The 230,686-nt window shown below is 63.0% G+C and carries 210 protein-coding genes, 3 tRNA genes, 2 pseudogenes and 1 riboswitch (1 of these 216 cut by a window edge); of the genes and pseudogenes, 90 read left to right on the plus strand and 125 right to left on the minus strand.

Going from position 1 to position 230,686, the window contains the following annotated elements:
• Positions 1-2,032, minus strand: a 2,032-nt coding sequence (locus C0606_03750) for a hypothetical protein (protein ID PLX37429.1), incomplete at its 3' end; no start/stop codon positions are given.
• Between C0606_03750 and C0606_03755 the strand changes: the two genes are divergently transcribed.
• From C0606_03755 to C0606_03770, 4 genes are all read left to right on the plus strand, one after another.
• A complete protein-coding gene (locus C0606_03755; GenBank protein PLX37430.1) occupies positions 1,997-2,296 on the plus strand; it encodes a hypothetical protein in 300 nt (99 codons plus the stop codon). The two genes, C0606_03750 and C0606_03755, sit on opposite strands and share 36 nt — an antisense overlap.
• A 349-nt stretch (positions 2,297-2,645) precedes the next feature.
• Complete coding sequence (locus C0606_03760; protein PLX37431.1) at positions 2,646-2,825, plus strand: hypothetical protein; 180 nt, start codon at positions 2,646-2,648, stop codon at positions 2,823-2,825.
• Positions 2,826-2,863: 38 nt separating this feature from the next.
• Positions 2,864-3,340 carry a hypothetical protein gene (locus C0606_03765; protein ID PLX37432.1) on the plus strand — a complete coding sequence of 159 codons (477 nt, stop codon included), beginning with the start codon at positions 2,864-2,866 and terminating at the stop codon, positions 3,338-3,340.
• 3 nt (positions 3,341-3,343) lie between these two features.
• The gene (locus C0606_03770; protein ID PLX37433.1) at positions 3,344-3,784 is read left to right on the plus strand and encodes a hypothetical protein; all 441 of its coding nucleotides are present in this window, start codon (positions 3,344-3,346) and stop codon (positions 3,782-3,784) included.
• Between the two features lie 195 nt (positions 3,785-3,979).
• On the opposite strand, the gene C0606_03775 is transcribed toward C0606_03770, so the two are convergent.
• From C0606_03775 to C0606_03815, 9 genes are all read right to left on the minus strand, one after another.
• Positions 3,980-5,794, minus strand: coding sequence for a hypothetical protein (locus tag C0606_03775; protein PLX37434.1), 1,815 nt, complete (start codon positions 5,792-5,794; stop codon positions 3,980-3,982).
• Between the two features lie 177 nt (positions 5,795-5,971).
• Positions 5,972-6,775 (minus strand): glycosyl transferase family 25, encoded by an 804-nt coding sequence (locus tag C0606_03780; protein ID PLX37435.1) that lies wholly within the window; start codon positions 6,773-6,775, stop codon positions 5,972-5,974.
• A 1-nt stretch (position 6,776) separates the two neighbouring features.
• Positions 6,777-7,799 carry a glycosyltransferase gene (locus C0606_03785; GenBank protein ID PLX37436.1) on the minus strand — a complete coding sequence of 341 codons (1,023 nt, stop codon included), beginning with the start codon at positions 7,797-7,799 and terminating at the stop codon, positions 6,777-6,779.
• On the minus strand, positions 7,796-8,557 hold the full coding sequence (locus C0606_03790; GenBank protein PLX37437.1) for a glycosyl transferase family 25: 762 nt from the start codon (positions 8,555-8,557) through the stop codon (positions 7,796-7,798). The genes C0606_03785 and C0606_03790 overlap by 4 nt, the downstream gene beginning before the upstream one ends.
• Before the next feature lie 4 nt (positions 8,558-8,561).
• Entirely contained in the window at positions 8,562-9,248 is a 687-nt protein-coding gene (locus C0606_03795) for an FkbM family methyltransferase (protein ID PLX37438.1), read from the minus strand.
• A 9-nt stretch (positions 9,249-9,257) separates the two neighbouring features.
• Positions 9,258-9,959: a hypothetical protein gene (locus C0606_03800; protein PLX37439.1), complete on the minus strand. Its 702-nt coding sequence runs from the start codon at positions 9,957-9,959 to the stop codon at positions 9,258-9,260.
• A 65-nt stretch (positions 9,960-10,024) separates the two neighbouring features.
• Complete coding sequence (locus tag C0606_03805) at positions 10,025-11,071, minus strand: glycosyl transferase family 1 (GenBank protein ID PLX37440.1); 1,047 nt, start codon at positions 11,069-11,071, stop codon at positions 10,025-10,027.
• A gap of 167 nt (positions 11,072-11,238) precedes the next feature.
• Positions 11,239-12,027 (minus strand): hypothetical protein, encoded by a 789-nt coding sequence (locus C0606_03810; GenBank protein PLX37441.1) that lies wholly within the window; start codon positions 12,025-12,027, stop codon positions 11,239-11,241.
• A complete protein-coding gene (locus tag C0606_03815; protein PLX37442.1) occupies positions 12,024-13,103 on the minus strand; it encodes a GSCFA family protein in 1,080 nt (359 codons plus the stop codon). The genes C0606_03810 and C0606_03815 overlap by 4 nt, the downstream gene beginning before the upstream one ends.
• 59 nt (positions 13,104-13,162) lie before the next feature.
• Between C0606_03815 and C0606_03820 the strand changes: the two genes are divergently transcribed.
• Positions 13,163-14,371 carry a hypothetical protein gene (locus tag C0606_03820; protein ID PLX37443.1) on the plus strand — a complete coding sequence of 403 codons (1,209 nt, stop codon included), beginning with the start codon at positions 13,163-13,165 and terminating at the stop codon, positions 14,369-14,371.
• Between the two features lie 62 nt (positions 14,372-14,433).
• Here the strand turns inward: C0606_03820 and C0606_03825 are convergent, their stop codons facing one another.
• The 4 genes from C0606_03825 to C0606_03840 all read right to left on the minus strand — a co-directional run bounded on the left by C0606_03825 (position 14,434) and on the right by C0606_03840 (position 16,704).
• Positions 14,434-14,976 (minus strand): hypothetical protein, encoded by a 543-nt coding sequence (locus C0606_03825; protein PLX37444.1) that lies wholly within the window; start codon positions 14,974-14,976, stop codon positions 14,434-14,436.
• A 110-nt stretch (positions 14,977-15,086) separates the two neighbouring features.
• Complete coding sequence (locus C0606_03830; protein ID PLX37445.1) at positions 15,087-15,365, minus strand: hypothetical protein; 279 nt, start codon at positions 15,363-15,365, stop codon at positions 15,087-15,089.
• Between the two features lie 188 nt (positions 15,366-15,553).
• The gene (locus tag C0606_03835) at positions 15,554-16,045 is read right to left on the minus strand and encodes a cytochrome B (protein ID PLX37446.1); all 492 of its coding nucleotides are present in this window, start codon (positions 16,043-16,045) and stop codon (positions 15,554-15,556) included.
• An 89-nt stretch (positions 16,046-16,134) separates the two neighbouring features.
• Positions 16,135-16,704: a calcium-binding protein gene (locus tag C0606_03840; GenBank protein PLX37447.1), complete on the minus strand. Its 570-nt coding sequence runs from the start codon at positions 16,702-16,704 to the stop codon at positions 16,135-16,137.
• A gap of 169 nt (positions 16,705-16,873) precedes the next feature.
• On the opposite strand from C0606_03840, the gene C0606_03845 reads away from it, so the two are divergent.
• The 6 genes from C0606_03845 to C0606_03870 all read left to right on the plus strand — a co-directional run bounded on the left by C0606_03845 (position 16,874) and on the right by C0606_03870 (position 22,026).
• The gene (locus tag C0606_03845) at positions 16,874-17,608 is read left to right on the plus strand and encodes a DNA-binding response regulator (GenBank protein PLX37448.1); all 735 of its coding nucleotides are present in this window, start codon (positions 16,874-16,876) and stop codon (positions 17,606-17,608) included.
• Positions 17,605-19,065 (plus strand): two-component sensor histidine kinase, encoded by a 1,461-nt coding sequence (locus C0606_03850; protein PLX37449.1) that lies wholly within the window; start codon positions 17,605-17,607, stop codon positions 19,063-19,065. The genes C0606_03845 and C0606_03850 overlap by 4 nt, the downstream gene beginning before the upstream one ends.
• A gap of 164 nt (positions 19,066-19,229) precedes the next feature.
• Positions 19,230-19,664, plus strand: a complete 435-nt coding sequence (locus tag C0606_03855) for a hypothetical protein (GenBank protein ID PLX37450.1) — start codon at positions 19,230-19,232, stop codon at positions 19,662-19,664.
• A 451-nt stretch (positions 19,665-20,115) separates the two neighbouring features.
• Positions 20,116-20,307 (plus strand): hypothetical protein, encoded by a 192-nt coding sequence (locus C0606_03860; GenBank protein ID PLX37451.1) that lies wholly within the window; start codon positions 20,116-20,118, stop codon positions 20,305-20,307.
• Between the two features lie 117 nt (positions 20,308-20,424).
• Positions 20,425-21,183 carry a hypothetical protein gene (locus C0606_03865; protein ID PLX37452.1) on the plus strand — a complete coding sequence of 253 codons (759 nt, stop codon included), beginning with the start codon at positions 20,425-20,427 and terminating at the stop codon, positions 21,181-21,183.
• Positions 21,184-21,651: 468 nt separating this feature from the next.
• The gene (locus tag C0606_03870; GenBank protein PLX37453.1) at positions 21,652-22,026 is read left to right on the plus strand and encodes a hypothetical protein; all 375 of its coding nucleotides are present in this window, start codon (positions 21,652-21,654) and stop codon (positions 22,024-22,026) included.
• Positions 22,027-22,117: 91 nt separating this feature from the next.
• On the opposite strand, the gene C0606_03875 is transcribed toward C0606_03870, so the two are convergent.
• From C0606_03875 to C0606_03905, 7 genes are all read right to left on the minus strand, one after another.
• Positions 22,118-22,684 (minus strand): integrase, encoded by a 567-nt coding sequence (locus C0606_03875; protein PLX37454.1) that lies wholly within the window; start codon positions 22,682-22,684, stop codon positions 22,118-22,120.
• 157 nt (positions 22,685-22,841) lie between these two features.
• Positions 22,842-23,048, minus strand: coding sequence for a hypothetical protein (locus C0606_03880; GenBank protein ID PLX37455.1), 207 nt, complete (start codon positions 23,046-23,048; stop codon positions 22,842-22,844).
• A complete protein-coding gene (locus C0606_03885) occupies positions 23,045-23,704 on the minus strand; it encodes a succinoglycan biosynthesis protein (GenBank protein PLX37456.1) in 660 nt (219 codons plus the stop codon). Before C0606_03885 ends, C0606_03880 begins: the two co-directional genes overlap by 4 nt.
• A 446-nt stretch (positions 23,705-24,150) precedes the next feature.
• Positions 24,151-24,435 (minus strand): hypothetical protein, encoded by a 285-nt coding sequence (locus tag C0606_03890; protein PLX37457.1) that lies wholly within the window; start codon positions 24,433-24,435, stop codon positions 24,151-24,153.
• Complete coding sequence (locus tag C0606_03895) at positions 24,432-25,157, minus strand: hypothetical protein (protein PLX37458.1); 726 nt, start codon at positions 25,155-25,157, stop codon at positions 24,432-24,434. The genes C0606_03890 and C0606_03895 overlap by 4 nt, the downstream gene beginning before the upstream one ends.
• A 609-nt stretch (positions 25,158-25,766) precedes the next feature.
• Positions 25,767-26,186: a BRO domain-containing protein gene (locus C0606_03900; GenBank protein ID PLX38654.1), complete on the minus strand. Its 420-nt coding sequence runs from the start codon at positions 26,184-26,186 to the stop codon at positions 25,767-25,769.
• Positions 26,183-27,274, minus strand: a complete 1,092-nt coding sequence (locus tag C0606_03905; protein ID PLX37459.1) for a hypothetical protein — start codon at positions 27,272-27,274, stop codon at positions 26,183-26,185. Before C0606_03905 ends, C0606_03900 begins: the two co-directional genes overlap by 4 nt.
• Positions 27,275-27,570: 296 nt before the next feature.
• Between C0606_03905 and C0606_03910 the strand changes: the two genes are divergently transcribed.
• Positions 27,571-27,774, plus strand: a complete 204-nt coding sequence (locus C0606_03910) for a hypothetical protein (protein ID PLX37460.1) — start codon at positions 27,571-27,573, stop codon at positions 27,772-27,774.
• 46 nt (positions 27,775-27,820) lie between these two features.
• On the opposite strand, the gene C0606_03915 is transcribed toward C0606_03910, so the two are convergent.
• Together C0606_03915 and C0606_03920 are read right to left on the minus strand one after the other, a co-directional pair.
• Entirely contained in the window at positions 27,821-29,491 is a 1,671-nt protein-coding gene (locus tag C0606_03915; GenBank protein ID PLX37461.1) for an integrase, read from the minus strand.
• 28 nt (positions 29,492-29,519) lie between these two features.
• A tRNA-Thr gene (locus C0606_03920) sits at positions 29,520-29,594 on the minus strand.
• A gap of 231 nt (positions 29,595-29,825) precedes the next feature.
• On the opposite strand from C0606_03920, the gene C0606_03925 reads away from it, so the two are divergent.
• The 11 genes from C0606_03925 to C0606_03975 all read left to right on the plus strand — a co-directional run bounded on the left by C0606_03925 (position 29,826) and on the right by C0606_03975 (position 38,402).
• A complete protein-coding gene (locus tag C0606_03925; GenBank protein ID PLX37462.1) occupies positions 29,826-30,017 on the plus strand; it encodes a hypothetical protein in 192 nt (63 codons plus the stop codon).
• 148 nt (positions 30,018-30,165) lie between these two features.
• The gene (murA, locus tag C0606_03930) at positions 30,166-31,455 is read left to right on the plus strand and encodes a UDP-N-acetylglucosamine 1-carboxyvinyltransferase (GenBank protein ID PLX37463.1); all 1,290 of its coding nucleotides are present in this window, start codon (positions 30,166-30,168) and stop codon (positions 31,453-31,455) included.
• Positions 31,456-31,699: 244 nt separating this feature from the next.
• The gene (locus C0606_03935; GenBank protein PLX38655.1) at positions 31,700-32,146 is read left to right on the plus strand and encodes a DUF2948 domain-containing protein; all 447 of its coding nucleotides are present in this window, start codon (positions 31,700-31,702) and stop codon (positions 32,144-32,146) included.
• A 121-nt stretch (positions 32,147-32,267) separates the two neighbouring features.
• Positions 32,268-33,560, plus strand: coding sequence for a histidinol dehydrogenase (gene hisD / locus C0606_03940; protein PLX37464.1), 1,293 nt, complete (start codon positions 32,268-32,270; stop codon positions 33,558-33,560).
• A 21-nt stretch (positions 33,561-33,581) separates the two neighbouring features.
• The gene (locus C0606_03945) at positions 33,582-34,073 is read left to right on the plus strand and encodes a hypothetical protein (GenBank protein PLX37465.1); all 492 of its coding nucleotides are present in this window, start codon (positions 33,582-33,584) and stop codon (positions 34,071-34,073) included.
• Between the two features lie 60 nt (positions 34,074-34,133).
• Complete coding sequence (locus tag C0606_03950) at positions 34,134-34,538, plus strand: protein-tyrosine-phosphatase (protein ID PLX38656.1); 405 nt, start codon at positions 34,134-34,136, stop codon at positions 34,536-34,538.
• A gap of 151 nt (positions 34,539-34,689) precedes the next feature.
• Complete coding sequence (locus C0606_03955; protein PLX37466.1) at positions 34,690-34,908, plus strand: translation initiation factor IF-1; 219 nt, start codon at positions 34,690-34,692, stop codon at positions 34,906-34,908.
• 72 nt (positions 34,909-34,980) lie between these two features.
• Positions 34,981-35,589, plus strand: a complete 609-nt coding sequence (locus C0606_03960; GenBank protein PLX37467.1) for a septum formation inhibitor Maf — start codon at positions 34,981-34,983, stop codon at positions 35,587-35,589.
• Positions 35,590-35,761: 172 nt separating this feature from the next.
• On the plus strand, positions 35,762-37,273 hold the full coding sequence (locus C0606_03965; protein PLX37468.1) for an AMP-dependent synthetase: 1,512 nt from the start codon (positions 35,762-35,764) through the stop codon (positions 37,271-37,273).
• A gap of 65 nt (positions 37,274-37,338) precedes the next feature.
• Entirely contained in the window at positions 37,339-38,145 is an 807-nt protein-coding gene (locus C0606_03970; GenBank protein PLX37469.1) for a 3-oxoacyl-ACP reductase, read from the plus strand.
• A gap of 35 nt (positions 38,146-38,180) precedes the next feature.
• Positions 38,181-38,402: a DNA gyrase inhibitor YacG gene (locus tag C0606_03975; protein ID PLX37470.1), complete on the plus strand. Its 222-nt coding sequence runs from the start codon at positions 38,181-38,183 to the stop codon at positions 38,400-38,402.
• A gap of 17 nt (positions 38,403-38,419) precedes the next feature.
• On the opposite strand, the gene C0606_03980 is transcribed toward C0606_03975, so the two are convergent.
• On the minus strand, positions 38,420-38,872 hold the full coding sequence (locus tag C0606_03980) for a hypothetical protein (GenBank protein PLX37471.1): 453 nt from the start codon (positions 38,870-38,872) through the stop codon (positions 38,420-38,422).
• A 268-nt stretch (positions 38,873-39,140) separates the two neighbouring features.
• Here C0606_03980 and C0606_03985 point away from each other — a divergent pair, with 268 nt between their 5' ends.
• The 3 genes from C0606_03985 to rsgA all read left to right on the plus strand — a co-directional run bounded on the left by C0606_03985 (position 39,141) and on the right by rsgA (position 42,896).
• Complete coding sequence (locus C0606_03985; GenBank protein PLX37472.1) at positions 39,141-39,713, plus strand: hypothetical protein; 573 nt, start codon at positions 39,141-39,143, stop codon at positions 39,711-39,713.
• Between the two features lie 419 nt (positions 39,714-40,132).
• Positions 40,133-41,407 (plus strand): 5-aminolevulinate synthase, encoded by a 1,275-nt coding sequence (gene hemA / locus C0606_03990; GenBank protein PLX37473.1) that lies wholly within the window; start codon positions 40,133-40,135, stop codon positions 41,405-41,407.
• A gap of 427 nt (positions 41,408-41,834) precedes the next feature.
• Positions 41,835-42,896: a ribosome small subunit-dependent GTPase A gene (gene rsgA, locus C0606_03995; GenBank protein ID PLX37474.1), complete on the plus strand. Its 1,062-nt coding sequence runs from the start codon at positions 41,835-41,837 to the stop codon at positions 42,894-42,896.
• 8 nt (positions 42,897-42,904) lie between these two features.
• Here the strand turns inward: rsgA and C0606_04000 are convergent, their stop codons facing one another.
• The 10 genes from C0606_04000 to ccoN all read right to left on the minus strand — a co-directional run bounded on the left by C0606_04000 (position 42,905) and on the right by ccoN (position 52,346).
• Positions 42,905-43,309, minus strand: a complete 405-nt coding sequence (locus tag C0606_04000) for a hypothetical protein (GenBank protein PLX37475.1) — start codon at positions 43,307-43,309, stop codon at positions 42,905-42,907.
• 177 nt (positions 43,310-43,486) lie between these two features.
• Entirely contained in the window at positions 43,487-43,651 is a 165-nt protein-coding gene (ccoS, locus tag C0606_04005) for a cbb3-type cytochrome oxidase assembly protein CcoS (GenBank protein ID PLX37476.1), read from the minus strand.
• Between the two features lie 43 nt (positions 43,652-43,694).
• Positions 43,695-44,057, minus strand: a complete 363-nt coding sequence (locus C0606_04010) for a hypothetical protein (GenBank protein PLX37477.1) — start codon at positions 44,055-44,057, stop codon at positions 43,695-43,697.
• A gap of 159 nt (positions 44,058-44,216) precedes the next feature.
• Positions 44,217-46,532, minus strand: a complete 2,316-nt coding sequence (locus C0606_04015; GenBank protein PLX37478.1) for a copper-translocating P-type ATPase — start codon at positions 46,530-46,532, stop codon at positions 44,217-44,219.
• A 63-nt stretch (positions 46,533-46,595) separates the two neighbouring features.
• Complete coding sequence (locus C0606_04020; protein PLX37479.1) at positions 46,596-47,093, minus strand: nitrogen fixation protein FixH; 498 nt, start codon at positions 47,091-47,093, stop codon at positions 46,596-46,598.
• Between the two features lie 203 nt (positions 47,094-47,296).
• Positions 47,297-48,751, minus strand: coding sequence for a cytochrome c oxidase accessory protein CcoG (ccoG, locus tag C0606_04025; protein ID PLX37480.1), 1,455 nt, complete (start codon positions 48,749-48,751; stop codon positions 47,297-47,299).
• A gap of 159 nt (positions 48,752-48,910) precedes the next feature.
• Positions 48,911-49,783 (minus strand): cytochrome-c oxidase, cbb3-type subunit III, encoded by an 873-nt coding sequence (gene ccoP / locus C0606_04030; GenBank protein PLX37481.1) that lies wholly within the window; start codon positions 49,781-49,783, stop codon positions 48,911-48,913.
• 3 nt (positions 49,784-49,786) lie between these two features.
• Positions 49,787-49,936, minus strand: coding sequence for a CcoQ/FixQ family Cbb3-type cytochrome c oxidase assembly chaperone (locus C0606_04035; GenBank protein ID PLX37482.1), 150 nt, complete (start codon positions 49,934-49,936; stop codon positions 49,787-49,789).
• Positions 49,937-49,948: 12 nt separating this feature from the next.
• Positions 49,949-50,677 (minus strand): cytochrome-c oxidase, cbb3-type subunit II, encoded by a 729-nt coding sequence (ccoO, locus tag C0606_04040; GenBank protein ID PLX37483.1) that lies wholly within the window; start codon positions 50,675-50,677, stop codon positions 49,949-49,951.
• A gap of 13 nt (positions 50,678-50,690) precedes the next feature.
• The gene (gene ccoN / locus C0606_04045) at positions 50,691-52,346 is read right to left on the minus strand and encodes a cytochrome-c oxidase, cbb3-type subunit I (protein PLX37484.1); all 1,656 of its coding nucleotides are present in this window, start codon (positions 52,344-52,346) and stop codon (positions 50,691-50,693) included.
• Positions 52,347-52,819: 473 nt separating this feature from the next.
• Between ccoN and hemN the strand changes: the two genes are divergently transcribed.
• The gene (gene hemN / locus C0606_04050; GenBank protein PLX37485.1) at positions 52,820-54,157 is read left to right on the plus strand and encodes an oxygen-independent coproporphyrinogen III oxidase; all 1,338 of its coding nucleotides are present in this window, start codon (positions 52,820-52,822) and stop codon (positions 54,155-54,157) included.
• Between the two features lie 121 nt (positions 54,158-54,278).
• Here hemN and C0606_04055 read toward each other — a convergent pair whose 3' ends face one another.
• The 6 genes from C0606_04055 to C0606_04080 all read right to left on the minus strand — a co-directional run bounded on the left by C0606_04055 (position 54,279) and on the right by C0606_04080 (position 59,454).
• The gene (locus tag C0606_04055) at positions 54,279-54,992 is read right to left on the minus strand and encodes a transcriptional regulator (GenBank protein ID PLX37486.1); all 714 of its coding nucleotides are present in this window, start codon (positions 54,990-54,992) and stop codon (positions 54,279-54,281) included.
• A 286-nt stretch (positions 54,993-55,278) separates the two neighbouring features.
• Complete coding sequence (locus C0606_04060; GenBank protein ID PLX37487.1) at positions 55,279-55,842, minus strand: hypothetical protein; 564 nt, start codon at positions 55,840-55,842, stop codon at positions 55,279-55,281.
• Entirely contained in the window at positions 55,843-56,466 is a 624-nt protein-coding gene (locus tag C0606_04065; protein PLX37488.1) for a DNA-binding response regulator, read from the minus strand.
• Positions 56,467-56,483: 17 nt separating this feature from the next.
• On the minus strand, positions 56,484-57,668 hold the full coding sequence (locus C0606_04070) for a PAS domain-containing sensor histidine kinase (protein ID PLX37489.1): 1,185 nt from the start codon (positions 57,666-57,668) through the stop codon (positions 56,484-56,486).
• A 78-nt stretch (positions 57,669-57,746) separates the two neighbouring features.
• Positions 57,747-58,922 carry an aspartate aminotransferase gene (locus C0606_04075; protein ID PLX37490.1) on the minus strand — a complete coding sequence of 392 codons (1,176 nt, stop codon included), beginning with the start codon at positions 58,920-58,922 and terminating at the stop codon, positions 57,747-57,749.
• 106 nt (positions 58,923-59,028) lie between these two features.
• Complete coding sequence (locus C0606_04080; GenBank protein PLX38657.1) at positions 59,029-59,454, minus strand: large conductance mechanosensitive channel protein MscL; 426 nt, start codon at positions 59,452-59,454, stop codon at positions 59,029-59,031.
• 329 nt (positions 59,455-59,783) lie between these two features.
• Here C0606_04080 and C0606_04085 point away from each other — a divergent pair, with 329 nt between their 5' ends.
• A complete protein-coding gene (locus tag C0606_04085; protein PLX37491.1) occupies positions 59,784-63,296 on the plus strand; it encodes a hybrid sensor histidine kinase/response regulator in 3,513 nt (1,170 codons plus the stop codon).
• Between the two features lie 12 nt (positions 63,297-63,308).
• On the opposite strand, the gene C0606_04090 is transcribed toward C0606_04085, so the two are convergent.
• Positions 63,309-63,986 (minus strand): DNA-binding response regulator, encoded by a 678-nt coding sequence (locus tag C0606_04090; protein PLX37492.1) that lies wholly within the window; start codon positions 63,984-63,986, stop codon positions 63,309-63,311.
• Positions 63,987-64,384: 398 nt separating this feature from the next.
• On the opposite strand from C0606_04090, the gene C0606_04095 reads away from it, so the two are divergent.
• From C0606_04095 to C0606_04110, 4 genes are all read left to right on the plus strand, one after another.
• Entirely contained in the window at positions 64,385-64,636 is a 252-nt protein-coding gene (locus tag C0606_04095; GenBank protein PLX37493.1) for a hypothetical protein, read from the plus strand.
• 5 nt (positions 64,637-64,641) lie between these two features.
• On the plus strand, positions 64,642-67,125 hold the full coding sequence (locus C0606_04100) for a hypothetical protein (protein PLX37494.1): 2,484 nt from the start codon (positions 64,642-64,644) through the stop codon (positions 67,123-67,125).
• 80 nt (positions 67,126-67,205) lie between these two features.
• Entirely contained in the window at positions 67,206-67,556 is a 351-nt protein-coding gene (locus C0606_04105; GenBank protein PLX37495.1) for a YggT family protein, read from the plus strand.
• Complete coding sequence (locus tag C0606_04110; GenBank protein ID PLX37496.1) at positions 67,553-67,876, plus strand: hypothetical protein; 324 nt, start codon at positions 67,553-67,555, stop codon at positions 67,874-67,876. Before C0606_04105 ends, C0606_04110 begins: the two co-directional genes overlap by 4 nt.
• Before the next feature lie 8 nt (positions 67,877-67,884).
• Here C0606_04110 and C0606_04115 read toward each other — a convergent pair whose 3' ends face one another.
• A complete protein-coding gene (locus C0606_04115; GenBank protein ID PLX38658.1) occupies positions 67,885-68,301 on the minus strand; it encodes a secondary thiamine-phosphate synthase enzyme in 417 nt (138 codons plus the stop codon).
• A 211-nt stretch (positions 68,302-68,512) separates the two neighbouring features.
• On the opposite strand from C0606_04115, the gene C0606_04120 reads away from it, so the two are divergent.
• Both C0606_04120 and C0606_04125 read left to right on the plus strand, forming a co-directional pair.
• The gene (locus tag C0606_04120) at positions 68,513-69,490 is read left to right on the plus strand and encodes an alpha/beta hydrolase (protein ID PLX37497.1); all 978 of its coding nucleotides are present in this window, start codon (positions 68,513-68,515) and stop codon (positions 69,488-69,490) included.
• On the plus strand, positions 69,491-70,348 hold the full coding sequence (locus tag C0606_04125) for a hypothetical protein (GenBank protein ID PLX37498.1): 858 nt from the start codon (positions 69,491-69,493) through the stop codon (positions 70,346-70,348).
• A gap of 15 nt (positions 70,349-70,363) precedes the next feature.
• Here C0606_04125 and C0606_04130 read toward each other — a convergent pair whose 3' ends face one another.
• The 10 genes from C0606_04130 to C0606_04175 all read right to left on the minus strand — a co-directional run bounded on the left by C0606_04130 (position 70,364) and on the right by C0606_04175 (position 82,274).
• A complete protein-coding gene (locus C0606_04130) occupies positions 70,364-70,894 on the minus strand; it encodes a hypothetical protein (protein ID PLX37499.1) in 531 nt (176 codons plus the stop codon).
• A gap of 177 nt (positions 70,895-71,071) precedes the next feature.
• Entirely contained in the window at positions 71,072-71,692 is a 621-nt protein-coding gene (locus C0606_04135) for a 2-hydroxychromene-2-carboxylate isomerase (protein PLX37500.1), read from the minus strand.
• A gap of 194 nt (positions 71,693-71,886) precedes the next feature.
• Positions 71,887-73,203 carry a hypothetical protein gene (locus C0606_04140; GenBank protein ID PLX37501.1) on the minus strand — a complete coding sequence of 439 codons (1,317 nt, stop codon included), beginning with the start codon at positions 73,201-73,203 and terminating at the stop codon, positions 71,887-71,889.
• Positions 73,204-73,275: 72 nt separating this feature from the next.
• Positions 73,276-73,614: a transcriptional regulator gene (locus C0606_04145; GenBank protein PLX37502.1), complete on the minus strand. Its 339-nt coding sequence runs from the start codon at positions 73,612-73,614 to the stop codon at positions 73,276-73,278.
• A gap of 254 nt (positions 73,615-73,868) precedes the next feature.
• Positions 73,869-76,073 carry a 3-hydroxyacyl-CoA dehydrogenase gene (locus C0606_04150; GenBank protein PLX37503.1) on the minus strand — a complete coding sequence of 735 codons (2,205 nt, stop codon included), beginning with the start codon at positions 76,071-76,073 and terminating at the stop codon, positions 73,869-73,871.
• 37 nt (positions 76,074-76,110) lie between these two features.
• Complete coding sequence (locus C0606_04155; protein ID PLX37504.1) at positions 76,111-76,572, minus strand: hypothetical protein; 462 nt, start codon at positions 76,570-76,572, stop codon at positions 76,111-76,113.
• 2 nt (positions 76,573-76,574) lie between these two features.
• On the minus strand, positions 76,575-77,783 hold the full coding sequence (locus tag C0606_04160) for an acetyl-CoA acetyltransferase (protein ID PLX38659.1): 1,209 nt from the start codon (positions 77,781-77,783) through the stop codon (positions 76,575-76,577).
• Between the two features lie 24 nt (positions 77,784-77,807).
• Entirely contained in the window at positions 77,808-78,443 is a 636-nt protein-coding gene (locus C0606_04165; GenBank protein PLX37505.1) for a glutathione S-transferase, read from the minus strand.
• A gap of 192 nt (positions 78,444-78,635) precedes the next feature.
• Positions 78,636-80,429 (minus strand): acyl-CoA dehydrogenase, encoded by a 1,794-nt coding sequence (locus C0606_04170; protein ID PLX37506.1) that lies wholly within the window; start codon positions 80,427-80,429, stop codon positions 78,636-78,638.
• A gap of 1,374 nt (positions 80,430-81,803) precedes the next feature.
• On the minus strand, positions 81,804-82,274 hold the full coding sequence (locus C0606_04175) for a transcriptional regulator (GenBank protein ID PLX37507.1): 471 nt from the start codon (positions 82,272-82,274) through the stop codon (positions 81,804-81,806).
• Between the two features lie 364 nt (positions 82,275-82,638).
• Between C0606_04175 and C0606_04180 the strand changes: the two genes are divergently transcribed.
• Together C0606_04180 and C0606_04185 are read left to right on the plus strand one after the other, a co-directional pair.
• Positions 82,639-86,895, plus strand: a complete 4,257-nt coding sequence (locus C0606_04180) for a hypothetical protein (protein PLX37508.1) — start codon at positions 82,639-82,641, stop codon at positions 86,893-86,895.
• A gap of 185 nt (positions 86,896-87,080) precedes the next feature.
• Positions 87,081-87,848: a TIGR02186 family protein gene (locus tag C0606_04185; GenBank protein PLX38660.1), complete on the plus strand. Its 768-nt coding sequence runs from the start codon at positions 87,081-87,083 to the stop codon at positions 87,846-87,848.
• 52 nt (positions 87,849-87,900) lie between these two features.
• On the opposite strand, the gene C0606_04190 is transcribed toward C0606_04185, so the two are convergent.
• From C0606_04190 to C0606_04200, 3 genes are read right to left on the minus strand one after another with little or no spacing between them, the layout of a single operon-like run.
• Positions 87,901-88,623 (minus strand): metallophosphatase, encoded by a 723-nt coding sequence (locus C0606_04190; protein ID PLX37509.1) that lies wholly within the window; start codon positions 88,621-88,623, stop codon positions 87,901-87,903.
• Positions 88,616-91,327 carry a DNA ligase-associated DEXH box helicase gene (locus C0606_04195; GenBank protein ID PLX37510.1) on the minus strand — a complete coding sequence of 904 codons (2,712 nt, stop codon included), beginning with the start codon at positions 91,325-91,327 and terminating at the stop codon, positions 88,616-88,618. The genes C0606_04190 and C0606_04195 overlap by 8 nt, the downstream gene beginning before the upstream one ends.
• Entirely contained in the window at positions 91,236-92,117 is an 882-nt protein-coding gene (locus tag C0606_04200) for a hypothetical protein (protein ID PLX37511.1), read from the minus strand. Before C0606_04200 ends, C0606_04195 begins: the two co-directional genes overlap by 92 nt.
• 240 nt (positions 92,118-92,357) lie before the next feature.
• On the opposite strand from C0606_04200, the gene C0606_04205 reads away from it, so the two are divergent.
• Both C0606_04205 and C0606_04210 read left to right on the plus strand, forming a co-directional pair.
• Positions 92,358-92,636, plus strand: coding sequence for an integrase (locus C0606_04205; protein ID PLX37512.1), 279 nt, complete (start codon positions 92,358-92,360; stop codon positions 92,634-92,636).
• Between the two features lie 182 nt (positions 92,637-92,818).
• Positions 92,819-94,168: an MATE family efflux transporter gene (locus C0606_04210; GenBank protein PLX37513.1), complete on the plus strand. Its 1,350-nt coding sequence runs from the start codon at positions 92,819-92,821 to the stop codon at positions 94,166-94,168.
• A 43-nt stretch (positions 94,169-94,211) separates the two neighbouring features.
• Here the strand turns inward: C0606_04210 and arsC are convergent, their stop codons facing one another.
• Genes arsC through C0606_04225 form a run of 3 tightly spaced genes read right to left on the minus strand, consistent with a single transcriptional unit; the run spans position 94,212 to position 96,002 of the window.
• Positions 94,212-94,556 carry an arsenate reductase (glutaredoxin) gene (gene arsC, locus C0606_04215; GenBank protein ID PLX37514.1) on the minus strand — a complete coding sequence of 115 codons (345 nt, stop codon included), beginning with the start codon at positions 94,554-94,556 and terminating at the stop codon, positions 94,212-94,214.
• A 13-nt stretch (positions 94,557-94,569) separates the two neighbouring features.
• Positions 94,570-95,658: a dihydroorotate dehydrogenase (quinone) gene (locus C0606_04220; GenBank protein ID PLX37515.1), complete on the minus strand. Its 1,089-nt coding sequence runs from the start codon at positions 95,656-95,658 to the stop codon at positions 94,570-94,572.
• On the minus strand, positions 95,655-96,002 hold the full coding sequence (locus C0606_04225) for a DUF952 domain-containing protein (GenBank protein ID PLX37516.1): 348 nt from the start codon (positions 96,000-96,002) through the stop codon (positions 95,655-95,657). The genes C0606_04220 and C0606_04225 overlap by 4 nt, the downstream gene beginning before the upstream one ends.
• Before the next feature lie 238 nt (positions 96,003-96,240).
• Between C0606_04225 and C0606_04230 the strand changes: the two genes are divergently transcribed.
• Entirely contained in the window at positions 96,241-96,882 is a 642-nt protein-coding gene (locus tag C0606_04230) for a DNA-binding protein (GenBank protein PLX37517.1), read from the plus strand.
• 119 nt (positions 96,883-97,001) lie between these two features.
• The gene (locus C0606_04235) at positions 97,002-97,790 is read left to right on the plus strand and encodes a hypothetical protein (protein PLX37518.1); all 789 of its coding nucleotides are present in this window, start codon (positions 97,002-97,004) and stop codon (positions 97,788-97,790) included.
• An 89-nt stretch (positions 97,791-97,879) separates the two neighbouring features.
• Here C0606_04235 and C0606_04240 read toward each other — a convergent pair whose 3' ends face one another.
• Complete coding sequence (locus C0606_04240; GenBank protein ID PLX37519.1) at positions 97,880-99,514, minus strand: lysine--tRNA ligase; 1,635 nt, start codon at positions 99,512-99,514, stop codon at positions 97,880-97,882.
• A 253-nt stretch (positions 99,515-99,767) separates the two neighbouring features.
• On the opposite strand from C0606_04240, the gene C0606_04245 reads away from it, so the two are divergent.
• Complete coding sequence (locus tag C0606_04245; protein PLX37520.1) at positions 99,768-100,181, plus strand: Tellurite resistance protein TerB; 414 nt, start codon at positions 99,768-99,770, stop codon at positions 100,179-100,181.
• A 112-nt stretch (positions 100,182-100,293) separates the two neighbouring features.
• Here the strand turns inward: C0606_04245 and C0606_04250 are convergent, their stop codons facing one another.
• Positions 100,294-101,742, minus strand: coding sequence for a potassium transporter TrkH (locus C0606_04250; GenBank protein ID PLX37521.1), 1,449 nt, complete (start codon positions 101,740-101,742; stop codon positions 100,294-100,296).
• A 20-nt stretch (positions 101,743-101,762) separates the two neighbouring features.
• Positions 101,763-102,155 (minus strand): Co2+/Mg2+ efflux protein ApaG, encoded by a 393-nt coding sequence (locus C0606_04255; GenBank protein ID PLX37522.1) that lies wholly within the window; start codon positions 102,153-102,155, stop codon positions 101,763-101,765.
• A gap of 138 nt (positions 102,156-102,293) precedes the next feature.
• Between C0606_04255 and C0606_04260 the strand changes: the two genes are divergently transcribed.
• On the plus strand, positions 102,294-102,902 hold the full coding sequence (locus tag C0606_04260; protein PLX37523.1) for a hypothetical protein: 609 nt from the start codon (positions 102,294-102,296) through the stop codon (positions 102,900-102,902).
• Between the two features lie 14 nt (positions 102,903-102,916).
• On the opposite strand, the gene C0606_04265 is transcribed toward C0606_04260, so the two are convergent.
• A complete protein-coding gene (locus C0606_04265) occupies positions 102,917-104,104 on the minus strand; it encodes an O-succinylhomoserine sulfhydrylase (protein PLX38661.1) in 1,188 nt (395 codons plus the stop codon).
• A gap of 53 nt (positions 104,105-104,157) precedes the next feature.
• A riboswitch (SAM riboswitch) is annotated at positions 104,158-104,237 on the minus strand.
• A 78-nt stretch (positions 104,238-104,315) separates the two neighbouring features.
• Here C0606_04265 and C0606_04270 point away from each other — a divergent pair.
• Positions 104,316-105,416, plus strand: coding sequence for a 2'-deoxycytidine 5'-triphosphate deaminase (locus C0606_04270; GenBank protein ID PLX37524.1), 1,101 nt, complete (start codon positions 104,316-104,318; stop codon positions 105,414-105,416).
• A gap of 580 nt (positions 105,417-105,996) precedes the next feature.
• Here the strand turns inward: C0606_04270 and C0606_04275 are convergent.
• Positions 105,997-107,208 (minus strand): GntR family transcriptional regulator, encoded by a 1,212-nt coding sequence (locus C0606_04275; GenBank protein PLX37525.1) that lies wholly within the window; start codon positions 107,206-107,208, stop codon positions 105,997-105,999.
• A gap of 220 nt (positions 107,209-107,428) precedes the next feature.
• Positions 107,429-108,229 carry a voltage-gated sodium channel gene (locus C0606_04280; GenBank protein ID PLX38662.1) on the minus strand — a complete coding sequence of 267 codons (801 nt, stop codon included), beginning with the start codon at positions 108,227-108,229 and terminating at the stop codon, positions 107,429-107,431.
• A 210-nt stretch (positions 108,230-108,439) separates the two neighbouring features.
• Between C0606_04280 and C0606_04285 the strand changes: the two genes are divergently transcribed.
• Positions 108,440-108,514: transfer RNA gene (locus C0606_04285), tRNA-Gly, on the plus strand.
• A gap of 20 nt (positions 108,515-108,534) precedes the next feature.
• On the opposite strand, the gene C0606_04290 is transcribed toward C0606_04285, so the two are convergent.
• Positions 108,535-110,916 carry a hypothetical protein gene (locus tag C0606_04290; protein ID PLX37526.1) on the minus strand — a complete coding sequence of 794 codons (2,382 nt, stop codon included), beginning with the start codon at positions 110,914-110,916 and terminating at the stop codon, positions 108,535-108,537.
• Positions 110,917-111,011: 95 nt separating this feature from the next.
• Between C0606_04290 and C0606_04295 the strand changes: the two genes are divergently transcribed.
• Positions 111,012-112,052 (plus strand): ABC transporter substrate-binding protein, encoded by a 1,041-nt coding sequence (locus tag C0606_04295; protein ID PLX37527.1) that lies wholly within the window; start codon positions 111,012-111,014, stop codon positions 112,050-112,052.
• Positions 112,053-112,081: 29 nt separating this feature from the next.
• On the opposite strand, the gene C0606_04300 is transcribed toward C0606_04295, so the two are convergent.
• Positions 112,082-112,834 (minus strand): fatty acid hydroxylase, encoded by a 753-nt coding sequence (locus tag C0606_04300; GenBank protein ID PLX38663.1) that lies wholly within the window; start codon positions 112,832-112,834, stop codon positions 112,082-112,084.
• Positions 112,835-113,067: 233 nt separating this feature from the next.
• Between C0606_04300 and C0606_04305 the strand changes: the two genes are divergently transcribed.
• Complete coding sequence (locus C0606_04305) at positions 113,068-113,715, plus strand: alpha/beta hydrolase (GenBank protein PLX37528.1); 648 nt, start codon at positions 113,068-113,070, stop codon at positions 113,713-113,715.
• Positions 113,716-113,882: 167 nt separating this feature from the next.
• Positions 113,883-114,443 (plus strand): alpha/beta hydrolase, encoded by a 561-nt coding sequence (locus C0606_04310; GenBank protein ID PLX37529.1) that lies wholly within the window; start codon positions 113,883-113,885, stop codon positions 114,441-114,443.
• A gap of 26 nt (positions 114,444-114,469) precedes the next feature.
• Here C0606_04310 and C0606_04315 read toward each other — a convergent pair whose 3' ends face one another.
• The 5 genes from C0606_04315 to C0606_04335 are packed head-to-tail and all read right to left on the minus strand — an operon-like array spanning position 114,470 to position 122,630.
• Positions 114,470-118,003 carry an AcrB/AcrD/AcrF family protein gene (locus C0606_04315; GenBank protein ID PLX37530.1) on the minus strand — a complete coding sequence of 1,178 codons (3,534 nt, stop codon included), beginning with the start codon at positions 118,001-118,003 and terminating at the stop codon, positions 114,470-114,472.
• Complete coding sequence (locus tag C0606_04320) at positions 118,000-119,436, minus strand: efflux transporter periplasmic adaptor subunit (GenBank protein ID PLX37531.1); 1,437 nt, start codon at positions 119,434-119,436, stop codon at positions 118,000-118,002. The genes C0606_04315 and C0606_04320 overlap by 4 nt, the downstream gene beginning before the upstream one ends.
• 46 nt (positions 119,437-119,482) lie before the next feature.
• Positions 119,483-120,487 carry an Hsp33 family molecular chaperone gene (locus tag C0606_04325; GenBank protein ID PLX37532.1) on the minus strand — a complete coding sequence of 335 codons (1,005 nt, stop codon included), beginning with the start codon at positions 120,485-120,487 and terminating at the stop codon, positions 119,483-119,485.
• Complete coding sequence (gene argF, locus C0606_04330) at positions 120,487-121,425, minus strand: ornithine carbamoyltransferase (GenBank protein ID PLX37533.1); 939 nt, start codon at positions 121,423-121,425, stop codon at positions 120,487-120,489. The genes C0606_04325 and argF overlap by 1 nt, the downstream gene beginning before the upstream one ends.
• Positions 121,422-122,630, minus strand: coding sequence for an acetylornithine transaminase (locus C0606_04335; protein ID PLX37534.1), 1,209 nt, complete (start codon positions 122,628-122,630; stop codon positions 121,422-121,424). Before C0606_04335 ends, argF begins: the two co-directional genes overlap by 4 nt.
• A 389-nt stretch (positions 122,631-123,019) precedes the next feature.
• Here C0606_04335 and C0606_04340 point away from each other — a divergent pair, with 389 nt between their 5' ends.
• Both C0606_04340 and C0606_04345 read left to right on the plus strand, forming a co-directional pair.
• Entirely contained in the window at positions 123,020-123,553 is a 534-nt protein-coding gene (locus tag C0606_04340) for a GcrA cell cycle regulator (protein ID PLX37535.1), read from the plus strand.
• A gap of 170 nt (positions 123,554-123,723) precedes the next feature.
• Positions 123,724-124,662 (plus strand): TIGR01459 family HAD-type hydrolase, encoded by a 939-nt coding sequence (locus C0606_04345; protein ID PLX37536.1) that lies wholly within the window; start codon positions 123,724-123,726, stop codon positions 124,660-124,662.
• Positions 124,663-124,698: 36 nt separating this feature from the next.
• On the opposite strand, the gene C0606_04350 is transcribed toward C0606_04345, so the two are convergent.
• The 4 genes from C0606_04350 to C0606_04365 form a co-directional block, all read right to left on the minus strand.
• Entirely contained in the window at positions 124,699-124,980 is a 282-nt protein-coding gene (locus C0606_04350; GenBank protein ID PLX37537.1) for a hypothetical protein, read from the minus strand.
• A 63-nt stretch (positions 124,981-125,043) separates the two neighbouring features.
• Positions 125,044-126,864 (minus strand): sodium:phosphate symporter, encoded by a 1,821-nt coding sequence (locus tag C0606_04355; GenBank protein PLX37538.1) that lies wholly within the window; start codon positions 126,862-126,864, stop codon positions 125,044-125,046.
• A 17-nt stretch (positions 126,865-126,881) separates the two neighbouring features.
• Entirely contained in the window at positions 126,882-128,456 is a 1,575-nt protein-coding gene (locus C0606_04360; protein ID PLX38664.1) for an inorganic phosphate transporter, read from the minus strand.
• 279 nt (positions 128,457-128,735) lie between these two features.
• The gene (locus C0606_04365) at positions 128,736-130,328 is read right to left on the minus strand and encodes a glucan biosynthesis protein D (protein ID PLX37539.1); all 1,593 of its coding nucleotides are present in this window, start codon (positions 130,326-130,328) and stop codon (positions 128,736-128,738) included.
• 229 nt (positions 130,329-130,557) lie between these two features.
• On the opposite strand from C0606_04365, the gene C0606_04370 reads away from it, so the two are divergent.
• Entirely contained in the window at positions 130,558-131,442 is an 885-nt protein-coding gene (locus tag C0606_04370; protein PLX37540.1) for an AraC family transcriptional regulator, read from the plus strand.
• A gap of 44 nt (positions 131,443-131,486) precedes the next feature.
• Here C0606_04370 and phoB read toward each other — a convergent pair whose 3' ends face one another.
• The 7 genes from phoB to C0606_04405 form a co-directional block, all read right to left on the minus strand.
• On the minus strand, positions 131,487-132,179 hold the full coding sequence (gene phoB / locus C0606_04375; protein ID PLX37541.1) for a phosphate regulon transcriptional regulatory protein PhoB: 693 nt from the start codon (positions 132,177-132,179) through the stop codon (positions 131,487-131,489).
• 97 nt (positions 132,180-132,276) lie between these two features.
• Positions 132,277-133,002: a phosphate transport system regulatory protein PhoU gene (gene phoU / locus C0606_04380; protein PLX37542.1), complete on the minus strand. Its 726-nt coding sequence runs from the start codon at positions 133,000-133,002 to the stop codon at positions 132,277-132,279.
• Between the two features lie 130 nt (positions 133,003-133,132).
• Positions 133,133-133,930, minus strand: a complete 798-nt coding sequence (locus C0606_04385) for a phosphate ABC transporter ATP-binding protein (GenBank protein PLX38665.1) — start codon at positions 133,928-133,930, stop codon at positions 133,133-133,135.
• 33 nt (positions 133,931-133,963) lie between these two features.
• Positions 133,964-135,304, minus strand: coding sequence for a phosphate ABC transporter, permease protein PstA (pstA, locus tag C0606_04390; protein ID PLX37543.1), 1,341 nt, complete (start codon positions 135,302-135,304; stop codon positions 133,964-133,966).
• Positions 135,301-136,770, minus strand: a complete 1,470-nt coding sequence (gene pstC / locus C0606_04395; GenBank protein ID PLX37544.1) for a phosphate ABC transporter permease subunit PstC — start codon at positions 136,768-136,770, stop codon at positions 135,301-135,303. The genes pstA and pstC overlap by 4 nt, the downstream gene beginning before the upstream one ends.
• Positions 136,771-136,839: 69 nt before the next feature.
• Positions 136,840-137,844, minus strand: coding sequence for a phosphonate ABC transporter substrate-binding protein (locus C0606_04400; GenBank protein PLX38666.1), 1,005 nt, complete (start codon positions 137,842-137,844; stop codon positions 136,840-136,842).
• Between the two features lie 219 nt (positions 137,845-138,063).
• The gene (locus C0606_04405; GenBank protein PLX37545.1) at positions 138,064-139,404 is read right to left on the minus strand and encodes a two-component sensor histidine kinase; all 1,341 of its coding nucleotides are present in this window, start codon (positions 139,402-139,404) and stop codon (positions 138,064-138,066) included.
• Positions 139,405-139,512: 108 nt separating this feature from the next.
• Between C0606_04405 and ppk2 the strand changes: the two genes are divergently transcribed.
• The 6 genes from ppk2 to C0606_04435 all read left to right on the plus strand — a co-directional run bounded on the left by ppk2 (position 139,513) and on the right by C0606_04435 (position 144,860).
• A complete protein-coding gene (gene ppk2 / locus C0606_04410; GenBank protein PLX38667.1) occupies positions 139,513-140,508 on the plus strand; it encodes a polyphosphate kinase 2 in 996 nt (331 codons plus the stop codon).
• A 2-nt stretch (positions 140,509-140,510) separates the two neighbouring features.
• Positions 140,511-140,822: a hypothetical protein gene (locus C0606_04415; protein PLX37546.1), complete on the plus strand. Its 312-nt coding sequence runs from the start codon at positions 140,511-140,513 to the stop codon at positions 140,820-140,822.
• Between the two features lie 89 nt (positions 140,823-140,911).
• Positions 140,912-141,487, plus strand: coding sequence for a dTDP-4-dehydrorhamnose 3,5-epimerase (gene rfbC / locus C0606_04420; protein ID PLX38668.1), 576 nt, complete (start codon positions 140,912-140,914; stop codon positions 141,485-141,487).
• Positions 141,488-141,513: 26 nt separating this feature from the next.
• Entirely contained in the window at positions 141,514-142,569 is a 1,056-nt protein-coding gene (gene rfbB / locus C0606_04425; protein PLX38669.1) for a dTDP-glucose 4,6-dehydratase, read from the plus strand.
• A complete protein-coding gene (gene rfbD / locus C0606_04430) occupies positions 142,566-143,465 on the plus strand; it encodes a dTDP-4-dehydrorhamnose reductase (protein ID PLX37547.1) in 900 nt (299 codons plus the stop codon). The genes rfbB and rfbD overlap by 4 nt, the downstream gene beginning before the upstream one ends.
• A gap of 132 nt (positions 143,466-143,597) precedes the next feature.
• Positions 143,598-144,860, plus strand: a complete 1,263-nt coding sequence (locus C0606_04435) for an acyl-CoA dehydrogenase (protein PLX37548.1) — start codon at positions 143,598-143,600, stop codon at positions 144,858-144,860.
• 360 nt (positions 144,861-145,220) lie between these two features.
• Here C0606_04435 and C0606_04440 read toward each other — a convergent pair whose 3' ends face one another.
• The 7 genes from C0606_04440 to C0606_04470 form a co-directional block, all read right to left on the minus strand.
• Positions 145,221-145,982, minus strand: coding sequence for a hypothetical protein (locus C0606_04440; protein ID PLX37549.1), 762 nt, complete (start codon positions 145,980-145,982; stop codon positions 145,221-145,223).
• Between the two features lie 11 nt (positions 145,983-145,993).
• Positions 145,994-147,307: a C4-dicarboxylate ABC transporter permease gene (locus C0606_04445; protein PLX37550.1), complete on the minus strand. Its 1,314-nt coding sequence runs from the start codon at positions 147,305-147,307 to the stop codon at positions 145,994-145,996.
• Positions 147,308-147,312: 5 nt separating this feature from the next.
• Positions 147,313-147,846: an ABC transporter substrate-binding protein gene (locus C0606_04450; GenBank protein PLX37551.1), complete on the minus strand. Its 534-nt coding sequence runs from the start codon at positions 147,844-147,846 to the stop codon at positions 147,313-147,315.
• Between the two features lie 167 nt (positions 147,847-148,013).
• Complete coding sequence (locus C0606_04455) at positions 148,014-148,985, minus strand: C4-dicarboxylate ABC transporter substrate-binding protein (GenBank protein ID PLX38670.1); 972 nt, start codon at positions 148,983-148,985, stop codon at positions 148,014-148,016.
• A gap of 117 nt (positions 148,986-149,102) precedes the next feature.
• Positions 149,103-150,377: an FAD-dependent oxidoreductase gene (locus C0606_04460; protein ID PLX37552.1), complete on the minus strand. Its 1,275-nt coding sequence runs from the start codon at positions 150,375-150,377 to the stop codon at positions 149,103-149,105.
• Between the two features lie 15 nt (positions 150,378-150,392).
• On the minus strand, positions 150,393-151,490 hold the full coding sequence (locus C0606_04465) for a muconate cycloisomerase (protein PLX38671.1): 1,098 nt from the start codon (positions 151,488-151,490) through the stop codon (positions 150,393-150,395).
• A gap of 183 nt (positions 151,491-151,673) precedes the next feature.
• Positions 151,674-153,377: an acetolactate synthase gene (locus C0606_04470; protein PLX37553.1), complete on the minus strand. Its 1,704-nt coding sequence runs from the start codon at positions 153,375-153,377 to the stop codon at positions 151,674-151,676.
• Between C0606_04470 and C0606_04475 the strand changes: the two genes are divergently transcribed.
• The gene (locus tag C0606_04475) at positions 153,337-154,287 is read left to right on the plus strand and encodes a GntR family transcriptional regulator (protein PLX38672.1); all 951 of its coding nucleotides are present in this window, start codon (positions 153,337-153,339) and stop codon (positions 154,285-154,287) included. The two genes, C0606_04470 and C0606_04475, sit on opposite strands and share 41 nt — an antisense overlap.
• 15 nt (positions 154,288-154,302) lie before the next feature.
• On the plus strand, positions 154,303-155,037 hold the full coding sequence (locus C0606_04480) for a hypothetical protein (protein PLX38673.1): 735 nt from the start codon (positions 154,303-154,305) through the stop codon (positions 155,035-155,037).
• A 661-nt stretch (positions 155,038-155,698) separates the two neighbouring features.
• Here C0606_04480 and C0606_04485 read toward each other — a convergent pair.
• The 4 genes and pseudogenes from C0606_04485 to C0606_04500 all read right to left on the minus strand — a co-directional run bounded on the left by C0606_04485 (position 155,699) and on the right by C0606_04500 (position 159,644).
• Positions 155,699-156,748: a C4-dicarboxylate ABC transporter gene (locus C0606_04485; protein PLX37554.1), complete on the minus strand. Its 1,050-nt coding sequence runs from the start codon at positions 156,746-156,748 to the stop codon at positions 155,699-155,701.
• Between the two features lie 120 nt (positions 156,749-156,868).
• Positions 156,869-158,191 (minus strand): annotated as a pseudogene (locus C0606_04490) (C4-dicarboxylate ABC transporter).
• Complete coding sequence (locus tag C0606_04495; GenBank protein ID PLX37555.1) at positions 158,191-158,793, minus strand: C4-dicarboxylate ABC transporter; 603 nt, start codon at positions 158,791-158,793, stop codon at positions 158,191-158,193. Before C0606_04495 ends, C0606_04490 begins: the two are co-directional and overlap by 1 nt.
• 44 nt (positions 158,794-158,837) lie before the next feature.
• Entirely contained in the window at positions 158,838-159,644 is an 807-nt protein-coding gene (locus C0606_04500) for an N-formylglutamate amidohydrolase (GenBank protein PLX37556.1), read from the minus strand.
• 178 nt (positions 159,645-159,822) lie between these two features.
• Between C0606_04500 and C0606_04505 the strand changes: the two genes are divergently transcribed.
• Positions 159,823-160,698 carry an RpiR family transcriptional regulator gene (locus C0606_04505; GenBank protein ID PLX37557.1) on the plus strand — a complete coding sequence of 292 codons (876 nt, stop codon included), beginning with the start codon at positions 159,823-159,825 and terminating at the stop codon, positions 160,696-160,698.
• A gap of 23 nt (positions 160,699-160,721) precedes the next feature.
• Here C0606_04505 and C0606_04510 read toward each other — a convergent pair whose 3' ends face one another.
• Positions 160,722-162,200, minus strand: coding sequence for an anion transporter (locus C0606_04510; GenBank protein ID PLX37558.1), 1,479 nt, complete (start codon positions 162,198-162,200; stop codon positions 160,722-160,724).
• 208 nt (positions 162,201-162,408) lie between these two features.
• On the opposite strand from C0606_04510, the gene speB reads away from it, so the two are divergent.
• The 3 genes from speB to C0606_04525 all read left to right on the plus strand — a co-directional run bounded on the left by speB (position 162,409) and on the right by C0606_04525 (position 165,931).
• The gene (gene speB, locus C0606_04515) at positions 162,409-163,368 is read left to right on the plus strand and encodes an agmatinase (GenBank protein PLX37559.1); all 960 of its coding nucleotides are present in this window, start codon (positions 162,409-162,411) and stop codon (positions 163,366-163,368) included.
• Between the two features lie 170 nt (positions 163,369-163,538).
• Positions 163,539-165,317 carry a hypothetical protein gene (locus tag C0606_04520; protein PLX37560.1) on the plus strand — a complete coding sequence of 593 codons (1,779 nt, stop codon included), beginning with the start codon at positions 163,539-163,541 and terminating at the stop codon, positions 165,315-165,317.
• A gap of 179 nt (positions 165,318-165,496) precedes the next feature.
• Positions 165,497-165,931, plus strand: coding sequence for a MerR family transcriptional regulator (locus C0606_04525; protein PLX37561.1), 435 nt, complete (start codon positions 165,497-165,499; stop codon positions 165,929-165,931).
• A gap of 79 nt (positions 165,932-166,010) precedes the next feature.
• Here C0606_04525 and C0606_04530 read toward each other — a convergent pair whose 3' ends face one another.
• Positions 166,011-167,732: a hypothetical protein gene (locus tag C0606_04530; protein ID PLX37562.1), complete on the minus strand. Its 1,722-nt coding sequence runs from the start codon at positions 167,730-167,732 to the stop codon at positions 166,011-166,013.
• A 349-nt stretch (positions 167,733-168,081) separates the two neighbouring features.
• Here C0606_04530 and C0606_04535 point away from each other — a divergent pair, with 349 nt between their 5' ends.
• The 5 genes from C0606_04535 to C0606_04555 all read left to right on the plus strand — a co-directional run bounded on the left by C0606_04535 (position 168,082) and on the right by C0606_04555 (position 176,518).
• On the plus strand, positions 168,082-168,873 hold the full coding sequence (locus C0606_04535) for a hypothetical protein (protein PLX37563.1): 792 nt from the start codon (positions 168,082-168,084) through the stop codon (positions 168,871-168,873).
• A gap of 25 nt (positions 168,874-168,898) precedes the next feature.
• On the plus strand, positions 168,899-170,341 hold the full coding sequence (locus C0606_04540; protein PLX37564.1) for a nucleotidyltransferase: 1,443 nt from the start codon (positions 168,899-168,901) through the stop codon (positions 170,339-170,341).
• Complete coding sequence (locus tag C0606_04545) at positions 170,338-173,682, plus strand: error-prone DNA polymerase (protein PLX37565.1); 3,345 nt, start codon at positions 170,338-170,340, stop codon at positions 173,680-173,682. The genes C0606_04540 and C0606_04545 overlap by 4 nt, the downstream gene beginning before the upstream one ends.
• Positions 173,683-174,050: 368 nt before the next feature.
• Entirely contained in the window at positions 174,051-175,241 is a 1,191-nt protein-coding gene (locus C0606_04550; GenBank protein ID PLX37566.1) for a hypothetical protein, read from the plus strand.
• Between the two features lie 125 nt (positions 175,242-175,366).
• Positions 175,367-176,518, plus strand: coding sequence for a hypothetical protein (locus C0606_04555; GenBank protein PLX37567.1), 1,152 nt, complete (start codon positions 175,367-175,369; stop codon positions 176,516-176,518).
• 102 nt (positions 176,519-176,620) lie between these two features.
• On the opposite strand, the gene C0606_04560 is transcribed toward C0606_04555, so the two are convergent.
• Complete coding sequence (locus C0606_04560; protein ID PLX37568.1) at positions 176,621-177,952, minus strand: hypothetical protein; 1,332 nt, start codon at positions 177,950-177,952, stop codon at positions 176,621-176,623.
• Between the two features lie 608 nt (positions 177,953-178,560).
• On the opposite strand from C0606_04560, the gene C0606_04565 reads away from it, so the two are divergent.
• The 5 genes from C0606_04565 (at position 178,561) to C0606_04585 (ending at position 183,677) form a co-directional block, all read left to right on the plus strand.
• Positions 178,561-179,574, plus strand: coding sequence for a methyltransferase (locus C0606_04565; GenBank protein PLX37569.1), 1,014 nt, complete (start codon positions 178,561-178,563; stop codon positions 179,572-179,574).
• A gap of 316 nt (positions 179,575-179,890) precedes the next feature.
• Positions 179,891-180,802: an NADPH dependent quinone reductase gene (locus tag C0606_04570; protein PLX37570.1), complete on the plus strand. Its 912-nt coding sequence runs from the start codon at positions 179,891-179,893 to the stop codon at positions 180,800-180,802.
• On the plus strand, positions 180,799-182,226 hold the full coding sequence (locus tag C0606_04575; protein PLX37571.1) for a carnitine 3-dehydrogenase: 1,428 nt from the start codon (positions 180,799-180,801) through the stop codon (positions 182,224-182,226). The genes C0606_04570 and C0606_04575 overlap by 4 nt, the downstream gene beginning before the upstream one ends.
• A gap of 39 nt (positions 182,227-182,265) precedes the next feature.
• The gene (locus tag C0606_04580) at positions 182,266-183,237 is read left to right on the plus strand and encodes an NAD-dependent epimerase (protein PLX37572.1); all 972 of its coding nucleotides are present in this window, start codon (positions 182,266-182,268) and stop codon (positions 183,235-183,237) included.
• A gap of 62 nt (positions 183,238-183,299) precedes the next feature.
• Positions 183,300-183,677: an SPOR domain-containing protein gene (locus C0606_04585; GenBank protein PLX37573.1), complete on the plus strand. Its 378-nt coding sequence runs from the start codon at positions 183,300-183,302 to the stop codon at positions 183,675-183,677.
• Between the two features lie 57 nt (positions 183,678-183,734).
• Here C0606_04585 and C0606_04590 read toward each other — a convergent pair whose 3' ends face one another.
• Genes C0606_04590 through C0606_04605 form a run of 4 tightly spaced genes read right to left on the minus strand, consistent with a single transcriptional unit; the run spans position 183,735 to position 188,068 of the window.
• Positions 183,735-184,697: an ornithine cyclodeaminase gene (locus C0606_04590; GenBank protein ID PLX37574.1), complete on the minus strand. Its 963-nt coding sequence runs from the start codon at positions 184,695-184,697 to the stop codon at positions 183,735-183,737.
• A gap of 11 nt (positions 184,698-184,708) precedes the next feature.
• Complete coding sequence (locus C0606_04595; protein PLX37575.1) at positions 184,709-185,872, minus strand: alanine racemase; 1,164 nt, start codon at positions 185,870-185,872, stop codon at positions 184,709-184,711.
• A 15-nt stretch (positions 185,873-185,887) separates the two neighbouring features.
• Positions 185,888-186,838, minus strand: coding sequence for a serine dehydratase (locus C0606_04600; protein PLX38674.1), 951 nt, complete (start codon positions 186,836-186,838; stop codon positions 185,888-185,890).
• Positions 186,839-186,871: 33 nt separating this feature from the next.
• Positions 186,872-188,068, minus strand: a complete 1,197-nt coding sequence (locus C0606_04605; protein ID PLX37576.1) for a serine--glyoxylate aminotransferase — start codon at positions 188,066-188,068, stop codon at positions 186,872-186,874.
• Between the two features lie 212 nt (positions 188,069-188,280).
• Here C0606_04605 and C0606_04610 point away from each other — a divergent pair, with 212 nt between their 5' ends.
• From C0606_04610 to C0606_04625, 4 genes are all read left to right on the plus strand, one after another.
• Positions 188,281-189,102: an IclR family transcriptional regulator gene (locus tag C0606_04610; protein PLX37577.1), complete on the plus strand. Its 822-nt coding sequence runs from the start codon at positions 188,281-188,283 to the stop codon at positions 189,100-189,102.
• A gap of 509 nt (positions 189,103-189,611) precedes the next feature.
• Positions 189,612-190,109 carry a hypothetical protein gene (locus C0606_04615; protein ID PLX37578.1) on the plus strand — a complete coding sequence of 166 codons (498 nt, stop codon included), beginning with the start codon at positions 189,612-189,614 and terminating at the stop codon, positions 190,107-190,109.
• A 592-nt stretch (positions 190,110-190,701) separates the two neighbouring features.
• The gene (locus C0606_04620) at positions 190,702-191,388 is read left to right on the plus strand and encodes a hypothetical protein (protein ID PLX37579.1); all 687 of its coding nucleotides are present in this window, start codon (positions 190,702-190,704) and stop codon (positions 191,386-191,388) included.
• A gap of 362 nt (positions 191,389-191,750) precedes the next feature.
• Positions 191,751-192,797, plus strand: coding sequence for a hypothetical protein (locus C0606_04625; GenBank protein PLX37580.1), 1,047 nt, complete (start codon positions 191,751-191,753; stop codon positions 192,795-192,797).
• A 40-nt stretch (positions 192,798-192,837) separates the two neighbouring features.
• Here C0606_04625 and C0606_04630 read toward each other — a convergent pair whose 3' ends face one another.
• A complete protein-coding gene (locus C0606_04630; GenBank protein ID PLX37581.1) occupies positions 192,838-193,821 on the minus strand; it encodes a restriction endonuclease in 984 nt (327 codons plus the stop codon).
• A 101-nt stretch (positions 193,822-193,922) separates the two neighbouring features.
• Here C0606_04630 and C0606_04635 point away from each other — a divergent pair, with 101 nt between their 5' ends.
• The 6 genes from C0606_04635 (at position 193,923) to higA (ending at position 198,817) form a co-directional block, all read left to right on the plus strand.
• Positions 193,923-195,137: an integrase gene (locus tag C0606_04635; GenBank protein PLX37582.1), complete on the plus strand. Its 1,215-nt coding sequence runs from the start codon at positions 193,923-193,925 to the stop codon at positions 195,135-195,137.
• Positions 195,138-195,240: 103 nt separating this feature from the next.
• Positions 195,241-195,792: a hypothetical protein gene (locus C0606_04640; protein ID PLX37583.1), complete on the plus strand. Its 552-nt coding sequence runs from the start codon at positions 195,241-195,243 to the stop codon at positions 195,790-195,792.
• Positions 195,793-195,927: 135 nt separating this feature from the next.
• Positions 195,928-196,167, plus strand: coding sequence for a hypothetical protein (locus tag C0606_04645; GenBank protein PLX37584.1), 240 nt, complete (start codon positions 195,928-195,930; stop codon positions 196,165-196,167).
• Between the two features lie 53 nt (positions 196,168-196,220).
• Positions 196,221-198,029, plus strand: a complete 1,809-nt coding sequence (locus C0606_04650) for a hypothetical protein (GenBank protein ID PLX37585.1) — start codon at positions 196,221-196,223, stop codon at positions 198,027-198,029.
• Between the two features lie 217 nt (positions 198,030-198,246).
• Positions 198,247-198,531, plus strand: a complete 285-nt coding sequence (locus C0606_04655) for a plasmid maintenance system killer protein (GenBank protein ID PLX37586.1) — start codon at positions 198,247-198,249, stop codon at positions 198,529-198,531.
• On the plus strand, positions 198,503-198,817 hold the full coding sequence (gene higA / locus C0606_04660; GenBank protein ID PLX37587.1) for an addiction module antidote protein, HigA family: 315 nt from the start codon (positions 198,503-198,505) through the stop codon (positions 198,815-198,817). Before C0606_04655 ends, higA begins: the two co-directional genes overlap by 29 nt.
• Before the next feature lie 397 nt (positions 198,818-199,214).
• On the opposite strand, the gene C0606_04665 is transcribed toward higA, so the two are convergent.
• A complete protein-coding gene (locus tag C0606_04665) occupies positions 199,215-199,508 on the minus strand; it encodes a hypothetical protein (protein ID PLX37588.1) in 294 nt (97 codons plus the stop codon).
• Positions 199,509-199,603: 95 nt separating this feature from the next.
• Here C0606_04665 and C0606_04670 point away from each other — a divergent pair, with 95 nt between their 5' ends.
• Entirely contained in the window at positions 199,604-199,867 is a 264-nt protein-coding gene (locus C0606_04670; GenBank protein PLX37589.1) for an XRE family transcriptional regulator, read from the plus strand.
• 52 nt (positions 199,868-199,919) lie between these two features.
• Here the strand turns inward: C0606_04670 and C0606_04675 are convergent, their stop codons facing one another.
• Positions 199,920-201,347: a DUF2779 domain-containing protein gene (locus C0606_04675; GenBank protein ID PLX37590.1), complete on the minus strand. Its 1,428-nt coding sequence runs from the start codon at positions 201,345-201,347 to the stop codon at positions 199,920-199,922.
• Positions 201,348-201,476: 129 nt separating this feature from the next.
• On the opposite strand from C0606_04675, the gene C0606_04680 reads away from it, so the two are divergent.
• Together C0606_04680 and C0606_04685 are read left to right on the plus strand one after the other, a co-directional pair.
• Complete coding sequence (locus C0606_04680; protein ID PLX37591.1) at positions 201,477-201,680, plus strand: hypothetical protein; 204 nt, start codon at positions 201,477-201,479, stop codon at positions 201,678-201,680.
• 590 nt (positions 201,681-202,270) lie between these two features.
• Positions 202,271-205,876: a hypothetical protein gene (locus C0606_04685; GenBank protein ID PLX37592.1), complete on the plus strand. Its 3,606-nt coding sequence runs from the start codon at positions 202,271-202,273 to the stop codon at positions 205,874-205,876.
• An 85-nt stretch (positions 205,877-205,961) separates the two neighbouring features.
• On the opposite strand, the gene C0606_04690 is transcribed toward C0606_04685, so the two are convergent.
• Positions 205,962-206,038, minus strand: a tRNA-Met gene (locus tag C0606_04690).
• A 541-nt stretch (positions 206,039-206,579) separates the two neighbouring features.
• Here C0606_04690 and C0606_04695 point away from each other — a divergent pair.
• The 3 genes from C0606_04695 to C0606_04705 all read left to right on the plus strand — a co-directional run bounded on the left by C0606_04695 (position 206,580) and on the right by C0606_04705 (position 209,004).
• Positions 206,580-207,074 (plus strand): peroxiredoxin family protein, encoded by a 495-nt coding sequence (locus tag C0606_04695; GenBank protein ID PLX37593.1) that lies wholly within the window; start codon positions 206,580-206,582, stop codon positions 207,072-207,074.
• 90 nt (positions 207,075-207,164) lie between these two features.
• Entirely contained in the window at positions 207,165-207,392 is a 228-nt protein-coding gene (locus tag C0606_04700; protein PLX38675.1) for a SirA family protein, read from the plus strand.
• Between the two features lie 238 nt (positions 207,393-207,630).
• The gene (locus tag C0606_04705) at positions 207,631-209,004 is read left to right on the plus strand and encodes a hydrocarbon degradation protein (protein PLX37594.1); all 1,374 of its coding nucleotides are present in this window, start codon (positions 207,631-207,633) and stop codon (positions 209,002-209,004) included.
• Between the two features lie 357 nt (positions 209,005-209,361).
• Here C0606_04705 and C0606_04710 read toward each other — a convergent pair whose 3' ends face one another.
• The 21 genes and pseudogenes from C0606_04710 to C0606_04810 form a co-directional block, all read right to left on the minus strand.
• Positions 209,362-209,703, minus strand: a complete 342-nt coding sequence (locus C0606_04710; GenBank protein PLX37595.1) for a hypothetical protein — start codon at positions 209,701-209,703, stop codon at positions 209,362-209,364.
• 20 nt (positions 209,704-209,723) lie between these two features.
• On the minus strand, positions 209,724-211,190 hold the full coding sequence (cobA, locus tag C0606_04715; protein PLX37596.1) for a uroporphyrinogen-III C-methyltransferase: 1,467 nt from the start codon (positions 211,188-211,190) through the stop codon (positions 209,724-209,726).
• Positions 211,191-211,314: 124 nt separating this feature from the next.
• Positions 211,315-211,548 carry a hypothetical protein gene (locus C0606_04720; GenBank protein ID PLX37597.1) on the minus strand — a complete coding sequence of 78 codons (234 nt, stop codon included), beginning with the start codon at positions 211,546-211,548 and terminating at the stop codon, positions 211,315-211,317.
• Complete coding sequence (locus C0606_04725; GenBank protein ID PLX37598.1) at positions 211,545-211,745, minus strand: sulfur relay protein DsrC; 201 nt, start codon at positions 211,743-211,745, stop codon at positions 211,545-211,547. The genes C0606_04720 and C0606_04725 overlap by 4 nt, the downstream gene beginning before the upstream one ends.
• Positions 211,746-211,760: 15 nt before the next feature.
• The gene (locus C0606_04730; GenBank protein ID PLX38676.1) at positions 211,761-212,714 is read right to left on the minus strand and encodes a taurine catabolism dioxygenase TauD; all 954 of its coding nucleotides are present in this window, start codon (positions 212,712-212,714) and stop codon (positions 211,761-211,763) included.
• Between the two features lie 2 nt (positions 212,715-212,716).
• Positions 212,717-214,135, minus strand: a complete 1,419-nt coding sequence (locus tag C0606_04735) for a cobyrinic acid a,c-diamide synthase (GenBank protein PLX37599.1) — start codon at positions 214,133-214,135, stop codon at positions 212,717-212,719.
• A 172-nt stretch (positions 214,136-214,307) separates the two neighbouring features.
• Positions 214,308-214,895 carry a hypothetical protein gene (locus C0606_04740; GenBank protein PLX37600.1) on the minus strand — a complete coding sequence of 196 codons (588 nt, stop codon included), beginning with the start codon at positions 214,893-214,895 and terminating at the stop codon, positions 214,308-214,310.
• A 159-nt stretch (positions 214,896-215,054) separates the two neighbouring features.
• Positions 215,055-216,062 (minus strand): glycosyl transferase family protein, encoded by a 1,008-nt coding sequence (locus C0606_04745; GenBank protein PLX37601.1) that lies wholly within the window; start codon positions 216,060-216,062, stop codon positions 215,055-215,057.
• A 181-nt stretch (positions 216,063-216,243) separates the two neighbouring features.
• Positions 216,244-217,443 carry a molybdopterin oxidoreductase gene (locus C0606_04750; protein ID PLX37602.1) on the minus strand — a complete coding sequence of 400 codons (1,200 nt, stop codon included), beginning with the start codon at positions 217,441-217,443 and terminating at the stop codon, positions 216,244-216,246.
• Positions 217,444-217,454: 11 nt separating this feature from the next.
• On the minus strand, positions 217,455-218,129 hold the full coding sequence (locus C0606_04755; GenBank protein PLX38677.1) for a 4Fe-4S ferredoxin: 675 nt from the start codon (positions 218,127-218,129) through the stop codon (positions 217,455-217,457).
• 191 nt (positions 218,130-218,320) lie between these two features.
• Positions 218,321-218,680 (minus strand): annotated as a pseudogene (locus C0606_04760) (Hdr-like menaquinol oxidoreductase cytochrome c subunit).
• A gap of 66 nt (positions 218,681-218,746) precedes the next feature.
• Complete coding sequence (locus C0606_04765) at positions 218,747-220,696, minus strand: glutamate synthase (GenBank protein ID PLX37603.1); 1,950 nt, start codon at positions 220,694-220,696, stop codon at positions 218,747-218,749.
• A gap of 218 nt (positions 220,697-220,914) precedes the next feature.
• Positions 220,915-222,399, minus strand: coding sequence for a reductase (locus tag C0606_04770; protein ID PLX38678.1), 1,485 nt, complete (start codon positions 222,397-222,399; stop codon positions 220,915-220,917).
• Positions 222,400-222,520: 121 nt separating this feature from the next.
• Entirely contained in the window at positions 222,521-223,240 is a 720-nt protein-coding gene (locus C0606_04775) for a nitrate reductase (protein ID PLX38679.1), read from the minus strand.
• Between the two features lie 68 nt (positions 223,241-223,308).
• Positions 223,309-223,641 (minus strand): sulfurtransferase TusE, encoded by a 333-nt coding sequence (locus C0606_04780; protein PLX37604.1) that lies wholly within the window; start codon positions 223,639-223,641, stop codon positions 223,309-223,311.
• A 69-nt stretch (positions 223,642-223,710) separates the two neighbouring features.
• Complete coding sequence (gene dsrH, locus C0606_04785; protein ID PLX37605.1) at positions 223,711-224,022, minus strand: sulfurtransferase complex subunit TusB; 312 nt, start codon at positions 224,020-224,022, stop codon at positions 223,711-223,713.
• A 21-nt stretch (positions 224,023-224,043) separates the two neighbouring features.
• On the minus strand, positions 224,044-224,478 hold the full coding sequence (gene tusC / locus C0606_04790; protein PLX37606.1) for a sulfurtransferase complex subunit TusC: 435 nt from the start codon (positions 224,476-224,478) through the stop codon (positions 224,044-224,046).
• Between the two features lie 109 nt (positions 224,479-224,587).
• Positions 224,588-224,980 (minus strand): sulfurtransferase complex subunit TusD, encoded by a 393-nt coding sequence (tusD, locus tag C0606_04795; GenBank protein ID PLX37607.1) that lies wholly within the window; start codon positions 224,978-224,980, stop codon positions 224,588-224,590.
• Positions 224,981-225,190: 210 nt separating this feature from the next.
• Positions 225,191-226,270 (minus strand): dissimilatory-type sulfite reductase subunit beta, encoded by a 1,080-nt coding sequence (gene dsrB, locus C0606_04800; protein PLX37608.1) that lies wholly within the window; start codon positions 226,268-226,270, stop codon positions 225,191-225,193.
• A 31-nt stretch (positions 226,271-226,301) separates the two neighbouring features.
• Positions 226,302-227,582, minus strand: coding sequence for a dissimilatory-type sulfite reductase subunit alpha (gene dsrA / locus C0606_04805; GenBank protein PLX37609.1), 1,281 nt, complete (start codon positions 227,580-227,582; stop codon positions 226,302-226,304).
• 422 nt (positions 227,583-228,004) lie between these two features.
• The gene (locus C0606_04810; protein PLX37610.1) at positions 228,005-228,934 is read right to left on the minus strand and encodes a permease; all 930 of its coding nucleotides are present in this window, start codon (positions 228,932-228,934) and stop codon (positions 228,005-228,007) included.
• Positions 228,935-229,527: 593 nt separating this feature from the next.
• Between C0606_04810 and C0606_04815 the strand changes: the two genes are divergently transcribed.
• Together C0606_04815 and C0606_04820 are read left to right on the plus strand one after the other, a co-directional pair.
• Positions 229,528-229,767 carry a ferrous iron transport protein A gene (locus tag C0606_04815; GenBank protein PLX37611.1) on the plus strand — a complete coding sequence of 80 codons (240 nt, stop codon included), beginning with the start codon at positions 229,528-229,530 and terminating at the stop codon, positions 229,765-229,767.
• Positions 229,764-230,686 carry the start of a ferrous iron transporter B gene (locus C0606_04820; GenBank protein ID PLX37612.1) on the plus strand. Its footprint extends 1,405 nt past the window's final position, so 923 of the gene's 2,328 nt are visible here — the first part of the coding sequence; the start codon lies at positions 229,764-229,766; its stop codon lies off the right edge, out of view. The genes C0606_04815 and C0606_04820 overlap by 4 nt, the downstream gene beginning before the upstream one ends.

Consider the following 230,686-nt stretch of genomic DNA (forward strand, 5'->3'; position numbering starts at 1 on the left):
CCGACACCAGGTCGGCCGAGCCGTTGCTGTCGCTGATCGCCGAGATCGCCGTCTCGTTCTCATCCGTCACGCTGATCGTGAAGCTCTGGCTCGAGCTCGAGCCGTCACTCGACGACGCCGTCACCTCGATCGTGTGGCTGGTCGCCGTCTCGGCATCGAGACCGGCTGCCACCGTCACCACACCCGTCGAGGCGTCGATCGTGAACAGACCACCCGCATCGTCGGTCAGGCTGTAGGTGACGGTATCGGTACCGTCCGCATCCGTCGCGACCGCCGTGATGCCCACGACCGAACCAACCGACGCGCCTTCCGACACGCTGTTGCCAGAGGCATTGCTGTCACTGACCGCGGAGACCGAGAATTCGTTGTCGTCGCTCAGATTAATCGTGAAGCTCTGCGTCGACGTCGAGCCATCGGACGAAGTCGCTTCGACGAAAATCGTGTGACTTGTCGCCGTTTCGTAGTCGAGCTGGCTGTTATCGGCGACTGTCACTTCGCCGGTGTTCGGATCGATTGCGAAGGGGCCACCGACAATCGGATTTCCTGAACCATCGACGAGGCTGTAGGTGACGGTGTTGTTGGTGCCGTCCGCGTCGATCGCGCTGGCTGTGATGCCGACGCTGGTGCCGTTCGCGGCATTCTCGCCGACCGAGTTCGCGCTCGCATCGGCATCGGTCGGTGCCGTCACGTCGAATTCGTCGACGTCGCTGATGTTGATCGTCAGAACTTCGTCATGGGTCAGCCCACCGGCGTCGGTAACGCGGACGGTGATGTCCATGGTCGAAGCGGATTCGTGGTCGATGAGCGACGCATCGGCGACCGTGATTGCGCCGGTGTTCGGATCGATCGCAAAGGCGCCGCCCGCATCGTCCAGCAACGAGTAGGTATGCGTGTCGCCTGAATCGGGATCGACAGCGCTCGCCGTGCCGACGACTGTGCCGTCGACGGCATCTTCGTCGATGGTGTCACCTGAGAAGGTGATGTCGGTCGCAGCCTCGTTCAGCAGGTCGGACGGATCGGAAACGGTGATCGTCTGATCGGCGAACTGGAAGGTCTCGACGCCGGTGACCGTGTCGGTGCCATCCGGCGAACCGGGGCGGTTGTCGACCACGGTGTAGGTGTCGGTGCCTGCGTCATAGGTGATGGTGTAGTCGGTCCAATCGCCAGAGAAGATGACGACGTCGTTGCCGTCGCCACCGTCGATCACGTCATTGCCGGCACCACCGGTCAGCGTGTCGTTCCAGGCGCCGCCATCGAGCGTATCGTTGCCCGTGCCGCCGTCGAGCGCGTCCTTGCCGCCCTGGCCCAGGATCACGTCGTCTCCGGAACCGCCAGAGAGAGAGTCGTCCCACGCGCCGCCGTCGATGGTGTCGTTGCCAGCGCCGCCTTCAATCGTATCGAGGCCGCCATCACCTTCAAGGATGTCATTGCCGTCGCCGCCGACAAGCGAATCGAACCCGGTACCGCCGAAAATGGAATCATCGCCGCTCGAGCCGATGACGGTGTCGTAACCGTCGCCGGCGTCGATGGAGAGTTCCGTCACGCCATTGTCGGTGAACACGTCGTTGCCGCTGGTCAGAACGATGTGCTCGGCAACGTCGTCAACGGTGATCGTATAGGTCTGGGTCGAGGTCGAGCCGTCCGAAGAAGTTGCCGTAACCTCAATGGTTTGCGTTGCTCCATCCTCGAAGCTGATCGCACCGGCAACGGTTACCACGCCGGTTACCGGATCGATGGCGAAGAGACCGCCCGCATCGTCAGAAAGCGAATAGGTGACGGTGTCGGTGCCGTCGGAGTCGGTGGCGAAAGCGGTGATGCCGACGACCGACCCGATCGCGGCGTTCTCGGCAATTCCGTTTGCCGAGGCATTGCTGTCGCTGATGGCCGAAACGGTGGTCTCGTTGACGTCAGCCACGTTGATGGTGACGGTTTCTTGGTAGGTCTCGCCAAAGCGGTCGGTGACGCGCACGATGATATCGAGGGTCGGATTGCCCTCGTGGTCGAGCAGCGCGGAATCGGCGACCGTGATCACGCCGGTGTTCGGATCGATCGCGAAGGCGCCGCCGGCATCGTCGACGAGCGCGAAGGTGTGGACGTCGTTCGCGTTGTCGTCGTCAACGGAAACGCGCCCGACCGCGGTACCGTCGGCGCTGTTCTCATCGACCGTGTCGTTGCTGACGACGAGATCGGTCGGCGCAACATTGCTGGCCGCGTCGTAGGCGTCGTCGATGTCGACCGTGCCGTCGGAGAATTCGAGGTTCTCGACACCGCTGACGATGTCGGTGCCATCCGGTGACCAGACCCGGGTGTCAACGATGGTGAAAGAGCCATCGGAGTTGCGAACGATGGCATAGTCGGACTGCGCGCCGTCGAGCTGCAGCGTGTCGGTGCCGGCACCGCCCGCGATGGTGTCATCGCCAGCGCCGCCGGAAATCGTGTCGTCACCGGCGCCGGCAACGAGGCTGTCGTCGCCCTCGCCACCCGAAATAACGTTGGCGCCGGCATTTCCGACGATGGTGTCATTACCGGACGAACCGGTAACGTTCTCAATGCCTTCGTAGACGTCTCCTTCCGCGTCCCCGCCGGTTCCACCGCCGCGCGCGAGATTGACCGAGACGGCCTCGTCGGAGGCGGAATAGTCCGCCGTGTCGCTGCCGGCGCCGCCGACCAGCGTGTCGGCACCCATGCCGCCGACGAACGTATCGTCGCCGTCGCGACCTTCGAAACGGTCCTCTTCCGAGGTGCCGGTCAGCACGTCGTTGTCCGGTGTGCCGACGATGAAACCGCTTTCGTTTTCAAGCGCGATCGTCAGCGTCTCTTCGTAGGTGTTGCCGGCCGAGTCGGTCACCCGCACGACGATGTCGTGGCTCGTTCCGCTCTCGAAATCGAGCGTGGCACCGCCGCGCACCAGCACCTGGTTACCAACGATCACGAACAGTTCGGATGCGCCACCAACCAGTTCGTAGGTGAAGGTTTCGCCGGTATCGGGATCGGTCGCGCTCAGTTCGCCAACGACGGTGCCGCCGGCGCTGTTCTCGGCGACGAAGGCGTTGGAAAGCGCGATATCGCTCGGCGCCTGATTGACGTCATTGGTGTCATTGTCGCCGCTGTCGCCATCGTCGCTACTGCCGGTTCCGCCACCCGAAGATCCGGTCGTGGCCGGCGCGGCGGACGCGCTCGCGCGGGCAGTGGGCTGATTGACCGACTCATCGACAGGCACAACGCCATCCGGCATCAAGGAGGCGCCGCCGGACGACGACGCGCTCGCACCCGAGGGGCCGATGTCGCTGTCTTCGGCGTCGGCGGGTGCATAGACGGATCCTGCGCCACCCAAGACTGAGCCATGGGATGCGGCTGCGCCGGCCGCGTCCAGATCTGCGCCCTCAGACTGCTGATTTTCGCCTTCGCCCGCGCCAACGGCCTGTTCGCGAATGTCATTAGCGCCGCGCCCGCGCGTTCTCTCCGCCGCGGCCGCACCCGAGCCGGTGTATTCCTCATCCGGAATATTGGAACCGAAATGCAGGTTTGCGTTGAGCAGGTCCTGACGTTCGACCGGTCCCTCGTCGAGCATGAAATCATGCGCCTGCTTCAAGGCCGACGCATTGCGTGCCTTGACCGCCCATGCGGCCTCGGCTTCCGCCTCGCCTTTGCTTGGGGCCGTCGCGGGACCGACGGGCTTGGCAACGGGCGATTTGTTATCTGCGGACATATTCCTGCTCCCGAACTGGCGCGTTTCGGCGGAAGGCGCACTCCGCCGGGGACAGATTTTGCCGTACGGGGGTAAAGGATTCCGAAATACGGAGCGATCGGCACAAAAAGTTGCCTATGGAAAGCCCGAAAATTCCGGTTTTGCTAAGCAGGTGTTAATGGGGATCGACCCAGACGGGAATATCCACGTCCAGACAAACGAAAACGGGCATACCGGTCTCCCGACATGCCCGTTTTCGATATTTCGGCTTCCTGGCAGGTCGGCTGCAGCCTATGCAGCCGCGACGTTTGACAGGAACTGGCTGACAGCTTCACGCAGGCGTGCGGCCTGACGCGATGCCTCGAGCGAAACCGACTCCACCTGGTCGGCGGACTGGTTTGTCTCGGCCACCGCTGTCATGACGCCGGTCATGTTTTCCGCGACCATCCGGGTGCCCGATGCGGCCTCACCGACACTCTGGGAGATTTCGTTGGTCGCCGATCCCTGTTGCTCGACGGCAGCGGCAATCGCACCCGTGTAGCTGTTGACCTCTTCCATCGTGCTGGCGATGCCCTGGATGGCGAGGACCGCTTCCTGGGTCGAGTTCTGCACCAGCGAGACCTGGTTGCTGATCTCTTCGGTCGCCTTGGCGGTCTGGTTGGCGAGCGATTTCACCTCGGAGGCGACAACCGCAAAGCCCTTGCCCATTTCGCCGGCGCGGGCCGCCTCGATGGTCGCATTGAGGGCCAGCAGGTTGGTCTGTTCGGCGATATCCTGAATGAGATTGACCACCTCGCCGATCTTCTGCGCCGCATCGGCCAGCGTCGAGATCTTGGTGCTGGCGTCGCGGGTCGACGACGAGGCCTGATTGACCACGTCGTTGGTACGCGCGATTTGGCCGGAGATATCCGAGATCGATGCGGCGAGCTCTTCAGCCGCCGAAGCAACCGTCTGCACATTGGTCGAGGCTTCTTCCGAGGCAGCGGCGGCGCCGGAAACCTGACCGGAGGTGCTTTCGGCAACGCCCGCGAGCGCCTGGGCAGCGGTCTGCATCTGATCCATGAACTCGCTGACCGACATCAGCGTCTCTTCGCTGGTGCCACGGAAATCGGCGATCAAAGCATCGAGCGTGCGCTGACGCTCGAGCTGGCGGCTTTGTTCCCTGCCCTGCTCTTCTTCAAGCGTGTGGCGTTCGACAGCATTGTCGCGGAACACCTTCAGCGTATCGGCCATGGCGTGGATGTCCGGCGGCATCCTGCCACTCACGTCGATATCCGTCGATCCATGCGCGAGTTCCAGCATCGCCTTGCGCACACGCGCCAGCGGCTTGGTGATCGAACCGGCGATCAACAACGATACGGCGCCGACACCGAGCAAAAGCAAGGCCGAGACGATGATAATGGGAAGCACCGCCTGCCAGATCTGGCTGTTCAGGTCGTCGATGTAGACACCCGTGCCGATCACATAACCCCAGGGCTTGAACAGCTTGACGTAGGATTCCTTCGGGAACGCCTTGTCCTCGGGCTCGCCGGGCTTGCCCCAGTAGTAGCGGAAGAAGCCTGCGCCATTGTTCTCGGCGATCACCTTGTTCATGCCGACGAACAGCTTGGTGCCGTTCTTGTCGGCGAGGCTTTCGAGGTATTTGCCGTTCAATGCCGGCTTCATCGGATGCATGACCATGTGAAGGTCAAGGTCATGGACCCAGAAGTAGCCGCCGGCCTGATAGCGCATCGCGCCGATGGCCTCGTTGCTCAGCCGCTTGGCCTCATCTTCGGACATCTCGCCCGCTTCGGCGCGTTTGGCGTAGCTCTCCATGATGGAGTAGGCGTTGTCGACGTAGTTGGACAGTTCTTCGCGCGTCTGATCGATCACTTGCGCGCGGTACGTCCAGGCGATGTCTCCGACAAGGATACAGAGGCCGAGGGCGGTGATGGCAAGCAGGCCGAGGAGGCGTTGGCGGATGGAGAGATTCATTGTTGTTACCCCGAATTGTTCCTGCCAGAGTCGCCGCCATTCGTTAAAATAAATTGAAAATAAAGTATTCGTTGAAGCAGATACCCGCCCGCTGGCGCGGCATGTTTTCCTAATAACTAATATTCGTGGCATACAGCCCAAGTCGCCCTCGAGACACAACCTTAGCCGAGGTGCGCCGACCGACTTTTTGTCAGTGAATCCGAAAAACGCATCTTGCCTTCCCTTAGGGCAGACGCGCTCACAGCATGGCAATCCGACGCCATGACTTCTTAGCAAATGACGGAAACAAAAGGGATTTTCGAACGAAATCTACCGAAAGTCCGGCGATCGAAACTCAGGCCAGTTCGAGGCAACCGGCACCGCAATTCGGCTCGCTCTGTGGGCATTTGCGAGTTGGCGCAAGCCCATCCTGAGTTGCGCGGCGAACCGGCGCAAACGGAATCCGGCGCGTTGGTGCCAGGCCAGGCCGGCGAGCCTGTCGGGTTTTCGTTCTACGTCTATAGTCGAGGTGACCACGAAAGGCGCGGTTACCCCGTAGATCTCACAACGGTCGATCTGGATCGCCAGAGCGGGGTCGGCCTGGTAGGAGCGCAAGGAATAGGCGGAGCAGATGGCAGCGTCGGCAAGCGCGCCGGCATGCGCGGTGTGGGCGAGAAGCTTTTCCGCGCCCGACGGCCACAGCACATAGGCGGCCGCGCCGGTGCGATCCTGATAGAGCCGGCGGACGGGCAGTTCGTCCAGCTGAGCGCCGAGCAGTTTCTTGCGGCCGCGCGCCTCCAGCGTCAGATGGTCGATTGCGGCGCTCTTCTCCACTGAGGCGAGCAGTTCCGCCGCACCTTCCGCCAGCAGCGCATCGTCCTCGAGGATCAGATGCGGCTCGCCGGTTTCGACGACGAATTGCCAGGCGCGCTGATGACTTTCCAGAACGGCCTTCTCGGTATCCCGCATGGGCCGCTGCCACCGCATCCAGTAGGGATCCCCCGTCGGGCGCGAAAGCGTCGCCGGTGTGACCGCCTCGATACGCTCGAAGTCGAGAGCGAAATGAGCCATCTGCGCGCGCTGCAGCGCCATGCGCTCGGTCTGATCCGCCAGATTGAGGATCAGCGCCTTCATGTCACAGTCGCCCGTTGAACAGGTCCAGGTACTGGTCGACGATGACCTTCTTGGAGAAGCGCGCGGCGAGTTTCTCCGCGCCGGCCTTCGCAATCGCGGCGCCGAACTCCTTGTCATCGCGCAGGCGCAGGATCGCCGCGGTCATCGCCTCGACATCGTCGATATCGACCATCAGCGCGTCGCGGCCATCCTCGACGAACCAGCTCGGCCCTTCGGCGCGGGTGGCAACCGTCGGCACGCCCGCCTGCCAGCTTTCCAGGATGACATTGCCCAAAGGCTCGTGGCGCGAGGCCATGCAATAAACGTCGCCAGCGGCGACATAGTGGATAGGCTCGTCGACCCAGCCGGTGAAGCGGACGCGTTCGGCAATGCCGAGTTCGCGGGCGAGCGCTTCGAGATTCTCGCGCTCCTGTCCGTCCCCGACCAGCCACAGCCAGGCGCCGGGGATTTTCGCCACCGCCCGCATCACCGCGTCGAAGCCCTTGCGCGGCACGAAGCGGCCTGAGCTGACGACGAGGAAGGCATCTTCCGGCGTATCCAGCGTGGCGCGGTCGACCGCTACTGGCTCGACCTCGCGCGGGAAGTTGGAGATGACGTGGATCGGTTTGGTCCAGCCAAGCTCGCGTAGCGTTTCGGCGATGCCCGGCACGTTCGAGACCATGCAATCGTTCCGCATGTAGTGCTTGAGGGCGCGCGGATAGTCGCCGAGCCGGGTCAGCTTGATCGCCGGGGCATCGGCCGGGATCAGCTGGCTGGCGCGGTTCATCCAAGCCATGATCACCTGCGGCTGCCACTCATGCACCATGCGGTGAACGCGCCAGCGGGTGGTGTATTTCGAGATCGAGAAATTGCGGTAGTGGTCCTCGATGATCTCGCCGAGCGGCTCGATCTCCGGCTTCCAGATTCGCTTCGGGCGGATGACGAAGCGCTGCTCGACGCCGCGCTCGGCAAGCGCCTTGGCGAGGTTGACGAAGAAGCGTTCCGCCCCGCCATCCTTGCCGAAATGGATATGCAGCGCCTTCATCGATTGCCTTCCTTCATGCGGTGATAGTGCAGCCTCAGCCGGTAGCCGAGCTGGTAGCGCAGCCCGTGCAGCGCCTGAGAGAACTTGCCGCGCGCGCCGGCGACGGGCACATCGCGGCGGCGCGACTGGCCGATGGTGCCGGTCGCGGTTTCCTGATCGCCGACGGCAATCGGCTGCGGCCGGACGAGCGCGACGCGCAGGCCCGTCTCCCAGAAGAACTTCATTTCCTCATCGACCGGGCGCACCACGGGCAGCGCGCGGGCAACCAGCCGACGGGCAGCGTCGCGGGTCACGCCATAACCGATCAGGCAGGTCGGCACGCGGTAGGGAATGCCGATGGTGAACCCCTCGCCAAGCAACCGCTCACCGATCAGCTTGGTGTCGGGGTCGAGCGAGTAGAGCTTGACCATGTCCCAGCCGCTGTCGGCGGACAAAAGGCGCAGCGCGCCAGCGAGCGTTTCCTCGGCGCGGAAATCATCTTCGAGGATGAAGCCGCCCTCTGCCTCGCCCTCGGCAATCGCCTGCCAGGCCGCGACGTGGCTCAGATAGCAGCCGATCTCGGGACGGACGAGAGGATGGCGCGCCTTCCTGCGGTTCAGCGCGGGATCGTAGACACGGGCGATCTCGTCATCGCTCATCGCCCAGCCGTTGACGCCATCGATGCGGTGGAACGCGATGCCTTGCGCGTCGAGCTGCGCGGCGCTGCGCTCCATACGGCCGGTATTGTCGGCGAGATTGATGACGTAGACAGGCCACATGGTGTCAGCGCGCCAGATAATAGGTGATCGACTGCTTCTCGATCAGCTTGAAGCCCTGCGCGGCGAGATCGGCGAGCAACCCCTCGACCTTGTCAGCGCCGATCACATGCGGGTGCATTTCGACGATGATGCGGTCGACATGCGACAGGTCGGCGGCGGGCAGGATTTCCAGCTCCGCGCCCTCGACATCGAGGATCAGCACGTTCGGATCGTGGCGCTCGATCAGCGTCTGGATCGCTACGCTCTTGACCGTCACCTCGCCACCCTCGAGCTTGCGGTCGAAGATCGACGAGGAGAGCACCTTCTTGTCCTGATAAAAGACCAGATCGCGGCCATCGGCGGTGACCGCCTTCATGGTCAGATCCGGGTGCAGGCCGTTCAGCGCGAAATTGCGCCGGATAAGTGGCTCAAGCGCCGGGTTGGCCTCGTAGGACCAGATATGGTCGGCGCCAACCTTGCTGGCCGCCGTCAGGGTGATCAGGCCAACGCCGACGCCGATTTCCAGCACCCGATCGCCGGGCTTTACATGGGCGACGACCATCTCGCGCTCAAAGCGCTCATACTTGCCGTTGAACAGCGCCTTCTGGACGCCCTTCGGCACGTCGCGCCGCGACGAATGAAGCTTCACGTCGCCGACCCTGACGGTGCCGACGTCGAACAGTCTTTTCAGCAGAACCGCAGCCTTGTTCAACCCGCGCTCCTATTTCGTTGCCGTGAACAGCCAGCCCGGCGCAACCGCTGCCGCGCGCGTCGCCGCCTTGCCGACCATATGGGTACGGCTCTTCGAGCGTGCACGGGCCGTCACGATATCGGTCAACACCGCCGCCCAGCGGTTGACGCTGCCGAGCATGCCGTTGCCGCCGATCATGCGCCCCGAGGTCGCCTTGCCCCAGCACATCGGCTGGATGGTCATGGCCGAGAATCCGGTCAATTCGATGGTCTTCTGCCACCAGCTCGCGGTGTGGCGCGAATAGTCGTCCGGGTGCCCGTGGACGCGGAACATCCACGGCACGGCGGCATAGAGTGTGCCGCCCGGCTTCAACACCCGGAAGATCTCGTCGAGCACGAAGCGGGTGTCGTAGATGTGTTCGAAGACATTCAGCGAAATCGCGCCGTCGAAGCTGTCGGCCTCGAAGGGCAGCGGCGCGCCGACCGGGACGATCTCGGTCGGCTGGAATTCCTCATCGATGTTGACCGAGGCAAGGTCGAGCCCCGCTGGCAGAAGCGGCACGTATTTCGCCCGTTGCCCACCGCCGAAATCGAGCACCCGGCCTTTCAGCGGCAGCGAGACGACAGCCTCGTATTCGAGCGCACGCAGCATCGAGGCGCCGGGCGCACGCTGCATCATCGCCCGATAGCGCGAAAACGACGGCATCGGCGGGTCGATATACTGGAAGTCCATCACAGTCCCGAAGGTTATTTTCGCTCCGGTCTACTGGACCGGGCAACAATTCGCAAATAGCTGCGTCAACCGATGGCCAGCAGCCGATCGTAGACGGCGAGAATATCGTCGGCCTCGCGCTCGAGCCGGAAGCGCGCGAGCATGTCGGCGCGGGCCGCTTTTGCCATTTCGGCGCGCTTTGCCGCATCGCCGAGCAGGTCCGTCATCGCGGCGGCCATCGCCGGGATATCGCCCGGATCGACCAGATGGCCGGTTTCCCCCTCGACGACCAGTTCTTCGAAGGCGCCGACGCGGGTCGCGACGACAGGTACGCCACAGGCCATCGCCTCGATCGGGGTGAGGCCAAAGCCCTCCCAGCGCTGCGGCGCGACAAACAGATCGAGCACCTGATACCACGCGGCCATACGCTCGACCGGCACTTCGGGCTTGAACAGGATGCGCTCCGCCAAGCCGAACGCGGCGACCTTTTCCTTCAGCTCGCGCTCGAAGGCGAGGTGTTTTTCCGTCGCGCGGCCCATGACGATGCCGGTTGCGCCGGGCTCGGTCTTCAGCACCTCGATCATCGCGTCGACAAAGGCGTCGGTGCCCTTCTGGTGGCGGATGCGGCCGTAGCAACCGACGAGCAGCCCGTCCGGCAGGCCCAGTTTGTTGCGCAGCGCGGCGCGGTCGGATGGCGGCGCGAAAGTGTCGGTATCGATGCCGTGCAAGATGACGGTCGGCGGGCGCTCCAGGTAAGACGCGGTGCGCGAGGAGGTGGCAATCACCGCGTCCATCCGCGCGATCAGCCATTTCGTGTAGCCGGTGTGTTTGCGCTGGCTCGCCGAGGTGAACAGCAGGCGGTATTTGCGGCCGAGCAGATAACGGAAGACGAGGCCGAGCAGCATCTCGGTGTTGCGCCGGGCATGCCAGACGCACCAGCGGTCGCGCGGCAGTGTCGCCGCCCGCCAGAGCGAGATCTGCGGCACGTTATCGGGCAGGCCCGGACCTGTCGCGACGACGCCGCGACCTTTCGCCATCAAAGGCACGAGGCGCACGATAGTCGAGGTCACCCCGGACAGCCGCCGCTTCAGGTTCGGCGCCACCGCTTCGATCTGGTCGGGATGCAGGGTCATTCCACTCTCGGCGCCACTCTTCGAGCACAACTTGGCGCACGGGTGCGCGCGCGCCGCTCACCGACAGGCAATACACCCCACGACAGGCCGGCGCCAGCGTGCTTCAGGTAGTTTCATTTTCAGATGCGCGCGCGACTCAATGCCAACGTGCGCGGATCGGCGGACGACTAGACGGCACGACGCTGTTGCGGTCGATCGAGGTATTCCGCACAATGATCGGCGATCTTTTTCATCATTAAGACGCCATATTCTGCATTGGCGTGATGGGTATCCGGCTTATCCGATCCTTTGCGGTTTGCGGTACTGCCATACGAGTCGATCAAAAACCCGTCTGCGCCGATGGTAGACTTGGGTGACGGGACGAAAGCGACATCGTTCTCGGCACACCATTCGCTCATCAGTTGCTTGCATCGGGCGTCCAACGTGGCAACGGTTTCTGCGGGCACGCCTTTTCGGCCCGGCCTTTCTATGCACGGATGAACTCGCCGCGGCAGCGGGCAGGAAACCACGAAGAAATTCAGTCCGACCTTCTTGGCATTTTCTAAGAATGCGATTGTATGTTCCTGATCTGCCTTGATCATCAGATCAATCAACGCATTCGATACCGGCCGGAAATCCTTCGACGCAATGACGGAGGGCGCCGCCGTCTTCCAAAATGGGTTCTTGTACAATCGCGAGGCATGCGTACCCAAAACAAAGCCGTAGAGGGGGTTGCTGTCGAACGCCCTTTTGCCCGTGAATTTGGTCAGGTTCCGGCGGTACCCTTCAAAGGTGAATACAAGCTCGCCATTCGAAACTTTGCTGAACGATCGCACCTCGTTCCCGCCCCCACCAAACGGGAAAATAGTCATACTTTCAAATAGCTTATCCGGTTTGTCACTACGGTCACGCAGTTGGTCGAAACCAAGTTTCAGCGCGCCAACATGGGAGTTGCCGCAAATTAAGATCTCCTTCATCCGAAGACCTCCAGGATCTCATCGTCACACATGACGTCGTCGGCTTTCTTGCTTTTGGCCGCCAAAGCCAGGCGCTTCGCGTTCGGCCGCCTCGCCCTCCCGCGCGGCTTCTCCTCACCCTTTTCTTCGTGCGACGAGAAGAAAATCTCCATGACGTGGTTCACGCCACGGTCGTTCACCGAACGCATGTTCGGATTGTAGAACATGCCCCTGAACGGATAGGCCGACACCAATTCGTAGGACGGGAAGTAATCAACGTTGGCATATTTGCGTTGCAGTTCGCCGCAAACAGCGCGCAGCACCGATTTCGAATAGATCGTGGCCGGCAAAACGTGCTCGCCGGAGGCCGTCGCGGTGAGCGGCACCGGCGATACGGTGAAGAGAAATTTGATACCGGGGTTCATAGAGGTCGCAAATGCTATGAACTCTTCAGCGTCCTTGAGGTTTTCCTCGAAACTGAAATTGTGAAAACGATGTTTGTCGGCATCGAATTCGCCGGCAATGACACCGGGGCATGAGGGGAAAACAGCACCGTCGGCGATGCACTCCCACCCTTCCGTCAATCCGAAGGTGAAAACGAACAGATCGGTCTGCTGCAACAGCGTCGCGACGGCGTTGAGATGGTACTTCACATCATCGCGCAGCTCTTTTTCGCTAGCGAAACCGTCGGGTTCGATGGACGGGCGAAAGGGATCGAAAAACCTCCCCTTTGACATCCAGACGGACTCTTTCGGCGAAAAACGACCGAAAGCCCGTTTGTACATCTGCAGGAGCTGGCGGACCGAATAGATGTTGCCGTGCCGGGCGCTGTAGAGATCGAACCCGTAGCTCTGCGCGAGACTGGGCGTCAGAAAGGGCGGCGCCGGTTCCACATCGTTGAACATGTATCCGCGTCGTTTGAACTGGCGGGCGATGTGCTGCGCAAAACAGCTGCCCGCAGCCGTGATCCGCATTTCCTTCAATATTTTGAATTTCGGATTGTAGATGCCGTCGATATCGAACGGGGACACATCCGACACGGCTGAGCGCCAAAATCGGTCTTTCGGAAGTCCCGAATACGGATTGGATCCAACCATTGCACCCTACGCCCCACTACATTCCCGTTTTCGTTGTATTTTGTTTATCGACTCTGAGAATGTATATCAATATGTCAAAGTTGCAGGATTGCCACACCACTCCCTTTTCGGGGGCTACCGTCTCCTTGAGATTGCTCTGTCGATTTCATCATGACGTTCGAGGGATCTGTGTGGCAGATCCGAAAGACAATGGAAAAAGGCCAGACAACATGCGAATTGCCTTTCCGCTGGCGCGCCGCGCCTTGGGAATATTTGCGCAGTTTTTCGCGGGTAACGCAGGAAAACTAGCGGTAGCAGGTGCCCTGCTGCTTCTGACGACTATTCCGTCTTCGCGCGCTGAAACTGTCGCCGGATACGACATCATTGTCGTTGCCGGGCAGTCGAACGCGGCGGGCGCCGGCATCCCCGATCGGAATGCACAGCCGCACGGCGGTCAGTTTGATGACCGGATCATGCAGGTCGGCCGTTTCGGCAGAAAAAACCACCAGGTCATCCCCGTTCCGGACGTATCTGAAGTTCAGCCCGGCGACGGACTGGAACATTGGGGCAAGCCCAGACGGAGTAGAACCAGAACGGGTTTTTCACGCGCATTTGCCGAGCACTACGCCGCGAGCGTTTTGCACGCGGACCGACAGGTCCTGATCGTACCCGCGGCGCGCGGCAGCACGTCGATTTCGGAGTGGATCGGCGATCCGGATTTCGTACCAAGAAAGCGCGCCGCAGCACCGCTGTATCGCGACATGATCGAGCGCGTCCGGACAGCCCTGCAACAGCCCGGCGACAACCGGGTCGTCGCGTTTCTGTGGCACCAGGGCGAAGCGGATATCAACCGGACGAGGCGCGGCGATCCGGCGATGGACGCGGCGCGTTACGAACGCGCGCTGCGCGGCCTACTGAGCGGTGTCCAGCGCGACATCCCCGGGACCTATCCCATTGTGCTTGGCAAATACACTCCGGACTGGCTTGCCAACAATTCCGCCGGCTTGAGAACCAAACGGCAATTCGAACGCGTGCTCGAAGCGATTGCAGCCGACAGCGGCCGGATCGGGCTCGTGGCCACCGCGGGCCTCCAGTCAAACTACGGGGCGGGCCTGACCGACAGGCGGGGTCAGCAAGTTCACTTCTCGGGGCCGGCGGCGGCCGAACTCGGCGGCCGATATTTCACGGTCTGGGCCTGCATTCTGGCGGCCCACGGCATCGCGCAGCAACTCGCTTCGCCGTCTTGCCCTAGCCTGGTCATCGGAAAGACGTGGGCGCAACCCAATTGACGAGCGCTCTGACAAGTCGGGGCGAAACCTGAACGGTGGGTGGCTGAACATCGCCGACCGCACTACTCCGCCCTGCCCTCGCCGAGGGTCTCGAACACCGGTTCGAGTTTCTCTGCAATGCCGGCGGCCAGAGCTGCGGTGATCTTTTTCGCCGGGCCGGCGCCGATGCCGGAATCCTCCCAGATCACCAGCCGTCCGGTGCGTCCGGAGGCGCCCGCGTCGTCGATCCGCTGGTAGAGCGAACACCACACGACAACGCTGTTCGGCCGGCCGGTGGCGCGGATATAGAAGGTCAGGTGAACCGGATTGGCATAGCCCGCATCGGCCGGTAGCTTGAGGTATTCGTCGGTGCCGAAGCCCCATTCGGTGCGGCCGAGATGGCTGTGCGCCAGACCATTCACCTCAGCCAGCTTCGCGACCGAGCGGGCGAGCTTGTCGCACATCGCATTGGCCGACTTGATACGCACGAAACTGACGCATTGGGTCACGACCGCGTCGAAGCCCGCCGCCCGCTCGGGCGTGAGGATACGCTCCTGCGCGGCTGCGGTGCCGGCAAGTCCGGACAACACAAAAGCGATCAACCCGGCACGCAGAGCTCGTTTCATCGGTCATTCCCCTCCTTGGCATCGAAACCTTGAGGGGATGATAGCCGAAGCGCGTTTGTCAGCGAACAGCGAGCGGCGCGAGCCGTGTCGGTTGCCTTAAGGGCGTCGCCTCAGGAGGCCCTTTCCGATGCCCAGGCAACCATTGCGAACTTGATGGTTGCCAGGGCTGCCAGCACCAGCATCACACCGTAAAGCGAGATGGTGACCATTGCTCCAAGATGGAAAACGCCGGTCACTGCCCAGGAGATAGCGGCGGCGGTCGCAACCGATTCCGAAGCGACCATCAGAATGGCCGAAACCAACGCAATCAGAGCAGCGAGACCGATTTTCTTTGCAGGGAGTACCGGCTTTTCAGGCGAATCCGGCGAAACCGATTCCAATGACGACATGCGCCACCATGTTTCCAAAACCGCTACCGTGCGTGGAGCGGAACGAAGGAAAAATGTGGTGGCCGAAATGGCCCAACAAGAGCCGGTACAAAAATAATTTTCGCCGCATTCCCTGCGGCGGCGGCGGGCCGGGTTCGGGGGAGCCGGGCCGGTGAACGACGCCGGCCCTTTCGCCCCGCGACGCAAGCCTACGTGGCCGGCTTGAACATGCGCATCAGAACGTCGGTCTTGAGCACCAGCCAATGGACGAACGCGCCGCCGACATGCAGGCCAACGAGGGCCAGCAGCAGGGTCTTGAGCACGCCATGGGCCGAGGCTGCCGCCCCCACACCACCGAACCAGGCAGCACCGCCGGAGACGACGAGGAGAAGAACGACCGCATAGAAAGCCCAGTGGACCGCATGGGCGAGCCATTTCAACGCCGGGGTTTCTTCCTGCGGGAGAGCGGGGACACCGCGCCGGAAGCGCAGCACGAAACGCCACAGCATGAAGGCGCCGATCGCGATGCCGCCAAAGACGTGGGCGGCGACCAGCGGATTGAACGGGACCGCAGCGCTGGACACGAATGCATGCCAGGCAGCGGAGATGGCGTCATGGAAAACGAACTGGGCGGCGATCATGATCGCCACGAGCCAGTGGAGAATGATCTGGGTGCGGGAATAACCGGCGGGAGATGCCATGGCGTGTCCTTACGGGGCGGATTTGTCTGGAAAGTTCGGGAAAAGGAGAAAGGGGCACAGGTCGTGCCTGTGCCCCCTTGTCGGCCGCGTTAGTTGTTCGGGGCCTGCTGGGGTGCCGGCTGCGGAGCCTGCCAGTAACCCTTCCGCATCTGCGCGAAGCGGGACATCATCTGGCCGGCAATGCGCATCTCGTCGGCGGAGACCTGACCGTCGCCATCGGCGTCGAGCATGCGGAACGGACGCTCGGCCATCTTTCTGGTCATCTCGGCGTGCAGCGCCTCGAACTCGGTCTGCGAAAGACCGCCGCTCTTGTCGGTATCGTATTTGGCCTGCAGGGCCGCGACGCCCTTCGTGACTTCGTCCGGCGAGACGGTACCGTCCTTGTTTTCGTCGAAGGTCTGGAAGATCGGGTTGTTCATCGGACCGCGCATGCCGCCCGGGCCGAAACCACGGCCGTGACCGCGCATGTACTGACCCTTCATGCCGCGCGGGCCGCCCTGCCACATGCCGGGACCGCCATACTGGCCCTGCTGGCTCCAGCCGCCGCGCGGGCCGCAATCGCCCTTCCACCAGCCGCCGGCGACCGCCGGAACTGCGAGAGCGGTACCGACCACGGTCACGGTGGCCAGGCTGAGGGCTGCAATCGTTGTGCGTTTCATAACATCACCTCGTGTGTTTGCGTTGCGATGCATGAAAACTGGGGGTCGTTTGTCGCAGAAGGATGCCAGCGCGAGCGAGAATTGTATCAGTCTGTCGCAAAGCGCGGCTTTGTTACCGACAGTGACAGCATTCTTTCTGACGCCTCGCGAAGCTCGCTATAGTGGCGCCATGAGCGAACAGACCCATACCCCGCATATCCTTGTCGTCGACGACCATCGCGAGATCCGCGATGCGGTTTCGCGTTATCTGGAAAAGAACGGCTTGCGCGCGACGACAGCGCGCGACGCGAAGGAAATGGACGCCTGCCTGAAGGCGGGGCGCTACGACCTCATCGTGCTCGACGTGATGATGCCGGGCGAGGACGGCCTGTCGGTCGCGCGGCGGCTGTCGGACAAGGGCGGCCCGCCGATCCTGATGCTGAGCGCGCTCGGCGAGGAAACCGACCGGGTCGTCGGGCTGGAAATCGGTGCCGACGACTATCTCGCCAAGCCGTTCAGCCCGCGCGAGCTGCTCGCCCGCATCAAGTCGATCCTGCGCCGGCTGGAAAAGGCGGAACCCTTCGCCGGTGAGCTGACCGGGCAGCGCTATGAATTCGCCGGCTGGGTGCTCGACACCGACCGGCGGATCCTCATGCGCGGCGGCGACGAGGAAGAGGTCCGGCTGACGACGGCGGAGTTCAAGCTGCTTGTGGTGTTCCTCGAGCGACCGCGGGTGGTGCTGTCGCGCGAACAGCTTCTCGATCTGACGAGCGGGCGCAGCGCCACCGTGTTCGACCGGACCATCGACAATCAGGTCAGCCGGCTGAGGCGCAAGATCGAAGCCAATCCGGCACAGCCTGAAATAATCACCACGGTGCGGGCGGGCGGCTATTCGCTGGTCGCCGATGTGCGGAGCCTGTCATGATGCGCCTCGTTCCGCGCAGCCTGCTCGGCCAGCTCGTGCTGTTGATCCTCTTTGCCCTCGTCGCCGCGCAGGTGGTCAGCTTCTGGCTGCTGACCGACGAGCGAAGCAACGCGGTGCGGCGCGCGCTTGTCTTCGAGGCAGCCGACCGGGTTGCGAGCGTCGCGCGTCTGCTCGACGGCGCCGAGGGCGACACCCGTACCACCATCCTAGACGCCGCGACCTCGCCGTCGGCCCGCTTCTCGCTCGACAAAGAGGCGTCAATTCCCGCGTCCGAGGGCTCGTCAGAGGAAATCGTCGCCCGGCTCGGAGCCTTGCTGCCGGAAGAACAGCGCAAGGATCTGCGGGCGCGGCTGGAACCCGTTCCGCTGCCCTGGCGCGAACGGGGATGGCGGTGGCGCAACTCAGAGCGTCACGGCAAAGATCGCTTCGGCGAGCGGCACCGCGGCGACGAGCGACGGGGGCCACCGCCGTGGGCTCGCAACCGCATGGCGGCGCCCGGCGTTCCCCCGATGCATCTGCGCGTCGCCGTGCTGCTTTCCGGCGGCGAATGGCTGAACATGGAAATGCGGCTTCGCCGGCCTGACTTCCAGCGGCCATCGATGTTCTTCACCACGCTGCTCCTGACGGTCGGCGGGCTGATCATTGCGCTCTGGTTCGGGCTGCGCCGCATAACCGGACCGTTGCAGCGGCTCTCGGTTGCCGCCGACCACCTTGGCCGCGGCGAAGAAATTCCTCCCCTGCCGACGACGGGGCCGCGCGAGGTGCAGGCGCTTTCCAAGGCCTTTTCCGACATGCAGGAGCGCCTCACGCGCATGCTCTCCGACCGCACACGGATGCTCGCCGCGCTCGGCCACGATCTGCGCTCGCCGATCACCGCGCTGCGCCTGCGCGCCGAGATGGTCGACGACGAGGAGACCCACACCCGCATGGTGACGATCCTCGACGAGATGCAGGAAATGGTCGAATCCACCCTCGCCTATGCGCGCGGCATTTCTGAGGACGAGGCGACGGAAACCGTCGATCTAACGGCGCTGGTCACCGAGCTTGCCGCCGAAGTCTCCGAAACGGGCCCCGAGATCGCAGCCGAGCCGCCCCTGCCTGCACTTTCGACGCGTCTGCGCCGCACCTCGATCCGCCGTGCCCTGCGCAACGTGTTAGAAAACGCCCAGCGCTATGGCGGCGGCGCCTCTGTCCACGTCTTAAATGAGGGCGCGCAGGCGCGCATCGTCGTTGCCGACAATGGCCCCGGCATAGCGCCGGACGCCCTTGAGCGCGTCTTCGATCCGTTCGTACGGCTGGAGGAATCCCGCTCGCGCGACACCGGCGGCACCGGCCTGGGGCTTTCGATCGCCCGCACCATCCTGCGCGCCCATGGCGGCGACATCACGCTCGCCAACCGGGCGGAAGGCGGGCTTGAGGCGGTCATCACCCTGCCGCTCGCGGGGGATGATGCCTAGCGGCACGGCAAAAGGGCCTGCACCAGCTTTTCGGCGTCACTCGCAAGCAGATCAAATGTTGCATTGCGAAACGCGTCGGTAGAATACGCGTCCGTCGGCAAGCTTTGCGTTCAACACCAAATCAGATAGGTATTTGAAAAACCGGTTCGCAGGGCAGTTGTGCAATGGTGCATCGTCTCATTTACTTCAGTTCTACGGCGCCTTCTTTTCAAGCGCCTGACGTCGAAGACATTCTTTCCGTCGCCCGCGAACGTAACAGGCGTGCCGGCATCACCGGATTGCTGGTCTATCACGACGGAAACTTCCTACAGATCCTCGAGGGCCCCCGCGACGCCGTGGAGGAGTGTTTCACGCGCATCCAGAACGATCCGCGGCATGACGGCATTATTCGCGTCGTATCCGAAGACGTCGAAGAGCGGGTTTTCGGTGACTGGGAAATGGCCTGGATGCCCTTTCAGGACGCCTCCGCCGAAGCACAGCAAGGGTTCCTGGATATCCAGTCCCTGCGTGACAGCGACACCATGCAACGCGCACAGCGCGATTTCATGTCCCATGCTTTCGTGAACACGTTCCTGCGCTCGTTCCGCGCCACATCGTAGCCGCATGGCCTGCAATTTACGCCCAACGCAAACGCCATTAATCCAGGTATTGCCATTCAAGGGGAAGGAATGGTGCTGCGAGTGAGGATTGAAAACGCGAGACACTCACATAACCAACTGTATTATATTGCTATTTCGGGCCGTCGATAGCGAGATGTGTACCAGACGAGTAACGCCACCACAAGGCATGTGCACGAGGGTCTGCCGACCGTGAATGTCTGGCCTTCACCTATACCAGCAGGCTCAAAGTCTGTTGGCTCAAGAGTGGGGCGAAAACCACAAAGGCGTATCGTGGCGCCATTTCCGGGGTGAAAGCCCGGTAACACCTCCCAGTGCAATAGGCCATGAAACGCGCGTTTTTCAGTTGCAAACATCCTCCTTGCAACTGTTCGAGAGAGAGCGTATCGAGAGTCTAGCGTTCGGTTCGTAGCGCATCTCTTTCGGAGCAAACATGAGCATAATTGCCGATGTCGCCGACAAGTTCGGCGGGGTGGCTGTGGCTGTTCTCGCAATCGCGTGGGGTGCCAGCGCGCCAATTGGTATGATCTACTGGGCCATTCAGGGCTCTCTGGTCGGTGTCGTGCTTTCTCTCATTGTTCCCGGCTACGGTGTGATCTCGACAGCCTTCGAGTTTTTCACTTAGCGGCCTTGCCGATGGCTAGTTAAACACCGCAAGACCTCCCGACATTCTCAACACCGTAGACGCTTCGACCCCATATTTCTTGCGGATAAGTGTCTGTCAGTGCAAAGCGACCCCAAAATGCAAGATGATGGCGACCACGTACGCTCTAACTGTGTCCAGCACGGCCCCATGAGCTGCGGCGTCTGCTGGCCCGACCAGTCAATCAACCTTCAGGAAAACGGCGCATTTCGCCTCGTCCGCGACCCTGGCCATTGGGGCAGTGCAAACCCCATCGTACTCGTACTAGGCGTAAGCAAAGGAAACACCCAGTCTAATGCCTTTCGCAGAGAGCCGTTTGATGCCGTCGCCTTCAAAGGCATCCGACACAGATTGCTCTCTGTCTTGCAATCAGTTGGCTTGTTAGTGGAAGACGACATCGGACGTTTCGAGCAGCGGTTTCAAGCCGATGAGAAAGAGTACGCGTTTGCCAGCGCCGTCCGATGCTCACTTACCGGGATGGACCCCAAGAAGGGCAGTTTCTCCGCAGAAAGCCCGAAGGTTGTTCCCGCATTTAAGGTGGGCTCCGCAGGCCACCACTTTACCTCCGCATGCGTTGACCGCCATATCGGGCAGCTTCCCAAGGCGACGCGGCTCGTAGTTCTGCTCGGGAATACTGATAATTATATCAAGCATATATCCCATCTCATAGGCTGCTCACGAGGTAACTTGAACAAGATCAACGAGGTTGCTTATGAGGCTGGGGGCGTCTTGTTTGTTCACGCATCTCACCCCTCAAAGGGAAACGGCCATTTCGGCGCCTACATTCGCGGCGAAGGAACGCCGGGAGAGAAGATGAGAAGGGCCCGCGAAGCCGTTTCCTCCGTTCAGTTTGGGTGAAACAATCGGCACGACTTTGCGTGTTCCTTAATTTCGATATCCCGTACACTTAAAAAGAGCGGTTGGGGCTGATCGAGGCACGCAAGATACGTCGCTCGAAGGGAACTGATCTCTTGTTAGTGAAACCGAATTAAGGCCGTGATTGGCGTTGGTTTGTATTTGTCCACTTCCCAGTCGCCGGACCGGCTAGACGAACATACGAAATGGTGGGAAACGTAAATGATTTCTTGGCTTGCGAAAAAAGCATTGTCCGCTCGCGCCAGCATGTGCACCAAAGAACTTCAGTGGCACCTTGAACAATCAACAATGCATGAGCGGGCCGATATATTGCTTTACTCGCAGGATTATCGATATCAGGCGTTTTCAAACACGAATATTATAAGTCGAATTCTAGACGCACCGACATCCTCCACCTATGTTGAGGTATCTGCACTTTATAATAAGATCGAAGAAACTCGGAATCTCCATATGCATTATAGCAAGATGGCAAAGAAAGAAATGAAACGATTTGGATTTGAGACGCATATGTCAATAGACGAGACCGAGTCCATACGACGCGGCTTCGAGTTGTGGCTTGTTACGCTTGCGTCGGGGTTCGACCTGACGTTCAGAGACCGCGCTTTGTTTGTTTGGGACACCTTGCATGCCTCAGCCACATCTTTCGATGAATTACTCCAATATCGGCGCTCAACTAAAGAATTAAATTCCGAACTTGGAAACGATACTGACTTAAAGATACTCGATCTCCCAACGGCATTAATGTGGGAGCAGATTGCATATGTCCCTTCTTTCATCGCACCCCTGCTACGAAAACCCATTATCGCCCCGACGCAAACACCGTGAAAAGCCTCGTCGCCTTCGCGCACATCACTTCTGCGCAATCAGGATAGGCAGCATCACGACACGCTACACCGCCCCTGCTGCGCCATCTCGCTCACGCCGGGCGCTTTGCCTGCTCTTCGCTGGCGATGCGATAGACGCCCGACCGGGCGATGCCGAGGCGCTTGGCGATGGCGGACGGGCTTTCACCGGCCTGCCATGCCGCAACCACTGCCTCGCGGTCGATGGACTTCTGACGCCCCCGGTACTTGCCCTTGGCTTTCGCCTTGGCGATGCCTTCGGCCTGTCGTTCCCGGCGCAGGTCGTTTTCGAACTCCGCGAACGCCCCCAGCAACGTGAACATGAGCTTGCCGGTCGGGCTCGTGGTGTCGATGGCCTGCTCTGTGACGATCAGGTCGGCTTCGTTGGCGCGTATCTCGGTGACGATCTGAAAGAGGTCGGTGACGGAACGGGCCAGCCTGTCGAGGCGCGTGACCACCAACGAGTCGCCGGGACGAAGAGCGCTAATCGCGTGTGCTAGCTCCGGGCGCTTGTCTCTGTTCGTGCCGCTCGCCCTGTCGATGTAGAGGCGACCGTCATTGACGCCTGCCTTCTGCAGGAGGTCGATCTGCGCAGCCTCGTTCTGTCCGACTGTGGAGACGCGAGCATATCCGATCTTCATGGCGATATGTCCTGTTAGGGTCTTATACTATCGGGACAATACGTCCTATTTATCTCGATATCAACCCATATAGGACAAAAAAATAGCGCCCTGCTTGGGTATACCCAAATAGGACGCAATGGGTCGCCCCCCCTTCAGGACGCCTAGCGAGCCAAGCTCAGGACGATTTGTCGGGGGATGATGGAGAGTGGAACTCGGCAGGCGGCAAGCGTATCTGCTCCGACTGCTGTTGGACCTCATCCCGCGCACAGCCGATGAGATAGACGGCAAGGGATAGTTCCAGATCGGACGCTGCCGACTGTGCAGCCTCCAACTGTTCTAGCAGCGCGGCATAGGCTTCGCGCACAGATCGCTTCTCATTCATCGCCACTTCGGCGCACGCCATCCGGCGTCCAACGCCTCTCTCTCGGAACAGAACCAACGTTCGCCCTTCTCGGGGCTGATCTCGGTGCGACTGTACCAAGGAGACCATGGTGGGTGGTAGATTTGGCCATGCTTCGAGATATTGCCCTTGATCGGGCATCCGTCTGGAGCCTTCTGTTTGGCCACCTTCCACTTGTCGGCGCGATACTCCCATGCGGGTTGGGTATCGCCTTGCCAGATACCGAGACCAGCCGAGCGAGCGGCTTCCTCCTCGGCAACGTAGTCGCGGCTATACCTGACAAAGGCCCATGCGTAGCCTTCAGCGACCAGAACACGATTGATATCGGTACCGTCCGCAGAAAGGCAGTGAGCGAGCAAACGGTCGTAGTCGTCGTACTCCGTACCGGTGCAGATGATCTCGCCATGGATAAGCGATTGAAGGCGGTCCATGGCGTCCTGATCGCAACGCCACTTCTTTCCGGTCGAGGTCTGGCACTTCTGGCCAACCTCCGGGGTATCGATACCGTGAAGGCGAATAGACTGCCGCCCGATCTCCAGCGTATCGCCATCAATGATGGACGCTTTGCCGCGCATCTCTAGTGCCGAGGCGGAACCGATAGCCACCAGCATCGCCAAAGCCGCAATCACAAACCGCATATCGCCTCCCCAATCGCACGGCCATTGTGCTTAACGAGCGAGAGATTCCCACCCCCGAACATTCCGGGGTGCGAACAACATGGGAAAGGTCGATAGCCGAGTGGATAGTACGTCCACTTTGTCTACCTGTTCAGAGAAAAACGAAGCGGCACCAATGCTATGGCCGAACGATGACCACTAGGAGCACCTTTACCCAGGCACCCCCAGCCGGGGGAACTGGCCGGTACGACATATCTGATTGCCGCCTCGGATTTTTCTGCCAAATATCCGGGGTGGTCGCAGAGGCGCGGAGACAGGAATGCCACGGGGCGTAGCTCTCACCGTCTCCTCGCTTCCGGGGGTGGCATTTTTCCGGGTTTGTAGTGGTTCGGGTACCAACACCCTCGCCAATCCATTCCACCCGGTTTTTAGCGACCCCGCAGGCCTTCTAGGGCCTATCCGGGCTTCTATGCTCCCCACGGCTTGAAGGGGACCGTCGAGAAACCCTTGTCACCTTCATAGAGGGCGAGCTTCGCGGCATTGGCGATATCGGGGAAGATCAGACGCGGATGAGGTTCACCTTCCCCATAGAGTTCCATGCGCCCGCTGTGGCCACGCTCGACCAGAGCACGGCAAGCGGCAAGGCCCTGCTCACGCTGCGACGGAACAAGACACTCGCCTTCGAAGAACGCGGCATACTCCTGCCACCGGCTTGTGAGCTTCGAGGGACGGATGGTGACGACAAGGGTCATTCCGACGCCTCCTCGCCTTCGTCCGGGTCGGTGTCATCGTCTTCCCAAGGCGCTGCGGTGGCGCTGTCCTCGGGGTCGCTAGGCTTGTCCTCTTCGGACTTACGGGACCGAGCTTCGACCCACGGCAGGGAATGGGCTTCCTCGCCAAGGTGTCGGGCAACACCGCGCATCACCGCGACGGTCTGGTGAGAACAGAGGCCACGGGACAGGATGTAGGAGGTTGCCTCGCCACCGAGGACCAGACGCCAAGCCTCTTCGATACGTTCGGCGGGGTCGCTCTTGATGGTGTCCGTGGTGGTGGGCGCCTCTTCGACAGCTTCAACAGCCTTCGAGGGCTCGGGTGTTGCCGCAGTGACCGCTCCCCGATGAGTGCCCCCTGCCTGCGCAAAGGGCTTTTCCATCACAACGGCCTTGGGACGCACGACGGACGACATGGGTGCAGCCGTGGACGAAGCACCCGTCAAGCCAGACAAGCTGCCCACGAGGGCACTATTGAGGACCACCGACAGGCGGGTGGCGAGGGTCGCGGCATCGGCGGGGGCAAGGCCGGTGAAGGCATCGCGAAGCACCTCATCGATGCGCTGGCGGGGCTTTGCCCGTTCCTCGGCTTCGGCTGTGCTGCGGACATGGTCGATCAGGTCCGACAGATCGGTCTTGAGGGACGACAGGAGTCGTTCCACGCCATCCTTGGCGATGGCGCTGGTACTGGTGTTCATGGTCATGGGAGTTCTTCAACGAGTGTGATTGGGGCGAGGCGTGTTCCGACAACGAGACGTGCGAGGTCTGGCCCGTCCGGCAGGGGAACCGGAAAGACCAGACCGACACGCACACACACGTTGAGGAACGATGGTCGACGGTCACGAGGACCGAAGACCGACCGCACTCCCGGAAGCCGGGTGTCTATGGGACAGACTGTGCGGGTAGCTTCATGCTCTTCTCTGGTCGATCAGATGGACGGCATGGGATGGCACCATGCGAAGCATCTGGCAGGCAGAGACGACATGAGGGCAGGCATGGGGAGTAGACAGGAAGGGTGATGGTGATCGTACCACCCGGACCAACATCTATGACACGATCAGGAACCCCAATCAGGCATCATGGCTATGCTCTGTCGATTGTCGGTCCTGATACCTTCATAGGTCTATCCTAGAGGGGTCTAGGTCTGGATGGTTATGGTGGTCTTAGCCTAGGGGGTCGCCTAGGTCCTCATCTGGATATCCTCTGGCTTACCTCTGGGGGTGTCATGGGGCTCCCCCCTCCTCTTTTACCTTAAGGTGTGGGCAATTAAGGGTAGGCGAATATCGTCTCGACACAACCAATCATCCGAGGCCCTAACCAGAACGGTCCAAGCCCCTGTCGCTCACGGCTCGCTCGTCCTCATTCATCTCGCCACTCACCACCTTCTCCTCGCCCATCACATAGGCACCGTCCTTGCGGATGGCCGGGAGAACGTCACGGGTGACCCAGTCCTGAAACTCAGCGGCTGCCGGGTTGGACCGGTGGGCACGCAGGACGAGCTTGTAGAGACCGGACTCGGCGATGACGGTCATCGACTGCTGTCCACCGGGGGTGTTCAAAACTTGAAGCCCCTTTTCGTGCTCCCCAAGCGGAGAGGTGGCACGAGAAGCATTCAGCAGGCCGAGAGCCCGGCAGACGTCAGCCGCGACGAACCACGGCTTGCCGTCGATGTCGACCACGCGGATGGCATTGGTCAGGTAGTTGAAAGTGCGAAGAGAGGTAGAGGTGGTCATTGCCATTCGGACAAGCCAGCCTTTGCCCCCAATTTTGGGGAGTAAGGTATCGACATCTGTTTCGCGGGAGCTCGTAGTGATGCCAAGAAACCGATGAACAGAACAGTGTGCGCCCTAGGGGCCTCCACAAAATTGTGGTGAGCTTTTTCAGCGCCAGACATAGGTTCCCAATGGTTCCGGGAAAGAGGTACCCCGCTGCTCAATATTGAGCATCCCCACCAGAGCGAGCCAATCACTGGGCACAAAATTGTGCGCAGCTTCCGGTTGGAAATACGCCCACCGATGGCAGCCTTGGGTTCCAGCTCGGCGATCTTGGCGTTGGCCTCGTCGACCTTCTCCACGATCTCCTCGACCTTCCCCTCCAGCAGCTTCACTTCCTGCTGAGCGATGACCTTCTGGTCGTACTCGGCAGCCCAAGCGCGGGCAGCGTCGGACGGACTGGAGAAGTCAGGCAGAGCTGGGACAGAGGGCTGCGACCGGAGACGCTCGATCTCTGCCAAGGCGTCGTTGAAGGCGTTGATGTAGGCCCGCTTGAACTTCGCCGCTTTCGCTCCGGTGAACCCCATGGCGAGGAGAGCGAAGCCGTCCTTGTCCATGTTGAACTGGCGGTGCTGCTGAGAGCCGGTCCGCTCATGGGTGTAACACCCCTCGTCAAAATTGACGCGGGCTTCCGGGTCATCGTCCAAAAGGCGGTCGATGGCCTTCAGAACGTTCGCGTGCTCCTTGCTGAAGAAGTCGGCAACGTCCTTGCTGGTGGCGAACACCTTGCCATCCTCAACGATCACCACCGGCTTGGTCTTGGCGGTTTCCGAGGTGGCCGGGAGGGTGGTCTTGGGCTTGGCAGGGACGACGGCCTTGGAGAGGCTGTAGAGGACGTTATCCTCGATCCACTTCCAGAGACGGCCATCCTCATCGAGGCCGAGGCGGGCGAAGGCATGAGGCAACCACGTCTCAGAGATCATGCGGGTGCCATTGCCACCCATCTGGTAGGTGCCGGTGACCCCATCGACCCACTTACCTGCCTTCGAGGTGTTGCCCCACGGCTCACCGAGGATGGCGCACACGTCCTTCATCACGAAGAGCGCCAAGCCATTGTACCGGGCGACCCGAAGGGAACCGCGAGGGTGGTCATAGGTGGTCAGGGGGAGCGCGACCCCACAAGAAAATATTGTCGCACCACCACCGCAAAACAGGTCATAAAACCATTAATCCCACTAGTGTTCTCAATAACCACCCCTTACCGCGCTGATAACATTCATATCGCAAAATATTAATCCCACTAGTGTGCCCAATATTCGTCCCACTAGTGTGTTTTTATTTCAATTGCACGACATTTTTATTTGATGCAGAATCATCATGCATCTAACACACAGGGAATACATTCATGGAAATCCAAATTAACGACTTCCTGTTCGGCAATCGCGGCTTCTCGGCAATCATGATCGAGACCCCGAACTGGGCCTTCATTGCCGACCGGTCAGAGTGGTTCCACTGGGAAAACGGGGAGCATCGCCGGTGGTCACTTCGGCGGAGGCAGAACGGCGCTTGGGCAGACTGGACGCCAGCACGCATGTTCGCTGCCAAGTGAACGCCCAACAGGGAGAACCGAGGGGCCGCCGAAGGACGGCCTCTTCTCATTCGTGGGTGTCGAGATCGTACCGGGGGAGCTTGGCTATCTCGCGAGCGAGCGTCTTCAATGAACGCTGGCCATAGCGCTCGCCTTCCGTCCGAGGGGCATGCCCACAGATCGCATCAGAGAACTTCGTCGAAATATCGACCTCATCCGCAACAGTCTTGAACCGATGACGCCAACCGTGGTTCGGGCTAACTCCCTCGTCGGAAATGCCCACAGTTTTCCGCACCCATGTCGCCAAATGCCCAGAGACAGGCTCCCATGGGCGTTCTGCGGGGCTGTCTGAGGCATAGAAGAGCGGGCCATCATCGCAAGCGTTCACGAAGTCAAGGAAGCCCTGTTCGACCAGATGCGAGTGCAGCGGAACGGAGCGGGCCTTCTTAGTCTTCACCGCTCCTGCAGCTGGCGTGATCAACAGATAGGGGATGCCCTCTTCGGTTCTCACATCCTCCCGGCGCAACTGCGTCATTTCGGAGACACGCGCCCCGGTATAGGCACACAGCCACGGCACCCACCTTTGAGCCATGCGCATTCGCCATTGGGTTCGACCCGGCGCATCCGGCGCTGCAATTGCCGCTCGCAAGATCGCCTCAGCTTCGACATCGGTGAAGTCCGGCGAGCGCAAGACCTCGCGTTTCTCCTTTGGCACCCGGAGCCCCGCGACCGGGTTCTCCGTAAGCCTCAATAGGTCAACGCCTTTCGAGAACACGGCACTAAGCGCTGCCCGGTTCACCTTTCCGAATGTTGTCGCGCTCACCGAGCCGCTTGCGGTCAGTTCATCACGCCAACGCACGATATCGGCCCTCGAGACTCTGCGAGCATCATCGTGACCCAGATAGGCCACGAACTGCCTCACAACGATGGCCCAGCGGCGGGCCGATGTAATCGACCCACCTAGCCGAGCCCTCTCCGCCTTCCACTCCTCGAACAAGCCCGTGATCGTCACCGATGCGGATGGCTCTATTGCCGCTTCTGGCGGTGTCCATTCGGGGAAGCGACCAGCTTGCGGGTCGGGGGAATAGTCACCGTTCGCCTTGGCAAGGTTCAAACGCGCGGCTTGGTCCAGCGCATCTTTTGCAGCGTCGATAAGTCGGGAGCGACTATCAGCATCGGTTTCGATCCCCTGCACAGAGAGGACGGCATCCACCAACCCGCCGAACCGCTCCTCCATGGATCGCCGGGTGTCGTCGGTCGGACGCGGTATCTTCAACCCGGTTAGATCGCCAACCGCTGCACGGGCGTTCATCGCCAGCGCATTGGACCAACGCTCCGGCTTTCCGGGGTCTTCGTCAAAGGCGTCCGCAAAGGCCGCATAGAGCAGCCCGGACAACGCCTGAACTTGCTTATGGGAGAGCCGTTGCGACCCTCCGCGCAAACGAGCCCAGATGGCCTGCAGGGCGGCATCTGTGTCGCGGAAGATTTCCTTGGCCTCGGTCGGGCTCTTCGTGCCGAGCGAGACCTTGACCGCATCACCGATCTTCACCTGCCGAGGTTTGCCGCCAATCACAAGCGTGATCGTACGACCCTTGGCCTGTTTCGCCAGATCGGTGGGGACGCGCTGTCGAAGGTAGTAGACCCCCGTGATGGTGTGCTTCCACGGTGAAGGCATAGTAAGGCTCATGTGAACCATCCCTGTGTACCAGAGGGACAGCCGAAAGCAAGCCAATATCAATTAGTTATTTCCATTCAAGGAGAAGGAATGGTGCTGCGAGTGAGGATTGAACTCACGACCTCTCCCTTACCAAGGGAGTGCTCTACCACTGAGCTACCGCAGCCCGGGCCGGAAACGTGGAAGCGAGGCTTCGCCGGCGTCAGGCGCCTTCCGCGCAGGTCTTGTGCTTAAGCGAAAGGGCCGTGCAGCCGCGATCCGCCGCTGCAACGGCACGCCTTTTGCCACAGCATCCGCGCCGATGCAAGCGCCTCGGCACGCGCAATCGGCATCACCTTTCGAACAAGCCGCGCACGGAGGTTTGCAGCGAGCCGCGCAGCCGGTGTAAAGAGCGCGCATGAGCAAGGCAAAACAGACATCCGGCAAGGGCTCTTCGGGCCCATCCGACCGGCAGGAACGGCTGGCGGCCGCGCTGCGCGACAATCTGCGCCGGCGCAAGGATCGTCAGCGCGCCCGCGACGCCGGGCCGGACGAGACGGATGCTGAAGCGCCGGCCACGGATGGCGGCGATACGCCCTCTTCCGAATAGGCCATTGATCAGCCTCATTTGGCGGAAAACCTTGCATTTCCCCGCCGTCACGGGCAGAAGCGTGCCGACAACGGCGAAACGGCGGACAATTTTCCGCCGCCGCATCCCGGATCCCGCGCTCGCGGCGATCGCAGAACGGACAGGTTACATGGAAAAGATTCGCATTGTCGGCGGCTCCCCGCTGAACGGCACCATCCCGATTTCCGGCGCCAAGAACGCCGCCCTGCCGCTGATGATCGCGAGCCTTTTGACCGACGAGACACTGACGCTCGAAAACGTGCCGCGGCTGCGCGACGTGCGCCAGCTGTTCGAGATCCTCGGCAATCACGGCGTCGACACCACGATCGCCGGCAAGCGCCGCGGCGCCGACCCGATGTCGGGCCAGACGGTGCGGATCTCGGCCAAGACCATCGTCGATACGACCGCGCCCTATGATCTCGTCTCGAAGATGCGGGCAAGCTTCTGGGTCATCGGCCCGCTTCTGGCGCGCATGGGCCAGGCGCGGGTGTCGCTGCCGGGCGGTTGCGCCATCGGCACCCGTCCGGTCGACTTCTTCATTCAGGGCCTGACCGCGCTCGGCGCGGAAATCGACATCACCGGCGGTTATGTCGAGGCGAAGGCGCCGAACGGCCTCATCGGCAACAAGATCGTGTTCCCGAAGGTCTCGGTCGGCGCGACCCATACGGTGATGATGGCGGCGGCGCTCGCCCGCGGCGAGACGGTGATTGAAAACGCCGCGCGCGAGCCGGAAATCGTCGATCTCGCCGATTGCCTGATCGGCATGGGCGCGAAAATCGAAGGCGCCGGCACCTCGACGATCCGCATTCAGGGTCAGGACAAGCTGCACGCCTATACCCACCGGGTCCTGCCCGACCGCATCGAGACCGGCACCTATGCGATCGCGGTGGCGATGACCGGCGGCGACGTGGTGCTGCAGGGCGCCCGTCCCGATCTGCTCGAAGCAGCGATTGCCGCGATCCGCCGCACCGGCACCGAGATCACCGAGACGAATGAAGGCCTGCGGGTGCGCCGCAGCGGCGGCGGCATCGCCCCGGTCGATATCGTGACAGCACCGCATCCGGGCTTTCCGACCGATCTGCAGGCGCAGTTCATGGCGTTGATGACGCGCGCCGACGGCGTCTCGCACATCACCGAGACGATCTTCGAGAACCGCTTCATGCATGTGCAGGAACTCGCCCGCCTCGGCGCGAAGATCCATCTCGACGGCCAGGTGGCCACTATCGTGGGCTGCAAGGAGCTGCACGGCGCGCCGGTGATGGCGACCGACCTGCGCGCCTCGGTGTCGCTGGTGATCGCCGGTCTGGCGGCAGAAGGCGAAACGACGGTCAGCCGGATCTATCACCTCGACCGCGGTTTCGAGCGGCTGGAAGAGAAGCTCGCGCGCTGCGGCGCCACCATCGAGCGGCTCGCGGCATAGCGCCGGCTTCAACCCGACACCCCACGGCGAAGCGCGGCGTTCTGTGGCGCGGAGCGTGGAAACACTGGCCGAGCCGGGTTTTCCGCTATCGTGCAATTGCGTAGAACGCGCCGACGCGCTAACAGAGGCCGGTCATTTCGCGCGCGAAACCGGCAACCAGCCGGGTCGTCGTCGCGCCAACACCGCGCCGACCGCATCGCGCCGGTCGAACACCGTCAACCACAAGCCCGGAAGCCCGACTTCGATGGAGCCTGTTAAGCTCGTCGCCCTCGACACCGATGATCTCGATGTGTTGTCCGCCTTCACCCAGGACGCGGTGCTGAAGGTCGGCGATATCGCGTGGCTGCAGGGCGAACGGCGTCTCGTCGTGACGATGAACCGGTTCGTCTGGGAAAAGGCCGGCGGCAAGCGCAAGCGTGGCTTCGAACGGCGCCTTGCCGCGCTGCATTTCGATCAGGTCGGGCGCGTTCAGGCTTCCGGTATCCCGCAGGGCGATGCAGATCAGGTCCTTTCGCTGCTGACGATCCGTTTCGAGGAAAGCGCGGATGAAGCTCCGGCGGGAACGATCACGCTGACTTTTGCCGGTGGCGGCAGCATGCGGCTTGCCGTCGACTGCCTCGAGGCGCAGCTTGCCGATCTCGGCGCTGCGTGGACGACGAAAGCCAGGCCCTCGCATGGCGAGGATGCATGACCGAAGGCAGCGCGAACGAGACAAACGGCTAACCTTTCTGCGGCACCATGGTGCGTTGAAAAGAAAGCCGAAAGCGACAAATACCGCTTCCAGCGGTAAATGGAACGAACAGGATAAGCCCGTGGCCGTCACACTCGACTCCAAAGACAGCGATTTCGAAGAGCGCTTCCGCGCCCTGTTGTCGGTCAAGCGCGAGGCCGCCGCAGATGTTGACGCCGCGGTCGCCGCGATCATCGCCGACGTTCGCAAGCGCGGCGACGAAGCCGTCATCGAGCTGACCGGGCGCTTCGATCGCCTCGACCTCAGCGAAAAGGGCCTGCGCATCAGCCAGGACGAAATCGACGCGGCGATCGAGCAAGTCGACGCGGAAACGCTGAAGGCGCTGACGCTGGCGCGCGACCGCATCGCCGCCCATCACGGCCGACAGATGCCGCGCGACGACCGCTATGTGGATTCGGCCGGTGTCGAACTCGGCTCGCGCTGGACGGCGGTGGAATCGGTCGGCCTCTACGTGCCGGGCGGCACGGCGGCCTATCCGAGCTCGGTGCTGATGAACGCGGTGCCGGCGCTGGTCGCGGGCGTCGAGCGCATAGCCATGGTGGTGCCGACACCGGATGGCATCACCAACCCGCTGGTGCTGGCGGCCGCCAAGCTTGCCGGCGTGCACGAGGTCTACCGGATCGGCGGGGCGCAGGCCGTTGCGGCGCTCGCCTATGGCACCGAGACGATTGCGCCGGTCGCCAAGATCGTCGGCCCGGGCAACGCCTATGTGGCGGCTGCCAAGCGGCAGGTCTTCGGCACCGTCGGCATCGACATGATCGCCGGCCCGTCGGAAGTGCTGATCGTCGCCGACGCCGACAACAATCCGGACTGGCTCGCAGCCGACCTGCTGGCGCAGGCGGAACACGACGCTTCCGCGCAGTCGATCCTGATCAGCGATTCGCCGCGGCTGCTGGCCGATGTGGAAGCCGCTGTCGAACGCCAGCTCAAGACCCTGTCGCGCGGCGAGATCGCCTCGGCAAGCTGGCGTGACTATGGCGCGCTGATCTCCGTCGAGACGCTGGACGAGTCGATCCCGCTGGTCGACCGGATCGCGGCGGAACACCTGGAACTCGCCGTTGCCGACCCCGAAGCGCTGCTTGCCAAGGTCCGCAATGCCGGCGCCGTTTTTCTCGGCCATCACACGCCCGAAGCGGTCGGCGACTACGTTGCAGGGTCCAACCACGTGCTGCCGACGGCGCGCTCGGCACGGTTCTCGTCCGGCCTTTCGGTGCTCGACTTCGTCAAACGCACATCGATCCTGCGCTGTTCTGCGGAAGCGCTGAAGACGCTCGGCCCGGCGGTCGTCCGGCTTGCCGACGCGGAAGGTCTCGAGGCGCACGGGCGATCGGTCTCGATCCGCCTCAATATGTGAGCGAACCAGAAACGGTCGGGCATGAACGAGCGCGCATCCCAGACAACGACGGACAGGCTCATCGAGGTCCTCCTCGATGAACGGTCCATCGCGCGCTCGACACCGGATGTGGAACACGAGCGCGCCATCGCCATCTACGACCTGCTGGAAGAAAACGAGTTCCGCCCCGAAGGGTACGACCAGGGTCCCTACCGGCTGAGGATCAGCATCATCGAGTCCAAACTCGTTTTCGAGATCAACGACGAGGCGAACGCGCCGGTCGTCGCGCACATCCTGTCGCTCACCCCGTTCCGCAAGATCATCAAGGATTACTTCCTGATCTGCGAAAGCTACTACACGGCGATCAAGACCGCCTCGCCGAGCCAGATCGAGGCCATCGATATGGGCCGGCGCGGAGTTCACAATGACGGTTCGCAGATCCTGCGCGACCGGCTGAACGGCAAGATCGAAGTCGATATGGACACAGCGCGCCGGCTGTTCACGCTGGTCTGCGCGCTGCACTGGAAGGGCTAGCCGTTGGACGCCCCTCCAGCGAAAAGCCGGCGCCCTGGAGCCGTGCTGTTCGCCTGCAGCATGAATGCGGTCCGCTCCCCGATGGCCTCCGCCATCATGAAGCAGCTCTTTCCCCGCCAGATCTACACGACATCGGCCGGCGTGCGGCGCGGCGAACGTGATCCTTTCGCCACCGCGGTGATGGATGAGATCGGTCTCGACATCTCCGGGCACCAGCCCAAGACCCTCGATGATCTTGAGGACATCCATTTCGACCTGATCGTCACGCTGGCGCCGGAAGCGCACCACAAGGCGCTGGAACTGACCCGCAGCGAAGCGATCGACGTGGAATACTGGCCGACGGCCGACCCGACGCTCGCCGGCGGTTCGCGCGAGCAGATTCTCGATGCCTACCGGGCCGTGCGCGACAGCCTGATGGAGCGCATCAAGGCGCGCTTCGACTGGTCGCCGACGCCGAGCGTTTGATCGCCGAGAACGGGGCGCGGCGCACCGATTCCGCAAACGCGGATCTGCCATGCGCAATAGTTTTCTTGCCCGGCCAAGGAAACGGTTTTCTTTCTGCCGACAATCCGTTAGTTTCCCGGCACATTCCCAGATTTACGAGCCAAGGACAGGCATGGCGAAGGAAGAAATTCTGGAGTTTCCCGGTGTTGTTACCGAACTCCTCCCCAATGCGACGTTTCGCGTCAAACTGGAAAACGACCACGAAATCATCGCCCATACGGCGGGCCGGATGCGCAAGAACCGCATTCGCGTGCTGGCTGGCGACAAGGTGCTGGTCGAAATGACGCCCTACGATCTGACCAAGGGCCGGATCACCTACCGATTCAAGTAAGCGGTCGGCGGGCCCGAAGGCTTGCGGCCGGTGATCGTCGAACCCAAGGACATTCACAACCGGTAGCCCGCCATGACCGACCGCCCCAAACTCATTCTGGCATCCGGATCGCCCAGGCGGCTGGCGCTGCTTGAGCAGGCCGGGCTCGACGTCGATCATCTGCATCCGACCGACATCAACGAAGCGCCGAACCGGGGCGAGTCGCCGCGCAGCCTGGCGAATCGGCTTTCGCGCACCAAGGCGGAAGTCGCACGCATGTGGGTCGAGCGCGCGAGCGAATTTACCGGCAGCTACGTTCTGACCGCCGACACCGTGGTGGGCGTCGGGCGGCGAATCATGCCGAAGGCCGAGACGCTCGACGACGCGGAATATTGCCTCGAACTTCTGTCGGGCCGCAGCCACCGCGTTTATACCGGCGTCTGCCTTGTGACGCCGAGCTTTGAAATCCGCCACAAGCTGGTCGAGACCAAGGTGCGCTTCAAGCGCCTGTCGCGCGCCGACATCGAGACCTATCTCGATTCCGGCGAATGGCGCGGCAAGGCCGGCGGCTATGCGATCCAGGGCCGTGCCGGCGCATTCGTCGTCAATCTGAGCGGTTCCTACACCAATGTCGTCGGGCTGCCGCTCTACGAGACAATCGCCCTGCTCGGCGGTGAAGGTTTCCCGATCCACGGCGGTTGATGCCGCCCTGGCCGGCGGGCCATTCAACGGGTTTCCCCTTGCCATCGCCCGGCCGACGTTTTCTACTCCCTTCAAAGAGCGTCGGTTTTCGCCGGTGCACCAATCAAGAGACGTCCGGGATGACGGCGGCTGCGATCAGCGCGGCCTGCATTCCGTCAAGGGGAGGATTGCCATGAACATTGCCGTCTGGCTTCGCCGGGCCGGTCTCGGTTACGGCTTGCTGCCGGCGATCATGCGCGGGCAAACGGTCGTGCGCGACTACGCGGGCTTTGCCATGCGTGCCGCGCAACTGGCGGCCACCCTGCGTGGGCGGTTCGGCCTGTCCGCCGGCGACCGGGTGGCGATCGTTGCCAAGAACTCCGCCGACTATCTCGAAACGCTGTACGGCATCTGGTGGGCGGGTCTTGCCGCCGTTCCGGTCAACGCCAAGCTGCATGGCGCGGAGATCGGCTGGATACTGGAGAACTCCGGCAGCCGGGTGGCGTTCGCCAGCGTCGGGCTCGATGCGGAAATCGCCCAACACCGCCCCGATACGCTGGAAGCGCTGGTGCCGATCGGCGGACCGGACTACGAGGCGCTGTTCGGGGACGACCAGCTCCCGCTTGCCGAATGCGGTCCGGACGACCTCGCATGGCTGTTTTATACGTCGGGAACGACCGGCCGGCCGAAGGGCGCGATGCTGACCCATCGTAATCTGACCGCCATGTCGTTCGCCTATATGAGCGACGTAGACCCGACCATGCCGGGCGAAACGCTGCTGCACGCAGCACCAATGAGCCACGGCTCGGGGCTCTACATCATGGCCCATGTCGGCCGTTTCGCGGTCAATGCGGTGGCCGAATCGGGCGGCTTCGAGCCCTCGGAAATCCTCGACTTCTTCACCAAGCGGCCGGGCACCTCGATGTTCGCGGCGCCGACCATGATCAAGCGGCTGGTGGAAAGCCCGCACACGGTGCCCGATGGCCATATCCGCACCATCATCTGGGGCGGTGCGCCGATGCACACGGCCGACACGCTGCGCGCGCTCGACCGCTTCGGCCCGTGTTTCGCGCAGATCTACGGCCAGGGCGAAACGCCGATGACGACGACGGTGCTGCCGAAATGGGCGATCGCCGATCGCAAGCATCCGCGCTGGATGGAGCGGCTCGGCTCCGCCGGTCTGGTCAATTCCGCCGTCGAGGTGCGGATTGCGGACGGCGACGACGTCACGCTTGCGACCGGCGAGATCGGCGAGGTGCTGGTGCGCGGCGACACGGTCATTCCCGGCTACTGGAACAACCCGGACGCGACCGAATCCGCGCTGCGCGGCGGCTGGCTGCACACCGGCGACGTCGGCGCCTTCGACGACGACGGCTTCCTTACGCTGAAGGATCGTTCCAAGGATCTGATCATTTCCGGTGGCACCAACATCTATCCGCGCGAGGTCGAGGAGGTGCTCCTGAAGCACCCGAATGTGCGCGAGGTCTCCGTCATCGGCCGGCCCGACCCGGAATGGGGCGAGGTGGTCGTCGCCTATGTGGTCGGCGACACGCAGGCGATGGAACTCGACGCGCTGTGCCTGTCGGAGATCGCCCGCTTCAAGCGGCCGAAGGACTACGTCTTCGTCGATGCGCTACCGAAGAACAATTACGGCAAGATCCTCAAGACGGAACTGCGCGACATCGACAATTCCCGCAAGGGCTGATTTTCGGCCCGCCGGGGCTGACACAGGAACACGCCCGGCATCGGGCCGCGAACAGAGGACACATCATGACGGGACGTCTCAAGGACAAGGTGGCGCTGGTGGTCGGCGCGGGTTCGATTGGACCCGGCTGGGGCAACGGCAAGGCGACCTCGGTGCTGTTTGCCCGCGAAGGCGCCAAGGTCTTCTGCGTCGACATCAACATGGCAGCGGCCGAAGAGACCGCCAAACTGATCCGCAGCGAGGGCGGCGAGGCAACGGCCTGGCAGGCCGACATTTCGCGCCATGACGACATCAAGGCGATGGTGGCCGCCTGCATGGAAACCTACGGTCGGATCGATGTGCTCGACAACAATGTCGGCATCGCCGAAGTCGGCGGCGTCGTCGAACTGCCGGAAGAGGAATGGGACCGCGTCTTCAACATCAATCTGAAGAGCGCGTTTCTCGCCATGAAGCACGTCATCCCGATCATGGAAGCGCAGGGCGGCGGCTCGATCGTCAACATCTCGTCGATCGCCTCGATCCGCTACACGGGCGTGCCTTACGCCACCTACTACGCGACCAAGGCGGCGATGAACCATCTGACGCGCACGACCGCCGTGCAGTACGCGCCGAAGCATGTGCGGGTGAACGCGGTGCTGCCGGGGCTGCTGAAGACCCCCATGGTGGAAAAGGCCGTCGGGCTGGCACAGGAATATGCCGACGGTGACGTCGAGCAGATGTGGAAGGTGCGCGACGGCCAGTGCCCGATGGGCCATATGGGCGACGCGTGGGATGTCGCCTATGCGGCGCTGTTTCTGGCGTCCGACGAGTCGAAATATGTCACCGGCATCGAACTGCTGGTCGACGGCGGCATCACGTTGAAATATTCCTGAGCGGAGATTCTCACCAGACCTCCGGACGGCCCGCAATGACCGACAAGAGCAAAACCGCGCCCGCAGGCGACAACGTCGAACCGTTGCGGCGGACCCGCCCCTGCCCGATCTGTGACCAGCCGTCGAGCCGGAAGTTCTTTCCGTTCTGCTCGAAACGCTGCGCCGATGTCGATCTGAACCGCTGGCTGACCGGCCATTACGCCGTGCCCGTCGTCGAGGAAGACGGCGGCACGAGCGGCGGCGAGGAGCCGTATTGAGGCTTTACTGAAAGCGCTCAGTCGTCGCCGTTGCCGTTCTGGTCGCTGACGAGGCTGCCGAGGTTTTCCTGCATGGCGGCAAAGACGGCCGCAAGCGCCGACAGCCCTTCGGGCTTGGTGCCGACGAGGACTTCGGCGGCCAGGCGGCGTTCAACCGCCATCGCTTCTGCAAGCTTGGCGCGACCGCCATCGAGCATGGCAATGGCGTTGCCCTTCGGCTTGTTCGGCATCGCCATCTTGGCAATCCATTCCTGATTGATGAATTCCTGCAGGATGGCATTGTTGGTCTGGCGCGAGCCGGTCGCCGGCCACTGCACGAGGAACCGCCACGGCCGACCGTCCCAGTCGGCGGCGGCCTGCAGCAGAACATAGCTTTCCGCCGTCAGTCCGATGGATTGCAGCCTCTCGTCGAAGACGGTCTTGAACAGTTGTGCGGATTGCAGAAGATCACTTGCGAATGTGGCAGCCATCGCGAAACGTCTCGCCCCCTGGAAAACGGTTGCCTGGTCTTCGGCCCCCGGTTCGGGGCCGGAACGCCGTGCGAATCAGCGACTCGCCAAGGCGTCCATATGGTGTCGGCTATAGCATGGCTCGGCGGCGATGCCATAGAAGCGACAAATTCAATCCGACACAGAGCGCTGGCAAAACCGGCGCCGTCGAATCGACAGGTCTGTCATTATTCTGCCGGCAACCGCCGGCATTTTCCCGGCCAACCGGATCTACGAAGGATTTCTGCCCGTGACGTTCAATCTCGCGTTTCCCCTGCCGTTCCGCGCCGTCCGGCGCGTTGGCATTGCGGCCTGCGCCATTGCCGCCCTGTCGGCTGCGGCCCCCGTTCCGGCGAGCGCCGATGCCGGCACCGATTTCCTCGCTGCGATCTCCGGCTCTTTCAAGGGCCGAGGGGTCGTTCGTGAAAGTGCGGACAAGGCGCCCGAGAACGTCATCTGCCAGCTGACCAGCACGCTGGCGCGCGACGGAACGCTTTTGAAGAACAGCGGCAAGTGCGCCGGCGCACAGGCGAAGATCAAGGTTGCCGGTTCGCTCGGCTATCTCGCCAATACCGGCCAGCTGACCGGCAGCCTTCTGACGACCGGCAGCCAGGACGGCACGACCAAATCGACCGGCAAGCCGACCGGCTCGGGCGCGACGTTCACCACCGTCACCTTCGACAACCGCCAGACCGTGATCGCACGCGGCAAGGTGACGATCACGCTGAAGGGCAAGAGCAGCTACCGACTTGTCGTTAGCGTTACCGAGGTATCGTCCGGCAAGACCTTCACGGCGGCCGATTTCACCTTCAACCGTCGCTGATCGCGGCTCCGGGGAAACGCCGCGTCAATTCAGGGACCTCGCGCCGTTTCGTCTGGCCCGGGGTGTCCCCGGGAACGGCATCGTTGCCGTATCCTTCGCGAGCAAGCCGCAAGGCGACTGAAATTCGGCTCGGAAAACGACATTAATTGTCGTCGATCAATTCGAGCGGCTCCAAAATAAGGCAAATACCGCTCTAGACTGTTCAACGAACTTGGACATTCTATCCGCGTATCCGAAGCGGCATTTACGACGAGAGTTCGGGTTTCCCGACGGGGGATGAAAGGCAAACCTCCCTCAGTCTCAAATGCTTCGGATGCTTTGTGTTTTCGCAGTTGCACAACAACGCGGCATTCTGACCGTTAGACTTTTGCAGCCGGAAACACTAGGGTTTCGCGTGAGGGGCAATTGAAGGCGGAAAGATGAATTACAACGCATTCTTTCAGAGCGCCGTGGACGCGCTTAAGGACGAAAAGCGCTACCGCGTCTTCGCGGATCTCGAACGCATGGCCGGTCGATTTCCGCGCGCGATTTGGCGCAAGGACGGCGTCGAAAAGGAAATCACCGTCTGGTGTTCGAACGACTATCTCGGCATGGGGCAGCACCCGTCCGTGATGGGCGCGCTGCGCGACACGGTCGGGCGCATGGGCGCCGGTGCCGGTGGCACACGCAACATTTCGGGCACCAACCATCCGCTGGTTCAGCTCGAGAACGAGCTGTCCGATCTGCACAACAAGGAATCGGCGCTGGTCTTCACCTCCGGTTTCGTTTCGAACGAAGCCGCGATCTCGACCATCGCACGGCTGCTGCCGGACTGTCTGATCCTGTCCGACCAGCTCAACCACGCCTCGATGATCGAGGGCGTGCGCCGCTCGGGCATGCACAAGCAGGTGTTCCGTCACAATGACGTCGAACATCTCGAAGAGCTGCTCAAGGCGGCCGGCAAGGAACGCGCCAAGCTGATCGTGTTCGAATCGGTCTACTCGATGGACGGCGATATCGGCCCGATCGAGAAGATCTGCGATCTCGCCGACAAGTACGGCGCAATGACCTATATCGACGAAGTGCATGCGGTCGGCATGTATGGCCCGCGCGGCGGCGGCATTGCCGATCGCGAAGGCCTGATGGACCGCCTCGACGTCATCGAGGGCACGCTCGCCAAGGCGTTCGGCGTTCTCGGCGGCTACATCACCTCGACCTCTGCGATCGTCGATGCGGTGCGCTCCTACGCGCCGGGCTTCATCTTCACGACCGCCCTGCCGCCCGGCCTGTGCGCCGCGGCAACGGCTTCGATCCAACATCTGAAGGCATCGAACGCGGAACGCGAAGGCCAGCAGCGTCAGGCGCAGCGCGCCAAGGACGTTCTGTCCGCCGCCGGCCTGCCGGTGATGCCGTCGGAAACGCACATCGTTCCGGTGCTGGTCGGCGATCCGGAGAAGTGCAAGCGGGCGAGCGATCTGCTGCTCGAGAAGCACGGCATCTACATCCAGCCGATCAACTACCCGACCGTGCCGCGCGGCACCGAACGGCTGCGCGTCACGCCGACGCCGTTCCACGATGACGCGCTGATCGACCATCTGTGCGACGCGCTGTGCGACGTGTGGGCGGAACTCGGCCTGGAGCGGGCACCGTCGAACCACGCAAATGAGCCGGACGCAGCCAAGAAGGTCGCGATCTTCCCGGCCGCGGGTGGCTGAGCGTCCGACCCGGACCAGATGTGAACGAGATTGAGCTGGCGCGCTCCGAACCCGGGGCGCGCCAGTTTTCTTTTGTCGCAGTCCCTTCGCGCCGGACGCCCTTGAATCGTCGCAATGCGAGGCGCACATTGGGGCCATCGGGTCGGAAAACCCGCATCGTTGCGAGAACCAAACGGGCATTGCCCCGTTGCGCGTTCGACGCAACCAACCGAATGGAGATTTTTTGCTTGTCGTTGTCTCTCTCGCCGGGATCGTGAGCCAGAACGCTTAAGCGGTTTCGGGCGCCGTAACCTATTGGGCGCCAAATCCGTTTCTTCCGGCTTCTCTCGGCATGGCTTGACCCGAAACGCGCCGCTTGCCCGGCTGTTTCGGAACGATGTGTTTTGCCTTGCGGCGGGGTTCCGCCCACATCCTTCTTGAGAGACCAATGAGCGACCAAATCTCCGACCTGTCCGGCCTCGGCTGGACCGCCTTCTATTCCTCGCAACTCGACGCCAACGACCTCGCCACCGGCGTTCCGGTGCGCGTCACGGAAGTTCATCGCAGCCGCATCCACATCATCGGGCCGGGCATCGAGAGCGATCTGCCGCCCTATCGCGCCTCGGACGATGACGAGGACGTGGCCACCGTCGGCGACTGGCTGATGCTCGACCGGGAAACCGGGCGGGTGCGGTGGCGGCTCGGCCGGCGCAGCCTGTTCAAGCGGCGGGCACCGGGCACCGGCCGCAAGCTGCAACTGATCGCCGCCAATGTGGACACGCTGTTCATCGTCACGTCGTGCAATCAGGATTTCAAAATCGCCCGGCTGGAACGCTACCTGGCGCTCGCGCGCGAGGCCGACGTGACGCCGGTCGTCGTGCTGACCAAGGCCGATCTGAGTGACACAGCGGACGAGTATGCCGATGCGGTCACGAAAGCCCTGCCCGGCGTGTTCACTGAAACGCTCGATGCCCGCGATCCGCAAAGCGCCGGCCGCCTCGCGGTCTGGTGCGGGCGGGGGCAAACCGTTGCCTTCGTCGGATCCTCCGGCGTCGGCAAGTCGACGCTGATCAACAGCCTGCTCGGCGACGCTGCCATCGCCACGCAGGGCATCCGCGAGGATGATGCCAAGGGCCGTCACACAACCACGGGCCGCGCGCTCTATCGGCTCGGATCCGGCGGCTGGCTGATGGACACGCCGGGGATGCGCGAATTGCAGCTCACCGACGTGCAGGACGGGCTCGACGACGTGTTCTCCGATGTCACAACGCTCGCCCATTCTTGCCGCTTTGCCGACTGCCGGCACGACGGCGAGCCGGGCTGTGCGGTTGAGGCGGCGATTGCGGCCGGAGAGCTCGACCCGGTACGGCTTGCCCATTTCAACAAGCTCATGGCCGAAGAGGCCTTCAACAGCGCAACGCTGGCCGAGCGGCGGCAGCGCGGCAAGGCGTTCGGCAAGATGGTCAAGCAGGTGATGAAGGACAAGCGCCACTTTCGCGAGCGGGAGTGACGCGGTGTTCACACGGTGATGTCGAGGATCTGTCCGGCGGCCTTCGGGTCCGCCGGCGGAGTCTGCGTCCATGTGCTCGGATCGGCGGGATCGAAACGTGTCTGGCGAGCGGCCTCGGCGTTGTTGTCTGTGTTGGGCGCTGTCACGGTGCCCTGCCCGCGCGCGTCGTCGGCCGGCGGTGCCTGAACCTCGTTCGTCTGGACGCGGCGCAGCGCCGATTGCAGGTCCTTGATTTGCGTCTCGAGCTTTTCCTTGTCGCCCTCGCAGGTGGTGCATTCGAGCTCACCACGAGCAGACTGGATTTCGGCCTTGATGCGCTGCTCCTCGCCACGCGGCGACGCGCCGGCAGCGGGGGTGCCGCCGGAGGTGAGAAACGCGCTGGAATTGCCGACTGCCGAGACCATTGCGGCCATGCCTCTTGGGGCTGTGCACCGCGCGTTTTCGCGCGGGCGGCTGCATATGCCTTTCAGTGTTCGGCGGATCGGTTAAGGAGGTATTGCCGCGCTCAGCCGCAGCCGGCGATCTCACGCAGAGGTGACCGGGTGTGAGGCGAAATTGGGCGAAACCGGGAGGAAACCGCCCTCCCCGGCCTATTTATGCCGCCGATCTTCCGGCAGATCATCGTCCTGCAGCACCCGCCAGGCGGCCCCGTCGAGGTCATCGAACTGGTTCGTCTTCAGCGCCCACAGAAAGGCGGCGAGCGCAACGCCGCCCAGGCCGAGCGCAATCGGGATCAGATAGATCAGGACGTCCATGACTTGCTTTCCTGGCCTTCCCGAGAAGGCCCTTTCATCCGTTCTATTCGAGCACCCAGGTACCCTGATTGTAGGCGCGGCCCCGGACGATGATCCGGTTGTGCCACGTCAGGTTCATACCGCGGTTGCGGTACTGACGGTTCTTGCGGGCAAATCCGTTGTCATCCCATCCGTGGTGGGATGCGAAGTTGAAGCCCGGCCAGGGAAACGGCCGAAAGTCGGCGCGATACTGCACCGCGCCGCGCGAGAGCCGCGCCTCGACCCGCGCCGGGTAGCGCTGCTGCGACAGGTGGCGCTCGAAAATCGCCTGATATTCGTCGCTTGATACCCAGGTCGACCAGGCCGCGCTGGCGGTCGCCGGCAACAAGGAAACACACACCACCACCCACGCGAACAGCGTCTTCATTCGACTTTCCCCTCGATGTTGCTCCGTCCCTCCAACGCGACCGTCCAACTTCGCGAACCGGAAGAACCTTTGCATTCAGATCGGGCGGCAAAGCCGCTGTCAACAAATATGCCCCGAGTGTTCGTTCAAATTACGTCAGGTCCCTACGCCAAGGCCCGGTCACCGGGACGCGCCCCCGGAGCCGATTTCCGGTGACTCGTCGAGAGACGGCAGAGGAACCGGGCAGGCCTGTTCCGTCGGGCGCGCCGGTGCGGCGAGCCGGTCGGCCAGATCGTCGGTCGGCAGCTTGTCAAACAGGCGCAGCCGCAGCGCGTTCGAGGTCACGACGATCGAGGATCCCGACATGGCGAGCGCGGCGACAAGCGGCGTGACCGCGCCGGCAACGGCGAACGGCACGGCAATGACGTTGTAGAGAGCCGCGAGCACCAGGTTCTGAACCATCGCGCCATGGGCACGGCGGGCGATCCTGAGCGCGTCGGAGACCGGGAAGAGCCGCTCGCCGAGGAACACGGCATCGGCCGCTGCCTGGCTGAGATGCACCGCGGTGACAGGCGATAGCGAGACATGGGCTGCGGCAAGGGCCGGCGCGTCGTTGAGGCCGTCGCCGACCATCAGCACCTTGCGGCCCTCGGCGGCGAGCGCTTCGAGGCGGGCAATCTTTCCGGTCGGATCAAGGCCGGCCTGCCACTCGGAAACGCCGAGCGTATCGGCAACGGCCGTAACGGCCGGTTCGCGGTCGCCCGACAGGATCTCGACGCGGTAGCCGCCCTCGACCAGTGTCCGGACGGTATCAGCCGCGTCGATGCGCAGCTCCTGCTCTAGCGCGAACAGGACGGGCATCGCGTCACCGGCGCGCATGGCGAGCATCGAGGCACTCGGATGCGCGGCGCGGAAGGTCTCGAGCGTTGCCTCCTCGACGTCACAGAATTTCGGACTGCCGAGGCGGTGCAACACACCATCGACTTCGACCTCGACCCCAAGACCCGCCTCTTCGCGCGCGTTCTCGAACGGCATATTGGCCGCGGAGGCGCCGGCCAGCGCCACGGCGAGCGGATGCCGGCTCGACAGGGCGAGGCGTCCGGCAAGCGCGAAATCGGCGGGTGCGATTTCAGCAGCATTGACGAGGCTCGGAACCGGTTGCGTCAGCGTGCCCGTCTTGTCGAAAACGATGGTGTCGACGGCGGCGAGCCGCTCGATGGCGTCGCCGGAATGCAACAACACGCCACGGCGGAACAGGAGCCCGCTGGTGACGACCTGCACGGCGGGAATGGCGAGGCCGAGGGCGCAGGGGCAGGTGATGATGAGGACCGAGATCGCCACCACGAGGGACGGCTGCCAGCCGATACCCCAGGCCCACCAGAACAGGAAGGTGGCGGCGGCGGCACCGTGGACCAGCGGCGCGTAATACTGCGCGGCGCGGTCGGCGAGACGGACATAGGTCGACTTCGCCTGCGAGGCGGTCTCCAGGAGCTTGGTGACTTCGTCGAGCAGCGTGCCCGTCGCGGCAGCGCTGACGCGGATCTCAAGTGCGCCGCTGCCGTTCAAGGTGCCGGCATAGACCCGCTCGCCGGCTTTGACAGCGGCCAGCGCGGTTTCGCCGGTCACGAGACTCTGGTCGATCTCCGAGGTGCCCGTCTCGATGATGCCGTCGACGGAGACGCGCTCGCCGGGGCGCACCAGCACGATATCGCCCGGATCGACCTTGGACAGCGGTACGTCGCGCAGCACACCGTCGGCGCTCTTCTTGGTCGCCGTCTCGGCGCGCAGGGTCGCGAGGTTTTCGGCGAAGGAGCGCGTGCGGCGGCGCATGTTCTGATCGAAGAAGCGGCCGACGAGGAGGAAAAACAGCAGCATCACGGCGCTGTCGAAATAGGCATCCTCGGCGTGCTGGAAGACTTGCAGGACCGAAAGCGAGAGCGCCAGAAACACGCCAATGGTGATCGGCACATCCATATTCAGGCTGCGCGCCCGCAAGGCGTGCCAGGCGCTGACGTAAAACGGACGACCCGCATAGACCGCAGTCGGCAGCGCGATCAGGCCGGAAATCCAGTGGAAGAAGTCACGCGTCTCGGGTTCGATGCCGGACACGTTGCCCGACCACACCGATATCGACAGCAGCATGATGTTCATCGCGGCAAAGCCCGCGACGGCGAGGCAGCGCAGCAGCATGCGCGTCATCGCGTCTTCTTCGCTCGACCGCCGCGAAGGGTCGAACGGATGCGCGCGATAGCCAAGCCGCTCGACCATGTTGACGATCTGGTCGGCGTCGGCCTCGGTCTCGTCCCACTCGACGGCGAGGCGATGGGTGGTCAGGTTGAGGCGCGCCTGGGTGACGCCGGGGACCGAGGACAGGCCACGCTCGATCTTCGTCATGCAGGCAGCGCAATGCACACCCTCGACGGCAAGATCCATGTGGAGCTTGTCGTCATCGGTGGGCGTCGCGAAGGCGCTCCAATCGCGAAGGGGGGCGTTCATGGCCGGCCACTCTGCGGTTTGAACGGGAACCCGGATCGCGGACACACGGTCCGCGGCCGGCCCCTATTGCCTGAAAAAGACCTTGTTGCGCGACCGGAAGACGCGCTCCTCGCCGTCCTTGGCCTCGACGATCAGCGTCCACTGACCCGGCTCGACCCCGTCGATGGAGGCAACATAGACGCCGCGCCCTTCGGCCTCCAGCGCGAACTGGTGGTCCTGAGCGCTGTTGATCGGCCGCGTCAGCTGACCGGTGAAGGAAAGCCCGTTGATCGGCGTGTCGCCGGCGTCGGTCGCGGTCACGCGGATCTGCGCGGTACTGGAGGCATCACGCTCGGTCTCGATGCCGACTTTCCAGCCCTTGGTTTCCTGCTGGCGCGCGGCGGCGATCTCGTCGGGGAACTCCCGGCCGGCTTCATAGGAGCTCTCGACCTCGAGGCCACTCCAGCTCTTCATCGCGTACCACATGAGCACGCCGTTGGCGGTCGCTACCACGAGAAAGAAGATGATCAACCCGATCAGAACGTGACGTCCGGTGATCGGCTTGCCTGTCAGTTCGCTCATCGCGAGGTCCTATCCGTCCGTTTCTGCGGCGGGCGACATGGCGGCCCGTCGGAGAGACCCTACCGACGCCCAAACGGCCGGGACAAGCCCCCCTTGCCCAGACCGCGCCGGTCGATCGATTGATGGTTCGGCATCCCGGCCGACACTGCGGCCGGCCGATGCGAGACGGCGCCGGGAGAACCCGGCGCCGTGTTCTGGCAAGGCTATCTCGATGCCTTGAAGTAGTCGCTCACACTCGCACTGGCGCCGGTTTCGGCGTCGGTGATGGTGAAGGTCACATCCGAGGAATGCGGCATCTTCACGCCCGGGGGCGAGGCGACGAGGACACGAACCTCACGGGTCTGGTCCCGGCCGATGGAGATCTTCGGTTTGCCCTCGACCTGATCGGAGACACCGACCACTTCCAGCGACGTGCCTTCCGGCATTCCCGCCACGGAGAGCACGAACTCGCGTTCACGCGCCTCCTTGTTGAGAAGGCGGATGGTGTAGCCGTTGCGCACACCGCCATTCGACAGATTGACGTAGAGCGGGTTGCGGTCGTGCAGCACATTGACGTCTTCGAGCGTCCGGTTGGTCAGCGTGTAGAGCATGAACAGACAGACAGCCGAAATGATGACGACGTAACCGATGGTGCGGAAACGGATCAGACGATAGACCGGCGGCTCGCCACGTTCGGCACGATCCATATTGTCGTCGGTATCGTACGTGACCAGACCGGTCGGACGGCCAATCTTCTTCATCACGTTGTCGCAGGCATCGATGCACAGGCCGCACTGGATGCAGGAAAGCTGCGAACCATGGCGGATATCGGTGCCGGTCGGACAGACCGCGACGCACTGGCCGCAGTCGACGCAATCGCCGGCGGGTTCACCGGCCGCGCGCAGCTTTTCAGCCTGCTTGACCGAGACCCGCGGCTCGCCGCGGTCGTGCCGGTAGGTGACATTGAGCGCGAACTCGTCGGTCAAAGCGGCCTGAATGCGCGGCCAGGGACACATATAGATGCAGACCTGCTCGCGCATGAAGCCGGCGAACACGTAGGTCGTGAACGTCAGGATGCCGATGAACATGTAGGCGACGAAGGGCGCCTGCAGGGTTGCGAGCTGGACAACCAGTGTCGGCGCGTCGGCGAAGTACAGGACCCAGGCGCCGCCGGTCCACCAGGCGATCAATATCCAGAGGATATGCTTGGTCGCCTTCTGGCGGATCCAGCGCAAGCTCCACGGCGTCTTGTCGAGCTTGATGCGCTCGCGGCGGTCACCTTCGACCCAGCGTTCGACGGCGAAAAACAGATCGGTCCAGACCGTCTGCCAGCACAGGTAGCCGCACCAGACGCGGCCGGCGAGCGCGTTCATCAGGAACAGCGTCAATGCGGCAAGGATCAGCAGGCCGGTGAAGTAGTAAACTTCCTGTGGCCAGATCTCGATCATGAAAAAGTAAAAACGGCGCCCCGGCATATCGACGAGGACGGCCTGGTCGGGCGCGTTCGGTCCGCGATCCCATCGCACAAAGGGCAGCAGGTAATAGATACCAAGCGTAATGACCAGCAGTGCCCATTTGATCTTCCGAAACCGGCCGCTTACTGCGGCGGGATAGACCTTTTCATGCGATGCATACATCGGAGAATCTCCGGCCCCACCGTTCTGGGTCTCAACACGCATCTAACGTCTACCTTTCGTCTCTCTTTTTTGCCGGTCTTTTTTTGTGAGTGCTTTTTAAAGGTATGTATCCAGTTAATTGGCGGCGGCCAGAGGGCCGCCGCCTTTTTTCAAGGGCGTGCGTTAACAAACACCGCCGGATCCGTTTCGGATCGCGTTCGCTTACTGACCACCGCCGAGGCTGTGGACGTACACGGCCAGCGACTTGATGGTCACGTCGTCGAGACGACCGGTCCACGCCGGCATCACGCCCTTGCGACCAGCAGTCACGGTTTCGGTAAGCGTCGCAGCGTCAGAACCATACAGCCAGATGCCGTCGGTCAGGTTCGGCGCACCGAGTTCCTGCATGCCCTTGGCATCTTCGCCGTGACAGGCCGCGCAGTTGTCCACGAACACGGTCTTGCCGGCTTCGATGTCGGCCCCTTCGGCTTCCATACCCGACAGGCTGCGGACATAGCCGACGACCTGCGTGATCTGGTCCTTTTCGAGGATTTCGTCATGACCGAAGGCGGTCATGTCGCCGACGCGGGCTTCGTCGTGGCCCGAGCGGATGCCGTACTGGATGGTGGTGTGGATCGCTTCGAGCGAGCCGCCCCACAGCCAGTCGTCATCGTTCAGGTTCGGGAAGCCGGCGGAGCCGGTCGCACCCGTGCCGTGGCACGGAGCGCAGTTGTCACCGAAGGCGGCCTTACCGTTCGCCATGGCGAACTCAAGCAAGTCCTGCTTGCCCTGGATGTCTTCCAGCGAAGCCTCGACCAGACCAGCACCCTTTTCGGCGCGGGCCGCAGCCGCGGTTTCGTAGGCTTCGATCGCCTGTGCTCGCTGAGAGGCACCGAGGACACCCGCGGTGTAGCTCTCGATGAGCGGCCAGGACGGCATGGCAATCCAGTAACCGATTGCCCAGATGATGCAGACGTAGAAGGTCATGATCCACCACCGCGGCAGCGGATTGTTGAGTTCCTTCAGACCGTCCCATTCGTGACCGGTCGTTTCGACGCCCGAAAACTCGTCGATGTCTTTCTTGTGTTCAGCCATTTATCAATCCTCCCTGAGGGGGATATGGGCGGCATCATCGAACTGCTTCCGATTTGACGGCCACAGTGCGTATACCAGCACGCCCAGGAACAGTAGTGCGAAGTAAAGGGCACCCCATGTGCCAGCGAAATGAGCGAGTTGTTCGTACATCATCACCCCTTTCGCCTAGCGCAGGTCTGCCTTGTTGTCGTAGATCGAGAAGTCGACCAGCGTGCCCAGCATCTGGAGATACGCAATCAGCGCGTCGAGCTCCGTAACCTTGCTGGGATCGCCGTCGAAATCGCGGACGACAGCCTTCGGATACCGCTCCATGAAGCCGTCGATATCGTCGGCATCAGGATTGACCTGGGTGAACAGGTCAGCCTTGGCGTTGGCGATCTGATCCTCGGTGTAAGGAACACCAACCACCGTGTTGATCTTCAGGTGCTGATCCATGTGATCGGCACTGAGCTCGGCGGTGGCGAGGAACGGATAGCCCGGCATGACCGATTCCGGCACCACCTGGCGCGGGTCGACCAAATGCTCGCGGTGCCATTCGTCGGAGTACTTGCCGCCGATGCGGGCAAGGTCCGGGCCGGTACGCTTGGAGCCCCACTGGAACGGATGGTCGTACATCGACTCCGCCGCCAGCGAGTAGTGGCCGTAACGTTCGATCTCGTCGCGAAGCGGACGGATCATCTGCGAGTGGCAGGTGTAGCAGCCCTCGCGGATGTAGATGTTACGGCCAGCCAGTTCGAGCGGGCTGTAGGGACGCATGCCCTCAACCTTTTCGATGGTGCTCTTCAGGTAGAAGAGCGGGACGATTTCGACCAGGCCACCGATAGCAACCACGATGAGGATGCCGACGGTGAGGATGATCGAGTTCTTTTCGAAGATTTCGTGCTTGTTAGCCATGGGTCGATCCTCCTCATTCCGCCGCGGCGGGGGCGACCTTCGCAGACTCGGCCTCTTCGGCTTCGCCATAGCGGATGGTCATGTAGAGGTTGTAGGCCATGATGAGCGCGCCGAGGACGAACATTGCGCCGCCGATCGCACGGATGACGTAGAACGGATGCATCGCTTCCACGGTCTCGATGAACGAGTATTCGAGGAAACCAAGCGCCGTATACGCCCGCCACATCAGACCCTGAAGGATACCGGACACCCACATCGCGGTGATGTAGAGCACGATACCGATCGAGCCGACCCAGAAGTGCCAGCTAACCAGACGGAGCGAGTACAGGCCCTTGCGGTTCCACAGCCACGGAACGAGGCAGTAGATCGCGCCGAACGAGATGTAGCCCACCCAGCCGAGAGCACCGGAGTGCACGTGGCCAACGGTCCAGTCGGTGTAGTGCGAAAGCTGGTTGACCGCGCGGATCGACATCATCGGGCCTTCGAAGGTCGACATGCCGTAGAACGCGACCGAGATGACCATCATGCGGATGACCGGGTCGGTGCGCAGCTTGTCCCAGGCGCCCGAGAGGGTCATCAGACCGTTGATCATGCCGCCCCAGCTCGGCATCCACAGAATGATCGACATGGTCATGCCAAGCGTCGATGCCCACTGCGGCAGAGCCGTGTAGTGCAGATGGTGCGGACCAGCCCAGATGTAGATGAAGACCAGTGCCCAGAAGTGAACGATCGACAGGCGGTACGAGAAGACCGGCCGTTCGGCGCGCTTCGGGATGAAGTAGTACATGATGGCCAGGAAGCCGGCGGTCAGGAAGAAGCCCACCGCGTTGTGGCCGTACCACCACTGGGTCATCGCGTCCTGCACGCCCGACCAGGCGATGTAGGACTTGGACGAGAAGATCGAGATCGGAACCGTCACGTTGTTGCCGAGGTGCAGCATCGCGATGGTGACGATGAAGGCCAGATAGAACCAGTTCGCCACGTAGATGTGCGGGTCACGGCGCTTCCACAGCGTGCCGAGGAAGAGCAGCAGGTAGACCACCCAGACAACGGTCAGCCACAGGTCGGCGTACCATTCCGGTTCGGCGTATTCCTTCGACTGCGTAACGCCCAGCAGATAGCCGGTGCCGGCGATCACGATGAAGGCGTTGTAGCCGAGAATGACGAACCACGGCGTCACGATGCCCGGCATGCGGGCCTGCGAGGTGCGCTGAACGACGTAGAACGACGTGCCGAGAAGCACATTGCCGCCGAACGCGAAAATCACCGCGGAGGTGTGCAGCGGGCGCAGACGACCGAAGTTCAGGAACGACAGGTCCATGTTCAGCGCCGGGAAGGCCAGTTCCCAGGCAAGGTAGTCACCGACCAGGAAGCCGGCGAGACCCCAGAACATGGCCGCGATCGTCGCGAACTTGATCGGGCCGTAGTTGTAGTTGGGCGTTCCGTTGACGACCTGCGGCACGGCGCCGCCCGGACGAGCGAAATACCCGCGGAAAATGAGAAAAACGCCAAGCGCCGAGAATGCGGCACCTACAACGGCGTGGAATGCCATCACCTGGTCATATGCCTTACCGGCAATCACCAGACAGATGAGCGTAAGGACGACGAGGAATGCGGCGTAGAGCCCTTCCTCAAGCGTCAGAGACTTTGCCTCAGCAGATCGAGCCATCGTTCCGCCCCGATTATGGGTTGATATTTATGTGTCCCCAACCGAACGACCCTTGAAACCCGTTTCCGGCATTCCCAGATGTCGTTTCAGCCGTTACCCGCTTGCTCCTGAGAGCTACATCGCTCCGGCAGAGTCCCACAGGTATCGAAGCCGTGAACCATACACGGCTCCATCGGGTCAACAGGATACGCTGTCGCATCTGTAACCGTTACCCGGACAATTACCTATCGGGCGCACGGATTTCCACCGTGTTTTCAGTTCATTCGCCGCACAACTCAGGGACTTCACCGATTTCGCGCGCACACCGATCCCGACACAATGACGCATGCATTTTTTCCTGCTGCCTTCCGCAGGGGGTGTAGATTCGCATCCGTTGAACAGGGCTCGGAATTTGGCTTGACCGCGATTCCGTGGCAATAACCGGTTGACGTCGGTCAAAGCCGGCAGTTCTTCTCGTCGATAGGTAGGAGCGTATGGAATACCTCGTCAGCAAGTATGCGACACGGAATGTGCCGCGCTACACGTCCTATCCCACTGCCCCGCATTTCAGCGCCGATGTGACGCCGGAAATGTATGAGGCGTGGTTGCGCGACCTGCCGGCCGGCGGCGACCTCTCGCTCTACCTGCACGTCCCCTACTGCCAGGAAATGTGCTGGTACTGCGGCTGTCACACCAAGGTCACCAAGAAGGAAGCCCCTCTGGTTTCCTACGGCAAGACGCTGGCGGCGGAAGTCGCGCTGATCGGCAAGCTGATCGGTGAAAAGCGCCCGGTCAGTCATATCCACTGGGGTGGCGGCACGCCGAGCCTGCTGCCGGACGCCTCGTTCCGGGCGGTGGTCGCGAGCCTGCGCGAATGGTTCGACCTTGACGGCGATCTCGAACATGCGATCGAGCTCGACCCGCGGACGGTGACGACGCGGCTTGCCGACACGCTGGCCGAGTGCGGGGTGACCCGGGCGAGCCTCGGCGTGCAGGACTTCAATGCCGAGGTCCAGGCCGCGATCGGCCGCATCCAGAGTTTCGAGGTGGTCGAGAATTCGGTCAACGCACTGCGCGGTGCCGGCATCAACGCGATCAATCTCGACCTGATGTACGGCCTGCCGAAACAAACGCCGGAAGACATCCGCGAGACTGTCGATCTGGCGATGAAATTCAAGCCGAGCCGGCTGGCGCTGTTCGGCTATGCCCATGTGCCGTGGATGAAGAAGCACCAGCGGCTGATCAAGGAAGAAGAGCTGCCGGGTGTCGAAGGCCGCCTGGCATTGGCCGCGGCTGCCCGCGACCGGCTCGCCGAATACGGCTTCGAGGTGATCGGCCTCGACCATTTCGCCCAGCCCGACGACCCGATGGCGATCGCCTCGCGCGACGGCACGCTGAAGCGCAATTTCCAGGGCTACACGACTGATGCGGCTCCGGCGCTGATCGGCTTCGGCGCCTCCTCGATCGGCAAGCTGCCGCAGGGTTACGCGCAGAACGCCCCCGATATCGGCGGCTGGAGCCGTTCCGTCGAGGACGGGCATCCGCCGATCGCTCGCGGCAAGGCGCTCGACGACGACGACCGGGCGCGAGCGCTGATCATCGAAGAGATCATGACCGCCTATACGGTCGATGTTGCGGCCGTGGCGCAAGAATACGGCATCGACATCGCCGAGTTCGACAGCGCCTTCGAACAGCTCGGCGAGTTGATCGACGACAACCTCGTCGCGGTCGAGGGCAAGGTCGTCACGGTGCTTGAAGCCGGGCGGCCTTATGTGCGCATCGCCGCCGCCGCCTTCGACAGCTATCTGGCCGCCGCCGCCGCCCGCCATTAGGTCGCGGTTTAAGACGCCGGTCGCCCGAAAGACCAACGAAAAGGCCGCGCATCTCACCCGATGCGCGGCCTTTGTTGTTTTCGAACCAGCGTTTTGCGCCGGAGATTTCCGTTCGGGCGACCTAGTGCGCGCCGGTCAGGTGGCAGATGTCGCAGACCTTGAGGATGCGAATGCGGTCCTGCTTTTCGATTCTGATCAGCGAGCGGCGCTTCATTTCCGAAATCACCCGGCTCACCGTCTCGATCGTCAGACCTAGATAGTCGGCGATCTCCTGCCGCGTCATGGTGAGATGGACGACACAATCGTCGGCATCCTCGTCCTGCGGGCCGGTGCAACCCGGGCCGCCACGATTCGGCACGAAGCGCATCAGGAAGGTCGCGACGCGCTCAAGCGCCGACTTGCGGCCGAGCAGAACGGCGTGATCGTGCAGGGTTTCCATCTGCGAAAGCAGGCAACGGGTGACGTGCTGCTGCAGATCCGCGGTGTCCTCGACATCCTGGCGACGCAGCATGCGCACCACCGTCGGCACCAGGGTCTCGGCGGCGCAATCATGCAGACCGCTCACGGGAAAGCCGAACAGGTCGTTCGGGCCCAGAATCTCGACCACCTGCCGCCGCCCGTCCGGCAGCAGCTTGTAGAGCATCACGGCGCCCTCGGCGACCTCATAGATGCGGTCGGCGGGATCGCCTTCGTAAAAGATGACCTCGTGCTGGGCGTAGCGTAGCGTCTTGGCACGATTGGAATGCAGATACTCGCTCCACGCCTGCTCGCTCTGTGCCGACGACACAGCAAGCCGGTGGGCGTCGCCCTTTCGCGGCTGCTCAAGCTGAGCCATTTACCCCTCCTCGATTTCAATGCGTCCGGCGCGGCCGCGCCAGTTCAGCACCTTCGAAATCTCCGCCCATTAAGGGGCCATTCCGTCCTTGGCCCATGGCGAAAATTGACGCAGGTCAAACGCATTTGAAAAACCTCTGCCCGGAAATGGTGCCTCTGTCCATCGTCCGAGCGAGAAAATTCTAGCTTCCCAGCGATTTAGGGAATATTCGGAGCGTTACATACGCCGATTTACCTAATGGTGAAAAGATGCGTGATTTCGCCGCATGAACCGGCGCGGCGTGCGCCTACAGGCACGCCAGCAGCGCATCCTCATTGAGCGGCTTGCGCAGGAGCGGCAACCGGTTGGCGATACCGAGCTGACTTTCGATGGCGAGTCGCGACTGGCCGCTGATGGCAACGATCCTGGGGGCGACGGGCAGTTCGCCCATCCAGTCGATCACGTCGGCTCCGCTCGCATCCGGCAGGCCGAGGTCGACCAGAACCAGATCATCGGGTTTCGGTTTGCCCGAATGGAAAAACGCTTCCGCAGTCGGATACAGGCGCACTTCATGGCCGACTTGCTCCAGCAAGAGCTGCAGCGAATCGGAAACGCCCGGATCGTCTTCCAAAACATGAACGAGCACGATGCTCTCCCGCGCAAACGCAGTACCAACGGAACGCAGTACCAACGGCCGGCCAAAAGACCAACCTACGAAAAAATGGCGGATTTCGATCGTTTGACTATTGGGAGTGCTACTTATCAAGCTCGGCGTGACGGCTTTCTGGCCGGACGAATACAGCCGCAACGAGGCGGCCGACCTGTCGCCGGCGTCATGCGCGAAATCGAGAAAGACCGTGATCGCAGGTATTTACAGATTGTCGGCCGACATGACGATGCGCACCAGATCGGCGGCATTGCGGGCACCGAGTTTTTCCATGATGCGGGCACGATGGACTTCAATCGTGCGCGGGCTGATGCCGAGTTCACGGCCGGCTTCCTTGTTGGACGCGCCGGCTGTGATCTGGCCGAGCACCTGACGCTCACGCGGCGTCAGCGTTTCCCGACCCGGGAATTCGCGATCTTCGAGGTGTTCCGAATTGTGGATCCGCTGTTCGACCGCGGCCATTGCCTCGCGCAACCGATTGACCACGGTTTCAGCGTCGAAGGGCTTTTCGATGAAGTCGAACGCGCCCTGCTTGATCGCGTTGACGGCCATCGGGATGTCGCCCTGGCCCGAGATAATGAAGATCGGTGCGGCGTAGTGATCGGCGTTGAGCTCCTTGAGGATGTCGATGCCGGAGCGACCGGGCATGTGAACGTCGAGCAGCACGCATCCGGGAATGCGTCCGTTGGCCGCTTCGAGGAAGCTGTCGCCGGTCGCGAAGGCTTGTACTTCAAACCCTTCCATCTCGAAGACGACCGCCAGAGCGTCACGCACGGCGGGATCGTCGTCGACGATGTAGATGACTGCCTGGTTCTCGTTCACCGCCATGAGTACGGCCCCCTCCCCTATTCCGCTGTTTTTTCGTCGCCCTGCGAGCGATCGTTGCCGGTTATCGGCAGCAGGAGCAGAAAGCGCGCGCCCTGTCCGTTGCCGCCCGGATCCACTGTCAGATCACCGCCGTGGTTCTGGGCGATGGTGCGGGAAATCGCCAGGCCGAGGCCGAGGCCGCTGCGCTTGTTGGTCGAAAACGCCTTGAACAGTTCGGCGCGGCGTCCTTCGGGAATGCCGGGACCGGAATCGGCGATCTCGACCTCGACCCGTTCTCCCACACGGCGGATGCCGATGCGCACCCAGCGCTCGTCGCATTCGCGCACGGCCTCGATAGCATTGCGCACCAGATTGGCGATGACCTGCTGGATCTGGACCGGATCGACGTCGACCGACGGCAGGTCCGGCTCGTCACTGCGACGGATCTCGACTTCACCGGCGTAGCGCCCGAGCCGCGTCAGTTCGATCGCCTCGTCGATCAGCTCCTCCAGCCGCACCGCACGGCGCTGCGGTTCGCGCTTTTCGACGATCTGGCGCATCCGCTGGATGATCTTGCCGGCCCGGTCGGCCTCACCGACCGCCTTGGCGAGCACATCGATGGCGCGCTCGTCGGCGTCGACGCCGGTTTCCTCGGCGACGGTGCGCAGCCGCCGCGTGACCGCCTGCAGATAGAGCATGACCGCGGTAAGCGGCTGATTGAGTTCGTGAGCGACAGCGGCGCCGATCTCATCCATCGCGCTGATGCGCGCGAGATGAACGAGTTGCGCCTGCAATTCGTCGATGCGCTTTTCGACCGCCTTGCGCTGACGCAGGTCGCGCAGAATGCCGATGAACTGGCGCCCGACCGGCGTGATCGCCTCGCCGACGGACAATTCGACCGGGATCACCGTGCCGTCGCGATGCAGCCCGGCGACCTCACGGCCAATGCCGATGATGCGCTTTTCCCCGGTTGTGCGGTAGTTGTGCATGTAGTCGTCGTGACGGTCGGCGTATTCGCGCGGCATGATCTTGACGACATTCTCGCCGATCATCTCGACAGCCGAATAGCCGAACAACCGCTCGCAAGCCTTGTTGTAGACCAACACCCGGCCGCGCTCGTCGGTGACCACGATACCGTCAACCGCCGTGTCGAGGACGCTCGCAAGGCGCGACTCCGAGATGCTCTCGATTTCCTGGCCCAGATTTGTCCGTTCGTCACGCATTCCGACAGGGGTCCTTGCACAAATCGCTTGTAGCATACGGGAAATTACGAGGAGCTCAATCCGTCTCCGCTCATTCCCTCAGGTTTTCAACCAGGCAACCAGACGCTCGGCGGCGGCTGCGAGCTGTTCCTCGCTGCGCGCGAAGCACAGACGGGCAAAGCCCGCGCCAGCAGCACCGAATGCGGTGCCCGGCGCAACCCCGACATTCGCCTCATCGACAAGGCGAAGACCGAGGCGCCTGGTGTCGGGCTCCTTGTCGACGCCGAAGAACAGGTAGAAGGCACCGTCAGGCACGGCGAAGCGCGCCTGGCCCGTCGAGGCGAGTGCATCGCAGACGATGTCGCGACCACGCAACGCCTGGGCGACCTGTGCGTCGACGAACGCGTCGCCCTCATCAAGGGCTGCAATCGCGCCGCGCTGCATGAAGGCGGCAACGCCCGAGGTCGAATACTGGATCAGGTTCTCGATCACCTGGCCGAGCGCCGGCGGCGCGGAAAGCCAGCCGACGCGCCAGCCTGTCATGGCCCAGTTCTTGGAGAAGGTGTTGACGTAGAGGATCTGCTCGTCGTCGTCGGCGAAGTCATAGAAGGACGGCGCGCGCGCCGCCTCGCCATAATAGAAGCGACCATAGACCTCGTCGGCGATGATCCACAGGCCATGCTTGCGGGCAAAATCGAGGGTAGCGCGCAGGAACGCCTCATCGGCCACCCAACCGGTCGGGTTGCACGGCGAGTTGAGGTAGATCGCGCGGGTACGCGGCGTGCGGGCGGCGGCAAGCGCGTCGAGATCGAGCGTCCAGCCGTCGGGGGCAAACTGCATCGGCACCTCGACCGCCGCGGCGCCGGCGATGCCGATCGCGGCGGCGAAGTTCGGCCAGGCTGGCGTCGGGACCAGCACCTCGTCGCCGGCGCCGGCGACCATCTGGATCGCCGTCTGCATGGCCTGCATGCCCGAACCGGTGACGAAGAACCGCTCGGCATCGAAGGGCCGGCCATAATGGCGCTCATGATAGCGGGCGAGCGCCTCGCGCAGTTCGGGCAGGCCGCGCTGCCAGGTGTAGAAGGTCTCGCCCGCTTCGAGCGAACGGGCGGCGGCCCGGCAAATGAAATCGGGTGTCGGCAGATGGCCCTCGCCGACCCAGAGCGGGATCAGCCCTTCCCGGCCACGGCCATAATTGAAGACTTCGACGATACCGCTTTCGGGAGCCGCTTGGGCCTGCGGCTGCAGGGCGGCGATCAGTTGTTCGGCGTTCATTTTGCGACCGCAATCGTTCTTTGGAGGCCGGCGAATCCGGTGTGGAGGCGTATCCGGAACGTCGGTGGGGATGGCGGGGCGCCGGACGGCGCCCCGAGAGGATCCGTCAGTTCTTCTTCAGCAGATCACGGATTTCTTCGAGCAGCACTTCCTGCTTCGGCGGGGCGGCCGGTTCGGCGGGTTTCGCCTCTTCTTCGCGCTTCAGTCGGTTGATCACCTTAACGACCATGAACAAGGCGAAGGCGATGATCAGAAACTTGATGATCGCGTTGATGAAGAGACCGATGTTCCAGGTCACCGCACCGGCTTCCTTGGCCGCGGCCACGGTCGCGAACGGGCCACCATCGGCGCCCTTGAGCACGATGAACAGATCGCTGAAATCGAAACCACCGAGCAGTACGCCGATCGGCGGCATGATGATGTCGTCGACGAGCGATGACACGATTGCCCCGAACGCCGCACCAATGACAATACCGATCGCCATGTCGATCATATTGCCCTTCACGGCAAATTCCTTGAATTCCTTCAACACCGTCTCTTCCTCCTGGAGATCCGCGCCCTTGCGACGCAAACAGGACGACCCCTGACCGCGGCAGAATACGAAAAAACACGGAGCCTGGAAACAGGAACGTAAAGGGGAAATTTTGTTCGCCAGCTTTCGCTCGAAATCCGCCGCTGTCACCGGATTTTCCACCCGGCACCCGGGTCTGCGCGCCGTTTCCGAGAGGCAAAATTCCGTTGCGGATCGGCATTTTGTGGACAAGGCCGGCGGCTTGTGCTCCGATCGGGAAAAAGCTGCCAAAGCTGTCAAAACTGCAAGGGTAGCTCATAGGGAGACCGGGTAACGGTCGCAAAAGGGAAATGCTGCAAGGCTGGGTCGTCGTCGGTGCGGCGTTCGTTTACATCGGGTTTCTGTTCGCCGTCGCGAGTTACGGCGACCGCACCGGCAAGGCGCCCGCGCGCGCCGGACGGCCGGCTATCTATGCGCTTTCGCTTGCCGTCTACTGCACCTCGTGGACCTTCTTCGGCTCGGTCGGCATGGCGGTGTCGAGCGGCCTCGATTTCCTGACGATTTATATCGGCCCGATCCTGTTTTTCACCATCGGCTTCCCGCTGTTGCGCCGGATCGTGCGGCTCGCCAAGGCCGAACGCATCACCTCGATCGCCGACTTCATGGCCGCGCGTTACGGCAAGAGCCAGCCGGTGGCGGCCGTCGTCACGCTGATCGCGCTGGTCGGCACGGTTCCCTATATCGCGCTGCAGCTGAAAGCCGTGTCGACGGCGCTGACGACGATGCTGACCAGCGCGCCGGTCACCGATGGCGGCATGGCGCCGGTGTTCGGCGATATCGCGCTGGTCGTCGCCTTCATGATGGCCGTCTTCACCGCGCTGTTCGGCACCCGCCACATCGACGCGACCGAGCATCAGGAAGGTCTGATGCTGGCGATCGCGACGGAGTCCGTGGTCAAGCTGGTCGCCTTTCTCGCCGCCGGCATCTTCGTCACCTTCTGGCTGTTCGACGGCCCGACCGACCTGCTCGCCCAGTTCAACGCCCGCACCGATGCGCAGCCGCTGTTCGACAGAAGCCTCAATGGCGGCACCTGGATCGTGCTGTCGCTGTTGTCGTTCTTCGCGGTGATGATGCTGCCGCGACAGTTCCATGTGACGATCACGGAAAACCACAATGAAGCGGAACTGAAGCGCGCGCGCTGGCTGTTCCCGCTTTATCTGGTTCTGATCAACCTGTTCGTGGTGCCGATTGCCGCCGCCGGCCTGATCACTTTCGGCGACACGGTCAATGCCGACGCCTTTGTGCTCGCCCTGCCGATGCAGGCGGATGCCCAGGCGATCACGCTCATCACCTTCATTGGAGGCCTGTCGGCGGCGACCGCGATGGTGATCGTCGCCTCGGTGGCGCTCGCCATCATGATTTCGAACGACCTCGTGATCCCCTTCATCCTGCGGCGTACCCAGTACGAGGATACGACGACGCAGAACATGGCGCGGCTTCTGCTCAACATCCGCCGCGCCGCGATCGGGCTCACTCTGCTGCTCGCCTACATCTACTACCGCCTCGTCGGCGGGACGGCGGCGCTCGCCTCGATCGGTCTGCTGTCATTCGCCGCGATCGCCCAATTCGCGCCGGCCTTCCTCGGCGGCCTGGTGTGGCGGCGGGCAACGGCGCGCGGCGCCATCGCCGGCATGGTCGGCGGCTTCCTCGTTTGGACCTACACGCTGCTTCTGCCGACCTTCGTCGCAGCCGACCTCATCCCGCGCGCACTGCTTGATGCCGGGCCGTTCGGTATCGCCATGCTGCGCCCGCAGGAACTGTTCGGGATGAACATCGATCCGTTCATTCACGGCGTGTTCTGGAGCCTTGCCGTCAACGTCGTGTGTTACGTCGCCTTTTCGCTGAGCCGTACGCCGGAAGCGATCGAACGGCTGCAGGCGAGCATGTTCGTGCCGAGCGACCTGACGCCAGCGCCGGCGCTCAGGCTATGGCGCACCGCGGTGACGGTGGAGGATCTGCGCAGCACGGTCGCCCGTTATCTCGGCGACGAACGAGCCGAGCGCGCATTCGACCGCTACGCGCGCGAGGGCGATGCACCGCTGATCGGTCATCAGACGGCGGATGCGCATCTGATGCGCTATTCCGAACAACTGCTCGCCAGCGCCATCGGTGCGGCATCGGCCCGGTTGGTGATCTCGCTTCTGGTCAAGCAGCGCGATCCCGCCACCAAGGGCGCGATGAAGCTGCTCGACGATGCCACGGCGGCGATCCAGTACAATCGCGACCTCCTGCAGACCGCGCTCGATCAGGTCGGCCAGGGCATTGCGGTGTTCGACCGCGAGTTGCGGCTGTCCTGCTGGAACCGGCAGTACCGCCAGCTGCTCGGTCTGCCGCCGGAACTCGGCCATGTCGGCACGCCGCTCAGCGACATCCTGATGTCGATTGCAGAGAGCGGCGAGTTCGGCGCCGGCAGCCGCGATCTTGCTGTCGCCGACCGCATGACGCGCATCGTCAAGCATCTCGCCGCCTTCCAGGAGCATCTGGCGTTGAGCGGCACGGTGCTCGAGGTGCGCACCAGCCCGATGCCCGACGGCGGCATCGTGCTGACCTACACCGATATCACCGAGCGGGTGATGGCGGAGGAGGCGCTGGCGCGGGCCAACGAGACGCTGGAAAAACGGGTGCGCGAGCGCACCATGGAACTGACCCGGCTCAACCAGGAACTGATCCGCGCCAAGCGCGAGGCCGACAACGCCAATCTCGGCAAAACGCGTTTCCTCGCTGCCGCCGGCCACGATATCCTGCAACCGCTCAACGCCGCGCGGCTTTATGTGCAGAGCCTCGTCGACCGCTTCTCGGAAAGCGAGAACCGGGATCTGGTGCGCAATATCGAGGCGTCACTGGAATCGGTGGAAGAGATCATCGGCGCCGTGCTCGATATCTCGCGGCTCGACACGGGCGCACTGAAACCGGAGATCAGCATCTTCCGTCTCGATACGCTGCTCGATCAGGTACGCGTCGATTTCGAACCGATGGCAAAGGACAAGGGCCTCGACCTTCGTTTCGTGTCACCGCATCTTTCGGTGCGCTCCGACCGGCGGCTGCTGCGCCGGCTGTTGCAGAACCTCGTCTCCAACGCGATCAAATACACAGGGTCGGGGCGCATTCTCGTCGGCTGCCGACGGCAGCGCAACAAGGTGCGGATCGAGGTTCACGACACCGGCATGGGCATTCCGCTGTCGAAGCAGAAGGAGATCTTCGCCGAGTTCCAGCGGCTTGAGGAAGGCGCGCGCGCTGCGCGTGGTCTCGGCCTCGGCCTGTCGATCGTGGAACGCATTTCCCGCGTCCTGCATCACCCCGTGACCGTCGTCTCGACGCCGGACAAGGGCTCGCGGTTCGCCGTCGAATTGCCGATCACCACGGCGGTGCCGGTCGAAGCGGCACCGGTTGCCGAAACCCCGGTTCCGGCCTCGCGCCTCGAAGGGCTTCTGGTTCTGTGCATCGACAACGAGCCGAAGATCCTGTCGGGCATGCGGACCCTGCTCGAGGGTTGGGGCTGCACGGTGCTGACCGCGAACGACAAGAGCGAGGCGGCGCTGGCGATTCAGGGGTCGGAGCGCATGCCCGATCTGTTGTTCGTGGACTACCACCTCGACGCGGGCACGGGGATCGAGGCCGCCGTCCACCTGCGCTGGAAATTCGGTATCGACCTGCCGGGCGCACTGGTGACGGCCGACCGCTCGCCGGCGGTTCGCGCGGACGCCGAGGCGAAGAACCTCACGGTGCTACAGAAGCCGGTGAAACCGGCAGCGCTCAGGGCGTTCGCCGCACAGGTGAAGAACTACCGCTCGGCTGCGGAATGAAGGTCCGGAAAATCAGGCGTCCGAAGTAACCGACTGCCACTGGCCGGCTTCGATCCGGTTGGCGGCGATGACGGCCTGGGTCCGGCTTTCGACGCCGAGCTTTTGCAGGATCGCCGAGACGTGCGCCTTGACGGTCGCTTCCGATACGCTGAGTTCGTAGGCGATCTGCTTGTTGAGCAGCCCCTCGCTCAGCATCATCAGCACGCGCACCTGCTGCGGCGTCAGCGACGCGAGACGGGTGACCAGATCCTGGATCTCGTCGTCATCCTCGGCGTTGACGTTGAAGTCGGCCGGGACCCAGATGTCGCCCTGCAGCACCGCGCCGATCGCGGCGCGAATGACATCGGTGCCGAGAGACTTCGGGATGAAGCCGGCGGCGCCGAATTCCATGCAACGGCGGATGGCGGCGTGATCCTCGGTTCCCGAAACGATAACGACGGGGACGCCGGGATATTGCGCCCGCAGATACATCAGGCCGGAGAAGCCGCGCATGCCGGGCATCGACAGGTCGAGGAGGACGAGATCGACGTCGCTGCTCGCCTCGAGTTCGCGGGAAACCTGATCGAGGGTTCCGGCTTCCGTGATGCGGATGTCGCCGAAGGTTTCAGAAAGGGTCTGCCGCAAGGCGCCGCGAAACAGAGGGTGGTCGTCGGCAATGATGAAATGACTGGCGGACATCAATTCGGACATCACAATACCCTCCCTGGCGGGGCTTAATTCAACCCCAGGCCTTCCCCGGCATCAGCCGGAATGGCCTTGTTTTTCTTTTATGACCCACGGGCCTGAATATGCAAGCAACGGCGGAGAAGCCGCAACCGCCCGCAACGCTTTTCTTCTGAAGGAAATAGATTCGATATTTCATTACCTTGACAGGAGATCGCGCTGTCATAAGGCTATAGTATCATACTCAATTCGCAAAACCCTATTCGAATCGTGACGCGTTTTTTGCCGTCTCTTCACAGTCTTTGTGTTTGCTCTTGCTTGTCGCCGGCCCCTTCGGTGATAGGATCGGCACGCCGTTCAACTGGTTGGCAGGCGAGGTCGAAAGATCGCCCGCGCCCCACGACGCCCGGAGACGAAACGACGACATGACGGTTCGGCAGATCCTGACCTGGTTGCGGCAGACCGGCGTGCGGACCGTGATCGCCAGCGTTCTTCTCACCCTGTTCGTCGTCGCCGTGCCGGTGGCGGGCGAAACCCTCGGCGGCCCGACCTTCTTCGGCCTGCCGTTCACCAGCTATTTCGCAGCGCAGGGATCGTTGCTCGTCTGCGTCGTTCTTGTCTTCTGGCTCGCTGCCCGGCAAAGTCGTGGCGCACCGAGCGACGGTGGCGGCGCTTGACGGAGATGAGGCCCAGAATGACGCGACCGATCGGCGGACGCGACTTCGCGTCGAGCCCAGGCAGCTTTTTCGCCCGGTTCGGCGGCGCGTTCTTTGGCGCACTCCTGCTGCTCGTGCTCATGGAGCAGATCGGCCTGTCGCTATCGGTGATCACCGTGGCGATTCCGCTGCTTCTCGTCATTCTCTATGCCGGTATCGGAGTCGGCGCGCGCACGCTGCACGTGGATGCGTTTTTCGTCACCGGACGGCAGATGCCGGCGGTCGCCAACGGCATGGCGATGGCCGCCAACGGGCTCGCCGGTGCGGTCGTCGTCGGCCTTGCCGGGCTGATCGCCAACGAAGGTTACGATGCGCTTGCCTACGGCCTCGGGCTCACCGGCGGGTTTGCCCTGATCGCCATCGCGATCGCGCCGCGTCTGCGCGCGTTCGAGGTCTACACGGTCCCCGATTTCCTGTCGGTGCGGTTCGGCAGCGATATCGCCCGCCTGCTCGGCCTGATCGTGCTGATCGCCTGTTCGTTCCCGTTCCTCGTCGCGCAACTCGGCGCCATGGGCACGATTGCCGGTCGTTTTCTCGACCTGTCCTTCCAGACCTCGGTGCTGTTGAGCCTCGCGGTGATCCTTTCCTGCACGCTGCTCGGCGGCATGCGCGGGGTGAGCTGGACGCAAGCGGCGCAATATGTGGTGATCGCGGTCGCCTATCTGCTGCCGGCGATCTGGCTGTCGGTGCAGGTTGCCGGCAATCCGATCCCGCCGCTGGCGCTCGGCGACCTCGTGCACAGTGTCGCCGACATCGAGCGGGCGGGCGGCACCCTGAGCGCAGCGACCCTGTCGCTTCTGGAGCCGCAGTCAGCGCCCGCCACGCAGGACAGCTTCAACTTCCTGGCCCTGCTCGTCACGCTGGTCGCGGGTACCGCCGCCATGCCGCATATCCTGACGCGCTCGCTGACCGCGCCTTCGGTCGTGGAGACCCGGCGGGCAAGCGCCTGGGCGGTCGTCTTCGTTGCGGCCATCGTGCTGACCGCACCGGCGCTCGGACTGCTGGTCAAGCATGAAGTTCTGGCGCTCACCGTCGGCACCAGCGTTGCCGAACTCGCCGACAAGGCAGGCTGGCTGCTCGGCACCGGCGATACGGGCGCGGCGATTGCCCGGCTGTGCGGCGCCGATGCGATCGACCTTGCGGTTGTGACGCGCGCCTGCGGCGACAGCGGCTATCGGCTTGCCACCGCCGACATCGCGCTCAACGCGGAACTCGCCGTGCTGGCCGCGCCGGAGATCGCCGGCCTTCCCTTTGCCATCTCCGCCCTGGTCGTCGTCGGTGCCCTGAGCGCGTTCCTTTCGACGGCGAACGGGCTGCTGATCACGCTGAGCGCCGGGCTCGGTCACGACCTCTATCACAAGCTCCTTGACCGGCGCGCGCCGACCGCCCGGCGGATCATCGCCGCCCGCCTTGCTGTGATTGCGACCGCCGGCGCCGCGGCCTGGGCCACCCTTGCCGGACCGCCGGACTTCCTGACGTTGTTCGAATGGAGCTTCTCGCTCGCGGCGGCCGGCCTGTTCCCGGTTCTGGTGCTCGGGCTTTGGTGGTCCGACACGACTCGGTCCGCGGCGATTGTCGGCATGATCGTCGGCTTCGGTCTGACCGCCTTCTACCTCGCGGCCAACACTTACGGCTTCGACAAGATCCCCGGCAATGGCGACGAACTCGTCTGGCACATTCCCGGCATCACGACGGCCATCGCCGTTGAGGGCGCCGGCATTCTCGGCATTGCCGCCGGATTCATTGTCATCGCCGGCCTGACCCTCGTCACCCGCGAACGCAAACCCCGGCCCGAGCCGGTCGTCCCCGCCGACGATGCGGAAACTTCGGAAGTGGCAGGCGCCACCGGCGACGAGCCCGCGTCGCCCGAGCCGGTTGAGGCCGAAACGGCAGCGATCGAAGAACCAGTCGAACCTGAAGCCGATGAGGCGAAGGCGGATCCCAAATCCGAAGATCCGGCCGCCCCTTCGACCGAAACGTCAGACGCTGAATCCGAAACGGAAGCGCCAGAACCCGGCAACGAGACAGCAGAAGGCGATGCCGGTGACACGCCCGGCGAACAAACAGTCGAGCAACCTTCCGAGGCGGCCGGCGAGAAGCAGGCAGAAGATGCACCGGCTGACGCACAGGACGGGGAGAGCGTGCCTGCGGCCGTCCCCGCCAGCGAGGAACGAGCCGCCGCTTTGGAAGGGCCTGCGAACGAAAGCGTGCCCGCTGAAGACCCCGCGCTGGACACCAAAGCGGACAGCGAGAAAGCCGGCGCAGCCGCGAAGCCGGCCGGCGGAACCAAGGCCAAACCGACAAAGCGCACGAGACGCGGCTCGACGGCGAAGAGTTCTTCGGCAAAGAACGGCACCGGTTCCCGCGCCTCCCGCGCGAAGAAACCGGCGAAGCCCCGCAGCCGCAAGAAACCCGATACTCCGCCGGACAACGGCACGCCCAAGGGCTAGAAATTTCCCTCTCCTTTTCGCGCCCGATGCTTTACCACGGCGCATGCGCCGCAGGACGGCGCGTGAACACGCGGATCCTTATGAGCAACCTCACCCCGGCCGACTGGGCCTATCATCTGCCGAACTTCCTGCTTGCGGTGCTGATGTACACCTTGCTCGGCCGGCTTGCGCTGGCGCTCATCGTACCGCCCGGCGTCAATAGTGTGGTGTTGCGGGTGTTCGAGCGGCTGACAGACCCGATTGTCGCCGTCGTCCGCTTCATCACGCCGAACATCGCGCCCAAGGTGATCGTTCTCGCCTTCGCGGTCGTCTGGCTGTTCATCGCCCGTTTTGTGTTCCTCGCCGTCATGGCGGAAACCGACGTCGCGCCGTCGATCAATGAGATCATGCCGCTTACGTCAACGGAAGAATCGGACGGAGGCGCGCAATGATCCTTCGCACATTGATCGTCCTGGCGCTGATCGCCATCGCCGTACTCAACGGCGCGCTCTCGCCGATGCTGGTGCTGCCGTTTTCAGCCATGCGCGTCGTCGTGCCGAGCCTGTTCGACGCCTCGCCGGCTGCCACCTTGTGGGCGAGTTCGGCGCTGTGGGGCGTGTTCACGTTGATGGTTGCCGGCGTTCCGGCCGCCGTCTACGAGCGGCTGACCAATGCGCCACGTTCGACACCGGTGTCACTGATCATCTGGCTTGTAGCGAGCGCACTGCTCAGCCTGCCAGCGCTGTCGAAGGCACTGACCGCGTTTTCCTGAAGGGCGAATTACGTCCCGAGATAATGCAGCGTGACGGTGCGCCGGTGCGGCCGCGCGCGGTGTTCGACGAGATAGATGCCCTGCCATGTGCCGCATTCGGTGCGTCCGCCAACAACCGGGATGCCGAGGCTGACATCGGTCAGCGCACCCTTGATGTGCGCGGGCATGTCATCCGCCCCTTCAGTGCTGTGCCGGTAGCCGGCCGACTGCGGCGCAAGGCGGTCGAGGGCGTCGAGCAGATCGGCCTGAACATCGGGGTCGGCGTTTTCCTGGATCGTCAGCGATGCCGAGGTGTGGCGCACGAACACCGTCAGCAAACCGTTGCCGGCGCCGATCTCGTCAAGCCATGCGTCGATGTCGGCGCTGATCTCGACCATGCTGCGCCCGGGCGTCGGCACCTCGAGACGCGCCATCGCCTGATGCATCGGCTCCGCACCGCCGGCCTTGCCGATCGGCTCGATTCGCCCCGCGCGCTCGTTCCGCCGCCACATCGCTTCGTCTCCCTCATCGCCGCACCGAATTTCGTGCGCGTTATAGTCGGCGGTGCGTCCGACGCAATTCAAGTGATTTCCCTTCCGTGCCGGTTGAATTAGGCTTCAATGTTCCGACACCCGTCATCAGGACACCTGCCCACCCATGATCGACATCGACCCGGCCGTCTTCCGCCCCTCCTCGATCAGCGAGGAAACCAGCCGCTTCAACGCCGATCTGCTGGCGCGGATCACCGCTTTGCCCGATCCCTGGCAATATCAGCCGTCGGCGGCGCGCGAGGCGCGCGCCCGCGGGCGCGGTCCGTTCCCGGTGCCGCGCAAGAGCCCGCGCGCGGAAGTGCGCACCATCGATGGGCCGGCGGGTGATATCCCGATCCGCGTCATCCGGCCGGAGGGCCGCGACTGCCGTGGCGCCTATCTTCATATCCATGGTGGCGGCTGGGTGCTCGGCAGCGCCTACTTCCAGGACGACCGGCTGGAGCAGATCGCCGACGATTGCGGGCTCGCCGCCGTCTCGGTCGACTACCGGCTGGCGCCCGAGGATCCCTACCCGGCCGGCCCGGACGACTGCGAGGCCGCCGCGCTGTGGCTGGTCGATAATCTCGAAAAGGAATTCGGCGGTTCGTTCCTCGCCATTGGCGGCGAGTCGGCCGGCGCCCATCTCTCCGTCGTCACTCTGCTGCGGCTGCGCGACCGGCGCGGCATCACGCCGTTCTCCGCCGCGAATCTGGTCGCCGGCTGCTACGACCTCGCGATGACGCCGAGCGTACGCCATTGGGGTGCCGACCGGCTGGTGCTGAACACCCGCGACATCGACATGTTCGTGACGCACTTCCTGTCGGGCGGCGTCGGGTCTGTGAGCGATCCCGACGTCTCGCCGCTGCTGCACGCCGATCTCTACGGCCTGCCGCCAGCGCTGTTCTCGGTCGGCACACTCGACCCGCTGGTTGACGACAGCCTGTTCATGGCCGGACGCTGGGCCCGCGCCGGTCTCAAGACCGAACTCGCGCTCTTTGCCGGCGGCTGCCACGTGTTCCAGGCATTCGATGAGCTGGCGATCACCCGCGAGAGCCTTGCGCGCATGGACGCGTTCCTCAATGCCCAGATCGAGAAGGCGGAATAGATGGCACACGCCGAGACGCTGCGGTCGATCGTCAACACCTGGGAGTGTGACGAGAACGCTCATATGAACGTGCAGTTCTACTATGCGCATTTCGACACGGCGGCGCGCCACTTCGCGACGCTTGCGGGACTCGACGAGGACATGACCGGACCGCGCTGGGTGCGCCATGTGCGTTATCATTCCGAGCTGCGAGTGGCCGAGCTGATCCTTGTGCGTTCGGCCATCGCGCTCGACGGACCGCATCCGCTGACCCTGGTGCATGAGCTGATCGAGCCGGTGTCAGGGCGGCTTGCGGCAACAGCCATCGACGGCTATGCGCGCACGCTCGACGTCGCGGACCATCCGTTTGCGACGCCGCTGCCTGATAGCGCGCAGCCGCGCAGTTTCGAGGCGCGGGCGATAACCGAAACGCCCGACAGCGAGGCGCTTCTTTCCGCTGGCGCGGCGATCACCTATCGCGGGGCGATCCATCCGCGCCATTGCGACCGCGACGGCGCGGCGCTCGACCAGACCTATATTTCAGCGTTCACCGACGGCGCGCCGCATGCCTGGGAGGTCGGCGGGCTTGCCGCACGGTGGTTGGCGGAAAACGGGCTGGGACGCGTTGCGGTGGAAATGAAGCTGTCGCTTGCGACGGGTTTGCGGGCTGGCGATCTCGTCCACATGGTGACGAAATACACCGGCGTTGCGCGCAAGACCTTCACCTTCCGCCACCATCTGTTCGAGAGCCGTACGGGGCGGCTTGCGGCGGTCGGCGATGCGACGGGCGTGGTGATGGACCTCGCGACACGCAAGGCGATCGAGCTGCCGGAAAGGATCCAGGATCATATCCGCGGCATGGCGAGGCGCGGCGGCTGAACCGCCTCGCATTCGCTATTCGGGCTGCTTGGCCTCGTCCTCGCGGAACTCTTCCTTCAGCGTCTTGGCGAGACCAATGAAGCCGCGCATGGCCTTTTCGGTGACGCCGAGCACGCGCTCGAGCTCCTTTTCCTCGGTCTCGGAGAGCGGCACTTCGGACAGCCGGGTCGGTGCACCGCCGGCCGCGGCAAGCTGCTCTTCCAGCGTCGCGACCTTGTCGGTCAGCGCTTCGTTTTCTTCCATCAGCCGGCCGACCTCGGCCTCGTAAGCCGCACGGTCGTCGGCGGCGAGCGTACAGACCCAATCGTCGTCCCGCTCGCGGCAATAGGAAATCTCGCCCGTGACAGTGTCGAGGCGCAGAATGCCCTTCTCCGTCGGCGTCATGGTGTAGCGGCTGGCCACCGGAAGGCTCGAGTCGACCACGTTATCGACGGTCGTTTCCACCATTGTTTCCTCGGCGGGCATCTCTTCAGCACGCACCAACGTGGCGGAAAAAACGAGCCCGGCGACAGCGGCAACGGCGGCAAAGCGGCAGGCAATACACATAGAGAATCCCCTCAGGACGAAACTGACTACGGCCAGCGCAAACATGCGCCGGCCTATTTTGCGGCAGACCATAGCGCCGAGTCATGACGAGAACGAGGCAGACGACGGATCCCCGCCGCTGCCTCGCGACTGTCGTTCGAAATCGGTTTGCCCGCCTCGCAAGGCAGGCGCGGCGGGTCAGGCCGTGTAGGCGTGACGGCCGGAGCGGATCGCGTCTTCGAGCAGTTCGATGCGGTCCTGACCCCAGAACGGTTCGCCGTTCAGCACATAGCAGGGCGAGCCGACGACGCCGGCGGCGATCGCATCGGCCTTGTTCTGCTCGTAGGCGGCGGTGACCGCGTCGGACTTGGCGGCGTCGAAGATCGCGTGGCCGTCTTCACCGGCGTCGCCCAGCATGCCTTCGACGACGTGATCGTCGGCGACGTTCTTGTCGTAAGCAAAGGCGCCGAGGAACGCGCGACGCGAGAACTCCGCCGGGCTACGGCCGGCAGCCTGAATGGCGATGGCGCAACGATCGGCTAGCGACGGGTCGAACGGGAAGTAGGCCGGCTGCAGATTGATCGGCATGTGGCGTTTGTCGTGCCAGCGCTGCAGCTCGATGAGACGATAGCGCAAACGGGCAGGATGACGCTTGCCGAGCGGGAGACCGCCGGTCTCGTCAAACACCGGGCCGAGCGCGACCGGGCGGAAGGCGACTTTCACGCCGTTGCGCCGGGCCATTTCGAGAAAGGCGGCGTGACCGAGATATGCCCAAGGCGAGGCGTGCGAATAAAAGTAATCGACCACAATTTCGGACATTGGTCCTACCCCTTCTTTTTAAAAGGCCAGTCGTTTTTATGAGAGCCCGTTGGAATTTGGTGCCGGGCGAAGCCCGGGCGCGGAGATTGATTTTCGGCGCCGAAGGTGGCCGAGACATTGATGCGGGTCAATAGGCTCCGGTTTTGCTGCTGCAAAGCCAGTTTTTCCTCACGCATTGGGCCGACGCCGCGCGATTACGATGCCAGAGCCTGCAATCCGGACAAAAACGCCACCGGATCCCACTGCTGTGCGATGCGCATCCCATAGATGATCCCAACCGTCGTCAGGACGAGACCGACCAGCATCGCCGAACCAACCCGCCAGCCGCCGGCCAGCCACGCCAGCACAGTCTTGGCGAGCGTGTTGCTCAACGCCGCGATCAGGATCGCCGTGGCCGCGACATCGGCCGCAAGCGCGCCCTGGCTGAGCCGAGCCATCGACAGGGTCACGGTGTCGACGTCGGCGAAGCCCGCCGCGGCACCCATCGCATAAGCACCGGAATCGCCGGCCAGGATCGTCAGCCCCTTGGAGACGATCAGCGCGGCGGCAAGGATCAGGCCGAAGGTCAGCACCGCGCCAAGTTCGAACGGGTTCTTGAGCACCAGCGGCAGGCGGTGGCTGGGGTCGCCGTCACGGGCGCGCAGCAAGATCCAGGCGAGCACCAGCATGAGCAGACCTGCAATCGCCATCGGCGGCAATAGCCAGCGCAGCAGGGCGATGTTGAAGAAGGCCGCGACGACGACGATCCGTGCCGTCATCGTGGCACAGGCGAGCACCGCGCCGCCGGCGAACAGGCGCCAGCGCTGCGGATACTTCCGCGCCAGGCGGGACATGTGGATGGTGACGATGGTCGAGGACACGAGTCCGCCGGCGACCGCCGAGAGCAAGGTGCCGCGACGCTCGCCCGACAGCTTGATGGCGCCATAGCCAAGGAAGGACACCGCGGCGATGATGATCATCATCAACCAGATCTGGCGCGGATTGACGGCGTCAAACGGCCCCATGTCGCGATCCGGCAGCAGCGGCAGCAGGATCAGCGTCATGGCGGCAAGCATCAGCGTTGCGCGTAATTCCTCCCAGGAGAGGCGGCGCAGCCAGGCGTGCATGGCGCCCTTGGCGGCAAGGAGCAGCGCGACGGCGACGCCGCCTGCCGCCGCAACCGTGCGGTCGCCGAGAACGGCGAAGGCGCCGAGGGCGAAGGTGAGCATCGCGGCAACGACCGTGGTCGAGCCGATGTCGCGGTCGCGAGCGACCTCATCGCGGTGCAGAAGAGCAATCACGGCGCAGAAGCTTGCAAAGGCGAGACCGAGCGCCCAATAGGCAGCCGCACCGCCGACGGCAACAAGGGCGCCCCAGAATCCGCCGAGCAGCGCGCTGAGTGCGAAGGTGCGGATGCCGGCGAAGCGGCGCCCCTCTTCCTCGTTGCGCTCTTTCCAGCCGCGCTCGAGACCGACGATCAGGCCGATCGCCAGCGCAATTGCCAATCGTTCAATCAGGTCAGACGGATCCATGTCCTAGCCTCCCGACCGTCTTGCGGCCCGGATACGCAGTACGTCAGGGAGACGGAGCCGACCGGCTGAGAGTCAGATGGCCTCGACGCCGGTTTCGCCGGTGCGAATGCGCATGGCGGTTTCGATGTCGAAGCTGAAGATCTTGCCATCACCGACCTTGCCGGTGCGCGCAGCCGCTGCGATCGTGTCGATCACCTCGTTCGCCCGCTTTTCCTCAGTGACGATCTCAAGCCGGATCTTCGGCACGAAGTTCACCACATATTCGGCGCCGCGGTAGATCTCGGTGTGGCCCTTCTGGCGGCCATAGCCTTTGACCTCGCTGACGGTCACGCCATCGATCCCCAACGAGTGGAGCGCCTCACGCACGTCGTCCAGCCGATGCGGCTGAATAATGGCGATAATGAACTTCATCCGTACCTCCCACTAGCCGGCGCCCCCGTTCCGCGACGATCGCGCGACCGCGGACCGGTGATCCGGCTCTGCCTGCAAGCGGGTTGTCCCCGCCTCGCGATATACGGGAAGTTTAGAGCGGTTTCGATCCGCGCGCAAATCCGATGTATCGGCAAAACATGTTTAAACGCAGCTGGTTATGCGCATAGTCAAAAAGACGAAAGGCAGCGCGGGAGGACCGCGCCGCCTATCATCGATTCTTGCCGGGCGCCGGTTCAGGCGACGCGTGCCGGCGGGAAGCGGCCGTAGAAGGTCTCGCCCTTTTCGGCCATTTCCACGAGCAGCTTCGGCGGCGTGAAACGCGGGCCGTGGGCCGCGACGAGGTCATTGCACATGGCGACGAAGTCGGCGGTGCCGATACCGTCGATGTAGGACAACGTGCCACCCGAATAGGGCGCGAAGCCGAATCCGAGGATCGAGCCGACATCGGCCTCACGCACGTCGGTGACGACGTTTTCCTCCACGCAGCGCGCCGCTTCGAGCGCCTGGGCGGCCAGCAGCCGTTCCTTCAGTTCGTCGACATCGATTTCCTCGGCGTCCTTCACCGGCACGCCGAGCGCCTCGTTGAGGTCCGGCCAGAAGTGCTTGTGCTTGCCGTCATAGTCGAAGAAGCCCTTACCGTTCTTGCGGCCAAGGCGTTCGTTCTTTTCGACCAGTACATCGAGCAGCGCTTCCTGACGCGGTTCGACGCCGGCCTCGCCGAGATCCTTGCGGGCCGCCTTGACGATCTTCCAGATGAGGTCGAGCGCGACCTCGTCGGACAGGGTCAGCGGGCCAACCGGCATGCCGGCGAGTTTGGCCGCATTGTCGACCATCGGCGCGGGAATGCCTTCCATCACCATGATGTGGGCCTCGCGCAGATAGGCGCCGACGCAGCGGTTGGCGTAGAAGCCGCGGGTGTCGTTGACGACGATCGGCGTCTTGCGGATGGCGCGGACATAGTCGAGGGCGACGGCGAGCGCCTTGTCGCCGGTCTTTTCGCCGAGAATGATCTCGACCAGCATCATCTTGTCGACGGGCGAGAAGAAGTGGATACCGATGAAATCCTCCGGCCGCTTCGAATTCTCGGCCAGCGAGGTGATCGGCAGCGTCGAGGTGTTCGACGCGAAGACGGTGCCTTCCGGCAGCACGGCTTCAGCGGCCTCGGTGACGGCCTTCTTCACACCGCGTTCCTCGAACACGGCCTCGACGACGAGATCGCAGTCGGCGAGCAGCGCGTAGTCGGCGGACGGCGTGATGCGGGCGAGCAGCGCGTCCTTTGCTTCCGGCTTGGCGCGGCCCTTCTTGACGCGATTGGCCATCAGTTGCTCGGAATAGGCCTTGCCCTTTTCGGCGGCTTCCATGTCGCGGTCGATCAGCACGACGTCGATGCCGGCAGCCGCCGTGACATAGGCGATGCCGGCGCCCATGAAACCGGCGCCGAGCACACCGACCTTCTTCAGCCGGCTTGGCTCGATACCGGCGGGACGGCGGGCGCCCTTGTTCAGCTCCTGCATGGAGACGAACAGCGAGCGGATCATGGCCGCCGCTTCCTTGGTCTGCAGGATATTGGCGAACCAGCGCGACTCAACCGTCAGCGCCTGATCCATCGGCAGCTGCAGGCCCTCATAGACCGATTGCATGATGGCGCGGGCGGCCGGATAGTTGTCGTGGGTCTCGCGGCGATAGATGGCGATCGCGGCGGGCCAGAACTGGAAGCCCTGCGGCGAGTAGATCTTGCCGCCGGGCAGCTTGAAGCCCTTCTTGTCCCACGGTTTGACCGGATCGAGGCCATTTTCGATCAGCGCCTTGGCGGCATCGATCAACTGCTCGGCGGGCACCACCTCATCGACCAGCTTCATGCCCTTGGCCTGCGCGGGGCGCAGCTCGCGGCCCTGCAGCAGGAACTGCAGACCGGCCTGCGCATCGGCCATGCGCATGACGCGCTGGGTGCCACCGGCACCGGGGAAGAGGCCGACCTTCACTTCCGGAAGGGCGATCTTGACCTTGTCGGACTGCAGCGCGACGCGGGCGTGGCAGGCGAGCGCCAGTTCGGTGGCGCCGCCCATGCACACGCCGTTGATGGCTGCGACCCACGGCTTGCCGCAGGTCTCGAGGCGGCGGTAAATCCGCTGCAAGCGGCTCGACTCGTCGAACAGCCTCTGCGCGGCAGCCTCCTCATTGCCCTTGGCGCGCTCGGCGTGAAATACCGCCAGCAGCCGTTCCAGCATGGTCAGATCGGCGCCGCCGGAGAAGCTATCCTTGCCGGAGGTGAAGACCACCCCCTTGATCGCCTCGTCCTCGGTGACCGCGGTGACGATGCGGTCGAGTTCGTCCATCACCTCAAGGGTGAAGACGTTCATCGAACGGCCCGGCATGTCCCAGGTCAGCAGCGCGATACCCTCGCCGTCAACCGCCAGTGTGAAATTCTCAAAGCTCATTCTGTCCTCCCGTCTCTCGCATTCCGAGGCGGTGTGATTAGTCGTAGCTCGACCCGTCCTTGTGCAGGAAGCGGAAGCCGGTGGCGTCCTTTTCCGCAAGCAGGTCGTCATCGGGATAATGGGCGCGCTCGGTCTCGGCGCGGGTGCCGATCTCGAGATAGACGGCGTCGCGGTCGGTGCGGTTGACGAGGTGATGACCGTCGAAAACGCCGGCCTTGAAGCCCGCCGCATCGCCGGGACGCAGTACGGTCTCGCCGGCGTCCTCGATCAGCACCACTTCGCCCTCGACGATGAAGACGAACTCGTCTTCGTTTTCATGCCAGTGGCGCAACGCCGACTGGGCGCCGGGAGCGAGCCGGGTCAGATTGACGCCGAACTGGTCGAGGCCGACGGCATCGCCGAGGCGCTTTCTCACGCGGCCCTCGACCCGCTCGCGGAACGGCGACGGATAGCCACTGCCGCCCTTCCAACCCATTCCCTCGATATCGATCTTCGGCATGGTCAGACCCGCTCGATGATGGTGGCAGTGCCCATACCGGCGCCGATGCACAGCGTGACGAGCGCGGTGTTGAGATCGCGCCGTTCCAGCTCGTCGAGCACGGTGCCGAGCAGCATCGCGCCGGTCGCGCCGAGCGGGTGCCCCATGGCGATCGCGCCTCCATTGACGTTGACCTTGGCCGGATCGGCGTCGAAAGCCTGCAGGAAGCGCAGCACGACGGAGGCGAAGGCCTCGTTGACCTCGATCAGATCGATGTCGCCAATGTTCATGCCGGTGCGTGCGAGCAGCTTCTTCGTCACATCGACCGGGCCGGTCAGCATGATCGCCGGCTCGCTGCCGATATTGGTGAAGGCGCGGATGCGCGCGCGCGGTTTGAGACCTGCCGCCTCGCCGGCCTCGCGGCTACCGACCAGCACGCCGGCGGCACCGTCGACGATGCCCGACGAATTACCTGCGTGGTGGACGTGGCGGATGGCTTCGAGTTCCGGGTAGGCCTGAATGGCCACCGCGTCGAAGCCGCCCATCTGGCCCATCAGCTCGAACGAGGCCGACAGCGAGGCGAGCGACTGCATGTCGGTGCCGGGGCGCATGTGCTCGTCTCGGTCGAGGATGGTGAGGCCGTTGATGTCCTTCACCGGCACGACCGAATTGGCAAAACGGCCAGCCTCCCAGGCGGCGGCGGCACGGTTCTGGCTTTCCACCGCGTAGCCGTCGACGTCGTCGCGCGAGAAGCCGTATTTGGTGGCGATCAGGTCGGCGGAGACGCCCTGCGGCATGAAGTAGGAGGGCAGCGCCACTTCCGGATCGACCGGCCAGGCGCCACCCGAGGCGCCGATGCCGATGCGGCTCATGGATTCGACGCCGCCGCCAATCGCCATCTGGTGCTGACCCGACATGACCTGTGCGGCCGCCATGTTGACCGCGTCGAGCCCCGATGCGCAGAAGCGATTGATCTGCATGCCCGGGACGCTGTCGTCATAGCCGGCGGCGAACACCGCGGCGCGGGCGATATCGCCGCCCGCCTCGCCGATCGGATCGACGCAACCGAGCACGACGTCCTCGACGTGGCTGGTGTCGAGGCCGTTGCGGTCGCGCAGCGCTTCGAGCGTGCCGGCGGCGAGCCGCACCGCCGTCACTTCGTGCAGCGCGCCGTCCTTCTTGCCGCGGCCGCGCGGGGTGCGCACGTGATCGTAGATAAAGGCGTCAGGCATCATGTCCTCCTTGCCCGAAAGAACTCACGACGCGTCGGGCAGCGGGTGCCCGGGCATCAGATCGTAGGGATGCTGCCAGCCCGGCTGCGCGCGGATGCGGTCGAGCCAGGCGGCGATGTTGGGATATTCGGCCCAGTCGACGCCGATCTCCTCGGGCCAGAACAGGTAGCCGCAGAGCGACAGGTCGGCGATGGTCAACCGGTCGCCGATGACGAAATCGCGGTCGGCGAGATGATCGTTCAGCACCTTCATCGCGGCAGCAGCGCGGCCTTCGAGAAAGGCAGTGACAGGGGTCTCGCCGGTCTTTGCGAACACCCGCAGGAAGCGCAGCGTCGCGGTGTAGCTGGTCAGCTTGTGATTGTCCCACAACAGCCAGCGCAGGATCTCGCGGCGCTCGTTCTCGTTCTGCGGCCCGAAGCGGCCTAGCTTCTCTGCCAGGTAGTCGAGAATGACGCCGGACTGGCTGAGCTTTACGTCGCCATGTTCGAGGATTGGCGCCTCGCCCATCTCGTTGATGGCGCGGTATTCCGGCGAACGCGTCTCGCCATTGAAGAAATCGACGAAACGCGGCTCCCAGTCGGCGCCGGCGAGCGCCAACGCGAGCGCCGCCTTGTAGGCATTGCCGGACTGAGCGAAGCAGTAGAGCGTGAATTCGGCCAATCGATCCTCCCTGATGGGCGCCGCGCGGGGCGGCTCCCTAGCCTTCCTTTCGATTCCACCGGGCCTTGCGGCCGGTTCCAGAGCGGGAGCTTAGAGCGCTATCCGTTCCAACTGAATCGAATTGACATTCGTTTCTGTTGTTTTTCCCGCATCATCTTGTCGATCCTCGTTCCACTACGGTCGGATGATGCTCTAGAAGGCTTCGACGGGCATCGCCATCACGGTTTCGGCACCGGCGGTGACGCGGGCGAGATGGACCGCGGTTTCCGGCATCATCTGCTCCATGAAGAAGCGGCCGGTCAGCAGCTTCGCCTCGTAGTAGGCATCGCGGCCTTCGGCGCCGGCGGCGAGTTTTTCCTGCGCGACCTTGGCCATGCGCGCCCACATGTAGCCGAGCGCGACGAGGCCGAAGAGATGCATGAAAGCGACCGAGCCTGCACCGGCATTGTCAGGCGCCTTCATGGCGTTGTTCATGAACCACATGGTCGCCTTCTGCAGTTCCTCGGCGCCCTTTTGCAGCGGCGCGAGATAGGGCGCGAGGTCGGCGTTCTCGGCGTTGGCCTGCAGGAAGCCGCCGACTTCGGCAAAGAACGCCATCACCGCGCGGCCGCCATTGGCGCCGAGCTTGCGGCCGACCAGGTCGAGCGCCTGAATGCCGTTGGCGCCCTCATAGATCATCGCGATGCGGGCATCGCGGACGAATTGCTCCATGCCCCATTCGGCGATGTAGCCATGGCCGCCGAAGACCTGCTGCGCCATCACCGCATTGTCGAAACCGGTATCGGTCAGCACGCCCTTCAGCACCGGGGTGAGCAGGCCAACCGCATCCTCGGCGGCGGTCGCTTCCTTTTCATCGGCACTGCGGCGGGAGATATCGGCCTTCAGCGAGGCCCAGAGAAGGAGCGCGCGCGCGGCCTCGTTGAACGCCTTGATCCGCAGCAGCATGCGGCGCACATCCGGGTGGACGATGATCGGGTCGGCCGGGCCGTCGGGGTTCTTGGCGCCGGTCAGCGCGCGGCCCTGCAGCCGGTCCTTCGCGTAGGCCGCCGCGTTCTGATAGGCGACCTCGGACTGGGCGAGACCTTGCGTTGCCACGCCGAGCCGCGCCTCGTTCATCATCGTGAACATGGCGCGCAGGCCCTTGTTCTCCTCGCCGATCAGCCAGCCGGTCGCGCCGTCGAAATTCATTACGCAGGTGGCATTGCCGTGGATGCCCATCTTTTCCTCGAGCGCGCCGCAGGTCACGGCATTTGCCGCGCCAAGCGTGCCGTCGCTCTCGGCCATCACCTTCGGGACGACGAAGAGCGAAATGCCCTTGGTGCCTTCCGGCGCGCCCTCGATGCGGGCGAGCACCAGATGGACGATATTCTCGGCCATGTCGTGGTCGCCGGCGGAGATGAAGATCTTGGTTCCGGTGATGCGGTAAGAACCATCGCCGGCAGGCGCGGCCTTGGTACGGATAAGACCGAGATCGGTGCCGCAATGGGGCTCGGTCAGGTTCATCGTGCCGGTCCAGCGGCCCGAGGCGAGCTTGGTCAGATAGAGCGCCTTCTGCTCGTCGGAGCCGTGCTGGGTAATCGCGGCGATCGCGCCCTGAGTCAGGCCGGGATACATGCTCCAGGCCATGTTGGCCGCGGAGGTGAACTCGTTCATCGCGGTGGCGAGTACAAAGGGCAGACCCTGGCCGCCATAGGCGGGATCGGCGGAGAGCCCGACCCAGCCGGCCTCGGCATAGGCTTCGTAGGCTTCCTTGAAGCCCTTGGGCGCGCTTACCGCGCCGTTCTCGCCGCGTGTGCAGCCGTCCTTGTCGCCGATCTGGTTGAGCGGCTGGATCTGTTCGGCGCAGAACTTGCCGCCTTCCTCGAGGATCGCAGCCACGAGATCGGGCGTCGCGTCCTCGAAACCGGGGAGCTCCGCGTGGTCGGCGAAACCGAGCACATCCAGAACGAAAAGCGTGTCATCAACCGGGGCAACATAACTCGGCATGGTTCTTCCCTTTCTGCGGCCTTTCGGGGAGGCTGGCGTCCCGGCGGGCGGATGCGACAAGCATCGCGCGGGAGGCAGACGACCCGCTCGGCATTTCCCGAGTCATATACATTACGTTCTCGTAAACGTAAACTGCAAACCAAATGCATGGTGACGCAAAAGGAAAGCCCCGCTCCGGCGCCGCGTGGTGCGGGCTGGAACGGGGCTTTTCGGTCCGAAATGGCAGTAATAACAGATGTTTTGCGCCCTTTTAGTAGTATTTCGACGCCCTATATACTTTATAGTGCATTCACATGGTAAGTGCGGTCGCGCCGCCTGTCTCTATTCAGCCACGCCGAGTTCAACATGTCACGTAGGCCAAAAATCAGATTCTGCGCCAGTCACAACGGGCTAGACCGAGAACTTTTTCATATTCAGGAACTTAAAGACTTTAGCTTACTCTTGACCATCCGGAGCGCCGACGAGCTAAGAGGCGTGGCGCCAGAGCTTTCGGGCAAGAAAATTCGCGAGCAACGCTACTCAATCCATCGCAGCCAGAATAGCGAAAACGGCACTGATACAATCAAACACACCCTGGTTCCCCAAACCGGAAAAAAAACCGAATCGTACTGCCATGCCAAAGCACTACGCAAAGGCAATGTTATTCAGGTATTTGCAAAATCCTGCCCCGATTTCAGCGGCGAGTCCTACGCCTGCCACCCACGCAAAAAGGATACCGTCAAGCAAATTGGAAACTTTTATCCTTCCGAATTCAGACTCCATTTAATTGTAGCTGTTTCTTCTGTGGAAGCTCCTTCGCCTCCCGAAAGCTCAACATGGATTACAAATCGCCATAACTTCGAAAAAATTTCGGTTCTGGTTTTTCACTGCTTCAGCAATCTGGCGGCTGGGCGAAACGGAGATTTGTACCATTCCGTGACGCTCCCCGTCTCAATCGACGGCGCAAAACCGCAATGGTCACTCAAGCCTGAGGCAAATGGGGTGCCTCCCGGTGTCCTTCCTGCAAATATCGCCGCAATGTTCAAGAAAATGCACGATTCCGCCGTAGATGCGATTTTCGCAGACAATGCGAGCGTGCAACTTCCGCCTTCAAGTGACAAAATTCGGTTCGCAATGAAAAAAAGTCGGCCCTGGCCTTCTCACAAGAGAAGAGTTTTTACGCAGAGCAAATCTAATTCAGAGTGCTTTTCAATAGTGTTTCCTGAGCGAACTTGCCGGCCAAGAGTTCTTCAAAACACCCAGCCCTCAAGTCTGACCCTGACGCAAAAGGAAAGCCCCGCTCCGGCGCCGCGAAAGACGGGCTGGAACGGGGCTTTTCGGTCGGGGGAGGATGTAGTCGGCGCGCCGCTTGGGCGCGAATTTCGGGCGCTGAATTCAGGCGCCGTCGCGGGCTTCCTTCTCGCGCAGAATGCCGGACACGATCTCGACGGTGCGGCGCAATTCGTCGACGGCCTGCTCGATGTCTTTCTTCTGCTCCTCGAGGACGGCGATCTGCTCGTGGAACTTGCCGAGCGCCACGCGCATCTGCGTCACCTGACCGTCGCGCAGGTCGTAAAGGTCGAGCATGTCCCTGATTTCGTCGAGCGAGAAGCCGACGCGCTTGCCCATGAGAACGAGCTTCAGGCGGGCCCGGTCGCGACGGCTGTAGACGCGCGTCGAGCCGTTGCGGCGCGGCCGGATGAGGCCGCGATCCTCATAGAAGCGCAAGGTCCGCAGCGTTACGTCGAATTCCTTGGCGAGATCGCCGATGGAATAGCTGGTCTTGTTGCCGTCGTCGGGAACGGCGCGCTCGGCCACCGTGCGGCCAAGGTCAGCGCCGGAACGAGCAGCATCGGTGTCAGACATGGGTGCTCCGAGCGGTAGGATTGGATGGCCGGCCTATAGATGACGTTGACGTCACCGTCAAGAGATTTGTGATTTACTTGGGGGGATACGGGGCCCGGCCGGGAGGCTGCCGGCTCGCGGCAAATGACCTTCGGCCTGCCGTTGGGGAAGTCGAGGTTAGCGGGGCAGAGCGCAGCAAGGGCTTCTGTGCCTTGCCGCGTTACCGGAACATTGCCCGTCAGGCCAATGGTTAACGGCTTGTTTACCATAAACGCTGCATTTTGCGACACGCGCAGTCGGGCGTCGTGTGCGCCGAACTCCATCTTGTGACTGCAGACGTATTCCCCCTGTGTTTTACAGGGCGGCACAAAAAGTGAGGCCGTATATGTCCCGGAACGCCCGCGGCATCGATAGAGACACCCTCGACTGGGCTTCGCAGGCAGCGCGAAGCGACGGTCTGAGCGTCGACGAATGGCTCGACAGCCGACCCTATGCGGATGGCTCTCACGACGCCGGCCGCAGCGGACGAGGTCGCGGCACACCGACCTACAATGCCCTCAACCAGCAGCTCGAAGCGCTGAGCGAGCGCCTCGACCGGCTCGGCATGGCAGGCCGCAGCGATACACGCGCACGCGGCGCCTCGCGCCCGGCCGAGCGCGGTGATGACGGCCGGCTTTCCAACATTCTCGCCACTCTCGACGGTATCGACCGCCGCATCCAGTCGCTGAACAGCGACGAGCGCTCGTCGGGCGGACGTCGCGCCCGCGCCGGTCTCGATCGCGAAATCGAAGAGATCGCGGCGCGGCAGGCAGCCCTCGAACAGGCATCGCGGCGCGGCGACCACGGCAGCCGTGACGATATCGACCATCATTTCCGCGCGCTGTCGCGCCAGATCGACTCGCTGCGGCACGATACGCCGACGCGTGCCATCGAGCGCCTGCACGACGACATCGCCGCACTGAAAGGCGATATCCGCCGCCGCGAACCGGCGACGCTCGCTGAATCCGACGTGGCGCTGATCCGCACCATCGCCGACAAGATCGACCGGCTGCCGGGTTCGCAGGCCGATGACGGCCAGATCGAACGGCTGCGCGACGACCTTGCCGACCTGCGCCGCATGGTCATGGCCAATGATGTCGAGGGGTCGCTGCAGAGCCTTGAGTCCGGCTACCGGCACATCATCGAGCGGCTCGACGACATGCGCCGGTCGATGGGTGACGCGTCTGCCGGCGATCAGTTCGCCGAGCGCTTCGAAAGCATCGACCGCGCGATGAAGGCCATTCCGCAGATCGAGCAGATCGCGACGCTCGAAAGGCAGATCGCACGGCTGACCACGCAGCTCGACGGCGCGGCCGACGACGATCCGCGGCTCGCCCGCATCGAGATGCAGCTCGACGACATGAAGTCTGCCCTGTCGGGTGTCGACACCGGTCAGGCGGTCGTGGCGCTCAGCCAGCAGCTTGCGGCCATCACCGACAAGCTCGATCTCATCGAGACGCTGGAGCGCGACCGGGCGCAGCCGGCCGAGACGCTGTCGAGCGAAACGATTGATCGGCTCGCCGATCAGATCGCCGATATCCGCGCGCTCGTCTCCGAGGATCATCACAGCGACAATTTCCGCCTGCTGGCCAAGCGCATCGAAGCGGTTTCGGAAAAGCTCGACGCCGCCGAACATGGCGGCGGTTTTTCCGCCGTCGATCAGCGGCTTGCCGAGATCGGAGCCCGGCTCGATGCCTCGCCGGATCTGAGTGCTCTGGAGCATCGGCTCGACGATGCCATGGGCCGCATCGAAGCCTTGATGCCGCGTGGTGGCTTTGGCGATACCTTCGCGGCGCTCGAAACCCGCATCAGCGAAATCGGCAGCAAGATCGACAAGATCGATCCGGCGGCGCCGGTACGCGACCTCGAAGCGCTGTGGAATCTCGAAGCGACGCTTGAGCGCATCGACACCGCGTTGCGCAAGACCTCGGAAAGCAGCGTCCTCGGCGACCTCGACGCCAAGGTCGGAACACTCTCGGAGCGTCTCGACGCGATCGCCTCCAAGCCGATCGATCTCAGCGAAGTTACCGAGCTGCGCAACGAGATCACCGACATGCGCGAACAGTTCGCGCGGCCGATCCCGGTCGACATGTCGGTGTTCGAAAAGCAGATCCGCTCGCTGGTCGACCAGATCGGTACGACGCCGGCTGCGGCCGCACCCGACAATCGCGAGGATCTGCAGCGGATCGAGGAACAGATCGTCTCGATCACGCGCATTCTCGATGCGACCGATGCCCGCTTCGCGACGCTGGGTACGATCGAAGACACGCTGGGGCGGATGCAGACGCATCTGAGCGAGAACCGGCCGGATGCGGCCGATATCGCCCGCCAGGCGGCGCGTGCGGCAGTCGCCGAATACTCCGGCGGACAGGACAGCACGAGCAACGATGATCCGCGCATCAACGCCCTGCAGGAAGACCTCCGGCGGCTGGTGTCGACGTCGCACGACTCCGCCGAGCGGACGCAGGACACGCTGCTGTCGCTGCACGACACGCTGCAGTCGGTCGCCACCCGTATTTCGCGGCTGGAGGCCGGTGCCGGTCCCGACATCGAAGCCCAACAGGCGCCTATGCCGCGCCGCGCCAGTGCGGGACGGACGGAAGACAACGAGACGGCCGATGCCGTCGCGCCGGCCTACAATCGGCGCGAGAGCGACCGCCGGGCCGAACCGCCGGTATTTGCCGACAGCACGAAGATGCCGCTGTTTGCCGAGTCCACTCCGGAAACCGCAAAGGCTCCGGTTCAGCCGGAAACCCCGGCCCGCGAGGAAGTCCCCGCGCTTGCGGAATCCCCGGCCATCGACCGGATCGCCCGTGCGCTTGCCGAAGACGAGCGCAGCCGGGCGCCGAAGGCCGACGACACGCCCGCCGTGCCGCCGCAGGCACGCGCACCGCAGGCACGCGCTCCGCAACCGGCAGACAATCGCCCGCTCGAGCCCGGTTCGGGCCGGCCCGATCCGCAACGCGCACCAGTTTCCGCGCCGGGTGCTGCGCCCGCAAACGGAGCTACCGGACAGAGTAGCCTCGAAGCGGCCGTGCGCGACCGCAAGGCCGATTTCATTGCCGCGGCACGCCGGGCCGCACAGGCGGCATCGGCCGATTTCGCGGCAGAGGAAGTGGTTCACAAGGAAGAGTCCGGCGCCAAGAACTGGCTGCTGTCGAAATTCAGCCGCAAGAAAAAGACGGCCGAAGACGAGCCCTCGCTCGATGCCGCCGCACCGCTTGCCGGCACCCCTCTCGCCGGTGACCGCGAGCCGCTCGACACCGAGCCCTACGATCCCGAACCGCTCGACCTCGAAAACTTCGAGACCCCCGACAGTGCAGAACGCGCGAGCGGCATCCTCGGCACGCTGAAGAAGCACCGCAAGACACTGATGATGGCGACCGTCGGCCTCGTCGTCGTGTTCGGCGGTCTGCAGGTCGCCAAGATGCTGCTGGCGCCGCCACCGCGGCAGATCGCCGTGCAGCAGCCGGCGGCCGAAATGCCTGCCGCCGAAGCGCCCGTCGCAACCGTCGAGCCGGCGGCGAAAGCCTTCAGCGAACCGGCACCGACGGAGACGAATACGGCAATTGCCCCGCGTGATGTCACTACGCCCGGCGATGTCGCCGCAACGCGGGCACCCGACTCGACCGCTCTCGCCCCGCAGGCGATGAGCGGCGCGAGCGAAGGCGGCACCTCGGTTCTGCCGGCGACCCGCATTCCGGTCACCGCGCCGATGCCGCCCGAAGAGATCGGCGCACTGGCGCTGCGCCAGGACGCCGCCGACGGCAATGCCGACGCGCAGTTCGAGGTCGCGGCCCGCTACACCAACGGTCAGGGCGTCGCGCAGGACCTGAAGACGGCGTCGGAATGGTATGAACGCGCCGCCTCGCAGGGCAACGGCCCCGCGCAGTACCGGCTCGGCAGCCTCTATGAAAAGGGCACCGGCGTCGCCAAGGACGTCACCAAGGCGCGGCTGTGGTACGAACGTGCCGCCGAGCAGGGCAATATCAAGGCGATGCACAATCTCGCCGTGCTGTATGCCGAGGGCGCCGACGGCGCGCCGGACCTGACGGCAGCGGCCAAATGGTTCCAGAGCGCGGCGGAACGCGGCGTTCGCGACAGCCAGTTCAATCTCGGCATCCTGCATACAAGAGGTCTCGGCGTGAAGCAGGACCTGCCGACCGCCTACAAATGGTTTGCACTGGCCGCGATCGGCGGCGATGCCGATGCCGGCAAAAAACGCGACGAGATCGCCAATGCGCTTGACCGCCAGGGTCTGGCGGCGGCCCGTCTCGCGGTCGAAACGTGGCGGCCGAAATCGATCGAGGAAGCCGCCAACAATCCGAAGGCGCCGGATCCGCGCTGGGGTGCGAAGCCGGAGCGGCAGGCGGCTGCGGCACCGGCGGCCGCGGCGATGGCACCGGCTGGCGAAACCGGCCCGATGATCCAGCAGGCGCAGACCCTTCTCGCCCAGCTTGGCTACGATCCGGGCCCGGCGGACGGCGTTCCCGGCCCGCGCACCCGCGATGCGGTCAAGGCGTTCCAGAAGGCGATCGGCGCCAACGCGACCGGCCGCGTCGATGGCGCGCTCTTGCAGCAGATGAGCAAGCAGACGATCTGACCGCGAACACGTGGCGGAGACGAATTTCAACGGGCATCCGCCGGCGCGGGTGCCCGTTGGTGTATTTGCCTGCGCTAATGCAGTAGGCTTGGCGCTGACGTGATACGCAGCGCAGACTCGACATGCCGGCTCTTGAACAGATTTTGGGACGACTGCTGCACGGCGCGACCGGTGTTCGGCAAGCCATGCTCGCGCTTGTCTGCCTTGCCGTCCTGCTGGGCGGGCTCGCCAATCCCGCATCGGCGGAGAAGCTCGTCTCCGACATCTCCGCGCGCGAAATCAGTATCACCTCGAATTTCACCGGCACTGAAGTCGTCGTCTTCGGCACCATTGAGCGTGACGAGGCGACGGTGCCGCGGCGCGGCGACTACGACATCGCCGTCACCATTGTCGGCCCGCTGCACACCGCCGTGTCGCGGCGCAAGGACCGGGTGCTCGGCATCTGGGTCAACCGCGAAAGCCGCACCTTCTTCGACGTGCCGTCGTTCTATGCCGTGCATTCGACGCGGCCGCTGGAAGAGATCGCGATAGCCGAGGTTCTCGCCCGCGAGCAGATCGGCCTCAACCATCTGGTGCTGCCCGCCGAAGCCTCGGGCGGAAGCCGTGAGGCCGACACCGCCCCGTTCCGCGAAGCGCTTCTGCGACTGAAGCAGAAGGACGGGCTTTTTGCCGAGCGTCCCGGATCGGTCGAATTCCTCAGCTCTTCGCTGTTCCGCACCACTGTCCCACTGCCCGCAAACGTGCCGGTCGGGACCTATCAGGCCCACGCCTACCTGTTCGGCGATGGGGTCGTCGTCGCCCGGCTGACCTATACGATGGACATCGCCAAGACCGGGTTCGAGCAGCTCACCTACACGCTGGCGCACCAATACGCGTTCTTCTACGGCATTGGCGCGGTCATCCTCGCCATCGTCACAGGCTGGTTGGCGGGTGTGATCTTCAGGAAGGACTGAGCGCGGCGCCCTTGCGCCAAGGCCGCATTGAACTCGCGGCAGGCGCCTCGATCTAGTCGTCGCGGAGCTGCTCTGCGGTGAGCCGGTAGAGCCGGTCGGAGCCGAGCATATAGGCTTGCAGCCGCTCGGGCTGGATCAGCGAGGCCCAGGCCCGGTCGAGCACGTTCAGACCACCGGCAAAAACGCCAAATGCCGGCAGGATCATACGCTCGCCATCGGTGGCGAAGCAGCGCCGGCGCAACGAGCGGCCGCGAATGCAGACACGGGCCGCCGGGTGCATATGGCCGGCGACCTCGCCGGGCGCGCGGCCGAACACCGGCTCATGACGAAATACGAAACCGTCGACGGCAAATTCGTTCATGTAGTGCCCCTCGCAGCCTTCCGGCGGCAGGGGGTCGTGATTGCCGGCGATCCAGATCCATTCGCGATTGCGCTGCAGGCGGCGCAACTCGCCGCGATAGGCGGACGGCATGCGCGACGCGGCATCGCTGTCGTGGAAGCTGTCGCCCAACGCGACGATATAGCGCGGGTCGAACTGGCGGATCACGTCGCCCAAAGCGGCCAAAGTCGCCGCCGTATCGTAGGGCGGCAGCATCATGCCGTGGCTGGCGAGCGAGGAGCCCTTCTCGAGATGAAGATCGGCAACGACGATGGTTTTCTGATCGGGCCAGACCAGGGCCCCGGAGGGATGCAGTAACACCTCGGTGTCGGCAAGGACGACCGGCGCGGACTCGGAATCGCGCCAATCAACGCGTTTCAGCGCGTTGCTATACATCGCCAGTCGCCTCCCTGACCAAATCACCTGCGATCTCGGCGAGTAACGCCTCGTCCGCCTCACCCCTTACCGGTTCGCGGCCGATTTCCAGCATGATCGGAACGGCCAAAGGGGTGATCTGATTCGCGGAACTATGACTGATTCGACCCTTGATACGCGAGAGCATTTTTCCCAGACGCCCAAGGTCGAGCAGGCCGGCGGAGGCGTCCTGCCAGGTGGCTTCGAGCAGGATGTGGTCGGGCTCGTGGCTGCGCAGCACGTCGTAGACGAGATCGGTCGACATGGTGACCTGACGGCCCGTCTTCTCCTTGCCGGGGTGGCGCCGTTCGATCATGCCGGCAATGACGGCGCAGGTGCGGAAGGTGCGCTTCAACAGGTAGGATTCGGCCATCCAGGCTTCGAGGTCATCGCCGAGCATGTCCTCCTCGAACAAGTCCGCGAGGCGCGGGCGTCCTTCGGCGAAGCGCGCACCGAGATCGTCGAGCGCCCAGACCGCAAGCGCATAGTCGGTGGCGACGAAGCCCATGGGCCTTGCGCCGGCGCGTTCGAGCCGCCGCGTCAGCAACATGCCGAGCGTCTGGTGGGCAAGCCGGCCCTCGAAGGGATAGGCGACCATGTAGTAGCGCCCGGCGCGGGGGAAGGTCTCGATGAGGAGCGCATCGCGTTCGGGCAGGCGCGAGACGTCGCGCTGCAGTTCGAGCCATTCGCGCACCGGATCTGGCAGGCTCTGCCAGCGGGTCGGGTCGGCGAGCATGGCGCGCACCGTGTCGGCGAGATAGGTCGAGAGCGGGAACTTGCCGCCGGCATAGGCCGGGATCTTCGGGCTTTCCGCCCGGCTGCGGCTGACCAGCGCCTCGTTTTCGCGGATCGCCTCGAAACGCAGGATCTCTCCCGAGAACAGGAACGTGTCCCCTTGTGCAAGCTGCTCGAGGAAATGCTCCTCGACCTCACCGAGCACGCGCCCGCCACGGCCGATGGAGCCGTTGGGCTTGCGCGATGTCAGCCGCACCTTGAGCATCGGCGCCTCGACGATAGTGCCGGCGTTGAGGCGGTATTGCTGGGCGAAGCGGGGATGGGTCAGCCGCCACAACCCGTCCGGGCGCTGGCGGATCTTGGCGAAGCGCTCATAGGTCTTCAGTGCGTAACCGCCGGTGGCAACGAAATCGACGATGCGGTCGAAGGTTCGGCGCGGCAGCGCCCGATAGGGGCTGGCAGCGGTGATTTCACGATAGAGAACATTGGCGTCGAAGGGGGCGGCGACCGCGGTGCCGAGCACGTGCTGGGCGAGCACGTCGAGCGCGCCCGGACTGATCGGTGGGGTATCCTGCGCGCCGAGATAGTTGGCCTCCAGCGCGGCACGACATTCCAGCACCTCGAAGCGGTTGGCCGGCACCAGCAGCGCCTTTGAGGGCTCGTCCATGCGGTGGTTGGCGCGGCCGATCCGCTGGGCGAGCCGGCTCGCGCCCTTCGGTGCGCCGACATGGACGACGAGGTCGATATCGCCCCAGTCGATGCCGAGATCGAGCGTCGAGGTACAGACAACGGCACTGAGGCGACCCGCGGCCATCGCTGCCTCGACCTTGCGGCGCTGGTTGACGTCGAGCGAGCCGTGATGAAGGGCGATCGGCAGATTGTCCTCGTTCATCCGCCACAGTTCCTGAAACAGGAGCTCCGCCTGGCTGCGGGTGTTGACAAAGACGAGCGTCGTACGATGCGCCTTGATGGCGGCGTAGACATCGCCCAGCGCGTAGCGCGCCGAATGCCCGGCCCAGGGGATGCGCTCGGTCGAGCTCTCGAGAATGGCGATGTCGGGCTTGACGCCATCCGGCACGACGACGAGATCGGAAAGCCGCGCCCTCCCCTCCTCCACCTCCTGTGCGACCAGCCAGGCGCGCAATTCGTCCGGGTCGGCGACGGTCGCCGACAGGCCGATGGTGCGCAGCTCCGGCGCATGGCTGCGCAGCCGGGCGATGCCGAGTGCCAGGAGGTCGCCGCGTTTCGACGTTGCGATTGCATGCAACTCATCGACGATGACGGTCTTCAGAGCGGAAAAGAACCGCGCCGCGTCGCGCGAGGCGAGAAGCAGCGCAAGCTGCTCCGGCGTCGTCAGCAGGATATCGGGGGGGGCTAGCGCCTGGCGGCGGCGCTTGTGGGCGGGCGTGTCGCCGGTGCGGGTCTCAAGGCTGATCTTCAGCCCCATCTCGGCGACGGGCGCCTCGAGATTGCGGGCGATATCGACGGCAAGTGCCTTCAGCGGCGAAATGTAAAGGGTGTGCGGCCCGAACGGCGCCGGCATGCCCGGCCGGCGTTTGGCGCTCGCTTCGGCCAGTTCGGTGAGGCTTGGCAGGAAGCCGGCGAGCGTCTTGCCGGCACCGGTCGGGGCAATCAGCAGCGCGGAGCGGCCGGCGCGGACACGACCGAGCAGATCGAGCTGATGGGCGCGCGGCGTCCAGCCCCGGTCAGCGAACCAGGCGCGAAACGGCTCGGGCAGGTCTCCGGCCGCGGGGGAAGTAGAATCCGGCGCTTTCGTCACAGGCCAACAGGTAGGCGCAAAGCATCGCCCCCGGCAAGGCCGGTGACATCCGATCCCCGAATCGTGAAAGAGCGTCCGCCTAGACCGACGGGGTAAGGCGTTGCGCGGCGACGATTGCGCGCTCGGCGGTGATCGGTGCCGGGACGGCGATCGCCCTGTGCACCGGCCCATTGACGGGCACGGGCAGCGCGGCCGGTCTTGCCGGCGCGAGGTCATCGCGGGTGGCGACCCGGTTGCGGCCGTGGGTCTTTGCGTAATAGAGCGACTGATCGGCAATCTCGACCAGCTCGCCAAAGCTGTCGCCGTGCTGCCAGCAGGCGGCGCCGACCGAGACCGACAACGAGATATCGCTGCCCTTCCAGTCGAAGGCGATGGCCGCGATTGCAGCACGAATGCGTTCGGCGACGAGAATTCCGCCCTCGGTCCCCGCGCTTTTGACCAGCACAGCGAACTCCTCGCCGCCGATGCGCCCGACGAGGTCGGTGCCTCGGCAGGCTGTACGAATACCTTCGGCAACGCGCTGCAAGGCGGCATCGCCTGCCGGATGACCATAGGTATCGTTGACGCATTTGAAGTGATCGACATCGACGTAGAGCAGCCAGGGCGCGCGTCCGGTCTGCTCGTCGGTGATGACGCGTTCGGCACGGCCCATGAACGCCCGCCGGTTGAGCAATCTGGTCATTTCGTCGATCTGGGCGGCGCGCTCCAGCGCGCGCTGCTTGCGAAACAGTCGGTAGTTCGAGCGGCCGAACAGGACCGATACGCTCGGCGCGATCATCAACGGCGCGACGAAGGCGACCATCATCGCCTCCTGAATCCGCTCCAGCTCCATCAGGCTGAACAGCGCGTAGCTGACCAGCAGCGATCCGATCACCGACACGGAGGTGATTTCGGCAATCTGAAGCAAGAAACCATAAACGAACGCGCGCATACGAGCGGCTGCCTTTATTGCGAATACCATTGCATTAGGAGGAATATGTTCGCAGCGCCCTGTTACCGCAACAAAAGCCTGTCATCGTGCCTTCGAAGAACTTGGCCAATCGCACGGGATTTTGTTCGTTTTTTTAGCAAACCGTTGAGAACTTGCCGGAACGGAAGAAAACCCCGCCCCTTTTCCGGTCAGCTCCCGTTCATCCGCGGTCTGGTATCGGCCTGCCCTCGCACCTATGTTAGCGCCGTAGCAATGTTGAAAGACCGACGCATGAGCAATGAAAGCCTGACCCGTTTCTTCGGTGGCTCGCCCGGCCGGGTTCTGATCCGCCTGATCCTGATGTCGTTCGTGGTCGGCCTGGTATTGTCGGCGCTCAACCTGCACCCGTTCGAGATCCTCGACTGGATCCGCAGCATCGTCCACCGGATCTACAATCTCGGCTTCGATGCGATCGAACAGGTCTTCACCTACTTCCTGCTCGGCGCGGCCATCGTCTTCCCGATCTGGCTGATCATCCGCCTGCTGAACCTTGGACGGCCCAAGGCCTGATCGACCTTCCGCGGGTGGCGGACGATGCGACGGGTTTTCTGTTGCATCCGCGCCCGCAATATTCTACGTATATTCACGGATGAGGCTGCTCGATCTCGAGCACACATCGTTCATCCGACCGCTTGACTGGTTTCGCCGCTGCCAAGATATTGGCGGCGGCTTTTTTTCCGGGTCATCAGCAAATGTCTCGCGCGCGTGCGGTGTTGCCGTTTGAAGTGACGCATCGCGGCGTGCTTGCCATCGCCGTGCCGATGACGCTCGCCTATCTGTCGACGCCTCTGGTCGGCCTGACCGACACCGCCGTGATCGGGCGGCTTGGCGACGCGGCCCTGCTCGGCGGCATCGCCATCGGCGCGATCGTCTTCGACGTCCTGTTCACCACCTTCAATTTCCTGCGCGCCGGCACGACCGGCCTGACCGCCCAGGCATTCGGCGCGGATGATGTGATCGAGCAGCGCGCTATCCTCGTCCGTTCGGTGCTCGTCGCGCTCGCCGCCGGCCTCGTCGTGATCGTGCTCCGCCAGCCGCTGCTCGATCTCGGCATGATGGCGATGAGCGCGAGCGCGGAAGTCGAAGCGGCCGGGCGCAGCTATTTCGAGGTGCGCATCTATGCGACGCCGTTCGTCCTCTTGAACTACACCATCCTTGGCTGGTTTCTCGGGCTCGGCCGGGCCCGCACCGGGCTCCTGCTGCAGTTGCTGCTGAACGGCGTCAACATCGTCCTCGATATCTATTTCGTCGCCGAGCTCGGTTGGGGCGTCGAGGGGGCGGCGGCGGCAACGCTGATCGCCGAAGCGCTGACGGCAATTGCCGGCGGCGTTCTGGCACTTGCTGCGACGACCCACGGCGAGCGGCCGGCCTGGTCGACAATCTTCTGCGCGGACGCGTTCAAGACCATGTTCGCGGTCAATCGCGACATCATGATCCGCTCGTTCTCACTGCTCGCGGCCTTCGCCTTCTTCACCCGCGAGGGCGCTCGGGCCGGCGACATCACGCTTGCCGCCAACGCCATCCTGATGAACCTGTTCCTGATCGGCGGCTATTTCCTCGACGGCTTCGCGACGGCAGCCGAACAGCTTGCCGGGCGGGCGATCGGCGCACGTTGGCGGCCGGCCTTCGACCGCGCCGTCACCATCACCTTCGTTTGGAGCATCGGCCTTGGCGGGATGCTGAGTGCGATCTTTTTCGCGTTCGGTCCGATGCTGATCGACGGGTTGACCACCAATGGTGAGGTGCGCGATGTGGCGCGCGTGTTCCTCTTCTGGGCCGCGCTGACGCCGATTGTCGGCGCCGTCGCGTTTCAGATGGACGGAGTGTTCATCGGCTCGACCTGGTCCGACGACATGCGCAACATGATGCTGGCGTCGCTGGCGGCCTATTTCGCGATCTGGTGGTTCGCGGTGCCGGTGTGGGGCAATCACGGCCTGTGGCTGGCGCTTCTGGCCTTCCTCGGCCTGCGCGGCGTCAGCCTCTACTGGCGGCTCATCAAGCGCCGGGAACGGGCCTTTGCCAGCCCGGGAATGGTTTCCTGATTCAGTCGCCGAAGCCCCGCCTGCACGCGCCGCGCAGATAGGGTCAGAGGATGTCGAGAACGCTTTCCGGCGGGCGGCCAAGCGCGACCTTGCCGTCCTTGAGAACGACCGGACGTTCGATCAGAACCGGGTTCGCGACCATCGCCTCGATCAGCTTGTCGTCGTCCTCGACGGCGGCGAGGCCGAGTTCCTTGTAGAGCGCTTCCTTGGTGCGCATCAGCGCGCGGGGCTCGATGCCGAGTACCTTCAGCACATCGCGGATCTCGTCGGCGCTCGGCGGCGTCTTGAGATATTCCACAATCGCCGGTTCATCGCCCTTGTCGCGAACGAGCTGCAAGGTCTGACGGGATTTCGAGCAGCGCGGATTGTGCCAGATGGTGGTCGTCATCGCAGAAACTCTCCTATGCGTCTTTTGCCGCCCAGGCCTTGGCATCGATGCCGACGGCGTCGTTGATCGAGGCGAGACCGCGGCGGTCGCATTCTTTGGTGAGGTGATCGAGAATACGCCCGACGAGGCCGAGGCCTTCATAGACGAGCGCGGTGTAAAGCTGCACCAATGAAGCGCCGGCGGCGATCTTGGCGAAGGCCGTCTCGCCCGAGTCTACACCACCGACGCCGATCAGCGGCTTGTCGGGGCCGAGCGCGAGGTGCATGCGGGCCAGCATGATGGTCGAGCGTTCGAACAGGGGCCGGCCGGACAAGCCGCCGGCTTCCTTTGCCTTGGCCGTATCGTGCAAGCCATCGCGGGTGATCGTGGTGTTCGACACGATGACGCCGTCGACCGCACTGCCGCCGAGGACCTCGACGATATCGGCAAAGGCCGCCTCATCGAGATCGGGCGCGATCTTGACGAAGACCGGCACCTTTCGGCCGTTCGAATCCGCTGCCTCATCGCGGGCGGCGAGACATTTCTCGACCAGATCGGAAAGTGCGCTGCGGGCCTGCAAATCGCGCAAACCCGGGGTGTTCGGCGAGGAAATGTTGACCGTGAACATCGACGCCAGATCGGCGAAGGCACGAATGCCGGCGACATAGTCGGCCGTCCTGTCAGCCGCATCCTTGTTGGCACCGACATTGACGGCGAGCACACCCGCGCTGCGCCGTTTCAGCAAACGGGCGCGCATTGCCGCGTGGCCCTCATTGTTGAAGCCGAAGCGGTTGATGACGGCGTTGTCGGCGGGCAGGCGGAACAGACGCGGCTTCGGGTTCCCCGGCTGCGCAAGCGGCGTCACGGTCCCCACCTCAACGAAACCGAACCCTTGCGCGAACAGCGGATCGACCACTTCGGCATTCTTGTCGAAGCCGGCTGCGATGCCGAGCGGGTTGGGGAAATCGAGGTCGAACAGGCGCAGCGAAAGGCGCGGATCGTTGCGTGCCGCGCAGGACGGTAGCAGACCCGTCGACAGCGCCTTAAGAGCAAGGTGGTGGGCCGTCTCGGGATCGACGTTGAAGACGGCCGAACGGAGGAGATTCTTGTAGAGGTCGATCACTTCATATCCTCCGGAAAGACGTGGGACCCGTCCGCACCGAGCGGCAGGGGTTTCACCCAGCGCACCGCGGCCAGCGGTAGCGGTCCATAGAGATGCGGGAACAGGTCGCCGCCGCGCGAGGGTTCGAAGCGCAACGCATCGCCCAGGGCGTTCGCGTCGACTGCAACCAGAACGAGCGATTCCAAGCCGGCAAAATGCCGTGCCGCCGTCTCCCCCACCTGCTTCGCGGTGGAGAAGTGGATGAAGCCGTCCGCGAGGTCCACGGGGGCGCCCTCGAACACCCCGTTGCGCTCTGCATCCTGCCACAGGGTGGTCGATGAAATCTTGTAGATCAGGTCCGTCATGATGATCTCCTCCCCCCGCTGTTACCCGGCAGTCGGGCGGCATACAACCCTTTCGTCGGGTACCCGCGCGGCAGGAGTGGTGATATCGGAGAAACGGAACCTATTCCTTCTCCTGGGGATAAGATAAATTTTGTTTTTGCCTAGACAGACCTATTCCGTCAGCGTAAGTCCATATAAAGGCTTGCATAATACAGGTTGAGGAAATCTCGCTTTGCTACCTAAGGCAGGGGCATAAATCATGCTGTCACACGAGCGCGTTTGGGCCGCGATCGACCGTCTAGCCGCACGGCACGGCTTTTCACCCTCGGGCCTGGCCCGTCAGGCCGGGCTGGACCCGACGACATTCAACAAGTCGAAACGGGTTTCCCGCGAAGGCCGGCAACGCTGGCCGTCGACAGAGTCGATCTCCAAGGTCCTCGAAGCGACCGGCGAACCGCTGGATTCCTTCCTCACCGCGGTGAACAACGAGGTGATGGGCGATCTGTTGCCGCAACAGCGCACCGTTCCGCTGCTTGGCTTTGCGCAGGCGGGCGCTGGCGGTTTCTTCGACGACGGCGGTTTTCCGGCAGGTTCTGGATGGGATGAGGTCGAGTTTCCCAAACCTCCAAGAGAATCCGCCTATGCGCTGGAAGTCGCCGGCGACTCGATGCTGCCGCTCTACCGCGACGGCGACATTATCATCGTCGCGCCGGGCGAGCCCCTGCGCCGCGGCGACCGCGTCGTGGTCAAGACCAACGACGGTGAGGTGATGGCGAAGATCCTCTATCGCCAGACGGCGCGCTCGATCGACCTGCAGTCGCTCAATCCAAGCCACGAAGACCGCAGTTTCTCGCTCTCGGAAATCGAGTGGATTGCTCGTATTATCTGGGCCAGCCAGTAACCGTTCCGCCGTTTCCGGCAGTGCCGTACGCCCGGATTGGCGCAGTTTTCCGCCAATCCGACGCGGCCGCATGGCCAGATTGATGCGAACGGTTCGGCAACGAGCGTTCGGGAGCGTCGATGCGGTGGGTCCTCATCATAGCGATTTGCGGTCTTGCCGCCGGCGGACTTTACGTCCTGCTGGAAGGTCTTCCGCTGACGAATCATCCTTCGATTTCGAACGAAACATCTGATTCGGCAGATCCTGGCGAAATCGGCGGCGTGGAAAGTGCGAAATCCCCCTCGTCCACCCCGGCTGGCGAGGCCGAAACCTTGCGTCAAAAAGCCGCTGAAATTTTGTCAAACCCGTCGCAAAATGATTCATCTCCTCAGCAGCGCGCGGAGGAGAAAGACGGGGAAAAACGGCTGCCGGAGGGCCTGCCGGTTACATCCACGGTGCGCGATGTGACGCCGCGCTCCATGACCCCGGGACCGACCGTGGAGGGACCACTCGAACGCATCCCCGGTCGGCAACCGCCGCCGCTGCCGCCGCGCATGCGTCTCTACCACAGGGTGTTGGTCGTCGATGCGAGCACCATCAAATCCGGACGGATCACGATCCGTCTCGCGGGTATCGACGCGCCCTCCACCGATACAACCTGCACGGACCGCTCGGGGCGCGAATGGCGCTGTGGCATCGCCGCGCGTACGGCCCTGCGCCGGCTCATCCGGGCCCGGTCGATCGGCTGTCGGAGCAAACCGATCGAGGCACCGGCGACCGTGACGCTCGCCTGCACCGTCGGCCGCACCGACCTCTCCGCATGGCTGCTGAAATGGGGCTGGGCACGGCTCGCCGAGGGTGAGGCCGACGACACCCTGGTCAAGGCGGAAGCTTCCGCCCGCGAGGCCGGACGCGGACTCTGGCGCTGATTCCTCCGCCGCCGCCCACCCTTTGCAACGACAAACGCCCGGCACAAGGCCGGGCGTTCTCGTGAACGGGAGCAGGAGATTGGGAGGCGTCAGGCGCCGGTCTTGCCGCCAAGCTCGCCGGCCAATGCCTTTTCGATCAGCGCGCGGGTTTCGGCGATGCCGTAGAGGGCAACGAAATTGCCGAAGCGCGGGCCCTGATCCTGACCAAGCAGGACCTGGTAGAGCGCCTGGAACCAGTCGCGCAGGTTTTCGAAGCCGTGCTCCTTGCCAACCGCATAGACCTCGTTCTGGATCGTCTCGCCATCGCTTTCGGATGAAAGGGCCGCGAGCCGCGCATCGAGATCGGCAAAGGCCGCGCGTTCCATCTCGCTCGGCGCGCGGAAGGTTTTGTGCGGCGCCACGAACTCGTGGAAGTAGCGGATCGCATAACCGACGAGGCGGTCTAGTTCCGGCGTCTTCTCCGGGCTCGCATCGGGCTCGTAACGCGAAATGAAGCCCCACAGCACGTCGCGGTCCTCGGAATTCGAGGCGCTGACCAGGTTGAGCAGCATGGAGAACGAGACCGGCAGGTGCAGCTCCGGCGGGGTGCCGTTGTGGATGTGCCAGACCGGGTTCGACAGGCGCTTGTCGACCTCCTGCTCATCGTACTTGTCGAGGAAGGTGTAGTAGTCGTCGACATTGCGCGGGATGACATCGAAATAGAGTCGCTTTGCCGCCCGCGGCTTGTTGAACATGAACAGGGCAAGGCTTTCCGGTGACGCATAGGTCAGCCACTCGTCGATGGTCAGACCGTTGCCCTTCGACTTCGAGATCTTCTCGCCGTTTTCATCGAGGAACAGCTCGTAGACGAAATGCTCCGGCGCGCGGCCGCCAAGAATGTTGCAGATGCGGTCGTAGATCGGCGAGTTGGTCTGGTGGTCCTTGCCGTACATCTCGAAATCGACGTCGAGCGCGGCCCAGCGCATGCCGAAGTCCGGCTTCCACTGCATCTTGACCAGACCGCCGGTGACCGGGAGCTCGGTCTCGGTGCCGTCCTCGTCGTCAAACACGATAGTACCGGCCTTGGCGTCCACGGCCTTCATCGGCACGTAGAGGACGCGGCCGGTCTTTGGCGAGATCGGCAGGAACGGGCTGTAGGTCGCCTGACGCTCGGGGCCGAGCGTCGGCAGCATGACCTTCATGATATCGTCGAATTTCTCGACCGCACGCAGCAACATCTCGTCGAAGCGACCGCTCTTGTAATACTCGGTTGCGCTGGCGAACTCGTACTCGAACCCGAAAGTGTCGAGGAAGCGTCGCAGCATGTCGTTGTTGTGGTGACCAAAGCTCTCATAGTCGCCCTCGAACGGGTTCGGCACCTTGGTCAGCGGCATCTGCAGATAAGGCCGCAGGAACTCCGGATCCGGCACGTTCTCGGGGATCTTGCGCATGCCGTCCATGTCATCGGAGAAGCACAGCAGGCGGGTCGGGATCTTGTCCTCGGTGAGGATGCGGAAGGCATGGCGCACCATGGTGGTGCGGGCCACTTCGCCGAAGGTGCCGATATGCGGCAGGCCGGACGGGCCGTAGCCGGTCTCGAACAGAACTTCACCGTTGCTCACGCCATGTTTCTCGATCCGCGCGACAATCTTTTTCGCCTCCTCGAAGGGCCAGGCTTTCGACGTGCGGGCGGCCTCGACGAGAGCGGCATCGAAGTCGAGATCGGCGGAGCGGGTAGCAGACATTCTGTGGTTTCCCAAAAGTTGGACCGGGCCGCCTCATTGCGGCGCCGGCACCCATCCAGATCCTGCGCCATCGCCCGACGGACGCCGGCGGACAGAACGTGGAAATTCGTGCGCACATGCTCTAGTAAGCGGATGTCACGGCGTCAACGGCCTTGGGCCGTCGAGCACGCATGGCCTTGCGCTCTTGCGCGGCCTCGTTACAGTTCCTAGGTAAGCCGCGACACACTGGAACAGGCGACAGGAAACCGTCATCATGAGCAAGAAGATCTCCCATCACGACGCACTGATCTACGTCATGGTGACGATTGCCGCGGCCGACCGCGCAATGACCGATTCCGAACTCTTGCGGATCGGCGAAATCATCCAGACCCTGCCGATCTTCCGCGACTACAATCGCGAGAAGCTGATCGGCGCCGCGGAAGACTGCAGCCAGATGCTGCAGGACGAAGACGGGCTGGAAATCGTACTCGACAAGGTCGCCGAGACTCTCCCGCAGAAACTCTACGAGACGGCCTATGCACTGGCTGTCGAAGTGGCTGCCGCCGACCTTCATGTCGAGCAGGAGGAACTGCGCTTCCTGCAGTTGCTGCGCGACCGCCTCGATCTCGACAAGCTGACCATTGCGGCGATCGAAGCCGGCGCCCGCGCCCGTCACCGCATTCTCTGACCAACCATACAGCCTTCGAAGAGCGCTCCGCCGGCCAACCCCGGCGGTCCGTTCCTTTGTTTTGACGCGTGTCTTTATCCCAAAACCGGTGCCCTCTTTTGGGAGACACGCTCTAGGCCCGCCAGAATTTCGGCAGGAACAGCACCAGTACGGTGAACAGTTCGAGCCGTCCGAGCAGCATCGCGAAGGACAGGATCCACTTGGCGGTGTCGTTGAGCGGCTTGAAGTTGCCGGCCGGACCGATGGTCTCGCCAAGGCCGGGGCCGACATTGGAGATCGCGGTCGCCGCACCCGACAGCGCGGTGAGGTCATCAAGGCCGGTCAGGCTCAACGCGATCGCGATCACCGCGAAGCTCACGACATAAAGAAACAGGAAGCTGAGCACGGCGGCAGAGGCCGAATCCGGCAGCGGATTGCCGTTGAAGCGGGCGACGAAGATACCGTTCGGATAGATCATGCGCTTGACGTGCTGGGCAATCGTCGCGGCCAGCACCTGGAAGCGGAACACCTTGATGCCGCAGGAGGTCGAGCTCGAGCAGCCGCCGATGAACATGATGACGAAGAAGGCCGAGGCCGAGAACGCGCCCCAGGCGTTGTAGTCGTCATTGGCGTATCCGGTGCCGGTCATGATCGAGACGACGTTGAAGGCGGCGTAGCGCAAGCCGTCCGGTCCCTCGTGAACCAGGACCGAGTGCTCATATGCCCATAACACCACGGTGAAGGTGATGATCAGCGCAAAGAAGGTGCGCACCTGGGTGTCGTGCAACAGCACCACCGGGCGGCCGCGCAGCGCCTTGATGTAGAGAAGGAACGGCAGGCTGCCGGCGCACATGAAGGTGATGGCGATCCAGTCGATCAGCGCGCTGTCGAAATGGCCCATAGAAGCGTCGTGCGAAGAGTAGCCGCCCGTCGCCACCGTGGTCATGGCGTGGATCGCGGCATCGAACAGCGACATACCGGCCGCGCTGTAGGCAAAACCGCACAGCAGCGTGATGCCGACGAAAACGAGCGTCAGCATGCCCGAAATCTGGGTCGCGCGCGGCAGGATCTTTTCCGCCGTATCGAAGGCCTCGACCTTGAACAGCTGCATGCCACCGACGTGGAGCATCGGCATCACGGCCACCGCCATGACGATAATGCCGAGACCGCCGAGCCATTGCAGCAGGCCGCGCCAGAACAGAACGCCGGGCGGCGCGTTGTCGAGGCCGACAATGACAGTGGCGCCTGTCGTCGTCAGGCCGGAGATCGACTCGAAATAGGCGTCGGTGTAGGTCGGCACGATACCGGACCAGTAGATCGGCAGTGCGCCGAAAGCAGCCATCGCCGCCCAGGAGCCGACCGTCATGAGGATCGCCTGGCGGTGGCTCAGCCGCGTGGTCGAGCCGCGCGACGACAGCCACAGGCTGGTGCCGACCATCAGCGTGATGATCGCCGAGGCCGTGAATACCTGCCAGTCATCGTTGGCCGCGGCCAGATCGATCACCGCCGGCACCATCATGGCGCAGCCAAGCGTCGCGAGAAGGACGCCGATCACCATCAGGATGGGGCGGTAGTCGAGCACCTGCGAGCTCCGCTATCCGGTCAATTCAGAACCCGGGGCGTGTCGGGCACGTCGAGGGAAAAGGCCGGAATTTCGACCTCGAAGCTTTCTCCGGTCGCGGCCTCCATGGTGTAGGAACCGACCATGATGCCGCCCGGCGTCGTCAACGGACAGCCGCTGGTATATTCGAAACTCTCGCCCGGTTCGAGCACCGGCTCCTCGCCGACCACACCGGGTCCCTGCACCTCCTGCACGCGGCCGAGCGCGTCGGTGATATGCCAGAAGCGCGAGCGCAACTGCACCGTCTCAACGCCGAGGTTGAGCAGTTCCACCGTATAGGCCCAGAAATACCGATCCTCATCGGGATCGGATTCGTCTTCCAAATAGAGCGGGCGAACGGTAACGCGGATACCGCGGGTCTCGGCTCGGTACATTGCTGGCCACTCCTGTCCTGTCCCTGTTAAACCATCGGGCGGGCGGCTTGACCAGACCCCGATATGGGCGACGACTTGCCGGCATGGGCGGACGCCGCAGCGGCGCGCCAATAGCGAGGCGGAAACAGGGAGAAACCCTTGTTCGACAGCATGATGAGACGGATGATCGATCCGCCACTCAATGTTGCGGGACGCGGCCTGGCCGCTTTGGGGATCGGCGCCAACGCGGTCACAGTCGGGGGATTCGCGCTCGGCCTTGCGGCTGCGGCCGCGATCGCGAGCGGCCAATTCGCCCTCGGACTTGCGTTCCTTCTGGCCAATCGGCTTGCCGACGGGCTCGATGGCGCGGTGGCGCGAGCGACCGAAAAGAGCGACCTCGGCGGCTATCTCGATATCGTCTTCGATTTCCTGTTTTACGGCGCGATCCCGCTTGGTTTCGCCATCGTCGATCCGAACGCAAACGGCCTTGCCGCCGCCGTGCTTCTCGCAAGCTTCTACGCCAATGGCGCGGCCTTCCTCGCCTTCTCGACGATGGCGGCAAAGCGCGGGCTGGAAACCAGCGCGCAGGGGCTGAAGTCGCTGTACTATGTCGGCGGGCTCGCGGAAGGCACCGAGACAATCGCCGTATTCATCTCCTTCTGCCTGTGGCCGGCGCATTTCCCGCTGATCGCTTTCGGCTTTGCCGCGCTCTGCTTCCTTTCTGCGGCAGCACGCATCCTTTTTGCCGTGCAGACGTTGAGGGGCTAGCTCCCCTCCCCGGCTCACACCCCCTTCAGCGCCTGATCGAAGTCCTCGATCAGATCGTCGACATCCTCCAGCCCGACGGACAGGCGCAGCAGGGAGTCGGTGATGCCGAGATGCTGCTTCACCGCGTCGGCAAGTCGCTGATGGGTCGTCGTCGCCGGATGGGTGATGAGGCTCTTGGCATCGCCGAGATTGTTGGAAATACCGACGATCTGCAGCGCGTTGCACAGCTTGAAGGCCGCCCCCTTACCGCCGCCGAGTTCGAGCGCGATGAGGCTCGAACCCGCCTTCATCTGCCTGGCGACGACATCGGCCTGCGGGTGGTCGGCGCGGCCCGGATAGACTAGGCGCGACACGGCCGGATGGGTGGCGAGGAAGTCGGCGAGCTTTGCCGCATTCGCCGTCTGGCGCTCGATACGCACCGACAGCGTTTCCAGACCCTTCAGCAGCACCCAGGCATTGAACGGGCTCAGCGACGGGCCCGTCTGGCGGTGGAAATTGTGCAGGTTCTTGTCGATCCATTCCTCGCTCGAGAGCACCACACCGCCGAGGCAGCGCCCCTGCCCGTCGATATGCTTGGTGGCGGAATAGACGACAACGTCGGCGCCGAGTTCGAGCGGCTGCTGCCACAGCGGCGTCGCGAACACATTGTCGACGATCAGCGTTGCGCCGGCCTCGTGGGCGATTTCGGCGACGGCGGCGATGTCGACGACGTCGAGCGTCGGGTTGGTCGGGCTCTCAAGCAGGAAGGTCTTCGTCTCGGGGCGAACCGCATCGCGCCACTGATCGAGCTCGGTGCCGTCGACGAGCGTCGCGGTGATGCCGTAGCGCGGCAGCAGCTCTTCCAGCAGATAGAGGCTCGAGCCGAACAGGGCGCGCGCCGCGACCACGTGATCGCCGGCGCTGAGCTGACACAGCAGGGCCGCGGTGATTGCCGCCATGCCGCTGCCGGTCGCGCGAGCGGCCTCGGCGCCTTCCAGCGCGCACATGCGCTCCTCGAACATCGCCACCGTCGGGTTGGCGTAGCGCGAATAGATGAAGCCCGGCTCGTCGCCCTTGAAGCGGGCTTCGGCCTGCTCGGCGCTGTCGTACATGTAGCCCTGCGTCATGAACAGCGCTTCCGAGGTCTCGCCGAACTGCGAGCGCAGCGTTCCTGCGTGGATCATCTCGGTGGCGGGGCGCCAGCGGCGCGGTGCGTCTGTCATCGTCTGCCCTTTCGGCACAAAAAAACCCGGCCAGCGGATACGCCAGACCGGGGTTTTTTCGTCACCCGGCCTTTTAGCGACTTTATTTAACGTGGCGGCAAGCCGGCCGGCTCAAATGACCACGGTCCCTTCCCATATCGTCTCGGTCCCTTGGCGTCAACGTTCGGATGGGCTAGAGCAACGGGAACGACCAGAACGAAACGGACAAGCCATGACCGAGGCGCGCACCAGCGGCATCCTCCCCGCCCAGATGATCGCGGACCTGCACAGGGACGACGCGCTGCGCATCGATGTGCCGTTCGCGTCCGACCAGATCCAGCCGGCGAGCCTCGATCTGCGGCTTGGCAATGAGGCCTACCGGGTGCGGGCGAGCTTCCTGCCGGGGCCGGGTACGCCGGTTTCGGAGAAACTCGCCAGGCTGAAGCTGCACACGATCCCGCTGACCGAGGGTGCGGTGCTGGAAACCGGCTGCGTCTATATCGTGCCGCTGCAGGAAAGCCTCGCACTGCCGAACGATATCGCCGCGACCGCCAATCCGAAGAGCTCGACCGGGCGGCTCGACGTCTTCACCCGCGTCATCACCGACAATGGCGTCGAGTTCGACACCGTGCCGGCCGGCTATCACGGGCCGCTCTATGCCGAGATCAGCCCGCGCACCTTCCCGGTGCTGGTGCGCACCGGCTCGCGGCTGTCGCAGATCCGCTTCCGCCGTGGCGCGCCGCTGCTCGACGACAACGCGCTCGCCACGCTGCACATGACCTCGCCCGTGGTCGACGGCGCCGAGCCGCGTTTTGCCGGCGGCGTGCATCTTTCGATCGATCTTTCCGAAAAGGACGGACGCCCCGTCGGATTCCGCGGCAAGCGCCATACCGGCGTCATCGATGTCGACAACAAGGGCGCCTACGACGTCTACGACTACTGGGAGCCGATCTATCTGCGCGGCGCCTCGAGCCTCGTTCTCGACCCGGACGAATTCTACATTCTGGTGAGCCGCGAAGCGGTCACCGTGCCGCCCTCGACGGCGGCCGAAATGGTGCCGTTCGACCCGCTGGTCGGCGAGTTCCGCGTCCACTATGCCGGCTTCTTCGATCCCGGCTTCGGCTATCACGCGACGGGCGGAACCGGCTCGCGCGCGGTACTCGAAGTGCGCAGCCACGACGTGCCGTTCATCCTCGACCACGGTCAGGTCGTCGGCCGGCTGGTCTATGAGCGCATGCTCGCCGAGCCGGAAACACTCTACGGCACCGATATCGGCTCGCACTATCAGGCGCAGGGCCTGAAACTGTCGAAGCACTTCAAGCCCGTGCCGTAGGGGTTGGGTGGAAGTCGGCGCCTTGTAGGCCCGATGGCAGCGCACGCCCTCCTCAGCGCCCGCGCCCTCGTCGTCTTCCTTTCGCTTACCGCGACTCGCGCCGTTCGCTCCCCTCGTCATCCTCCGAGCCTCTCCCCACGTCATCCTCCGAGCCTCTCCCCTCGTCATCCTCCAGCTTGACCGGAGGATCGGGTAGCCACGAGCACGACGTCAGTGTGTCGGCAAAGGGGTCAGCGCCCCTCACCTTCAACACGCCCCACCCGCATGGAAGGCGATCCTCCGGTCAAGCCCGAGGATGACGCAGAGAGCGAGGTTGAGCAGGTGCCAACCCTCGGCGGCAAACCGCGCCGACAGGGGCAATGGGCCCCGGATCGCGCCGCGTCGCGGCTTGTCCGGGGTGACGGGGAGAGGGCGGGCAGGCTCCTATGCTCACCAACCTTGCCGTACAACGCTCACCGAACCCGCAGGGTTCGCAAGCGCGACTGCGCACCGCCCACTGGGGCGCCCTCGCGGAGGTCAGTGAGCGACGCGAACGCTCGACCGTGAGCGAAAGCCAACGCGCGCGTGGTGACCTGCCCCCTCAAAACGCCTTGATCAACCGCGCCAGCCGGCGGACGGCCTCGGCGAGTTTTTCCTCGTTGGCGTTGGAGAAGTTGAGGCGGATGTGGTTGGCGCCGGTGCCGTCGGCGAAGAACGCCTTGCCGGGCACGAAGGCGACCTTTTCCGTCTCGAGCGAGCGGACGAGCAGCTCCGCGCCGTCGACGCCGTCGGGCAGCGTCACCCAGACGAACATGCCGCCTTCGGGCCGCGTCCAAATGGTGCCGTCCGGCATCTCATGTTCCAGAGCGGACAGCATGGCGTCGAGCCGGCTCTTGTAGACGGCTTTCGTCTTCTCGACCTGCTCGGCGAAGACGGCCTCGGCGACGCGGTGGACGGCCATCTGGTTGATGGTCGGCGAGTGTAGGTCGGCGGCCTGTTTGGCAAGCACCAGGCGGTGAATGACTTCGGAATTGGCGCAGACCCAGCCGACGCGCAGACCCGGCGACAGGGTTTTGGAGAAGCTGCCGCAATAGATCGTGCGGGTGTCCTCGATGCCGCCGGAGCGGGCGCAGTCAAGCGCCATGATCGACGGCAGGTTTTCGCCCTCGTAGCGCAGATCGCGATAGGCGGCATCCTCGATGACGGCAACGCCAAGATCGGCGGCGAGATCGAGCACGGCCTCGCGCCCCGCCAGATCGAGCGTCTCGCCGGTCGGGTTGGCGAAGTCGGGGCAAAGGTAGGCGAATTTCGCCCGCCCGCCAGCGGCCACCGCGCTCTCGCGATAGCTCTGTGGCGCGCGGTTGCCGCCCGGCGAGAGCTGGTCATAGGCCGGCTCGAAGGCGTTGAAGGCCTGCAGCGCGCCGAGATAGGTCGGCCAGGTGACGAGCGCGGTGTCGTTCGGCGACAGGAACAGCTTGCCGAGATAGTCGAGCCCCTGCTGCGAGCCGGAGGTGATGAAGATGTTGTCGCGCGTGCACGGCACTCCGTCGGCATTCATGCGCGCGGCGATCCACTCACGCAGCGGGGCGTAGCCCTCGCTGAGCGAGTATTGCAGTGCGTTGCCGGCTTGCGACGAGGTCAGGATCGCCGAATAGGCGGCGTTGAATGCGCCCGCCGGAAACAGCGCCGGATCGGGGATGCCGCCGGCCAGCGTGATGACGTCGGGCCGGTCGAGCACCTTCAGCAGCTCGCGGATTTCCGAAGCTCCCATGCGCCCGGTACGGGTCGCAAAGATTTCATCCCAACTCGACATCGGATCGCTCCCAGAAGGGCCACCATGTGCGCAGGCGCGACCGTTCGGGAGAACGGCCCCGTTCCTTGCTTTCAATGACGGCGAAGCAGTTTTCGTACGCGGCGCGCCAGGCACGCGCAATTTTGTGTCGGCGTTTTAGATCACAGCGCAATGTTTAAGTCAACAATACTGACCTAAATGAAATGCGCAGAGCAGCTATGCGGCCAACGCGTCGCCGCGTTCACTCATCGAACCGGCCGGATTTTTTCGACAGCGCGGCGACCTCCGCACGCAGGGCGCGGATCTCGTCCAGCATGATGCTCGTTTCGCTGTGGATCGCCTCGCGATCGGCGGCGGCTTCGGCCTCGTGCTCCTGCTGCATGGCCGAGACGATGATACCTATGAACAGGTTGAGCACGGTGAAGGCGGTCGAGAGGATGAACGGCACGAAGAAGATCCAGGCGAGCGGGTGGACCTCCATCACCGGGCGGACGATACCCATCGACCAGCTTTCCAGCGTCATGATCTGGAACAGCGTGTAGGCGGAAAGCGCGATGCTGCCGAACCAGTCCGGGAAGGTGGCGCCGTAGAGCTTCGTCGCCATCACCGCGAAGACATAGAAGATCAGCGTCATCAGCAGCACGATCGAGCCAAGGCCGGGCAGCGCGGCGATCAGGCCGCCGATGACCCGGCGCAGCGACGGTACGACCGAGATCAGGCGCAGTACACGCAGGATACGCAGCGCACGCATGACCGACAGCGCGCCGGTGTTCGGCAGCAGCGCGATGGCGACGATGGCGAAGTCGAACAACGACCATGGGTCGGCGAAGAAGCGCGCGCGGTGGACGATGATACGCAGCACGATCTCGACGACGAAGACCGAGAGGATGAGCTTGTCGATGAGGACGAGAACGGGGCCGGCAATCGCCATGACGCTGGCGCTCGTTTCCAGACCGAGTGTGATGGCGTTGATGACAATCAGCGTGACGATCGCGGCTTCCCAGCGTCGCGACGTCACCAATGCGCGAATCTTGTCGAGCATGAACGGCCCCGGCAGCAGTAAAATACGGACAAACGCGCCAATCCGGCAGCGACCGGCGCGCCCCATGAAGTCGGTGCTTCGGCGGGAAGTGTCAAGGGTTCATGGTGGCGCGTGGGGCGGCGCGGGGTTCATGACCGAGCAGGCGCTCAATGCCTCGCCGCGCCGATCAGCTTGCCCTCATTCGGGCGATGGATTAAACGAGTCGACAGCGCGGGCGTAGTTCAGTGGTAGAACGTCAGCTTCCCAAGCTGAATGTCGTCGGTTCGATCCCGATCGCCCGCTCCAATCCTTTTTCAGCCGCCAGTTCAGTCCTCAATCGCCGGAGCCGTGCGGCTTGGGCGCCGGGCGATGCCGTGGGTGGTCTTGGCCCAGTGATCGGGCCGGCGAATCAGCTCGCGCAGGGCCGCGAACAGCGCGATCCCCATCAATAGCCAATAGACCGGCAGGCTCGCGATCTGTGGCAGCGAGACTGACAAACCTCGCCGGCGGCCGGCCCTTATGACCAGCGCGACCGCCGTGCCGTAGCCGATCAGGAACACCGCCGCATAGAGGCCACCCGCGACGGGCGATGGCAACGTCGGTGGGATACCGGCAAGCGCCAGCAGGCCCCACGAGACGAGCACGGCGGAAAACGCCATATGGAGCGCCAGCACCAGAAGCCCGCCGCCGATGATCAGCTGGAACGCGGTGAAGCCAAGCGGGCCGAGATCCCGCCACAGCGCGAGCGGGCGGCGCATATGGACGAACCAGGTCTGCAGCCAGCCCTTGTGCCAGCGGGTGCGCTGGGCGAACCAGCTTTTCAGGTCGAGCGGCGCTTCCTCCCAGGTGTCGCTGTCGATGGCCGACAGCGACCAGCCGTAACGGGCGAGACGAATGCCGAGATCGGCGTCCTCGGTGACGTTGAAGGGATCCCAGTCGCCAGCGCTTTGCAGTGCGGCGCGGCGCATGTGGTTTGACGTGCCGCCGAGCGGAAATGGAATGCGGCGGCTCGAAAGCCAGGGCAGCACCCAGTCGAACAGTACGGCATATTCGAGCGCGAAATGGCGGGTGAACCAGGTGTCGCCGGCGTGGTCGACGGCAAGGCGTGCCTGAATGCAGCCGAGATCATCGGGTCCTGCGGCAAACACCTCGGCGACCCTGCGTAGCTGGTCCGGTTCCGGGCGGTCCTCGGCGTCGTAAATCGTGATGAGATCGCCGCGCGATTCCGGCAGCGCGAAGGCAAGCGCCTTCGGCTTGGTGCGTGGCGCGGCGGCGGGCACGACGACGACATCGAACCAGGGCGGCAACACCGTCCGCTCCAGCGCCATGCGGGTTTCCAGATCGTCTGCCTCGACGATCAGCTTGATGTCGAGCTTGTCCGGCGGGTAGTCGAAGCGGACGAGCGCAGCAACCAGATCGGTGATCGACTCGGCCTCGCGGTAGAGCGGCACGAGCACCGCGTAACCGGGCAGATCCACACCGGCGAGCCGGGGCGTCTCCGGCCTGCCCTCCCCACTCATCAGAATCGCCATGCGGATGGCTGCGAGGAACACCAGCACTGCGGCGAGCAGGGCGTTGACCACGCCGAGCGCCGTCGCCCCGCCCACAACCGACGCGGCGCACAAGGCCAGCCCGACCAGCACAGACCCAACCAGCGTCTTGTTGGAAAAGGCATTGGCGGCGGAGAGCTCCGGCGCGATGTTGCGCAGCCGGTTGATCGCATCATCGAGCGCGGGCAGCGCATCGCGGCGGCGGCGGGCCTCGCGCAACGCCTTTTCGGTGACGATGGCAGGCGAGCGAGCACGCTTCTCCGTCCGGCTGCGGGCGAGACGGGCGATGCCCTCGCTGCTCGGTGTTACCGGCGTGGCGATGCCGCGCGCATGGCGGATGCGCGAGACACCGGCACCGAGACGCGGCTTTCCAACCTCCGGCAGTGCATCGAATTCGCTGACAGTTGCAACTCCGTAGAGCCGCGCGAGCCTCGTAGCAAGCCGGGCTTCCTCGACGATGCCCCGGCGAATGGCGAGAATGAGAGGATCGCGACCTGTGTGCGCCGCATCTGCGATCACCTGTTCCAGATCGTCCGGCGCGGCGCCGGCCAGACCTAACAGCACCGCGGGGGTCGTTTCGACCTGCCGGCACAAGGCCGTACGGGCGGCGGCCAGTGTTGCACGGATGGTTTTCGGCGCAACGACGACGAGGCGATGGCGCAGTTCGGGCGCGGCCTGCAACTGACGGCGCAATCCGCCGATCCGATCGAGAGCCGGGGCAACCGCGACGCGACCGCCGAGGACATCGGGTGCGAGGCGGATCAGCGGCAGGTCGCGCGAGCCGGCGAACGCCAGCGACTGGATATCTGCGTCGGACACTGGCAAACGCGGGCCATCGACAAAGACGAGGCCTTCCGCCTCGGCCAGCGCGCGATAGTAGGTACGTTCGTCGATATCGCCGGAACGGAACAGCTCAAGCGCGGCAGGAGCTCCCCTTTCCCGCGCCATTCGGGCGGCACGGGCGAGGCTCAGGGGCGAATGGCCGGAGGCCAGGAGGAAGTTGATATCATCTGGAAGCGGTGGTTCAGCAGCGTGGTCCCGCCGTTGTGGCGCTTTCGCCGGTAGTGCGAGTTTTCCGGCTACGCCAAGCCCCGGCACGGCCGCATGAATAGGCGCAACCCTCTCATTCTCCCGATCGTGAGGAACGGTCGTCGACATCGCCCCTTTTCCGAACGCCGACGGTCCCGTAAACTCCGACCGCCTGCGCTTCTCAGCCCGGCGACAGTCATATCACAGCCGGTTGCAACCGGCGAGTGTTCACCCACGACGTGTTGGAACGCATGCGGCAATTTCTCGCTTTCTGGCTGCTGTCAGTTTTCGTCCTCGCGGCCACGCTGCCTGCGAACGCGCAGCTCCCTGCGAGCCCGCCGGACGCGGTGACGAACGAAAAGGCGCCCGCGGCAGGCGATGGTGCGGCGACGGCCGCTGATACGCCCAATCCCGAGCAGCCGTCGGAGAAGGCGCAGAAAAAAGCTGAAAAGCCTGAGGAAGAGCCGGTCAAGGAACCGCTCACTGAGCCGTTCCTGGCTGCGCCTGAGCCGCATGTGCCGAGTTTCTGGGACCCGCAGACCCCGGTCGAGAAACCGGCGAAGCGCATCGTCGCGATCCGCTTTCTGACCAGCCCCGGCTTCCCGCCGTTCAATTTCATAGCGCCCGACGGCCGGCTGTCCGGCTTCAACGTCGATCTGGCGCGGGCGATCTGCGAAGCACTCGAAGCCGAATGCACGATCCAGCTGCGCAAGTTCGAGGATCTGCAAACGGCGCTTGAGGACAATCGCGGCGACGCCATCGTCGCGGGCATCGACATCACCGCGGAAAGCCGCAAGACACTGGCCTTTTCCGACGTCTATCTGCGGCTCCCCGGGCGGTTCATCGCCAAGCAGGACAGTGGGCTCGAGGCGACGCCGGAGGGGCTTGACGGCAAATGGATTTCCGCCGTCATCGGCACCGCGCACGAGGCCTATCTGCACCGCTATTTCACCAAGTCGCGCATCGCCACCTATCAGACACCCGCCCGCGCGCGCGCAGCGCTGCAGTCGGGCGATGTCGACGTGCATTTCGGCGACGGCATGTCGCTCGGCTTCTGGCTGGCGGGCACCGAGGCGAACGGCTGCTGCAGCTTCATCGGTGGGCCATTTTCCGATACCGCCTTCTTCGGCAAGGGGTTCGCGGTCGCCATGGCACCCGACAATGCGCGCCTGCGCAACGCGATCAACTACGCGCTTCGCCGTATCTACGACAGCGGACGCTACGAAGAACTCTATCTGCGCTATTTCCCGGTCAGCTTCTACTGACGGGCAACGCCGGCACGGAGTGCTCCGGCCTATTCGGCCGGATGCTCCACTTCCTTGCCGTCGTCGGCCGTGGCACGGAACGGCAAAATGAGGCTCCAGCCGAGCCGGCTCGGGCCAGCGTCCTGATAGCTTTCCAGACCGATCGTCATGCCGTCATGGCCGTATTTCGGCTGGGCGCGATAGGTGCGGAACAGCCGGTCCCAGAGCGACAGGTTGAAGCCGTAATTGGAGTCCGTCTCGCGACGGATCACCGAATGATGGACGCGATGCATGTCGGGGGTGACGACGAACAGGCGCAGCACCGCATCGAGCGCGCGCGGCAGGCGGATGTTGCCGTGATTGAACATGGCCATCGCGTTGAGAACGACCTCGAAGACGAGCACGGCCATCACCGGTGCGCCGATGGCGGCGACCACCAGCATCTTCCAAAGCATGGAAGCAAGGATCTCGATCGGGTGAAAGCGCAGCGCCGTCGAGACGTCGAAATCGACATCGGCATGGTGCACCTGGTGCAGGCGCCACAGGATCGGCACCTTGTGGGCGACCAGATGCTGCAGCCAGATGGCGAAATCGAGCACCACCAGCGCGATCACGAAGGAGAGCCAGGACGGCACGGAAATCCAGTGAAGCAGGCCGAAGCCGCGTTCGGCGGCAAGCGCGGCCACACCCATCGCGGCCAGAGGCACGAGCAGGCGCACGGCGATGCTGTCGATCACGACGAGACCGAAATTGGTCGTCCAACGCTGCGTCTTGACGGCGCGCAACGGTCGGCGCGGCATCATCGTCTCGATGACGGCAACCACCGCCAGAACGGCCAGGAACACGCCGACGCGCAAACCGGCCTCGCCTCCGGGAAAGGACTCCAACACGCTCACTGCCTCCCCTATTGTGTGGTTCGCACGACCTTCGAGCGGGCTCCGCCAGCACCGCTGTTCGTTTATATAGGAACCAATTCTTTCCTGTCGCCTGTCACTCTAGCGACGGATCGGCCGACAGCACAATCACGGACGTTCACATGACCGACATTCTCTGGACCCGGCCCGAGGGCCCTTCGCACGGCACATTCGTCTTCGCGCATGGCGCCGGTGTCGGTATGGACTCACCGTTCATGGCGGCGATCCCGGAAAATCTTCTGGCGCTCGGGATAACGACCGCGCGGTTCGAATTCGCCTATATGGCAGGAAGGCGGACAGGCGGGTCGAAGCGCCCGCCGCCCCGCGCCGACAAGCTCATTCCGGAATATGAGGCGGCCATTGCCGAGGTGCTCGCCGGGTGCGATGGACCGGTGGTAATCGGCGGCAAGTCGATGGGCGGACGGGTCGCGGCGATGGTCGCAGGTCTCGAAGGACTCGACGCCCGCGTGTGCGGCGTCGCCTGCCTTGGCTACCCGTTTCATGCGCCTGGCAAGCCCGACGCGGTGCGGCTCGATCCGCTTCTGGGTGCCCGCTTGCCAGTGCTCATCGCGCAGGGCGAGCGTGACCCGTTCGGCAAACGCGAGGAGGTCGAGGCGCTGCCGCTTCCCGCCTCCGTTTCGGTGATGTGGCTTGATGACGGCGACCACGATCTCGCGCCACGCGGACGGGCGGCAGCGACGCGCACCGGCAATCTGCAGCGGACAGCGGAAGCGATTTCGGCATTTTTCGCGCGCGTTTCGGGCAGCTGACAGTCGACCGGAAAAACAATCGACTTGTTTGCCTTTGACGGCTTCCCTCACCGTCGGTCGGTCGGTGGCAGACTTTCGAAAGGGCATTCGTGACTGACATTCTCTGGACCCGGCCCGACGGGCGTTCACAGGGCACCTTCCTTCTCGCGCATGGCAGCGGCGCGGGAATGGATACGCCATTCCTTTCCCCGCTCGCGCAGAATCTGGCATCGCTCGGCGTGACGACAGCGCGTTTCGAATTCGCCTTCATGACGGAACGCCTCACGCGCAACCCGAAGCAGCCCGAGTCGCCGATTTCGGAACTGGTGGTGGAATTCAGGGCCGCCATTGCGGCCACACTCGCGGGAAGCGACGGACCCGTCGTGATCGGCGGAAAATCGTTGGGGGGCCGGGTCGCGGCATGGGTTGGCCGGGCTCCCTCGTTGGACCCGCGTGTTTGCGGCATCGTCAGTCTCGGCTACCCGCTCAGCCCTCCCAAACGGCGGGAGATCGTGCGGCTGAAGCCGCTTCTTGAGGCACGCCTTCCCCTCCTCGTCATGCAAGGTGAACAGGATCCTTACGGCACACCGGAGATGTTCGAAGGCCTGGACCTGCCCGCAAGCGTGACATTTCACTGGTTCGCGGACGGGATGCACGATCTGTTTCCCGAAGTGTGCACCGACGCCGAGCGCAACCAGCGATCGCGGCAGATGGCCGAGGTCGTCGCCGCATATGTACGCGGATTTTAGATCGGCGTCCGTTCGGGTTCAGCCGGTCACTCTGCCGGGAACCCGCCGTGGCCGTGACGGCGGCCGTAGAGCGCCTTCAGCGAGTTCGAAATATCGCCGCCGATGCCGATCAGGGCGGGCACGAGAAACAGCACGAGCAGGGTCGCAAAGCCGAGGCCGAAGACGATGGTGATCGCCATCGGCAGCAGGAATTGCGCCTGCAGGCTCTTTTCCATCAGCAGCGGCGCGAGACCGCAGATCGTCGTCAGCGAGGTCAACAACACCGCGCGCAAACGATCCTGGCTGGCACCGATCGACGACGTTTCGAGATCGTCGCCCTCTTCCAGCCGCTCGTCGATGCGCCCGACGAGAATGATGGAGTCGTTGACCAGGATACCGGCAAGGCCGAGCAGGCCGATCATCGACAATATGGTCAGCTTGAAGCCCATGATCGCGTGGCCGGCGACGGCGCCGACAAAGCCGAAGGGAATGATCAGCATCACCGCGAGCGGGCGCCAGTAGCTGGCGAAAATCCAGGCGAGGATGATGTAGATGACCATCAATGCGATGCCTGTGCCGATCTGCAGATCGGCAAAGGATTTCTTGCGCTCTTCCTCGCGGCCGGAAAACTCGTAGACGAGATTGTAGGTTCCGGCGACCTTGGCGAGCGCGCCGTCGTTGAGCGTGTCGATGATTTCCTTGTTCGAGGTGATGTCGGAATCCACATCGGCGGTGACCGAGACGACCGGGCGGCCATCCTCACGCGGGATGACCGAGAAACCCTGACGCTCCGACAACGACACGACTTCGCTCAGCGGCACGAACTCGCCGGACGGCGCACGCAGCTCGTAGGTGCGCAATTGCGCGTCGCCCTTGCGATCCATCTTCTTGATGACCCTAATGACGATCTCGTCGTCACCAACGGCCAGACGGCGCGCAATGGCCCCTTCGAAGGCATTGCGGATCTGGCGACCGACCTCATCGATGGTGAAACCGAGCGCGGCGCCGCGCGGAGTCAGTTCCATGACCAGTTCCGGCTTGCCAAAGGGCAGGTCGTCGGCAACGCCCGATACGCCGGGGAAGCCGGACAGCAGCTCCATCACATCCGCCGCCGCCGTTTTCAGAACCGCCGGCGGTGCATCCATCAGCCGGATGTCGATGTCACGACCGGGTGGGCCGCCGCGGCGCTCGAACACCGCCACGCGCTTGGTGCCGGCAATATCCGGCAAATGGCTCTTCCACGCCTTGACGATCTCGGGCGTGCGGATCGTGCGGTCTTCCGACGGGGTCAGCTGCACGTCGATCTCGGCGACATTGTCGCCGCGCGTGCGGCCCGACTTGCCGAGCGTGACAAAGGACGCAACGACCAGCTTTTCACCATTCGCGCCAGACAGCGTCGTCTCGGCGGCGGTCAGCGCGGTCTCGATCCGGTTGAGCGCGACAATCGCCTCATCTTCGGGAATGCCCGCATTGAATTCCACCGAGGCGCGGATGGATTCCGCTTCCGGCGAGGGAAAGAAGACGAAGCCGACACGGCCGCCGGCGACAAGGCCGTAGCCGATCAGCGTGATCAGGCCGACAGCGATTGCCACGGTCGAATAGCGCCAGTGATAGGACAGCGCCACCATGCGCCGGAACGGTCCATCGCGAAACGCGTTGAACCCCCGGTCGAACGCACGGCGGAAGCCGCGTTGCTCGGCGTGCGCATTATGTGCCTTGCCCTCGTGATGGCTGATGAACCACTCGATGAGAGCTGCAATGGCGAAAGCACCGGCCGCAACGACGATCGCGAAGCCCGCGCCAGCCAGCGCCCCGCGCAGCATCGTCATCATTGAGGAGACGCCGGCGAGCAGCAGGGAAATCCCGTAAATCAGCCAGGTGACCGCATCGGCGAAAAGCGCCGCCAGAAGCCCGAACGCACCAGCGACGACTGTCCAGATCTCGACATTGGCAATGGCTGCCTTGAGGGCCGCCAAAGACGCCGAGGTGTCCGTGAAGCCCGGAACCGGAGCGGCGTGCATACCGTCGGGAATGATGGTTACGGCGACGGCCAGCACCAGCGCGACGAAGAACTGGCGCCAGAACGACCAGGCGCCCCCGCGGCGGCTGCCGAGCGCGTGCGACAGGTGGCCGGGCAGAACGAAAAAGCACTCGATCAGCGAGGCGACCAGCACCGCGATGACGACGAGCGGCAGCGACCCCATGATCTGGCCGATGACGTCGCGAATGAGGAACATCGGTGCGAAGGCTGCCATGGTCGTCAGACTGGCTGCGATCACGGGCGTGATCATTCGACCGGCGCCGCGTTCGGCCGCGGTGACGGGATCGTCACCCGCCGAGGATCGGGTTGCCGTATGTTCGCCGACCACGATGGCGTCGTCGACGATGATGCCGAGCGTCATGATCAGCGCGAACAGCGACATCATGTTGATGGTCTGACCGCTCGCATACATGATCCCGAGCGTCGCCATCATAGCGACCGGGATGCCGGCGGCCACCCACAGCGCGATGCGGGCGTTGAGGAAAACGAACAGGATGCCGACGACGAGGATCAGGCCCTGGCCGCCGTTCTTGAAGAGCAGGTTGATACGCTCCCACAGCTTGTCGGAGCGGTCGTCGTAGACGGCGATCTTCAGCGTCGGCGGGAAGATCGAGCGGGCTTCCTTGAGGTAGCTGTTGAGAGTCTCCGCCGCCTGCAGGGTATCGGTGTTTACCGAGCGGTTGACGGTGATCTCGATGCCGGGCTCGCCGAACGCGAAGCCGCGCGGATCGTCGCGGTTGAAGGCGCGTTCGACGCTCGCCACCTCACGCAGCCGCACCCGCTCGCCGGTCGGGAAGCTCTTTATCTCCATGGTGCGGATCGCTTCGGGCGTCTCACCCGGTGTCACCGCGCGCAACTGCTTTTCGATCGGGCCGCGAATCTGGCCCGACGGCAGGTCGCGGGTATTGCCGGCAACCTTCGTGGCAATGTCGCCGACGGTCATGCCGAGCCGGCGCAGCTCGCGCTCGGGCACTTCGACGTGGATTTCCTCGTCGCGCATACCGTTGAAATTGACCTGGTCGATGCCGCGCGAGATCAGATCGTCTCGAATACGCTTGGCGTAGACCCGCATGGCGGCTTCCGAGAAGGGACCTGAAATCGACAGTCGCGCGACGCGGTCGAAGAAACGCGGAAACTGGATGACCGGGGTTTCGGCGTCTTCAGGCAGCGTGGTGACCTGAGCGACGGCGGACTCCACATCCGACAGCGCCTTTTGCATGTCGGCGGCCGGGTCGAACGCCATGATGATCGAGGCACTGCCTTCGCGCGCCGACGAGGTGATCTCATCGACGCCATCGACGAAGCGGACTTCGGGTTCGACCGCGCCGAGGATGTTGGCCTCGACGTCTTCCGCGCTGGCGCCGGGCCAGGAAATGGTGATCAGGATCCGCTTGGTTTCGACGGTCGGGAAGAACTGGGTGTTGATCTTGGCCAGCCCGTAGAGGCCGAACAGGATCATCAGCACCATCAGCAGATTGGCCGCGTTCGGGTGGCGGACGAAGACCGAAACGAGACCGTGATCATTCAGATCGCGGCTCATCGCATGCTGTCCATCGTGTTGCCGCCGCCGACCGTCTCGCTCGGGCGAACCGGCTTCTTGGCTCCGTCGCTCGGCGCAGCCGACTTCGGCTGCTTGTCCAGCTTCTCACCGCGCACGCGCAGTCCCTCGCCGACTTCGGCAATGCGGGTTGTCAGCACGTCGTCGCCCCAGTCGAGCGAACCGGTGACGAGGACCGCGTCATCGTCATAGGCGGCAACGCTCACCTCGCGGCGTTCGAGCCGGCCTTCCTTGACGATGAAGACATGATCGCCGCCATACACGGCGGTCTCCGGCAGGCGCACGGTGTGGGGGAACTCGCGGCCCGGCAGACTGACCTGAACGAAGGCGCCGGGGCGCAGTTCGTCACCGGCCCGCTCGTCGACGATACGCGCAAAGACGTCGACACCGCCGCGCTGTGTATTGATCTCGGCGCCGACCCGGTCGATGACGGCTTCATAGCGCGCCGGCTCCTCGCCGACATTCCAGGTCACGCTCACCTTGCGACCGATCAGCGACTCGTTCTCACCGAGCAACTGGCCGTATTTGAAGTCGGACAGAGTGAAACGGACTTCAAGGTAATTGACGTCGTAGAGGCTGACGGCGACGTCGTTGACATTCAAAAGGCGGCCGAGGTCGGCGGATTCCGACATCACGACCCCGTCGAAGGGCGCTTTCAGCACCGTGTCACGCAAATTGCGCTCGGCCTGCTCGAGCCGCCATTCCAGGCGCGCGAGCGTAACCCTCTGGCGTTCCAGCGTGGCCTTTTCGGCGCGGACCTTGTTCTGCGAGCGCTCCAGGCTTTGCTCCCGCTGGCTGAGAACGAGACGGCGTTCGTCGACGCCGCGCGGGGTGACGTTGCCGCTCGCCAACAGTTTTTCGGCGCGGGCAAGATCCTTCTTCGCCAGTTCGAGCTGTTCGCGGGAGCGCACGATGTCGCCCTCCTCGACCTGGATCAACGCTTCGCGTTCGGCAAGCGACGCGCGGACTTCCGCGAGGTTGGCGCGCGCTTCGGTGACGGCGCCCTCATAGTTGAAGCGGTCGATGGTGAGCAGTTCATCGCCCTTGGACACGCGCGCGCCGACCTTCAGCGCCGGATTGGACGCAACGACCTCACCGGCGACGAGGGCGCGCAAATCGACGGTCTGGCCGGCGACAACGGAGCCGTAAACCTGAATGGCTGGACGGTGGTCGGCATACGCGGCCTTCACACTGTCGATGATGTAGACCTGTTCGCGCGGCGGACGCTGCGGCACGTCCTTCTTGGTCGCGACAAGGAACTTGGCGCCGAAAACGGCAAGCGCAATCACGGCGATCGGAACGATCGTCTGCGGAATAGCCCACCACAGGCTGCGTTTCTTGTGGATCTTTACGGTGCGAACGTCATCGATTTCGAGCGGTTTCACGTGCCAACCTTCTCGCAGCCAGTACCTCAGGAGTCATATAGGGCACTTCGGTGACTGCAAGTTAAATTCGCGTAATCTAATTTTGATCGCTCGGCACGGTGAACTGTGTCGGGTCAAAGTGATAGTGGCTGGAACAGAACTCGCAGGTCACCACGATCTCGCCGTCGACGATCATTTCCGCCCGTTCCTCGGGCTGGAAGCGGGCCAGCATCTCGGCCACGCGATCGCGCGAGCAGCCGCAGCGGTCGATCAACGGCTGCGGCGAAAAGACCCGCACGCCGCGCTCGTGATAGAGCCGGAACAGCAACGTTTCGAGCGCCAGGCCGGGATCCGTCAGTTCATGGTCCTCGACCGTCTCGACAAGGCTGCGGGCTTCCAGCCAGGCATCATCCTCGACCTCGCCGGTGGTGGCAGCGCCATCGGGTGCATCGCCGGGGTGCAGATCGCCACGGCGCAACCGCTCGGGGGAATCCGGCAGGAACTGGATCAGAATGCCGCCGGCCTGCCAGCCGGCCTTGGCGCCGTCGCCGTTACGGATCATGGTCTCGGCGACCGCGAGCCGAACCCGCGTCGGGATCTGCTCGGACTGGGCAAAATAGTCGTGCGCGACGTCTTCGAGCGACTGACCGGAGAGCGCGACAACGCCCTGATAGCGCTGCATGCCGGCGCCCGGATCGACCGTCATGGCGAGATGGCCGTGACCGAGCAGATCGGCAGGCGTCGCACGCCCGTCGCGTTCGGCCGCCGCGACCGCATCGGCATCGAAGCGGGCGTAGGGGCGGATTGCCTCGGGCACCCGGTAATCGACGACGATCATCGACACCGGGCCGTCGGTCGAGGTCTGCAGCTGGAAGCGCCCGTCGATCTTCATCGCCGTGCCGAGAAGAGCCGTCAGCGCCATCGCCTCGCCGAGCAGGCGCGACACCGCCGGCGGATAGGCATGGCGGAGGAGAATGCTGTCGAGCAGCGGACCAAGACGCACCGTGCGGCCGCGAATATCGAGGCCGGGCACGGCAAAGGGCAGCACGGAATCCGGATCGACCGGCTCCAGCTCCCCGTCCCCGATAATGGTATCGTTCATCAGGCAGGCACCTCGGTGCCGAAGCACCAGGCGAGCACACCCTTTTGCGCGTGCAGGCGGTTCTCGGCCTCGTCGAAGACGACCGACTGCGGACTGTCCATAACCTCCGAGGTGACCTCTTCGCCGCGATGCGCGGGCAGGCAATGCATGAAGATCGCGTCGCTGTCGGCAGCGCCCATCAGCTTGGAATTGACCTGATAAGGCATCAGGAGGTTATGCCGCCGCGCGGCTTCCTCGTCGCCCATCGAAACCCAGGTGTCGGTGACGACGCAATCGGCGCCATCGACGGCCTCGAAGGGATCGTTGGTGACGATGATGTCGCCGCCGGCGCTGCGGATCGCGGCAACCTGATCGGCATCCGGCGCAAGTTCCGGCGGGGTCGCCACGCGCAGCTCGAACGAGAAGCGCTCGGCCGCCTGCATCCATGAGGTCAGCACGTTGTTGGAGTCGCCGGTCCAGGCGATCTTGCGACCCTCGATCGGGCCACGATGCTCCTCGAAGGTCATCACGTCAGCCATGATCTGGCAGGGATGGGAGAATCTGGTCAGGCCGTTGATAACCGGCACGGTGGCGTTTTCCGCCAGCTCGATCAGATCCTCGTGGCTAAGAATGCGGATCATGATCGCGTCGACGAAGCGCGACAGAACGCGGGCCGTATCGGCGATGGTTTCGCCGCGGCCGAGCTGCATTTCCGCGCCGGTCAGCATCAGGGTCTCGCCGCCCAATTCGCGCATGCCGACGTCGAACGAGACGCGCGTGCGGGTCGAGGGCTGCTCGAAAACCATAGCCAGCACCTTGCCGGCAAGCGGGCCGTCGCCGCGGCGCGCGCCGTTGCGGTTGGCCTTGATGGTGCGGCTGTTGTCGATGATCTGGCGCAGCTCCGCGGCCGGGATATCGGTCAAATCGAGAAAATGCTTGGCTGAACCGTTGGTCATCATGCCTCGGTTCCTTTCGTGTTGTCTGCCATCCGCGCCTCGATCGCGCAGGCTGCGGCGTCAAGCCGGCGGACAGCCTCTTCAATTTCGGATTCAGTAACGGTCAACGGCGGCAGCACGCGGGCGACATTGTCACCGGCGCCGATCAACAGAAGCTTCTCCTCGCGCGCGGCGGCGATGACATCGGTATTGGCCGCCTTGCACTTGATGCCGAGCAGAAGGCCCTCGCCGCGCAGCCCCTCGAAAACGTCGGGGTGGGTGTCGACGACAGAGGCAAGCCGCTGTTTCAACTTGCCGGCAATGGCGCGGACATGATCGAGGAAGCCGTCTTCGAGAACCACATCGAGCACGGCGTTGCCAACGGCCATGGCGAGCGGGTTGCCGCCATAGGTCGAGCCATGGGTGGCGACCGTCATGCCCTTGGCCGCCTCTTCGGTGGCGAGACAGGCGCCGAACGGGAAGCCGCCGCCGATACCCTTGGCAACGGCCATGATATCGGGCGCAACACCCGCCAGTTCGTGCGCGAACAGCCGGCCGGTACGGCCGACGCCGGTCTGCACCTCGTCGAACACCAGCAACAGGCCGTTGTCGTCGCAAAGCTTGCGCAGCAGCTTCAGGAAGCCGTGCGGCACCGGGCGCACGCCGCCCTCGCCCTGCACCGGCTCGACGAGGATCGCCGCGGTTTCCGGGCCGATCGCCGCCTTCAGCGCGTCTTCATCGAGGAACGGGACCTGATCGAAGCCCTCGACCTTCGGGCCGAAGCCTTCGAGATATTTCGCCTGGCCGCCGGCGGCAATGGTCGCCAGCGTACGGCCGTGAAAGGCACCCTCGAAGGTGATGACGCGGAAGCGTTCGGGATGGCCTTCGACATAGTGGTAGCGGCGCGCGGTCTTGATCGCCGCCTCAAGCGCCTCGGCACCGGAGTTGGTGAAGAAGACCCGGTCGGCGAAGGTCGCTTCGCACAGGCGTCGGGCGAGCCGTTCCTGGTCGGGAATTCGGTAGATGTTGGAGACGTGCCAGAGCTTTTCCGCCTGCGCCTTCAAGGTGGCGACAAGGTGCGGGTGTGCGTGACCGAGCACAGTCACGGCAACGCCGGAGCCGAAATCGAGATAACGGCTGCCATCGGCGGTTTCGAGCCAGGCGCCCTCGCCTTTTTCAAAGGCCAGGTCCGCCCGCGCATAGGTTGCATAAAGCGCCGGCTTTTCCATCTGTGTCCCCAAAACAGGCCCCAAATGACACGTGCCGCCGATGGGCACGGCGGCACGAACAAGCGGTCGTTATACACCGTTAAGGGCCGTTTTTGTCAAGACTTCCCGGGGTTTTCCGCTTTCCGACAGCGGTGACTCGGAGCTGCCACAATTATTGGGGAAAAGTCCCCAAGGGCGGCGGCGACGCGCTTGCCAAGGGTTGCGCCGGAGTCACGCGATATTGTAGCTTCGCAAGCAATCGATACGACATCTCGTGCGGCGGGTCGTAGTTTTCAGTCAGTAACCGGACACTGTCTTGGGCGGGTGCGAACCCGAACGGGGGCGGATTCCGAGTCCGGTGCCCCTATCCGGGGCCGATCCCACCGCGCGACAACAATGGAGCGAAATGGATGTCCTGGTCAGATGAACGGGTCGAATTGCTCAAGAAGCTGTGGGCGGACGGGCTGAGCGCCAGCCAGATCGCCGGCGAACTGGGCGGCGTGACCCGCAATGCGGTCATCGGCAAGGTGCATCGTCTCGGCCTGTCGGGCCGCGGCAAGACGGCATCGCAATCCTCCAAGCCGCGCAAGCCGCGCAGCTCCTCCGGCGCGGCCGGATCGAGCCAGTCGCAAGCGCGCCCCTCGGCGCCGCGGACTGTTGGCGCGACGGCTCTGAAGGCGGACTACGTGCCGGCACCCAAGCCGGTGGTCGAGCGTCGGCCGGCGCCGGTCGCGGATCTGGTGATCCCGATCGAGGAGCGGGCGACGATCCTCACGCTGACGGAATCCAAGTGCAAATGGCCGATCGGCGATCCGACCAGCGAGGACTTCTACTTCTGCGGCCGCCGTTCGGATCCGGGCGTTCCCTATTGCGAGCACCACGCCCGCATCGCCTACCAGCCGGCCAGCGACCGGCGCCGCGACAAGCGCGCCGCGCGCGGCTGATTGGTTCCTCCCTCTGTTCGCGGCTCCTGTCGGTTCCCGAGCCGCTGCCACAGATGGCATCTTGAAACGGTCGCTTCGGCGGCCGTTTTTTTGATGGCCAATCTGCTCGGGTTGCGACCGCTGGCCCTGTCAGGCTACCAGTGCGGCGAACCCGCGGAGATCAAACGCCGATGTCGGACCACAATCCGGAAGTGACCGTCGCCAGCGAGGCGATCGCGGAGGCGGATCAGGCCTTCGCGATGTACCAATCCGTGCGGCACCGCCTTCCGCAAGCCGATTTCCCGGCCACGTCGCAGATGGCGGCGACGATGGCGGACCTTGCCGACGAACACGACGTCTTCCTGCTCGACGCATTCGGCGTGCTCAATATCGGCGAGGAGCCGATCCCCGGCGTTGCGCAACGGATCGCCCGGCTGCGCAGTGAGGGCAAACAGGTCTATGTGGTCACCAACGCCGCGGCCTATCCGGCTAGCCACCTGCTCGCGCGCTATGACCGCATGGGTTACGACTTCGAACCGCATCAGGTGGTTTCGAGCCGGGACACGCTGACACACGCGCTCAGCCAGCGCGACGCGCGCCGCTGGGGCATCATGGCGTCACGCAGCTTCGATGTCGGCGATCTCGGCGCGCACTGCATCTTCCTTGGTGACGACCCGGCAATCTACGACGCCGTCGACGGGTTCATCCTGATCGGCAGCGGGGAATGGAGCGAGCGGCGTCAGGATCTGCTCGCCACCGCGCTTCTCCGCTCTCCCCGGCCGGTTCTCGTCGGCAATCCCGACCTGGTGGCACCGCTTGCAAGCGGGCTCGCAGTGCAGCCTGGCTACTATGCGCACCGGCTGGCGGACGCGACCGGGGTCGAACCGGAATTCTTCGGCAAGCCGTTCGCCAATATCTACGAACTCGCCTTCGAGCGGTTTGGCGACAGGGTCCCGCGCGAGCGGGTGGTGATGGTCGGGGATACGCTGCACACGGATGTGCTGGGCGGAGCTGCTGCCGGGGTGCGCACCGCGCTCGTCGCCGGCTACGGCCTGCTCGCCGAGGGCGACCCGCATGGCGCGATCGCGGCCTCGGGCATCGTACCGGATTTCATTCTGGGACGGCCCTGACGGGGCAGGCAAAGCGACACGCCGCGCCGGCTCCTGTCAGCCGGCGGTGCCGAGTTCCTTCATCAGCCAGGCGGCATTTTCGAGCTGGGCTTCGGCGACTTCGATCTTGCGCTGCAAACGCTCGCGGCGGCCGTCGCTTTCGGCCTCGCCCAGTTCGCCCTGCAGCTTTTCCTTCTTCGCCTTGATCTTCTCGATCATCCGCTCGACGTGACTGAGCTTGATTTCGTCGGCTTTCCCGTCGCTCAAACGCTGACGGTACTTTTCGAGCTTTTCCGCACTCTTCGACAATTTCATCGGAAGGACCTGATTGTCTGCCACAGTCCGCTCGCACCGTCTTCACAAATTACTGACGGCACAGCATAGAACCGCGATGTAACGGGTTCATGACACATCGGCGTCTCCCTCCGCACTTTCAGAGATGGTCTCCGCATCGTCCTCTTCGACCGACAGAATGCGTTCCACCTCGGCCATGCCGCTTTCCTTCGACAGGTAATAGAGCTTGGCTGCCTCCATCAGATCGCGCATGGCATCGAAAGCATAGCCCGAGTCATTGAGGAATGAGGTTGCGGCATGAGGGCTCAGGGCGCGCTTTCTGATCAGATCCTCAACCTGCTTGCTGGTGTTGCGGTAGCTCGCCTCGATCTGGACGCGTTCGTCGTCGAGCCAAAGACTTGACCGCTCGTCCGCATCCTCATGTTCCAGCTTGTTGATCTCGGCCAGGATCTGGGCAATCTCGGTGCGGATCCCGTTGTAGAGATCGGTGACGGCACCAAGCTGCGCCGAGGTGTAGGCGCTGGTGTTGCGGCGCATGTGCTTGACCGCCTTGACCGCCTGCACGATGCGCCGCGCGACTTCGAGGAGATCGTAGACGCGGGCGACGACATCGGGCGGCATATCCTTGTCGCCGATGCGCGTCGCGAACTCGACGATTGCCGCATAGAGCGTCTTCACGCGATGCTCGTAGCGTGCACTCAAATCGACATCGATCGGCGTCCGGCTCTCGGCAACCGTTTTCGGGATGCTCGTGGAGGCATAGATTTCCGCCAGACGGATATTGAGCCCCTCGCCGATGACCTCGACCGCATTGTCGTAGAGATGGCCGACTTCCTTGCGCAGCGCGCTCTCGATGGTCGCGGGGTAATCGTCGACCGCCGCGTTCAGATAGCGCGGTTTGCTGACGTCTGGCTTTTGCTCGACGATGACGCGCTCGAGGAAACGGATCAGCAGGCGCAAGAGCGGCAGCATCAGGACGACGCCGAGCACGTTGAAGATCGTGTGGAAGACGGCGAGCTTGAGCGCGAAATCATTGTCGGCGATGCCGACAAAGGCGCTGACCTCGTCGACCGCGTTGCGCAGATGCTGGATCAGGGCAAGTGCGACGGCGGCCGTGACGACATTGAAGATGATATGGGCGAGCGCCAGGCGTTTGCCCTGGAAATTGGCGCTCAGCGCCCCGAGTACCGCCGTCACCGTGGTGCCGATATTGGCGCCGATGGCGAGCGCCAGCGCGTTCTCGTAGGAAATCTGCCCAGCGGCCAGCGCGGTGATGACCAGCACCATCGTCGCGTGGCTGGACTGCATGACGATGGTCGCTGCAGCACCGACCAGCGTGTAGACGGCGAGGCCGGCGAAACCCGTCATGGCGAAGCGGGTCAGGTCGATCTGTTCCTTGAAGGTCTCGAACCCGCTTTTCATGTAGTGGATACCGAGGAACAGGAAGCCGACGCCGGCAAGCACGTAACCGGCACCCTTGAGGTATTTCGAATTCTGGAAGACGAGGATCGCGCCGAGGGCCAGCATCGGCATGGCGTAGGACGCGATATCGACCTTGAGGCCAATACCGGCGACCAGCCAGGCGCCCGTCGTGGTGCCGATATTGGCGCCGAAAATGATGCCGACACCGGCAATCAGGCTGATCAACCCCGCGCTCAGGAAGGAGATCGTGATGACGGAGACGAGCGAACTCGACTGCATGATGGTCGTCGACACGATGCCGAAGGTGACGGAGCGCAGGACGGAGCGGGTCATCCGCTCCAGGGTGCGTTCCAGCACACCGCCGCTGAACAGCTTGAAGCCATCCTCGAGCATGAGCATGCCGAAAAGGAAGATCGCCACACCGGCGGCGATCTCCTGAAAATTCGGACTGAGCCAGAAGCTGAACAACAGGGCGCCAAGGACCGCTGCCAGCAGAAATCTTTTCATGTGCTATGCCGCTCCGATCACGGCAGCATCATGCCGCGGAAAACGAAATAAAACATTGCCGCGAGAACCGCCGAGACGGGAACGGTGATGATCCATGCCGACACGATCTTAAACAGCGAGGAGCGCTTGAACAATTGGCGCTTCAGGGCCTTGCGGAGCTGCTTGCGCTGCGCGGCGTCGATGACGGCTTCCGGCCCCATGGCCTTCAGTTCCTGCAGCATGCGCTCCTTTTCCACCGAGGGCGCGTTCTGGAAGCGGCGCAACACGGCTTCGGCCTGCGAGAAATCGGCCTGGCCCTCATGCTTGGACAGCACGTCCTCGACCACCGCGCCCATGCGCTGCTCGAGGAACTCGCGCAGGAAGCCGACGCCGAAGACGGCGCCGAGCGCGACATGGGTGGAGCTGATCGGCAGACCGAGCTGGCTGGCCACGATCACGGTGATGGCGGCGGCCAGCGCGATGCAGAAGGCGCGCGAGCGATCCAGTTCGGTGATCTCGGTGCCGACGGTGCGGATCAGCTTGGGCCCGAACAGCGCCAGACCGAGCGAAATGCCAAGCGCGCCGATCGCCATCACCCACATCGGGATCGCAACCTTGGCGCCGCCGCCGCCGGCAACCGTCAGTGCGTCGACGATACCGGCGAGGGGGCCGACCGCGTTGGCGACGTCGTTGGCGCCATGGGCGAAACTCAACAGCGCGGCAGCAAAGATGAGCGGCAGGCCGAACAGACGGTTGACGCCTTCGCGGTCCGGCGAGACCACCGTCAGCTTCTTGCGCACCTGCGGACGCACGATTATGAAGACCACCACGGCCATGACGAAACCGGCGACAAGCGCGACCGGGAACGACACCGCGACGATGTGCTTGATGCCCTTCAGCGCGATATAGGTGGTGAACGCCCAAGCCATGATGGCAATCATCGCGGGCACCACCTTGATCGCCTGCTCGACAGGATCGTCTCGGAAGAACACCAGCCGCTTCAGGGTGTAGAGGAAAGCGGCGGCGATGATCCCGCCGGTGATCGGCGAAACGATCCAGCTGAGCACGATCATGCTCATGGAATTCCAGTTGACGATGTCCCAGCCGGCGGCGGCGATACCGGCGCCCATGACACCGCCGACGATGGAGTGCGTGGTCGACACCGGCGCGCCGAGCCAGGTGGCGAGATTGAGCCAGATGGCTGCGCCGAGAAGCGCGCCCATCATCACCCACACGAACATGTCTGAATTGCCGATAGTGGCCGGGTCGATGATCCCCTTCTTCACCGTCTTGACCACATCGCCACCGGCGATGATGGCACCGCCCGCCTCGAAAACGGCGGCGATGAGGATCGCGCCCGTCAAGGTCAGGGCAAAGGAGCCGACGGCCGGCCCGACATTGTTGGCGACGTCGTTGGCGCCGATATTCATCGCCATGTAGGCGCCGATGACGGCGGCCGCGATCAGCAGGTAGACCTGCTCGACATGGCCGAACTTCGAACCGGTGTATATCATCACGATCATCATGAAGATGATCGCCGAACCGATGCGACCGATCTCGCCGCGGCTGATGCCCGCTGCCTGCTCGATCTTGAGGTATTCCTTGAGCTTCAAATTCGCCCCCATTTTCCCCGATGCGCGACGACACAAAAGCCCTCGCTCCTCTCGCAGCCGGCAAAACAGCCAAGGTCTACAAGAGGAATCGCCGTCACAATTCATTCATCGAATTGTAACATTCGTCTCCCGAAACGGCCTGATCTGCATCAAGCAAAACAGCGGATTTCAGCGGTTTCTCCCCGAAAAAATATGGGCAGGACACGACAAAGCCGCACGCGGGGGCACCACGTGCGGCTCAGTGCTCAATCCGGGGATAGATGTCGTCCGTGCCGCCTGTCAGTGCCTGGCGGCCTTGGCGACCTGCGACGCGTGCATCTGGCCGAGCCAGGTCTCGGTCAGCGGCTTGCCGTCCTTGGACAGGAAGGCACGGATATCGATGGTGCCCGCATCGGCGGGGACTTCGAGATCGCAGGTCAGCCGCCATGCGTTCTTGGTGCCGACGATCGGCAGGGTGTAGGCGCGCTTGACCGTGCCGCCACTCGCCGTCACCTTCGCCTTGACCGCATCCTTCTGGGTCAGACCGGCAAGCGGCGAGCCCTCAAAATCGATGACGATGCGGACCTGATCGTCGGGTCGTGGCTGGCCGGGCACGCCACCGCGACCGGTTCGGCTGGCGACGGTGCGGGCGAGCGCGCCCGGATAGGGCTCGTCGCGGTTCCAGTGCAGCTTGTAGGAAAAAGTCATCGGTTCACCGACCACCGGCGCCCGCTCCGGGTTCCAGTAGGCGACGATATTGTCGAAGATCTCGTCGTTGGTCGGGATCTCGACGAGCTGTACCGCTCCCTTGCCCCACTCGCCGACCGGCTCGATCCACACCGAGGGACGGCGATTGTAGAACACCCCGTCATCCTGATAGTTGGCGAAGGCGCGGTCACGCTGAATGAGGCCGAAACCTTTCACGTCCTCGTCGACGAAGCTCGAGGTGACGACGCGGTCGGGATTGTTGAGCGGACGCCAGATGCGCTCGCCGGTTCCGGTTTCAATGGCAAGACCGTCTGAGTCGTGCACCTCCGGGCGCCAGTCGTAGGCCGAGGCGCGGTTCATTTCCGAATACCAGAACATCGAGGTGAGCGGCGCGATGCCGACACGCTCGACGGCGTTACGAAAGAACAGCGTCGCGGTGACGTCGAGCACCTGGCCGTCGCCGTTCGCCGCGCGAATACGGTAGGCGCCGGTCACGCTCGGACCGTCGAGCAGCGCGTAGATCACCGCATTTTCACCGGCAACCTCGCCATCGGAGAAATAGAACTCGGTGAAGCGCGGAAACTCTTCCGGTTTGGCAAGGCCGGTATCGATGGCAACACCGCGCGCCGACAGGCCGTACTGGGTCTCCGCGCCGTCGGTGCGGAAATAGGCGCCGCCGAGGAACGATATCCAGTCGGTCTTGAGATCGTCGCGCATGATGCGGAAGCCGGCGAAACCGGCCTCGTTCTCGATCGCTTTGGCCGGGCTGTCGTCGGGCATGGAGAAATAGTCGGCGGAATAAAGGATCTCGCGCGCTTTGCCGTCGGCCACCAGGCTCATGCGAACCGGGGCGCGAAAGAAGCGGCCGAGATGGAAGAACTGGAGCGGCGCGGTCTTGCCGGCAAAGACGGTGGCGTCCTCGTTGAAGCGGATCTTCCAGTGGGCATCATAGTCGATGCGGTCGAGTAGCTCGGGATGCGCCGGCTCGTGGGGCTTGAAGGGTTCGGCGGCAAGCGCGCGGGCCTTTTCGCTCAGAATGTCGAAGGAAAAGTCCTCCGGCGGGCCAAGCTTCGGCTCGGCGGCGTGGCCGGCTGCTGAAAGTCCGGGGAGCGCGAGGAGAACGGCAACAGCGAGAGCGGAGAGCCGGCGTGCCGGCTGAAAGCGGGTGAAAGCGAAAAATGTCATGCGGGTCAGCGATCCGTAAACGCGCAGCCGGTCGGGCGTGCGCTGGTGACAATGTTACGGATTGCCTCAAACCAGTTAATCGTGGCGCTCTTCGGGCAGCGACGAGCAAAAACCCTCGGAACGAGGCCATCGCACCCACGCGATTTGCGGCTCTGCTGCAAGGTCCGCAAGATCGGTGGCGCGCGCCAGCCGGTCCGGATGCCAAATTGGCTCCGCCATGGAGACAGGAATGACGACCGCCGCAGCCGACCGCTATCTCGCCCGCATGAGACGGGTCCTTGCCCATATCGATGCACACCCCGAAAGCGACCTTGGGCTGGACGCACTGTGCGACGTCGCCGCATTCTCGAAGTTTCACTTCCATCGGCAATTCACCGCCACGTTCGGCGTGCCGGTCAGGCGCCACGTTCAACTCGTGCGGCTCGAACGCGCCGTCCATCGCCTCGCCTACCGGACAAACGAAACCGTCACCGATATCGCGTTCGGGGCCGGCTACGACGCGCCCGATGCGTTCGCCCGTGCGTTTCGCCGACATTTCGGACAGACGCCATCGGCGTTTCGTCGTTGCCCCGACCGGGCGGCGTGGCAGACGGCGCTCGAGCCGCTTGCAAACCTGAGGAAGAAGAGCATGACCGCCTATTCGCCGATGGACGTGGAAATCGTCTCGCATCCGACTGTTCGCGTCGCGGTGCTGGAACACCACGGCAACCCGGCCGATCTGCATGAGACTATCCGGCGCTTCATCGAATGGCGCAAGGCGACCGGGCTTGGCCCGCAAAAAAGCGCCACCTACAACGTCTTCCATTCGGATCCACAGTCGACGCCGGCCGACGCGTTCCGGCTCGATATCTGCGCCGCGAGCGATCGTCCGATCGCCGCCAACGGTAGCGGCGTCCGGGAAGGCGCTATTCCGGGCGGGCGGTGTGCCAGGCTTCGGGTGGTCGGATGCAGCGACCTTGAAGAGCCGGCGACCTGGCTTTACCGCGAATGGCTGCCGGCCTCGGGCGAGGAATTGCGGGACTTCCCGATCTTCTGCGAACGAAAGACCCTGTTCCCCGACGTGTCTGAAGGGGAAACGATCACGGACCTCTTCCTGCCCTTGCGCGAGAAATAGCGGGCTTTGCAGAGGACGCTCGACACGCGGACCGCTGCGAGAAATCAGAGCACGAACTGGTCGTCGAAGGCGTAACCGGCACCGCGCACGGTGCGGATCGGATCTTTCGAGCGGCCACGATTGATCGCCTTGCGCAGCCGGCCGACATGAACATCGACGGTGCGTTCGTCGACATAGACGTCGCGGCCCCAGACGCCATCCAGCAGCTGTTCGCGGTTGAACACCCTACCCGGCGACTGCATGAGGAACTCGAGCAGCCGGAACTCGGTCGGGCCGAGGTGGATCTCGCGGCCGGAGCGGTGAACCCGATGGGTTTCGCGGTCGAGCGACAGATCGCCCGCCGTCAGCAGCGAGGAAACCACCTCCGGCTTCGAGCGGCGCAGGATGGCGCGCACACGGGCCATCAGCTCGGGCACCGAGAACGGCTTGACCACATAGTCGTCGGCGCCGGTCGCGAGGCCACGGATACGCTCGGATTCCTCGCCGCGCGCCGTCAGCATGATGATCGGCAGCTTTTCGGTGCGCTCACGGGCCCGCAGACGGCGGCACAGCTCGATGCCCGACAGGCCCGGCAGCATCCAGTCCAGCAACAGCAGGTCGGGCAGGCTTTCGCTCAACAGGAGTTCCGCATCGTCGCCACGAGCGCAAACCTCGCACTCGTAGCCTTCGGATTCCAGATTGTAGCGGAGCAGAAGGCTAAGCGGCTCCTCATCTTCGACAATCAGGATCTTCGGCATTCATCTCTCCGGTACGGATGCCTCTCGACGCAAGCTCTCCGGCTGCGGGCACCCCTAAGCGTCGCGGCACCGGACTGGCGCCGCGCGCAGGCCTGGGTCAATCGTTGCTGTCCGACTTGAATTCGACGGCGGTCGTGCTCGACTCGTCGCCCTTCGGACGTTCGTCGGCCGGCTGCTCGCCGGTAACGAGGTAGTGGATCGTCTCGGCGATGTTGGTGGCATGGTCGCCGATGCGTTCGATGTTCTTGGCGCAGAACAGCAAATGCGTGCAGTGCGAGATGTTGCGCGGATCTTCCATCATGTAGGTCAGGAGTTCGCGGAACAGCGAGGTATAGAGCGCGTCGATCTCGTCATCGGCCTCGCGCACGGCGGCGGCAACCGAGAGGTCGCGGGTGCCGTAGCAATCGAGCACGGTCTTGAGCTGCTGCAGGGCAAGCTCGGCCAGATGCTCGACGCCAAGCGCCAGCTTGTTGGAATGGAACTGGGTGTCGATCGCCAGAACCCGCTTGGCGATGTTCTTGGCGAGATCACCGACCCGTTCCAGATCGCCGGAAATGCGCATCGTGGCGACCACTTCGCGCAGATCGTGCGCCATCGGCTGACGGCGGGCGATGAGGATGATGGCGCGGTCCTCGACGGCGCGCTGGAGATCGTCGAGACGGTGGTCGGCGACGATGATTTCCTGCGCCTGGGACGTGTCCTGTCGTGCCAGCGCGGTAACCGAGTCGGCAACCAGCGTCTCCGCGAGGCCACCAATTTCGGCGATACGCCGGGCCAGTTCCTTCAGCTCTTCGTCAAAGGATTTAACGATATGATCGCTCATTGCCTGCTCCTTCGCACGCGCTGCACAGAGAACATTTCCTGTTTTTCCTGAAACACTGGAAATGTTCTATCCGTTTGCTTTTGCGCGTATTCTTTTCCGAAAACCGGTTCCCACTTTTCGGGAATGCGCTCTAGCCGAACCGGCCGGTAATGTAGTCCTGGGTGCGCTTGTCGTGCGTATTGGTGAAGATGTGTTCGGTCGTTCCCTCTTCGACGAGAACTCCGAGATGGAAGAATGCCGTACGCTGTGACACACGCGCCGCCTGCTGCATCGAGTGCGTCACGATGACGATCGTGTAGTTTTCGCGCAGTTCGTCAATCAATTCCTCGACCTTGGCGGTCGCGATCGGATCGAGGGCCGAACACGGCTCGTCCATCAGGATCACTTCCGGGCTGACCGCGATCGCGCGTGCGATACACAGGCGCTGCTGCTGGCCGCCGGACAGGCCGGTGCCGGGCGCGTCGAGACGGTCCTTGACCTCGTTCCACAGACCGGCCTTCTGCAGGCCGGAGGCGACGATCTCGTCGAGCGCGGCCTTGTTGCGGGCAAGGCCGTGGATGCGCGGGCCGTAGGCAACGTTGTCGTAGATCGACTTCGGAAACGGGTTCGGCTTCTGAAACACCATGCCGACCTTGGCACGAAGCTGCACCGGGTCGACCTTGGGGTCGTAGATATCTTCGCCGTCGATGAGGATCTTGCCCTCGACGCGGCAGATATCGATGGTGTCGTTCATCCGGTTGATCGAACGCAGGAAGGTCGACTTGCCGCAGCCCGACGGGCCGATGAAGGCGGTGACGGAACGCGCGGGAATGTCTACGCTGACATCCTTGATGGCGTGGGTATCACCATAATAGACCTGCACTCCGCGGGCGACGATGGCGGGTTCGGCCGCACCGGCAGACGTGGATGTTTCGGCAGCCGCGTCGATTTTGGTGGCATCGTTCATTGGTCTGCACTCTCCTTACCAGCGGCGCTCGAACCTGCGGCGCAGGACAATTGCAACAATGTTCATGATCATCAGGAACAGAAGCAGGATGATGATCCCGCCCCAGGCTCGTTCGTAAAAGGCCGGATCGGCGCGCTTTGCCCATTCATAGATCTGGGCGGGCATGGCCGAGTTCGGCGACAGGAAACCGGCCGCCACCCCATCGGGGAAATTCGACGCGATGAAGCCGACCATGCCAATCAGGAGCAGCGGCGCGGTTTCGCCGAGCGCCTGCGCCAGGCCGATGATGGTGCCGGTGAGAATACCGGGCATGGCCAGTGGCAGGACGTGATGGAAGATCGACTGCATCTTCGAGGCACCGACGCCGAGGGCGGCATCGCGGATCGACGGCGGCACCGCCTTCAGCGAGGCGCGCGTCGAGATGATGATTGTCGGCAGCGTCATCAGGGTCAGCACCAGACCACCGACCAGCGGCGCCGACTGCGGCAGGTGCGAAAACTGGATGAAGACCGCAAGTCCGAGAATGCCGAAGACGATCGAGGGCACGGCGGCGAGGTTCGAGATGTTGACCTCGATCAGATCGGTGAAGCGGTTCTGCGGGGCGAACTCTTCCAGATAGATGGAGGCCGCGACACCGATCGGCAGCGACAGGAACAGCACCACCAGCATCATGAAGAACGACCCGATCATCGAGACGCCCATGCCGGCCTGTTCGGGACGGGAGTCGGACGCGTCGCTTCCGAGAATGAAGTCCCAGTTGAAACGCTTCTCGACAATGCCGGCGTCCATCATCTGATCGATGAGATCGAGGTGCGCGGCGTCGAGATTCTTGTCGTTGACCAGGTCTTCGCGCTTCACACGGCCCTTCAGGTAGCCGTCGACGCGCGACGAGGCGATGAACTCGAAATCGATGGTCTTGCCGTACTGATCCGGGTTGGCGAGCGCATAGTCACGCATGGTCGAGGCTGCGCCGGAAGACAGGATCTTGCGCAGATCCTTGGCCTTCATGTCGGTCTCGATCTTGGCGCCGGACAATTCGTTGGTGAGCGCCTTGGTGATGACAGTCCGGTATTTCGATGTCTTGACGACCGACTTCTCGGCTGAATCGATCTCGGCCTTGTTGAGCGTGATCGGTACCGTCACGAATGTCTGGCTGAACGCGCCGAGACCGTTCGACAGGATCGCCCACAACAGCGCGACAAGGAACAGTAGGCCGACCGAGATCGCGGCGATGCCGTAGATCTTGAACCGCTTCTCGGCGGCGTTGCGCTTTCGGGTCAGGGCGTCGACGGTCAGAAGCGACGTCTTTTTGCCGGCACCAGCCGCCGGCTTGGAGCTTGCGGTCGCGTCGGTCATTCGTACTGTTCCCGGTATTTGCGGACGATGTAGAGGGCCGCAATGTTGAGCCCAAGCGTGATGACGAAGAGCGTCATGCCGAGCGCGAAGGCAACCAGCGCCTCGGGCGAGGCAAAGTCGGCGTCGCCGGTCAACTGACTGACGATCTTGGCGGTTACGGTGGTCATGGCCTCGAGCGGGTTGAGGCTGAGACGGGCGGCGGCACCGGCACCGAGCACCACGATCATGGTCTCGCCGATGGCGCGCGAGGCGGCCAGCAGGATGGCGCCGACGATGCCCGGCAGCGCGGCCGGCAGGATGACCTGCTTGACGGTTTCGGAATGGGTCGCGCCGAGACCGAGCGACCCGTCGCGCATGGCCTGCGGCACGGCGTTGATGATGTCGTCGGAGAGCGAGCTGACGAACGGGATCAGCATGATGCCCATGACGAAGCCGGCGGTCAGCACCGAGGATGCGCCCTGCATCCACTCGACGCCGAGAGCGCCGTCCTTGCCGAAGACGCCGACAAGCAGCGGGCCGACGGTGAGCAGCGCAAAAAGGCCGTAGACGATGGTCGGGATACCGGCGAGCACTTCAAGCAACGGCTTGGCGACGGCGCGCACGGCGGGGCCGGCATATTCCGACAGGTAGATGGCGGCGAACAGGCCGATCGGCACGGCGACGGCCAGCGCGATGAAGGAGATATACAGCGTCGCCCAGATCAGCGGCACGATGCCGAGTTCCGATCCGCCGCCGAAGCTCGGCGACCAGGTCAGGCCGAAGAAGAAGTCGGCGGCCGGGAAAATGCGGAAGAATTCGACTGTGTTGAAAATCAGCGACAGCACGATGCCAAGCGTGGTGAGAATGGCGATCGAGGCGGCGCCGACGAGAATCCACAGAACGACGCGCTCAACGACATTGCGGGCGCGGAAGTCCTTGTGGGAACGCAGATAGGCCACGACGAACCCGGCAAGGCCAACGAAAATGACGATGATGGCCCGCCACAGCGAACCGATCGCGCTGAGTGTGCGGTAGCGCTGCGCGGCGCGCAGCGTTTCGGCGTTCACATCGCTGCCGAGCGCCACACCCACCTTGCCGAGGCGATCGCGTACATCGGTGAATTCGGTGCGGATCGAACCGGCCTGTTCGGGCGTCATCGCGCCGGCTTCGACGGCGACGTCGAGGCCGTTGGCGACGCGCTCCACGTCACTCATGACCAGATCGAGCGAACTCGCGGCGATCGACTTCTCGGAGATCAGCGAGGAGACCTGGGCGTTGATCACAACGGGCTGGACGGCGAGCCAGACCAGAAGAACGAGAAGAGACGGCAGCAGAACCATCAGCACCGCGTGCCAGCCATAGTAGCTTGGCAGCGAATGGAGGATGCGACTGTCGCCTCCGGCGGACCTCAATGCCCTGGCCCGGCCGAGAGCATACCCGACAACGGCCAAGGCCAGCAGTACCAGGAAGACCAACGAGAGTGACATGAGGAATACCCAACAGGCGGAAAAGAGAAGAAAGGGCGGCCGAAGCCGCCCTTTCGAACTTCGGGCTTATTACTGGCCCATCGTCTGTTCGGCTTCAACCGCGGCCTGAGTCGCGGCCAGTTCCGGATCGGAAACCAGGCCGTACTCGGCGAGCGGGCCGTCACCGCCGGCGATTTCGTCGGAGACGAAGAACTGGGCGTATTCCTTGAGGCCCGGGATCACGCCGATATGCGCCTTCTTGACGTAGAAGAACAGCGGGCGGGAGACCGGATACTCACCGGAAGCGATCGACGCGGTCGACGGGGTCACGCCGGACATGGTCGCAACCTGCAGCTTGTCGGTGTTGTTCTCGTAGAACGCCAGACCGAACACGCCGATGCCATCCTTGTTGGAGTCGATGCGGGCGAGGGTCTCGGTGTAGTCACCGTCGATGTCGACCGACAGACCGTCGGTGCGCAGCGCGATGCAAGCCTTCTCGGCGGCCTTCTTCTTGGCCTTGTCCGAGTCGCCTTCAGCGGCGGCGAGGAAGGCCTCGAAGTCGCCGGTGGCTTCGCAGCCGGCCAGGATGACCTTGTCTTCGAAGACTTCACGGGTGCCGTGCTTGGTGCCCGGGACGAAGGCCATGATCGGCTGAGCCGGGAGTTCCGCGTTCACGTCCTTCCAGGTCTTGTTCGGATTGTCGACGATCTTGCCGTCAACGACGACCTTGTCGGACAGGGCCTTGTACCAGTCAGCCGGGGTGAAGGCGAACGAGTTGCCGTTGATGTCGGAGGCAAACACGATGCCGTCGTAGCCGATGCGGACTTCGACGATGTCCTTCACGCCGTTCTCGGCGCAGGTCTTGATTTCCTTGTCCTTGATCTTGCGCGAGGCATTGGCGATGTCGATGGTGTTCTCACCAACGCCGGTGCAGAACTTCTTCAGGCCGGCCGACGAGCCGCCCGATTCAACGACCGGGGTCGGGAAATCGGTGTTCTCGCCGAACGCTTCAGCGACGATCGAGGCATACGGCAGGACGGTGGAGGAACCGGCAATCTGGATCTGATCGCGAGCCTGGGCAGCACCGGCAAACATGGTTCCGGCGACGGCAAGCGCGGCGGCGCTCGCAAAAGTGGCGAATTTCACGTGACCTCTCCCTTGAAATGTAGGTCTTGAAGCAGGAGCGCGACATGCCGCCGCGGTCGTTCCGCAGCCATGTCGCAAAGACGACACTAGTGCCGTCGCGCAATCCTTTTATGATCTTTGCTTGTAAGTTTTGTGACAGTATAATCTACTGTTTTTATTGGATTATTTTTATTCGTTTGAATCTTTTGCGACAGACTCGCCGGAATCCAGCCAAACTGTGAAGGTCGAGCCCTCGCCGGGCTCGCTTTCAACGGCAAGGCGACCGCGATGGCGGGCGAGGATGTGTTTGACGATGGCGAGGCCGAGGCCGGTGCCCTTCTGCTCACGGCTGGTAACGACGTCGACGCGGTAGAATCGCTCGGTCAGACGCGGCACGTGCTCCTCGGCGATGCCCTGCCCCCAGTCGCGCACGGAAACGGCAATCCGTTCCGGCCCGCCGTTTTCGCGCACCCGACGGGCGCCGATGCGCACCCGGCCTCCCGAACCGCCGTATTTGATCGCGTTTTCCGTGAGATTCTCGAAAACCTGCACGAGTTCATCGCGGTCACCACGAACGATCAGCGGGTCGGCCGGCAATTCCTTTTCGATCACCACGCCGTTTTCCTCGGCGAGCGGCGTCAGCGCGTCGGCCACATGGGTCAGGGCGGCGGTCATATCGACGGGATCGGTCGGCCGGACATGGGCGCGCATCTCGATGCGCGACAGCGACAGGAGGTCGTCGATCAGGCGCGCCATGCGGCCGGCCTGATCGCGCATGATGCCTAGAAAGCGTTCGCGGGCGTTCGGATCGTCCTTTGCCGGTCCCTGCAACGTGTCGATGAAACCGGTGAGCGAGGCAAGCGGGGTGCGCAGCTCATGGCTCGCATTGGCCACGAAATCCGCCCGCATGCGCTCGAGGCGATGCTGCTCGGTCAGGTCGTGGACAACGACAAGGACGAAATCGGGATGCGGCCCGGCGCGGCCACGGCGCGCCGACGGCACTTCGAGCGACGTGATGTAGGCCTCGAACAGGCGTTCGGTCGGCACCTTCTCGGACCAGCGGATGCGTTCGGCGGGCTTGCCGGCGGCAACCCGGTCGAGCGCCTCGAGGAAGGACGGCATGCGCAGCTTGAACGACAGCGGATCGCCGGGGCGGACCGCGCCCAACTCCTGATCGACGGCGGCGTTGGCGTAGCGGACGATGCCGCGGCCGTCGGTGATGAAGCAGGGCTGCGGCAACGCCTCGACGACCGATTTCATGGACGTGCTCGGCCAGACCGGGCTGCGCTTCTCTTCCTTCGGGGCAGCGGTCTCGACCGGACGCCTCGGCTGCAACATCGCAGCCGACAGCACGACCAGCGCCGCGCCGGTCGCGGCAAAGCCGAGCGGTAGGCCGGCCGTGAAGACGGCGGCGGCCAGCACGGCGATCGCCGTCAGCACCGGCCAGCGCGCGTCGAACAGGCGGCGGGCAAACTGCTTCACCTCGTTGTCCGGCCCGTTCCGGCCCATCTGGTCGTCAACTCCGCTCATGACTCTCCCAACCCGTGGCCCCGATACGAGGTGTTGCTGCGGGCTTCGCCCTTGCGGGCGGCATTCCCCATGTTCGACATCGCGGAGACCGTGCCGGATCTCCGCCTTATGCAATTGGCCGCAGGCATTCACCACGATATCATTGCGGCAGCGCCCGGCGCGGGGACCGACAATGCCGGTTCTCGACGACGAAATGATGAACCCTTTTTTGTAGCCGGCGCAACATTTTACGAGGATGGCGTGACAACAAAGACACCCGCGGCAAGCGATTTCGACCTTGAGAATCCCAAGTTGCCGGAGGAAATCGACGACAAGGCCTTCGGCTCGGGCGGCTACCCGCACAAGAAGCCGATGGACCGCAAGGACTACGAGAAGGCGCTCTACGACCTTCAGGTCGAACTGGTGAAGGCGCAGGCCTGGGCACGCGAGGAAGGCAAGCGCCTCGTCGTCGTGTTCGAGGGTCGCGATGCAGCCGGCAAGGGCGGCACGATCAAGCGGTTCACCGGCAATCTCAATCCGCGCTACGCCCGTGTCGTCGCACTCGCCAAGCCGACCGACCGCGAACAAGGCCAGTGGTATTTCCAGCGCTATATCGAGCAGCTGCCGACCAAGGGCGAGTTCGCCCTGTTCGACCGCTCCTGGTACAATCGCGGCGTGGTCGAGCGGGTCATGGGCTTTTGCACCGAAGACGAAAGCGAGGCGTTCCTGAAGGAAGTGCCGCGCTTCGAGGACATGCTGATCGACGACGGCGTCATCCTGATCAAGTTCTGGCTCAATATCGGCCGCGAGATGCAGCTCAAGCGCTTCCACGAACGGCGCCACGACCCGGTGAAGATCTGGAAGCTGTCGCCGATCGACGTCAAGTCGCTCGGCATGTGGGACGAGTACACCGCCGCGCGCAACCGCATGCTCGATATGACCCACACCGACCACGCGCCGTGGACGATCATCCGCGCCAACGACAAGAAGCGGGCGCGGCTGAACGCCATCCGCCATGTGCTGTTGCAGCTCAACTATCCGGACAAGGACCGCAAGGCGATCGGCGCCGTCGACGAAGAGATCGTCGGGACGGGTCCCGGCTTCCTGCTGCGCGGGCAGGAATAGGCATGGGCTGGCGACGACAGGCCAGTCCCGGTGTTCTGGCGCTGCTAATTGCGGCGGCGGGCACCCCTGCCACCGCCGGCACCTGTATCATCACGCTGAACCACTACGACCGGGTCGCCGCCGTCCACGGCAAGGCCGATCCGGCTGCGTTCTGCCAGTCGTTCTCGGCCGATTTCCGCGCCAATTCGTGCCGTGGGGTCCGCCCCGGCTGGAGCCGCTCGGCGTGCGATGCCTATCGCTTCCGGGAGTCCGCCTATCTCGCCAAGGTCATGCCCGGCTATCACGACTGGTCGGTGATCTTCCGCCGCGACTGAGGCGACGCCGCCGGTGGACAGGCCGGGGACGTCATGGCAAACGGGAACGGGGCGGCAGATGGCCGCCAACGCACGGAACGAGGCCCATGCTGCAGGTTGAACCGACGGCTATTCCCGGTGTCCTGATCGTCACGCCGAAACGGCACAGCGACGCGCGTGGCTTCTTTTCCGAGGTCTACAACACGGAGCGCTGGCGCGAGGCCGGCATCGACGCCGATTTCGTGCAGGACAATCAGTCTCTGTCGCGCGAAGCCGGCACGATCCGCGGTCTGCATTTCCAGATCCCGCCGCGCGAGCAAGGGAAATTGGTGCGTGTCACGCATGGTTCGATCCTTGACGTTGCGGTCGATATCCGGCGCGGCTCGCCGACCTTCGGCCAGGTGGTCGAGGTCGAGCTTTCGGCCGTCAACTGGCGCCAGCTCTGGCTGCCGGCGGGAATGGCACACGGATTCTGCACCCTCGAGCGCGATACCGAGGTGATCTACAAGGTGACTGCCGGCTACGCGCCGGAGGCCGAACGGGGCATCGCCTTCGACGATCCGGCACTCGGCATAGGCTGGCCGGTTTCGGGCAAACAGGCGATCCTGGCGGACCGCGACCGGACGTTCCCGCCGCTTTCCGAGCTGCCGGACTACTTCACCTTCGAGGGCGAACAGGACCAATGAGCGCCGAGGCGAGCGACATTGCGGGCATGCGCGTTCTGGTGACCGGCGGGGCCGGCTTCATCGGCTCGGCGGTGTGCCACTATCTGGTCGGGGAACTCGGAGCCTCCGTCGTCAATGTCGACAAGCTGACCTACGCGGCGAACCTTTCCTCGCTCGCGGCGATCGCGGATTGCCCGGCTTACGATTTCGTCGAAGCAGACATTTGCGACCGCGCGGCGATGGACGCGGTGTTCGCGCGCTTTTCGCCAGACGCGGTGCTGCATCTGGCGGCGGAAAGCCATGTCGACCGCTCGATCACCGGCGCGGCAGATTTCATTTCGACCAACATCGTCGGCACCTTCACGCTGCTCGAGGCCGCGCGTCTCTACCTCGACACACTCGCTGCCGACAAGCGTGAGCGCTTCCGCTTCGTCCATGTCTCAACCGATGAGGTCTACGGCTCGCTCGGCGCGGAGGGACTGTTCCGCGAGGACACGCCGTACGATCCGAGTTCGCCCTATTCGGCATCCAAGGCCGCGTCCGACCATCTGGCGATCGCCTGGGGCCGGACCTATCGCTTGCCGGTGATCGTCTCGAACTGCTCGAACAATTACGGCCCCTGCCAGTTGCCGGAAAAGCTCATCCCGCTGACCATCCTGAACGCGCTTTCCGGCGATCCCCTGCCGGTCTATGGCAGCGGCGCCAATGTGCGCGACTGGCTTCATGTCGATGACCACGCCCGCGCGCTCGTCACGGTGATGACGAAGGGCCGGATCGGCGAGAAATACAACATCGGCGGCCATGCCGAGCGCACCAATCTGCAGGTGGTCGAGGCGATCTGCGCCCTGCTCGACCGCCTCGCGCCGACCGACCATCCGCATCGCGACCTCATCACCTTCGTTGCCGACCGGCCGGGCCACGATCTGCGCTATGCGATCGATGCCGGCAAGATCACGGCGGAACTCGGCTGGGCGCCGCAAGAAAGTTTCGAGAGCGGGCTTGAGAAGACCGTGCGCTGGTATCTCGACAATCGCGCCTGGTGGGAACCGTTGCGGCATCATTCGACGGAGCGGCTCGGGTTGTTGCGGGAGACGCCGGCGTGAGCCCGCGTATCCTCGTTGCCGGCGCGGAGGGACAGGTCGCCCGCTCATTGGTCGAGGCGGCACATGAGTGCGACGTTCCGATGCTGGCGCTCGGTCGTTCGGCGCTCGATCTTACCGCTCTCGACGCGCTGCCGGCGGGTGCCCTCGCCTTTCGCCCCACCCTCATCGTCAACGCCGCCGCCTACACCGCCGTCGACAAGGCGGAAAGCGAGCGCGAGGCAGCTTTCGCGGTGAACGCGACCGGTGCGGGAAAGCTCGCGGCACTGGCAACCGAGGCCGGCCTGCCGATCATCCATCTGTCGACCGACTACGTGTTCGATGGTGAGAAATCCACGCCCTATTGCGAGGATGATGCGACCAACCCGCGAAGCGTTTACGGCGCGTCGAAGCTCGCCGGGGAAGCCGCCGTCGCGGCCGCCAATCCGCGTCACATCATTCTGCGCACGGCCTGGGTGCACAGCCCGTTCGGAAGCAATTTCGTCAAGACCATGCTGCGGCTCGGGCGCGAGCGCGATAGGTTGCGGGTCGTGGCAGACCAAATCGGCTCACCGACCTATGCGGGCGATCTTGCGAATGCGATTCTTCATATAGCCACCAAGACTCCCGCCTCTGGCTGGCATGAGTCGCTTGCAGGCATCTATCATGCCGCCGGTGCCAGCGAGACGAGCTGGCACGGCCTTGCGCAGACCGTCTTCGCGACCGCGCACGAGATCGACGGCAGGCCCATGCCATCGGTCGAGGCGATCGCCACCATCGACTACCCGACGGCAGCGGAAAGACCGGCAAACTCGCGCCTCGACTGCACGAAGCTTGCACGCACATTCGGCATCGCATTGCCAGACTGGCGCGACGGGGTCCGGCGCTGTGTCGAACGACTAGTCACGGACGGGGCGTAAGCGGCCTGCCGACGGGCGGCCTTTTCGGTTGCGTTCCTCCGGTAAAGCCCGTTCCATAGCAACAAATCGACTCCAGTCGTCAAATCAGAAGCGGGCATCCGTGTCCGCCGCCATTCGGGGAGCGTCCGTTCGATGGATTTCGCCTATTCGCCCAAGGTTCAGGAACTGCGCCGCCGTCTGCGGACCTTCATGGACGATCATGTGGTGCCGGCCCACAAGACCTATCTGGAAGAGACCGAGCGCGGCATTTTCCCGCCGCAGATCCTCGAGGATTTGAAAGCGCTGGCGAAGTCGGAAGGGCTGTGGAACCTGTTCCTGCCGGCGCTGAAGGACGACGAACCGGGTACAAGGCTGACCAACATCGAATACGCGCCGCTTGCGGAAATCATGGGCCGCATCTGGTGGGCGTCTGAGGTGTTCAACTGCAATGCGCCGGACACGGGCAACATGGAACTGCTGCACATGTTCGCCTCGCCGATGCAGCGCGAGCGCTGGCTCAATCCGTTGCTCAATGGCGAGATCCGCTCGTGCTTCTGCATGACCGAGCCGGATGTGGCCTCATCCGACGCGACCAATATCGAGACCACGATCCTGCGCGACGGCGACGACTACGTCATCAGCGGCCGCAAGTGGTTCATCACCGGCGCCGCCGATCCGCGCTGCAAGATCGCCATCGTGCTCGGCGTCTCCGACACCAGCCCGGATGCCGATCCGCACCGGCGGCATTCGATGGTGATGGTGCCGATGGACACGCCGGGCCTGAAGGTCGTGCGCAACATCCCGATCATGCACCACATCTCGCCGGAGGGGCATTGCGAGGTCGTGTTCGACCATGTGCGCGTGCCGAAGGAGAACCTGCTCGGCGAAGAAGGCAAGGGCTTCGCGCTGGCGCAGGCCCGCCTCGGGCCGGGCCGCATCCACCATTGCATGCGCTCGATCGGCCAGTGCGAACTGGCGCTCGAACTTGCCTGCGAGCGGGCGATGGAGCGCAAGGCCTTCGGCAAGCATCTCTACGATCACGGCCAGGTGGCGGAGTGGATCGCCCTGTCGCGCATGGAGATCGATCAGGCGCGGCTTTACGTGCTGCGCGCGGCCTGGCTGATCGACCAGGAAGGCAACCGCGCGGCGCGCACCGAGGTTTCCGCGATCAAGGTGATCGTGCCGCGGCTGCAGACCACCGTTCTCGACCGGGCGATGCAGGTATTCGGCGCGATGGGCCTGACGCCCGACACGCCGCTCTCCTTCCTGTGGACCTGGGGACGGGCGCTGCGCTTCATCGACGGGCCGGACGAGGTGCACATCCGCGCCGTCGCGCGCCGCGAGATGAAGACCGCGCGCGAGGAAATCGGCCGGACATTGCCCTACTTCACCATCCCCGACGATCTGGGGCGGTAGGAGGACCAGGCACCTCTCGTCGTCATCCTCCAGCTTTTCTTTTCGTCATCCTACTGCCCCTTCCTTCGTCATCCTCCGGCTTGACCGGAGGATCGGCCGGCAACGGGCCAGATCCTGGCGGTTGCTTGCAAAGGATCGGAGCCTCGATCGCTCTCAATCAATGCACGCCCAGACGAGTCGAGAGCGATCCTCCGGTCAAGCCGGAGGATGACGTGAGTGAGTGGAGGGGTGCAGGCGGCAAACCGCTCCGGGCATACCGTGTCGAGAGGGGCAATGGGCCCCGGCTCAGGGGCCGGGGTGACGGGGAGTGCGAGGGGACGGTGTCGTGCTTACCCGTGAGTGCGAGGCAGCAAAGCCCCTTCACCCCACAATCCCGACCACGATGAGCCGGATTGCCGCGGCCGTCGCCAACGCCAGCGCGATCCAGCGGAAGCGGCGGTCGATCCAGTCGCGGCAATAGGGCGCGAGGCGGACGCCGGCATACATGGCCGGCGCCAGAAGTACGACGCCAACGAAGTCCTGCAGATCGACCCGGCCGGTGGCGGCCAGAACCAGAAACGAGGCCATCGCGCCGAACGAAAAGAAGGCGCTCAGCGTCGGGCGCGCATGGCCCGGCGCGGCGTTCTGGTAGACGATCGCCATTGGCGGCGCGCCAACCGAGGTGATGGTGCCGGTGAGGCCCGAGACCGTGCCCATGGTGACGAGCGAGATACGGTTCAGCGGCAGCACGACGCCGGCGACGCTGAGGATGACGGCGACGAGGATCGAGAGACCGAAGGCGAGCGAAAAGCCGTGCCGGTCCGGCAGCAAATAGAGCACGAGCGCGGCGAGAAACGCACCGGACACGCGGCCGAAAAGGCCGATGCCGACCTCGTCCCAGTGGATCGCCGGGCGCTCGCGCACCGCGGCCATCGTCGCCGTGACGAAGCCGAGCAATAGCACCGGGACCGGCACCAGCTCGACATCGATGACGGCGAGCAGGGGGGCTGCGACGAGGCCGAAACCCATACCGGTGTTCGACTGCACCATTGCCGCGACAAGCACGATGGCAATCGCCAGCGCGTAGGACGGCAACGGCAGCAGATGCAGGCCGAGCGCTTCGATTGCCGTCCCTCCCCTCAATCAGGCCGGGTTTACGTCCCCGGCCGCGCCCGCATGTTCTCGGGCAGATAGGTGGCGAGATCCGGGAAGAAGATCAGGATGAACACCATCACCACCATGATCAGGAACATCGGCAGCGCGGCGCGGGCGATGTAGCCCATCTCGTGGCGTGTCATGCCCTGCATCACGAACAGGTTGAAGCCGATCGGCGGGGTGATCTGCGCCATCTCGACGACGACGACGATGAAGATACCGAACCAGATGACGTCGATGCCGGCCTGGCGGATCATCGGCTCGACGACCGCCATGGTCAGCACCACCGAGGAGATGCCATCGAGGAAGCAGCCGATGATGATGTAGAACACCATCAGCGCGAGGATCAGCACGGTCGGCGACAGGTTCAGCGAGGCGATCCACTGGGCCAGTTCGCGCGGCAGGCCGGTGAAGCCCATCGACAGCGACAGGAAGGCGGCACCAGCGAGGATCAGCGCGATCATCGCCGAGGTGCGCGTCGCGCCCATCAGACTTGCGGTGAAGCTCTTCCAGGTCAGCGAGCGCTGGCCGGCGGCGAGCAGCAGAGAGCCGATGACGCCGAAGGCGGCCGCTTCGGTCGCGGTTGCGAACCCGAGATACATCGAGCCGATAACGAGCGTGATGAGCAGAATGACCGGGATCAGGAAACGGGAGTTCTTGACCCGGTCGAGCATGGTCATTTTGGGCTCAGGCTTCGGCGCCTCGCCGCGGTGGAACACCGACAAGAGCGCGACATAGAGCATGAACAGCGTAGCGAGCACGAGGCCCGGCAGGATGCCGGCCATGAACAGCTTCGAGATCGACTCGTTGATGGTGACGCCATAGACGATCAGCGTCAGCGACGGCGGGATCATCAGCCCGAGCGTTGCGGCGCCAGCCAGCGTGCCGATCACCATCTTCTCGGGATAGCCGCGCTTGCGGAGTTCGGGGATCGACATCTTGCCGACGGTGGTCAACGTCGCCGCCGACGAGCCGGACACCGCGGCAAAGACCGTGCAGCCGACGATGTTGGTGTGCAAAAGGCCGCCCGGTAGTGGCGCCATCCATGGCGACAACCCCTTGAACATGTCCTCCGACAACCGCGTTCGATAGAGGATCTCGCCCATCCAGATGAACAGCGGCAGCGCTGTCAGCGACCAGCTCGAGGACGAGGTCCAGATCGTCGTGATCATGGCGTCGCCGGCCGGGCGCGTGGTGAACAGTTCGACGCCGACGAAGGCAACGCCAAGCAGCGCCAGACCGACCCAGACGCCGGAGCCGAGCAGCAGGAAGAGAACGAAGAGAAAGATGCCGGTGAGTGCGAATCCGTCCATGGCCGCTACTCCCCGTGGCTCTGTTCAACGGTGTCCGCCTTGATGCCGTGCGAGCCGGCGAAGATCAGGCGGAAAAGATGGTCAGCGAAGGCGAGCGCCAGAAGGCAGGTGCCGATGGCCATCGCCATTTGCGGGATCCAGATCGGCGTCGCATCCTGACCCTGACTGATGTCGTTCAGCTTGCGCGACCAGTAGACGGCCTTGACCGCGTACCAGGCGAAATAGGTCGACAGCGCCGTGCCGATACCAAAGCACCAAAGCTCGCCCCAGAATCGGTATTTGCCGAGATTGTTGAGCAGGATGCTGACGCGGATATGGGCGCCATGGTTGAGCGCGTGCGCGAAAGCAAAGAACGATGCGGCGGCCATGAAATAGCCGGCATAATCGGTCGAACCGGGGATGACCTGACCGGTCCAGCGCGCGCTCATCTGCAGCACGATGATGATCAGAATCATGATCAGACAGAGAGCGGCGATGATGCCGCCGGCGGTGTAGAGCGCATCGAGAATGCGCCTGAGGGTGCGCCCCAAAGCCTGCATTTTCGTTCCCCCGACCGAATTTGCCCTGGCGGCGGGATGCCCGATCCCGGACCGTCACAAGCCTGTGCATGGAAGGAGCGGCGCAGCGGACCGGTCACGCAGACGGCCCGGCGGTCACTCCGGCAGAAAAGCCGGGAGGGTCGCCCCTCCCGGCCTGTCGTTCGGGCTTACTGCATCGCCGTGAAGGCGTCGACGATGGCCTTGCCTTCTTCGCCGGCGCTCTCGAGCCACTCGGCGGTCATGGTCTTGCCGATCTCTTTCAGCTCGGCGGTCAGGCCGTCATTTGCCTTGCCGACGGTCATGCCGTTGTCCTTCAGCCCGTTCAGGGTGAACTGGGTGTATTCGACGGCACGCCAGTTACCGGCGTATTCGGCGAGGTTGGCGCAGCCGAGGATGACGTTCTGCGTACCCTCGTCGAGACCGGTCCAGGCGTCCTTGTTGACGAAGACGTAGTTGCGCGGCAGCCAGGCATCGACCTCGTAGAAGTGGGTCAGGCTTTCCCAGACCTTGCGGTCGTAGCCGGTCGAACCCGACGAGATCATCGATTCGGCGACGCCGGTGGCAAACGCCTGCGAGATTTCAGCGGCTTCGATCTGCACCGGCAGCATGCCGGTCAGTTCGGCGAGACGCGCGGTCGCGGTCGAGTAGGAGCGGAACTTGACGCCCTTCATGTCGGCGACCGAGTTCACTTCCTTCTTGAAGTAGAGGCCCTGCGGCGGCCACGGCACGGCGTAGAGCAGCTTCAGGTTCTGACCGTCGAGGACCTTTTCGAGCGTCGGCTTGGCGGCCTTCCACAGCTTCGCGGAATCCTCGAACGAGGTGGCGAGGAACGGGATCGAGTCGAAGCCGAAGATGGCGCTCTCGTTCTGGTGGGCCGACAGCAGGCGTTCGCCGATCGGCGCCTGGCCGGTCTGCACCGCGCGCTTGATCTCGTTGCCCTTGAACAGCGAGCCGGACGGGTGGGTGACGATCTCAAGATTGCCGCCGGTACCGGTGGTGACGCAGGCGGCGAATTCGGCGCCGACCGCGGAGTGGAAGTTGGTCGCGGAATAGGCCATCGGCATATCCCACTTCTCGGCCTGCGCGGCGGTTGCCGCAAGGCCGGCCAGCAATACGCCGGCGCTGACCGCCGTGGTCATCTTGATGAATTTCCGGATCATCGTGGATCTCCCTTTTCACTTGCTCCAGACTGTTGACTTCCCCTCACCGGGCCAGTGTGGCCCGTAAGTTCTTGCTCGAAAACCCCTTCCCCTTTTTTACGCGGCGAACCGCGCCGGGTCGTAGAGCGTCAGGTCGGCGTTGGATCGCCGGCCCGAGATCATGTCGGCCAGCATGCGGCCGGTCTTCGGTCCGCCCGTCAGGCCGATATGGTGGTGGCCGAAGCCGAGATAGACGCCCGGCTTTCCGGGCACTTCGCCGATCAGCGGGATCGAGTCCGACGGCGCCGGGCGGTGACCCATCCAGCGCACGACCTCCTTGTATTCGATGCCCGGCAGCGCCTCATGGATACGATGCAGAAGCAGCTTGAAGGCGGCCTCGCTCGGCTCGGCGTCCAGCCCGCCGAATTCGACGATGCCGGCACAGCGCAGGCGCCCTTCCATCGGCGTCGCGACGAATTTGCCCGTCGTCACCATCATCGGCGAACGCGGCATGACCGACGGTTCGACCAGCTCGATGTGGTAGCCACGCTCGGTTTCGAGCGGCACGTCGAGACCGAGCTTCTTGCACAGCGGCTTCGACCACACGCCGGTCGCCATCACCACCTTGTCGGCGGCGATCAGGCCCTCGTTCGTGTCGACACCGACGACCTTGCCGCCCTCATAGGCGACGTCGCGGGCTTCGGCGATGACGAGCCTGCCGCCATTGGCGACGACGTGATCGGCGAGCGCCTTCACATGCATGCCGGGATCGGTGATGTGGCCGTGGTCAGGCATGCGCACGGCGAAGTCGTAGCCGTCGCCAAAGGCCGGATCGTAGACGCGGAAGGCGTCGCGATCGAGCAGTTCCCAGGTGAAGCCGAATTCCTTGCGCAGCTTCCAGACATAGGCGTCGGATTCGTAGGCCGCGCGGTCGGCGTAGACGAAAACGTAGTCGGACGGGACGACGTATTTTTCCGCCGGAGTGCCGGCGGCGAGCGCCAGATGCTGTTCGACGCTGTCGCCGAGAAGCTGGGTCAGCGCGGCGCCGACGCGGCGGTTCGCCTTCTCGGTCGCGTTCATCATGTAGCGCAACAGCCAGGGCGTCAGCTTCGGCATATAGCCCCATTTGAGGAACAGCGGGCTCAAGGGATCGAGCAGCATGCCCGGCGCCTTGAACATCAGGCCGGGCACGGTGACCGGGACGACCGCGCATGAGGCGAGCACGCCGCCATTGCCGTGCGAGGTGCCTTCGGCGGGGCCGAGCTTGTCGATCAGCACCACGTCAAAACCGTCGCGCTGCAGCCAGACCGCGGTGGAAACACCGACGATGCCGGCGCCGATGACGGCGACGGTTTCGCGCTTGGCGCCGGACTCTTTGGAATTCTGGGTCATTGTCTCGCTCACCCGTCAGCTCCTGGTCTCGATGGCGTAATGGCCGAGCTTGTCCTCGTCGATGGCGATGCCGAGCCCCGGCCCGTCGGGCACAATGACGGCACCGTTCTCGATCGGGAACTGCTCCTCCAGGAGATCTTCCTTCAAATAATATTGCGCCTGGTAGAACTCGCAGCCGAGCGCGATCGCCGGCGTTGCCGCGATCATGTGCGTGCCGGCGAGGTGGGCAAGCCCGGTCTCGAACATATCGCCGCCATAGGCGCCGAGACCGGCGGCGGCGGCGATTTCGGCAATCGTCCGGCCGGCTCTGAGACCGCCCGACTTCATGATCTTGATCGAGAAGCCGTCGGCGGCCTCCTCGGCAATTGCGCGCAACGCGTCGGTTGCCGTGAACACGCTTTCGTCGGCGAGGATCGGCACGTCGAGCGAGGCGGCGAGCGAGGCCATCAGCGAGACCTTGTCGGCGCGCACCGGCTGCTCGATGAAGGTCGGCGAAAAGACCTCGATGTCGCGCAGGCGGCGCAGCGCGTCGAAAGGCGCAAGGCCCTGATTGTAGTCGACGCGGATATCGAGTTCGGGAAAGTCGTTGCGCAGGGATTCAAGGCGCATGACGTCAAAGTCGTGGCCGGCAAAACCGGTCTTCAGCTTGACGATGCCGACGCCATCTTCAATAAGGCGTTCGACCAGCGCGAAATCGTTTTCCCAGGTCGGGTCGGCAAGCGAGACGCTCAGCGGAATGGTGTCACGGCAGCGGCCGCCGAGCAGCGCCCAGACCGGCAGGCCGTAGTAGCGGCCGAGGCAATCGAGCAGTGCGGTTTCAAGGGCTGCCTTGGCATCGCCATGGCCGGCAAGAGCGGCGTCGGCGGACGCCATGATGCCGGAGATGTCGCGCGGGTCGGCGCCGATGACGAAAGGATGGAGATAGGTCGCGAGCGCCACCATGGTCGCTTCGGCGGTGCCGGCAAAGACCGGCCAGGGAGCGGCTTCGCCCCAGCCGACGACGCCTTCACTGGTCTCGAGACGGAGGATGACGTGGGCTGTGGTACCGGCGACGTCGCCAATGCCGTGGCTGCGGCGCGACCGGACCGGCAGGCGAGCCAAGGTGACCGTCATGCGGTCGATCGTACCCGGACCGTCGCCGAATGCCTCCCTCACGGCATTTGCCTCCCTTGTTGCCCCATCGGATGTTCCCCAACGTCCGATGAGAGGACACGATAAGATTTTATCGATAATTTGTCGATATAACCTCGATAACTTTTTTCAGACCCGGTTCCGCAGCTCCTTTGCCGGCGTCGATCAGGCGATCCATTCGCTGACGGGCGCAGCTGCATCCTGCAACGGCTCGGCGATCACGTCTACAAGAGTCGGCTCACCGGCCTCGACGGCCTTGCGCAACACGCCTTCCAATTCGCTCGGATCCTCGACCCGCCAGCTCTTCACGCCATAGGCGGCGGCGACCGCGGCGTGGTCGGTGCGCGAGAAGTCGACATTGTAATATCGCTCGTTGTAGCCGCTCTTCTGGCCGGCCTTGATCCAGCCGAACACGCTGTTGGAAAACACGATTGCGGTGATCGGCAGGCGATGGCGGACGATGGTTTCGAACTCGCCGACCGTGAAGCCGAAGGACCCGTCGCCCATCGCGGCGACGACCTGCGCATCGGGACGACCGATCTGCGCGCCCATCGCCGCGCCAAGCGCGTAGCCGAGCGCGCCGTGCGCCCGGTTGGAGATGAAATGCCGGCCGGTCTGGCGTGTCGGATAGAAGGCCGAGAAGTACGGGCACGGCGTGCCCGGATCGGCGCAGATTACGGCATCGTCGGCAAGCACGCGCGACAGCGTCGCGATCACCCGCTCCGGCGTGATCGGCCGCGATGTCGAGGCGGCGAGACGTTCGAAAGCGGCGAATTTATCTGCCTTTGCTTTCGACACCCGCGCGGCGCCGTCATTGCCGGCATGTGCCGAGCCGACTTCGCCTTCAACGGCATCGGCCAACGCGGCAAGAGCGAGCTTGGCATCGCCGATGACGGCGGCCTCGGTCTCGTAATTGGCCGACACCGCCATCGGGTCGGAATCGATATGAACGATGCGGGTGCCCGGCGCCGGGAAACGCCAGCGCTCGGTCGTCACCGAGCCGGCGCGGCAGCCGATGAAGAGCACAAGATCGGCTTCGGCGACGACCGCGCGGGTCGCCGGCACGCCGCCGTTCGAGCCGACCACACCAAGCGCGAGCGGATGGCTGTCGGGGATACTCCCCTGCCCCGAGATCGTCGTTGCGACCGGCATCGAAAGCGCCTCGGCAAGGCGGATCAGATCCGCTTCGCCGCCCGACAAGACGACGCCGCCGCCGCAGACGATGATGCCGCGTTTAGCCGTCACGAGCGCCTTGGCAGCCGCTTCCACCGCGCACGGGTCGGGGCCGGTGCGCCAGGCCGGGAAGGTCGCGTGATCGCTCTGCGCCCAGATCTCGCTGTCGGCGACGGCTGCGCGCTGCACGTCGAGCGGCAGGCCGATATGGGCGGCGCCCGGCGTGCCGGTGGTCATGGCGCGGAAGGCCTCGCGCATGGCAGACGGTAGCCGCGAGGCGTCATCGATCACCGTGTTCCATTTGGTCAGCGGGCGGAACAGCGCCGCCTGATCGAGCTCGGTCAGCGGATAGCGGCCGCGCGCCGTGGTCGAGACGTCCGTGGTTATTGCAAGTATGGGCACAGAGGACTCGTTTGCCTCGACCACGCCCGGCAGAATGTAGGTCGCGCCGCCGCCGGACGGGCCTTCGCAGACGCCGACGCGGCCGGTGACGCGGGCATAGGCGTCGGCCATATAGGCGGCGTGGCGCTCGTCGCGAGTGAGGATGTGGGTGATGCCGTGATCGAGGCGTTCGAGCGCATCGTAGAAGGGCAGCGTGGTGTCGCCGCACAGGCCGAACATATGCTTCACGCCGTGCGCGGCGAGCATGCGGACCATGGCTTCGGCACCGGTCAGTTCGTTGCCCCGCGTCGTCATTTCCCGTTCCTTCATCTCTTGCCACAGGCGGTGCCCGAACCGCTTTCCGGCACGTTCAACGCTAGCCCGCAACAACTCTATACAAGCCTGTATACAGGTGAGTATAATCTCAGCCAGCTGTCAAGCGATTCCGATTTCGGGAGGATGGAAGACCGTGCCCGCAGCCAGTTCCGCCCAGCCGGCGGCATCACGTTCCGAGGCGACAACCACGCCCTCTTCAGCCACGACCAATGTGGGGCGCATCGAGGATGCCGTGCGGCGTATGGCGATCGCCTACGAGTTCCTGCCCGGCGAACGGATCAATGAGGGCGACCTCGCCAGGAAACTCGGCGCCAGCCGCACCCCCGTGCGCGAGGCGCTCAACCGGCTGCTCGCCGACGGGCTGATCCTGTTCCGGCCCGGTCAGGGGTTCTTCTGCCGCCAGCTCGATCCGAAGGAGATTTTCGATCTCTACGAGGTGCGCCGCATTCTCGAGGTCGAGGCCGTGCGGCTGGCCTGCGAGCGGGCGAGCGACGAGGCGCTCTCGGCCGTCGTCGCGGCCTATGCCAGCCACAGCGCGGCAACCGACGGCAAGACGGTCGAAGCACTGGTCGAGGATGACGAGCGTTTCCACCTCAGCGTCGCCGGGCTCGCCGGCAATGGCGAACTGGTCGCGCGGCTTGCCAAGATCAATGAGCGCATCCGCTTCGTGCGCTGGATCGACATGGACGATCGCCTGCCCTACACACGCGGAGAGCATGAGGCGCTGGTGGCAGCACTTGAAGCGCGCGATGCCGACGCCTGCGCCGGTGTTCTGACGACGCATATCGGCAAGCGGCTCGACCAGATCGTCGCCGTCGTACGGCGCGGCATTTCGCGATTGTACGTGCCCGATATGCCGGGCATGGTGGATCACACATCCACGCAATAGGGAAACGTCGTCATGATCGCACTCGGCGGCAAAACGGTCTTCGGCGCCACGGTCGGCATCCTGATGCTGGAAACGCGGTTTCCGCGCATTCCCGGCGACATGGGCAACGCGCTGACCTGGCCCTTCCCGGTGCATTACCGGGTGGTGCGCGGGGCGAGCCCCGACGTCGTCGTGCGACGCGATCCGAGCGCCCTGAAGGATGCCTTCATCGAAGCCGGGCGCGATCTCGTCGCCATGGGTGCCGACGGCATCACCACCAATTGCGGCTTCCTCATCCGCTTCCAGAACGACCTCGCCGACGCGCTCGGCGTGCCGGTCGCAACCTCGGCGCTGATGCAGGTGCCGCTGGTCGAGGCAACGCTGCCGGCCGACCGCCGTGTCGGGGTGCTGAGCATTTCGGCCAACACGCTGACGCCGGCATTGCGCGCCGCCGCCGGTATTTCCGAGGATACGCCGGTCGTCGGCACCGACGGGGGCCGCGAGTTCACCCGCGCCATCCTCGACGACGAGCCGGAAATGAATGTGGAGCTTGCCCGCCAGGACCTGCTCGACGCGGCAGCCGCGCTCATCGAGGACCGGGCCGACATCGGCGCCATCGTGCTCGAATGCACCAATATGGTGCCCTACGCGGCCGATATCCGCCGCCTCACCGGCCTGCCGGTCTATTCGATCTACTCGTTCGTGAGCTGGTTCCAGGCCGGCCTGCTGCCCCGCCGCTTTCCCGAACACCACGACGATCCGCGGTATTGAGGGGGGAGAATTGACGCGCTCACGGCTGAGCGCGGGCTCGCGCCCGCTAGCCTCCGCGGGGGCGCCCTGACCGGCTCAAGTCGGGTGTTCCCGACTTGTCAGTCGCAATTGAGCGGAACACGGGAACACCCGTGTTCCGGCGCGCAGTCGCGCTTGCGGACCCGATGGGTCCGATGAGTGCTTTGCGGCAGCGCTGGCCAATCATAGGCACACCACGAGTCCTCCCTCACTCTCCCCGTCACCCCGGCCTTGAGCCGGGGCCTAATGCCCTTCTCGGAACGGTATGCCGGTGCGAAAGCGGGCAAGCGCCTTGCTTCACTCTCCACCATCTCTACCCGGGGCGTCTGCCATTGGATGCCGGTATCCAAGTCCGGCATGACGAAGGAGAGGGAAGAGCGAGCAGTATCTCAGTGCCAATTCAGAGGTAGTGCGAAATTCACTGGCGCCCCTACCCCAACAAAAAACCCCGGGGCGGTGAAGCCCCGGGGCGCAGGATGCCCGCCCGCACGAGTGAGGGTCAGTGCGGGCGAGGAGTCCTTCTGGCTTGGATTCCGCCCGGACGATGTCTCATCCCAATTGGGTCCAGAGACATCGTCCAAGTGTCTGTCCATGCGAATTCTTGTCCAAAAAGTCTGCCAACTTTTTGGGAACGCGCATTGGATCAGCCGTAGCGGTACGGCCGGCCGGCCTTGGCCATGTCGGCGTTGTACTTCTTGAAGATGTCGACGACCTTCTTCTTGGTGTCGGACTCGGCCGCGATTTCGTCCCAGAACTTGTGGGCAGCGGCTTCGACCTGATCCCATTCGGCGTCCGGAATCGAGGTCAGCTTCATCTTGGTTCCGTCGACACGCAGCGCGGCTTCGCCGCCCCAGTACCACCACTGGCGGTAATAGTGCGAGGACTCCATGGCCAGCATCAGCAGTTCCTTGAGATCGTCCGGCACTTCGTTCCAACGGTCCATGTTGGCGAAGAAGTGGCCGATCCAGGCGCCCGAGATGTTGTTGGTCAGGAAGTAGTTGGTCACGTCGGCCCAACCTACCGTGTAGTCCTCGGTGATGCCCGACCAGGCGATGCCGTCGAGTTCGCCGGTCTGCACGGCGACTTCGATGTCTTCCCACGGCAGGGTGACCGGCACGACGCCGAACTGGGCCAGGAAGCGGCCCGCGGTCGGGAAGGTGAAGACGCGCTTGCCCTGCAGGTCGGCGAGCGAGTTGATCGGGTCCTTGGTGGCGAAGTGGCACGGATCCCACGAGCCGGCGGAGATGTGCTTGACGCCGACCTTGGCGTATTCCTCTTCCCAGATCTTCTTCAGGCCGTACTGGTTGAACAGCACCGGCACGTCGAGCGAATAGCGCGAGGCGAACGGGAAGTAGCCGCCGAACACGGTGACTTCGGTCGGCGAGGCCATGGAGTCGTCGTCCGACTGCACCATGTCGATGGTGCCGGCCTGCATGGCGCGGAACAGTTCACCGGTCGGAACCAGCGAGTCCGAGGTGTAGAGCTCGATCTCCATGCGGCCGGCGGCGATCTTGTTGAAGGAGTCGATGGCCGGCTTGACCACGTGCTCGGCGAGCGCCGGGCCGGCATAGGTCTGCAGGCGCCACTTGATCGGGGCCTGCGCCTTCACATAGGGCGCGGCCAGGGTGGAAGCACCGACGGCGGCTGCGGAGCCGAGGGCGGCGTTTTTCAGAAAATCGCGTCTATTGGTCATGGCGGTTGTCCTCTGTTTCAAGACGGTCGTTTGGCTCTTTGACGTTTTTCTTGTTTTTGGAGCCCGCCGGACGACCCGGCGGAGCATCGATGCAAAGTTGGCGCGAATGCGTCCGTCACCTCATCGGCTGTAGACGTATTCCGGCAGCCACAGGGCGATCTGCGGGAACGCCATCACTATGGCCAGCGCCAGGATCATCACGCCGACGAACGGCACGATGGAGCGGTAGATGTCGTGAATGGTGATTTCCGGAGGCGCCATCGCGCGCATCAGGAATAGATTGTAGCCGAAGGGCGGCGTCATGTAGGCGACCTGGGTGGTGATCGTGTAGAGCACGCCGTACCAGATCAGGTCGAAGCCGAGCACCTTCACCAGCGGCACGTAAAGCGGCGCGACGATGACCAGCATCGCCGTGTCGTCGAGGAACGTGCCCATGATCAGGAAGGTCAGCTGCATGATGATCAGGATGACCCAGGGATTGAGGTCGAGCTGGTCGATGAACAGGCTCTTGATCGCCTTGACCGCGCCGAGGCCGTCGAACACGGCGCCGAAACCGAGCGCGGCCATGATGATCCACATGAACATGCACGAGACGAACAGGGTCTGACGGACAGAAACCTCGAACACGGCGCGGTTCATGCGGCCCTTGACGACGGCCGCGAGGATCGCGGCGATGGCGCCGATGGCGGAGCTTTCGACGAGGCTCGTCCAGCCGCGCACGAAGGGGAACATCATGACGAAGAAGATAACGAGCGGCAGCAGGCCGGCGCGCAACAGGCGCATCTTCTCTTCCAGCGGCACGTTGCGTTCCTCGGCCGGCAAGGCGGGGCCGAGGTTGGGGTTCAGCTTGCAGCGGATGGCGATGTAGATCATGAACATCGCCGCCATCATCAGGCCCGGGAAGACGCCGGCGAGCCAGAGCTGGCCGACCGGCTGGCGGGCGATCATGGCGTAGAGCACCAGCACCACCGACGGCGGCACGAGGATGCCGAGCGAGGATCCGGCCTGGATGACGCCGGTGACCATGATCTTGTTGTAGCCGCGCTTCAAAAGCTCCGGCAGGGCGATGGTGGCGCCGATCGCCATGCCGGCGACCGACAGGCCGTTCATCGCCGAGATCAGCACCATCAGCGCGATCGTGCCGATGGCGAGGCCGCCGTTGAGCGGGCCCATCCAGACGTGGAACATCTTGTAGAGGTCGTCGGCGATCTTCGATTCCGACAGCACGAAGCCCATGAGGATGAACATCGGCAGGGTCAGCAGCGGATACCAGTTCATCAGGCTGATGGCGGCCGAGAACGGGATATTGGAGCCGCCCGTCCCCCACAAAAGGATCGCGGCGAGCGAACCGACGGCGCCGATCGCCCCGAAGACGCGCTGTCCGGTGAACAGCAGCAGCATCATCGAGGAGAACATGAACAGGGCGATCATCTAGTAGGACATCACAGCGCCTCCCCGCGGATGCGCGCGATATCACGGAAGAACTCCGCCAACGCCTGCAGGATCATCAGGAAGATGCCGATGCACATGGTCAGCTTGATCGGCCACATCCATGGCCGCCAGGCCGTGTTGGAGCGCTCCAGATAGCCAAGCGCCTTGCCGGCCGCCTCGCCGCCTTCGGTGAAGAAGGTGACAACCAGATCCTTGAAGAAGGTGAAGGGCTCGCCCTTGAAGTGGCCGAGCGAGTAGGCGGCGCTGTCGATGCCGCCATAGAGCAGCACGCCGAGATAGAAGATCAGGAAGAAGACGATGACGGCATCCACCGCCGCCTTGGTCTTGGGCGACCAGGAGCCGTAGAACAGGTCCATGCGGACATGCGCATCGTCCTTGCCCTGCATCGAATACGGCCCGCCGAGCAGGTAATAGGCGACCATCGCGAACTGAGCCATTTCAAGGGTCCACAGCGACGGCAGGAAGAAGGTCTTGGAGATCGACGACCACAGCAAAATCGCCATCATCGCGAAGATGAGATACATCGCGAAGCGGCCGAGGCGATAATTGATCGCGTCGACCATGCGGACGAAACCCTTCACGGCGCTAGGCATCAAACGAGCCCCTTCCCCTGCCGAACATGCTTCCCCTTTCCTCCCTAGGCCGTGCCGCCCGTGGCGGCGCTGCCGGAAATCGTTGTGTCAACCGTGGCGATCGCGGCGCGTAATACGCGCGTCAGATAGCCGGCCATAGTGTCGATACCTGCCGCTTCGGCGATCAGGTCGTTGCGGATCTCGATCATGACGTTGAGAAGGCCGCGTTTCACGCCCTGCTCGATCAGCGTGTGGGTGACGCCGTCCTCCGGGCCATACGGATCGTTGCGGCCGACGACGAACTCATCGCCGGCAGCGTCCAGAACCGCATCGGCGAGACGGCTGTCGCTGTCGTGCAGGATGCCGATCTCGACGGCGCGGCGGGCGCCCTTGTAGACCGGTGTGAAAGAATGGATCGTGACGATGACCGGCGGATGACCGGCCGCCTTACCGGCCTCGATGCGCGCGCCCAGCGCTGCACGGAACGGAAAGTAGAACCGTTCGGCGCGGTCCCGACGCTGCCCGTCCGTCAGGCCGGCATTGCCGGGAATGGTGAAGATCTCGCTCACGTCGGGCATCGCGCTCGGCGCTTCGGGCGGGCGGTTGCAGTCGTAGACGAGGCGCGACACGCGCTGAAAGACGAGCGGCGAATCGAAGGCGGCAGAGAGCTTTTGCGCCACCGCCAGCGCGCCCGGATCCCAGGCGATATGGCTGACCCGCGCGGCTTCCTCGAGGCCGAGATTGTCGAATTCGGGAGGAATGAAACTGGAGGCGTGTTCGCACACGAAGAGGACGCCGCCACGACCGGACGGGTTGGCTACCCCCACCACCTCATCGGTCGCGGGAATGTCCGAGGTGGCGTGGATTTCCATCGCCGAATGCGCTCCCCTGTGCCTTTATTGAATATATCTTTTCAGACGCAGTTTTCCTGTCAAGTTATTTTCCTTACACTGTGGACACCGGACGGGACGAAGGCGAACGAGAAAAATTAAGCCGTTTAAGGACCTTTGGACGAATCGTTACGCCGGGCCAAAACGCGGGGAACGGGCCATGGAGACGGTACAGGGACTGACGGTTGCGGAGCGCATCCAGGCAAAGTTCGACGTTCTGACCCGCGCCGAGCGGCAGCTCGCGAACGCCATGATGCAGAACTATCCGATCTCCGGGTTGGGCAGCATAACGGCGGTGGCCGAGACCTCCGGCGTGTCGACGCCGACGGTCGCGCGGATGGCCAAGAAACTCGGCTTCAACGGTTTTCCGGAACTGCAGGCGGCGCTACGATCCGAGCTTGAGGCGACGATTTCCAACCCGATCGCCAAGCATGACCGCTGGGCGGAGAACGCGCCCGACACGCATATCCTCAACCGCTTCGCCGATGCGGTCAGCGACAACATGCGGCGCACGCTGAAGCAGCTCAATCCGGAGGCGTTCAACGAGGTCACGGCGCTGCTCGCCGACAAGGACCGCGCCATCGGCATCGTCGGCGGGCGAATCACGCGAGCGATCGCCGACTATTTCTTCACCCACATGCAGGTGATCCGTACCGGCGTCACGCTGATCGCGCCGAACGCCAACACCTGGCCGCACTATCTCTTGAACATGAAGCCGGGCGACGTGCTGGTCGCCTTCGACATCCGCCGCTACGAGAACGACGTGCTGCGGCTTGCCGAAATGGCGCGCGAGCGCGGCATCGTGCTGGTGCTGTTCACCGACCAGTGGGGCTCGCCGGCGGCGAAATACGCCGCGCACAGCTTCCATTGCCGCATCGAGGTGCCGTCGGCGTGGGATTCCTCGGTGGTCACGCTGTTCATCGTCGAGGCGCTGATCGCCGCCGTCCAGACCACGATGTGGGACGAGACCAAGGACCGTATGGCGACGCTCGAAGGCCTGTTCGACCAGATGAAGATGTTCCGCAAGTTCATCTAAATTCCGGAACTACGGCAGCGTTTTCAGTGCATCGTCCGCAGCAGCGGCGCGAGCGCGAGCGCGGCAAGCGCCACCAACACCACCGACAGGATGTTCATCACGAAACCGGCGCGCATCATCGCCGCCACGGTTACGTGGCCGGTGCCGAAGACGAGCGCATTCGGTGGTGTCGCGACCGGCAGCATGAAGGCGCAGCTTGCCGCCATCGCGACAACCGCCGAGATGGTGATCAGGTCGATGCCTGTACCGGCGGCGATGGTGGCGACGATCGGCAGCAGGGCCGCGACGGTCGCGGTGTTGGAGGCAAGCTCGGTCAATAGCACGACGGTTGCCGTCAGCACCAGCAGGAAGCCGAGCATCGGCAGATCGCCAAGGCCGGCAAGCCCCGAGCCGATCCATTTCGCCAGCCCGCTCGCATCCATCGCGGCCGCCAGCGACAGGCCGCCGCCGAACAGGATCAGAACGTGCCAGGGGATCTCGGCGGCATCGTCCCAGCTCATAAGGAAGCGACGCTGCGGCGTGATTCCGGCGGGGATGAGGAACAGGATCGCGCCGCAGAAAATGGCGATGGCGGGATCGCTGAGGGCTTCCAGACCGGGAACCTGGTTCAAAAGCGGACGGGTGATCCACAGCGAGGCGGCGGCAACGAAGACCAGCGCGACGCGGCGCTCCGCGGCGGTCATCGGCCCGGGCACCGCTAGCCGCTCGATCAGCCCACCGGTGCGCATGGCGGCTGCGAAATCGCCGGCGACGGGATAGATGACGCGGGTCAGGACGAGCCAGGCGATCGGCATGAAGACGATGACGAGCGGAATGGCGACCGCCGACCAGGCCGCAAAGGACAGGTCGATACCGTGCTGTTCGAACAGATAGCCAGCGAGCAGCGCGTTCGGGGGCGTGCCGATCAGCGTGCCGACGCCACCGATCGAGGCGCCGTAAGCGAGGCCGAGCAGCAGCGAAAGCGCGAAGCGGCGGACATTCTCGCCCTTACCTTCGTTCTCTTCCATCACCGTGATGATCGACACCGCAACCGGCAGCATCAGGACGACGGCGGCGGTGTTGGAAATCCACATCGACAACAGCCCGCTCGCGACCATGAAACCGAGCACGAGGCGGCGCGGCTCAAGGCCTATGGTGCGCACCACCGAATGCGCGAGCCGGCGATGCAGCCCCCAGCGCTTGACGCCGGAGGCAAGCAGGAAGCCGCCCATGAACAGAAACACGAGCGGATTGGCATAGGGTGCCGCCGCCTTGGCGATCGGCATGATGCCGGCAAGCGGCACGACGATCAGCGGCAGCAACGCGGTGATGCCGATCGGGATCGGCTCGGTACTCCACCAGATCGCCATCATCGCGGCGAGCCCAAGCGTGCGCCAGCCCGCGACCGGCAGATCTCCGGGCGGCGGGGCGATCAGGGTGAGGAGAAAAACGGCAAACCCGGCGACCAGACCGATGGCGGCCGGGACCGACAAAAGGGCGGGCTGCGGTGCTTGTTCCGGCATCGAATCGGCCCCCGTTGAATCTCCTCCGGTTGTATACCCGGCGACCCCGCACCGCCAAGTGCGGCGTGCTGGCGGCAGCAACCGAGCGGCCTCACGGTCGTGGCTTTTGCATTCGTGCCGAAACGCTTAGGCTCCGGATCAAGCCCCGGGCTCGGGCATTATGTGACTCGAGCATCCTGCCGTAGACCACCAGCAGCGGAGAAATCTCATGGCATCGCACGGATATGAAGGCGGGCGTCTCAATCTCCCCTTTGTCGGCATCTGCACCTTCGGCAAGAATCCTTACGTCGAGGACTGGGACGCGATCGACGCCGATGTCGCGGTGCTTGGCGCGCCGTTCGATTTCGGCACCCAGTGGCGGGCCGGCGCGCGGTTCGGGCCGCGCGGTATCCGCGAGGCCTCGACCCTGTTCTCGTTCGGCCATGCGGGCGCCTACGACCACGAGGACGACGTTGTCTACCTTCCGGCGGAAACCACCCGCATCGTCGATATCGGCGCCGCCGACATCATCCACACCGATACGATCAAGAGCCACGCCAACATCGAATACGGCGTGCGCAAGATCCTGGCGGCCGGTGCGCTGCCGGTGGTGCTCGGCGGCGATCACTCGGTCAACATTCCCTGCATCAACGCGTTCGACGATCAGGAACCGATCCATGTGGTGCAGATCGACGCTCATCTCGACTTCGTCGACGAGCGGCACGGGGTGCGCTACGGCCACGGCAATCCGATGCGGCGCGCAGCGGAGAAGGACTATGTGACCGGGCTGACCCAGCTCGGCATCCGCAACGTTTCGTCGACCGCGCGCGATGGCTATGACGACGCCAGGCGGATGGGCTCCGACATCCTGTCGGTGCGGCAGTTCCGCAAGCTCGGCGTCGAGGACGTGCTGGCGCGCATTCCGGCCGGCAAACGCTACTATCTCACCATCGACATCGACGGCTTCGACCCGTCGATCGCGCCGGGCACCGGCACGCCGAGCCATGGCGGCTTCCTCTATTACGAGATGCTGGAGCTGATGGACGGGCTCGCTAAACAGGGAACCATCGTCGGCATCGATCTCGTTGAAGTCGCGCCGGACTACGACCAGACCGGCACCACCACGATCCTCGCCGCACAACTTCTGATGAACATCCTTGGGCGCGTGCTGCATTATCGCAGCCGATAGTACTATCCGAACCTTCCAAGCAGCGGTTCAATTTCACTTTTGCCGGCAAACAATCAAGACGTGTATTAGGAGTTGGCGAAAAAAATCCCCTTCGAGATTGAAGTGCGCTAAGCTTACGTTGGGGAGCTTATGGGGGAGAAGTCGTGCAAAACGGGGACATACGCGATGCGTTGCAGCGGGTCCTCGCCGCCGACGGGTTGGTCAATTCGCCCAATCTGAGTGCCTTCCTGAGCTATGTCGTCGAGGAAAAGCTCGCCGGGCGGGCGGATCGGCTGAAGGCTTATTCCATCGCCACCGAGGCGCTTGGCCGCTCGTCGGATTTCGACCCGAACGACAACCCTCTGGTGCGCGTTCACGCCCGCCGCCTGCGCGATGCACTGGCGCGATATTATACCGGTCCGGGACGCGACGATCCGCTTCGAATTGAGTTGCCGGTCGGCACCTATGCGCCGAATTTCATCGCCGACGGCACCGGAGAGCCCAGCGCGGAAGGCCTAGCGCCCGAAACCGGCGCCGAGGCGCCCGCGCATGTCCCCCATCCTTCGGAAACCGGGAGTGAGCCGGCGGCAGCTGAGACGGTAAAGCCCGCCCGCCGCGGCGGCATCGCCTGGGTACCGATCGCCATCATTCTCGGCGTCTCCGCCCTCATCGGCCTCGGCGCGTTCTTTGCCTGGCAATATTGGAGCACGCACACCGAACGGGCCCACCGGTCCCGGCTCGCCACGATCGAAGCCGACTACCCGGCGGGGAAAGGGCTCGATGCGACGCGCATCCTGCCGCAGGTCTTTGTAGAGGTGCAGGAGGATGACGACCTGCCGAAATGGTTCATCCGGGATCTCTATCGCAACCGCATCGAAACCTTCATCCAGCGGTTCGACAACACGGTCGTCGTGCGTCGTGACACCGGCGAAGAACGCTCCGGTCCCGACCAGCCGAGCTACCGGCTGAGCATCACCTTCACCCGCGACGGCGACAACGTGCTCGGGCTGATGCAGGTCCTGCATATCGATGACGGACGGCTGATCGCTTCGGAGCAGTTCCCGCTGCGATCCGACATGATGCGGATCTACCTGCCCGGCAGCCTGCATCGCACGCCGCAAGACCTCGCTCAGGTCCGGCAACTCGTGCAGGTTTACGGCGCGATCTTCAACGACATCATCAATCTGGAGCGGGTCAGCGAGCCGCTCGCCTGCCTGCACAAGGGCTACGGCTACTATCTCGACTCCAACGCGCGGAACCACTCCGCCGCGCGTGCCTGCCTGGAAAAGACGATCGTCGACAATCCGCGACTGGCGCCGGCCTTCTCGCTGCTTGGCGCGATGTATCTGACCGAGTATCGCCGCGAGATCAACCGGCTCCCCGGTGATCCGCTGGAGCGGGCGGAGGCGGCGATGCGGCGCGCCATTCAACTCGCGCCGACCTCGTCGATCGCCTATCAGAACCTGCAAAGCCTGATGCTGGTCAAGGGCGACATCAATGCCGCCGTTGAAGCCGGTGCCCGCGCCGTTGCGCTCAATCCGGAAGACATGGAAGCGATCGGCAATTACGGCACGGTGCTTGCCCGGGTCGGCCGGCATCTCGAAGCCGCGTCGCTGCTGTTGCGGGCCGAGGCAAACAGCCGCGCGGTTCCGCAATGGATGCATTTCTACGCCTTCGTCGCGCTCAACAATCTCGGTCGCGCGGAAGACGCCGACCGGCAGACGACGACGCTGGTCGGTACCCGCAGCTCGCTCTACCTGGCGGCAGTCGCGATTGCCGCCCACCGACGCGGCGACGAAACGGCCGCGCATGCCGCACTTGAGGGCATTCAGGAGATGGAACCGGACTTCGGGGAGAACCCGTACGGGCTGTTCCGGCGTCGGGGTTTTGCGGACTCCGTTACACAGATACTTCTGGGCGAACTTTCGGCCGCCGGACTCGAATTACCGGGCAAGCATCTAACTTATTGATTCATAACGCAACGAATTGCCGTTTAACTGTTACATTCCGCCAAGTAAACCGTATCGATCTGGAAGTTTTCGGCCAAAAACACCACATATGAGGTCAGACGACGCCGGCAAATGGAGACCGGCCATGTCGCGGAATTTCCCAATTCGTAAGACTACAGCCCGCTGCCGGCGGCAGGGGCATGGTCGTGCTTTGTCGAGGCCCCTCTATGAACATGCAATTTAAGGACATTCTGGTTCTGGAAGACAGAACCTACCTGATCGGTGAACTTGCCAGACACTTCGATGTCAGCCTGCGCACCATTCGTTTCTATGAAGAAAAGGGTTTGCTGTCGCCCGCTCGCAAGGGCACACACAAACGCCTCTTCTCGACTGAAGACGTGCGGCGGCTCGACTTCATCATCAACTGTCGCAATATCGGTCTGACGGTCGAGGCGATCGCCGAACTTCTGCAGGCGCGCGATACGATGCCGAACGATCAGTTCCAGGCGGAGCTCGCACGTCAGCTCAGGCAGCGCCTGACCGATCTCGATCTCGAGATCAACACGCTCGAAGAGCAGCGCAAGGAGATCGAAGACCGGATCACCGACAGCGACCAGAGAGCCAAGAAATTCTGACCGACCCCGAGGGTGTCTCATAAGGGCGGTTGCGCGACAGTTCCCCTCGCGCGGCCGCCCTTTTCAATCGGGATACGGATCAGAGCAGATCGGCGATGTTGAAGACGGTACCGCCGAAGTCGATCTTCTCGACCCCATACAGGATGTCCGCCGCGTTGCCGTCCCCGGTATCGACGACCCGCACACCGCCGTCTGAACGCTCGGAGAGCTGATAGCGGCTGCGCGCACCGTCATAGTTGGCCTGGTCCGTTCCAGTGCCCCCGTAGATCAGGTCATTGCCGCCGCCGCCCTCGAGCGTATCGTTGCCGGCGTCGCCACGCAGCGTGTCACCGCCAAAGCCACCAAAGAGCTGGTCGTCTCCGCTGGCACCATCAAGCAGATCGTTGCCCAGCGCTCCGGTGAGGACATCGTCATCCGCACCGCCGAATAGCCTGTCGTTTCCCTTCATGCCCTGAAGGACGTCGTCGCCGGCCATCCCTTCCAGCTTGTTGCCCTTCGTGCTGCCGGTCAGGCTGTCGTCGCCGGACGCACCGCGCGCATTTTCAAAGCCGGAAATCCTGTCGATGCCTTGCCCGGTCTGCTGAGCAGCGGTCTTGCCGAGATCGAGCGTGAACGAATAATACGAGCCCTCATCGACGAAGAGGTAGGTGTCGGACCCGCGCCCGCCAGCCAGCGTATCATTGTCATAACCACCGGCGATCTTGTCGTTGCCGGGGCCGCCGGAGAGGAAATTGCCGTCCCAGTAGGTGCCCTTGAGGGTATCGCCGAACTTACTGCCGATGAACTTCTCGATATCGCTCAGCGTTTCGACCTTCTGGCCGGCGATCACGACCTTGCGGTCGCTGTAGGAAGAAGAGGCGGGTCGAAGGAAGATCGCCTTGCCTTCATTGCTGTAGTCGGCGGTGTCGGTGCCCGCGCCACCGTCGATACGATCGCGGCCGCCATCCCCTTTCAGCGTGTCGTTGCCGTCGCCGCCGATCAGCAGATCGTTGCCGGCACCGCCCTTGAGCGTGTCCCGGCCCTGAACGCCGCTCAGCGTATCATTGCCACCCTTGCCGCTCAGCCTGTCTGCTTCCGTCGTGCCGCGAATGCCGTTGTTCGCGGTGGAGCCACTCGCCGTCAGTAACTTGCTCGCCTTGTTCCAGGACCAGGAAATCCCCTGGGCGTCGAGGGGTCCGCCATACAGGGCGCGGGCGGCATTGTCGTCGAACGAGCCGAGCCGGTCGAGACGGCCGGTGTAGCTCATCACCGAGTGTTGGGCGTTGTCGAGACTGGTTGGCAGCGTGGGATCACCGTCGAAAGGGTGTTTCAGGCCGAGGGCATGACCGATCTCGTGAATGAGGATGTGCAGGTCATCGCCGACTTCGCCGGAAACATAGTCGCTTCGATCGATGAAAACGCCGCCCTGCGACATCGCATCGAAATAGTTCCCGCCACCCGGCGTCGTGGTGCTCGACCAGGTGCCGGATGGATAATAGGCGAAACCGGCGGCCGAGGCCTTTCCGGGAATCTGGTTGAAGTTCAGGAACATGAAGGGGATTTCCCCCTTGCCGGGAGCCACTTCGATGAACTTGATGCCGGAAACCTCTTCCCACATCGCCATCGCCTGGCGAACAGCCTGCTTCTCGGCGGCGGTGAACGCCCGAAAACTGCCGGCGGCATCGGGATAACGGTTGGCGGCAGATGCGGGAATCTTGTTCGGGAACGAATAGGTGATGAAGGCGGCCTTGCCGACTCCCGTCTGGTAGCCCCAGGCCGAATAGTCGGACAGAAGCGCGGTGAAATTTCTCACAACCGTCATCGGAACATGCCCTTCCCGCTGGCGTCGTCTCGCTCAAGGAAACATCGAAATATGGCCATGGCAGGCCCCGGCGGTCAGGCCAGGGCACAGCACATCCATCCCCGTTTCAACGCTGACGATAGAAAAGACCGGAAACAGCCGCAAGTGAGCGCAGCCTGGGGGCACCTCCACGGCAGCGACAAATTTTTGTCCACGGCGTCCCGGCAGCGATCTCCTTGCGCCGCAAGAGAGATTTCCCGGAACGCCGGCAGAGGCCCCGGCCGGAGCCAAACCGGGAGTCCCGTCAAGGGATTGACTTCCGTTCCCGCCTCGCTTTTGATGAGAACAAATAAGGAACATACAGGAAGCCATGAGCGACGTTCTTGCCCGTCTGAAACAGCTTAACAGCGGTTTTTCACCGTTAAACGGGCTGGATTCCGCTGCCCGGCGGCATATCGCTTTCGGCGTCGAGACGATCGACCGGCGGCTCGATGGCGGCCTGCTGGCGGGCCGGCTGCACGAGGTTCTTCCGGCACGCAGCGCCGATGCGGCCAGAGCGAGCGCCTTTGCAGGCGCGCTTGCCCATCGCGCCGGCCGGCAGGAGCGGCAGGTGGTTTGGATCCGCCAGACGGTTTCGGAGCTCGAGGCCGGCGGGCTCTATGCACCGGGACTTGCCGAACTCGGCTTCGACCCGGCAGGCCTGACCGTCATTCGCGCCCGCAACCACCGCACGCTGTTGTTGGCCGCGCTGGAGGCGATCCGCTGCACCCCGCTCGGCGCGGTCGTCATCGAGGCCTGGGGCAATTCCCGCCCGCTCGATCTCACCGCCACGCGGCGGCTGACCTTCGCGGCGGAGAAGTCCGGTGTCACGCCGATCCTTCTATGGATTGCGGCAAAGCCGACGGCGAGCGCGGCGATAACCCGCTGGCAGGTCCGTTCCGCACCGTCGCGCCCGCTTGCCGCCAACGCGCCGGGCCTGCCCGTCTTCGACCTCACCTTGTTGCGTAATCGCGCCGGCGCCTCCGGTCAGCGCTGGCGAGTGGAGTGGGATCATGAACATTTCCGGTTCCGACCGGCCGCGCCGCTATCTGGCGGTGTGGCTGCCCTTCCTGCCGGCCGACCGGCTGAGACATCGCGACAGCCCGTCGCCCGTACGGGGTGATGCCCCCTTATGCTTCGTCGAGCAGGTGCGCGGTGCGCTGAGGATTGCCGCCGTCGACATGCGCGCGCGCCAACTCGGGCTCGCACCGGGGCTGATGCTGGCCGATGCGCGCGCGCTGGTGCCCGATCTTGCCGCCGTCGACATCGACCGCGAGGCCGATCGGACGTGGCTCACGCGGATCGCGGATTTCTGCGACCGCTATACGCCGCTCGTCAGCCTCGACGAGGAAGGCGGCGTCACCCTCGACATCACCGGCTGCGCCCATCTGTTCGGCGGCGAAGAGGGATTGCGCGCCGACCTCACCCGGCGGCTGTCACGCATCACGAGCCTGGTGCGCAGCGCGATCGCCGGCACGCCGCACGCCGCGCGCGCCCTCGCCCGCTATGGGGAAAGCACCATCGTCGAGCCGGGCATGGAGCGGGATGCGGTGCGGGCGCTGCCGGTCGCTGCTCTCGACATCGATGCGGCGACGATTGCCGCGCTCGAGCAGGTCGGGCTGCGCAGCATCGGCGCGCTTGTCGAGCGGCCCCGCATACCGCTTGCCGAACGCTTCGGACGCGACTTCCCGCGCCGGCTCGCCCGACTGCTGGGCGAGGAGGATATCGGCATCACCCCGCGCCGGCCGCTGCCGCTGTGCAGTGCCGAGCGCCAGTTCGCCGAGCCGATCGCCCGCATCGAGGACATTCTCGACGTGCTCGCCAGCCTGTTCAAACAGAATGCACGCACACTTGAGGAACGCGGTGAAGGCGGGCGCCGCTTCGAGGCCGGGTTCTTCCGCGCCGATGGCGGCGTCACGCACCTGATCATCGAGACCGGCCGTCCGACCCGCGATCCCGACATCCTCATCCGGCTGTTCCGCGAGCGGCTCGACGCGCTGAACGATCCGCTCGATCCGGGCTTCGGCTACGATCTGGTGCGGCTCTCGGTGCTCCTCACCCAGCCGCTCGTTGCCGTGCAGAACAGCCTCGACGGCCACACAATGGAAGACGGCGAGGTCGCCGCGCTGGTCGACCGGCTGACCACGCGGCTCGGGGCGGACGCCGTGCTGCGTTTCCTGCCGCAGGAAACCTACATCCCGGAGCGGGCGATGCGGCTGGTGACGGCGGCGGCGGCCGAAGCGGTGCTGGCGGACGGGGCCACCGACCTCTGGCCGGAGCGGGCGATGAACGACGCGCCACTGCGGCCGCTGTATCTGTTCGCCCATCCAGAACTGATCGAGACGCTTGCCGAGGTGCCGGACGGGCCGCCGCTCAAATTCCGCTGGCGGCGGGTGCTGCACGACATCACGCGGGCCGAGGGGCCGGAGCGCATCGCGCCGGAATGGTGGCGCGATGGCGCAGGGGCTGCGACGCGCGACTATTTCCGGGTCGAGGATGCCGACGGCCATCGCTTCTGGCTCTATCGCGAAGGGCTTTATGAAAGCGAGACGGGAACGCCGCGCTGGTTCATGCACGGGCTGTTCGCATGAGCCCTCCCCGCACCGACCACCGCACCGGCTCCGGCTATGTGGAACTCGGCGTCGTCTCGAACTTCTCGTTCCTGCGCGGCGCCTCGCATCCCGACGAGCTGGTGAGCCATGCGGCAAAGCTCGGCCTCGCCGGCCTCGGGCTTGCCGACCGCAACACGCTGGCCGGCGTGGTGCGCGGCCATGTCGCCCTGCGCGACGTGGCGCCGGATCACCCCGCCTTCCGTTATCTGGTCGGCGTGCGGCTGCTGTTTGCCGATGCAACGCCGGACCTTCTCGTCTATCCGCAGGACCGCGCCGCCTATGGCCGGCTCTGTGCCCTGCTGACGCGCGGCAACCGGCGGACGGACAAGGGCAACTGCACCCTTTATTTCGACGACCTCGCTGACCACGCCGAGGGCCAGCTCTTCATCCTGATGCCGGAGGAAGCCGACCTTGCCGGCAATCTTGCCGCGCTCGAAGCCCTTGCCCGCCTCGCGCCGGGGCGGGTGTGGCTTGGGGCCGCCTGCCGCTATCTCGGCCGCGACCGGGCGCGACTCGATGCACTCGCCGACCTTGCCGGCAAGGCGCGTGTGCCGCTGATCGCCACCAATGACGTGCTCTATCACGCGCCCGAACGGCGGCCGCTGCAGGACACGCTGACCTCAATCCGCGAACATGTGACCATCTTCGAAGCGGGCAAGCGGCTCGAACAGAATGCCGAGCGGCATCTGAAGCCGCCCGAGGAGATGGTCCGCCTGTTCCGCGCCCATCCGCAGGCGATTGCCGAGACAATCCGCTTTGCCGAGCGCATCCGCTTCAGCCTCGAGGATCTGCGCTACAACTATCCGCAGGAGACCGTCGGCAATGGCGAGACGGCGCAGCAGACCCTTGAACGGCTGACCTGGGAGGGCGCGCGCAAACGCTATCCCGGCGGCATTCCCTTCAAGGTTCGGCGCGGCGTGCTGACCGAGTTCAGGCTGATCGCGGAAAAGCGCTACGCGCCCTATTTCCTCACCGTCGCCGACCTGATGCGCTTTGCCCGCGAGGAGCGCGGCATTCTCTGTCAGGGGCGCGGCTCGGCGGCCAATTCCACGGTCTGCTTCTGTCTCGGTATCACCGAGGTCGATCCGATGGTCGGCAATCTGGTGTTCGGCCGCTTCATCTCGACCGAGCGCGACGAGCCGCCCGACATCGACGTCGATTTCGAGCACGAGCGGCGCGAGGAAGTGATCCAGTATCTTTACGCCAAATACGGCCGCCACCGGGCGGCGCTGACGGCGTCGGTCACCACCTATCGCAGCCGCAGCGCGGTGCGCGAGATCGGCAAGGTGTTCGGACTATCGAGCGACGCGATCGCGGCGTTGAACGGCATGAGCTGGGGCTCGTCATCGACCGGGCTGAAGGAAAACCGGGTCGCCCAGGCGGGCTTCGACCTCAGCGATCCGACCCTGCGGCGGGTGTTCGCGCTGGTGCGTGCGCTGGTCGGCTTTCCCCGCCATCTCTCGCAGCATGTCGGCGGTTTCGTGCTGACCGGCGACCGGCTCGACCATTCGGTGCCGATCGCCAATGCGGCGATGGCCGAACGCACCACCATCGAATGGGACAAGAACGACCTCGACGCGCTCGGCATCCTCAAGGTCGATATCCTGGCGCTCGGCATGCTGAGCTGCATCCGCCGCGCCTTCGAGCTGATGCGGGTGCATTACGGCCGGATGCTGACGCTTGCCGAAATCATGCGCGATCAGGACGAGCAGGTCTACGCGATGACGCGGCGGGCCGACACGATCGGCGTTTTCCAGATCGAAAGCCGGGCGCAGATGTCGATGCTGCCGCGGCTGAAGCCGCGCAGCTTCTACGACCTCGTCATCGAGGTGGCGATCGTGCGGCCGGGGCCGATCCAGGGCGGCATGGTGCACCCTTATCTGAAGCGCCGGCAGAACGGCGTACCGGCGAAGGAAAAGCTGCACCCGCAGCTCTACGCGGTGCTGGAGCGCACCCTCGGCATTCCGTTGTTTCAGGAGCAGGCGATGCAGATCGCCATCGTCGCCGGCGGATTTACGCCCGGCGAGGCCGACCAGCTGCGCCGCGCCATGGCCACCTTCCGCCGCGCGGGCACCATCGGCACCTTCCGCGACCGTCTGATCGGCGGCATGCTTCAGCGCGGCTATGAGCGCGATTTCGCCGAGCGCTGCTTCAAGCAGATCGAGGGCTTCGCCGACTACGGCTTTCCCGAAAGCCACGCGGCCTCCTTCGCCCTTCTCGTCTATGTCTCGTGCTGGCTCAAATGCCACTATCCAGACGTGTTCGCCTGCGCGCTGATGAACGCCCAGCCGATGGGCTTTTACGCGCCGGCGCAGATCGTGCGCGACGCCCGCGAGCACGGCGTCGAGATCCGCTCCGTCGACATCAACCATTCGCAGATCGAGCACGCGCTCGAACCGGGCCAACGCGCCGCCGATCATTTGTGGGAGAGGCATCGCGAGATGGCCGGCGACATCCACTCCACCCACGCGTTGCGGCTCGGCCTCGACCAGATCAAGGGCATGCGGCGGGACGATGCGGGGGTGATCGTGGCGCGGCGCGGCGCGGGCTACGATTCCGTGCGCGATCTGTGGCTGAGGACCGGGCTTGAGACAGCGACGCTGGAGCGACTGGCCGAGGCCGACGCGTTCCGCTCGCTCGGCCTCGACCGGCGCGCGGCGCTGTGGGCGGTGAAGGGGCTGAAAGGGTCGGCCGGTGCCGACACCCTGCCGCTGTTTGCCGCCGCAGAACCCGCCCGGCGCGAGGAGCCCGACGCCAATTTGCCGCCGCTGCCGCCCGGCGAGGACGTCATCCACGACTATCGCAGCCTGTCGCTGTCGCTGAAGGCGCATCCGGTCAGCTTCCTGCGGGCGCGCTTGCGCGAGCGCGGCATCCTGACCGCCGCCGAGGTCAACACCACAACGGATGGGCATATGGTGCATGCCGCCGGCCTCGTTCTGGTGCGCCAGCGGCCGGGCACGGCGAGCGGCGTCATCTTCGAGACGGTCGAGGACGAGACCGGCGTCGTCAACGTGATCGTGTGGCCGAAAGTGTTCGAGCACTACCGGCGCATCGTGCTTGGCGCGCGTTTCTTATGCGTGCGCGGTCCGGTGCAGAAGGAAGGCCTCGTGGTGCATGTGATCGCCCGCGAGCTCTACGACTACACGCCGGCGCTGCTGGCGCTTGCCAATGGCGAGGACATCGGCTCGTCGGCGCTGGCGCGGGCCTCGCGGCGGCATGCGCCTAACGCGGCCGAGCCGCCATCGCTGCTGCCGGGCAACGGGCCGCATCCGACCCAGCCGCTGCTTTCGGCGCTGCCGTCGGGGCGCAATTTCCACTGACCGACCGGATGCGAGCGCCATCGCGCCTACCGCGTCTGGAGTACGCCGCCCCAACATGTGTCTGATATCACGTTTTGGTTGATTGCCTTCTTCCCCGGGCGCCCGACGGGGCGTTTGTGCTTGTGAAGGGGAACGCAATCCGGCAATGCGTATCGAGGGGGCGCAACGCCGGTGGCCGGCGGGTAACGACATCGCTAAAAGGCCGGCGAACGGAGAGACAACCGCATCTTTTTGATGGCGGTGCCTGTTCCTGTCGCCAATCCGGGACGCGTCCACACCGCAGCGACACGCCTTGTCGCCGGACGTTTCCCGACCTATGCGATGCCCGTTCCTGGAGCTGCTGTGCGGCGCAAGCAGGAGGCTGAACAATGCCCGACACTTATGTCGAGGTTACCCATACCTCGTGGTTCACCCGTATCCGCAAGAGTTTCGGCGGCATCGTCGCCGGGTTCCTGCTGATCCTCGCGGCGATCGCCGCGCTGTTCTGGAACGAAGGCCGCGCCGTCACCATGCAGCGCGCACTGGAAGAAGGCGCCGGCCTGGTGCAGACCATCGATGCCGGCCGGGTCGATCCGCAATTCGACGGCAAGCTGGTGCATTTCACGGCCGACCTGCAGCCGCAGGGCACGCCCGGCGACCCGCTGTTCAAGACGATTGTCGCGCCGGCCGGATCGCTGCGCCTGACCCGCAAGGTCGAGATGTATCAGTGGGTCGAAAACAAGAAGACCAAGACGCAAAAGAAACTCGGCGGCGGCGAAGAAACCGTCACCACCTACAGCTATGAAAAGATCTGGTCGGAGCGGGCGGTCGACAGTTCGTCGTTCAAGCACCCGAGCGGCCACATGAACCCGCCAAAGTCCCTCGCAAGCGAAACCGCTCATGCCGACAGCACCAAGGCCGGCGCCATCACCATCACCAGCCCGTCGGTTTTCGCGCTCGGCAAGGATGAGCCGCTCGCACTGAGCGAGGCCGATGGGCGGACCGTCAAGCTTGCGGTCGGCACCGGGCGGCCGGTGCATGTTCAGGGCGGCACGGTGCTGCTCGGCTTTGAGCCGACCGCGCCGCTGGTCGGCGATCTGCGCATTACGTTCTCGTCGGCAAGCGTCGAGCGGGTCAGCGCCGTCGGCAAGATGGTCGGCGACGAACTCGGCTCCTTCACGACCTCGAACGGCACCAACCTGTTCATGGTGCGCGAGGGCGAGGCGACCGCCGCGCAGATGTTCAAGGCGGCCGAGGATGCCAACACGACGATGACCTGGATCATCCGCATCGGCGGGCTGCTCGCCATGCTGGCCGGCTTCCGGCTCGTCTTCGGCGTCATCGGCGTTCTCGGCGACGTGGTGCCTTTCATCGGCGATGTGATGCGCTTCGCGACCGGCCTCGTCTCGTTCGCGCTGACCGCCGTGATCGGGCCGACCGTCATCGGTATCGCCTGGCTCTACTACCGGCCGGTCGTCGGGCTTTCGATCATCGGCGTCGGGCTGATCCTCGCGGTCGGCTTCCTGATGCTCGGCAAGATGCGCGCTCGCGATCGTGCCGCGGCGGCGGGCACCGCCTGACATCGCACACGCCAATTGCGGGCCGGCACGCCGGCCCGCATCCTTCCCCTTGTGCCGGGCCCCGATGATCCGAAAGCGGGCATGGCTTCGTTACTGCAGATACTCGTTCACGGGAGACTACAGGAATGAACACGACACTTCGCGGGCTCGCCGCAGCCGCCTTTTTCGCCGGAAGCCTCGCTCTGATGCCGCTTCCCGCCCTCGCCTTCGACGGCGCTGGCGTTGCCGCGCGCTTCAACGAACTCGAGATCAAGGTTTCGAACAAGCCGGCGACGCCGGAATCGCTCGCCAAGCTCAGCTACCTGTCGCCGCCGCACAAGGCCAAGCAGCAGCTGACCGACGCCGACCTCGCGCTGATCGCGACGCTGCCGAAGCTGACCACGCTCGATATCGGCGGAGCGGAGCAGATCACGGTCGCCGGCATCGAGGCGGTTGCCACCTCGACCAGCATCACGCGGCTGACGATCGGGCGCACGGCGCTTGGCGATGCGGGTATTGCGGCGGCCGTCGGCATGACGCAGCTCGAAGAACTCAATCTTGGCGGCATGAAGAACGTGACGTCGGCTGCCGCGCCAATGATCGCCTCGCTGCCGAAACTGCGCAAGCTGGACATCTCGCGGCTCGGCTTCACCAATGACGACCTCGCGGCGTTCGCCAACCACCCGACGCTGGCCGAAGTCAACGTCTCCAGCGTCGCCTCGGTGAGCGATGCCGGTGTCGCCCATCTGGCGACCATGCCCAATCTGCGCAGCCTGCAGCTCACCTTCACGGCAATCGACGGGAGCTGCTTCACCGCGCTCGCCAATGCGCCGAAGCTTTCCTACCTGTCGGCGATGAGCACCAAGCTGAGCGATGCGGCGACCACCGATATCGGCAAGCTGGCCGCCATGGAGCAACTGTTCATCTGGAACAACGACATCGGCGACGAGACGGTGGGGCGGCTGAAAAGCCTCTCGAAGCTGAAGATCCTCTACCTCAACAGCACCAAGGTGACCGACGCGGGGCTCGCGGAAATCGCCGACCTGCCGTCGCTGGAAACGCTGTGGCTCGGCGACACGGCCGTCACCGATACCGGCCTTGTCGGCCTCAAGACGCCGAAGCTCTCCTGGCTCTATGTGGAAAAGACCGCCGCCACCAACGCCATTCTCGACGACATGGCGATGCGGCCTTCGCTGCGCATGCTGTCGACCAAGGGGTCGCAGATCACTCAGGAAGCAGGCGACGCCGCGCTCGCCAAGCGTCCGGCGGACATCAAGAAGCTCAAGATCTATTATTGAGCTCTGGCGTGGCCGCCACAGGCCGCCCCACAATGCGATCTGAAAACAGGACGGGCGCCAGAAACGGCGCCCGTTTGCTTGAGCCATCAACCGAGGCGCAAGCTACTTGCTGAGGCGGACCTGGGAGACATATTCGGAGAACAGCGCCGCAAGTCCGCTCTCGATCTCGGTGGCGGAGTTCGCCTGCAGGAACAGGCTGCTGTCGCTGGCACAGGCCTCCAGCGCGACCGGGATATATTGCTGACGCGTCTTCGGGCCGTAGCTCGGCGCGACCGTGCCGTCCCAGACCGTGCGGAACTTGCTGCTGTTCATGGTCTTGCCGAGCGTGGCGGCATAGCCCCAGTCGGTCGGCATCGGCAGATATTCGGTGTAGAGAACGCCGAGCTCGGCGCCGAGACCTTTCACATCGCCGCACCAGTCCGGATTGAGCGGGGTCAGCACCGTCTGCAACAGACTGGCGTCAACGGGGAAACGGAAGCCGGAGCTCGTCTGCAGCACCCAGTTTCGTTCCGAATGGACGCCGTCGGTCAGCAGAAGAACCAGTTTCTTCGGCGCGCTGGCCGAGCTGCCGTCGCCGGCGGTGCCGATCATGCTTTTCAGTTCGTCGAAGGATTCATCGAAGAAGGAGGCCTGTTCGGAGGAGGCGCTGGTCAGGCCGCTGGAATCGTCCTTCAGCGCGGCGCGTGCAGCCGAGGTCGAGGTGGTCGGCGCGAGGACCTCGGTGGCTCCCTGCCCGATCGTGTAGAGCCCGACCCGGATGCGCGCATGGCCGCTGTCGGCCGCGTCGATCATGTCGAGGACTTCCTCGACGGCGTCGAGCGCAACGTCGGTGCGCAGCTTCACACCCATGGCGACAGCAAGCTCGTAGACGGTGTCGTAGGACTTGCCGCCGTAATGGAACGGCCCGCCCTCGACCATGTGGCAGGCAAAGGCGCAACCGGCCTCGGAGTTCATCAGCGACTGCTGACCGGTCGCCGTTGCCGCCAGAAGCATCGAGGCCGATTTGTCGAGCACGATATAGACATTGAGATGGGACTGGGCGCCACTGGCCGCCGAACTCGTCACGCTGACATCGACAGTCTCGATATTGGCGAGCGCCAGCAGCGTCGTGGTGACGGTGGCCGATGCGGTGGCGGAAATCTCGCCGTCGTTCATCCCGACCGACACTTCGTGGAGCTCGTAATCGCCAGCGGCAACGCCTGGCTGCAGCTCCACCCATTGCTGGATCTTCGTCTGCAGGCCGGACTCGTCGAGCGACGACGCGCTCTTGGCGGCTGCCAGAACCGCCGCATCGAGGTCCGATTGCAGCGTCGAGCGCACGCTGTAGGCGCGCGCGAAATCGAGCCCCATGCCGACCGCAATCAGCAATGGCAGAAGAAGCAGGGCAAATATCATGATGACATTGCCGTCGTCGCGGGAGAGGAATTCGCGCATGCGCTTCAACACGTCGTCACCATTTGCGTTTGCCAAACCGGACTACGCGCAGTGCTCAAGAAGCGCGGGCGGTCTTGATGTATCGTTCTACCCGACAAGGATGAGAACTCGCTTAAATTGATCGATAAAAACCTAGAGAATATCTTTTAAATATCCGTTATTCGGCGCTTTTCCGAATGTTTCCGCAATTTGCGTCGGATCATCCCGTCAACACTGCGCGCAACCCTTGATAGGCGGCACCGTTGATCCTTTCTTGCGCCATTGGTTGCGCGGCGCTGCTCCCAAGACATCGCATCGCACCCCTCTGTCAATTTTGCGATATCTCCCGTATTTTCCTCTTTTTCTTCGTATTTCAAATAATTCTTTTCGTATTTCTAGATTCTTTTCCCGAAAATATCTCGCTCGAATAAATGATAATTTTTCCCGCAAATAGAAACAGAGATATTTATTGCATTACTAGCGACAGATTTTTGTTTTGCACATGATTATGAATACAGTGAACAAACTGAGAAAAATTTGCAAAATCCGTTTTATTTCTCTTGGAGCCGGTTCCAATTTCACTGGCAAGGCTCTAAGCTTGTTGCACTGCAACAGCCGGGACGAGGTTTATGACGGTTCTGACGAAGGCCGAAGAGATTTCCGATATCGCGTTTGGTTTCATGGGCTCAAAGGCGCTTTTCGCCGCCCTCCACCACGGAATTTTCACGCACCTGTCCGACGGACCGATGACCGCCGAGGAAGCCGGAGCGGCGTCCGGGCTGCATCCGGAACGAGCGCGCACATTGCTGACGGCGCTCGCCGCGCTCGGGCTCGTCACCGTCGACGACGACCGCTTCGCCAATTCGCCGGCGGCGAATGCCTTTCTGGTGAAAGGCGCGAAATACGATTTCGGTGACTATCTGCGCCTGCAGGTGGACCGGCAGATGTACGGCCTGCTCGACCAGATCGAGCTGGCGCTCGCCAACAAGCTGCCCGAGGACGCCACGGCCTCCTATGCCGAATGGTTTTCCGATCCCGACGAAGCCCAACTCTACTCGAAGAGCCAGCATGCCGGTTCGCTCGGGCCGGCGCGTGGACTGGCGCGCGCACTCGACATTGCCCATGCCCGGCGCCTGCTCGATGTCGGCGGCGGCACCGGCGCCTTTGCGATCACGCTTTGCAGGGAGTTTCCCGAACTCGAGGCGACCATCGTCGACTTTCCGAATGTCGCCGAACTCGGCCGCGCCTATGTCGAAAAGGCCGGTCTTTCGGACCGCATCCGCTACGTGCCGGGTAACGCGCTGTCGACCGAGTGGCCGATGGAGCAGGACGTCATCCTGATGTCCTATCTGATGTCCGGCGTTCCGGGCGACACCCATGAAGGCCTGATGAAGCGGGCCTTCGATCATCTGGTGCCGGGCGGCGAGTTCCTGATCCACGATTTCGTCGTTTCCTCGTGCCGGACCGAGCCGAAGCTTGCCGCGCTCTGGCAGCTCCAGCACACCGCGTTCACGCCGGGCGCGCGCTCGCTTGACGACGCCTGGCTTGCCGAACAGATGGCGGCGGCCGGCTTCACCGACGTCACCGTCGAGCCGATGATCCCGGAAATGACCATGCTGGCGCACGGCAAGAAGCCGGCCTGATCCCGTCTCTTCTAGAGCGTATCGCGTGATCATTGAATCACTCGATACGCTCTAATATTTTGTTTTGACGCGTATTCTTATCCGAAAACCGGTTCCCACTTTTCGCTGACGCGAACCATCGGTTCGGGAATACGCTCTAGGCTAGGCGTCGTTTCGCCCCGCAATCCGGTCAAAGAAACGCTCGCGTCGGCCGCGATCCGAACCGTATAAGCAGGGTTCGTGTCGCGGCGGCGAGGAAGGATTCGCACGCCGCACGACCCAAGCCGCCTGACGGCCAACAAACGCGCGCCCGGCGGGGCCGCCAAGGGAGGGTGCGATGCCGCTGACCATGAACCGGGAGGTCTTCATCACCTGTGCGGTGACCGGCTCGGGCGGGACACAGGACAAGTCCCCGCATGTGCCGCGCAGCCCCGAGCAGATCGCGGCAAGCGCCATCGACGCCGCAAAGGCCGGCGCAGCCGTCGTGCACTGCCATGTGCGCGACCCGGAAACCGGCGCACCGTCGCGCCGCCCGGAGCTTTACCGTGAACTGACCGAGCGTATCCGCGACGCCGATGTCGACGTGGTCCTCAATCTCACCGCCGGCATGGGCGGCGATATCGTGTTCGGCTCGACCGAGGCACCCTTCCCGCTCAACGAGGCGGCGACCGACATGATCGGCGCCAGCGCGCGCATGGAACATGTGCGCCAATGCCTGCCGGAGATCTGCACGCTCGATTGCGGCACGATGAACTTCGCCGAAGCCGACTACGTGATGACCAACACGCCGGGCATGCTGCGCGCCATGGGTGGCATGATGACCGAGCTCGGCGTCAAGCCGGAGATCGAGGCCTTTGACACCGGCCATCTGTGGTTCGCCAAGCAACTGGTCGAGGAAGGCACGCTGTCCTCGCCCGCCCTCGTGCAGCTGTGCATGGGCGTTCCCTGGGGCGCGCCGAACGACCTCAACACCCTGATGGCGATGGTCAACGCAATCCCGCACGAGTGGACCTGGTCGGCGTTCAGCCTGGGACGGGACCAGATGCCCTATGTGGCGGCCGCCGTTCTCGCCGGCGGCAATGTGCGCGTCGGGCTCGAGGACAATCTGTTTCTGGAAAAGGGCGTGCTGGCGACCAACGCCCAGCTGGTCGAAAAGGCAGTCGGGATCATCGAGGGGCTCGGAGCGCGGGTGCTCGGGCCTCAGGCAGTGCGCGAGAAACTCGGTCTGACCAAGAGGGCGCCGCGATGAAGGCGGCAATCGTCGGCGGCGGCGTCATCGGCGGCGGCTGGGCGGCGCGCTTCCTTCTGAACGGCTGGGACGTCGCGATCTTCGATACGGACCCAGAGGCCGAGCGCAAGATCGGCGAGGTGATCGCCAATGCGCGGCGCAGCCTGCCGAGCCTCTACGACCACGCGCTGCCGGCGGAAGGCGCCCTCACCTACCATACCGACCTGGCCGAGGCCGTTGCCGATGCGGACTGGGTGCAGGAGAGCGTGCAGGAACGGCTCGACCTGAAGCACGCCGTGCTCGGCAGCCTGTCGGAGCTTGCGCCGGCGCACGCCGTCATCGGCTCTTCGACGTCGGGCTTCAAGCCGTCGGAGCTGAACGCCAGGGGCGCGCGCGCCGTCGTCGCACACCCGTTCAACCCGGTCTATCTGCTGCCGCTGGTCGAGCTGGTCGGGCCTCAGGCGGAGACCGAAAAGGCGGCGGTGATCCTGCACGATATCGGCATGTTCCCGCTCATCCTGCGCAAGGAAATCGATGCCCATATCGCCGACCGGCTGCTCGAGGCCGTGTGGCGGGAGAGCCTGTGGCTGGTCAAGGACGGCATCGCGACGACGGCGGAGATCGACGAGGCGATCCGCATGGCGTTCGGCATCCGCTGGGCGCAGATGGGGCTGTTCGAAACCTACCGGATCGCCGGCGGCGAAGCGGGCATGAAGCACTTCATGGCGCAGTTCGGTCCGGCGCTCGAATGGCCGTGGACCAAGCTGACCGACGTGCCGGAGTTTTCCGAGGAGCTGGTTGATCTGATTGCCGGACAGTCGGACAGCCAATCCGGCCACCTCACGATCCGGGAGCTGGAGCGGCTACGAGACGACAATCTGGTCGGCATGATGCGGGCGCTGAAGAAATCTGCGACCGGCGCCGGCGCGGTTCTGGTGCGCCACGAGGCGGCGCTCGGCAATGCCCGGTCGACCCCCGAGCCGGTTGCAGGCGAACTCGCGCTGACCGGCGAACGGCACATTCCGCAAAGCTGGACCGACTATAACGGTCACATGAACGAGGCCCACTATCTCGAAGCCGGATCGCGGGCGACCGACCGCTTCATGGCGATGATCGGCGCCGACGACGCCTATATCGCGAGCGGGAAGTCCTACTTCACCGTCACCAACCACATCCGTCACCTGGGCGAGCTCAATGCCGGTGAGCGTATGACGATCAGGACCCAGGTGCTAAACGGCGATGGCAAGAAGCTGCACCTCTACCATTTCCTCTATGGCGGCGAAGGCCAGCTTGCGGCCTCGGTCGAGAGCCTGCTGTTGCATGTCGATCTGTCCACTCGCGCGACCTCGCTGCCGAATCCGGCCGTGGCGGAAAGGCTCGCCGCGTGGATGGAGGCGCACAAGAACCTGCCGCTGCCGGAAGGCGCCGGCAAGGCCGCGCGCTAGAGCGCTTGCGGACATAACAAAACGGGGAGGAGAACACCGATGAAGGTTGCGATCATAGGCGGCCACGGGTTCCTGGGGCAGCGGCTGGCAAAGCGCCTGTTGCAGAAGGGCGAAGCCGTCGGGCCCGACGGCGCGCTGCAGCCGATCGACGAATTGATCCTGATCGATCAGGTCGCGCCGGAAGCTCCGCTTGAAGGCGTGACAACGATCATCGGCGACGTTGCCGAGCCGGGCTTTTTCGACCGCGCGCTCGGCGACGACGTCACCAGCGTCTTCCATCTCGCCGCAATCGTCAGCTCCGCCGCCGAAGCCGATTTCGATCTCGGCATGCGGGTCAATCTCGACGCGACCCGGGCGCTGCTGGAGCTCTGCCGGGCGATGCCGATTGCGCCGCGCCTCGTCTTCACCAGCTCGGTCGCGGTGTTCGGCAATGCGCCGCCGATGATCGAGGACGACACGCCCGCCCTGCCGCTGTCGTCCTACGGGACGCAGAAGGTGATCGGCGAATATCTGGTCAATGATTACAGCCGCAAGGGCTATCTCGACGGGCGCTGCCTGCGGCTGCCGACCGTCGTCATCCGGCCCGGAAAGCCAAACCGCGCCGCATCGTCCTTTGCCAGTTCGATCCTGCGCGAACCGCTGCAGGGCGAGATGGCGATCTGTCCCGTCGACACCGGTCTCAGCCTGTGGATCCAGTCGCCGCGCGTGGTCGTCGAGAACCTCATCCACGCACACGACCTCGCCACGGACGCGTGGTCGGACGGTGCGCGCATTCTCAACCTGCCGGGACTCACCGTGACGGTCGCGGAGATGATCGAGGCGCTTGCCCGCGCCAGCGGCGACACCTCGCTGATCCGCCACGAGCCGGACGCGGAAATCGCCCGTATCGTCGGCAGCTGGCCGGGCGCCATGAACACACCGCGCGCCACCCGTCTCGGCTTCTCAAAGGACGAGACCATCGACGCCATCGTCGCCGCCTTCAGGCAAGAAGAACTGGGCGGCGCGCGCTGAAAGAGCGTATTATCGGCGCACCGGGCGCGAAGCGTCCCAGCCTTTTTGGGAAGAGGTCAACAATGCGGGTTTTGACTTGGAAAAATGCGGCGCGTCGTCTGGCGATCGCGGGGCTCGCCGCCGGTTTCGCACTGCTTGCCGGCGCGACGGCCAACGCGCAGCAGCTCGATGAGGGCTGGTGGATCGTGCTCGGCTCGTTCCCGACCGAGCCGTGGGAGCGGCAGGCGAGCGACCTCGAGACCATGCACCTAAAGGCCCGTCCCTGCCGGCTTGAGCCGTTCAACGACTTTTCGGCCAAATTCGAAGGCTTCCGGCCCGGCTACAACGTCTTCGTCGTCGGCGCCTATGCGAGCAAGGGCGAAGCGCAGAACAAGTTGCTGATGGTGAGGAGCTGCTTCGCCGACGCCTATGTCAAATACGGGCGCTATCTCGGCGAGTGACGCGGTATAACGACACCCGCCACCGGGATCGCTCCCGGCGGCGGAGGTGTTGTTTTCTCAGATATCGATCTCGCCGGCCGTTCCGGCGGCAATCGCGCCCTCGACGGCAGCAGCGGCCACCGCGAGATCTTGCAGACCGACGCCGGTTCCGTCGAACAGCGTGATCTCGTCCTCGCTGGTCCGTCCCGCGTGACGGCCGAGGATGACATCTCCGATCGGGGTGATCGCATCGGCCGAGACCAGACCCGCCTCCACCGCGTGCTGACACTCGCCGATGGTGGTTGCCTGCTGCAGTTCATCGGTGAACAGCGTCGCGGTGGCGACCAGCTCGGCGGCGACCTCCTGCTTGCCCTTCGTGTCGGTGCCCATGCAGGCGATGTGCGTGCCGGGGCGGACCTGCTCGCGCATCAGGATCGGGCCGAAGCTTGAGGTGATGGTGATGATCACATCGGCTTCCGCGCCGAGCCGGTCGAGATCGACCGCCTCGAAGGGCAGGCCGAGGTCGGCGGCGGCTTCGGCGAGTTTCGTCAGCCGCTCGGGATTGCGGTTCCAGGCAACGACCTTTTCGAAGCTGCGCACCTTGGCCGCTGCCCGCATCTGAAAGGCCGACTGGTGGCCGGCGCCGACCATGCCGAGCACGCGGGCATCCCCCCGTGCCAGCCGGTCGATCGAGACGGCGGAAGCCGCCGCCGTGCGCAACGCGGTCAGCAGATTGCCGCCGACCATTGCCGTCGGACGGCCGCTGTCGGGATCGAACAGATAGACCGTCGACTGGTGGTTCGGGATGCCGCGCTCGGCATTACCGGGGAAATAGCCGCCCGCCTTGACGCCGAGCAGGTGGCCGACCCGGTCGAGGCCGGACTTGAAGCCGTATTGGCGGCCCTCGCCCAGCGCCTCGCGGACGACCGGGAAATTGTAGGCGCCGCCCTCGGCCATCGCGGCGAACACCGCCTCAACCGCCGTGAACGCCTTTTCAGGCGTCATAAGGCCGGCGATATCGCGTTCGGGCACAACATGCATGGTCACGGTCCTCAGTAAGCCTTGCCGCGAGCCGAAACCGGCCACACCTTCTCGACCTTGCCGCCACGGACGCCGACATACCAGTCGTGGACGTTGGCGGTCGGATCGCAGTGACCCGGCACGAGGCGCAGCTTCTCACCGACCTTGAGCACGCCGTTCACGTCCTCGATGACGCCGTGCTCGTCGGAGCACTTGATGTATTTGACGTCGTCACGGCCATAGATGACCGGCAGGCCGCTGTCGATCGACTGGGCCTTGAGGCCGGCGTCGCAGATCGCCTTGTCGGTCTTGGCGTGGCTCATCACCTGGGTGAGGATGAAGAACGCGTTCTCCCATTCGCCCTGGTCGATGCGCTTGCCGTCCTTGTCGTGGATGCGTCCGTAGTCGGCGTCCATGAAGGCGTAGGAACCGCACTGCAGCTCGTTGTAGACGCCGGAATTCGACTCGAAATAGTAGGAGCCGGTGCCGCCGCCCGAAACCAGTTCCGGCTCGAGGCCGGCCGACTTCAGGCCCTTCACCGCGTTCTCGACCATCTCGATGGCGATATCGAGCTTCGCCTTGCGGTCCTCGTAGGAATCGAGGTGCTGCATGGCGCCCTGATAGGCCTGGATGCCGGAGAATTTCAGTCCCTCGGCGGTGTCGATCGCCTGGGCGAGCGAGACCACGTCCTGCGTCGTCGTCACGCCGCAGCGCCCGGCGCCGCAATCGATCTCGACGAAGCATTCAAGCGTCGTGCCATGCTTCTGTGCCGCCGCCGACAGTTCGGCGACGTTTTCCTTGTCGTCGACGCAGACGATGATGCGCGAGCCGAGCTTCGGCAGGCGGGCAAGGCGGTCGATCTTCATCGGGTCGCGGACCTGGTTCGACACCAGCACGTCCTTGATTCCACCGCGCACGAAGACTTCCGCCTCGCTGACCTTCTGGCAGCACACGCCGATGGCGCCGCCGAGTTCTTCCTGCAGCTTCGCGACATCGACGGATTTGTGCATCTTGCCGTGGGCGCGGTGGCGCATGCCATGCGCCTTGGCGTAGTCGCCCATCTTCTTGACGTTGCGCTCAAGCGCATCGAGGTCTAGGACGAGGCACGGGGTCTGGATGTCCTTCTCGTCCATGCCCGGCACTGCGGGCACGTCGAAACCGACTTCCAGTTCGTCGAAATTGACAGGCGCGTTCATGGTCATTCTCCCTTGTCAGGAATTCCAGGGCAGCGCGTCGAGATCGACATTGCCGCCGGTGATGATGACGCCGACACGCTTGCCGGCGAAGAGGTGCTTGTTCTTCAGGATCGTCGCGAGCGGCACGGCGCTCGACGGCTCCATGACGATCTTCATGCGCTTCCAGATCAGCTTCATCGCGTCGACGATTTCCTCTTCCGAAGCGGTGAGGATGTCGGTGACGTGGTTCGACACGAAGTGCCAGGTCAGTTCCTTCAGCGGCACCTTGAGGCCGTCGGCGACGGTGACCGGCGCGTCGTCGGCGATGATGTGGCCGGCCTTGAAACTGCGATAGGCGTCGTCGGCCTGCTCGGGCTCGGCGGCATAGATCTGCACGTCCGGCGCGATGTTCGACAGGGTCAGGCAGGTGCCGGACACCATGCCGCCGCCGCCAATCGGCGCAATGACGGCATCGAGACCCTCGACCTGGTCGTTCAGTTCGAGCGCGCAGGTGCCCTGACCGGCGATGACGCGCGGGTCGTTGTAGGGGTGGACGAATTCGGCGCCCGTTTCGGCAACCACTTCGGCAAACACCGCCTCGCGGCTCGAGGTCGAGGGTTCGCACTCGACGATGGTGCCGCCATAGCCGCGGACGGCATCCTTCTTTGCCTGCGGTGCGGTGCGCGGCATCACCACCGTGCACGGGATTCCGCGCCGGCCGGCGGCATAGGACAGGCAGGTGCCGTGGTTGCCCGACGAGTGCGTGGCGACGCCCTTTGCGGCCTGTTCGTCGCTCAGCCCGAACACCGAGTTCGAGGCGCCGCGCGCCTTGAAGGCGCCGGCCTTCTGGAAGTTCTCGCATTTGAAGAACAGTTCGGCGCCGGCGAGCCCGTTGATGAAGCTCGACGTCAGGACGGGCGTTCGGTGGATGTGCGGGCGAATGCGCTCAAACGCGCTTTCAACGTCGTCGAATGTCGGAATGTACATGTCGCTGTTTCCAATCGGCAAACGGGTACGCGGTCAGGCGGCCTTGGAGCGGTTCGCCGCCCCGTTGATGCTGGTGCGATAGTATTCCTGCGCGGCGGCGACGCCCGACCCGAGCGTGATCGGCAGGTCGAGATCGGCCATGACCATTTCGGCCGTGGCGATGCCCGACAACGCCATCACGTCGGTCATCGAGCCGAGATGGCCGATGCGGAACACCTTGCCGGCGACATCGCCGAGCCCGGCACCGAAGGCGACACCATAGGCGGACGCCGCATGGGCAACGATGCGGTTGGCGTTGAAGCCCTCCGGCGCAACGATCGCGCTGACCGTGTCGGACTGCAGCTTCTTTTCCTCGGCGCACAGCTTCATGCCCCAGGCGTCGACCGCCCGGCGAACGCCCTCGGCGATGCGGTAGTGACGGGCGAAGACATTCTCCAGACCCTCGGCTTCCAGCATGCGGATCGAGTGGTCGAGGCCGCGGATCAGATTGACCGGCGGCGTATAGGGAAAGCCACCATCCGCATTGGTCTTCAGCATGTCGCGGAAGTCGAAGAAGCAGCGCGGGCAGCGGGCGCTTTCCATCGCCGCGAGCGCCTTCTGGCTGACCGCCAGGATCGACAGGCCGGACGGCAGCATGAAGCCCTTCTGCGAGCCGGTAATGGCGATATCGACGCCCCAATCGTCCATGCGGAAATCCATCGAGGCGATCGAGCTGACGCCATCGACGAACAGCAGCGCGGGGTGATGCGCATTGTCGAGCGCGCGGCGCACGGCGGCGACATCGGAGCGGACCCCGGTCGCGGTCTCGTTATGGGTGACGAGGACAGCGCGGATCTTGTGGCTGGAATCAGCGATCAGCGCCTGTTCGAAGGCATTGATCGGCGCGCCCCTGCCCCACTTCTCCTCGATCACCTGAACGTCCATTCCCTGGCGCTGGCACAGATCGATCCAGCGGTGCGAGAACATGCCGTGGCGCGCGGCGAGGACCGTGTCGCCGGGCGACAGCGTGTTGGTGACGGCCGCTTCCCATGCGCCGGTACCGGTCGCCGGGAACAGGATCGTCTCGGCGCTCGTCGTCTTGACGATGCGCTTCACGCCCTCGAGCACGGGCTTGAACATGTCAACGAAGGTCGGCGAGCGGTGGTCGATCGACGGGAAGTCGACCGCACGGCGCAGCTCTTCCGGGATGTTGGTCGGACCGGGAATGAAAACGGGGTTCTGCGTCGACATGTTCCTACCCAAAGCTGGTGTTCTCGTTTGTGGGTCGGACCGTAGCGGCTCGCAGGCAGCCGGGCAATTTTTTTGAAATCTTTTTTCATATTCCGTGAAAAATATACAACATACTGATTATGCATAATTTTATATTTTTTCACTTTGCAAAATTGATTTTCATTCAGTAATTTTGAAATGCACTCGAAGTGCCGATAAACAGGAAAACGGGCATGAAAAGCAGCAGGCCGAGGGGCTGTCCGAAGGCGTTTCACGACAAGAGCGAAAGCGCGACGATCCAGTCGCTCGACCGGGCGATGACGGTGCTGAAGGTCGTCGCCGAGGGGTCGGGCATGTCGCTGAGCGAGATCGCGGCGGTCGGCGACGACTCGCCGGCGACCGTCTACCGCATTCTCACCACGCTGAAGAAACACGCGATCGTCGAGTTCGACGAGACCAGCCAGCTTTGGCATGTCGGCGCCGGCGCGTTTCGCATCGGCTCGAGCTTCCTGCGCCGCACCCGCCTCATCGAGCAGAGCCGGCGGGTGATGGAACGCATCATGGGCGAGAGCGGCGAGACCGCCAACCTCGCCATCATCGACCGCGGCGAGGTGATCTTCATCAGCCAGGTCGAGACGCACGAGCCGATCCGCGCCTTCTTCCGGCCTGGAACGCGCGGGCCTGTGCATGCCTCAGGCATCGGCAAGGCGATCATGGCGTATCGCTCGGCAGAGCACATCCATGCGACGCTGAGCGGGCACAAGCTCGAGCGCTTCACCAGCCACACGCTTGCCGACGAGGCCGCGCTTGTCACCGAGCTCGACGAGACTCGCGCGCGCGGCTGGTCGGTCGACGACGAAGAGCGGACAAACGGCATGCGCTGCATCGCGGCGCCGATCTTCAACCAGTTCGGCGAGGCGATTGCCGGCATCTCGATCTCCGGCCCGACGGTGCGCATGACGAAGGAAAAGGACGCCGGCTTCGGACATCTGGTCCGCGCCGCCGCCGACGAGATCACCAAGGCGATCGGCGGGGTGATGCCGGGGGACGGGTAGAGTTCGAGATCGCTCAGGATCGCGAGCGACGTCTGGGCGTTGAGGACAAGGTCATCTGCGCCGAACGCCGGCCGAATATTCCCGCAACCGTTGAATGTACAACCCTCTACATCTATTGATACCGCATGCCTATCGAGGGAGGTATTTCATGCGGTCGGCTGGCAAGCGCTCGCTCTTATTTTTCTGTTTCATTCTGCTTGTTCTGGCTTTTTCCAGGCTGTTTTCAGAGGATACGGCCTCAGTTCAGACAGAGCCGCCCAACGCCAAATACTCCACAAGCGAGCTGGTTTCGCACTTCAAGGTGCGGATGTGGCGATGCCTGCAAAAAGACATGGCGAAATGTGGAGACGCAAACAATATCGCAAAATTCACGAAACGCCCGCTGACTGTCGGGTTGCTGTTCTCGGGCGCCGAAGGATATTGCAGGCGAAATCCGCGGCCTTTCCGTCAGTCAGTTACGCAACAACGACAACCCGAAAATTCGCGATTTCGGAGTAGTTGGTGAGTCGTTGAACTTCCTTCTCGAAGACTTTCCGTTCATACGCGTTGCCGATGGGGCAAGCGACACCGACATCGTTATTGTCGAAGGCAGCATAGATGTTCTTGAATACTTCGTTGACAACAAACTCCTGACCGACGAACAAGCGAGCAGAGACAATTTGAACGCAGCGAAAGCTGAATTTTCAAACAAGAAATGCACCAACGTCTATGACTACAGTCTGGATCTCGACATTTTTCGTTCCCTGATCTTCATCAACCGGGATCATCCCGGTGACGAGATCGCCGGGTGCATGTTTGCAGCGCTTGCGTTCTACCAACCCGTTTACCGCAAGTTCTTCACCGAAAAGCTGACATCAAATCGTTTCATCAACCGGGTTTTGGGAAAAGACTGGTGCATCCTGCGCGTGCTCTACAACGAAGAAGTCACGCAGAAACTCGATCTTGATACGATTGACGACAAGCTCAGGAGCATTGTCTGGGAAGAATGCTTCGACATCATCAAATAAGCTCACGAAAACAAAGCGATAGTGCGCCACTGGACCGACGGTGCGCATGACAAAGGAAAAGGACGCCGGCTTCGGACACCCGCCCCGCCGGCGCCCGTGACGCTGGCCGATCTTTGCCGCGCGGCGGCCTCCTGATTGTGGGACGTCCGTGAAGCGGGTTGCCCTGGCGAATGGGTTCACCGAACTCGGCCGCTTCAGCGGATTGTACCGCCAGATTTATGACGAGCTGCCGTCGGCGACCCTTGCGCGTGCGCTTGCCTGACGCGCCGGGATTAACGCGAATGAAAAGCCCTGTCGGCGGGCGTAGCAACGGGTTTCCGGAGACGGGAGAGCGTACGCGTCTCAAGCTCCTCGAAGGTGTCTAAGGCCCAGGTTTTCGCTGAACGTCACAATTCACCGATATCAACGCAGTGCATTTCGGATTGGAGTGGGCGTCTCCGGATTGGACGCCTGATCGTCCCGTCGTTTCGAAATAGAAACTTACATTTCGGCTGTAACGGAAGTAACTGACAGCCTTGCGGAGCATCGTTGCCCAACCACCGGCCTTTGCCAGTGTCGAGAAGAGCTCGCGCCCCAGCTCAGGAGAAGTATCATGACCATGTCAGGTGTTCGGTCTGTCGACCGCGATATCTGGGTTCTCGACAAATATTTTGTCATTTCGGGCTGCCGGGCTTCGGTTCGGATGACCATCCTGCGGCTCGGAGATGGCCTTCTCCTCTATTCTCCAGTCGAGATGACCGAGGGGGACCGCGCAGGCATCGACGCGCTTGGTCCTGTCCGGGCCATTGTGGCGCCGAACCTGTACCACCATTTATTTCTGCGCGCGGCGCTTGAGACGTGGCCTGATGCGCGTGTCTTTGTGCCCGACGGGCTCGACGCCAAGATCGGGCCTATTCCCGGTGCCGAGATCATGGGTCCGCAGACCGATTTTGGCGGCGGAGACGCGCTGGAGTTCTTTGTTTTCGCAGGCCACGACCTTCACGAGACACTGTTCTGGCACGTACCGACCAAGACGCTGGTCAGTTCCGACCTGATCTACAATTACAGCGAAGATCAATATCCCGCGGAAAAGATGTTCTTCCGTTGTTTGGGATGCTACGGATCGCCCAACGTGCCCTTCTATCACAGGTTCGCAATACGCGACCGCGCCTCTCTCCAGAAGCTGATGGAATGGATTCGGGAACACGAGATCAGCCGCTTGATCATGAGTCATGGCCGGATCTACGAAGGTGAAGACGCTGGCGCAGTTTTCGCGAAGGTCTGGAACCGGTTTCGATAGAACGAGCGCGACAGCGGCTCGCGTAGCGACACGTGACCACCTGCAATATAAAGGAAAGTTTGGTAGCGGAGGAGGGACTCGAACCCCCGACACGCGGATTATGATAAAGCGTTATTTATCAATTACTTAGCCACAAAGCGACCCAAAGCGTGTCACGGACCAATTGAAAGCATTCAGAAACGGATCGCCAAACTTTCTCAATGGATTTCAAAGCGTTGCATTCAAACCCAATGGTAAATGCACCCCAATTGCAACCCAGCTGGAGTTATCGACCAGAATTGCGTAGTTTCGATCCACTGCGAATTGATGTTTGCGACGGTCGTAACCTACTCGCATAGATGATGGCTTAAGATTGGTGGAATATGCCAGCGCCCGAACTTCGATATAAGAACCGAGCCGTGTACTTTCGTAAGGGAATTACAGGCCCGCATTTTGCAAGTGAGAGCGTCCTAACCCGCGACACCTTTGAATTCGTTGACTTGTGGCTGACTCGGAACTGCAAAAAGGCGCTTCCTTTTTGGAAACAGGCGGAAGCATACCACAAGGCCTCGCGTGACCTTCCTCCTGTGTCTGCTCCACTCACGTCTTACTATTGCTTTCTAAACTGCGTAAAAACACTGCTCATCGTCAAGGAAAGATCCTTCACAGACAGACACGGTGTTGCAGGCGAATGGGATCCGTCATCGAAAAGAGCGCTTTCAAACGAGATAATAACCATTCAGGGCGCGGGCATTCTGACCAGCCTCAGTGACTACCTAGGAGAGGCCAATCTCGCCAAAGAGTTCAGCCTGTTGGATGCACTCGGCAACATCCCATACATCCACAGAGCTTTCCGACACACCTTTCGTTCCAAACCTGAGATATTCATACCTCTAACCAATTTGGTGTACCGAAAACACCCTACCGACGCGTACATTTGGTTTTCTGCAGAGGTCAAAGGAAGATTTTCTGATCCACGGTCGCTGCGAACGCTTCCAAGCACTTTCGAAGTGGATGGGGGCTACGTGGACCGCTGCGTTGTGCGATCGAAAAAGCGATACAAATGGTTCAAGCATGGAGACAGTCAGGAGCAGAAGGATAAGGCGATACGAAACCTCTGTGCGCTCCATCGACGGATGAGACGAGAGATTTCATTTATATCTGCACCGGTGGACCTTTGGTATCTTAAGAGGCCCGTGGCAGGTGCAAACATTATCCCTCGATCCAATCTCGTGCTCACCTTGGCTGTAATGCATCGACTGAGCGAATTGTCACGTTATGACCCAGCGGGTCTCTCCCAATATCTGGATGGAAAGGTGAACTGGCTAATCTCCGAGTTTATCAGGCTATCGCCGTATCAATTTGTGGACGAGATAGCTTGCGAACTAACTGGTTTGGAAATGCGTATGCCCGGCGTTAGGCCCAACTAGGCTGCGAAGTCCTCAGTGCAGGTTGTGCCGAGATCGCCTCTTATGATCGCACCAGAAAGTCGGGCACGGTGTGCGGCGCTATATCAAAGACGTACTGAACGATCTTTTCCTCAAGAGCCTTCGTCACTGCGCCTCTGAAATCAGCGATCGTGCTGAGCTTTTCTTTTCGAGCCTCACGGCGCCATGACACTTTAGTTCCTGTTGGCAAACGCCAATCAGGCAATCGGACGAGTGCAGTGTGCGCAAATTGAATGCCATCGCCACCAGCGACGTGGCTGACCCAGATGTGATCGTCGGCATGCGCCTCCCGCCTTTCTAGGTCCCACGTTGTAAAAAGCGACTGCACGTCAGACGAAAGGTCTGAGACTTGCTCGCCGCCTCGCCCAGTGAACGCCACCTCAGTGATACGCATTCGCCAATTTTCCGTTTTAGTGTCATCGGTCTCCGTCACCGACAAAAGTTCTTCTTTCTGAAAGCGCAAGTGTATACCGGCGCCCGGGCCGATTTTGTAGGCAACGTCACCTGCCAAAATTCCCAACAGGTTTTCCTTCATGGCGTCGCCAAAGTTGATGTTGAAATTGCGAACCGCCTTTGTGAGATGCCGAACCTCAAATAGCATCCACAGGGAATGGAACTTCCATGCAACAAGCAATGGCAGTCCGACCAAATCAGCATAATTATTGAGCCTTGCGAGGTAGTCAGGTTTGAAAGAGAGAGTGTTTGCTGCCTTGGACTTTACCTCAATCAAGACCGGGCGCCGCTCCACTTGGGTTGAGAAGTAAGCAAGCACATCAGGAACTTGGTAGTCCTTGCCCGACGTCGCTGGCAGTTGGTGTTGGTCAAGCTTGTGAAGAAGCTCACATTTTCCAAGCCAAGAGCATAGGACCGCAAATTCGTCTTCTGCCGGGAGTCCAATGTCTAGTCTCTTTACGCGCTCCGCAATCTCGCTAGCATCGGCATTCCAGCCCAGCTCTTGAAGAGTGTCGTGTATTAGACGATGCAAATCATCTGGATGATCATTCATTATTTTCGCCTGAAGAGTCTTGAAGCTAACCCGAAAGCACTTTGTAACTCGCCCCAAACCATACCCTGACACGCGGATTTTTCGATCTTAATTTCAGCGTCATGAAACGACGTCTGACGCCCAAGACCATCGACGCGCTGCCACCTGCCGTCAACAAGCGGTACGAGGTACACGACAAGCTGCTGCCCGGCCTGCACCTGCGTGTGTCGGCCACAGGTGGGAAGGTGTTCTACGTCTCCAAGCGCATCAACGGCCACATGAAGCGGATCAAGATCGGTTCATGGCCAATCCTGACGCTGCACGAGGCCCGCGACAAGGCACACAGCCTCCTGCGATCAATTGAGCTTGGCCGCTATGTCGAGAAGGCGCCGCACGAGGAAGAACAGCGCATGATGACGCTGGGCGAGGTCGTGCCGCAGTTCATCGAGCTTTACGCCAAGCAACGCACCAAGGACTGGAAAGGCAGCGAACGCGTCCTGCTGAAATTCTCCTCGCTGTTCTCGCGCCCTATCGACCAGATTAAGCGTGCTGACGTGGTGCGCGTGCTCGACACGATCATTGCCGGTGGCGCACCGACGCGGGCAAACCGGGCGCTGGCTGCGATCAAAAAACTCATGAACTGGTGTATTGACCGCGGCATGATCGAAACATCGCCTGTGGCTCATCTGAAGCCGCCGACGAAGGAAACGGCGCGCGAACGCGTGTTGAGCGATGCCGAGCTGAATACTTGCTGGCGCATGGCCGAGCTTGAAGGTTTCCCCTTCGCCCAATGCGTCCAGCTCATGATCCTGACCGGCCAGCGCCGTGGCGAAGTCTCCGGCATGCGCTGGTCGGAACTCGATCTGGAACAGGGGCTATGGAGTCTGCCGTCAACGCGCGTGAAAAACTCGACGGCCCACATTGTGCCGCTCGCACCCTCAGCGGTCGAGATTATCCGATCGGTGCCGCGTTTCCAGAACACGGATTTCGTGTTCACGACCACCGGCACAACGCCGATCTCGGGCTTTGGCCGTCTCAAGGAACGGCTGGACGCTGCTTTCGCAGATGCCGAGGACTGGCGCTTCCATGACCTGCGCAGAACGATGGCGACGAACATGGCCATGCTGCGCGTCGCCCCACACATCATCGAAGCCGTCCTCAATCACAAGACGGGTATAGTTTCCGGTGTCGCTGCAATCTATAATAGGCACGCATATCTAGATGAAAAGCGTGAGGCGCTGGAGCTATGGGCTAATCGTGTCGAAGAAATCACAGGACAGCGAAGTGCCTTGGTACCAAAGCTACGGGAAGCCAGCGTGGTACAGAATAGCGCCTAAATTCCCCGAGGGGCGCAATCCACAAATGGATCTATTTTCGGATCAGGTCATCAAACGAGTCACTGGTATTGCAGGTCGTCTCGACGAGGACAAAAGCTGCTCATTGCAGGCCGCCCTCCGCGATGTCGCGTTCCACTTCATGACGGCGCTCTATTCGACGCCCTTGCGCCTTTCTGGAGGCCCGGACGATGTGAAGCTCTTTGCACGCGTACAGCATCTTGAGCGTCAAATCCTCAAACCGGCGGATCGACTGATCGAGGCTCTGTCGGACAATAAACTGCCGCTCCTTTCCGAATGGCCGGAAGAAATACAATCAACAGCACCGAACCGAGAGGCGTTGATCGCGGAACTCACAAAGCTGCGTGATCGGGCCGAGGAACTGCGCGATCAGCTTGCCGATCGATTGCCGGAAGAGAACATGACGACGGAGTTCTTGATCGATCTCGGCAATGCATTGACCAAGGTTCTGAAGGACCACTTTCCGCAGCTAGCGATTAGTCGGGGCACCTATGACAAAGGAAGCTCTTCTGAAGTGGGCAAGATGCGTGGCCGCTTTCTGGATGTGATGGACATCTGCATAGCGGAAATCCTTCCCAACGATGGTCCACTCTCAAGCAATCTCGTCGGACAGCTTCGAAAATTGCGCGGTCCGTGACACATCCAGAACGATGTGTTCTGGACGTATCATTCTGTATTCTTGATGTTTTTCCCGACCTGATGCATCTCTTCTCAGGACGGAGCGCGCTCCTTCATCGCAATTCCAGAAGTTCCAAGATGAAGGAAATCCGAGATGATCAAGAAGACGAAACGGCGGCTGATCGAACAGCAGATCGTCCTCAACCGCCAAGATCTCACTAAGCTGGGAATCCGAGTCAACAATAGCTCACTTCTCCGCTGGGAAGCTGCAGGACGATTCCCGCGCCGTATCCGAATGGCCGGAACAAGCGTCGCGTGGATAAAGGCCGAGGTCGATGCCTGGCTTGAGGCTCGCGCCGAAGAACGCAGCCGGCACGTCTACGCCGACTTTTGATCGAGGGGCGCCTTAGCCCCTCCCTTTCCCTAAAATTACGATTGGAACACAGCATGCGAAATACATTTCGCGTGACCGACGCCATGCGCTCGCGTGAGACGTTGGTCGCTGCCCGCGCCTATCTCAAGGCCGGTCTCAAACTCATCCTGACCCACGGCATCGATGCCAATGGCCGATGCACTTGTGGCAAAGGGGACTGCGCGCACTCGGGCAAACACCCGATTGCCGAATTCTTTCCCAACGGGGCCAACAGCGCGACCACCGAAATTGCCCTGATCCGCAAAGCCCTGCGCAAGTACCCGAAGGCCAACATCGCTGCAACGCTCGAAGGCCGAACCGTGGTCGATATTGACGGGCCAAAGGGCAAGGCGCATGTCGACGCGCTTAAGCTCGCGAAGACGGTCAAAGTGAAGACCAAACGCGGATATCATCTGCACTACCTTGGCGCACCCGATGGCGGCGCATTCAAAGCCGAACAGGTGGACGTGCTCACCGGCTCAAACCGTTATGTCATGCTACCGCCTAGCATCCATGAGAGCGGCTTCCGATACATCTGGGTGCGATCGCGCGTGCAAAGGGCCGCGAAAGTGCCGGACAAATTACCAGGCCTCCGTCCTTCAGACACAGCAACACAAACTGAGAGGAGACGCGGAAGGCCACGTCATGCGATCAAGCTTGGCCAGCGAAACGACGTTTTGTTCCGCACGGCCTGCGCAATCCGTCGCCGCATCGATGACGAACAGGTCGTCCAAGAGATGATGAAGGTCGCCAACGTAAATGCGTGCGAAAAGCCGCTCTCAGAACAGGAACTGCGCAGCCTGATCGGCAGTAGCAGCCGATATGGCGAAACCCGCGAAGAACTTTTTGGCCCGCCCGTTCAACGCGAACCGCTTCCGATGGAATGGCTCTGGTATCCCTATATCCCGCGCTACGGCATGACCTTGATCGCTGGCGACCCGGGCGGCGGCAAATCGCTTCTGACAGCTCTGCTTCTCGCAACGGTAACGAGCGGCAATCCGTGGCCGCTTTCCGATGAAAGGCCGTCGGGCAATCGCGTCTTGGTGCTCGCCGCCGAGGACAACTGGCAGCGCGTCGTGCTCAACCGTCTGGTCAAGGCCGGGGTCGACCTCGACAACCTTCACCAAATGTACAAGTTCCGGGCACTCACAGACGACCGGCTGGAACTACTCTCCGAACACATGGAAGAGTGGCGGCCCGACCTTGTTGTAGTCGATACTTTGTCGGCCTATATGGGCGGCGGGCGTGACATGCACCGGCAGAACGATGTCGGGGAATTCATGGCCCTGTTGACCGAAATGGCGGAGACAACCGGGTCGGCGATCGTCGGACTGGCGCATCTCAACAAGACCAGTACCGAGAACCCGCTCTACCGGATTGTCGGGTCCATTGGTTTTGCAGCAAGCATCCGGTCCGCCCTGTTCTTCGGGCCAGACCCCGAAGACCCTTCACGCGTCGCTCTTGCCCACGGCAAGGCCAACCAGAGCGAGCTCGGCCCGACGATTGCATTTGAAAAGGTCGGCGTTGGACGCGAGGACGTCCCGGTGCTCAAACCTGTCGGGTTCAGCGAGGCCGACCACTTCGACGTCTGCCGGGTTCAGAAGAATGCGGTGGGCCGGCCCAGCAGCGAACGGCAGGCAGCCGAGGAGTTCGTGCTCGAATATCTCTCCGACGAGCCGACTGCATGGAAGAGCGTGCAACTCGCCGCCGAAGCGCGCTCGATCGCGTCTGAGGCGACGCTCAATGTCGTGCGGGCGGACCTCGCTAAGACTGGACAGATCGTGCAGGTCGGCAAGGGCAAGAATGCCCAATGGGTACTTGGGGAGGCCAACGACGAGGACTGATCGATATAACAATGTGCGTATGTGAATTGTTATATCGAATGCGCTCAAAACCGGATCGACCCACAGCGGCTACGGGACCAAAACCTCGGCAGTCGACGTCAGGGCCGATCCGGCCAAAGACGAGGTCACCCAAAAAAACGCCATCCCCCATCCCCCTTGTGGTTGACTGTTCAGCATAACGCATTGCGTTATATAACGTGATGCGTTATGTTTTCTTATGATCCAAAGCTTCGCCGATCCCGAAACGAAATTGATCTGGTCAGGACGGCAAAGCCGGAAGCTGCCGCCGGATATTCAGGCCGTCGCACTCCGCAAGCTGCGTCTCGTCAATCAGGCGCGTGTGCTTCAGGATTTGCGTGTACCGCCCGGCAACAGGCTCGAAGCCTTAAAGGGTGATCGCGCCGGTCAGCATAGCATTCGGATCAACAGCCAGTGGCGCATATGCTTCGTCTGGCAAGAAGGAGGCCCGAGCGATGTCGGAATTGTCGACTACCATGACTGATCTTTTGCCGAACCCTCATCCCGGCGAAATCCTGCTGGAAGATTTTTTGAAGCCGATGGGCGTCAGTCAGAATGCCCTTGCCCGCGCGGTGCATGTGCCGCCGCGCCGCATCAACGAGATCGTCTTGGGCAAGCGGGCGATGACCGCCGACACCGACCTACGTCTCGCACGGTATTTCGGCATGTCTGAGGGGTTCTTTCTAGGGTTGCAGTCCGACTATGACCTGATGCAGCGCCGCCGGGAAATCGGAGGCGATCTGAGTACGATCGAGCCGAGGGCCGCTTGAAGACCGCCGACATAGTCACCGGACCGACACGCTGTCTATTCATCAGACCATCAGGCGTCTGGACCGCGCCAATTTTCCAATTCAATCAATTACTCTCAATTCCCCCCCACCTGCGGCTATCTTGTTTGGGTGACAGGCGGGTGGCAAAGCGCGGGTTTGGGGTCGCATTCGGCGCCGATTTAGACGGACTAGCACCACGATTGCGCGCCCGTCATCGATCGCGTCGTACCGAGGCTTATATTTGACCCAGGACGCGCGTTTAGACGGTCGCCGGTAAGTTCCATCTCGGGAAACCGATGAAATCGCGCTGGTGGCCCGCATATTCGCCGAGGAGGCCTATACGAAACCCAACGCAACGCCGCCGCGTGCGCGTATGTCCGTCTGCCGGATGGGTTGGTTACAGGTTCGACTCGCCGGCTCTGTATCGATGGTGAAGCTCGCGACGGACCCGGCGCCATTTCCCTTGCTCGAAGGTGTTGGAGTAACGCCATGCGCGATCTTCCTTGATATAGGCCTTTTCCTCGGCATCAGGCCCATGCTTGGCGATGAGTTCGTTCACCAATGCGTTGATCTCGGCCTTGGGGATGAACAGGGGCCGAAGGCGAAAGGCCCACTCGTGCCAAATGGCGACCGCTGCGATCATGCCGATGAATATCGCGAGAGGAAGAAAATTGGAAAGAAACTGGCCCATCGCGTTCGCCTGAAATGTCGACGTGAACACAATAACCCAAAGTGGGATAATTCTAAAACAGGATTAGCTCTTCGCGCACACAATTGGGGTGATGCGTGCCGAGGTCGATCCACTCAGACGAATACCGGAAGTTGACCGCGATCCTCTTGGACGCGCGAAACGCTGCTGGCCTGACGCAGCAGGAAGTCGCCGACCGGCTGGGGAAACCGCAATCCTATGTCGCCAAGGTCGAGGGAAACGAGCGCCGTATCGACGTTGTGGAATTCATTGCGCTGGCAAAGGCCCTGGGCGTCGATTCTAGTGGCCTATTCAACGCCGTGCTCAACGCAGTTGCCACAACTCAGAAATTCCCAGATTGATCCAGGATTTGTTTTTCAGGATTCTCTGCGGAACAGCAGCACTTCGCATCCCCTAAGAAGCAACAATAATTCCTCGGGCAAACTCCAAAAGCCGAACCATCGCGAGTGTGTCCAACTCGCAATACTCTAGCAAGGACTTGCGTAGCGCCGCACGCTTGTCTGCATCGGGTTCAGCCAGCATCTTGGCCCAACCGTCCATAGCCGCAGTGCCATCCGCGATTTCCATGCCTTCGTATGTCAGATCTGGCAGGACGACAGGCAACACTCTCTTAATCGACGTGGAGCCATCAAAGGCAATGTCGACATAGCCGGTCTTGAAAACATCCATCAGATCGACGGTGCGTTCCACTATGCCCAACAGAAAATCGGCTTTGTCTGGAAACCGCGCGGCCATGTTCTTGTTCTGGGTGTTTTCAAAGGTTTTGTTCCAGACCACGATCGACCCCGTCGGGCCGATCGCTTGCTCAAGCGCCTCTATCAGGCTCCATGGCTGTTCCGCTTCATCCGCTAGATATTCGTGATGAGTGAGCCCGCCGTTCTGGTCAAGCACATGCAGGGAGAACTGGAAAGGGAGCGGTTCTTGAGGGCTGAGCCCATCAACAATCGGGATCGCCGAAGCGTAAGTCTCATAATCTAGAAAATAGAGTGGATAGTGCAAGACGTTGAAGAAATTTTCGATGTCGGCGGCGTCAACAAAAGGCTGTCCGTCTTTGTATGATCGAAGGACCGGCTGCTGCAATTTCGTGACCTCGTCCAGGCCTATTTCACCCAAGTCAAAGCGGTCTTCGCTGACGAACTTCTGCAGCTTGGCTCCCCCAATTCGCGGGAGAGAGTAGATGGAAGGTTTCGGAACGGTTGGATTGAAATAGTCGAAACTGTCACAATGCTGCGCTCGGCCTAGCATGAGACAAGTGCACGAGCCCTCGTCGATTTCGTTCTTTTGGAGAAGTGCTAGCGCATCTTCAATTTCCGCTTCGGTTTCGGCAAGCAATGCATTCACCCGAGCGGTTTCGTCGGCGAACGTGAGCAGTTCCTCAGGATTAACGTTTCCCGCTCGGACGTAGGCCTTATTCAGATGAACAATGAAAATGCTCCCGACTCGCTCCCCGGCGCGCTTGGCCGCGATGGCTTGGAATGCTGCGTCTTTGAGTTGGTTGTGCGGATTGCTGTCTTTGACGCTTGTCGAAGACTTAACTTCATAGAGATCCATCAAGCCATCGCTCCGTGTGCGCACCATGTCTACCTTGGCATAAAGGCCATCGTCGGTTTCAAACACTCTTTGGAACGAAAACTCGCTGGCATTGTCCCAAGCTTCGGCCAATTGGCGAACGTAGCCCTCGACAAGATATCCCTCCCTCGCCAGCTTTTTGGCGTATTCTGAGAACCCGCCGAATGGATAAACGTTCGGCTTCTTCTGCATTAGCCAAAGGGACTTGGGGCAGTTCAGATATTGGATGAAATCCGTTTTTGAAAGCGGCATTGCGCATACCTCGCTTCCGATATCAGGTCGTTGAAAATGTAATCGCTCGCGTGTTCTAGGGTTTTCCCTGACACGTCCGCGTCAACCATCTTAATAGAAGGATCGTCTTGAACCAAAAGGAGACGATCAATGTCCGACATCATCACCCTCAAGCAGCTCTGCGCCGAATTGAAACTCGATCCGCGCGAAGCTCGCGAACGCCTTCGCTCAGCGGCCCGTGATCCGAAAAAGCACCCAGAAATTGCCAAGATGCACAAACCCCGTGCCCCGTGGAGCTGGGTCAAGGGATCAGCTGGGGAAAAGGAGGCTCGGGGCCTTTTCGTCGAAAAGTGAACTGACACGGGGCGTGTTTGGGACATTCACGCCCCACGATACAAGGCGGTGTCGGTTGTATGTTTTCCCTCAGCGTTCCACTATAGCCGATCATTTGCGGAACCGACTCGCCCATGAACAAACCTACAGCCCCACAGGGCAATGAGAACCGCGAAGCAGTCGCCTCCCTTGGAGGGTACGTTTATCAGGTTTACCAAGCCGCACTTGCATGGCTTGAGCTCGACGAAAGTGAATTTCTATTTTTGGAGGTAGCTGAAGACTTTGTGAAAGCCGCGCAGAATGCGCTGAATGCGGTTCAGGTCAAGGGCACGTCCAACGTCGTAACCATAAATTCAGACGATATAATTGCTTCGATCGACGGCTTTGTTGAACTTCGAAAAAAAAATCCACAACTAGGGATTAGACTGCGACATCTGACCACGTCGCAAATCGGGAAAGAAAAATCTGCAAAGCATAGAATTGGCGACACTCCAACACTAGAGGCTTGGCGCAGCATCGCGAGAACCGGTGATGTGTCTCCGCTGAGAGATATACTTTTAGCATCAAAGCTATCGAAAAAAACAAAGAGTTTTATTGGCTCTTTGAGCGATATGGAATTCAGAGAAGAATTCTTAAAGCGAATTCACTTTGATTGTGGAGCGCTTGAGTTCAAATTTCTCAAGCAGCAGTTGCAGGCGAAAATAATAAGTTTGCTACAAGCTCGTGGCGGAACCGCATCACAAGCGAATGACTGCCTAAACAGTATCCTAGTATCTCTATTGGAGAAATCGACCCAAGAGACAGATCGCTTTGTTGACCGCGCGCACCTAGAGGCCCTGCTCGAAGCAGCAACACATATTCCTGTAAACCGAGCTCAGCTTGATACTCAGAACGAACTGATCGCAAAAGCGATAGCCGCCGCCATTCCGAAGTCGGCTGATCTGACTTCGTCTAGGCTTGCACGGACTCGCCCGGTGGACGAGGTACCTCTTCCTGCTGCAATTGCACAAAGAACAACCCTTATATCCAGCATAGTTTCCTCCCTCGAGGAATTCGGCATAAGTTGGATATTGGGAGCGGCTGGCGTTGGCAAAACAATCGCCGCACGTTTGGCTGCTCTACACGAAGGCGGAAATTGGGCAAGCGTCAACCTGAGAGGTCTGTCACCTGAACAGGTCAGCGACCTTCTTTCGGCCACGAGTAGTATTATCGCCGAAGAACACGATGTTCATGGCCTTCTAATTGACGATCTTGAATGCACCTTTGAGCCTCATGTTGTCGACAAATTCCTAAACTTGTCGTCGGTCTGCAAACGTCGCGATCTGCTTTTGCTGGTCACAGCACCGAGAAACGCACCTTCGGACTTACTCTTTATTGCCGGCCTGCCAGCCACCATCGAGACGATGTTGGACGATTTCACTGAGGAGGATGTGCAGGAAATTCTAACTTCATTGGGGATCGAAGAACCACATTGGGCAAAGTACATTCATTTGATTTCCGGTGGGGGGCACCCACAGCTCGCAATAGCAACCATACAGAGTATGCAGCGAGCAGGTTGGGACACAAACGAGTTCCGAACGCTCAACTCAATGCTTGTGGGCAATCCGGAAGTCGATCAGGTCCGCAGTCGCACAAGGGAACGTCTTCTTCAAGAATTGCCCGAGGGAAGCCGACGGCTTTTGGAACGCCTATCGCTTGCGTCGCGTGGTTTCAGGCGCGAGCTGGTGCTCGACCTCGCTCAAGTCAGTCCACCCATTTCTGACGCAGGAATGCTGTTCGATCAGCTCGTTGGGACATGGATAGATCAGCAGGAAAAAGATCGTTTTTCATTGTCGCCGCTACTGTCGAATTTCGCGCACACCACGCTCACAATTGAACAAAAGCAGGAACTCAATTTTGAAATTGCAAACTCAATTGTAAAGTCACGAAAGATAGATCCGATCGAAGCGAATTCGGCTTTACTCGCCGCTTGGGTCGGCAAGAACGAAGCCGTAATGCTCAGGCTTTGCCTATCGATTATCGGATCTGACAATTCCGACATGCGGATGATCGCTCCGCACTTGCTAATGCTCACGTATATGAGAACGGATGAACTCGCCTATAAAGACAATCCTATAATTAGCCAGATACTCCGCGGAGTTCAGCTTCTGCTCCTCTGCTATGAAGACAAAACCCTCGACCGCTTTTTGAAGGCACTACGGTGCTTTGAACGGGAAACAGCCCGCATTCCGCACGCAGACGCCAGAGCGGGAATGGCTCTAATCGTCTATTTGAAATTGCTCCTATCGGAGCCTCTCTTCGGCCCACTGCCACAATTTTGGGAGGTAGTACAGAAACTCGAAGTTTTGTTGGAAAATCAGGACGGCAGTCTCCTAAAAGACATCATTGGCGAAATGAGCCAAAAGTCCACCCCAGAGCAAACGGTGGGCTTCCTGTTTCTTTTTCAAGCCCGTCAGCTTCGAAAGATCGAAGAGTTGGTTTCGGCTTTTGATTTCCTCAAGTCATGCGATGAAGAATTTCGAGCCAAAGTTTTCGAACCCTATGACACACCTGAGTTGCTTGTAGACATTGACATGCTCATATCTGCCGCGTGGCTGAAAGAGCATGACGCAACTACGATTGATCCAAGCGCACATTCATCCGCCTACGCCCATATGGAAAAGCTCGCGAGCGCATGGGGACGGCAGGATCTTGCAGTCGCATGCAGAAAGTACCAGGCAATAATCCTTGATGAGTACGGCAATGACAAAGACGCTGCATTGTCTGTTCTCAATGAAGGACTAAGTACCTATGGCCTTACTAATTCAGAGCTCATTCGTGCCAAGGCAAAGGTTCTTTATCGGGCGAACGAACATCAGGCCAGCTTGGAATTGTCCAGCACACTGATCGAGGGCGACGCGCCGCTCAGTGAAACCGAAAAGGCCTTTCTGGGCAGGGAAGCTGCTATTAGTGCAGAGAGACAAGGCGCCTTCGAAACAGCAAGACGCTACTTTTTGTATGGAGCAGATGCTGCAGAAGCGTGTGGTGTGGCGGACATGGTGCCCATGTACATTGGCCTCGTTGCAGATGCAGCTTTGGCCAGCTGGCACGCAGGCGACCGAGAAACATGTTTGCGTGACATGGTGTCCGTACTGGAAAAGCTCTCGGCGCTAGACTCCAAAAGCTCCCTACGGGCTGCACATTGTCATGCGGTATCTAGGCACGTACTCCTTTGGCTCGACCAAGAAGCCACGGGCGAAATACGCTACATAGAAAACGGCGAAATTCCACGAATTTATCCAGGGCTAGTCAGCAATCCAGAGCCGCATTCGGACATCGGAAAGCGTTTTTTGCCCGCTCTGGAGCTATCTTGGTACATGCTCGCTCAAATTGAAAATCATTGTCTGCTGGATGTCGGCATCACAAAAGGATTGGATGCCCACCTTCCCAATGGGCCGGTGCGAGAGGGACTAATTCTCTTAACTCAAGGAAAGATGTTTCGTGCTTTTCACCGTAAAGACGTCGATTTGTTTGTCACAACGCTTGCAGACACGGTTGCTGAATTTGCGCTTGTGAGCAAACTTGGTGGAAAGGAAAAAAGCTTCAACGTCGAAAACGTTACCTTTGGCGGCTTTCCATCCCCAACTGTCGAAGAAATGAACGCCCTAATCACGTTGACGGAGCAACAAATACTTTCCTTTGCAGCTACATGCTTTCTGGGCAATGACGCCGCGAGCTATGACAGATTGATGACCGCGCTGGATGCTCCAGAAGGGTTCAGAACACGAGACGAACTAGTCGAATGTTTATTGGGCAGAGCGAATGGAACTGACTACTACACACGCTATGCAAGCCTTCTGTCTGGTTGTCGCAAGACACTCGATGGAGCCTCGCTGCTCACTCCGCGTGAAGTATTTGAATTGACGATGAAGCTAGTCGAGACGGGCAAGATGGCGGGCCGAAATCGCCTTTTATCAAAACAAGCGCTGATTTGGCTGAGAGCGAGATGGAGCTTCATTTTGGAGAAGCAAAGATTTCTTCTCCAGCAGCCGTCGCTCTATGAAAAAAGTATATCAGATGTGTGGGAGCAGGATGAGCCGAATGAAACGGCGAAGATACTAGCTATCCTTCTTGCGACCTTGCCAACGCTCGGCATATCAAATCAGAGAGAGATCGCAGTTGCACTCGATGACATGCTGAAAGTAGCGCGCCAATCAGAAGCCAACGCGACCACTTGACACCCAGGATGACACCCCGGGCGCCCTACGCGCGGACGTACTCATGGCGTGCGAGATCTAACTATCAGTAATTTAATGGGAATTTTGGTAGCGGAGGAGGGACTCGAACCCCCGACACGCGGATTATGATTCCGCTGCTCTAACCAGCTGAGCTACTCCGCCCCAAGAAGGCCGTCTGCTGCGCCCTTTAACCGGGGTGCCGGTGCGGTACAGAAGACGTTGCCGGCAGCGCGTGTGCGCCGCCCGCCGTCAGGCAGGGCGGATTTAATGGCTCCGATACCGGCCTGTCAACCGAATTGAGTGGCGTTTTTGCGACAACCGCGCGCGTTGCGTCATTACGCCCGCCGCCGGGCGGGGTGTCGCCGCCTCGGAGCGGCCCGAGATCGGACAGACAACACCCTTTTTCTAGTCCCGAGCACAGAATCCGCCCCTCGCAGGCTCGCAAACGCAGCATTCCCGCGTCTTTTTTCTTTTGCACCGCAACAACTCGGGACCTGCGAACAGATCGCATTACCGGTTATTCAGGCATTCGGCGGCTGCGAACGGCAGTTTTATGCATTTTCCACGCGGATCACGAAGGCTTGCGCTTGACACAAGCGTATTCAGATTTGCTAATAGACGTTCGACTTCGCTCAAATACCAGATGCTGCCCCCGTCCGCGAAGCGCCAGGCGGGACGGCGCAAAGACCCCGGGGAGGAATACATGGCGGATTCGGATAACGCGAAAAGCATGTCCATCATCGTGACCAAGGGGACGCTCGACTGGGCCTATCCGCCGTTTATTCTCGGCACGACGGCTGCAGCAATGGGCGTCGAGGTCTCGATGTTCTTCACCTTCTATGGCCTTGCACTGCTGAAGAAGGATCTCAATCTGAAAGTTTCGCCGCTCGGCAATCCGGCGATGGAAATGCCGATGATGGGCACCCACATCTCGATGCCGAACATCGTCGCCACCCTGCCGGGTGTGACGTCGATGGCTTCGTCGATGATGAAGAACCTGACCAAGAAGAAGGGCGTGGCCTCGATCGAGGAGCTGCGCGAGCTGGCTGTCGAAGCCGAAGTCAAGATGGTTGCCTGCCAGATGACGCTCGACCTGTTCGAATATTCGAAGGACGATCTGATCGGCGGCATCGAGCTCGGCGGCGCCGCCACCTACATGGATATGGCGTTGCGTTCCGATCTGAATTTGTTCATCTAACACCCAACACGAGTTTTCGTTCGGCGGGGCGGGGATTTCCCCTGTCCCGCCGGACGACGCTTGCAGTTCATCTCAAAGGAGGAAATCACCATGGCCGATGCAACTCTCGACGCAAAGGGTCTCAACTGCCCGCTGCCGATCCTGAAGGCGAAGAAGGCGATCAAGGACGTGCCGGCCGGCGGCACGCTTGAAGTTCTTTCGACCGATCCGGGCTCGGTTGCCGACTTCGACGCGTTCTGCCGCACCACCGGCAACGAGCTGATGGAATCGACCCAGGACGGCGACACCTACCGCTTCCTGATCAAGCACACCGCCTAAGCGGATTTTTTTCCGCAATACATGCTCATTTGTGAATGAGTGTTGCGGAATTGTGTCAGTCGACGGCAACGGTCAATGCTAACGTCTGCCGTCGACGCGACTCTTGATTTGACGAACGCTCGACCCGATCGCGGCAAAGCTCCTGTCCAGGGAGAGGGGTTGCCCGTCGGGAAGGTCCGGAACAAGAAAACAACCGGGCAGAGATTTCGTCACCACGACCTGGGGGAACCGCTAAATTATGACGACCACTCGTAAACTGATCCCGGCCTTTGCGGCCGCTTTGCTTGGCCTGTCCGCGGTTTCCGCACACGCGACCGAAGGCTATTTCCAGAATGGCTACGGCGCCCGCGCCAAGGCGCTTGCCGGTGCCGGCGTTGCCGATTCGCGCGATGCGACGGCCCCGGCGATCAACCCGGCGGGTCTCGCCGGCGTCAGCACGCAGATCAACGCGGCCTTCACGCTGTTCAGCCCGCGCCGCGAATTCACCGGCTCGTCCGCTCTGCCGGCTCCGTTCTCGTACGGCTTCACGCCGCTCGGCACGACCAAGTCGGGCCGCGAATGGCACCTCATTCCGAATTTCGCCTTTGCCTACCAGCTCGACGAAGACTCCTCCGTCGGCCTCATGGTCATCGGCAATGGCGGCATGAACACCTCGTGGGCCGCAACGCCGCGCACGCTGGTCAACGGCCCCTGCCCGCTCGGCACCTTCGGCTCCGGCACCTACTGCATGGGCGAATCGGGCGTTGACCTGATGCAGATGATGGTCGGCGCGACCTATGCCCGCCGCATGGGCGCCCTGTCCTTCGGTATCACGCCGATGTTCGCGATGCAGCGCTTCCGCGCACAGGGCCTGCAGGCCTTTGCCGCCGCTTCGCTGGATCCGGGCGACCTGCTCAACGATCCGTACGACTACTCGTATGGTGGCGGTCTCCGCGCCGGTATCGAGATCGACGTGACCGACCGTCTGCGTCTCGGCTTCGCCGGTCAGACGCAGATGTGGATGACCAAGTTCGACAAGTATTCGGGCCTGTTCGCCAATGGCGGCAAATTCGATATCCCGGCCAACATCACGGTCGGTGCCGCGTTCGACGTGAGCAAAGAATTCCGCGTCATGGTCGACTACAAGCACATCTTCTACGGCTCGGTGGACGCGATTTCCAATCCGTCGACCAACATCCTGACCTGCGGCATCGTCGGCACCTCGACCTGCCTCGGCGGTAGCAACGGCGCCGGCTTCGGCTGGGATGACGTCGACATCTTCAAGATCGGTGTCGAATGGGACGCCACGCCGGACCTGACGCTGCGTGCCGGTTATTCCTACAACACCAACCCGATCGATCCGCGCGACGTGATGTTCAACATCCTCGCCCCGGGCGTCGTCCAGCACCACATCACCGGTGGTCTGGAATACGACCTCAACGAGAATCACTCGATCGAGCTGGCCGGTTCCTATGTTCCGGAGACCAAGGTGAGCGGCGCCGAGCTTCCGGGCTTCGGCAATCCGGCGCACAACGTCGACATCGCCATGCATCAGTTCGAACTGACGGTGGGTTACAAGTACACCTTCAACCCGCCGAAGCCGATCATGGACGATCCGGTCTACAAGCACTAAGCGCCGACGCATCCAAGCGTTACGCAGACGAATACAAAGCCGCCGCCCGAGAGATCGAGCGGCGGTTTTCTTTTGCGCCCCAAAAGGCGCCCCGCGGTTCCCATCCCTTTCCGACCTTCCGGCCTTTCGCCTTCTCTATAGTTCCACCGCCATGTCCGGCATTGGCCAAAGTCAGACAGTTCCCGGACCAGAGCACACAAAGCGGACTGCGCGCCAAGCCCGGAACGCAACGGAACGGAACGCGGCTTGCATCTCGGCAAAGCTTGACCGCGAGGTCGACGTGCTACAATGCCCGTGACGGTATCCCGCGCTGGGCGGCACCCCGTGCGGGCGGCTGTGTGGAAACGTGGCGAAAGACTATTTGCTGAAAAGCAACGCCATGACAGGCGGAAGCAGCAACAGGACCGCCGCCGCACTTCCATAGGCCAGCACCGAAACCCCGCGCTTTTTCAGCAACAGAACGGACGCGCGCGCGACGATGGCCGCGGCCGACCCGGCAAGGCCGGTGATCAATTGCAACGCGCGGAACAGCGCTTGAGAGAAGGTCAGGTCGGCGGCGGGCTGCCAGAATTCGACAACCCAGATGCTTGCCCCGAGCCACACAACAGCGGCGACGGCAAGCGCCCGCCATCCTGGCAGGAACAGCAGCGGTGCGGCGCTCACCACGTAGATCAGGGCAAGGATGACACCATCGCTCATTGCGATCGTCCTTGTGTCGGTCAGGCGAGGTCCGCCGACTCGAGCGGATCAAGCGGCATGGAACGCAGACAGTCGCCTTCATCGGAGGCGGCCGAGTCGGTCTGATACCAGTTCAGCTTCTCACGCAGGGTGACGACTGTGCCGAGCACGACGAGCGCCGGGCTCTGGACGCCCGCCGCCTCGACCTTGTCGGCGATATCGGCGATCGTGCCGGATACGACGCGCTGGCTGCGGCGGGTACCCTTTTCGATGACGGCAACGGGGAGCGAGGCATCCGCGCCGCGGTCGATGAATTCGCGGGTCAGCTCGGGCAGCATCGACAGGCCCATATAGACAACCACGGTCTGGTTCGGCTGCAGCAGCGTCTTCCAGTCGAGATCGAGGCGGCCATCCTTGCCGTGACCGGTGACGAAGATGCAGGCCTGCGCATGGTCACGGTGGGTCAGCGGGATGCCGGCGTAGGAGGAACAGCCCGATGCGGCGGTGATGCCCGGCACGACCTGGAACGGCACGCCTTTTTCGGCCAGCACCTCGATTTCCTCGCCGCCACGGCCGAAGATGAACGGGTCACCGCCCTTCAGCCGGAGCACGCGTTTGCCTTCCATCGCGAGGCGCGCCATCAGGTGGGAGATGTCCTCCTGCGGCATGGTGTGGTTCTTGTTCATCTTGCCGACGTAAACCCGCTCGGCGTCGCGGCGCACGAGATTGAGCAGACAGTCATCGATCAGGCGGTCGTAGAGCACCACGTCGGCACGCTGGATCAGACGAAGCGCGCGGAAGGTCAGCAGGTCCGGGTCGCCCGGACCGGCGCCGACGAGATAGACCTCGCCTATCGCGTCGTGGCGGCGTTCGCCGGCGGCCTCTGCGAGCGCCGCCTCGAAATCGTTGCGGGCGGCCTCTTCGGCTCCCGACAAGGCGAGATCGGCGATCGGGCCGTCAATCACCCGCTCCCAGAAGCGGCGACGGGCACGGCCGTCGGTCAGCACTTCGGCCACCTTGCCGCGCAGATCGCCGACGAAGCGGGCGAGGCGGCCATAGGCGGACGGGATCATGCTTTCCAGGCGGGCCTTGATGATGCGCGCGAGTATCGGCGATGCGCCGCTCGAGGAAATCGCGATCAGCAGCGGATCGCGGTCGACGATCGCCGGGGTGACGAAGTCGCACATATCGGGTGTGTCGACGATGTTGACCAGAACCCCGGCCGTTTTCGCCATCTCATAGGTGCGCGTGTCGGCGTCGCGATCTTCCTCGGCACCGTAGACGATCACCGCGCCGGCGATATCGCTGGCGCCGACGGGACGGGCTTCATGGCTGAAGTTCTCTTGCGTCTCGATTTCCCGGTAGTCGCCGCTCAGCTCTTCCGCGAAGGCGATTACCTTGGCGCCGGCGCGCAGTGCGGTTTCGGCCTTGCGCGCACCCGCCGTTCCGCCACCCACGACAACGACCCGCTTGCCGCGGATATCGAGAAAGATCGGCAACTGGTCCATTTACCCATTCCTCGTGGTGCCACCGCTCCCTCAGCTGCCCGAACGGGCCCGGCGCGATGGCGTCTGGTTTTTCTTTCTGCCGTTAATAGAGTGCGGACCGGCGCTTGTCCAAGGAGAAGCCGGCCTAGTCGGCAGCTCCGCCGGTCGCATCGTTGGATGCAGCAGCCCAGTCGGCCATGACCGATGCCCAATGCGCCGCCGTGTCCTTGTCGATGTCGAGCTGCGTGATGCGGTGTCCCTCGCGGATCGCCACGCGCATCAACTGCATACCGCTCTCGAAGGTCACCTTCGACAGGGTCACTTCCTGGCGATAGGGCGCGATGAAGCGGTCGAGGCGTTCAATGGTATCGCCGCTCATGACTGGACCTTGTCGCCCCAGTAAAAGGCGGATTCGAGCTTCAGTTCCCAGTTCCGCGGCGTGTCGCGATAGTCCGGCTTGACGTCGAAATGCAGGAACCGCTCGCCGTTCTTCGCCGCATCGATGATGAGCAGGACGAGATCGTCGAAATTGGTCACCTCGGGGTGCTGAATGATCAGATCACTGAGATTGGCCATTGCTGTGTTCTTTCCTCATGCAGGGACGGACAAGGACGCCGGCAAACTGCCGGCGATACGGTTTATGTAGCGCGCCCTAAAATAAAGTCTTGTCTTTTTCGGATCGGAATCGTCCTCGAACCCGCTGCGATCGTGCAGCACGTTGTTGCACAACAATCCCTCGCCGGCAGCAAGACGATGGTGGAACAGGAACGGCTCGTCGCCGTCGAAAAGCTCGTGCAGGGCGGCAACCGCCGCAGCGGTTGCGGCATCGTCGCGCCAGACCACATTGCGCTTGCGCGCGGTGTAGCGGGTCAGCAGCGTGCCGGTGACCGGATCAAAGGCGAAGACCGGACCGGCCGCCGTTGCGCGCTCGCGGCCATTGTCCTCGACATGGGCGGGAATGGTCATCGCCTCGGGGTGCATCAGGGCGGCGACCAGTTCGGGATCCTTGTCGCGCAGGCGGATATAGGCGATCTCGGTGTCGAGCACCCCATTGATGCCGCCGGATGCCGCCGGGCGAACGCAATGCAGCACCATGGCGCGGATCGGCGCCTCCGGCGGATTGTAGTAGCCGTCGGTGTGCCAGTTGATCGCCCGGTTGGTGTAGGGGATGAAGCCATGCCGGCCGCCCTGATCGACGACCTCGAGCGCGACGAGACCGTCCTCGGCGGCTGAGCGGTGGTTTTCCAGATCGTCCATGCCGAACTGGCGGGCGAGCGCGCGTAGCCGGTCACGCACGGCAACCGGGTCGTCGCAGGGCGTGCCGCAGCGATAGAGCGCCATGTTGGCGCGGCGGCAGCGATCGAGCAGAGCTTCGTGCTCAGCCGGGGTCAGATCGGCGATGTTGCCGACCTCGACGAGCAGGTCCTCCGCGCTGCGGGGATGATTTTCCAGCTTTTCGTCACGCCAGCGGCGGTAGGCGTCGTCGGCATTGAGATCGAACGGTGTGCCGGCGATCGCCGGGGTGGTTTTTGGCAAAGCAGACATGATCATGCCTTTTCGGTCGATCGTGAGGTGAGGGTTGCCGGGGCTGCGGCGCGCGCCCTTTTTGTGGTGCGGATGAAATCAACGAAGCGGTCGACCCAGGGCGTCGCCGCGGTGTGGCGCAAATGAACGAAATTGGCGACCAGATTGCCGATGACGATGCCATCATTGGTCCCGTCGATGCCATGGCCGCGCTCGACGCGGTAGGCATAGCGGCTGCCCATGGCGACGTTTTCCAGCCCGGCATAGTGGAATTCATGGGCGGCAACCACGGGCGACGACGACCCGAGCGGCGACCATGGCGCCTCGCCGGTCGGGGCAAGACGGACGAGCCCCCTGCCCTGCGGCCGGCTGTTCATCACCGCATCGGCGGGAACGGCGCCGACCATGTCGTGGCGTTCGCCGTTCCAGAAGATCGAGCGGGAAAGATACATCAGCCCGCCGCACTCGGCGTAGGTCGGCATGCCGGCTTCAATGGCCGCGCGGATTTCCTGGCGCAGAGACGCGTTCGCCGACAACGCCTGCATGTGGGTTTCCGGGAAACCACCGCCGATGAACAGTGCGTCGACATCGGGCAGATGCGGATCGCTCAGGCAATCGAAAAAGACCGGCTCGGCACCGGCCTGACGGAACCGCTCGAGATCGTCGGAGTAGTAGAAGCCGAAGGCGGAATCGCGGGTGATGCCGACGCGCAGATCGGGCGACGGAACAGACGGCACGACAGGTGGAGCGGTCACGACCGGCGCGGTGGCGGCAATCGCCTCGAAGGCATCGAGGTCGATGCCGGCTTCGACAACATCGGCGATATGGGCGATGCGTTCCGCCGGGCCGCCAGCTTCATCCGGCGGCACCAGTCCGAGATGGCGCTCAAGCACACCGAGATTGCGATCGCGTCCGACGGCGCCGATCACCGGCAGATCCGTGTAGCGTTCGAGCACGGCGCGCATCTTCGATTCCTGGCGCGCGGAAACAAGGCTGTTGAGGATGAGGCCGGCGATCTTCACTTGTGGGTCGAAGGCCTGATAGCCGATGACGAGCGGAGCGATCCCACGCGTGATGCCTTCGGCGTTGAGCACCAGCACGACCGGTGCGTCGAGCATCCTGGCGAGCGCCGCGTTGCAGTCGCTGCCCTCGATATCCATGCCGTCATAGAGGCCTTTGTTGCCCTCGATGAGGCCGATATCGGCACCGGCCAGGTTCGCGGCGAAGGTCGCCTCGATCTCACCGGCCGTCATGGTGTTGAAGTCGAGATTATAGGACGCGCGGCCGGCAGCGTGGCGGTGCCACATCGGGTCGATGTAGTCGGGGCCCTTCTTGAAAGGCTGGACGACACGGCCACGCCGGGCCAGCGCCGCGGCGAGGCCAATGGTCAGCGTCGTCTTGCCCGACGATTTGTGGGCGGCTGAAAGAAAGATATGCGCCACGGCCGCTACTCATTGCCACGACCGGCAAGGGCGCATGCTGCGCCCACGCCGACTGAACGAACGGCCCGCCCATTTCAGGAAACGGACCCCTGATTGGTGCCGCATCGTCCCCCGCCACATCGGCTGGAGACACCGCAGCTAAAACACCAGAGGTCCGAAAGGAACTCCGGTATCAGAAATCGCCTTCCGCCGCCCGCTTCATCACATCCTGGATGATCTCCTTGACGTGCACGGCCTCTTCACGCAGGCCGTCGGGGAGCGTCTTGCCACCATGGATCATCATGTCCATGTCGAGCGAATAGATCCAAAGCTGGCCGGTCTTGTCCTCGACCAGCGTTACCCGGCACGGCAGATAGGCCGCGAAGGCGTCGTCGTAATCCATCATCTTCGCCGCTGTCAGCGGGTTGCAGTAGAGATAGATCTTGACCTTGCGCCACGGCTTGCCGGTCATGGCCTCGACATGGTTCGACAGCGGCAGCGACCCGACATCCTTGATGTTGTTTTCCGCCGCGATCGACTGGATCGAGTTGTCGACCTCCTCGAAGGTCAGGCCATCGGCCACCTTGGACTTCCATACCGTCGCCTCGGCCGACGATCCGGTTTCCAGCAGGCGCTGGAACATGCCCGTATAGGTCTGCACCGCGCCCGGATCGAGATTTCGCACCTGCATCAGGGTCGGTCCATAGGCATAAGCGCCATAGCCAACCGCAATCAGGGCCAGAAGGCCGATAACCGCCAGTAGATTCCAAAGTGTCCGCATAATCCCCTCCCTCGACGCGAGCTTTTTGCCTGTTTTCGTCGCCGGAAGTGCCGGCGATCATCGTCGCCGGTACTTTGTCACACTCTGGCGGTGTTTTCCCGCTTTTTTGCCCCTGAATTCCCGCTAACGGGATGACTATCCGTTGGAAAACCCCGGCCGTCAGGCGACGGCGGGGAAGTTCGCCTTGTCGCGGTCGGCCCACATGGCGGTCGCCATCGTCTGGGCGGTGTCGATGCTGTCGGCGCGACGCATCAGACGTAGCGCGATCGCGATCGTGCCGACCACGGCAGCCTCGGCGTAGTCATCGGTGATGTCGCCGCGCCACAGAGCCGACAGTCGGCCGATATCCATGTCCTCGTCCGCGGCCTGGCGCGGTTCGGGCAGCAGCGGCGGCCAGTATTCCTCGCCGGCCTTGCCGTCATGAACGGTCCACACGTCGACCGGCTTGTTCGGGCGGCGTTCGCCCTCGCCGCCCTCACCGCGGAACACAGCCATGTTCTTCTCGCCAAGGATGACGGCTGCACCCTGATGGATTTCCATGTAGCCGGGATGGAAGATGCCCTGCAGCGTCGCATCGGCCTTGAACGGATTGACCATGCGCGCCAGTGTATGCACCGGCGAACGCAGGCCGAGCACCGGGCGCAGCTCGATCAGTTCCTTCAGCTTCGGCGACATGACCTCAAGCGGCATGTAGGCGAAATTGCCACTGGTGAGCTGTGCGGCAGCCTCATCAAAGGACGACGCGACCGGCATGCCGAGCGCATTCATGGCTTCACGGGTGTAAAGGCGCCCGGCGGTGTGGCCTTCGGTGCCGTGCATGAAGACCTTCAGGCCGCTCCGGGCCATCGCCAGCGCGGACAACAGGTACCAGGGGAGCTGACGGCGCTTGCCGGCATAAGACGACCAGTCGAGATCGACGGCGGGCGCATTGGCCGGCAGGGTGATCGAATTGCGTACCGCTTGTACGAAGCCGGCGATTTCCTCCGGGCTCTCTTCCTTGACGCGCAGAAGCATCAACAGGGCGCCGAGCTGCTCGGGCCGGACCTCGTCGCGCAGGATCATCGCCATCGCTTCCTCGGACTCTTCCACGGTCAGCGACCGGGTGAGACTCTTGCCTCGGCCGAGAATTGCGACGAACCGCGCGAAAGGATGCGCTTCAGGATTCATGACATCCACTCCGTTGGGTGCCGGCGGGAACCGGCCGGATCGGACTGGGTGCCGACGGGTTCCTGCTGACGAAACCAAAGCATGTTGCGTTTTTCTTACAAAACGCAACATGCTTTGTCTGATTGGTTTCACACGTTTTCTAATCCGAAAAGTCTGGCAACTTTTCGGGAAAGCGCTCTAATCAGGCGTTCGCCTGCCTTGCCGGATCGCGCGGAAGGACGCGCAGAGCCATCAGGGCAATGGCGGTGATCAACATCGCCAACGACACACCGCTGACCCCAAGCAGAACTTCGGGGAGCGAAGGCGTGTACTGCCCAACCTGACCGTCGGCGAAGGTGCTGGTGACCTCCATGCCGGGGAACAGGTTCAGCGGGTAAGCCTGGCCGCCGACGATAATGACATACATCTGGGCCACACCGCCGAGAAGGACAAGGATGGAAGCGAGAGAAAATCCGCTGCGCGAAGCGCCCATCGTCGGGTTAAGCAGGATCAGCATCGGCAGAACCATGCCGATCAGGAACTGACCGACCCAAAGCACCGTCGTGTAGATGTTGCCGCCGAACAGGATGAAGCGCTCGACGCCCTGATGCTCGGCCGCATAGAGGTTGGTCAGGTGCATCACGACGGTGAAGTAGAAAGTCGCCAAGATGAAGATGACGAGCATCCGGCGGAACTTCGAGATCACCTCTTCCGACATCAGCTCTTCCTGCAGCGTATTGCCCATGGTCATGAGCACCAGCACCATGAAGGCGAGGCCGTAGGCGAACGACGAGGCGATGAACAGCGGCGCGTAGAGCGCGGCGTCATAGGCTTCGCGGGCAACGAGGAAGCCGAAGATCGAGCCGGTACCGGTGGTCAGGATCAGGCGCCAGCCGAAGGCGAGATAGGCGACGGGCTTGTAGAAGCGGCCGCCCTCGCGCGACATCATCGTCCACAGATAGGCGGCCACGATGACCATGAAGCCAGTGTAGAGATAGATGTTCCAGGCGAAGATCGACTTGAAGTTATAGGTCGTCATGGCGACCGTCAGACGGTCGGGACGGCCGAGATCGAGGACCAGAACGAACAGGCCGCCGAGCAGTAGCGCGATCGCCAGCAGGCCCGAAAGCCGGGCGAACGGCTTGTAGGCCGTCTGCGCAAAGACCGAGGAGATCGACGCGACGTTGAGGGCGCCGGATGCGGCCACGATCAGGAACACCGCGAAGACGTGCGGCGTGCCCCAGACGACCTGGTTGTTCATGCCGCTGACGATGTGGCCATGATGCTCCATGTACCAGAAGGAGCCGAGGCCAAGCAGGCCGACCACGACGATGTGGAGGGCGACGAGGCCGTAGAAGAAGGCTTTCGGTTTCTTCAGTTCGCGGTAGACGATCCGGGCCATGCCGCGTCTCCTTACAGATTCTGGTAGTGCACGCCGGGCGCGACACCGAGGTCGGCGCGAATCCGGGTCGTGGGATAGGACGCGAGGCGCTGGGCGATTTCGCTGTTGGGATCGTTGAGATCGCCGAACAGCATGGCGCCCTTGCCTTCGCTGCCGCAGGCATCGACACAGGCCGGCATCTGGCCGGCGTCGACCCGATGCACGCACATGGTGCAGGATTCGACGGTACCCTTGCCACGCGGCGCATACGGCTTCTGATCTTCAAGCGGCTCATGCACGAAGGAGCGTGCCTTGTAGGGGCAGGCCATCATGCAATAGCGGCAGCCGATGCAGATGTGCTTGTCGACGAGCACGATGCCGTCGGCGCGCTTGAACGAGGCACCGGTCGGACAGACGTCGACACAGGGCGGCGAGGCGCAATGCTGGCACATCACCGGCAGTGACTTCTTGGCGCCGGTCTCGGGATCCTTGAGGAAAACCTTGCGGATCCACTGTGCGTCGACCTCGAGGTTCTCCGGGTCTGCGACGCCGTTTTCGGTGCGGCAGGCCGTGACGCAAGCCGTGCAGTCGTCGGTGCACTTCGAGATGTCGATGAGGAAGCCCCAGCGGTTCTTCGAGGAAACCGCGGTCGCCGGGTCCTTGGCGTGCGCTTCGTCACCGAGCACGTAGAGTGTCACGCCCGGCATGATGGTGAAGGCGGTTGCCGCCGCGGCACCGCGCAGGAAGGCGCGCCGCCCGCTATCGATCGCAGCGCTTGCGGAGTCGACGTTGCCGTCGGAGCAGCCGCACTGCGATTTGCCACAGTCGCGCATCATTGTCCCACTTTCCCCAGATATTCGGCGAGCGCGGCCACGTCGGAATGATCCGGCATGGCTTCGTTCGCAGCCTGGCCCGAGGCCTCCGGCGTCGAGGCGTGGCACTCGAAGCAGTCCACCTTCACCGCCGCATAGTCGTGGCAGGAACGGCAGAAATGTTTCGGGTCCGACACCTTGACGGGCTGGCCGTCGGTGCCCGGCACCGCGTGGCAGTCGATGCACTCCTTGAGGCTGAACTGCTTGGTGCGGATACCATTATGCATCGTCTCGTCGCGCTGATGATGCAGCATCTTCATGTGGTTACGCCGCATGAAGGCGGTATCTTCAACGCATTGATCGCCCTTGCCGCGGGAAACCTGCGGCAAGGGAACACCGCTCTCGGCGGAGGCGGAGGTGGCAAGGCCGGCAGCACCGACCAGCACGGTCGCCAACACCGCGAAGGTGGCGCCGATCGTGGCAAGAATACGCGTGCAGCCGGCCATGGCCGATTACTCCCCGAGTCCCATCTGGATGTAGCCGGTCGGGCAGACATCCTTACAGATGTGGCAACCGACGCATTTTCCGTAGTCGGTGTCGACGTAGCGACCGACCGCGCGCTGATCCTTCTTGACCCGGAAGACGGCGTCCTGCGGGCAGAAGATAACGCAGTTGTCGCACTCGAAGCACATGCCGCAGCTCATGCAGCGTTTGCCTTCGTGGATCGCCTGTTCCTCGGTCAGACCGATGAGACGTTCCTCGAAGTTGCCGACGACTTCTTCGCTTTCGACGTGCTTCTCGTCACGGATCTCGCGCCCGTCATATTTGAAGTGACCGAGGAAGAGTTCCTCGTGCGCGATGATTTGCGAGGTCGAACGATCTTCGTAGTTGTGAACCGCGAAGTTCTCGTCCGAAGTGCCGCGCGTCTGGGTATGATCGTACGGGCTCGGCTCGAGCTTGCGGTTGCGCAGCTCGTTCATCAGGTTGAAGTGATGAACGTCGACCTTCGGACGCTTGTCGGACAGGTGTCCCTGGAGGAACAGATCGATGCTTTCGGCAGCGATCGAACCCTGGCCGATGGCCGTGGTCAGGAGGTGCGGACGCAGGATGTCGCCACCGGCGAAATGCTTGTCCTTGTTCTTGACCTTGAAGACCTTGTCGGCATCGATGAAGCCGCGGCCATTGTCGAGGCCTTCGAGATCGCCCGACAGATCGCCCATCTGGCCGATGGCCGAGACGATGATGTCGCATTCGATTTCGAACTCGGTGCCTTCACGCGGGACCGGGCGCATGCCGTCCATGTCGCATTCGCACATCTTGAGCGCGATGGCGCGGCCGTCGTCGCCAAGGACGACTTCCAGCGGCATGACACCACCCTTGATGTCGACGCCTTCGCGCAGCGCGTCTTCACGCTCGCGCTCGGCAGCCGTCATTTCCTCGATCGGGAAGAGCGAGGTCAGGGTCGCCTTGACGCCTTCGCGCGCCATAGTGCCGGCAACGTCGTGCGCGGTGAAGCCGAGCACGCCCGGATCGGCCGCGGTGTCCTTTTTGGCCACGGAGTTGATGTGGCCAAGACGGCGAGCAACCGAGGCAACGTCGATCGAGGTATCACCACCGCCGACGACGACGATCTTCTTCGCGGTGTGGACGACCCAGCCCTGGTTGAAGGCTTCGAGGAAGTCGACACCGGTGATGCAGTTCGGCGCGTCGGAACCCGGGACCGGCAGCGGACGGCCCTTCTGCGCACCGATGGCCCAGAAGATGGCGTCATAGTCGGCTTCGAGCTGCTCGACGGTGATGTCTTCGCCGATCTTGGTGTTGAGGCGGGCTTCGACGCCGAGGTCGAGGATACGCTGGATTTCAGCGTCGACCATGTCGCGCGGGGTACGATAGCCCGGGATACCGAAACGCATCATGCCGCCGAGATAGTCGTGCGCCTCGAACACGGTCACGCCGTGACCGCGGCGACGCAGGAAGTAGGCGGCCGACAGGCCGGCCGGACCACCGCCGATGACGGCGATCTTCTTGCCGGATTCGGCTTCGGGTCCCTTCAGCGTCAGCTTGTTCTCGATGGCGTAGTCGCCGACATACTGTTCGACTGCGTTGATGCCGACGAAATCGTCGACTTCGTTGCGGTTACAGCCGTCTTCGCACGGCGCCGGGCAAACGCGACCCATCACCGAGGGGAACGGATTGGCTTCGGCCATCCGCTCGAAGGCATACTGCTGCCAGCTCATGCCTTCGACGGTCGGCTTGTCCATGCCGCGAGCGATCGCGAGCCAGCCGCGGATCTCATGACCGGACGGGCACGAGCCCTGGCACGGCGGCGTCCGGTGCACGTAGGTCGGGCACTTGTAGGAATGATCCGCCTTAAAGATCACCTCCTGAAGATCGTCGATCTCAGTGTCGCCGTCTTCAAAGCGACGGAAGGTCAGCTTCGTACTCCCGAGCTGTTCGTTCATTCCTCCCACTCCTCATTTCTGCCCGCCGCAGCGGCTGCTAAATGATCATTCCGCAGGGCGATGGCCATACGGACTTTGGTGTTTAGGGCCGCCGTCCCCCATTGTCCGGCGAACCGTTTCCCCCGTTCGAACGACAGTGTTCCTGCCGTTCGTCCTATGCCGCTCCGCGCCAGGCGCCTTGGCGGCATTATTCCTTGCGCGCCCTGCGGCGCGCTTCGTCAGGCGTCGTCGTCGCCATCCTCGTCGTCGTCGTCAGTCGTCTGACCATCGAGAATGATGGCGTTGGAAACGAGCTGATGGACACTGACGATGGAGTCGCGTTCGAAGCCGTAATTCGGCATGACCTTGGCGAACTGGGTCTTGCAGATGGCGCAGATGGCGGCCATGTGCGTGACACCGTGATCCTCGGCCACTTCCTGCAGTGCGCGCATGCGCGGCTGAGCGCCCTTGACGCGAATGTCGATGATTTCGTCGGTCAGCAGACCGCCGCCGCCGCCACAGCAGAAGGTGGACTCGCGGATCGTGTCAGCCGCCATGTCGACGTAGTTGTTGCAGACCGCCCTGATGATGGCGCGCGGGATCTCGAACTGACCGCCCGGCATGTCGCCCATGCGCGAGGCACGCGCGACGTTGCAGCTGTCGTGATAGGTCAGCGTCATGTGATCGTTCTGCGACTTGTCGAACTTGAGCTCACCCTTCTGGATCAGGTCGTAGGTGAACTCGCAGATGTGCTGCGGCACCGGATAGTTCGGGTCGAGGAAATCGAACGGGCCGGCCAGCGTGTTCCAGAAGGAATAGGCGACGCGCCAGGCGTGGCCGCATTCGCCGACGATGATGCGCTTGACGCCGAGGTCCTGGGCGGCCTTGCGGATGCGCTGGGCCACTTCGCGCATCTGCTCGTAAGAGCCGATGAACATGGCGAAGTTGGCGGCTTCCGAGGCATAGGACGAAATCGTCCAGTTGACGCCGGCCTGGTGGAACACCTTGGCGTAGCCGATGAGACCGTCGATATGCGGCTCGGCGAAGAAGTCGGCGCTCGGGGTGACGAGCAGGATATCTGCGCCCTTGACGTCGAGCGGCAGCTTCACCGGCACGCCGGTCTCGTCCTCGATATCCTCTTCAAGGTCTTCCAGCGTCGCGGCCAGCGCCTTTTCCGGCAGGCCGAGGTTGTTGCCGATCTTGTGAACCTTGCCGAGGATCTCGTTGCAGTACTTCTGGCCCTTGCCGACCGAGTCCATGATCTCGCGGGCGGCCATGGAGATCTCGGCGGTGTCGATGCCGTAGGGACAGTAGACCGAGCAACGGCGACACTGCGAGCACTGGTGGAAGTAGCTGTACCAGTCGTCGAGCACCTCTTCGGTGAGATCGACGGCGCCAACCAGCTTCGGGAACCACTTGCCCGGCAGGGTGAAGTAGCGGCGATAGACCTTGCGCAGCAGGTCCTGGCGAGCAACCGGCATGTTCTTCGGGTCGCCGGTGCCGAGGAAATAGTGGCACTTGTCGGTGCAGGCGCCGCATTTGACGCAACTGTCGAGATAGACCCGGAACGAGCGGTACTTGGTCAGCAGCTCGCCCATCTTGTCGATGGCCTTTTCCTGCCAGTTGTCGACAAGCTCACCGGGGAAGCCAAGGTCCGTGTTGTGCTGCGGGGCTGCCGCGTAAGGCAGCGAGTCCGCCATGGCACCGGGACACAGCGCCGGCATTTCCAACGGATCGAGATGTTCCTCGTCGCCGGTCTGCGGTTTGACGTGCTCGTTCACGTGACCTTCCTTCCCTAGCCTGTTTGCCGCTTGCGGTCTCTCAGGCGGCCAAGCGATCGCTGTTTCAGCTTTCCAGTCGCTGCGCCCAACGGGCCAGGTGACGCCGCTCACGCGGGTTGTCGACCTGATTGCGGGTCGGGCTGAAGAAGACGCCCGGCGCATGCAGCAGCTTGGAAATCGGGAACACAATCATCAACACCGCGACCAGGGTGAGATGCACCAGCAGAGCCGGGTCGGCCGGCAGCGGCTGCCAGTCGAAACGCATCAGACCGAGGAAGAACGCCTTGACGGCGACGATGTCGGTCCGAGCGACGAACTTCAGGCCGAGACCGGACAGGCCGATGGCGACGAGAAGCGCGAGCATCAGATGATCCGACGGCGCGGTGATGTAGCGGATGCGCGGTACCAGCACCCGGCGGGCCCACAGCGCGGCCAGCGCCGCGACCATGGCAAAACCCGCATAGACGCCGAAGGGCTGAACAAAGGACACCCAGCCCCAGACAGGTTCGATGAAGTAACGGAGGTGGCGCATTACGACCACGGCAAGGGCCATGTGGAAGGCCCAGCCGAACAGCCAGATCCACTTGTTCGACTTGAACAGGCTCTCGAACAGAACCACTTCACGGCCCATGCGGAACCACACACCGGTACGGGTGGTGGGGGCCGGCGTCGTCGGAATCTTCAACGGCGCCGGGGTCTTCGCATACTGCCAGATGCGGTAGCCGATGCCCGCCACGAAAAGCAACGTGGAGGCGTAGAACAAGAGCGCGTAGACTGTCGTCAACACGTGCGCCCCTCCCTTTACTGGTCCGGCTTTTTAGGGCTAGCCGGTATTAGATCTTTTCGATGCGCTTAGACGCAGCCGGTCGGCTTCGGAAGGCCGGCGATCTTACAAGCCTGCTTGGCCGGGCCGTACGGGAACAGCTCGTACAGGTACTTGTTCGAGGCCTTTTCCGGACCGAACTTCTTCTTCAGCGCCTTGACGAGAACGCGGATCGCCGGGGCAATCTGGTATTCGTCATAATACTCGCGGAGAAAGTTCACGACTTCCCAGTGTTCCGGGGTCATGTCGATCTTTTCGTCCTGAGCGATGAGCTCGGCGAGATCGCTCGACCAAACCGAGATGTCGGTCAGGTAGCCTTCTTCGTCGTGCTCGACGGTCGTGCCGTTCAGTTCGTAAGCCATGGTTCTTGCTCCTCTTGTCTCTTCCTACTTGTTTCCACCCGAGGCCGCCGCGGGGCGACCGTCAGCGGATCACAGCCACGCCTGCGTGCGCTGGTGTTCTGCAACCAGATCCACAAAGCCGTCATAATCCACAATCGAAACCCCGTCGATTAGGTCATCCGCGGACATACCGCGAGCACCAAGATCGGGGCCGAGAACGTAGACCTTGTGGTCCTTTGCGGCGCTGGAAAGGGAATCGGCGAAGGCGGTGGACTTGCGCAGTCCGACCACGCCGTCTTCGATCGCGAGAATGGCATCGCCCGGCATAAGATGCGCCAGGCAGCTGGCGAATGCGTTGCGCTCGAAGGGCGACTTATTGACGGTGTGCAGTGTCGTCGACATGTTTTCTCTCCGCCCTTTTCCTTAGAAGCCCATGATGACGTCTTGTTCGGCCATCAGCGCGGCCAGTTCGGCGCGCGTGACGAGCTGAATCGACGGCTTTTCGGCCCAGTCGTCATCCTCGTCCTCGTAGGTGACTTCCATCAGGTCGTCGGCCGAGAGGCCGCGCTCCTCGAGCGATTCCTTCTCGACGTAAAGCTTGTTGATCTCGTAGTCGCCGAGCGCGTTGTAGGCCGGCGAGAAGTTCTTCATGCCGATGCCCTTGGTGTCCTGACCGGCCATCAGCTGGTAGACGCCATCATCGAGAAAGGCGAGGCAGACATCCTGTTCAAAGGCTGCCGAAATCAGCACCACTTCCAGCGACTCGAGCGCATAGATGGTGCCGTAAGGCGCCTTGCGGTTGACGTACATGAACTTCTTGACGACTTCGCCGTCGACTTCGGGTGCTTCCACGGTCATCCCGATCTCCCCTTGAGCCCGCTTTCCGTTCCGGCCCTCGGCCGCTGGAAAACGTCGTGTTCTGGTCTTTCCCGTTCGCGCGGCGCTTCAGGCCGGCGCGGCACTCAAATCAGTCGCCGAACACCACCAGGCGGTCGGAAACGATACCGGCTTCCACCAGCTGGCCGAGGCCCGAGATGCGGAAACCCGGCGCGATGTTGTTGGCATCCTTGCCCTGGCGACGCGCTTCGTTCTCATCGAGAATGCCGCGGCGCTGCGCGGCCGCGATGCAGACGACCATGTCGAGGTCGTGCTTCTCGGCGAGCTCCGTCCACATCTTCTGGATGTTGCGGTCGTCCTGCGGCGGAACGGTCAGACGAGTACCGTTGTTGACGCCGTCATTGTAGAAAAAGACACGAAAGATCTCGTGACCCTTCTCAAGAGCCGCCTTCGTAAACTGATAGGCCGAGTCAGACGCCTGATGCGTGTAAGGCCCTTCGGTGACCAAGATTCCGAACTTCACAATACGTCTCCCCCGGAGTCCCGTTTTCCCTACGTGAAGACAAAGCCGTCCTTGCCTGCGAACCGCGATCACGCGGGGTCGCCGTGCCGACCTGCAATGTCCCCCTTGCCGGGCTGGTCCGGCTTGCTCTGTGGCAAATGCCGGAATTCCCGTTTGATCTTGGTGCCGGCGCGCACCGGGCGCGCCGGCTGATGTCGTTGCTGTCGCGTCCTAGAAGTGGACGTGAGCCGACATGTTCATGTTGTGGCGCGCACCGGTCCACGTATCGATGTGGTGCTTGGTGAACGGCAGATCGGCGAGCTCGAAGAAGCGCGGCCAACCGATGCGGTCGATCCATTCGCCCATGCGCTCCCAATCCTTGGCATTTTCCTTGTAAGCCGCGAGGATCTTCTTGACGACCTCGGAGACTTCCGGCCAACGCGGCGGATTGTTCGGCAGGTTGGCCATGACCAGCTTGTGGAAGGTCGGCTTCGAACGGGCGTTCGAGTGCTTGCCGCCAACCCAGATGGCGATCTTGGTCGAGTCCTTGCCGTTGATCTGCATCGGCGGGCACGGCGGGTAGCAGGCGCCGCAGCACACGCACTTCTTCTCGTCAACCTCGAGCGACGGCTTGCCGTCGACCATGGCCGGACGAATGGCCGCCACCGGGCAGCGCGCGACGACAGCCGGGCGTTCGCACACATTCGACACGAGATCATGGTTGATCCGCGGCGGCTTGGTGTACTGGACGTTGACGGCGATGTCGCCCTGACCACCGCAGTTGATCTGGCAGCACGAGGTGGTGATGCGAACGCGGTTCGGCATCTCTTCCTTGATGAAGTCCTCGTACATCATATCCATCAGGCTCTTGACGACGCCGGAAGCGTCGGTGCCCGGGATATCGCAGTGCAGCCAGCCCTGGGTGTGCGAGATCATGGAGATCGAGTTGCCGGTGCCGCCGACGGGGAAACCCTCGGACTGCAGCTTCTCGATCAGCGGATCGACCTTGTCGGCCGACGACACCATGTACTCGATGTTCGAGCGGGTGGTGAACCGCACGTGACCCTCAGCGAACTGGTCGCCGATGTCGCACAGCTTGCGGATGGTAAAGATGTCCATCTGGCGCTGGGTGCCAGCGCGGACCGTCCACACCTCGTCGCCGTTCTTGGCAACGTGATGCAGCACGCCCGGCCGCGGACGATCATGCCAGTCCCAGTTACCGTAGTTCTTGCGCATCACCGGATGCATCAAGGGGAACGGATCAGGCACGCCGACTTCATCGGGCGTACGCGGTTGCGTCGCTTCACTCATCAATTCTCTCCCTTAGGCAATGCTTCGGTCGTTACTCGGCAGCGACCGGCTCACCACTGTCTTTCTTGCCCTTGCGCTCGTACCACTTCTCCGCTTCCTCGGTGAAGTCGTCGGTGCGGACGTAGCAGGACGTGCGCGGATGACGGACCATGTTCGGATCCGGATCGATGCCGACAGCCTCGAGGAAGGCCGGCAGACCGATGCGGTCGATGGTCTCGCCGATACGCTCGTGCTCGAGCGCGTTCTCGGCGAAGAAGTCGATGACGTTACCGGCGAACTCGTTCAGAGCCTCGAAATCCTCGTCGGTGCCGAGCTTCATGAACGGCACGACCATGGTGCCCATCAGGTCGCCGATCTTCAGCGCGCGCTTGCCGCCGATGAGGACCGAAACGCCCTTGTCATCACCCGGCGACAGCGCCTTGTTCATGACGTTCAGGCAGTGCATGCAGCGCACGCACGACTTGTTGTCGACTTCCAGCGTGTCGTCGTCATTGAGGCTGAGCGCGCGGGTCGGGCACATCGCAACGACGGAGTCGATGACATATTTGCGACCAACCTCGTCGACGTACTTCTTGACCTCTTCCTGGTTGACCTTCATGTCGTCGCGCCAGGTGCCGATGACAGCGAAGTCAGCGCGGTGAATGGCGTTGACGCAGTCGTTGCCGCAGCCCGAGAACTTGAACTTGAACTTGTAGGGCAGCGCCGGGCGGTGCATCTCGTCGAGGAACTCGTTGATGACCTCGCGGTGGGCGCGCACTTCGTCGTAGCACGACATTTCGCAGCGGGCATGGCCGACGCAGCTCATCGAGGTACGCAGCGCCGGACCGGCACCGCCAAGGTCGTAACCCATCTCGTTGAGTTCATCGAACGCCTTCTGGGTGTTCTCGGTGGTGCAGCCCTGGAACATGATGTCGCCGGACTGGCCATGGAACGCGATCAGGCCCGAACCGTACTTCTCCCAGATGTCGCACATCTTGCGGAGCGTCTCGGTGTCGTAGTGGTAGCCTGCCGGCGGCATGACGCGAAGGGTGTGGAATTCCTTCGATTCCGGGAACTTCGAGGCAACTTCGGAGAAGCGCGGAATGATGCCGCCGCCGTAACCGAAGACCGACACGGTGCCGCCCTTCCAGAAGCCGAGGCGCTCTTCATAAGAGTGCTCAAGCTGACCCAGCAGGTCGTTCACCATCGGCGCGTACTGCTCGCCCTGGGAATCACGCAGGCGCTTCAGGCCGGTGATGAAGCTCGGCCACGGACCGCTTTCCAGCTCGTCCAGAAGCGGTGTCTCGTGGTGTTTTCCGTTATCGGCTGACATATGCGATCCTCACCCTCCTTGCGGCGGCACGACATTCTGGCTCGGCGCGCCGTTGATGCATCCTTGGTGGCAGCCCTGCGACGCGTCGCATCCGCCATGTTCGTGCGGGCGGCGCAGCGGGCCGGTTTCGGCCAGCACTGAGCGTGCCCTCGCCTGTATGAAATGATTCATACAGCGGATCCCGTCTCCCACCGTTCCCCCTCGGCAGACTTTGATCATATATCGATCCTTTCATATCAGCAAGGGCTAATATGACAGGAATAACTCGTTTTATTACTTGGATTTACAGTCATCGAGCGGGTGCAGCAGAGTTTTTTGCGCTGCACAAAACGGAACGATTCCATCGGCAGCGGATTCCTCTTGGCTAAGCTCGCCTCATACTTTTTGGGGAGGCAAAACTTATACCCGGGGCCTTTTTATGCTCAATGGCCGCCCGCGAATACACGACCAAGGGAGTAGAACTCGTCCGGGGTCGCGACGAGGTTATAGCCGAGCCGGACGCAGACCAGCAAGACGAGAAGTGCTAAAAGTGCGCGCAATTGCTCGCCTCGCAGCTTCTGTCCGACCTGTGCGCCGAACTGCGCGCCGATGACGCCGCCGACCATGAGAATCAGGGCGAGCACCACGTCGACGGTCTGGTTGGTGGTCGATTGGATCACCGTGGTGAAGGCGGTGACGATCGCGATCTGAAACAGCGAGGTGCCGATCACGACGTTGGTCGGCACGCGCAGCAGGTAAATCATCGCCGGAACCATGATGAAGCCGCCGCCGACGCCCATGATCGAGGCGAGGATGCCGACCAGACCTCCGAGCACCAGCACGGGAATCGCGCTGAGATAGAGCTTGGAACGTTTGAAGCGGACCTTGAACGGTAGGCCGTGGATCCAGTTGTGGTGGCCGGGGCGGCGGACCATGGCCCGCTCGCCGCGCGACGTACGCCTGAGCGCATTGACGCTTTCGATCAGCATCAGGGCGCCGATGACACCGAGGAACAGCACGTAGCAGAGCGAAATGATCAGATCGAGCTGGCCGAGTTCCCGCAACAGGCGGAACAGCCAGACGCCGAACACCGAGCCGACGATACCGCCGGCCAAAAGCAGCATGCCGAGCCGGATATCGACCGAACGGCGACGGAAGTGCACCAGCGCGCCGGAAAAGGACGAGGCGACGATCTGGTTGGCCTCGGTGGCCACAGCGACCGCCGGCGGTATGCCGGTGAAGATGAGCAGCGGCGTCATCAGAAAGCCGCCGCCAACCCCGAACATGCCCGACAGGAAGCCAACCGCGCCCCCCATCCCCAGAATGAGGAAGATATTGACCGGGATCTCTGCGATCGGCAGGTAGAGTTGCACGGGCCAGCCTTTCCGTCCGCCAGCGCGGCGAACACTCGAAAAAGGGCCATCGGCGGCGAACCTGTCAACACATATTTCCCTTTGAATATGGTCGATACGGCAGAGCGAACGCCCGTTCAGGGCCTTCTCCAGCCCCAGCGCCACCGGTAGAGCCGGCCATCGAGCAATTTTTTTTAGAACGCGGAAAATCGGGTTGGGAGCGGCCGCAATCCCCGTCGCTGCAAATTCCTCGGGAATCTCGCCATGCAGCCGGCAATTCAGATATATTAGAGTTATCTAATTGATGAGAAACGGGGTTTTCAACGTCACCGGATCGGCGGGCATCCCGCAACAGGTTCGAAGACGGCGGCGGCAAACGCCGAATCGTCAAGCATTTGATCAAAGTCAACGTCAGCGCCATGCGTGTGCGGTAGTGCAAACGCTAATGCAAGTCGCTTGCATCGATAGATCAAAGCCTCCATAGAAAAGAGACTGAAAAAGGGTTACGGCACATGATGCCCCTCCTCTTCCGAAAAAAAGCTGAGGCGCAGCACTCCGCGAGCATCGCTGCCCCGCGGGCGGACGGCGAACGTCATATGGAACGGACAAGCGGAATGGATGTTAGTGTCAAGGATCTGGCGATCGGCGAACGCGCCCGTGTGGTCGGTTATGTCCGTGGCGAGCGCCAGGGGCGTGAACGGCTGCTGACGATGGGGCTAACGCCGGGCACCGAGTTCACCGTCAGCCGCATCGCCCCGCTCGGCGACCCGATCGAGATCCGGGTTCGCGGCTTCTCCCTTTCCCTGCGCAAGAACGAAACGCATCTGCTGAAGATCGAGCGGGTCACGGGATGACATCGGTCACCATCGCAACGGCCGGCAATCCGAATTGCGGCAAGACGACCCTGTTCAATGCATTGACGGGCGCGCGCCAGCAGGTCGGCAACTGGCCGGGCGTGACCGTCGACCGCAAGGAAGGCTCGTTCACCCACAAGGGAACGGCGATCACTGTGGTCGACCTGCCGGGCACCTATTCGCTCGGCGGCACGTCGGCGAGCGGGCTCGATGAATCAATTGCCCGCGACTACATCCTGTCGGGCGCCGCCGACCTCGTCATCAACATCGTCGACGCGTCCAATCTGGAGCGCAATCTCTACCTCACCGTTCAGCTGCTCGAGATGCGCGTGCCGATGATCGTGGCGCTGAACATGATGGATGCCGCCGCCGAGAGCGGGCTGCGAATCGACGCCGATGAGCTGTCCGCCCGGCTCGGCTGCCCAGTCATTCCGCTGGTCGCCAGCCGCAAGCAGGGCATCGATGCGCTGAAGGACGCGGTCCTCGCGCTTGCCGGCGAGCCGAAGGCGCCGAGCGCCGATCTCGGCTATCTGCCGCTGATCGAAGAAGCGATCGCGCGCCTCGTCCCCCACATCGAACCCTCGGCAACCGCGAGCCACCTCAACGAGCGCTGGCTCGCCGCCAAGCTGATCGAGGACGACGGCGTCGCGGCGAAGATCGTTGACGAGACGCTGCTCGATCTGGCCGCGCGCGAGCGCCAGAACATCGAAGACACGATGGACGAGGATATCGACATCCTCTTCGCCGACAGCCGCTACGGGTTCGCCAACGCGCTGACGCGCGACTCGGTGAAACGCACCCACCGGGTCTCCCACACCACGTCCGACCGCATCGACGCCGTGGTGCTGAACCGGGTACTCGGCATCCCGATCTTTCTCGTCGTGATGTATCTGATGTTCCTGTTCGCGATCAATTTCGC

The organism is Hyphomicrobiales bacterium (genome assembly GCA_002869065.1).
GTDB lineage: Bacteria > Pseudomonadota > Alphaproteobacteria > Rhizobiales > Rhodobiaceae > Rhodobium.

Coding starts and splice junctions, on each gene's coding strand:
- hemN (PLX37485.1), top strand. CDS start 52,820: ATGGAATACCTCGTCAGCAAGTATGCGACACGGAATGTGCCGCGCTAC.
- C0606_03880 (PLX37455.1), bottom strand. CDS start 23,048: ATGAATGAGAAGCGATCTGTGCGCGAAGCCTATGCCGCGCTGCTAGAA.
- C0606_04545 (PLX37565.1), top strand. CDS start 170,338: ATGAGCCCTCCCCGCACCGACCACCGCACCGGCTCCGGCTATGTGGAA.
- argF (PLX37533.1), bottom strand. CDS start 121,425: ATGATGACCAACGGTTCAGCCAAGCATTTTCTCGATTTGACCGATATC.
- C0606_03885 (PLX37456.1), bottom strand. CDS start 23,704: ATGCGGTTTGTGATTGCGGCTTTGGCGATGCTGGTGGCTATCGGTTCC.
- C0606_04650 (PLX37585.1), top strand. CDS start 196,221: ATGCGAAATACATTTCGCGTGACCGACGCCATGCGCTCGCGTGAGACG.
- C0606_03855 (PLX37450.1), top strand. CDS start 19,230: ATGGTGCATCGTCTCATTTACTTCAGTTCTACGGCGCCTTCTTTTCAA.
- C0606_04125 (PLX37498.1), top strand. CDS start 69,491: ATGGCACACGCCGAGACGCTGCGGTCGATCGTCAACACCTGGGAGTGT.
- C0606_04245 (PLX37520.1), top strand. CDS start 99,768: ATGAGCAAGAAGATCTCCCATCACGACGCACTGATCTACGTCATGGTG.
- C0606_03925 (PLX37462.1), top strand. CDS start 29,826: ATGAGCAAGGCAAAACAGACATCCGGCAAGGGCTCTTCGGGCCCATCC.
- C0606_04120 (PLX37497.1), top strand. CDS start 68,513: ATGATCGACATCGACCCGGCCGTCTTCCGCCCCTCCTCGATCAGCGAG.
- C0606_04015 (PLX37478.1), bottom strand. CDS start 46,532: ATGAACGCCCCCCTTCGCGATTGGAGCGCCTTCGCGACGCCCACCGAT.
- ccoO (PLX37483.1), bottom strand. CDS start 50,677: ATGGCTAACAAGCACGAAATCTTCGAAAAGAACTCGATCATCCTCACC.
- C0606_03820 (PLX37443.1), top strand. CDS start 13,163: ATGTATATCAATATGTCAAAGTTGCAGGATTGCCACACCACTCCCTTT.
- C0606_04505 (PLX37557.1), top strand. CDS start 159,823: ATGGAGACGGTACAGGGACTGACGGTTGCGGAGCGCATCCAGGCAAAG.
- C0606_04020 (PLX37479.1), bottom strand. CDS start 47,093: ATGAGCGAACTGACAGGCAAGCCGATCACCGGACGTCACGTTCTGATC.
- C0606_04275 (PLX37525.1), bottom strand. CDS start 107,208: ATGTCGAGTTGGGATGAAATCTTTGCGACCCGTACCGGGCGCATGGGA.
- C0606_04550 (PLX37566.1), top strand. CDS start 174,051: ATGCCCGACACTTATGTCGAGGTTACCCATACCTCGTGGTTCACCCGT.
- cobA (PLX37596.1), bottom strand. CDS start 211,190: ATGGACCAGTTGCCGATCTTTCTCGATATCCGCGGCAAGCGGGTCGTT.
- C0606_04680 (PLX37591.1), top strand. CDS start 201,477: ATGTCCGACATCATCACCCTCAAGCAGCTCTGCGCCGAATTGAAACTC.
- C0606_03875 (PLX37454.1), bottom strand. CDS start 22,684: ATGAAGATCGGATATGCTCGCGTCTCCACAGTCGGACAGAACGAGGCT.
- C0606_04645 (PLX37584.1), top strand. CDS start 195,928: ATGATCAAGAAGACGAAACGGCGGCTGATCGAACAGCAGATCGTCCTC.
- C0606_04685 (PLX37592.1), top strand. CDS start 202,271: ATGGAATTCAGAGAAGAATTCTTAAAGCGAATTCACTTTGATTGTGGA.
- C0606_04470 (PLX37553.1), bottom strand. CDS start 153,377: ATGACGACGCGGGGCAACGAACTGACCGGTGCCGAAGCCATGGTCCGC.
- ppk2 (PLX38667.1), top strand. CDS start 139,513: ATGCAATTGGCCGCAGGCATTCACCACGATATCATTGCGGCAGCGCCC.
- C0606_04815 (PLX37611.1), top strand. CDS start 229,528: ATGGATGTTAGTGTCAAGGATCTGGCGATCGGCGAACGCGCCCGTGTG.
- C0606_04405 (PLX37545.1), bottom strand. CDS start 139,404: ATGAGCGGAGTTGACGACCAGATGGGCCGGAACGGGCCGGACAACGAG.
- C0606_04445 (PLX37550.1), bottom strand. CDS start 147,307: ATGGACGGATTCGCACTCACCGGCATCTTTCTCTTCGTTCTCTTCCTG.
- C0606_03825 (PLX37444.1), bottom strand. CDS start 14,976: ATGAAACGAGCTCTGCGTGCCGGGTTGATCGCTTTTGTGTTGTCCGGA.
- C0606_04705 (PLX37594.1), top strand. CDS start 207,631: ATGACGACCACTCGTAAACTGATCCCGGCCTTTGCGGCCGCTTTGCTT.
- C0606_04555 (PLX37567.1), top strand. CDS start 175,367: ATGAACACGACACTTCGCGGGCTCGCCGCAGCCGCCTTTTTCGCCGGA.
- speB (PLX37559.1), top strand. CDS start 162,409: ATGGCATCGCACGGATATGAAGGCGGGCGTCTCAATCTCCCCTTTGTC.
- C0606_04270 (PLX37524.1), top strand. CDS start 104,316: ATGACCGAGGCGCGCACCAGCGGCATCCTCCCCGCCCAGATGATCGCG.
- ccoS (PLX37476.1), bottom strand. CDS start 43,651: ATGGACGTCCTGATCTATCTGATCCCGATTGCGCTCGGCCTGGGCGGC.
- C0606_04180 (PLX37508.1), top strand. CDS start 82,639: ATGTCCCGGAACGCCCGCGGCATCGATAGAGACACCCTCGACTGGGCT.
- C0606_04780 (PLX37604.1), bottom strand. CDS start 223,641: ATGGCTTACGAACTGAACGGCACGACCGTCGAGCACGACGAAGAAGGC.
- C0606_03830 (PLX37445.1), bottom strand. CDS start 15,365: ATGTCGTCATTGGAATCGGTTTCGCCGGATTCGCCTGAAAAGCCGGTA.
- C0606_04525 (PLX37561.1), top strand. CDS start 165,497: ATGGTCGTGCTTTGTCGAGGCCCCTCTATGAACATGCAATTTAAGGAC.
- C0606_04460 (PLX37552.1), bottom strand. CDS start 150,377: ATGACCCAGAATTCCAAAGAGTCCGGCGCCAAGCGCGAAACCGTCGCC.
- C0606_04150 (PLX37503.1), bottom strand. CDS start 76,073: ATGAGCTTTGAGAATTTCACACTGGCGGTTGACGGCGAGGGTATCGCG.
- dsrB (PLX37608.1), bottom strand. CDS start 226,270: ATGAGTGAAGCGACGCAACCGCGTACGCCCGATGAAGTCGGCGTGCCT.
- C0606_04315 (PLX37530.1), bottom strand. CDS start 118,003: ATGAGCCGCGATCTGAATGATCACGGTCTCGTTTCGGTCTTCGTCCGC.
- C0606_04085 (PLX37491.1), top strand. CDS start 59,784: ATGCTGCAAGGCTGGGTCGTCGTCGGTGCGGCGTTCGTTTACATCGGG.
- C0606_04325 (PLX37532.1), bottom strand. CDS start 120,487: ATGAACGATACCATTATCGGGGACGGGGAGCTGGAGCCGGTCGATCCG.
- C0606_03860 (PLX37451.1), top strand. CDS start 20,116: ATGAGCATAATTGCCGATGTCGCCGACAAGTTCGGCGGGGTGGCTGTG.
- C0606_03890 (PLX37457.1), bottom strand. CDS start 24,435: ATGACCCTTGTCGTCACCATCCGTCCCTCGAAGCTCACAAGCCGGTGG.
- pstA (PLX37543.1), bottom strand. CDS start 135,304: ATGACCGACGCGACCGCAAGCTCCAAGCCGGCGGCTGGTGCCGGCAAA.
- ccoN (PLX37484.1), bottom strand. CDS start 52,346: ATGGCTCGATCTGCTGAGGCAAAGTCTCTGACGCTTGAGGAAGGGCTC.
- C0606_03845 (PLX37448.1), top strand. CDS start 16,874: ATGAGCGAACAGACCCATACCCCGCATATCCTTGTCGTCGACGACCAT.
- C0606_03775 (PLX37434.1), bottom strand. CDS start 5,794: ATGCCACGAATATTAGTTATTAGGAAAACATGCCGCGCCAGCGGGCGG.
- C0606_04630 (PLX37581.1), bottom strand. CDS start 193,821: ATGAATGATCATCCAGATGATTTGCATCGTCTAATACACGACACTCTT.
- dsrA (PLX37609.1), bottom strand. CDS start 227,582: ATGTCAGCCGATAACGGAAAACACCACGAGACACCGCTTCTGGACGAG.
- C0606_04130 (PLX37499.1), bottom strand. CDS start 70,894: ATGTGTATTGCCTGCCGCTTTGCCGCCGTTGCCGCTGTCGCCGGGCTC.
- C0606_03780 (PLX37435.1), bottom strand. CDS start 6,775: ATGAAGGCGCTGATCCTCAATCTGGCGGATCAGACCGAGCGCATGGCG.
- C0606_04570 (PLX37570.1), top strand. CDS start 179,891: ATGCCGCTGACCATGAACCGGGAGGTCTTCATCACCTGTGCGGTGACC.
- C0606_03910 (PLX37460.1), top strand. CDS start 27,571: ATGGAAATCCAAATTAACGACTTCCTGTTCGGCAATCGCGGCTTCTCG.
- C0606_04765 (PLX37603.1), bottom strand. CDS start 220,696: ATGAACGAACAGCTCGGGAGTACGAAGCTGACCTTCCGTCGCTTTGAA.
- C0606_04675 (PLX37590.1), bottom strand. CDS start 201,347: ATGCCGCTTTCAAAAACGGATTTCATCCAATATCTGAACTGCCCCAAG.
- C0606_04305 (PLX37528.1), top strand. CDS start 113,068: ATGACCGACATTCTCTGGACCCGGCCCGAGGGCCCTTCGCACGGCACA.
- C0606_04465 (PLX38671.1), bottom strand. CDS start 151,490: ATGACGGTCACCTTGGCTCGCCTGCCGGTCCGGTCGCGCCGCAGCCAC.
- C0606_04475 (PLX38672.1), top strand. CDS start 153,337: ATGGCTTCGGCACCGGTCAGTTCGTTGCCCCGCGTCGTCATTTCCCGT.
- C0606_03790 (PLX37437.1), bottom strand. CDS start 8,557: ATGTGGCCTGTCTACGTCATCAATCTCGCCGACAATACCGGCCGTATG.
- C0606_04575 (PLX37571.1), top strand. CDS start 180,799: ATGAAGGCGGCAATCGTCGGCGGCGGCGTCATCGGCGGCGGCTGGGCG.
- pstC (PLX37544.1), bottom strand. CDS start 136,770: ATGTCACTCTCGTTGGTCTTCCTGGTACTGCTGGCCTTGGCCGTTGTC.
- C0606_04720 (PLX37597.1), bottom strand. CDS start 211,548: ATGAGCGGCGATACCATTGAACGCCTCGACCGCTTCATCGCGCCCTAT.
- C0606_04230 (PLX37517.1), top strand. CDS start 96,241: ATGCTGTCACACGAGCGCGTTTGGGCCGCGATCGACCGTCTAGCCGCA.
- C0606_04110 (PLX37496.1), top strand. CDS start 67,553: ATGATCCTTCGCACATTGATCGTCCTGGCGCTGATCGCCATCGCCGTA.
- C0606_04580 (PLX37572.1), top strand. CDS start 182,266: ATGAAGGTTGCGATCATAGGCGGCCACGGGTTCCTGGGGCAGCGGCTG.
- C0606_03955 (PLX37466.1), top strand. CDS start 34,690: ATGGCGAAGGAAGAAATTCTGGAGTTTCCCGGTGTTGTTACCGAACTC.
- C0606_04730 (PLX38676.1), bottom strand. CDS start 212,714: ATGTCTGCTTTGCCAAAAACCACCCCGGCGATCGCCGGCACACCGTTC.
- C0606_03895 (PLX37458.1), bottom strand. CDS start 25,157: ATGACCATGAACACCAGTACCAGCGCCATCGCCAAGGATGGCGTGGAA.
- C0606_04500 (PLX37556.1), bottom strand. CDS start 159,644: ATGGAAATCCACGCCACCTCGGACATTCCCGCGACCGATGAGGTGGTG.
- C0606_04255 (PLX37522.1), bottom strand. CDS start 102,155: ATGTACCGAGCCGAGACCCGCGGTATCCGCGTTACCGTTCGCCCGCTC.
- C0606_04415 (PLX37546.1), top strand. CDS start 140,511: ATGGGCTGGCGACGACAGGCCAGTCCCGGTGTTCTGGCGCTGCTAATT.
- C0606_04495 (PLX37555.1), bottom strand. CDS start 158,793: ATGCCTAGCGCCGTGAAGGGTTTCGTCCGCATGGTCGACGCGATCAAT.
- C0606_04055 (PLX37486.1), bottom strand. CDS start 54,992: ATGGCTCAGCTTGAGCAGCCGCGAAAGGGCGACGCCCACCGGCTTGCT.
- C0606_04210 (PLX37513.1), top strand. CDS start 92,819: ATGTCTCGCGCGCGTGCGGTGTTGCCGTTTGAAGTGACGCATCGCGGC.
- C0606_04655 (PLX37586.1), top strand. CDS start 198,247: ATGATCCAAAGCTTCGCCGATCCCGAAACGAAATTGATCTGGTCAGGA.
- C0606_04100 (PLX37494.1), top strand. CDS start 64,642: ATGAGGCCCAGAATGACGCGACCGATCGGCGGACGCGACTTCGCGTCG.
- C0606_03935 (PLX38655.1), top strand. CDS start 31,700: ATGGAGCCTGTTAAGCTCGTCGCCCTCGACACCGATGATCTCGATGTG.
- C0606_03980 (PLX37471.1), bottom strand. CDS start 38,872: ATGGCTGCCACATTCGCAAGTGATCTTCTGCAATCCGCACAACTGTTC.
- C0606_04455 (PLX38670.1), bottom strand. CDS start 148,985: ATGACCACGGCGGTCAGCGCCGGCGTATTGCTGGCCGGCCTTGCGGCA.
- C0606_04000 (PLX37475.1), bottom strand. CDS start 43,309: ATGGCCGCAATGGTCTCGGCAGTCGGCAATTCCAGCGCGTTTCTCACC.
- C0606_04185 (PLX38660.1), top strand. CDS start 87,081: ATGCTCGCGCTTGTCTGCCTTGCCGTCCTGCTGGGCGGGCTCGCCAAT.
- C0606_03800 (PLX37439.1), bottom strand. CDS start 9,959: ATGGACTTCCAGTATATCGACCCGCCGATGCCGTCGTTTTCGCGCTAT.
- C0606_04345 (PLX37536.1), top strand. CDS start 123,724: ATGTCGGACCACAATCCGGAAGTGACCGTCGCCAGCGAGGCGATCGCG.
- ccoP (PLX37481.1), bottom strand. CDS start 49,783: ATGGCTGAACACAAGAAAGACATCGACGAGTTTTCGGGCGTCGAAACG.
- C0606_03970 (PLX37469.1), top strand. CDS start 37,339: ATGACGGGACGTCTCAAGGACAAGGTGGCGCTGGTGGTCGGCGCGGGT.
- C0606_04600 (PLX38674.1), bottom strand. CDS start 186,838: ATGTACATTCCGACATTCGACGACGTTGAAAGCGCGTTTGAGCGCATT.
- C0606_04485 (PLX37554.1), bottom strand. CDS start 156,748: ATGACCAATAGACGCGATTTTCTGAAAAACGCCGCCCTCGGCTCCGCA.
- C0606_04590 (PLX37574.1), bottom strand. CDS start 184,697: ATGCATGTTGTGCCCGAACGCGATATCGCCGGCCTTATGACGCCTGAA.
- C0606_04010 (PLX37477.1), bottom strand. CDS start 44,057: ATGAAGACGCTGTTCGCGTGGGTGGTGGTGTGTGTTTCCTTGTTGCCG.
- C0606_03950 (PLX38656.1), top strand. CDS start 34,134: ATGAATGCGGTCCGCTCCCCGATGGCCTCCGCCATCATGAAGCAGCTC.
- C0606_03945 (PLX37465.1), top strand. CDS start 33,582: ATGAACGAGCGCGCATCCCAGACAACGACGGACAGGCTCATCGAGGTC.
- C0606_04155 (PLX37504.1), bottom strand. CDS start 76,572: ATGCCGAAGATCGATATCGAGGGAATGGGTTGGAAGGGCGGCAGTGGC.
- tusC (PLX37606.1), bottom strand. CDS start 224,478: ATGACCGTGGAAGCACCCGAAGTCGACGGCGAAGTCGTCAAGAAGTTC.
- C0606_04585 (PLX37573.1), top strand. CDS start 183,300: ATGCGGGTTTTGACTTGGAAAAATGCGGCGCGTCGTCTGGCGATCGCG.
- phoB (PLX37541.1), bottom strand. CDS start 132,179: ATGCCGAAGATCCTGATTGTCGAAGATGAGGAGCCGCTTAGCCTTCTG.
- C0606_04535 (PLX37563.1), top strand. CDS start 168,082: ATGAGCGACGTTCTTGCCCGTCTGAAACAGCTTAACAGCGGTTTTTCA.
- C0606_03805 (PLX37440.1), bottom strand. CDS start 11,071: ATGACCCTGCATCCCGACCAGATCGAAGCGGTGGCGCCGAACCTGAAG.
- C0606_04745 (PLX37601.1), bottom strand. CDS start 216,062: ATGAATCCTGAAGCGCATCCTTTCGCGCGGTTCGTCGCAATTCTCGGC.
- C0606_04435 (PLX37548.1), top strand. CDS start 143,598: ATGGATTTCGCCTATTCGCCCAAGGTTCAGGAACTGCGCCGCCGTCTG.
- rsgA (PLX37474.1), top strand. CDS start 41,835: ATGAGCGACCAAATCTCCGACCTGTCCGGCCTCGGCTGGACCGCCTTC.
- higA (PLX37587.1), top strand. CDS start 198,503: ATGTCGGAATTGTCGACTACCATGACTGATCTTTTGCCGAACCCTCAT.
- C0606_03840 (PLX37447.1), bottom strand. CDS start 16,704: ATGAAACGCACAACGATTGCAGCCCTCAGCCTGGCCACCGTGACCGTG.
- dsrH (PLX37605.1), bottom strand. CDS start 224,022: ATGTCGACGACACTGCACACCGTCAATAAGTCGCCCTTCGAGCGCAAC.
- arsC (PLX37514.1), bottom strand. CDS start 94,556: ATGACGACCACCATCTGGCACAATCCGCGCTGCTCGAAATCCCGTCAG.
- C0606_04400 (PLX38666.1), bottom strand. CDS start 137,844: ATGTTTGCCGGTGCTGCCCAGGCTCGCGATCAGATCCAGATTGCCGGT.
- C0606_04115 (PLX38658.1), bottom strand. CDS start 68,301: ATGCATCAGGCGATGGCGCGTCTCGAGGTGCCGACGCCCGGGCGCAGC.
- C0606_04610 (PLX37577.1), top strand. CDS start 188,281: ATGAAAAGCAGCAGGCCGAGGGGCTGTCCGAAGGCGTTTCACGACAAG.
- C0606_04710 (PLX37595.1), bottom strand. CDS start 209,703: ATGAGCGATGGTGTCATCCTTGCCCTGATCTACGTGGTGAGCGCCGCA.
- C0606_04565 (PLX37569.1), top strand. CDS start 178,561: ATGACGGTTCTGACGAAGGCCGAAGAGATTTCCGATATCGCGTTTGGT.
- C0606_04195 (PLX37510.1), bottom strand. CDS start 91,327: ATGGGCCGGTGCACAGGGCGATCGCCGTCCCGGCACCGATCACCGCCG.
- C0606_03815 (PLX37442.1), bottom strand. CDS start 13,103: ATGGTTGGATCCAATCCGTATTCGGGACTTCCGAAAGACCGATTTTGG.
- C0606_03785 (PLX37436.1), bottom strand. CDS start 7,799: ATGAAGGCGCTGCATATCCATTTCGGCAAGGATGGCGGGGCGGAACGC.
- C0606_04095 (PLX37493.1), top strand. CDS start 64,385: ATGACGGTTCGGCAGATCCTGACCTGGTTGCGGCAGACCGGCGTGCGG.
- C0606_03900 (PLX38654.1), bottom strand. CDS start 26,186: ATGACCACCTCTACCTCTCTTCGCACTTTCAACTACCTGACCAATGCC.
- C0606_04190 (PLX37509.1), bottom strand. CDS start 88,623: ATGTATAGCAACGCGCTGAAACGCGTTGATTGGCGCGATTCCGAGTCC.
- C0606_04450 (PLX37551.1), bottom strand. CDS start 147,846: ATGCAGGCTTTGGGGCGCACCCTCAGGCGCATTCTCGATGCGCTCTAC.
- C0606_04355 (PLX37538.1), bottom strand. CDS start 126,864: ATGAAAAGATTTCTGCTGGCAGCGGTCCTTGGCGCCCTGTTGTTCAGC.
- C0606_04140 (PLX37501.1), bottom strand. CDS start 73,203: ATGGATCCGTCTGACCTGATTGAACGATTGGCAATTGCGCTGGCGATC.
- C0606_04175 (PLX37507.1), bottom strand. CDS start 82,274: ATGTCTGACACCGATGCTGCTCGTTCCGGCGCTGACCTTGGCCGCACG.
- C0606_04625 (PLX37580.1), top strand. CDS start 191,751: ATGCCAGCGCCCGAACTTCGATATAAGAACCGAGCCGTGTACTTTCGT.
- C0606_04240 (PLX37519.1), bottom strand. CDS start 99,514: ATGTCTGCTACCCGCTCCGCCGATCTCGACTTCGATGCCGCTCTCGTC.
- C0606_04700 (PLX38675.1), top strand. CDS start 207,165: ATGGCCGATGCAACTCTCGACGCAAAGGGTCTCAACTGCCCGCTGCCG.
- murA (PLX37463.1), top strand. CDS start 30,166: ATGGAAAAGATTCGCATTGTCGGCGGCTCCCCGCTGAACGGCACCATC.
- C0606_04740 (PLX37600.1), bottom strand. CDS start 214,895: ATGCGGACACTTTGGAATCTACTGGCGGTTATCGGCCTTCTGGCCCTG.
- C0606_04310 (PLX37529.1), top strand. CDS start 113,883: ATGGATACGCCATTCCTTTCCCCGCTCGCGCAGAATCTGGCATCGCTC.
- C0606_04665 (PLX37588.1), bottom strand. CDS start 199,508: ATGGGCCAGTTTCTTTCCAATTTTCTTCCTCTCGCGATATTCATCGGC.
- hemA (PLX37473.1), top strand. CDS start 40,133: ATGAATTACAACGCATTCTTTCAGAGCGCCGTGGACGCGCTTAAGGAC.
- C0606_03975 (PLX37470.1), top strand. CDS start 38,181: ATGACCGACAAGAGCAAAACCGCGCCCGCAGGCGACAACGTCGAACCG.
- C0606_04090 (PLX37492.1), bottom strand. CDS start 63,986: ATGTCCGAATTGATGTCCGCCAGTCATTTCATCATTGCCGACGACCAC.
- C0606_04335 (PLX37534.1), bottom strand. CDS start 122,630: ATGGAAAAGCCGGCGCTTTATGCAACCTATGCGCGGGCGGACCTGGCC.
- C0606_03850 (PLX37449.1), top strand. CDS start 17,605: ATGATGCGCCTCGTTCCGCGCAGCCTGCTCGGCCAGCTCGTGCTGTTG.
- C0606_03870 (PLX37453.1), top strand. CDS start 21,652: ATGCATTATAGCAAGATGGCAAAGAAAGAAATGAAACGATTTGGATTT.
- rfbB (PLX38669.1), top strand. CDS start 141,514: ATGCGCGTTCTGGTGACCGGCGGGGCCGGCTTCATCGGCTCGGCGGTG.
- C0606_04200 (PLX37511.1), bottom strand. CDS start 92,117: ATGGTATTCGCAATAAAGGCAGCCGCTCGTATGCGCGCGTTCGTTTAT.
- C0606_04510 (PLX37558.1), bottom strand. CDS start 162,200: ATGCCGGAACAAGCACCGCAGCCCGCCCTTTTGTCGGTCCCGGCCGCC.
- C0606_04170 (PLX37506.1), bottom strand. CDS start 80,429: ATGCCGAGTTATGTTGCCCCGGTTGATGACACGCTTTTCGTTCTGGAT.
- C0606_04635 (PLX37582.1), top strand. CDS start 193,923: ATGAAACGACGTCTGACGCCCAAGACCATCGACGCGCTGCCACCTGCC.
- C0606_04235 (PLX37518.1), top strand. CDS start 97,002: ATGCGGTGGGTCCTCATCATAGCGATTTGCGGTCTTGCCGCCGGCGGA.
- C0606_04160 (PLX38659.1), bottom strand. CDS start 77,783: ATGCCTGACGCCTTTATCTACGATCACGTGCGCACCCCGCGCGGCCGC.
- C0606_04075 (PLX37490.1), bottom strand. CDS start 58,922: ATGAACGCCGAACAACTGATCGCCGCCCTGCAGCCGCAGGCCCAAGCG.
- C0606_04370 (PLX37540.1), top strand. CDS start 130,558: ATGACGACCGCCGCAGCCGACCGCTATCTCGCCCGCATGAGACGGGTC.
- C0606_04770 (PLX38678.1), bottom strand. CDS start 222,399: ATGCCGGCGCTGTGTCCCGGTGCCATGGCGGACTCGCTGCCTTACGCG.
- C0606_04340 (PLX37535.1), top strand. CDS start 123,020: ATGTCCTGGTCAGATGAACGGGTCGAATTGCTCAAGAAGCTGTGGGCG.
- C0606_03770 (PLX37433.1), top strand. CDS start 3,344: ATGGGATGCGGCTGCGCCGGCCGCGTCCAGATCTGCGCCCTCAGACTG.
- C0606_04225 (PLX37516.1), bottom strand. CDS start 96,002: ATGACGGACCTGATCTACAAGATTTCATCGACCACCCTGTGGCAGGAT.
- C0606_04595 (PLX37575.1), bottom strand. CDS start 185,872: ATGAACGCGCCTGTCAATTTCGACGAACTGGAAGTCGGTTTCGACGTG.
- C0606_04265 (PLX38661.1), bottom strand. CDS start 104,104: ATGACAGACGCACCGCGCCGCTGGCGCCCCGCCACCGAGATGATCCAC.
- C0606_04070 (PLX37489.1), bottom strand. CDS start 57,668: ATGCGTGACGAACGGACAAATCTGGGCCAGGAAATCGAGAGCATCTCG.
- C0606_04695 (PLX37593.1), top strand. CDS start 206,580: ATGGCGGATTCGGATAACGCGAAAAGCATGTCCATCATCGTGACCAAG.
- C0606_04620 (PLX37579.1), top strand. CDS start 190,702: ATGACCATGTCAGGTGTTCGGTCTGTCGACCGCGATATCTGGGTTCTC.
- C0606_03865 (PLX37452.1), top strand. CDS start 20,425: ATGCAAGATGATGGCGACCACGTACGCTCTAACTGTGTCCAGCACGGC.
- C0606_04105 (PLX37495.1), top strand. CDS start 67,206: ATGAGCAACCTCACCCCGGCCGACTGGGCCTATCATCTGCCGAACTTC.
- C0606_03835 (PLX37446.1), bottom strand. CDS start 16,045: ATGGCATCTCCCGCCGGTTATTCCCGCACCCAGATCATTCTCCACTGG.
- C0606_04725 (PLX37598.1), bottom strand. CDS start 211,745: ATGGCCAATCTCAGTGATCTGATCATTCAGCACCCCGAGGTGACCAAT.
- C0606_04205 (PLX37512.1), top strand. CDS start 92,358: ATGAGCAATGAAAGCCTGACCCGTTTCTTCGGTGGCTCGCCCGGCCGG.
- C0606_04605 (PLX37576.1), bottom strand. CDS start 188,068: ATGTCGACGCAGAACCCCGTTTTCATTCCCGGTCCGACCAACATCCCG.
- C0606_04280 (PLX38662.1), bottom strand. CDS start 108,229: ATGCTCGACAAGATTCGCGCATTGGTGACGTCGCGACGCTGGGAAGCC.
- C0606_04290 (PLX37526.1), bottom strand. CDS start 110,916: ATGTCGACGACCGTTCCTCACGATCGGGAGAATGAGAGGGTTGCGCCT.
- C0606_04035 (PLX37482.1), bottom strand. CDS start 49,936: ATGATGTACGAACAACTCGCTCATTTCGCTGGCACATGGGGTGCCCTT.
- C0606_04135 (PLX37500.1), bottom strand. CDS start 71,692: ATGTCCGAAATTGTGGTCGATTACTTTTATTCGCACGCCTCGCCTTGG.
- C0606_03810 (PLX37441.1), bottom strand. CDS start 12,027: ATGAAGGAGATCTTAATTTGCGGCAACTCCCATGTTGGCGCGCTGAAA.
- C0606_04065 (PLX37488.1), bottom strand. CDS start 56,466: ATGGCGGTGAACGAGAACCAGGCAGTCATCTACATCGTCGACGACGAT.
- C0606_04755 (PLX38677.1), bottom strand. CDS start 218,129: ATGCCGGGCGTGACACTCTACGTGCTCGGTGACGAAGCGCACGCCAAG.
- C0606_04300 (PLX38663.1), bottom strand. CDS start 112,834: ATGATGCCGCGCCGACCGTTGCGCGCCGTCAAGACGCAGCGTTGGACG.
- phoU (PLX37542.1), bottom strand. CDS start 133,002: ATGAGCGATCATATCGTTAAATCCTTTGACGAAGAGCTGAAGGAACTG.
- C0606_03965 (PLX37468.1), top strand. CDS start 35,762: ATGAACATTGCCGTCTGGCTTCGCCGGGCCGGTCTCGGTTACGGCTTG.
- C0606_04560 (PLX37568.1), bottom strand. CDS start 177,952: ATGCGCGAATTCCTCTCCCGCGACGACGGCAATGTCATCATGATATTT.
- ccoG (PLX37480.1), bottom strand. CDS start 48,751: ATGCGTGTTGAGACCCAGAACGGTGGGGCCGGAGATTCTCCGATGTAT.
- C0606_04365 (PLX37539.1), bottom strand. CDS start 130,328: ATGACATTTTTCGCTTTCACCCGCTTTCAGCCGGCACGCCGGCTCTCC.
- C0606_03960 (PLX37467.1), top strand. CDS start 34,981: ATGACCGACCGCCCCAAACTCATTCTGGCATCCGGATCGCCCAGGCGG.
- C0606_04530 (PLX37562.1), bottom strand. CDS start 167,732: ATGACGGTTGTGAGAAATTTCACCGCGCTTCTGTCCGACTATTCGGCC.
- C0606_04145 (PLX37502.1), bottom strand. CDS start 73,614: ATGAAGTTCATTATCGCCATTATTCAGCCGCATCGGCTGGACGACGTG.
- C0606_04750 (PLX37602.1), bottom strand. CDS start 217,443: ATGGCCCGGATCGTCTACCGCGAACTGAAGAAACCGAAAGCCTTCTTC.